217 protein-coding genes, 3 tRNA genes and 6 pseudogenes (2 of these 226 cut by a window edge) are annotated in these 222,809 nt (G+C 62.0%); 103 read left to right on the forward strand and 123 right to left on the reverse strand.

All coding sequences use genetic code 11. The annotated features are described in order from the left end of the window. Together QIW53_RS01095 and QIW53_RS01100 are read left to right on the forward strand one after the other, a co-directional pair. A protein-coding gene (locus tag QIW53_RS01095; protein WP_371047860.1) for a TonB-dependent siderophore receptor crosses the window boundary here: on the forward strand, positions 1-2,210 show its 3' portion. 286 nt of this gene lie to the left of the window's left edge; 2,210 of the gene's 2,496 nt are visible here — the last part of the coding sequence; its start codon lies off the left edge, out of view; its stop codon occupies positions 2,208-2,210. Positions 2,211-2,338: 128 nt separating this feature from the next. Further along, positions 2,339-3,019, forward strand: a complete 681-nt coding sequence (locus QIW53_RS01100) for a GNAT family N-acetyltransferase (protein ID WP_371047861.1) — start codon at positions 2,339-2,341, stop codon at positions 3,017-3,019. 168 nt (positions 3,020-3,187) lie between these two features. Here the strand turns inward: QIW53_RS01100 and QIW53_RS01105 are convergent, their stop codons facing one another. After that, positions 3,188-4,297 carry a DmpA family aminopeptidase gene (locus QIW53_RS01105; protein WP_371047862.1) on the reverse strand — a complete coding sequence of 370 codons (1,110 nt, stop codon included), beginning with the start codon at positions 4,295-4,297 and terminating at the stop codon, positions 3,188-3,190. A gap of 101 nt (positions 4,298-4,398) precedes the next feature. Beyond that, positions 4,399-5,502: a polyamine ABC transporter substrate-binding protein gene (locus QIW53_RS01110; protein ID WP_371047863.1), complete on the reverse strand. Its 1,104-nt coding sequence runs from the start codon at positions 5,500-5,502 to the stop codon at positions 4,399-4,401. A 110-nt stretch (positions 5,503-5,612) separates the two neighbouring features. On the opposite strand from QIW53_RS01110, the gene QIW53_RS01115 reads away from it, so the two are divergent. After that, a complete protein-coding gene (locus QIW53_RS01115; RefSeq protein WP_371047864.1) occupies positions 5,613-6,383 on the forward strand; it encodes a helix-turn-helix transcriptional regulator in 771 nt (256 codons plus the stop codon). Between the two features lie 126 nt (positions 6,384-6,509). On the opposite strand, the gene QIW53_RS01120 is transcribed toward QIW53_RS01115, so the two are convergent. Beyond that, positions 6,510-7,445: a class I SAM-dependent methyltransferase gene (locus QIW53_RS01120; RefSeq protein ID WP_371047865.1), complete on the reverse strand. Its 936-nt coding sequence runs from the start codon at positions 7,443-7,445 to the stop codon at positions 6,510-6,512. Between the two features lie 272 nt (positions 7,446-7,717). On the opposite strand from QIW53_RS01120, the gene QIW53_RS01125 reads away from it, so the two are divergent. The 5 genes from QIW53_RS01125 (at position 7,718) to QIW53_RS01145 (ending at position 10,887) form a co-directional block, all read left to right on the forward strand. Further along, positions 7,718-8,335 carry a cytochrome b/b6 domain-containing protein gene (locus tag QIW53_RS01125; protein WP_371047866.1) on the forward strand — a complete coding sequence of 206 codons (618 nt, stop codon included), beginning with the start codon at positions 7,718-7,720 and terminating at the stop codon, positions 8,333-8,335. Next, positions 8,332-9,111, forward strand: a complete 780-nt coding sequence (locus tag QIW53_RS01130; protein WP_371047867.1) for a molybdopterin-dependent oxidoreductase — start codon at positions 8,332-8,334, stop codon at positions 9,109-9,111. The genes QIW53_RS01125 and QIW53_RS01130 overlap by 4 nt, the downstream gene beginning before the upstream one ends. A gap of 54 nt (positions 9,112-9,165) precedes the next feature. Continuing rightward, positions 9,166-9,447, forward strand: coding sequence for a pentapeptide MXKDX repeat protein (locus QIW53_RS01135; RefSeq protein ID WP_371047868.1), 282 nt, complete (start codon positions 9,166-9,168; stop codon positions 9,445-9,447). A gap of 303 nt (positions 9,448-9,750) precedes the next feature. Next, positions 9,751-10,161: a response regulator gene (locus tag QIW53_RS01140; protein ID WP_371047869.1), complete on the forward strand. Its 411-nt coding sequence runs from the start codon at positions 9,751-9,753 to the stop codon at positions 10,159-10,161. Positions 10,162-10,230: 69 nt separating this feature from the next. Further along, positions 10,231-10,887, forward strand: a complete 657-nt coding sequence (locus QIW53_RS01145; RefSeq protein ID WP_371047870.1) for an HAD-IA family hydrolase — start codon at positions 10,231-10,233, stop codon at positions 10,885-10,887. A 64-nt stretch (positions 10,888-10,951) separates the two neighbouring features. On the opposite strand, the gene QIW53_RS01150 is transcribed toward QIW53_RS01145, so the two are convergent. Continuing rightward, positions 10,952-11,896: a GlxA family transcriptional regulator gene (locus tag QIW53_RS01150; RefSeq protein WP_371047871.1), complete on the reverse strand. Its 945-nt coding sequence runs from the start codon at positions 11,894-11,896 to the stop codon at positions 10,952-10,954. Between the two features lie 124 nt (positions 11,897-12,020). On the opposite strand from QIW53_RS01150, the gene QIW53_RS01155 reads away from it, so the two are divergent. Continuing rightward, the gene (locus QIW53_RS01155; RefSeq protein WP_371047872.1) at positions 12,021-12,812 is read left to right on the forward strand and encodes an SDR family NAD(P)-dependent oxidoreductase; all 792 of its coding nucleotides are present in this window, start codon (positions 12,021-12,023) and stop codon (positions 12,810-12,812) included. A gap of 203 nt (positions 12,813-13,015) precedes the next feature. Here the strand turns inward: QIW53_RS01155 and QIW53_RS01160 are convergent, their stop codons facing one another. Further along, complete coding sequence (locus QIW53_RS01160; protein WP_371047873.1) at positions 13,016-13,333, reverse strand: DUF2388 domain-containing protein; 318 nt, start codon at positions 13,331-13,333, stop codon at positions 13,016-13,018. Between the two features lie 207 nt (positions 13,334-13,540). Between QIW53_RS01160 and QIW53_RS01165 the strand changes: the two genes are divergently transcribed. Beyond that, a complete protein-coding gene (locus QIW53_RS01165; RefSeq protein WP_371047874.1) occupies positions 13,541-14,329 on the forward strand; it encodes an SDR family oxidoreductase in 789 nt (262 codons plus the stop codon). Positions 14,330-14,565: 236 nt separating this feature from the next. Further along, complete coding sequence (locus tag QIW53_RS01170) at positions 14,566-15,159, forward strand: DinB family protein (protein WP_371047875.1); 594 nt, start codon at positions 14,566-14,568, stop codon at positions 15,157-15,159. On the opposite strand, the gene QIW53_RS01175 is transcribed toward QIW53_RS01170, so the two are convergent. Further along, positions 15,080-16,000 (reverse strand): LysR substrate-binding domain-containing protein, encoded by a 921-nt coding sequence (locus QIW53_RS01175; RefSeq protein ID WP_371047876.1) that lies wholly within the window; start codon positions 15,998-16,000, stop codon positions 15,080-15,082. The genes QIW53_RS01170 and QIW53_RS01175 overlap by 80 nt on opposite strands. A 140-nt stretch (positions 16,001-16,140) precedes the next feature. Here QIW53_RS01175 and QIW53_RS01180 point away from each other — a divergent pair, with 140 nt between their 5' ends. Together QIW53_RS01180 and QIW53_RS01185 are read left to right on the forward strand one after the other, a co-directional pair. After that, a complete protein-coding gene (locus tag QIW53_RS01180; protein ID WP_371047877.1) occupies positions 16,141-16,938 on the forward strand; it encodes an SDR family NAD(P)-dependent oxidoreductase in 798 nt (265 codons plus the stop codon). A gap of 25 nt (positions 16,939-16,963) precedes the next feature. Continuing rightward, positions 16,964-17,374, forward strand: coding sequence for an SRPBCC family protein (locus QIW53_RS01185; protein WP_371047878.1), 411 nt, complete (start codon positions 16,964-16,966; stop codon positions 17,372-17,374). Positions 17,375-17,557: 183 nt separating this feature from the next. Here the strand turns inward: QIW53_RS01185 and QIW53_RS01190 are convergent, their stop codons facing one another. After that, positions 17,558-18,952 carry a sensor histidine kinase gene (locus tag QIW53_RS01190; RefSeq protein WP_371047879.1) on the reverse strand — a complete coding sequence of 465 codons (1,395 nt, stop codon included), beginning with the start codon at positions 18,950-18,952 and terminating at the stop codon, positions 17,558-17,560. Further along, entirely contained in the window at positions 18,930-19,613 is a 684-nt protein-coding gene (locus QIW53_RS01195; RefSeq protein ID WP_192308328.1) for a response regulator transcription factor, read from the reverse strand. The genes QIW53_RS01190 and QIW53_RS01195 overlap by 23 nt, the downstream gene beginning before the upstream one ends. Positions 19,614-19,960: 347 nt before the next feature. Between QIW53_RS01195 and QIW53_RS01200 the strand changes: the two genes are divergently transcribed. The 3 genes from QIW53_RS01200 (at position 19,961) to QIW53_RS01210 (ending at position 23,592) form a co-directional block, all read left to right on the forward strand. After that, the gene (locus tag QIW53_RS01200; protein WP_371047880.1) at positions 19,961-20,893 is read left to right on the forward strand and encodes a hypothetical protein; all 933 of its coding nucleotides are present in this window, start codon (positions 19,961-19,963) and stop codon (positions 20,891-20,893) included. A 492-nt stretch (positions 20,894-21,385) separates the two neighbouring features. Further along, positions 21,386-21,790 (forward strand): TraR/DksA family transcriptional regulator, encoded by a 405-nt coding sequence (locus QIW53_RS01205; RefSeq protein ID WP_192308330.1) that lies wholly within the window; start codon positions 21,386-21,388, stop codon positions 21,788-21,790. 578 nt (positions 21,791-22,368) lie between these two features. Next, on the forward strand, positions 22,369-23,592 hold the full coding sequence (locus QIW53_RS01210; RefSeq protein ID WP_442439639.1) for a methyl-accepting chemotaxis protein: 1,224 nt from the start codon (positions 22,369-22,371) through the stop codon (positions 23,590-23,592). A gap of 57 nt (positions 23,593-23,649) precedes the next feature. On the opposite strand, the gene QIW53_RS01215 is transcribed toward QIW53_RS01210, so the two are convergent. After that, on the reverse strand, positions 23,650-23,886 hold the full coding sequence (locus QIW53_RS01215) for a DUF2789 family protein (RefSeq protein ID WP_371047882.1): 237 nt from the start codon (positions 23,884-23,886) through the stop codon (positions 23,650-23,652). 110 nt (positions 23,887-23,996) lie between these two features. Further along, a complete protein-coding gene (locus tag QIW53_RS01220) occupies positions 23,997-24,233 on the reverse strand; it encodes a hypothetical protein (protein WP_371047883.1) in 237 nt (78 codons plus the stop codon). A gap of 430 nt (positions 24,234-24,663) precedes the next feature. Here QIW53_RS01220 and QIW53_RS01225 point away from each other — a divergent pair, with 430 nt between their 5' ends. From QIW53_RS01225 to QIW53_RS01240, 4 genes are all read left to right on the forward strand, one after another. Then, the gene (locus QIW53_RS01225) at positions 24,664-25,113 is read left to right on the forward strand and encodes a hypothetical protein (protein WP_371047884.1); all 450 of its coding nucleotides are present in this window, start codon (positions 24,664-24,666) and stop codon (positions 25,111-25,113) included. Further along, positions 25,113-25,316 (forward strand): hypothetical protein, encoded by a 204-nt coding sequence (locus QIW53_RS01230; protein WP_371047885.1) that lies wholly within the window; start codon positions 25,113-25,115, stop codon positions 25,314-25,316. Before QIW53_RS01225 ends, QIW53_RS01230 begins: the two co-directional genes overlap by 1 nt. 117 nt (positions 25,317-25,433) lie before the next feature. Beyond that, a complete protein-coding gene (locus QIW53_RS01235) occupies positions 25,434-26,447 on the forward strand; it encodes an ABC transporter substrate-binding protein (protein WP_371047886.1) in 1,014 nt (337 codons plus the stop codon). A gap of 196 nt (positions 26,448-26,643) precedes the next feature. Then, on the forward strand, positions 26,644-27,081 hold the full coding sequence (locus QIW53_RS01240) for a DUF3995 domain-containing protein (RefSeq protein WP_371047887.1): 438 nt from the start codon (positions 26,644-26,646) through the stop codon (positions 27,079-27,081). Positions 27,082-27,201: 120 nt separating this feature from the next. On the opposite strand, the gene QIW53_RS01245 is transcribed toward QIW53_RS01240, so the two are convergent. The 7 genes from QIW53_RS01245 to QIW53_RS01275 all read right to left on the reverse strand — a co-directional run bounded on the left by QIW53_RS01245 (position 27,202) and on the right by QIW53_RS01275 (position 34,548). After that, on the reverse strand, positions 27,202-27,564 hold the full coding sequence (locus QIW53_RS01245; RefSeq protein ID WP_371047888.1) for a Na+/H+ antiporter subunit G: 363 nt from the start codon (positions 27,562-27,564) through the stop codon (positions 27,202-27,204). Beyond that, the gene (locus QIW53_RS01250; protein ID WP_371047889.1) at positions 27,561-27,839 is read right to left on the reverse strand and encodes a K+/H+ antiporter subunit F; all 279 of its coding nucleotides are present in this window, start codon (positions 27,837-27,839) and stop codon (positions 27,561-27,563) included. The genes QIW53_RS01245 and QIW53_RS01250 overlap by 4 nt, the downstream gene beginning before the upstream one ends. Next, positions 27,836-28,324, reverse strand: a complete 489-nt coding sequence (locus QIW53_RS01255) for a Na+/H+ antiporter subunit E (RefSeq protein WP_371047890.1) — start codon at positions 28,322-28,324, stop codon at positions 27,836-27,838. Before QIW53_RS01255 ends, QIW53_RS01250 begins: the two co-directional genes overlap by 4 nt. Next, entirely contained in the window at positions 28,321-30,006 is a 1,686-nt protein-coding gene (locus tag QIW53_RS01260) for a monovalent cation/H+ antiporter subunit D (protein ID WP_371047891.1), read from the reverse strand. The genes QIW53_RS01255 and QIW53_RS01260 overlap by 4 nt, the downstream gene beginning before the upstream one ends. Then, a complete protein-coding gene (locus QIW53_RS01265) occupies positions 30,003-30,347 on the reverse strand; it encodes a Na+/H+ antiporter subunit C (protein ID WP_007986256.1) in 345 nt (114 codons plus the stop codon). Before QIW53_RS01265 ends, QIW53_RS01260 begins: the two co-directional genes overlap by 4 nt. Next, positions 30,347-33,265 (reverse strand): monovalent cation/H+ antiporter subunit A, encoded by a 2,919-nt coding sequence (locus QIW53_RS01270; RefSeq protein WP_371047892.1) that lies wholly within the window; start codon positions 33,263-33,265, stop codon positions 30,347-30,349. Before QIW53_RS01270 ends, QIW53_RS01265 begins: the two co-directional genes overlap by 1 nt. Before the next feature lie 245 nt (positions 33,266-33,510). Beyond that, complete coding sequence (locus tag QIW53_RS01275) at positions 33,511-34,548, reverse strand: DMT family transporter (protein WP_371047893.1); 1,038 nt, start codon at positions 34,546-34,548, stop codon at positions 33,511-33,513. Here QIW53_RS01275 and QIW53_RS01280 point away from each other — a divergent pair. From QIW53_RS01280 to QIW53_RS01330, 11 genes are all read left to right on the forward strand, one after another. Continuing rightward, entirely contained in the window at positions 34,543-35,106 is a 564-nt protein-coding gene (locus QIW53_RS01280) for a helix-turn-helix domain-containing protein (protein ID WP_371047894.1), read from the forward strand. The genes QIW53_RS01275 and QIW53_RS01280 overlap by 6 nt on opposite strands. Before the next feature lie 156 nt (positions 35,107-35,262). After that, positions 35,263-36,465, forward strand: coding sequence for an SfnB family sulfur acquisition oxidoreductase (locus QIW53_RS01285; RefSeq protein WP_371047895.1), 1,203 nt, complete (start codon positions 35,263-35,265; stop codon positions 36,463-36,465). 10 nt (positions 36,466-36,475) lie between these two features. Continuing rightward, a complete protein-coding gene (locus QIW53_RS01290; RefSeq protein ID WP_371047896.1) occupies positions 36,476-36,925 on the forward strand; it encodes an acyl-CoA dehydrogenase in 450 nt (149 codons plus the stop codon). Then, positions 36,925-38,328: an LLM class flavin-dependent oxidoreductase gene (locus tag QIW53_RS01295; protein WP_371047897.1), complete on the forward strand. Its 1,404-nt coding sequence runs from the start codon at positions 36,925-36,927 to the stop codon at positions 38,326-38,328. Before QIW53_RS01290 ends, QIW53_RS01295 begins: the two co-directional genes overlap by 1 nt. 180 nt (positions 38,329-38,508) lie before the next feature. After that, positions 38,509-39,408, forward strand: a complete 900-nt coding sequence (locus tag QIW53_RS01300; RefSeq protein WP_371047898.1) for an AMP-binding protein — start codon at positions 38,509-38,511, stop codon at positions 39,406-39,408. Further along, the gene (locus QIW53_RS01305) at positions 39,405-40,181 is read left to right on the forward strand and encodes an ABC transporter ATP-binding protein (protein WP_371047899.1); all 777 of its coding nucleotides are present in this window, start codon (positions 39,405-39,407) and stop codon (positions 40,179-40,181) included. The genes QIW53_RS01300 and QIW53_RS01305 overlap by 4 nt, the downstream gene beginning before the upstream one ends. Then, positions 40,181-41,062, forward strand: coding sequence for a branched-chain amino acid ABC transporter permease (locus QIW53_RS01310; RefSeq protein ID WP_371047900.1), 882 nt, complete (start codon positions 40,181-40,183; stop codon positions 41,060-41,062). The genes QIW53_RS01305 and QIW53_RS01310 overlap by 1 nt, the downstream gene beginning before the upstream one ends. 4 nt (positions 41,063-41,066) lie before the next feature. Beyond that, positions 41,067-42,116 (forward strand): branched-chain amino acid ABC transporter permease, encoded by a 1,050-nt coding sequence (locus QIW53_RS01315; protein WP_371047901.1) that lies wholly within the window; start codon positions 41,067-41,069, stop codon positions 42,114-42,116. Between the two features lie 36 nt (positions 42,117-42,152). After that, positions 42,153-43,493, forward strand: coding sequence for an ABC transporter substrate-binding protein (locus QIW53_RS01320; protein WP_201188864.1), 1,341 nt, complete (start codon positions 42,153-42,155; stop codon positions 43,491-43,493). Positions 43,494-43,496: 3 nt separating this feature from the next. Further along, complete coding sequence (locus QIW53_RS01325) at positions 43,497-44,264, forward strand: ABC transporter ATP-binding protein (RefSeq protein ID WP_371047902.1); 768 nt, start codon at positions 43,497-43,499, stop codon at positions 44,262-44,264. Between the two features lie 14 nt (positions 44,265-44,278). Then, positions 44,279-45,712 carry an FAD/NAD(P)-binding protein gene (locus QIW53_RS01330; protein ID WP_371047903.1) on the forward strand — a complete coding sequence of 478 codons (1,434 nt, stop codon included), beginning with the start codon at positions 44,279-44,281 and terminating at the stop codon, positions 45,710-45,712. 64 nt (positions 45,713-45,776) lie between these two features. On the opposite strand, the gene QIW53_RS01335 is transcribed toward QIW53_RS01330, so the two are convergent. The 3 genes from QIW53_RS01335 to ppnN form a co-directional block, all read right to left on the reverse strand. Beyond that, positions 45,777-46,001 carry a hypothetical protein gene (locus tag QIW53_RS01335; RefSeq protein WP_192308355.1) on the reverse strand — a complete coding sequence of 75 codons (225 nt, stop codon included), beginning with the start codon at positions 45,999-46,001 and terminating at the stop codon, positions 45,777-45,779. Positions 46,002-46,234: 233 nt separating this feature from the next. Continuing rightward, complete coding sequence (locus QIW53_RS01340; RefSeq protein WP_371047904.1) at positions 46,235-46,969, reverse strand: response regulator; 735 nt, start codon at positions 46,967-46,969, stop codon at positions 46,235-46,237. Positions 46,970-47,123: 154 nt separating this feature from the next. Beyond that, positions 47,124-48,497, reverse strand: coding sequence for a nucleotide 5'-monophosphate nucleosidase PpnN (ppnN, locus tag QIW53_RS01345; protein ID WP_371047905.1), 1,374 nt, complete (start codon positions 48,495-48,497; stop codon positions 47,124-47,126). A gap of 213 nt (positions 48,498-48,710) precedes the next feature. Here ppnN and QIW53_RS01350 point away from each other — a divergent pair, with 213 nt between their 5' ends. Both QIW53_RS01350 and QIW53_RS01355 read left to right on the forward strand, forming a co-directional pair. After that, the gene (locus tag QIW53_RS01350) at positions 48,711-49,238 is read left to right on the forward strand and encodes a DUF3087 domain-containing protein (protein ID WP_371047906.1); all 528 of its coding nucleotides are present in this window, start codon (positions 48,711-48,713) and stop codon (positions 49,236-49,238) included. A 56-nt stretch (positions 49,239-49,294) separates the two neighbouring features. Then, positions 49,295-50,902 (forward strand): sensor domain-containing diguanylate cyclase, encoded by a 1,608-nt coding sequence (locus QIW53_RS01355; RefSeq protein ID WP_371047907.1) that lies wholly within the window; start codon positions 49,295-49,297, stop codon positions 50,900-50,902. Here the strand turns inward: QIW53_RS01355 and QIW53_RS01360 are convergent. Together QIW53_RS01360 and QIW53_RS01365 are read right to left on the reverse strand one after the other, a co-directional pair. Then, positions 50,877-51,245: a DUF2784 domain-containing protein gene (locus QIW53_RS01360; protein ID WP_371047908.1), complete on the reverse strand. Its 369-nt coding sequence runs from the start codon at positions 51,243-51,245 to the stop codon at positions 50,877-50,879. The two genes, QIW53_RS01355 and QIW53_RS01360, sit on opposite strands and share 26 nt — an antisense overlap. 51 nt (positions 51,246-51,296) lie before the next feature. After that, a complete protein-coding gene (locus QIW53_RS01365; RefSeq protein ID WP_371047909.1) occupies positions 51,297-52,247 on the reverse strand; it encodes a GGDEF domain-containing protein in 951 nt (316 codons plus the stop codon). Positions 52,248-52,403: 156 nt separating this feature from the next. Here QIW53_RS01365 and QIW53_RS01370 point away from each other — a divergent pair, with 156 nt between their 5' ends. The 3 genes from QIW53_RS01370 to QIW53_RS01380 all read left to right on the forward strand — a co-directional run bounded on the left by QIW53_RS01370 (position 52,404) and on the right by QIW53_RS01380 (position 53,627). Continuing rightward, positions 52,404-53,102 (forward strand): AzlC family ABC transporter permease, encoded by a 699-nt coding sequence (locus QIW53_RS01370; RefSeq protein ID WP_371047910.1) that lies wholly within the window; start codon positions 52,404-52,406, stop codon positions 53,100-53,102. Then, entirely contained in the window at positions 53,102-53,413 is a 312-nt protein-coding gene (locus QIW53_RS01375; RefSeq protein WP_371048075.1) for an AzlD domain-containing protein, read from the forward strand. Before QIW53_RS01370 ends, QIW53_RS01375 begins: the two co-directional genes overlap by 1 nt. 64 nt (positions 53,414-53,477) lie before the next feature. Continuing rightward, the gene (locus QIW53_RS01380) at positions 53,478-53,627 is read left to right on the forward strand and encodes a hypothetical protein (RefSeq protein ID WP_371047911.1); all 150 of its coding nucleotides are present in this window, start codon (positions 53,478-53,480) and stop codon (positions 53,625-53,627) included. A 36-nt stretch (positions 53,628-53,663) separates the two neighbouring features. Here QIW53_RS01380 and QIW53_RS01385 read toward each other — a convergent pair whose 3' ends face one another. From QIW53_RS01385 to QIW53_RS01400, 4 genes are all read right to left on the reverse strand, one after another. Then, entirely contained in the window at positions 53,664-53,936 is a 273-nt protein-coding gene (locus tag QIW53_RS01385) for a hypothetical protein (RefSeq protein ID WP_371047912.1), read from the reverse strand. 300 nt (positions 53,937-54,236) lie between these two features. Continuing rightward, positions 54,237-54,950 (reverse strand): ABC transporter ATP-binding protein, encoded by a 714-nt coding sequence (locus QIW53_RS01390; RefSeq protein ID WP_371047913.1) that lies wholly within the window; start codon positions 54,948-54,950, stop codon positions 54,237-54,239. A 3-nt stretch (positions 54,951-54,953) separates the two neighbouring features. Beyond that, positions 54,954-55,796 (reverse strand): ABC transporter permease, encoded by an 843-nt coding sequence (locus QIW53_RS01395; protein WP_371047914.1) that lies wholly within the window; start codon positions 55,794-55,796, stop codon positions 54,954-54,956. Positions 55,797-55,860: 64 nt separating this feature from the next. After that, positions 55,861-56,847: an aliphatic sulfonate ABC transporter substrate-binding protein gene (locus QIW53_RS01400; protein ID WP_371047915.1), complete on the reverse strand. Its 987-nt coding sequence runs from the start codon at positions 56,845-56,847 to the stop codon at positions 55,861-55,863. 262 nt (positions 56,848-57,109) lie between these two features. On the opposite strand from QIW53_RS01400, the gene QIW53_RS01405 reads away from it, so the two are divergent. After that, a complete protein-coding gene (locus tag QIW53_RS01405; RefSeq protein ID WP_371047916.1) occupies positions 57,110-58,093 on the forward strand; it encodes an ABC transporter substrate-binding protein in 984 nt (327 codons plus the stop codon). A gap of 97 nt (positions 58,094-58,190) precedes the next feature. Then, positions 58,191-59,090, forward strand: coding sequence for a polysaccharide deacetylase family protein (locus QIW53_RS01410; protein WP_371047917.1), 900 nt, complete (start codon positions 58,191-58,193; stop codon positions 59,088-59,090). A gap of 44 nt (positions 59,091-59,134) precedes the next feature. On the opposite strand, the gene QIW53_RS01415 is transcribed toward QIW53_RS01410, so the two are convergent. Further along, complete coding sequence (locus QIW53_RS01415; RefSeq protein WP_371047918.1) at positions 59,135-59,497, reverse strand: NUDIX hydrolase; 363 nt, start codon at positions 59,495-59,497, stop codon at positions 59,135-59,137. Positions 59,498-59,709: 212 nt separating this feature from the next. Here QIW53_RS01415 and QIW53_RS01420 point away from each other — a divergent pair, with 212 nt between their 5' ends. Next, complete coding sequence (locus tag QIW53_RS01420; RefSeq protein ID WP_371047919.1) at positions 59,710-59,898, forward strand: DUF2188 domain-containing protein; 189 nt, start codon at positions 59,710-59,712, stop codon at positions 59,896-59,898. On the opposite strand, the gene QIW53_RS01425 is transcribed toward QIW53_RS01420, so the two are convergent. Beyond that, positions 59,876-60,130, reverse strand: a complete 255-nt coding sequence (locus QIW53_RS01425) for a hypothetical protein (protein ID WP_371047920.1) — start codon at positions 60,128-60,130, stop codon at positions 59,876-59,878. The two genes, QIW53_RS01420 and QIW53_RS01425, sit on opposite strands and share 23 nt — an antisense overlap. Positions 60,131-60,221: 91 nt before the next feature. Between QIW53_RS01425 and QIW53_RS01430 the strand changes: the two genes are divergently transcribed. Then, positions 60,222-60,557 (forward strand): hypothetical protein, encoded by a 336-nt coding sequence (locus QIW53_RS01430; RefSeq protein WP_371047921.1) that lies wholly within the window; start codon positions 60,222-60,224, stop codon positions 60,555-60,557. Between the two features lie 3 nt (positions 60,558-60,560). Here the strand turns inward: QIW53_RS01430 and QIW53_RS01435 are convergent, their stop codons facing one another. Further along, the gene (locus QIW53_RS01435; protein ID WP_371047922.1) at positions 60,561-61,127 is read right to left on the reverse strand and encodes an RrF2 family transcriptional regulator; all 567 of its coding nucleotides are present in this window, start codon (positions 61,125-61,127) and stop codon (positions 60,561-60,563) included. 253 nt (positions 61,128-61,380) lie between these two features. Between QIW53_RS01435 and QIW53_RS01440 the strand changes: the two genes are divergently transcribed. The 6 genes from QIW53_RS01440 to QIW53_RS01465 all read left to right on the forward strand — a co-directional run bounded on the left by QIW53_RS01440 (position 61,381) and on the right by QIW53_RS01465 (position 66,800). Beyond that, the gene (locus tag QIW53_RS01440) at positions 61,381-62,583 is read left to right on the forward strand and encodes an NAD(P)/FAD-dependent oxidoreductase (protein WP_371047923.1); all 1,203 of its coding nucleotides are present in this window, start codon (positions 61,381-61,383) and stop codon (positions 62,581-62,583) included. A gap of 204 nt (positions 62,584-62,787) precedes the next feature. Further along, positions 62,788-64,077, forward strand: a complete 1,290-nt coding sequence (locus QIW53_RS01445; RefSeq protein ID WP_371047924.1) for an NAD(P)/FAD-dependent oxidoreductase — start codon at positions 62,788-62,790, stop codon at positions 64,075-64,077. A 26-nt stretch (positions 64,078-64,103) separates the two neighbouring features. After that, on the forward strand, positions 64,104-64,658 hold the full coding sequence (locus QIW53_RS01450; RefSeq protein ID WP_371047925.1) for a helix-turn-helix domain-containing protein: 555 nt from the start codon (positions 64,104-64,106) through the stop codon (positions 64,656-64,658). A gap of 20 nt (positions 64,659-64,678) precedes the next feature. Continuing rightward, positions 64,679-66,025, forward strand: a complete 1,347-nt coding sequence (locus QIW53_RS01455) for a glutamine synthetase family protein (RefSeq protein ID WP_371047926.1) — start codon at positions 64,679-64,681, stop codon at positions 66,023-66,025. Positions 66,026-66,444: 419 nt separating this feature from the next. Next, positions 66,445-66,518 (forward strand) — tRNA-Cys (locus QIW53_RS01460). Between the two features lie 195 nt (positions 66,519-66,713). Beyond that, positions 66,714-66,800: transfer RNA gene (locus QIW53_RS01465), tRNA-Leu, on the forward strand. Between the two features lie 81 nt (positions 66,801-66,881). On the opposite strand, the gene QIW53_RS01470 is transcribed toward QIW53_RS01465, so the two are convergent. From QIW53_RS01470 to QIW53_RS01515, 10 genes are all read right to left on the reverse strand, one after another. Continuing rightward, positions 66,882-67,235 (reverse strand): helix-turn-helix domain-containing protein, encoded by a 354-nt coding sequence (locus QIW53_RS01470; protein WP_371047927.1) that lies wholly within the window; start codon positions 67,233-67,235, stop codon positions 66,882-66,884. Continuing rightward, positions 67,235-67,486 carry a type II toxin-antitoxin system HigB family toxin gene (locus tag QIW53_RS01475; protein WP_371047928.1) on the reverse strand — a complete coding sequence of 84 codons (252 nt, stop codon included), beginning with the start codon at positions 67,484-67,486 and terminating at the stop codon, positions 67,235-67,237. Before QIW53_RS01475 ends, QIW53_RS01470 begins: the two co-directional genes overlap by 1 nt. After that, positions 67,487-67,783, reverse strand: coding sequence for a hypothetical protein (locus QIW53_RS01480; RefSeq protein ID WP_371047929.1), 297 nt, complete (start codon positions 67,781-67,783; stop codon positions 67,487-67,489). A 297-nt stretch (positions 67,784-68,080) separates the two neighbouring features. Further along, the gene (locus QIW53_RS01485) at positions 68,081-68,311 is read right to left on the reverse strand and encodes a hypothetical protein (protein WP_192308472.1); all 231 of its coding nucleotides are present in this window, start codon (positions 68,309-68,311) and stop codon (positions 68,081-68,083) included. 99 nt (positions 68,312-68,410) lie between these two features. Next, on the reverse strand, positions 68,411-68,632 hold the full coding sequence (locus QIW53_RS01490; protein WP_371047930.1) for a hypothetical protein: 222 nt from the start codon (positions 68,630-68,632) through the stop codon (positions 68,411-68,413). 70 nt (positions 68,633-68,702) lie between these two features. Continuing rightward, positions 68,703-69,743 (reverse strand): DNA topoisomerase IB, encoded by a 1,041-nt coding sequence (locus QIW53_RS01495; protein WP_371047931.1) that lies wholly within the window; start codon positions 69,741-69,743, stop codon positions 68,703-68,705. A gap of 75 nt (positions 69,744-69,818) precedes the next feature. Beyond that, positions 69,819-70,898 (reverse strand): molybdenum ABC transporter ATP-binding protein, encoded by a 1,080-nt coding sequence (modC, locus tag QIW53_RS01500; protein ID WP_371047932.1) that lies wholly within the window; start codon positions 70,896-70,898, stop codon positions 69,819-69,821. A 3-nt stretch (positions 70,899-70,901) separates the two neighbouring features. Continuing rightward, positions 70,902-71,582 carry a molybdate ABC transporter permease subunit gene (gene modB / locus QIW53_RS01505; RefSeq protein WP_371047933.1) on the reverse strand — a complete coding sequence of 227 codons (681 nt, stop codon included), beginning with the start codon at positions 71,580-71,582 and terminating at the stop codon, positions 70,902-70,904. Beyond that, positions 71,583-72,335, reverse strand: coding sequence for a molybdate ABC transporter substrate-binding protein (modA, locus tag QIW53_RS01510; RefSeq protein WP_371047934.1), 753 nt, complete (start codon positions 72,333-72,335; stop codon positions 71,583-71,585). Positions 72,336-72,480: 145 nt separating this feature from the next. Next, positions 72,481-73,545, reverse strand: a complete 1,065-nt coding sequence (locus QIW53_RS01515; protein ID WP_371047935.1) for an NAD(P)H-dependent flavin oxidoreductase — start codon at positions 73,543-73,545, stop codon at positions 72,481-72,483. A 192-nt stretch (positions 73,546-73,737) separates the two neighbouring features. Here QIW53_RS01515 and acuI point away from each other — a divergent pair, with 192 nt between their 5' ends. Next, positions 73,738-74,721, forward strand: coding sequence for an acrylyl-CoA reductase (NADPH) (gene acuI, locus QIW53_RS01520; protein ID WP_371047936.1), 984 nt, complete (start codon positions 73,738-73,740; stop codon positions 74,719-74,721). 1 nt (position 74,722) lies between these two features. Here the strand turns inward: acuI and ada are convergent, their stop codons facing one another. From ada to QIW53_RS01540, 4 genes are all read right to left on the reverse strand, one after another. Then, entirely contained in the window at positions 74,723-75,769 is a 1,047-nt protein-coding gene (gene ada / locus QIW53_RS01525) for a bifunctional DNA-binding transcriptional regulator/O6-methylguanine-DNA methyltransferase Ada (protein WP_371047937.1), read from the reverse strand. Positions 75,770-75,855: 86 nt separating this feature from the next. Then, on the reverse strand, positions 75,856-76,521 hold the full coding sequence (gene alkB, locus QIW53_RS01530) for a DNA oxidative demethylase AlkB (RefSeq protein WP_192308480.1): 666 nt from the start codon (positions 76,519-76,521) through the stop codon (positions 75,856-75,858). 11 nt (positions 76,522-76,532) lie between these two features. After that, positions 76,533-76,703 carry a hypothetical protein gene (locus QIW53_RS01535; RefSeq protein ID WP_192308481.1) on the reverse strand — a complete coding sequence of 57 codons (171 nt, stop codon included), beginning with the start codon at positions 76,701-76,703 and terminating at the stop codon, positions 76,533-76,535. Positions 76,704-76,727: 24 nt separating this feature from the next. Further along, entirely contained in the window at positions 76,728-77,030 is a 303-nt protein-coding gene (locus QIW53_RS01540) for a DUF1883 domain-containing protein (RefSeq protein WP_371047938.1), read from the reverse strand. Between the two features lie 211 nt (positions 77,031-77,241). Here QIW53_RS01540 and QIW53_RS01545 point away from each other — a divergent pair, with 211 nt between their 5' ends. Together QIW53_RS01545 and QIW53_RS01550 are read left to right on the forward strand one after the other, a co-directional pair. After that, a complete protein-coding gene (locus QIW53_RS01545) occupies positions 77,242-77,601 on the forward strand; it encodes a hypothetical protein (protein ID WP_371047939.1) in 360 nt (119 codons plus the stop codon). 72 nt (positions 77,602-77,673) lie between these two features. Then, positions 77,674-77,904 (forward strand): hypothetical protein, encoded by a 231-nt coding sequence (locus QIW53_RS01550; RefSeq protein ID WP_371047940.1) that lies wholly within the window; start codon positions 77,674-77,676, stop codon positions 77,902-77,904. Positions 77,905-77,915: 11 nt separating this feature from the next. Here QIW53_RS01550 and QIW53_RS01555 read toward each other — a convergent pair whose 3' ends face one another. Beyond that, on the reverse strand, positions 77,916-78,197 hold the full coding sequence (locus QIW53_RS01555; RefSeq protein WP_371047941.1) for a hypothetical protein: 282 nt from the start codon (positions 78,195-78,197) through the stop codon (positions 77,916-77,918). Positions 78,198-78,412: 215 nt separating this feature from the next. Beyond that, positions 78,413-78,601 (reverse strand): hypothetical protein, encoded by a 189-nt coding sequence (locus tag QIW53_RS01560; protein WP_371047942.1) that lies wholly within the window; start codon positions 78,599-78,601, stop codon positions 78,413-78,415. 259 nt (positions 78,602-78,860) lie between these two features. On the opposite strand from QIW53_RS01560, the gene galU reads away from it, so the two are divergent. The 4 genes from galU to ahpF all read left to right on the forward strand — a co-directional run bounded on the left by galU (position 78,861) and on the right by ahpF (position 83,702). Continuing rightward, on the forward strand, positions 78,861-79,700 hold the full coding sequence (gene galU / locus QIW53_RS01565; protein ID WP_003182953.1) for a UTP--glucose-1-phosphate uridylyltransferase GalU: 840 nt from the start codon (positions 78,861-78,863) through the stop codon (positions 79,698-79,700). A 130-nt stretch (positions 79,701-79,830) separates the two neighbouring features. Beyond that, complete coding sequence (gene gorA, locus QIW53_RS01570) at positions 79,831-81,183, forward strand: glutathione-disulfide reductase (protein ID WP_371047943.1); 1,353 nt, start codon at positions 79,831-79,833, stop codon at positions 81,181-81,183. A gap of 263 nt (positions 81,184-81,446) precedes the next feature. Then, a complete protein-coding gene (gene ahpC, locus QIW53_RS01575; protein ID WP_007975937.1) occupies positions 81,447-82,010 on the forward strand; it encodes an alkyl hydroperoxide reductase subunit C in 564 nt (187 codons plus the stop codon). A gap of 126 nt (positions 82,011-82,136) precedes the next feature. Next, complete coding sequence (gene ahpF / locus QIW53_RS01580) at positions 82,137-83,702, forward strand: alkyl hydroperoxide reductase subunit F (RefSeq protein ID WP_371047944.1); 1,566 nt, start codon at positions 82,137-82,139, stop codon at positions 83,700-83,702. Positions 83,703-83,896: 194 nt separating this feature from the next. Here ahpF and gloA read toward each other — a convergent pair whose 3' ends face one another. Continuing rightward, a complete protein-coding gene (gene gloA / locus QIW53_RS01585; protein ID WP_371047945.1) occupies positions 83,897-84,418 on the reverse strand; it encodes a lactoylglutathione lyase in 522 nt (173 codons plus the stop codon). A gap of 144 nt (positions 84,419-84,562) precedes the next feature. Here gloA and QIW53_RS01590 point away from each other — a divergent pair, with 144 nt between their 5' ends. Further along, on the forward strand, positions 84,563-85,087 hold the full coding sequence (locus tag QIW53_RS01590) for a DUF4946 domain-containing protein (RefSeq protein ID WP_371048076.1): 525 nt from the start codon (positions 84,563-84,565) through the stop codon (positions 85,085-85,087). Positions 85,088-85,253: 166 nt separating this feature from the next. Here QIW53_RS01590 and QIW53_RS01595 read toward each other — a convergent pair whose 3' ends face one another. Both QIW53_RS01595 and QIW53_RS01600 read right to left on the reverse strand, forming a co-directional pair. Beyond that, positions 85,254-85,616 carry a histone-like nucleoid-structuring protein, MvaT/MvaU family gene (locus QIW53_RS01595; RefSeq protein ID WP_371047946.1) on the reverse strand — a complete coding sequence of 121 codons (363 nt, stop codon included), beginning with the start codon at positions 85,614-85,616 and terminating at the stop codon, positions 85,254-85,256. A 235-nt stretch (positions 85,617-85,851) separates the two neighbouring features. Beyond that, positions 85,852-87,378 carry an EAL domain-containing protein gene (locus tag QIW53_RS01600; RefSeq protein ID WP_371047947.1) on the reverse strand — a complete coding sequence of 509 codons (1,527 nt, stop codon included), beginning with the start codon at positions 87,376-87,378 and terminating at the stop codon, positions 85,852-85,854. Positions 87,379-87,808: 430 nt separating this feature from the next. Here QIW53_RS01600 and hppD point away from each other — a divergent pair, with 430 nt between their 5' ends. Continuing rightward, positions 87,809-88,885 carry a 4-hydroxyphenylpyruvate dioxygenase gene (gene hppD / locus QIW53_RS01605; protein ID WP_371047948.1) on the forward strand — a complete coding sequence of 359 codons (1,077 nt, stop codon included), beginning with the start codon at positions 87,809-87,811 and terminating at the stop codon, positions 88,883-88,885. A 138-nt stretch (positions 88,886-89,023) separates the two neighbouring features. On the opposite strand, the gene rarD is transcribed toward hppD, so the two are convergent. Both rarD and QIW53_RS01615 read right to left on the reverse strand, forming a co-directional pair. Then, positions 89,024-89,905 carry an EamA family transporter RarD gene (rarD, locus tag QIW53_RS01610; RefSeq protein ID WP_371047949.1) on the reverse strand — a complete coding sequence of 294 codons (882 nt, stop codon included), beginning with the start codon at positions 89,903-89,905 and terminating at the stop codon, positions 89,024-89,026. 194 nt (positions 89,906-90,099) lie between these two features. Then, a complete protein-coding gene (locus QIW53_RS01615; RefSeq protein WP_371047950.1) occupies positions 90,100-91,113 on the reverse strand; it encodes an aldo/keto reductase in 1,014 nt (337 codons plus the stop codon). Positions 91,114-91,252: 139 nt separating this feature from the next. On the opposite strand from QIW53_RS01615, the gene QIW53_RS01620 reads away from it, so the two are divergent. From QIW53_RS01620 to QIW53_RS01640, 5 genes and pseudogenes are all read left to right on the forward strand, one after another. After that, on the forward strand, positions 91,253-92,356 hold the full coding sequence (locus QIW53_RS01620) for a sugar diacid recognition domain-containing protein (protein ID WP_371047951.1): 1,104 nt from the start codon (positions 91,253-91,255) through the stop codon (positions 92,354-92,356). A 137-nt stretch (positions 92,357-92,493) separates the two neighbouring features. Further along, on the forward strand, positions 92,494-93,633 hold the full coding sequence (locus QIW53_RS01625; protein ID WP_371047952.1) for a glycerate kinase: 1,140 nt from the start codon (positions 92,494-92,496) through the stop codon (positions 93,631-93,633). Positions 93,634-94,013: 380 nt separating this feature from the next. Then, positions 94,014-94,784, forward strand: a pseudogene (locus QIW53_RS01630) (MCP four helix bundle domain-containing protein); the annotation flags it as partial. Between the two features lie 99 nt (positions 94,785-94,883). After that, a complete protein-coding gene (locus tag QIW53_RS01635) occupies positions 94,884-95,639 on the forward strand; it encodes a methyl-accepting chemotaxis protein (RefSeq protein ID WP_371048077.1) in 756 nt (251 codons plus the stop codon). A 107-nt stretch (positions 95,640-95,746) separates the two neighbouring features. Continuing rightward, entirely contained in the window at positions 95,747-96,934 is a 1,188-nt protein-coding gene (locus QIW53_RS01640) for a pyridoxal phosphate-dependent aminotransferase (protein ID WP_371047953.1), read from the forward strand. Positions 96,935-97,048: 114 nt separating this feature from the next. On the opposite strand, the gene QIW53_RS01645 is transcribed toward QIW53_RS01640, so the two are convergent. From QIW53_RS01645 to QIW53_RS01690, 10 genes are all read right to left on the reverse strand, one after another. Beyond that, complete coding sequence (locus QIW53_RS01645; protein ID WP_371047954.1) at positions 97,049-98,026, reverse strand: 2-hydroxyacid dehydrogenase; 978 nt, start codon at positions 98,024-98,026, stop codon at positions 97,049-97,051. Between the two features lie 18 nt (positions 98,027-98,044). Continuing rightward, positions 98,045-99,337 carry an MFS transporter gene (locus QIW53_RS01650; RefSeq protein WP_371047955.1) on the reverse strand — a complete coding sequence of 431 codons (1,293 nt, stop codon included), beginning with the start codon at positions 99,335-99,337 and terminating at the stop codon, positions 98,045-98,047. A 47-nt stretch (positions 99,338-99,384) separates the two neighbouring features. Continuing rightward, positions 99,385-100,449, reverse strand: a complete 1,065-nt coding sequence (locus QIW53_RS01655; protein WP_371047956.1) for a sugar kinase — start codon at positions 100,447-100,449, stop codon at positions 99,385-99,387. Beyond that, on the reverse strand, positions 100,442-101,224 hold the full coding sequence (locus tag QIW53_RS01660; RefSeq protein ID WP_371047957.1) for a sugar phosphate isomerase/epimerase family protein: 783 nt from the start codon (positions 101,222-101,224) through the stop codon (positions 100,442-100,444). Before QIW53_RS01660 ends, QIW53_RS01655 begins: the two co-directional genes overlap by 8 nt. A gap of 102 nt (positions 101,225-101,326) precedes the next feature. After that, positions 101,327-102,352 carry a LacI family DNA-binding transcriptional regulator gene (locus QIW53_RS01665; protein ID WP_371047958.1) on the reverse strand — a complete coding sequence of 342 codons (1,026 nt, stop codon included), beginning with the start codon at positions 102,350-102,352 and terminating at the stop codon, positions 101,327-101,329. A gap of 142 nt (positions 102,353-102,494) precedes the next feature. Beyond that, positions 102,495-103,103, reverse strand: a complete 609-nt coding sequence (locus tag QIW53_RS01670; RefSeq protein WP_371047959.1) for a LysE family translocator — start codon at positions 103,101-103,103, stop codon at positions 102,495-102,497. Between the two features lie 52 nt (positions 103,104-103,155). Next, positions 103,156-103,995: an AraC family transcriptional regulator gene (locus tag QIW53_RS01675; RefSeq protein ID WP_371047960.1), complete on the reverse strand. Its 840-nt coding sequence runs from the start codon at positions 103,993-103,995 to the stop codon at positions 103,156-103,158. Between the two features lie 76 nt (positions 103,996-104,071). Continuing rightward, on the reverse strand, positions 104,072-104,713 hold the full coding sequence (locus QIW53_RS01680) for a DUF1345 domain-containing protein (protein WP_371047961.1): 642 nt from the start codon (positions 104,711-104,713) through the stop codon (positions 104,072-104,074). A gap of 188 nt (positions 104,714-104,901) precedes the next feature. Beyond that, entirely contained in the window at positions 104,902-107,991 is a 3,090-nt protein-coding gene (locus tag QIW53_RS01685) for a multidrug efflux RND transporter permease subunit (RefSeq protein WP_371047962.1), read from the reverse strand. Between the two features lie 15 nt (positions 107,992-108,006). Next, entirely contained in the window at positions 108,007-109,164 is a 1,158-nt protein-coding gene (locus tag QIW53_RS01690) for an efflux RND transporter periplasmic adaptor subunit (protein ID WP_371047963.1), read from the reverse strand. A 272-nt stretch (positions 109,165-109,436) separates the two neighbouring features. Between QIW53_RS01690 and QIW53_RS01695 the strand changes: the two genes are divergently transcribed. The 3 genes from QIW53_RS01695 (at position 109,437) to QIW53_RS01705 (ending at position 111,830) form a co-directional block, all read left to right on the forward strand. Then, entirely contained in the window at positions 109,437-110,138 is a 702-nt protein-coding gene (locus QIW53_RS01695; protein ID WP_371047964.1) for a response regulator, read from the forward strand. Positions 110,139-110,142: 4 nt separating this feature from the next. Beyond that, a complete protein-coding gene (locus QIW53_RS01700) occupies positions 110,143-111,444 on the forward strand; it encodes an ATP-binding protein (RefSeq protein WP_371047965.1) in 1,302 nt (433 codons plus the stop codon). A gap of 110 nt (positions 111,445-111,554) precedes the next feature. Continuing rightward, positions 111,555-111,830 carry a hypothetical protein gene (locus QIW53_RS01705; protein ID WP_371047966.1) on the forward strand — a complete coding sequence of 92 codons (276 nt, stop codon included), beginning with the start codon at positions 111,555-111,557 and terminating at the stop codon, positions 111,828-111,830. Between the two features lie 36 nt (positions 111,831-111,866). Here QIW53_RS01705 and QIW53_RS01710 read toward each other — a convergent pair. From QIW53_RS01710 to QIW53_RS01735, 6 genes and pseudogenes are all read right to left on the reverse strand, one after another. Then, a pseudogene (locus tag QIW53_RS01710) lies at positions 111,867-112,280 on the reverse strand (transcriptional regulator); the annotation flags it as partial. A 117-nt stretch (positions 112,281-112,397) separates the two neighbouring features. Continuing rightward, the gene (locus QIW53_RS01715; protein WP_371047967.1) at positions 112,398-112,928 is read right to left on the reverse strand and encodes a tetratricopeptide repeat protein; all 531 of its coding nucleotides are present in this window, start codon (positions 112,926-112,928) and stop codon (positions 112,398-112,400) included. 235 nt (positions 112,929-113,163) lie between these two features. Then, entirely contained in the window at positions 113,164-114,117 is a 954-nt protein-coding gene (locus tag QIW53_RS01720) for a D-2-hydroxyacid dehydrogenase family protein (protein ID WP_371047968.1), read from the reverse strand. 13 nt (positions 114,118-114,130) lie between these two features. After that, positions 114,131-115,159, reverse strand: coding sequence for an alpha/beta fold hydrolase (locus QIW53_RS01725; RefSeq protein ID WP_371047969.1), 1,029 nt, complete (start codon positions 115,157-115,159; stop codon positions 114,131-114,133). An 85-nt stretch (positions 115,160-115,244) separates the two neighbouring features. Beyond that, positions 115,245-115,679, reverse strand: coding sequence for a YqaA family protein (locus QIW53_RS01730; protein ID WP_371047970.1), 435 nt, complete (start codon positions 115,677-115,679; stop codon positions 115,245-115,247). After that, on the reverse strand, positions 115,679-116,125 hold the full coding sequence (locus tag QIW53_RS01735; protein ID WP_371047971.1) for a DUF411 domain-containing protein: 447 nt from the start codon (positions 116,123-116,125) through the stop codon (positions 115,679-115,681). Before QIW53_RS01735 ends, QIW53_RS01730 begins: the two co-directional genes overlap by 1 nt. A gap of 337 nt (positions 116,126-116,462) precedes the next feature. Between QIW53_RS01735 and QIW53_RS01740 the strand changes: the two genes are divergently transcribed. Then, positions 116,463-116,993, forward strand: coding sequence for a hypothetical protein (locus QIW53_RS01740; RefSeq protein WP_371047972.1), 531 nt, complete (start codon positions 116,463-116,465; stop codon positions 116,991-116,993). 74 nt (positions 116,994-117,067) lie between these two features. Here QIW53_RS01740 and QIW53_RS01745 read toward each other — a convergent pair whose 3' ends face one another. Beyond that, positions 117,068-117,193, reverse strand: coding sequence for a hypothetical protein (locus QIW53_RS01745; protein ID WP_371047973.1), 126 nt, complete (start codon positions 117,191-117,193; stop codon positions 117,068-117,070). A gap of 165 nt (positions 117,194-117,358) precedes the next feature. Here QIW53_RS01745 and QIW53_RS01750 point away from each other — a divergent pair, with 165 nt between their 5' ends. Next, positions 117,359-117,547, forward strand: coding sequence for a hypothetical protein (locus QIW53_RS01750; protein WP_273917927.1), 189 nt, complete (start codon positions 117,359-117,361; stop codon positions 117,545-117,547). A gap of 18 nt (positions 117,548-117,565) precedes the next feature. On the opposite strand, the gene QIW53_RS01755 is transcribed toward QIW53_RS01750, so the two are convergent. After that, on the reverse strand, positions 117,566-117,937 hold the full coding sequence (locus QIW53_RS01755) for a fe2+ zn2+ uptake regulation protein (RefSeq protein WP_371047974.1): 372 nt from the start codon (positions 117,935-117,937) through the stop codon (positions 117,566-117,568). 340 nt (positions 117,938-118,277) lie between these two features. Here QIW53_RS01755 and pvdQ point away from each other — a divergent pair, with 340 nt between their 5' ends. Then, positions 118,278-120,623, forward strand: coding sequence for a bifunctional acylase PvdQ (pvdQ, locus tag QIW53_RS01760; RefSeq protein ID WP_371047975.1), 2,346 nt, complete (start codon positions 118,278-118,280; stop codon positions 120,621-120,623). 56 nt (positions 120,624-120,679) lie between these two features. Here the strand turns inward: pvdQ and QIW53_RS01765 are convergent, their stop codons facing one another. Together QIW53_RS01765 and QIW53_RS01770 are read right to left on the reverse strand one after the other, a co-directional pair. Beyond that, positions 120,680-121,690, reverse strand: coding sequence for a FecR family protein (locus tag QIW53_RS01765; RefSeq protein WP_371047976.1), 1,011 nt, complete (start codon positions 121,688-121,690; stop codon positions 120,680-120,682). Positions 121,691-121,898: 208 nt separating this feature from the next. Then, positions 121,899-126,680, reverse strand: a complete 4,782-nt coding sequence (locus QIW53_RS01770) for a hypothetical protein (protein ID WP_371047977.1) — start codon at positions 126,678-126,680, stop codon at positions 121,899-121,901. 218 nt (positions 126,681-126,898) lie between these two features. Here QIW53_RS01770 and QIW53_RS01775 point away from each other — a divergent pair, with 218 nt between their 5' ends. Then, the gene (locus QIW53_RS01775; protein ID WP_371047978.1) at positions 126,899-127,939 is read left to right on the forward strand and encodes an Ldh family oxidoreductase; all 1,041 of its coding nucleotides are present in this window, start codon (positions 126,899-126,901) and stop codon (positions 127,937-127,939) included. Positions 127,940-128,011: 72 nt separating this feature from the next. Here QIW53_RS01775 and QIW53_RS01780 read toward each other — a convergent pair whose 3' ends face one another. After that, entirely contained in the window at positions 128,012-128,329 is a 318-nt protein-coding gene (locus tag QIW53_RS01780; RefSeq protein WP_371047979.1) for a DUF883 family protein, read from the reverse strand. A 162-nt stretch (positions 128,330-128,491) separates the two neighbouring features. On the opposite strand from QIW53_RS01780, the gene QIW53_RS01785 reads away from it, so the two are divergent. After that, positions 128,492-128,746: a hypothetical protein gene (locus tag QIW53_RS01785; protein WP_371047980.1), complete on the forward strand. Its 255-nt coding sequence runs from the start codon at positions 128,492-128,494 to the stop codon at positions 128,744-128,746. Positions 128,747-128,755: 9 nt separating this feature from the next. Here QIW53_RS01785 and QIW53_RS01790 read toward each other — a convergent pair whose 3' ends face one another. Then, positions 128,756-129,664, reverse strand: a complete 909-nt coding sequence (locus tag QIW53_RS01790; protein WP_371047981.1) for a LysR family transcriptional regulator — start codon at positions 129,662-129,664, stop codon at positions 128,756-128,758. 84 nt (positions 129,665-129,748) lie between these two features. Here QIW53_RS01790 and QIW53_RS01795 point away from each other — a divergent pair, with 84 nt between their 5' ends. Then, positions 129,749-130,672: a carbon-nitrogen hydrolase family protein gene (locus QIW53_RS01795; protein ID WP_371047982.1), complete on the forward strand. Its 924-nt coding sequence runs from the start codon at positions 129,749-129,751 to the stop codon at positions 130,670-130,672. A 24-nt stretch (positions 130,673-130,696) separates the two neighbouring features. Here QIW53_RS01795 and QIW53_RS01800 read toward each other — a convergent pair whose 3' ends face one another. The 3 genes from QIW53_RS01800 to QIW53_RS01810 all read right to left on the reverse strand — a co-directional run bounded on the left by QIW53_RS01800 (position 130,697) and on the right by QIW53_RS01810 (position 133,691). Next, entirely contained in the window at positions 130,697-131,170 is a 474-nt protein-coding gene (locus QIW53_RS01800; protein WP_371047983.1) for an LEA type 2 family protein, read from the reverse strand. Positions 131,171-131,227: 57 nt separating this feature from the next. After that, complete coding sequence (locus QIW53_RS01805; protein WP_371047984.1) at positions 131,228-132,700, reverse strand: nucleobase:cation symporter-2 family protein; 1,473 nt, start codon at positions 132,698-132,700, stop codon at positions 131,228-131,230. Positions 132,701-132,797: 97 nt separating this feature from the next. After that, complete coding sequence (locus QIW53_RS01810; protein WP_371047985.1) at positions 132,798-133,691, reverse strand: LysR family transcriptional regulator; 894 nt, start codon at positions 133,689-133,691, stop codon at positions 132,798-132,800. Between the two features lie 101 nt (positions 133,692-133,792). On the opposite strand from QIW53_RS01810, the pseudogene QIW53_RS01815 reads away from it, so the two are divergent. Then, a pseudogene (locus QIW53_RS01815) lies at positions 133,793-134,176 on the forward strand (spermidine/putrescine ABC transporter substrate-binding protein PotF); the annotation flags it as partial. 2 nt (positions 134,177-134,178) lie between these two features. Further along, a pseudogene (locus tag QIW53_RS01820) lies at positions 134,179-134,718 on the forward strand (arginase family protein); the annotation flags it as partial. A gap of 214 nt (positions 134,719-134,932) precedes the next feature. Here the strand turns inward: QIW53_RS01820 and QIW53_RS01825 are convergent. Beyond that, positions 134,933-135,985: an aldo/keto reductase gene (locus QIW53_RS01825; RefSeq protein ID WP_371047986.1), complete on the reverse strand. Its 1,053-nt coding sequence runs from the start codon at positions 135,983-135,985 to the stop codon at positions 134,933-134,935. 144 nt (positions 135,986-136,129) lie between these two features. Here QIW53_RS01825 and zapE point away from each other — a divergent pair, with 144 nt between their 5' ends. Both zapE and QIW53_RS01835 read left to right on the forward strand, forming a co-directional pair. After that, positions 136,130-137,251, forward strand: coding sequence for a cell division protein ZapE (gene zapE / locus QIW53_RS01830; RefSeq protein WP_371047987.1), 1,122 nt, complete (start codon positions 136,130-136,132; stop codon positions 137,249-137,251). A gap of 17 nt (positions 137,252-137,268) precedes the next feature. Then, positions 137,269-137,850: a DinB family protein gene (locus tag QIW53_RS01835; RefSeq protein ID WP_371047988.1), complete on the forward strand. Its 582-nt coding sequence runs from the start codon at positions 137,269-137,271 to the stop codon at positions 137,848-137,850. 134 nt (positions 137,851-137,984) lie between these two features. Here QIW53_RS01835 and QIW53_RS01840 read toward each other — a convergent pair whose 3' ends face one another. From QIW53_RS01840 to QIW53_RS01850, 3 genes are all read right to left on the reverse strand, one after another. Then, positions 137,985-138,185 carry a hypothetical protein gene (locus tag QIW53_RS01840; protein WP_371047989.1) on the reverse strand — a complete coding sequence of 67 codons (201 nt, stop codon included), beginning with the start codon at positions 138,183-138,185 and terminating at the stop codon, positions 137,985-137,987. A 161-nt stretch (positions 138,186-138,346) separates the two neighbouring features. Next, on the reverse strand, positions 138,347-140,092 hold the full coding sequence (locus QIW53_RS01845) for a phosphoethanolamine transferase CptA (RefSeq protein ID WP_371047990.1): 1,746 nt from the start codon (positions 140,090-140,092) through the stop codon (positions 138,347-138,349). Positions 140,093-140,288: 196 nt separating this feature from the next. After that, complete coding sequence (locus QIW53_RS01850) at positions 140,289-140,468, reverse strand: DUF6026 family protein (protein WP_371047991.1); 180 nt, start codon at positions 140,466-140,468, stop codon at positions 140,289-140,291. Positions 140,469-140,739: 271 nt separating this feature from the next. Here QIW53_RS01850 and gnd point away from each other — a divergent pair, with 271 nt between their 5' ends. Genes gnd through QIW53_RS01865 form a run of 3 tightly spaced genes read left to right on the forward strand, consistent with a single transcriptional unit; the run spans position 140,740 to position 144,058 of the window. Then, the gene (gene gnd / locus QIW53_RS01855; protein ID WP_371047992.1) at positions 140,740-141,720 is read left to right on the forward strand and encodes a phosphogluconate dehydrogenase (NAD(+)-dependent, decarboxylating); all 981 of its coding nucleotides are present in this window, start codon (positions 140,740-140,742) and stop codon (positions 141,718-141,720) included. Beyond that, a complete protein-coding gene (zwf, locus tag QIW53_RS01860; protein ID WP_371047993.1) occupies positions 141,717-143,240 on the forward strand; it encodes a glucose-6-phosphate dehydrogenase in 1,524 nt (507 codons plus the stop codon). The genes gnd and zwf overlap by 4 nt, the downstream gene beginning before the upstream one ends. Continuing rightward, positions 143,237-144,058 (forward strand): HAD family hydrolase, encoded by an 822-nt coding sequence (locus QIW53_RS01865; protein WP_371047994.1) that lies wholly within the window; start codon positions 143,237-143,239, stop codon positions 144,056-144,058. Before zwf ends, QIW53_RS01865 begins: the two co-directional genes overlap by 4 nt. Positions 144,059-144,306: 248 nt before the next feature. Here QIW53_RS01865 and nhaB read toward each other — a convergent pair whose 3' ends face one another. The 3 genes from nhaB to QIW53_RS01880 all read right to left on the reverse strand — a co-directional run bounded on the left by nhaB (position 144,307) and on the right by QIW53_RS01880 (position 147,724). After that, positions 144,307-145,809, reverse strand: coding sequence for a sodium/proton antiporter NhaB (nhaB, locus tag QIW53_RS01870; RefSeq protein ID WP_371047995.1), 1,503 nt, complete (start codon positions 145,807-145,809; stop codon positions 144,307-144,309). 78 nt (positions 145,810-145,887) lie between these two features. After that, positions 145,888-147,177, reverse strand: coding sequence for a hypothetical protein (locus tag QIW53_RS01875; RefSeq protein WP_371047996.1), 1,290 nt, complete (start codon positions 147,175-147,177; stop codon positions 145,888-145,890). 280 nt (positions 147,178-147,457) lie between these two features. After that, positions 147,458-147,724 carry a hypothetical protein gene (locus tag QIW53_RS01880; RefSeq protein WP_371047997.1) on the reverse strand — a complete coding sequence of 89 codons (267 nt, stop codon included), beginning with the start codon at positions 147,722-147,724 and terminating at the stop codon, positions 147,458-147,460. A 342-nt stretch (positions 147,725-148,066) separates the two neighbouring features. Here QIW53_RS01880 and QIW53_RS01885 point away from each other — a divergent pair, with 342 nt between their 5' ends. Then, entirely contained in the window at positions 148,067-149,392 is a 1,326-nt protein-coding gene (locus tag QIW53_RS01885) for a sigma-54 dependent transcriptional regulator (RefSeq protein ID WP_371047998.1), read from the forward strand. Between the two features lie 54 nt (positions 149,393-149,446). Here the strand turns inward: QIW53_RS01885 and QIW53_RS01890 are convergent, their stop codons facing one another. The 9 genes from QIW53_RS01890 to QIW53_RS01930 form a co-directional block, all read right to left on the reverse strand. Next, positions 149,447-150,724, reverse strand: coding sequence for a hypothetical protein (locus QIW53_RS01890; RefSeq protein WP_371047999.1), 1,278 nt, complete (start codon positions 150,722-150,724; stop codon positions 149,447-149,449). Between the two features lie 61 nt (positions 150,725-150,785). Next, complete coding sequence (locus tag QIW53_RS01895; RefSeq protein WP_371048000.1) at positions 150,786-151,526, reverse strand: hypothetical protein; 741 nt, start codon at positions 151,524-151,526, stop codon at positions 150,786-150,788. 34 nt (positions 151,527-151,560) lie between these two features. Next, the gene (locus QIW53_RS01900) at positions 151,561-152,241 is read right to left on the reverse strand and encodes a C39 family peptidase (RefSeq protein WP_371048001.1); all 681 of its coding nucleotides are present in this window, start codon (positions 152,239-152,241) and stop codon (positions 151,561-151,563) included. A gap of 63 nt (positions 152,242-152,304) precedes the next feature. Continuing rightward, entirely contained in the window at positions 152,305-153,600 is a 1,296-nt protein-coding gene (locus QIW53_RS01905) for a heme utilization protein (protein ID WP_371048002.1), read from the reverse strand. 51 nt (positions 153,601-153,651) lie between these two features. Next, positions 153,652-154,224, reverse strand: coding sequence for an adhesin (locus tag QIW53_RS01910; RefSeq protein WP_371048003.1), 573 nt, complete (start codon positions 154,222-154,224; stop codon positions 153,652-153,654). Position 154,225: 1 nt separating this feature from the next. Next, positions 154,226-154,669, reverse strand: a complete 444-nt coding sequence (locus tag QIW53_RS01915) for a hypothetical protein (protein WP_371048004.1) — start codon at positions 154,667-154,669, stop codon at positions 154,226-154,228. Positions 154,670-154,998: 329 nt separating this feature from the next. Further along, positions 154,999-155,523 carry an AAA family ATPase gene (locus QIW53_RS01920; protein ID WP_371048005.1) on the reverse strand — a complete coding sequence of 175 codons (525 nt, stop codon included), beginning with the start codon at positions 155,521-155,523 and terminating at the stop codon, positions 154,999-155,001. Beyond that, entirely contained in the window at positions 155,520-156,083 is a 564-nt protein-coding gene (pnuC, locus tag QIW53_RS01925) for a nicotinamide riboside transporter PnuC (RefSeq protein WP_371048006.1), read from the reverse strand. The genes QIW53_RS01920 and pnuC overlap by 4 nt, the downstream gene beginning before the upstream one ends. Positions 156,084-156,292: 209 nt before the next feature. After that, on the reverse strand, positions 156,293-157,927 hold the full coding sequence (locus tag QIW53_RS01930) for a methyl-accepting chemotaxis protein (protein WP_371048007.1): 1,635 nt from the start codon (positions 157,925-157,927) through the stop codon (positions 156,293-156,295). Positions 157,928-158,222: 295 nt separating this feature from the next. Here QIW53_RS01930 and QIW53_RS01935 point away from each other — a divergent pair, with 295 nt between their 5' ends. From QIW53_RS01935 to QIW53_RS01945, 3 genes are all read left to right on the forward strand, one after another. Further along, positions 158,223-159,053: an undecaprenyl-diphosphate phosphatase gene (locus QIW53_RS01935; protein WP_371048008.1), complete on the forward strand. Its 831-nt coding sequence runs from the start codon at positions 158,223-158,225 to the stop codon at positions 159,051-159,053. Continuing rightward, the gene (locus tag QIW53_RS01940; RefSeq protein WP_371048009.1) at positions 159,050-159,472 is read left to right on the forward strand and encodes a DUF1294 domain-containing protein; all 423 of its coding nucleotides are present in this window, start codon (positions 159,050-159,052) and stop codon (positions 159,470-159,472) included. The genes QIW53_RS01935 and QIW53_RS01940 overlap by 4 nt, the downstream gene beginning before the upstream one ends. 98 nt (positions 159,473-159,570) lie before the next feature. Beyond that, entirely contained in the window at positions 159,571-160,455 is an 885-nt protein-coding gene (locus QIW53_RS01945) for a hypothetical protein (protein ID WP_371048010.1), read from the forward strand. Here QIW53_RS01945 and QIW53_RS01950 read toward each other — a convergent pair. Together QIW53_RS01950 and QIW53_RS01955 are read right to left on the reverse strand one after the other, a co-directional pair. Beyond that, positions 160,452-160,811, reverse strand: coding sequence for an MmcQ/YjbR family DNA-binding protein (locus QIW53_RS01950; RefSeq protein WP_371048011.1), 360 nt, complete (start codon positions 160,809-160,811; stop codon positions 160,452-160,454). The two genes, QIW53_RS01945 and QIW53_RS01950, sit on opposite strands and share 4 nt — an antisense overlap. Then, entirely contained in the window at positions 160,808-161,716 is a 909-nt protein-coding gene (locus QIW53_RS01955; RefSeq protein ID WP_371048012.1) for a LysR substrate-binding domain-containing protein, read from the reverse strand. The genes QIW53_RS01950 and QIW53_RS01955 overlap by 4 nt, the downstream gene beginning before the upstream one ends. A 128-nt stretch (positions 161,717-161,844) precedes the next feature. Between QIW53_RS01955 and QIW53_RS01960 the strand changes: the two genes are divergently transcribed. Together QIW53_RS01960 and QIW53_RS01965 are read left to right on the forward strand one after the other, a co-directional pair. Further along, positions 161,845-162,456: an FMN-dependent NADH-azoreductase gene (locus QIW53_RS01960; protein WP_371048013.1), complete on the forward strand. Its 612-nt coding sequence runs from the start codon at positions 161,845-161,847 to the stop codon at positions 162,454-162,456. Positions 162,457-162,695: 239 nt separating this feature from the next. Continuing rightward, entirely contained in the window at positions 162,696-163,733 is a 1,038-nt protein-coding gene (locus QIW53_RS01965; RefSeq protein ID WP_371048014.1) for an alpha/beta hydrolase family protein, read from the forward strand. Positions 163,734-163,819: 86 nt separating this feature from the next. Here QIW53_RS01965 and QIW53_RS01970 read toward each other — a convergent pair whose 3' ends face one another. Further along, positions 163,820-165,007, reverse strand: coding sequence for an MFS transporter (locus QIW53_RS01970; protein WP_371048015.1), 1,188 nt, complete (start codon positions 165,005-165,007; stop codon positions 163,820-163,822). Positions 165,008-165,210: 203 nt separating this feature from the next. Continuing rightward, complete coding sequence (locus tag QIW53_RS01975) at positions 165,211-166,797, reverse strand: ABC-F family ATPase (RefSeq protein WP_371048016.1); 1,587 nt, start codon at positions 166,795-166,797, stop codon at positions 165,211-165,213. 308 nt (positions 166,798-167,105) lie between these two features. Between QIW53_RS01975 and lpxO the strand changes: the two genes are divergently transcribed. Beyond that, complete coding sequence (gene lpxO / locus QIW53_RS01980) at positions 167,106-168,005, forward strand: lipid A hydroxylase LpxO (protein ID WP_371048017.1); 900 nt, start codon at positions 167,106-167,108, stop codon at positions 168,003-168,005. A gap of 136 nt (positions 168,006-168,141) precedes the next feature. Here the strand turns inward: lpxO and ku are convergent, their stop codons facing one another. After that, positions 168,142-169,005: a non-homologous end joining protein Ku gene (ku, locus tag QIW53_RS01985; protein ID WP_371048018.1), complete on the reverse strand. Its 864-nt coding sequence runs from the start codon at positions 169,003-169,005 to the stop codon at positions 168,142-168,144. Between the two features lie 198 nt (positions 169,006-169,203). On the opposite strand from ku, the gene QIW53_RS01990 reads away from it, so the two are divergent. Both QIW53_RS01990 and QIW53_RS01995 read left to right on the forward strand, forming a co-directional pair. Beyond that, entirely contained in the window at positions 169,204-169,554 is a 351-nt protein-coding gene (locus QIW53_RS01990; protein WP_371048019.1) for a hypothetical protein, read from the forward strand. A 35-nt stretch (positions 169,555-169,589) separates the two neighbouring features. Next, entirely contained in the window at positions 169,590-170,741 is a 1,152-nt protein-coding gene (locus QIW53_RS01995) for a PQQ-dependent sugar dehydrogenase (protein WP_371048020.1), read from the forward strand. A gap of 55 nt (positions 170,742-170,796) precedes the next feature. On the opposite strand, the gene QIW53_RS02000 is transcribed toward QIW53_RS01995, so the two are convergent. Continuing rightward, complete coding sequence (locus QIW53_RS02000; protein WP_371048021.1) at positions 170,797-171,900, reverse strand: GNAT family N-acetyltransferase/peptidase C39 family protein; 1,104 nt, start codon at positions 171,898-171,900, stop codon at positions 170,797-170,799. A gap of 92 nt (positions 171,901-171,992) precedes the next feature. On the opposite strand from QIW53_RS02000, the gene QIW53_RS02005 reads away from it, so the two are divergent. The 4 genes and pseudogenes from QIW53_RS02005 to QIW53_RS02020 all read left to right on the forward strand — a co-directional run bounded on the left by QIW53_RS02005 (position 171,993) and on the right by QIW53_RS02020 (position 176,342). After that, on the forward strand, positions 171,993-173,567 hold the full coding sequence (locus QIW53_RS02005; protein WP_371048022.1) for a RimK family protein: 1,575 nt from the start codon (positions 171,993-171,995) through the stop codon (positions 173,565-173,567). Between the two features lie 7 nt (positions 173,568-173,574). Beyond that, positions 173,575-174,498: a magnesium transporter CorA family protein gene (locus QIW53_RS02010; RefSeq protein WP_192308615.1), complete on the forward strand. Its 924-nt coding sequence runs from the start codon at positions 173,575-173,577 to the stop codon at positions 174,496-174,498. Between the two features lie 245 nt (positions 174,499-174,743). After that, a pseudogene (gene ilvA / locus QIW53_RS02015) lies at positions 174,744-175,739 on the forward strand (threonine ammonia-lyase, biosynthetic); the annotation flags it as partial. A 339-nt stretch (positions 175,740-176,078) separates the two neighbouring features. Further along, the gene (locus tag QIW53_RS02020) at positions 176,079-176,342 is read left to right on the forward strand and encodes a DUF1652 domain-containing protein (protein ID WP_371048023.1); all 264 of its coding nucleotides are present in this window, start codon (positions 176,079-176,081) and stop codon (positions 176,340-176,342) included. A 59-nt stretch (positions 176,343-176,401) separates the two neighbouring features. Here QIW53_RS02020 and QIW53_RS02025 read toward each other — a convergent pair whose 3' ends face one another. After that, positions 176,402-176,659, reverse strand: a complete 258-nt coding sequence (locus QIW53_RS02025) for a DUF2790 domain-containing protein (RefSeq protein ID WP_371048024.1) — start codon at positions 176,657-176,659, stop codon at positions 176,402-176,404. A 501-nt stretch (positions 176,660-177,160) separates the two neighbouring features. Between QIW53_RS02025 and QIW53_RS02030 the strand changes: the two genes are divergently transcribed. Beyond that, positions 177,161-177,457 carry a hypothetical protein gene (locus QIW53_RS02030; RefSeq protein ID WP_371048025.1) on the forward strand — a complete coding sequence of 99 codons (297 nt, stop codon included), beginning with the start codon at positions 177,161-177,163 and terminating at the stop codon, positions 177,455-177,457. Between the two features lie 123 nt (positions 177,458-177,580). Here QIW53_RS02030 and QIW53_RS02035 read toward each other — a convergent pair whose 3' ends face one another. The 11 genes from QIW53_RS02035 to QIW53_RS02085 all read right to left on the reverse strand — a co-directional run bounded on the left by QIW53_RS02035 (position 177,581) and on the right by QIW53_RS02085 (position 190,290). Next, positions 177,581-178,525 (reverse strand): carbohydrate kinase family protein, encoded by a 945-nt coding sequence (locus tag QIW53_RS02035; protein WP_371048026.1) that lies wholly within the window; start codon positions 178,523-178,525, stop codon positions 177,581-177,583. Positions 178,526-178,538: 13 nt separating this feature from the next. Beyond that, complete coding sequence (gene xylB / locus QIW53_RS02040) at positions 178,539-180,035, reverse strand: xylulokinase (RefSeq protein WP_371048027.1); 1,497 nt, start codon at positions 180,033-180,035, stop codon at positions 178,539-178,541. A 169-nt stretch (positions 180,036-180,204) separates the two neighbouring features. Next, complete coding sequence (locus QIW53_RS02045; protein WP_371048028.1) at positions 180,205-181,677, reverse strand: mannitol dehydrogenase family protein; 1,473 nt, start codon at positions 181,675-181,677, stop codon at positions 180,205-180,207. Between the two features lie 15 nt (positions 181,678-181,692). Then, positions 181,693-182,796 carry an ABC transporter ATP-binding protein gene (locus QIW53_RS02050; RefSeq protein ID WP_371048029.1) on the reverse strand — a complete coding sequence of 368 codons (1,104 nt, stop codon included), beginning with the start codon at positions 182,794-182,796 and terminating at the stop codon, positions 181,693-181,695. 184 nt (positions 182,797-182,980) lie between these two features. Further along, entirely contained in the window at positions 182,981-183,811 is an 831-nt protein-coding gene (locus QIW53_RS02055; RefSeq protein ID WP_371048030.1) for a carbohydrate ABC transporter permease, read from the reverse strand. 10 nt (positions 183,812-183,821) lie between these two features. Further along, the gene (locus QIW53_RS02060; RefSeq protein ID WP_371048031.1) at positions 183,822-184,748 is read right to left on the reverse strand and encodes a carbohydrate ABC transporter permease; all 927 of its coding nucleotides are present in this window, start codon (positions 184,746-184,748) and stop codon (positions 183,822-183,824) included. Positions 184,749-184,899: 151 nt separating this feature from the next. Continuing rightward, the gene (locus QIW53_RS02065; protein WP_371048032.1) at positions 184,900-186,210 is read right to left on the reverse strand and encodes an ABC transporter substrate-binding protein; all 1,311 of its coding nucleotides are present in this window, start codon (positions 186,208-186,210) and stop codon (positions 184,900-184,902) included. 250 nt (positions 186,211-186,460) lie between these two features. Next, complete coding sequence (locus tag QIW53_RS02070) at positions 186,461-187,366, reverse strand: AraC family transcriptional regulator (protein ID WP_371048033.1); 906 nt, start codon at positions 187,364-187,366, stop codon at positions 186,461-186,463. Positions 187,367-187,442: 76 nt separating this feature from the next. Continuing rightward, complete coding sequence (locus QIW53_RS02075; RefSeq protein WP_371048034.1) at positions 187,443-188,303, reverse strand: phospholipase; 861 nt, start codon at positions 188,301-188,303, stop codon at positions 187,443-187,445. A 238-nt stretch (positions 188,304-188,541) separates the two neighbouring features. Beyond that, entirely contained in the window at positions 188,542-189,834 is a 1,293-nt protein-coding gene (locus QIW53_RS02080; RefSeq protein WP_371048035.1) for a glycosyltransferase, read from the reverse strand. Positions 189,835-189,924: 90 nt separating this feature from the next. Then, on the reverse strand, positions 189,925-190,290 hold the full coding sequence (locus tag QIW53_RS02085) for a response regulator (protein ID WP_371048036.1): 366 nt from the start codon (positions 190,288-190,290) through the stop codon (positions 189,925-189,927). 259 nt (positions 190,291-190,549) lie between these two features. Here QIW53_RS02085 and QIW53_RS02090 point away from each other — a divergent pair, with 259 nt between their 5' ends. The 5 genes from QIW53_RS02090 (at position 190,550) to QIW53_RS02110 (ending at position 197,100) form a co-directional block, all read left to right on the forward strand. Beyond that, positions 190,550-194,047, forward strand: coding sequence for a response regulator (locus QIW53_RS02090; protein ID WP_371048037.1), 3,498 nt, complete (start codon positions 190,550-190,552; stop codon positions 194,045-194,047). After that, on the forward strand, positions 194,047-194,880 hold the full coding sequence (locus QIW53_RS02095; protein ID WP_371048038.1) for a CheR family methyltransferase: 834 nt from the start codon (positions 194,047-194,049) through the stop codon (positions 194,878-194,880). Before QIW53_RS02090 ends, QIW53_RS02095 begins: the two co-directional genes overlap by 1 nt. Continuing rightward, positions 194,877-195,470, forward strand: coding sequence for a chemotaxis protein CheB (locus QIW53_RS02100; RefSeq protein ID WP_371048039.1), 594 nt, complete (start codon positions 194,877-194,879; stop codon positions 195,468-195,470). The genes QIW53_RS02095 and QIW53_RS02100 overlap by 4 nt, the downstream gene beginning before the upstream one ends. Continuing rightward, a complete protein-coding gene (locus QIW53_RS02105; protein WP_371048040.1) occupies positions 195,464-196,645 on the forward strand; it encodes a hybrid sensor histidine kinase/response regulator in 1,182 nt (393 codons plus the stop codon). Before QIW53_RS02100 ends, QIW53_RS02105 begins: the two co-directional genes overlap by 7 nt. A 77-nt stretch (positions 196,646-196,722) precedes the next feature. Then, positions 196,723-197,100 (forward strand): response regulator, encoded by a 378-nt coding sequence (locus tag QIW53_RS02110; RefSeq protein WP_371048041.1) that lies wholly within the window; start codon positions 196,723-196,725, stop codon positions 197,098-197,100. 88 nt (positions 197,101-197,188) lie between these two features. On the opposite strand, the gene QIW53_RS02115 is transcribed toward QIW53_RS02110, so the two are convergent. The 14 genes and pseudogenes from QIW53_RS02115 to QIW53_RS02180 form a co-directional block, all read right to left on the reverse strand. Continuing rightward, positions 197,189-198,859 carry a response regulator gene (locus QIW53_RS02115; RefSeq protein ID WP_371048042.1) on the reverse strand — a complete coding sequence of 557 codons (1,671 nt, stop codon included), beginning with the start codon at positions 198,857-198,859 and terminating at the stop codon, positions 197,189-197,191. Continuing rightward, positions 198,856-200,358, reverse strand: a complete 1,503-nt coding sequence (locus QIW53_RS02120) for an ATPase domain-containing protein (RefSeq protein ID WP_371048043.1) — start codon at positions 200,356-200,358, stop codon at positions 198,856-198,858. The genes QIW53_RS02115 and QIW53_RS02120 overlap by 4 nt, the downstream gene beginning before the upstream one ends. Before the next feature lie 287 nt (positions 200,359-200,645). After that, a complete protein-coding gene (locus tag QIW53_RS02125; RefSeq protein WP_371048044.1) occupies positions 200,646-201,701 on the reverse strand; it encodes a tetratricopeptide repeat protein in 1,056 nt (351 codons plus the stop codon). A 90-nt stretch (positions 201,702-201,791) separates the two neighbouring features. Further along, positions 201,792-203,746 (reverse strand): annotated as a pseudogene (locus QIW53_RS02130) (acetoacetate--CoA ligase). An 88-nt stretch (positions 203,747-203,834) separates the two neighbouring features. Further along, complete coding sequence (locus tag QIW53_RS02135) at positions 203,835-204,608, reverse strand: 3-hydroxybutyrate dehydrogenase (protein ID WP_371048045.1); 774 nt, start codon at positions 204,606-204,608, stop codon at positions 203,835-203,837. Between the two features lie 7 nt (positions 204,609-204,615). Continuing rightward, positions 204,616-206,007 (reverse strand): GntP family permease, encoded by a 1,392-nt coding sequence (locus QIW53_RS02140; protein ID WP_371048046.1) that lies wholly within the window; start codon positions 206,005-206,007, stop codon positions 204,616-204,618. A 262-nt stretch (positions 206,008-206,269) separates the two neighbouring features. Next, a complete protein-coding gene (locus tag QIW53_RS02145; RefSeq protein ID WP_371048047.1) occupies positions 206,270-207,685 on the reverse strand; it encodes a sigma-54 interaction domain-containing protein in 1,416 nt (471 codons plus the stop codon). 133 nt (positions 207,686-207,818) lie between these two features. Then, a complete protein-coding gene (locus QIW53_RS02150; RefSeq protein WP_371048048.1) occupies positions 207,819-209,399 on the reverse strand; it encodes an ABC transporter ATP-binding protein in 1,581 nt (526 codons plus the stop codon). Between the two features lie 39 nt (positions 209,400-209,438). Then, entirely contained in the window at positions 209,439-210,461 is a 1,023-nt protein-coding gene (locus QIW53_RS02155; RefSeq protein WP_371048049.1) for an ABC transporter permease, read from the reverse strand. Beyond that, positions 210,461-211,522, reverse strand: a complete 1,062-nt coding sequence (locus QIW53_RS02160; RefSeq protein ID WP_371048050.1) for a microcin C ABC transporter permease YejB — start codon at positions 211,520-211,522, stop codon at positions 210,461-210,463. Before QIW53_RS02160 ends, QIW53_RS02155 begins: the two co-directional genes overlap by 1 nt. Next, positions 211,522-213,390 (reverse strand): extracellular solute-binding protein, encoded by a 1,869-nt coding sequence (locus tag QIW53_RS02165; protein ID WP_371048051.1) that lies wholly within the window; start codon positions 213,388-213,390, stop codon positions 211,522-211,524. Before QIW53_RS02165 ends, QIW53_RS02160 begins: the two co-directional genes overlap by 1 nt. A 132-nt stretch (positions 213,391-213,522) precedes the next feature. Continuing rightward, entirely contained in the window at positions 213,523-213,804 is a 282-nt protein-coding gene (locus QIW53_RS02170) for a peptidylprolyl isomerase (RefSeq protein WP_192308674.1), read from the reverse strand. An 84-nt stretch (positions 213,805-213,888) separates the two neighbouring features. Further along, on the reverse strand, positions 213,889-214,767 hold the full coding sequence (locus tag QIW53_RS02175; RefSeq protein ID WP_371048052.1) for an esterase/lipase family protein: 879 nt from the start codon (positions 214,765-214,767) through the stop codon (positions 213,889-213,891). Positions 214,768-214,992: 225 nt separating this feature from the next. Beyond that, positions 214,993-216,066 (reverse strand): 3-deoxy-7-phosphoheptulonate synthase, encoded by a 1,074-nt coding sequence (locus QIW53_RS02180; protein ID WP_371048053.1) that lies wholly within the window; start codon positions 216,064-216,066, stop codon positions 214,993-214,995. A gap of 617 nt (positions 216,067-216,683) precedes the next feature. On the opposite strand from QIW53_RS02180, the gene QIW53_RS02185 reads away from it, so the two are divergent. The 8 genes from QIW53_RS02185 to QIW53_RS02220 all read left to right on the forward strand — a co-directional run. Then, the gene (locus tag QIW53_RS02185) at positions 216,684-217,148 is read left to right on the forward strand and encodes a GNAT family N-acetyltransferase (RefSeq protein ID WP_371048054.1); all 465 of its coding nucleotides are present in this window, start codon (positions 216,684-216,686) and stop codon (positions 217,146-217,148) included. Between the two features lie 126 nt (positions 217,149-217,274). Then, the gene (gene gacA, locus QIW53_RS02190) at positions 217,275-217,916 is read left to right on the forward strand and encodes a response regulator transcription factor GacA (protein WP_008015884.1); all 642 of its coding nucleotides are present in this window, start codon (positions 217,275-217,277) and stop codon (positions 217,914-217,916) included. Positions 217,917-217,918: 2 nt separating this feature from the next. Continuing rightward, positions 217,919-219,742, forward strand: a complete 1,824-nt coding sequence (uvrC, locus tag QIW53_RS02195) for an excinuclease ABC subunit UvrC (RefSeq protein WP_371048055.1) — start codon at positions 217,919-217,921, stop codon at positions 219,740-219,742. A 33-nt stretch (positions 219,743-219,775) separates the two neighbouring features. Continuing rightward, positions 219,776-220,336 carry a CDP-diacylglycerol--glycerol-3-phosphate 3-phosphatidyltransferase gene (gene pgsA / locus QIW53_RS02200; RefSeq protein WP_192308683.1) on the forward strand — a complete coding sequence of 187 codons (561 nt, stop codon included), beginning with the start codon at positions 219,776-219,778 and terminating at the stop codon, positions 220,334-220,336. 62 nt (positions 220,337-220,398) lie between these two features. Further along, positions 220,399-220,474, forward strand: a tRNA-Gly gene (locus QIW53_RS02205). A gap of 240 nt (positions 220,475-220,714) precedes the next feature. Beyond that, positions 220,715-221,392, forward strand: a complete 678-nt coding sequence (locus QIW53_RS02210) for a vWA domain-containing protein (protein WP_177052822.1) — start codon at positions 220,715-220,717, stop codon at positions 221,390-221,392. Then, positions 221,310-222,140 carry a PP2C family serine/threonine-protein phosphatase gene (locus tag QIW53_RS02215; RefSeq protein WP_371048056.1) on the forward strand — a complete coding sequence of 277 codons (831 nt, stop codon included), beginning with the start codon at positions 221,310-221,312 and terminating at the stop codon, positions 222,138-222,140. Before QIW53_RS02210 ends, QIW53_RS02215 begins: the two co-directional genes overlap by 83 nt. Next, positions 222,137-222,809, forward strand: the 5' portion of a protein-coding gene (locus QIW53_RS02220) for a helix-hairpin-helix domain-containing protein (protein ID WP_371048057.1). Its footprint extends 1,484 nt past the window's final position; only the first 673 of its 2,157 coding nucleotides appear in the window; its start codon is at positions 222,137-222,139; the stop codon falls past the right edge of the window. Before QIW53_RS02215 ends, QIW53_RS02220 begins: the two co-directional genes overlap by 4 nt.

Consider the following 222,809-nt stretch of genomic DNA (forward strand, 5'->3'; position numbering starts at 1 on the left):
CTGGCTTGAACGCCATCGCGCTGTCGGCCACGCGTTATCGCATTGAGCCTGCCCCGGAGCCGGTGGAAGGTTCCCTGGAATTGCAGGCCACCAACATCAACGGTGCCTACGCCAGCGAAAGCCCGACGGGTCCGGTGAAAGGCTATGTGGCGACGCGCTCGCTGTCGGCGACCAAGACCGATGCCGCGCTGATCGAAACGCCGCAGTCGATCTCGGTGGTGACCAAGGACCAGATGCGCGCCCAGGGCGCCGAGAGCCTCAACCAGATCCTGCGCTACACTGCCGCCGTCGTCACCGAGAGCCGTGGCTCGACCGCCTCGCGTCTGGACCAGATGACCATCCGTGGTTTCTCCCCGGCGGTGTACCTGGACGGCCTGCGCATGCCCGGCAGCCGCGACGCCTCGCCGCAAAAGGACTCCTTCGACCTCGAACGCGTCGACGTGCTGCGCGGCCCGTCGTCGGTGTTGTACGGCCAGGCCAGCCCGAGCGGTGTGGTGAACATGGTCAGCAAGCGCCCGCTGGACACCCCTTTCCATGAAATCGGCGTCGAATACGGCACCTTCAACAAGAAGCGCACGACCTTCGACCTGAGTGGCCCGATTGACGATCAAGGGGTCTACTCCTATCGCGTGGCCGGTCTGTACGACGATGCCGACGGCCAACTCGAACACACCGAAACCCGGCGTCAGGCGATTTCCTCAGCCTTCACCTGGCGCCCCAGCGAAGACACGTCCCTGACCTTGCTCGGGCACTTCCAGAAGGACCCGAAAGCCGCGTCCTACGGTTCGATGCCGGCCTGGGGTTCGGTGCTGGACAGCCCCCTCGGGCGCGACATCGATGTCGATTATTACGACGGCGAAGAGGATTTCGAGAAAAGCGACCGGCAGTATTTCTCGGTCGGCTACCTGTTCGAACATCACCTGAACGACGTCTGGACCTTGCGCCAGAACGCCCGTTACCTGCGCAGCGAAGGGGTGTACCGCAGCCTCTACCACACCAACCTGCAGGCCAATTACCACACCACCCGGCGCTCGACCATTGCCACCGACGTGGACCTGGATTCCTACACCGTGGATAACCAGGCCCAGGCCAAATTCGAGACCGGACCGGTGCAGCACACCGTGCTGTTCGGCGGCGATTACCAGAACACCAGCACCGACACCAAGTCGGGCTTTGGCGCGGGCCCGGCCCACGATATTTTCGAACCGGTGTACGGCCTGCCGGTGACCACTCCGGCGTTCACCAGCGATGCCACTCAGCGCAACCAGCAGAAGGGGTTGTACTTCCAGGACCAACTCAAGTGGGATCAATGGGTCCTGCTGCTGGGCGGCCGTTATGACTGGGCAACCAACCGCAACAGCACGCTCAACCTGAACACTCAGGCCAAGAGCAAAAGCTCATTGGACAGCGAGGCCTTCACCGGTCGCGTAGGCCTGGTCTATCTGTTCGACAACGGTCTCGCGCCTTACGTCAGCTATGCCGAATCCTTCGAGCCGCAGTCCGGCACCGGCTACGGCGGTTCGGTGTTCAAACCCACCGAGGGCAAGCAGTACGAAGTGGGGATCAAGTACCAGCCACCGGGCAGCAACAGCTTCATCACCGCATCGATCTACGACCTGACGCAGACCAACGTACCGACCCTCGATCCGGACCCGACGCACCTGTGCGGCACCGGTCGTTGCCAGGAACAGAGCGGCGAAGTGCGCTCCCGTGGTTTTGAACTCGAAGGCAAGGCCAGCCTTAACGACAACCTCGATATCACGGCGGCCTATGCCTACCTGGACAACCGCATCACCAAGTCCAACAGCACCGTCAACTACGCGCCGATCGCCGACGTCGCCGTGGGCCCGGCGGTCTCGACCAAAGGCACCACCACCTACGGCATCCCGCGCCACACGGCGTCTGTCTGGGCGGATTACACCTTCCACGACGGCGTCGCCAAGGGCTTTGGTGTCGGCGGCGGGGCACGTTATGTCGGCTCGTCCTGGGGCGATGCGGCCAACACCCTGAAGGTGCCGGGCTACACGCTGGTAGATGCGTCGGTGCACTACGACATCCCGAACATCAACAGCCTGAAGGACAACCTGCGCCTGGCCGTGAATGCGACCAACCTGGCCAACAAAGAGTACGTGTCGACCTGCTATTCGTACTCGTGGTGCTGGTATGGCTCGCAGCGTACCGTGCAGGCGAGTGCGACCTATCAGTGGTGATGCACGGCTGACACCGCCATCGCCGGTTCGCCGGCGATGGTCTTTGCATCCGACATCGCCGGCGCCTGATCGACCGCGGCACGTTATGATAGGCACTCCAGACGTCCGCCCCAGAGTCAAAGCCCTCGATGTTCCAGATCACCCACTACAAAACCCCATGCCCCGAACCCGTCGCCAGTCAGATCCTGCAGCTGGTGGTCGACAACCTGACCGACATCAGCATGGTCGCCATCGCGCCGAGCAACCTGTTGTACAACGTCTACCAGTATGCAATCGGCTTTGAGGTGCACCTCTACCTGGAGGCGCTGAATGGGGAGAAGGGCATCGCCGTGGAATTGCTCGTGGCCACCGACGTGGACGATCCGCAAACGGTGACCGGTTTCCTGCTGTACTTGCCGAGCAAGGATGATCCGGATGCCTGCGCCGTGGCCTACATGGCGGTGCAGGCCAGCCATCGGCGCCAGGGCGTGGCGCGCCGGATGTTGCGGGAAATGGTTGGCCGCTATCCGCACGCCGAGCTGACTTGTGCGGTGGCCAAGGTGCCGTGGTTCGAGTCGATGGGCTTCCAGGTGCTGGGCGCGCGCGGCCCCCAGGTGTTGATGAACACCCGCGATCATCGTTCCGAGGGGTTGATCGGCTTGGTGGAAACGGCGCCGATCTACAGCTCGCTGGAGGTGCGACAGATCCACACCTACCTGCTGCAACGCCACGGCAAGCGCGCCATGCTCGACGCCGAGAAACAGCGCGATAGGCATCTGGATCAGTTGACGTACAAGGCCAATGAGTATGTGCGTAGCCGGTTGAATTGAAGAGAAACACATTCCCTGTAGGAGCGAGCATGCTCGCGATGGAGGCACAGACGCCGCTGGGTGTCAGGCAGCCAGCGTTATCGTTGACGTCCAACGCGAGCATGCTCGCTCCTACAGGAGTCATGTCGTGTCGACATAGGGTAGTTCACAGGAATCGGGGTTCGTCGGTCAGGCCCGCCACCCCGCCTCACGCAACGCCTCCAGCAGCGTTTCCGCATCCAGCCCCGGCACCGCATGGCCATTGCCTTCAGCACTGTCGGCCGCCAGCAGCGCATTGATGATCGCTTCTTCCACCGCCTCGGTGGCCGCCAGGAACAACTCGCTGATGTGGTCGTTGTTGACCATGCTCAGGTTGTCGCAGGTGGGTGACCGTTTGGTTTGATAAGCCGCCGGTGGCACCTGGTTGCCGGTGGCGAACGCAATGAAGATGTCGCCACTGTGATCTTCGTTACCGCCCCCGGTACGCGCCAGGCCAAGGCTCGCGCGTTGGGCCAGGCGTGTGCATTGATGCGGCAGCAGCGGCGCGTCGGTGGCCAGGCAGACGACGATCGAGCCCATGCCCGGATGGGGCAGCGCAGCCTTCAGAAACGGCGAATCGACCTGGGTCATGTAGCGTCCCACCGGGTAGCCGTCGACCCGCAGTTCGTTGCGCACGCCATGGTTGGCCTGCACGATCGCCCCGACCGTCCAGCCACCCTGGGGGCTGTTCAAACGGCGTGACGCCGTGCCGATGCCACCCTTGAATTCATGGCAGATCATGCCGCTGCCGCCACCCACCGAACCTTCCGTCACCGGCCCGCTTGAAGCGTTGCGCACCGCCTCGGCCACGTGCTCGGGCTTCACATGAAAGCCGTTGATGTCATTGAGCAGGCCGTCGAAGGTTTCCAGCACCACCGGCATGTTCCAGTAGAGCCGGCCGTCGTCGGGCTGCTGCTCGCGGTCGATGGCGATCAAGGCATCGCGCACCACGCCCAGGCTGTGGGTGTTGGTGAAGGCAAGCGGGCTGGTCAGCAGCCCGGCTTCGCGAATCCACTCCAGGCCGGTCGCGTCGCCATTGCCATTGAGCACGTGCACGCCGGCAAAACACGGGTGCTGGCTGCTGGACACGAGGCGCGGCTCGATCACGGTGACGCCGGTCAGGATGTCGCGACCCTTGGCGCTGCGGCCGCGCACTTCGCTGTGGCCAACCCGCACGCCGGGTACGTCGGTGATGGCGTTGAGAGGGCCGGGTTGCAGCTGGCCAAACCGGATGTTCAAGTCACGGGCACGTGGTTTCATGGTGTTTTCGTCTCGATTGCGTGGCAGAAAAAGTGTGGTTGAACGCTGATCCCAACCTGTGGGAGCGGGCTTGCTCCCACAGGAGTGGGTGGTGTCAGGCGTTATTGGCCGTTCTTGACCTTGCTCCAGATCCGCGTCCTCACCCGCTCGGTGGCCGGCGGCAAGGGCTGGAGGGTGAACAAGGTGGCCAGGGCCGCAGCGGACGGATACACCGCCGGGTTGTTGCGGGTCGCTTCGGCCACCAGGGGCGTGGCCTTGCGATTGCCATTGGGGTAGGACAGATGATCGCTGACCGGGGCGATGACTTCAGGGCGCATCAGGTAGTCGATGAAGGCCAGGCCTTGCTCGGGATGCGGTGCGTCCTTGAGCAGCACGAGGGTGTCGAACCACACCGGTGCGCCTTCCTTGGGCAGGCTGTAGGCGATCTTCACGCCGTTGTTGGCCTGCACGGCGTTGGTTTTGGCTTCGAGCATGGCCCCGGACCAGCCCACCGCCACACAGATGTTGCCGTTGGCCAGGTCGCTGATGAATTTCGATGAGTTGAAGTAGGCAATGTGCGGGCGCAACTTGAGCAGCAGCGCTTCGGCTTTCCTGTAATCCTCGGGGTTGGTGCTGTTGGGCGGCAGGCCCAGGTAGTGCAGGGCGACCGGCAGCATCTCGGATGGCGAGTCGAGCATCGCCACGCCGCACTCGCCGAGCTTGGCCAGGTTGGCTTCGTTGAACACCAGGTCCCACGAGTCTACGGGTGCCTTGTCGCCCAGCGCCGCGCGGACCTTGTCGATGTTGTAGCCGATGCCGTTGGTGCCCCACAGGTATGGCACGGCGTACTGGTTGCCCGGGTCGTTGTTGGCCAGTTTCGCCAGCAAGTCGGCGTCCATGTTCGGGTAGTCCGGCATCTGCCCGTGGGGCAGAGGGGCCAGGGCACCGGCCTTGATCAGCGTCGGCAGGCTGAAGTTGCTGGCCACCACCACGTCATAACCGCTGCGGCTGGTGAGCAGTTTGCCTTCCAGCACTTCTGCGCTGTCGAAGGTGTCGTAGACCGGCTCGATCCCGGTGTCGCGCTTGAAGTCGTGCAGGGTGGTGGGGCCGATGTAGTCGTACCAGTTGTAGACGTGAACGGTCGGTGCCGGAGCGGCCACCGCCGACAGCGAAACGCACAGGCAGGCGCTCAGCCCAAGATTGATCTGTTGACGGGGACGACTCATGATGCGGCACTCCTGGCCTGCTGCGGCCGGTGATGAACAGGTGCTGGCAGCGTATCGGCAGGCCGGGGACTGACCCATTCCCATCATGGGTTACTCGAAAGGGGTAGAACGTGGACGCGTTGCTCAAGGAGTTGCCGCTGCACCAGGGGCTGGCGCGGGTGTTCGGTGCGCTGGGCCGGGACACCTTCTGGCGTGCGCTGGTGGATACGCTGCGGCTGCTGGTGCCGCTGGACAACGCCCTGGTGGCGGTGATGCAGCCGGGAACGGTGCCGCGCCTGCTGATCGATTTCGATGCCCTGGCCCAGGGCGACGAGCATGAAGAACTGGCCGACTACCGCGCCGGCATGTACCTGCTCGATCCGTTTTACCTGGCGGCCTGCGCGGGCATCGCCGACGGCTTGCACAGCCTCGATTCCGTGGCGCCCGACCAGTTCCAGCAAAGCGAGTATTACCTGAGCTACTTTCGCCGCGTGGTGGGGGGCGACGAGTTGCAGTTTCTGGTCAATATCGAGGGCGCCGTGCTCGGCTTGTCCCTCGGGCGCTCGACGCGCTTCACCCTGCAAGAGCAGGGGCGGTTGCTGTGCGTACGCGACTGGGTGCTCGCCGCGATGCGCCAGCAGGCGCAATTGTTGCCGCCCCAGGGCCCGGCTCACGAAGCGGCCGGGGATTTCGCGGCGCTGCTCGAGCGCTTCGATGCCCGCCTGACCGCCCGGGAGATCGAAACCGCGCGGCTGATCCTGCAGGGTTTCTCAAGCAAAGCCATCGCTCAGCAACTGGGGATCTCGCCGGAAACGGTCAAGGTGCACCGGCGCAATGTCTATCACAAGCTCAAGGTGAACGGGCATGGGGAGTTGTTTGCGCGGGTGTTGCAGCCGCGGTGATTGGCTGAATGATCCGACGCCATCGCGAGCACGCCCGCTCCCACACTGAAACGTTTGTGAACTCAAGAGCCGAGTACACGCACCCCCTGTGGAAGCGGGCTTGCTCGCGATAGCCGTGACGCGGTCTCAGCCCCGAAACACCAACGCCTTCAACCCACACTCCACATCCGCATCCGGAAACTCCGGCGGGTTCTCCAGCCGCTGCTCGAAACGCAACCCCGGTGCTTCGCGCATCACGCCTTCGATCAGGAAGTCGGCGCCAAACGCCGGGTCGTTCATGCACGCCAGCACCGTGCCCTCGGCCGTCAGCAATTCCGGCAGGCGACGCAACACCCGCTGGTAATCCTTGGTCAGCAAAAAACTGCCTTTCTGGAAGGACGGCGGGTCGATGATCACCAGGTCGTACGGGCCCTTGCCGATCACCTTGCCCCAGGATTTGAACAGGTCGTGGCCGAGGAACGTGACCTTGCCCAGGTCATGCCCGTTGAGCCGGTGATTGTCCCGGCCACGGCTCAGCGCCGGGCTGGACATGTCGAGGTTGACCACGTGCTCGGCACCGCCCTCGATGGCGGCCACCGAGAACCCGCAGGTGTAGGCGAACAGGTTCAACACGCGTTTGCCCCGGGCGTTGGCGCGCACCCAGTCGCGGCCATAGCGCATGTCGAGGAACAACCCGGTGTTCTGTTTGCGGCCCAGGTCGATCTTGTAGCGCAGGCCGCCCTCGGTAATCGCCATGTCCTCGATCACCTCGCCCACCAGCCACTCGGTGGTGCTTTGCAGCAGGTAGCGGTGCTGCAGCGCGAGGGTGTGTGCTCCGGATTGCGACCACTGCGGGGATCGGCTGACGTCCATCAGCGCCGCGACCAGCGCCTCCAGTTGCGCCGCCTCCGGTTCCTTGAACAGCGACACCAGCACCACACCCTGCAACCAGTCGACGGTCAACTGCTCCAGCCCGGGCCAGCAGCGGCCACGGCCGTGGAACAGGCGGCGCGTCTCTGCAGGCGCGTTGGCCAGGGCGGTGACCAAGTGAGTGTGAAGGGTGGTGAGAGCTTGAGAGTTCATCAGTTCAGATCGAGGCAGCAAAGCGGCCCGCAAGTTTAACCACCAATCCCTGCAGGAGCGAGCATGTCGAGGCGTCGAACCGTCGCGATGGTCTTCAACGAAAACGCTGGGCACCTGACACCCTCAGGCGTATCCGAATTCTTCGCGAGCATGCTCGCTCCTTCAGGGGTGCGCGGGGTATTCATCACAATTAAGTTAACTTTCGGTGAGGATTTGGCGACAAGTGCGCCGCCATACTCGGCCCCAACGACTAACCACCACTGGAGCCGGACATGTCGCAGTCAACTGCTGCACCCAGGGCCAGCCACCCTCGCTGGCTGCGGCTGACCCATTGGCTCAATGCACTGGCCGTGCTGGTGATGGTCACCAGCGGCTGGCGCATCTACAACGCCTCGCCCCTCTACGACTTCAGTTTTCCCACCTCGATCACCCTCGGCGGTTGGCTCGGCGGCGCCTTGCAATGGCACTTCGCGGCGATGTGGTTCCTGGGCATCAACGGCCTGATCTACCTGATGTTCAACCTCTTCAGTGGTCGGCTCAAACGACGGTTTTTCCCGGTGTCGTCCAGAGGCGTGCTGCATGACCTGGGCGCCGCCCTGCGCGGAAAACTCGGGCATGCCGACCTCGGTCACTACAACCAGGTGCAGCGGCTGGCCTATCTGTTCGTGATGCTCGACATCGCGATGCTGGTGATCTCCGGGCTGGTGCTGTGGAAGTCCGTGCAGTTCCCGCTGCTCAGGGAATTGCTCGGCGGTTACGAGGCCGCGCGGCATGTGCACTTCATCGCGATGACGCTGTTGGTGGCCTTCGTGGCGGTACACCTGGTGATGGTCGCGCTGGTGCCGAAAACACTGCTGGCCATGATTGTCGGTCGCAAGGAGCCTGTATGAAAAAGCGCATCGAAGGGCTCGACGAAGCGTCGATCCTCAAGGAAGCCCGCCACATCATCGCCCCGCAGATCGAGGACCGTTCCCGTCGTTCCTTCCTGATGCGCGGCCTGACTCTGGGCGGCGTGGCGCTGCTGTCCGGTTGCAATATCACCGATAACGACAGCGTCGAAACTGCGCTGTCGTCCATGTCGCGGCTCAACGACCGGGTACAGGGCTGGCTGTTCAACCCCAATGCCCTGGCACCGACCTACCCGGCGTCGATGATCACCCGGCCGTTCCCCTTCAATGCCTTCTACGGCATCGACGAGGCGCCGACCGTCGAGGAAGAGAGCTTTCGCCTGGAGGTCACCGGACTGGTTGCCGACAAACGCAGCTGGCGCCTTGAAGAGCTGCGGGCCATGGCGCAGGAGGAACAGATCACCCGGCACATTTGTGTCGAAGGCTGGAGCGCCATCGGGCGCTGGGGCGGGGTGCGGTTCAGCGATTTCCTCAAGCGCATCGGCGCCGACACCGATGCCAAATACGTTGGCTTCAAATGCGCCGACGATTATTACACCAGCATCGACATGGCCACCGCACTGCACCCGCAGACCTTGCTGGCGCTGACCTATGACGGCGCAGTGCTGCCGCGCGAGTACGGCTTCCCGATGAAGCTGCGCATGCCCACCAAGCTTGGCTACAAGAACCCCAAACACATCCAGGCGATTTTCGTCAGCAACACCTACAGCGGCGGCTACTGGGAAGACCAGGGCTACAACTGGTTCGGTGGGAGCTGACGGCCTGACCCTTACACGTTTCACCCCCCCCCCAACGTTCCAAGGAGTTCGATCATGAAAAAACTGACCACCCTCGTTCTGTCCATGTGCCTGGCCGCCGGTGCCGCCAGCGTCTTCGCGGCCGATACCATGAGCAACGACAGCATGAGCAAGGACTCGATGTCCAAGGATGCCATGTCCAGGGACAGCATGAAAAAAGACTCGATGTCCAAGGACGCCATGAAAAAAGACGCGATGAAAAAGGACGGCATGTCCAAGGATTCCATGAGCAAGGACGGCATGAAAAAAGACAGCATGTCCAAGGACGCGATGAAGAAGGATGCGATGTCGCAATAACTCGCTACAACACAATCCCCTGTAGGAGCGAGCATGCTCCGGGCGGCGTTCCGACGATGGACGTCAACGATGACGCTGGTTGCCCGACACCCAGCGGTGCTTCTACGTTTTTCGCGAGCATGCTCGCTCCTACAAGGGATTTCGATCACGCCCAAGGAATAAATAACCAGGCAGTGCCCTGACGCTTGAATTTCCACCCTGTTTGCGATCAAAAATGAATTTCCGCAAATACCGCTGCTCATACCTGTAAGCAGCGGAGAGTAGCCCGCGAAAATCATCAGGCAATCAGGGAGTGGCAAAGTCATGTGTCCAGTATCCAAGGCGGGCGAGCACCTTCCGGACGGGTTGATCCTTGTGGTGGAAGACGATCCGCTGATCCTGGAGTTTCTCTGCGAGATTCTTCAGGAGGAGGGTTATGCCATCGAACCGCAGATCAGCGCCGATGACGCCGCCGGTTATCTGGACTGCCATGCGGACAAGGTCGCCTTGCTGCTGACGGACATCACCATGCCCGGCACGCTCAATGGTGCCGACCTGGCCAATCAGTTCGGCGACCGTTGGCCGCAGAAGCCGATCATGATCATGTCAGGCTACGAGACGCCGGAGACTTCCGGGGTCAGGCACGACGTGTCGTTCATCAAGAAACCCTGGGCGCTGGGGCAGTTGCTCGATTGTGTCGAGGGGGCCTTGAAATCCGTACCGTCGAGAAGGTGAGTTTCGCCCCCGGCCAGTGCTACATTGCCGGACCTTAGTCGCCCGTCTCCCGCCAGAGGTCGTTCATCCTTGCCAGTCTTCAACAAACCTTATCGCGCCTTCCTCTTTGACATGGACGGCACCGTCCTCAATTCCATCGCCGCCGCCGAACGCATCTGGACCGTCTGGGCCTTGCGCCACGGCGTGGACGTTGCGTCATTCCTGCCGACCATTCATGGCGCGCGGGCCATCGACACGATCAACCGCCAGGGCTTGCCAGGCATTGATGCCGAAGCTGAAGCGGCGTGGGTGACCCAGGCCGAAATCGATGATGTCGAGGGCATCGTGGAAGTGGCCAGCGCGGCGAACTTCCTCAAGTCGTTGCCCGCCCATCAGTGGGCTATCGTCACTTCAGCACCCCGGGCGCTGGCGTTGCGGCGAATGGCGGCGGCAGGGATTCCGGAACCCTCGGTGATGGTCACCGCCGAAGATGTCAGCGCCGGCAAACCGGACCCGGCGGGTTATCGCCTGGCAGCCCAACGCCTGGAGGTCGATGTCAGCGAGTGCCTGATTTTCGAAGACGCCACCGTGGGCATTCTCGCGGCAGAAGCGGCGCCGGCTGATTTGCTGATCATCACCTCGACCCATGAGCATCCGCTTGATACCGCGCATGCGACCATAAGCGATTACTCATCGGTCAGTGCTCAAGTCGATGCCACCGGCCAATTGCGCCTCAATGCCCTCTGACCCACCGCGATGGCGGCGTGTCAGGCGACATCGGAACCGACTCCCACACTGAATTGTCCGGCGTTCATCGAATATCGGTCCGAGCACTGCGCCGGATCACCTGCGGCGGTTGGCCGAAGGCCCTGAGAAACGCTTCACGCATGCGCCGCCGATCGCTGAAACCGGTTTCGCTGGCGATCTGGTCGAGGCTCAGGCGCCCGCGTTCGAGCATCTGCCGGGCGGCCTCCAGGCGCAGGTTTTCGATGGCCTTGGCCGGCGACTGGCCGGTTTCGGCGCGAAACGCCCGACTGAACTGACGTGGGCTCAGGCGCGCCACGTCCGCCAGCTGTTCCACCGACAACGCTTGCGCCAGGTGTTCACGGGCGTAACCGAGCACGGTCTGGATACGATCGGATTTCGGTTCCAGTTCCAGTAACGCCGAGTGCTGCGACTGGCCGCCTGCGCGGCGGTGGTACATCACCAGTTTCTGCGCCACGGAGCGGGCGAGTTCAGCGCCGTGGTCCTTTTCGACCATGGCCAGCGCCAGGTCGATGCCGGCCGTCATGCCGGCCGAGGTCCAGACCGCACCGTCCACCACATAAATGCGGTCTTCCTCGACCTTGATCGACGGAAACCGTGCCTGCAAATCCCGCGCATACGCCCAGTGCGTGGTCGCCCGCCGTCCATCGAGCAATCCGGCCTGGGCCAGGACGAACGCCCCGGAGCAGATGGAGGCCATGCGCCGAGAAGTTTGAGCGCTGGCGCGCAGGTAGTTCAAAACCCCTGCCGGCGCCTGCTGGAGAATGGCATCGCCGCCGACCACGATCACCGTATCGAACACCCGCTCATCGAAAGCTTCGGTGCCGACGGTCAATCCACCAGACGCACGCAGGGTGTGGCCTTGTTCGGACACGACGCTGACCTGGTAAAGCGTTTCGCCCGCGCTGAAGTTGGCGTACTCGAACACCGGCATGGCGGCCAGCGCCATGGACTGGAAGCCGTCAAACACCACAAACGCCACGGCAGTCATTTCGATGCCCTCATATCCACATGTCCGGAAAACGTACTTTAAACGTCATTTGCGACGGGTGTGAGTCAATTTATAACTGTACACACACGGCGAATACCTCGCCTGACCTTGAAGGAAACTCAACATGGCTCTCTCATCCAAAGGCACCGCCCTGATCACGGGCGCCTCTTCCGGTATCGGCGCGGTCTACGCCGATCGTCTTGCGCGCCAGGGTTATGACCTCATTCTGGTCGCCCGCAGTCGGTCCAGGCTCGACACCCTCGCTGCTCGCCTGAGCAATGACACCGGTCGCGCCGTGGAAGTGGTCGTCGCCGATCTCAAGTACCCGGCGGACCTGCTTCGGGTCGAGGACATCCTGCGCACCGACGCCAGCATCACCCTGCTGGTCAACAATGCCGGGGTCGGCGGTGTCATGCCGTTGCTCGCCAGCCCGGTGGACGACATGCAGGACATGATCACCCTCAACGTCACTGCGCTGATGCGCCTGGCCTACGCGGCGGTGCCGGGGTTCGTGGCCCGTGGCACGGGCGCGGTGATCAACATTTCGTCGATCGTGGCGATTGCGCCGGAAATTCTCAATGGCGTGTACGGTGGCAGCAAGGCGTTCGTGCTGAGCCTGAGCCAATCCATGCACCATGAGCTGGCCGACAAGGGCATTCGCATCCAGGCCGTTCTGCCCGGCGCCACGGCCACCGAGTTCTGGAGCGAGGCGGGCAATCCGGTGGAGAACCTGCCGCAGGAAATCGTCATGTCCGCCGAGGACATGGTCGATGCCGCGCTGGCAGGTTTTGCCAGCGGCGAAGTGGTGACCATTCCCGGTCTGCACGACGGCGCACAATGGGACCGCTACGAGGCCCAGCGCCAGGTCCTTTCCGGCCTGTTGGGGAGCTCCACGCCGGCCCCGCGTTATCGCTGAAACGATCCGGTTGAGCAGGAGGGGCATCGACCTATGGCATGCCGCAGGTCGAGTCAGATGTTGGAGTGATTGTGGCCTGCGGCGGGGTCAGCGCACAGCGGGTGGCCGGTTGGGCGCAATGATTCGCGCAGGCTTCGGAAAAAGCGGAGCAGGGCCGGAAACGTAATCCACTTGTCACAAGCCCTACCACGATTTTTCAGCACTTATTGCCCGGCAGCGGTTCCGTCCTGGATCAGAATCGCCCTGGCCAGGTCTTCGTCGCTGGCGTTGAGCCCTGGATTGTCCTGGCGGATCTGCTGCATGACCGACTCCAGATACACGCCGCGAATCGCACCGCCACTGGCGACGAAGCTGGAAGCGTCATCCCGGGCGGGGATCATGAGTTTATGGTCTTTGAACGTCGAATACAGCGAAGCAGAAACCCCGGCCGATGTGGCGACATCGCCCGCATCCACTTTCGCCAGAGCCGAGCCAACGGGCAAGCACAACACAAGAGAAGAGATAATGATCAGACGGCGCATGACAGTGTCCTCCGAAAGCGTGGAACGAACTGCATAAGGGGAAGTACCACATCATTTAGGATTCGCGACACAGGCCCAGAGTTCCTTTCAACCTTCATCGTCGATTGTCCAGGACAGCGTTCAGGTCCCTGGCACAGGCTGAGTCAGCGCTTGAGTAAACGAGCGCGGGTGGTAACGTAAGGCATTTCAACGGTCGGGAGCGTGGACATGGATCTGGGAATTTCGGGGCGCTGGGCGATCGTCTGTGCCGCCAGCCAGGGGTTGGGGCTGGCCTGTGCGCGAGCGCTGGCGAAGGAGGGCGTCAACCTGGTGATCAATGCCCGTGGCGACCAGGCCTTGCAGATCGCCGCCAAGGAGTTGCGCACCCTCGCGGGCGGCATCGAAGTGTGCACGGTGGCCGGCGACATCAGCGAGGCCACCGTCCGTGAGCAGGTGCTGGCGGCCTGTCCGCAGGTGGACATCCTGATCAACAACGCGGGCGGCCCACCGCCGGGCGACTTCCGCGACTGGCAGCGCGAAGATTGGTTGAAGGCACTGGATGCCAACATGCTCACGCCGATCGAGCTGATCAAGGCCTGTGTCGATGGCATGGCCGAGCGCGGTTTCGGTCGCGTGGTCAACATCACTTCCGGCGCGGTCAAGGCGCCGATCGATGTGCTGGGCCTGTCCAACGGCGCCCGCAGCGGTCTCACCGGTTTTATCGCCGGGCTGGCGCGCCAGTCACGGCTGGCGGGAAACAACGTGACGATCAACAACCTGTTGCCCGGTCCTTTCGAGACCGAGCGCCTGCGCAAGACCCTGAGCGCCGCCGCCGACGCCGGTGGCACCAGTGTCGAGCAGGTCAGCCAGCAGCGCCGCCGCAACGTCCCGGCGCAGCGCTTCGGCCAGCCCGACGAGTTCGGGGCTTACTGCGCCTTCATTTGCAGTCGCCACGCCGGCTTCCTCACCGGGCAGAACCTGTTGCTCGACGGCGGCAGCTATCCGGGCACGTTTTGAGCGTGAGCGCGATGGCGTTCTTGGCCTGGTAAATCTGTTCGGCATTGAATCACCGGGGTTCAACCGTGGCCTGGCGTTGGCGATGCAGACCGATGAGATGGGCGATCTTCAAACCTATGAGAATAATGCAGGGGGTTGAAAGTCAGTCTCGTACCGACCGATAATCACCCCCCCGCGCACCCCCACCCCACACCAACTACGCTTATCACTACGCCCATCCCAATGGGAGGCCTCCCATGCTCAACGTACGCACTGCCCGAATGCTCACCGACTACAAACGCTGGGCCAATGAGCGTCTGTTTGACAGTCTGGCCGCGTTACCGCCGGGCGAGGTCAGCAAGGAGCGGGTGTCGGTGTTCAAGAACATGATCGGCACCCTCAACCATATCTACGTGGTGGACTGCATCTGGAAGGCACACCTCGAAGGCCTTGGGCACGGCTTCAAGACCTCCCACGATCTGCTGCATCCCGAGCTGGCCGAGCTGCGCCGGGCACAGCAGGACGTTGATCGGTGGTACTGCCAGTGGAGCGACCGACAGACCGAGGCCTCGCTGGATAAACCCATCGAGTTCACGTTTGTCTCGGGCGACAGCGGCACGATGAGCGCCGGCGCGATGCTGATGCATGTGGTCAATCACGCCAGCTATCACCGGGGCTGGGTGATCCAGATGTATTTCGACATCCCGGCCATGCCGCCGATGACCGACCTGCCGATCTTCCTGCGGGAAACCGATTCGTCCTTCGCCTCGATCAACGCGCCTGAGGTGCAGCCGACATGTGTTGCGCAATACGCGAGCGCAACCAACGTTCTGCCGGATCGTTATCGTTGACCCCGTTCCAGACCATCGACAGCTCGGACAGCACGATGTCGAACGGCGGGTCGTCGGCCCGCAGCTGGGTGCTGCCTTCGATCAACGCCTCGGCGGCGTAATCCGGTACGGTGGCGAGCATCTCGGTGCCGGCCAGCAGGGCGCGCAACCCGGCGAATTGCGGTACCGCCAGCACCACCCGGCGCGAACGGCCGATGCGTGCCAGGTCATTGTCGATGGCACCGGTCAGGTCTCCGGAGAATGACACCAGCGCGTGCGGTCGCTCGCAATAATCATCCAGCGTGAGGGCGCCGGGGCGGTTGTCGCCGCGCAGGATCTTGACGCTCAGGTCGCGCAATTTCTTGCGCTTGGCATTGGCCGGCAGCTCCGTGGTGTAGCTGATTCCGACGGAAATTTCGCCGCTGGCGAGCATCGACGACATCAGCAGGAAGTTCACCCGCCGCACCACCACCACAACGTTTTGCGCTTCCTCGCGGATCTGCTTGAGCAGCGGCGGAAACAGACCGAATTCGGCATCGTCGGACAGGCCGATGCGAAACACGTCGCGGCTTGTGGACGGGTCGAAATCCTTGGCCCGGCTGACCGCGCCGGAAATGGTGTCCATCGCCGGCTGCAATTCCTTGAGAATCGCCAGGGCACGCTGGGTCGGTTCCAGCACGCGGCCGTTGCGCACCAGCAACGGGTCGTCGAACAGGTCGCGCAATCTGGCCAGCGCGGCACTCACCGCCGGCTGGCCGAGAAACAGCTTTTCCCCGGACCGGGTCAGGTTCCTCTCAAACATCAGGGTTTCGAAAATCACCAGCAGGTTCATGTCCACGCGGCGCAGGTCGTTTCGATTCATGGGGCAAAGGCTCTCAGGTTCTTCGGGTCTGTTCAGTAAAGACCAAACCCGTGGTTTGCGTGGGCGACGGGCGGCGCCTCGGCGGGGAGGATATCGCGACTACGCTGATCCTTCGCATTGTTTGACGCAGGAGTTCGAGCATGAAGATCGATCTGGCAGGAAAACTCGCCATCGTCAGCGGCAGCACCGCCGGCATTGGTCTGGGCATCAGCAAGGCACTGGCCGAGTCCGGGGCCACGGTGGTCGTCATCGGGCGCCAGGCGTCCAAGGTCGACGAGGCGTTGGCGAGCATTCGTCAGAGCGTGCCGCAGGCGCAGTTGCGTGGCCTGACCGCCGACCTTGGCACGGCGCAAGGCGCGCAACAGTTGTTCGCCGCCGAGCCGCGTGCGGATATCCTGGTCAACAACCTCGGCATCTACGAGGCCGTGGATTTTTTCGACACCCCGGACAGTGAATGGACGCGGTTCTACGAGGTCAACGTGATCTCCGGCGTGCGCCTGTCCCGGCATTATGTGCCGGACATGGTCAAGCAGGGCTGGGGACGGGTGATTTTCCTGTCTTCCGAGTCCGGCATCGCCATTCCGGCTGACATGCTCAACTATGGCGTGACAAAAAGCGCTAACCTCGCGGTGTCCCACGGTTTGGCCAAACGGCTGGCCGGTACGGGCGTGACGGTGAACTCGATCCTGCCGGGGCCGACCTTGACTGACGGCGTGGAGCATATGCTCGCCAGCGCCGTGGCCCAATCGGGGCGAAGCGTTCGCGAAGAAGCTGATGACTTCGTGCGCAAGGCCCGGCCGACATCGATCATCCAGCGGGTGGCGGATGTCGAGGAGGTCGCCAATCTGGTGGCCTACATCGCTTCCCCGCTGTCGTCGGCCACCACCGGTGCGGCACTGCGCGTCGACGGTGGTGTGGTCGACAGCCTGGCCATTTGAATTTGACTGACGGGAGAAACGCTACATGGCAACAGCATCAGCAACGATCGACATTCCGGCTTCGGCCGAGCAGGTCTGGCAATTGATCGGCGGTTTTCATGCGCTGCCGGACTGGCTGCCGTTCATTGCAAGCAGTGAATCAACTGAAGGCGGGCGAGTGCGCCATCTGCAAACGGTCGATGGCGCTGTGGTTGTCGAGCAACTGCAGACGTTTGATAACACCGCCAGGACCTACAGCTACTCGATCCTGCAGGCGCCGTTCCCGGCCCGGGATTATCTGGCAACCGTCAAGGTTGAAGCGCTGGGGCAGGGCGCCCGGGTGACGTGGTCTGGCCGGTTCGAGCCGGTGGGGGTGAGCGAGGAGGAGGTGGTGGCGTTGTTCACCGGGGTCTATGAGGGAGGGTTACAAGCGTTGCGAGCGCATTATCCGGCTTGATCCGCAGCCTGGTACCTGTGGGAGCACAAGGTTTGCGTCCACCGCGATACCGGTGGGAGTGGGCTTGCTCCGGGCGGTGATCCGACGATGGCGGTGTTTCAGGCGCCCGGGATGTTGGGTGTGCCGGCCTCATCGCCAGCAAGCCCGCTCCCACAATGTTTCTCGGCCGTTCGCCACGCAGCATCAAGACGCAGTAATCAACCGCTCGCGGCAATCAAGCACCAGTCGCGCACCGCCCATCTCGCCGTCGCCGACTTCCAGGGCGAAGCCGTGCAAGCTGACGATCGCCGCGACAATCGACAACCCTAAACCAAAGCCGCCTTGCGGACTGCCGCCTTCAGCGCGGTAGAAACGCTGGAACACCGCCTCGCGTTCAGTCAGCGGTATGCCGGGGCCGGAATCCTCTACTTCGATTTGTGTATGCCCGTCCCGATTGACCCCACGCAGAATCACCTGGCCGCCGGGCGGTGTGAACTTGATCGAGTTACTGAGCAGATTGGCCACGGCCTCGAACAACAACGCCCGGTCACCGTTCAGCAGCGCCAGGGTGTCGGGCAGTTCGAGGCTGAACGTCAGCTCGCCTTCTTCGGCCAGCGGCAGGTAAAAGTCGTGCAACTCCTGCAACAAAGGCACCGGGTCGAGTTGCACGAAGCCGGAGCGCCGCTGCCGGTCTTCCAGCTCGGAAATGCGCAGCAGCCCGCGAAAACGTGCCATCAGGGTGTCCGCTTCGGCCAGCACCGAGTCCAGTTGCACCGCTTGCGGCGAACCTTCGCCGGCCTGTTGCTGCATGCGATAGAGCTGCGCGCGCAAGCGGGTCAGCGGCGTGCGCAGGTCATGGGCAATGTTGTCGCACACACCCTTGACCTCGTTCATCAGGTGTTCGATGCGCTCGAGCATGACATTGACGATGGCGGCCAGCATGTCCAGTTCGTCACGCCGGTTGGACAGCGGCAGGCGTCGGGTCAGGTCGCCGGCGACGATGGCCTCGGCGCTGGCCTGAATCCCGCGAATACGCCGCAGCGGCCGGCGACGCAGCAAGTGCCAGCCGGCGATGCCGGGCACGATGGTCAGGGTCACCCCCCAGAACAGCGCGTGCAGGATGATCCGGGTCACGGCGAACAGCGAGCCGTTGTCGCGCACCAGAATCAGCCACCAGCCGTCGCGGGTCTGGGTGGCGACCGCGTCGCAGCTGTCCGTGGGCAGCGTCGGATCGTCGGAGTCGGCGCAATCGCTGAGCATGTGGATCTTGCCGTCCAGCGGCAGGCCTTCGGGAATGTGGTGCAGGGCGCCGCTGAGGTAGCGATGCTCGGCATCGAACAGGCCGTAGGCGTCGATGCCGCGAATGTCGAAGGTCATGCTGACGGCGAGGGCATCCACCAGTTGCTCGCCGGAAAAGCGCGAGAACAAATGCTGGCGTTGCATCAGCGAGTGTTTGGCCAGGTTGTCCAGGTACGCCGAGACCTCGAAATACATGACCCCCATGAGAATCCCGCTCCAGAGCACGAACAGTGAACTGTAGAGCGCGAGCAGGCGACTGCTGGAAGAGCGCCAGCCCTTAGACGGGTTCGGCAATGACATAACCCGAGCCTCGCACGGTCCGAATCAGTGGGACCTTGCCAGGCGGGTCGATTTTCTTGCGCAGGCGGCCGATGTGCACGTCGATCAGGTTGGTGCCGGGGTCGAAGTGATAGCCCCAGACTTCCTCGAAAATCATCATCCGCGACAGGATCTGCCCGGTGTTGCGCATGAGGAATTCCAGCAGTTTGTATTCGGTGGGCAACAGGGTCAGCAACTGCCCGTCCCGGCTGGCTTCATGGCTGATCAGGTTCAGCTCCAGGTCCGCCACGCGCAAGGTGGTGGCCTGGGCGGTCACGGTGTTCTGGCGCCGCAGCAGGACTTCGACCCGGGCGGCCATCTCGTCAGTGGCGAACGGCTTGGTCAGGTAGTCGTCGCCCCCGGCTCGCAAGCCGCGCACGCGCTCGTCGACATCGGAGAGGGCGCTGATCATCAGGATCGGTGTCGCCACGCCCATGGTCCGCAGGGTGGTGACAATCGCCAGGCCATCGAGCTCGGGCAACATGCGGTCGAGGGTGATCAGGTCGTAATTGCCGCTGACGGCGCGCTCCAGGCCTTCGCGGCCATTGTCGACCCAGTCCACCTCGAGGCCGTGGCTGCTCAGTTCGGCGACAATTTCCCGGGCGGTTACGGTGTCGTCTTCGATGGTCAAGATGCGAGTCATGGGACGGACCTGATAATCAATTCAAGGCAAGTGTGGGGGCATTTTGCCAAGAAATGTCGACGACTTTTTAAATTAACTTTCATGTGATTCGGCAGACAACCGGGAAGATTGATTTGATTTGGCACTCGCTGACTCCCGGCGGTCACGAGCGCTGCAAGCATAAATCGGCAATGCATAAAACCCGCCGCGAAAACCGGTTCAATGCAGAATGCAAGGTCCTAGGAAATGAAGTTTTTCTAACTAATTGAAAATAAAGGATTTATATAAAGTCGACGACTGGCACGGTGGCTGCAATTCCTCTGATGACGAGTTGTAACAACATCTTTCTTGCCTGGAGCGACATAATAATGAATAGATCCCCTGATGGTTTCCATCCTGCCGAAGAGGAAGCCAGTTCGCTGTCTGGCGTCTCCTGGGGTGCGATATTCGCCGGGGCCGCTGCTGCGGCGGCGTTGTCGCTGATCCTGGTGTTGCTGGGCGTCGGGCTGGGCTTCTCGGCCGTATCCCCTTGGGCCCATGAGGGCGTCAGCGCCAAGGGGCTGGGCATTTCCACCATTGTCTGGCTGACCGTGACACAAATCCTGGCCTCCGGGCTCGGTGGCTACATCGCCGGTCGCCTGCGGGTGAAATGGGCCAACATGCACGGCGACGAAGTCTATTTCCGTGATACCGCCCATGGCTTCCTGGCCTGGTGCGTGGCCACGCTGGTGACGGCGACGCTGGTGCTCGGCTCGGTCAGCGGTGTGGTCAGCAGCGGCGTGCAGGCCGGCGCCAGTGTGGTCGGCGGGGCGGCCAGTGTCGCGACACAAGCGGCCGGCACCGCCGCTGCCAACAGCGACTCTGACCAGTACGGCTATTTCGTCGACAGTCTGTTTCGCGATGATCGCCCGGCCGCCGTCAGTGATGACGCAGCCCGTGGCACCGTGACCCGTATCTTCGTGCGCTCGCTGAGCAACGACGGTCAGCTGTCTGCCGAAGACCGTACCTACCTGGCCCAACTGGTGGCCCAGCGCACCAACCTCACGCAGGCCGATGCCGAGCGCCGGGTCGATGAAGTCTATGCCCGCACCCAGAAAGCCGTGGCCGACGCCAAGCTGGCCGCGCAGCAAGCGGCGGATACTGCCGCCAAAGTGGCTGCGGTGACCTCGTTGTGGATGTTCATCGCCCTGCTGATCGGTGCCTTTTTCGCCAGCCTCGCGGCCACCTTCGGCGGTCGTCGTCGGGATGCGGTGGTCTACGTGGAAACCGACACCTACGTCACTACCACCCCTGTTCGTTAACCCGGGAGAATCCTCATGCGCTCATTACTGCTGTTCTTTCTTGGTGTACCGATCCCGATCATCATCCTGATCGCCCTGTTCGTGCACTGATTCCTCGAGGCTGATACCTGCGCCGCTTCTGCTCCGTCAGAAGCGGCGTTTTCGTTCAGGGCAGGGTGAATGTCCAGGGGGTAATCAAATTCCGGATCTGGCCGATAACCCTTGCTGCCAAGGCCGTTTGTCTTCTATATACCGCCACTGCGTTGAATTTCTTGCTATAAACGCACTCCGATAGCCGGCGCAAAGACTGATGCAGCGCACTTTCGAGGCTTTGTCGGACAAATTCGTGGTCTTTTCTGTTGCTGAGGCCTCAAGTCGGCCTTAGACTGCCGCCCCTCGTAAATTGAGTGCCGGGTGGCGCTTGGACTACATGGCGCCGTTCCGTTGGCCAGATCCGATCTGCCGGAACGCTCCCTAATTCGCCTTAATGCACGTTTTTTTATAGAGATATCAATGACAAAGGACAAGTTGCTGGCCATGCCGGCGGATGACTACATGAATGCCGAGCAGCATGCTTTTTTCGCTGAGCTGCTGCAGAACATGAAAGTCGAAACCCACGAGCGCATTGAGCAGAACCGTATCGCCATCGAGAGCCTGGATTCTCCGGCCGATCCGGCTGACGCGGCTTCCGTTGAAGAAGAGCGCACCTGGCTGGTCAACGCGATCGATCGCGACCAGCGCATGCTGCCTCAACTGGAACAGGCTCTGGAACGCATCAAAGAAGACAGCTTCGGCTGGTGCGACGACAGCGGCGAGGCCATTGGCCTGAAGCGTCTGCTGATCAGCCCGACCACCAAATACTGCATCGAAGCCCAAGAGCGTCACGAACAGATCGACAAGCACCAGCGTCAGGCCTGATTTCGTAGCGCCACGCATCGCGGGCCAGCCCGACTCCTGCAGGAGCAAGGCTGGCCCGCGATGTTTTTTTTCGTCTGCGAAAAGCCCAGAGTGTTTCTATTTGACCGGATGCAGCGATCGCGACTAAGGGACCATGGATAATGGCCTTGTAGTGGCGTTTAATGCAGACACAACAATTAGAAGTGTGGGTGACGAAGATGACGCGCGACGAATCCGTGGTCGGGGCAGGGCAGGTGCCCGCCTTGTTGCCGAAAAACCGCTGGCTGACGCCGACCCTGCAAAGCATCGCGTTGATGCTATTGCTGTGCGGCATGGCGCTGGGCGGATGGCCGCTTTACGTGGGCCTGCCGATGGCGGTGCTGGTGGTGTGGCTGCCTCGTCTGCGGTCCCGAGCCGTTCCTGCAGCCACGCCGGTCGACCAGACGAAGGCGATGGCTGAACTGACTCGCGATCTTTCCTACACCACCAGCCACAATGCGCTGTCAGCCGCCGGCGTGGCCTATTCGGTCAGGCAACTGGCGGACAAACTGCAATCACAACTCGGGTCCGCGGCGCAGATTGTCAGCAATGCCGAGGTGATGATCGCCACCGAGCAAGCCACTTCGACCCTCAGCCAAGCCGCCCTCAGCGCCGCCAGTGAAGCGCACCGCAGCAGCGCTGCCGGACGCACCGAGCTGATCGAGTCGATCAACCGCATGCATCAACTCAGTCAGCGCGCCAGCAGCAGCCGCGAGTTGATCGAGGCATTGAGTCTGCGCAGCGACGACATCCAGCGCGTCACGCTGGTGATCCAGTCCATCGCCAGCCAGACCAATCTGCTGGCCTTGAACGCCGCCATCGAAGCGGCACGCGCCGGTGAACACGGGCGCGGTTTTGCGGTGGTGGCCGATGAGGTTCGCGGCCTGGCAGCGCGCACGGCGACGGCCACCGGTGAGGTCGGCGAGATGGTGGCCGATATCCAGCAACGCACCGCCCAGGTCGTGGAGCAGATCCGCCAGTTGTCCAGCGACCTCGACACCGGTGTCCAGCAGGTCGAGCACACCGGGCAGCACCTGGAGAACATTGCGCGCCTGGCAGCCGGCGTCGAAAGCCAGGTCGGCGAGATCGCCAAGGGCGCCGAGACCAACCGCGAGCAACTCGACAGCCTGTTCCATGCCATCGAACAGATGCGCAGCGACCTGGCGGTCAGTGATCAACAGACCCAACGCCTGGCGCAAGCCGCCGTCCAGATGGAAGGGCAGGCCGAAAGCATCAGTGAGCGTCTGTCTGAAGTGGGTCTGGATGACTATCACCAGCGGGTTTACGACCTGGCCAGGGAAGGCGCGAGTCAGATCTCGGCGCGCTTTGAAGCCGACATCGACGCTGGCCGTGTCAGCCTCGAGGATTTGTTCGACCGCAACTATCAGACGATTCCCAACACCAGCCCGGCCAAGTACCAGACGCGTTTCGATCGCTACACCGACCAGGTGTTGCCGGCGATCCAGGAGCCATTATTACCGCGCCATGAAGGTCTGGTGTTTGCGATTGCCTGCACGCAGCAAGGGTATGTGCCGACGCATAACAAGGTGTTCAGTCAGCCGCTCACGGGCGATGTGCAGGTCGACACCCTGCAGAACCGGACCAAACGCAAGTTCGCCGATCGCACCGGGATTCGCTGTGGCAGCCATCAACAGGCCGTGCTGTTGCAGACCTACACCCGCGATACCGGGGAGCTGATGCACGATCTGTCGGTGCCGGTCATGGTCAAGGGCCGGCATTGGGGTGGGTTGCGGCTGGGGTACAAACCGGAGGGGCCGCAGTGATGCCTGGTTTTCTGCAGGCGCGAGCAGCGTCCTGCAGAAAAGGCGGGGAGGCACGCTCTATCGTCCGTCGTGCAGGCGCACATTCAACTCGTCGACCATAAGGGCTTCTTCACCATCGGCGCGTATCCATTCCTTGAGGAGCATCGCCTGAGAAGGCGTCCAGAAGGGGGCGTCGATCAGCTTGGTGTTGGCGTCCAGCGGATGCGCCTCGATGAACTCGTCGATGGCGTCACCCTCCGAAGGCAACCCCAGTTGATCGAACAGGGTTTTGAGGTCGTGAGCGGGCAGGTCCATGGTGATCTCCTTGCGCAAATGTCAGTGCGATGTCATTTCATCTGAGGCGCCCGCGCTCCCGGAGTTCGAAACCATTTGCGAATGCAGGAGTCAATGACCCACGGCAACGCTCAAGCGCGGGATTCGAGTGCCCGGGCCAGTGCGCAGGCTTCATTGTGATTGCGGCGGAAGCCTCTTACGTGACCTGTGGAGATTTCCTTGATATGGAAGAACGCATTCCCTGCCAGTACCACCTGAAAACGCAGCAAGTCCGGCGCTTCGGCGGGAAACGGCGGAGGCGTAAACAGGCTCGAATGCAGGTTTGACGTCGGGCTGGGAGGGGCTGAGAAGTGTGTCAGGGTGCACATATGAAGTCCTTTTCATGGTTTTGCCGACGTATGTACGGCGTTTTGGCTGGTCGCGGTGAGCTTCGCTGCTCTAGAATCACCGTCAGGATTGGCGCTTGACGGTTATCTAAAGCAATTTTTTGCGATGGATATGTCGGAAAAATGCTTTTTTTGCAGCGTTTTTTCCCTAAGGTTGGTAGTCCTGTTTTTCTGGCGATCAGAAGGGCGATTTCCTTCATCTTTTGACGCATACCCGGCAAGACGACGCGAGTCTCATTCCATTAGTCTTCTTACGTCTTGCGAGGGATGAGCCCTGTGCTCGTTCCGGATAGACCCCGGCCACTTGGGTCCAACTTTGGCATTGCCGCTTGTTTCTGCTGTGCGCGGCCTGGCTGTGCGCAGCATCATTTTCAGATGTGGGGATGTTTCCTTGGCAGTAAGTAATCTCGATATGCATGCTTTGTTCGTGCTGGGTGATCTGCGCGCAAAGTTGGTTAAACAGTTCCAGTCACGTTTTGTCTATGTCACCGAGCAGAACGCAGAAGGCATCTACATTGCCGAGCTCGATACCGAGTCCGCGCTGGTGGTGGATGACAAGCCGGGCCTCAAGCTCAAGGTTGGCGATCATTTCAGTGCTTCGGTGCTGCCCAGCCGTGAAGGCGGCAAACTGGAGATCCGGTTCCGCGACATCAAGCTGACCGTCTACGGCATTGGCGATTACGCCTACGTCACCACGGCCGATGGGCAGGGGATCGTGTTCAGGGAAGGGCACAGCGTGGTGACGGTGTTTGCCGCGCACCAACAGTTGCAGGAAGGCCTGACCAAGACGCTCAAGGCCGTGACGGCCAAGGCCGCGAAGTGGCGCAAGGGCGAACTGGTGACTTTCAAGGCCAGCGAGTGATGACCCAGGGTCGCGCCGCGTTTCACCAAGAGCACCTGGCCAATGCTCAGGTCGAGGCACGTCGTCTGTTCGAGCACAAGAGCGTCATGCAGGGCGCCTGGCTGGGTTGGGTCGCGTCGCAGATCTATGCACTGCGTCCGGCGGAGTACGCCAGCATGGTCAGGAGAGAGTTGGCGCGCTTGCAGGAAAATTCCGAAAATTAACCCACGCCCCTCGAAAGCAGGAACCTCTACTACAGTCAGTTGACTGAGTATTTTGAGGCTTGCGGTCTTCTGCCAGGCCATCCTGCTATTGCTGTGAACAGCACGAGGTGCAAAAGCATGAACGGATTTCGACGGTTGCTGGCCACTGTCCTGGTGGCTTTGGGTCTGGGTTCGCCCCTTCCGGTCCTCGCCGCACAGGCGCCGATCCACTTTGCCGACCTGAACTGGGAAAGCGGCAGCCTGATCACCGATATCCTGCGGGTGATCGTCGAGAAGGGCTACGGGCTGCCGACGGATACCTTGCCCGGCACCACCATCACCCTGGAAACCGCATTGGCCAATAACGACATTCAGGTCATTGGCGAGGAATGGGCGGGTCGCAGCCCGGTGTGGGTCAAGGCCGAGGCCGAAGGCAAGGTGGTCAGCCTTGGTGATACGGTCAAGGGCGCTACCGAAGGCTGGTGGGTCCCGGAGTACGTGATCAAGGGGGATCCGGCGAAGGGCATCAAGCCCATGGCGCCGGATCTGCGCAGCGTCAGCGACCTGCCGAAATACAAGGGCGTATTCAGCGACCCGGAATCCCCGGGCAAGGGACGCTTCCTCAACAGTCCGATCGGCTGGACCTCCGAGGTGGTGAACAAGCAGAAACTCAAGGCCTATGGCCTGGAAGACAGCTTCACCAATTTCCGCAGTGGCTCGGGGGCGGCGCTGGACGCCGAGATCAGTTCATCGATCCGTCGCGGCAAACCGGTCCTGTTCTATTACTGGTCGCCAACGCCGTTGCTCGGACGCTTCAAACTGATCCAGCTGGAAGAGCCGCCGTTCGACGCCGAGGCCTGGAAAACCCTGACTGACGCCGATAACCCTGACCCCAGGCCGACCCGCTCACTGGCCTCGAAGCTGTCCATCGGTGTGTCTACGCCCTTCCAGAAGCAGTACCCGCAGATTGCCGAGTTCTTCAGCAAGGTCGATTTCCCCATCGATCCGCTGAACAAGGCGCTGGCTGAGATGAGCGAAAAACACACCCCGCCACGGCAGGCGGCGGAGGCGTTCATGAAGGCGCATCCCGACGTGTGGCAGGCGTGGGTGCCCAAGGATGTGGCGGACAAGGTGACGGCCGGGTTGAAGTGATGCGTTGAAGCGCAGGCAGCCATCGCGGGCGGGCTCGCCCCCACATCGGTATGAGACCCGTTGTGGGGGCGAGCCCGCCCGCGATGCTTTTACTGTGCTCCTGTCAGGTCAAGCCCTTGCTCCGCCGACCGGTCGTGCACGCCAGGAAATGCCGACTAGGATGATTCTGTCCAAATCCCTTCAAGGATCTTCAACCATGACCTTTGCGTTGGCTCAATGGCTGGTGACGATATTGGCAGTGATCAGTTTGGTACACGTTTATTGGGGCCTGGGCGGCGAGTGGGCGATGCTGGCTGCCATCCCGCAGGTGCCGGTGGAGGGCAGTGTGCGGTTGCGGCCGGCTTTCAAGCCGCGAGGCTGGATTACCCTGATGGTGGCCGCAGCCTTGCTGGTGATCGCCTTGCTGGTGTGTCTGCGGGTCGGCTGGTGGGTCCCGGCGGTCCCGCATCAATCGTTGCAGTGGGTGATCAGCGCCATTGCCATCCTGATGTTTGCCCGGGCGATTGGCGATTCGGAACTGGTGGGGTTTTTCAAGCAGATCAAGGATTCGAGATTTGCCCGGCTCGACACCTGGGTGTATTCGCCGTTGTGCGTGGGGTTGGGGTCGGGATTGTTGGCGGTCGCCTGGGTCTGAGGTCACGTGGCTGTCGATATCGCGAGCGGGTCGAATCGTTGCGGCGACGCTCCCGCAGCCTCATTTCAAACTGAAAGCCCCATGCAGGAGCGGGCTTGCTCGCGATGCAAATCCGCGGATTCAGCCCCCAGTCTCAGTCCGCCGACTGCTCACCTCGGCCGGCACATCATCCCCGGCCATGCGCTTGCGGAACAACGCGGCGCGCGCCAGCAGCAAAGTGGTCACCGGCACGGTGATCGCCAGCAGGATCGGAATCAGCCAGGCATGCAGCACCGGCCCGGACTTGAGCGCGGAAAAGTAGATGATCGAAGCCAGCGCCACGCACCAGGCACCCAGTGTCGAGGCCAGGGCCGGTGGATGCATGCGCTGGAAGTAATCCTTCATCCGCGCCAGCCCGACCGCACCGATCAAGGCGAAGACACTGCTGAGCACCAGCAGGATCGCCACCGGGATTTCCACCCACAGGGACAGTTCAGGGGTCATTCGATTACCTCGCCACGCAAAAGGAATTTCGCCAGGGCACAGGAGCCGACGAAGCCGAACAGGGCAATCAGCAGCGCCGCTTCGAAGTAGGTATCACTGGCATAACGAATGCCCAGGGTGAGCATCATCAGCATGGCGAGGATATACAGGTAATCCAGCGCCAGAACCCGGTCCTGGGCCGAGGGGCCCTTGAACAGCCGGGTCAGCGTGAGCACCATCGCCAGGGAAAAAATGAACAGGCTCAGCAGAATCGCATTCGACAGCAGGGCACTCATTCGAAGATCTCCATCAAGGGCTGCTCGTAGGTCGTCTTGAAATGCTCGATGAACTGCGCTTCGTCATCCAGATCGAAGACGTGCAGCAGCAGGATGCTGCGATCCAGCGCCAGCTCCGACCAGACGGTGCCGGGGACCACGGTGCAGATCATCGCCAACGCCGCCAGGCCATTGGCGTCGCGCAGGTCCAGTGGCACCTTGACGAACTGCGAACGCGGCGCCCGTCGGCCGGCATTCAGCACGCCCCAGGCCACCGCGAGGTTGGAGGCCAGCACGTCACGGCCGACGATCAGGAACAACCGCACGATGGCCCCGGGACGCCGGATACGGATCGGCAGAGGCCGCAACTTGCGCATCATCAAGGGTGCGCAAAAGCCCAGGGCCGCCCCCAGCAACAGGTTGCCCGGGCTCACAGACAGATTCAGCACCAGCCACAACAACCACAATGCCAGCGACAGCCACGGCGCGGGAAACAGACGCTTCATGGCTGCACCTCCGCAACGGCTGCCTTGGCTTCCGGGCTCGGGACCGCGCGGGTGCCGAGCACCGCCATCACGTATTGCTGCGGGTTGTTCAGGGCCTGGGCGGCGGCCTGGGTGTAACGAATCAGCGGTTCGGCCTTGAACGTCAGGGCAATGCTCAACCCCAGCAACACGATGATCGGGATGCATTCGAACCGGCGCAGCAGGGGCGAGGGCCGTTCTTCAGGCGTCCAGAAGCGCTGCACGCCCAGGCGCGAAAAGGCGATCAGTGACGCCAGCCCGGAAAGAATCAGCAATGCCAGCAACCCCCACGCGGCGTTCGACACCGGGGCATCGGTGCCCTGGCCCAGACCCAGCGGGTTGAGCAGGGCGCTGAGCAGGCCCAGTTTGCCGATGAACCCGGACAGCGGCGGCATGCCGATGATCAGCAGGGCGCACGCGATGAAACTCAGGCCGAGGAACGCCATGGTCCAGGGAATCACCTGGCCGACCACGGCTTTCTGTTCGTCGTCGAGGTTGATGCCTTTGGGCGGTTGCAGGGATTCCAGCGGCCGCGCAATCAGGTCGCCGTCGTCCTCCAGCGGCATTTCATTGGCCGAACGCGAGCGCTCGATCAACTCCGCCAGCAGGAACAACGCGGCCAGCGCCAGGGTCGAGCTGACCAGGTAGAACAGCGCGGCGGCAATCAGATTGGGCTGCGCAAAACCGATGGCCGACAGCAGAATGCCCGCGGACACCAGGATGCTCAGGCTGGCCATGCGCTCCAGGCGTTGCGCGGCGATGATCGCCACGGCGGCGCAGGCGATGCTCGCCAGGCCGCCGTAGATCAGCCAGTCGCCGCCAAAGTACGCCGACGCGCCGGCCTGGCCGGAAAACAGCAAGGTCCACAGGCGCAGCAGGGTATAGACGCCGACCTTGGTCATGATCGCGAACATGGCGGCCACCGGAGCGCTGGCGGCGGAATAGGCCGGCACCAGCCAGAAATTCAGCGGCCACATGCCGGCCTTGGCCAGGAACGCCACGGCCAGGATCGCTGCACCGGCGTGCAGCAGGCCGCGATCGGCTTCTTCCACCAGTGGAATTTTCAGCGCCAGGTCGGCCATGTTCAGGGTGCCGGTGACGCCGTAGATCAGCGCCGCGCCAATCAGGAACAGCGACGAGGCCAGCAGGTTGATCGAGATGTAATGCAGCCCCGAGGACACCCGCGCACGGCCCGACCCGTGGAGCAACAGACCATACGAGGCGGCCAGCAGCACTTCGAAAAACACGAACAGGTTGAACAGGTCCGCCGTCAGGAACGCGCCGTAAAGGCCCATCAACTGGATCTGGAACAGCGCATGGAAACTCGAGCCGGCACGGTCCCAGCGGGCCAAGGCGAACACCAGGGCGCTGACGCCGATGATCCCGGTCAGCACCAGCATCAGCGCCGACAGGCGATCGACCACCAATACGATGCCGAACGGCGCTTGCCAGTTGCCCGGCAGGTACACACCGATGGAACCGGGCACGCCCGTGGTTTGCGTCCATTGCAGCAGCAACAGGGCAATGCCCAGGCCGAGCAGGCTGGAGAACAGATTGATTTTGGCCTTCAGCGGCCGGTGTTTCTCCCCCAGCATCAGCATGATCGCGGCGGTCAGCAGCGGCAGCAGGATCGGTGCGGCGATCAGGTGCGTCATCACATTCATTCTTTAGGCTCCCGGCCATCCACATGGTCGGTCCCGGTCAGCCCACGCGATGCCAGCAGCACCACGAGAAACAGCGCGGTCATGGCGAAGCTGATGACGATGGCGGTCAGCACCAGTGCCTGGGGCAGCGGGTCGGTGTAGTGCAACAGGTCCTGAGGCACGCCGTCCTTGATGATCGGTTCCTTGCCGATGAACAGGCTGCCCATGCTGAAGATGAACAGGTTGACCCCGTACGACAGCAGGCACAGGCCCATGACCACCTGGAACGTCCGTGGTCGCAGGATCAGCCAGACACCGGACGCGGCCAGGACGCCGATGGCGATTGCGATGACTTCTTCCATCAGACGGCTCCTTTCGTGGCGACGGACTTTGGCAGGGCTGCGGTTTTGTGCGCGCGGACCGATTGGTGGGCGAGGGCGGTGAGGATCAGCAGGGTCGCTCCGACCACCACCGAATACACGCCGATGTCGAAGAACAACGCGCTGGCCAGGTGCAGGTCGCCCAGCAGCGGTAGTTCGAAATGCCAGGTGTGGGTGGTCAGGAACGGATAACCGACCGCCAGCGCGCCCAGGCCGGTGACCGTGGCGAACAGCAGGCCCGTGCCCATCCAGCGCAGCGGCCGCAGGCTCATTTGCGCCTCGACCCACTGCGTGCCAGCGACCATGTATTGCAGGATGAACGCCACCGACATCACCAGCCCGGCGACAAAACCGCCGCCCGGCTGGTTGTGGCCGCGCATGAACAGGTAGATCGACACCACGAATGCAATCGGCAGCAGCAGGCGCACCAGCACCGCCGGCACCATCATGAAACCGAGCGCGGTGTCGCTGGCCTGGCGCGGGTTGACCAGGTCGGTGGCGACGTCGGGCGCCAGCAGGCGTTGCTGGGCGGGCAGTTGCAGGCTTTCCTTGGGAGGGCGGAAGCGGCGCAGCAGGGCGAATACGGTCAGCGCGACGGCCACCAGCACGGTGATTTCGCCCAGGGTGTCGAAGCCCCGGAAGTCCACCAGCATCACGTTGACCACATTGCTGCCGCCGCCCTCGGGCAAGGCGCGGCTCAAGTAGAACGAGGAAATGTCGTTGGGCGTCTGGCGCGTCAGCATGGCGTAGGACAGCAGCGCCATACCCCCACCCACGGCAACCGACAGCAGCAAGTCGCGCAGGCGACGGATGCGCGCCTTGCGCAGGCTGCTCGGCAGCGGCGAAACCTCTTCGATCCGCCGTGGCAGCCAGCGCAGGCCCAGGAGGATCAGCACCGTGGTCACCACTTCGACCACCAGTTGCGTCAGTGCCAGGTCCGGCGCCGAGAACCAGACGAAAGTGATGCAGGTCATCAGGCCGCACACGCTGACCATGGTCAGGGCTGCGAGGCGGTGATACTTGGCCTGCCACGCCGCACCGAGGGCGCAGGCGATCGCCAGCAACCACAGGGTCACGAACACGATCGAACCCGGAATCTTCGGTCGGTCGCCCCAGCTCAGCTGGCTGTGCAGCATCGGGATCAGCCCGGCCAGCACGGCGGCGAGCACCATCAGGAACAACTGGCTTTGCAGGCGCTTGGTGCTGATGCGCCGTTCGAGGCGACGGGCCAGGCGCATCATGATCACCAGGCTGCGCTCGAACAGGCGCTTGCCATTGAACAGGCCAATGATCGGCGGGTACTTGAAGCGTCCGCGCTTGAGCTGATTGCGCAGCAGCAGGTACAGCACGATGCCGCCGGACATGGCGATCAGACTCATGATCATCGGCGCATTCCAGCCGTGCCAGATCGCCAGGCTGTACTCGGGCAGGGTGCCGCCGACGACGGGCACGGCGGCGGCCGCCAGCAACGGGCCGACCACTTGCGCGGGGAAAATGCCCACGATCAGACAGGCGAACACCAGCAACTCCACCGGCGCACGCATCCAGCGCGGCGGCTCGTGGGGCACATGCGGCAGGTCGGTGGCGGTCGGACCGAAGAACACATCAACGGTGAAGCGCAGTGCATAGGCGACGCTGAAGGTGCCGGCAATGGTCGCGACGATTGGCAGGGTGATCTCGACCCAGGCGGTCGCGTTGATGAACACCGTTTCGGCGAAGAACATTTCTTTCGACAGGAAGCCGTTGAGCAACGGCACGCCCGCCATCGAAGCGCTGGCGACCATGGCCAGGGTTGCCGTGAACGGAATCAGCTTGATCAGGCCGCTGAGCTTGCGGATGTCGCGGGTGCCGCTTTCGTGGTCGATGATGCCGGCGGCCATGAACAGCGAGGCCTTGAACGTGGCGTGGTTGAATATGTGGAACACCGCGGCCACGGCCGCCAGCGGGCTGTTCAGGCCGAGCAGCAGGGTGATCAGGCCCAGGTGGCTGATGGTCGAGTAGGCGAGCAGGCCCTTGAGGTCGTTCTGGAACATGGCGCAGTACGCGCCGAGCAACAGGGTGCAGGCGCCGGCGCCGCTGACGATGTAGAACCATTCTTCACTGCCGGACAACGATGGCCACAGCCGCGCCAGGAGAAATACCCCGGCCTTGACCATGGTCGCCGAGTGCAGATAGGCCGAGACGGGCGTCGGTGCCGCCATCGCGTGGGGCAGCCAGAAATGGAAGGGGAATTGCGCGCTCTTGCTCAGGGCGCCAATCAGGATCAGGGGTAGCAGGATGGGGTAGAGGGCATGTGCGCGAATCAGATCGCCGGCGGCCAGGACCTTGTCCAGGTCATAGCTGCCCACCACATGGCCGAGCAGCATGACCCCCGCCAGCAGGCACAATCCGCCCGCACCGGTGACCATCAACGCCATGTAGGCGCCGCGTCGGGCATCGTGACGGTGATGCCAGTAGCCGATCAACAGGAACGAGAAAAGGCTGGTCAGTTCCCAGAAGAACACCATCTGGATCAGGTTGCCGGAAATCACCAGGCCGAGCATGGCGCCCATGAAGGCCAGGAAAAACGCGAAGAAACGCGGCACCGGATCGTCGGGCGACATGTAATAGCGGGCGTACAGCGACACCAGTGTGCCGATGCCCAGCACCAGTACCGAGAACAGCCAGGCGAACCCGTCCATGCGCAGGACGAAGTTCAAGCCGAGGCTGGGCAACCACAGGAACTCTTCGCGAATGACGCCGCCATCGGCGATTTGCGGGTACAGGAGCGCGACCTGGATGGTGCCGATGAGGGCAACCAGGCCCGCCAGCAGCGATTCGCTGTTGCGCGCGTTGTGCGGCAGGACGGCTGCCAGACAACTGCCGACAAAGGGCAGAAGCAGTAGAACTATCAGGGACATAGGCTTCTAATCTGCGGAGATTTGTGAAGCATCATACGTGCCAGTTCCCGGATCACCAAACGGCAAGCTGTGGCAGAATCCTACAAGGTAGTCGGAAAATGCCGGTCTTTCATTGTTTCGCAAGGCGCGTCAGGGCGGCGGGCCCCCTCGCGAGCAAGCCCGCTCCCACATTTGACCGCATTCTCTTTGACGGAAGCTGTTCAAGTGTGGGAGCGGGCTTGCTCGCGAAAGCGGACGACCCGTCGCTATAAGTCTTGAGGATTGCCTTCTCCCTCGCTTTCTCGCTCATCGCAAGTGTCAGTCTTACCCTTGGTCTTCAACTCACTGACGATCACCGCCGCGACAATCAACCCGGCGCCCACCAGGGCAATGGCCGGCAAGCGTTCCCCGGCGATGCGCCCGACGATCCCGGCCCACACCGGCTCACCGGCATAAATCAAGGTGGCCCGAGTCGGCGAAACACTCTTCTGCGCCCAGTTCATCGCCACCTGGATCGCCGCACTCGCGGCGCCCAGGCCCAGGGCGCTGCACAACAGGAACCAGGAGAAGTCGGGAAGGGCCTCATTCGTCGGCACCACCATCAGGAACGCCAGTACCGAGGTGGTCGCCAGTTGCACCACGGTCACCCGGCGCACATCGACCTGGCCGGCGTAGTTGCTGATCAGGATGATCTCGGCGGCAATCGCGATGGCGCTGATCAGGGTGGCGATTTCACCCGGGCTGAAATGGAACGACGCACCGGCCGGCCCCGACAGCAGCATCAGCCCGGTAAACGCCAGCATGATGCCGATGCTTGGCATCAACCCCGGACGGCGGCCCAGCGCCAGCCATTGCAGCAGGGGCACGAAAGGCACATACAGGGCGGTAATGAACGCTGACTGGCTGCTGGGGATGGTCTGCAAACCCACGGTCTGCAAGCCGTAGCCGAGCATGATCGCCACGCCGATGAAAGCGCCCGCCCTGAGTTCGAACAGGGTCAGCTCGCGCAGGTGTCGCCAGGAAAACAGCGCGACGATCAGCGCCGCCGCCGCAAAACGCAGGCCGACGAAGAACATCGGACCGCTCACCGTCATGGCGTGCTGCACCAGCAGGAAGGTGCCGCCCCAGACCATGGTGATCAGCACCAGCACGCATTCGGCCTTGCTGAACCGTGGAATACGAGGAGAAGCCGGGGAGGTGTTCAACGACGTCATGATCTTGCACGCTACCTGAGGGCGACGCACAATGCGCCAAATGTTGGGCAGTATACTGCTCAGCCCCCTCAAGTGAGCAATATAGTGCACAAAGATTCCATGCAGCGTGCTTCGGTCCTCCAGCACGTCAGTCTGAACGTCCGGCGTCTGCGCCATGCCGCCGACATGAGCCAGACCGCGCTGGCGGAAAAGTCCGGGGTCAGCCGCCGCATGCTGGTGGCCATCGAAGCCGGTGAGAAAAACGTCAGCCTGACCACCCTCGACCGTGTGGCCGAAGCGCTGGAGGTGGCATTCAGCGACCTGATCCAAGCCCCGGATGCCCGCGACCCCAGCCGCATCAATGAAGTGGCTTGGGCCGGGAAAATTCCCGGCAGCAAGGCGGTATTGCTCTCCAAGGCCTCGGCGACCCGTGAGGTGGAGCAGTGGGAGTGGTGCCTGCAACCGGGGGAAATCTACCCCTCGCAACCGGACGCCGATGGCTGGAGCGAGCAGATCTACGTCTTCGAAGGCTGTCTCACTTTAATGCTCGGCGATACGCCGCAGCGGATCGCCGCCGGCGAGTTCTACATGTTTGCCAGCAACCAGCCGCACGCTTATCGCAACGAGGGCGAGGTGGCCGCGCGGTTCATCAGAAACGTGGTGATCTAAGTGTTGGCTGACCAACATTGAACGGACACTTTGCTGGTTTGCTGTGCCGGGTGCTTCTCTTGTTTTTGCTGTAAATCATTGAAATAGAACGAATATAAATTCAGGCATGACTCCTGCAATCGTTCTGGTGCATTCACCGGAACCTGGAGTCGGCCCATGACAGCCTCTGCCCAACCCCCTCGCACCGCCCATGTGATTCGCTCGGATGCCGAGGCGATTGCCGTCGCGCACAAGCTTGCCGCGCACTTTGCCGTCGACGCCAGCGAGCGTGATCGCGAACGGCGTCTGCCGGTCGCCGAACTCGACGAGTTTTCCGCCAGCGGCCTCTGGGGCATTACTGTGCCCAAGGCCTACGGGGGCGCCGGCGTGTCCTATGTGACGGTCGCCGAAGTGATCAAGATCATCTCCGCCGCCGACTCCTCCCTGGGCCAGATCCCGCAGAACCACCTCGGCGTGCTCGATATCCTGCTGCAAACCGCCAGCGAAGAGCAGAAGCGCTACTATTTCGCCAAGGTGCTGCAGGGTTATCGATTCGGCAATGCCTTCTCGGAGTCGAAAAGCAAAAACGCCGGGGCCTTCGAGACCCGCATTCGTTTCGACGGTGACACCGCGCAGATCGACGGCGAGAAGTTCTACTGCACCGGCGCGTTGTTCGCACACATCGTGCCGGCGGTGGCGGTCAACGAACAGAACCAGGCGTTCATCGCTTTCATCGAGCGTGACAACCCGGGGCTGAGCGTGATCGACAGCTGGGACGGTTTCGGCCAACGCACCACCGCCAGCGGCGGGGTCACCCTGAACGCGGTGAAGGTGCCGCTCAGCGCGGTGATCCCGGCCCACAAGGCCTTCGATGAACCGACTGCCGACGGTCCGATCTCGCAAATCATCCAGGCCGCAGTCGACACCGGCATCGCCGTCGGCGCGCTGGAAGACACCAAGCGCTATGCCCGTGAGTCCCGCCCCTGGATCGACAGCGGGCATGACCATGGCTGGCAGGACCCGTTCAGCATCGCCGCGATTGGCGATCTGGAATGGCGTGTCCACGGCACCGAAGCGATCCTGCGCAAGGCCGGCCAGGCCATCGATGCCGCGCTGCTCGACGCCAATGAAGACACGGTGGCCCACGCATCGGTGGTGGTCGCCCAGGCCAAGGTCCTGTCTGCGGAAGTCGCCTTGCTCGCCAGCAGCAAACTGTTCGAACTGGCCGGCACCCGCTCGGTGCTGGGCAAGTACAACCTCGACCGTCACTGGCGCAATGCCCGGACTCACACCCTGCACGACCCGGCGCGCTGGAAGTACCACCTGATCGGCAACCACCTGCTCAACGGCGTGAAGCCCGCGCGCCACGCCTGGAACTGAGGAAATTACCATGAATGCCTTGACCCGACCTGTCGCTGTCGTGCAATCGCTGGCCGGCAGTCAGCATGACCTGCACCACGCCCGCAACCTGCTGGAAACGACCCTGGCGTTTGTCCGTCAACAGCCCAACATCACGAAAGATCCCTATGTGATCAGCCGTTTTGGTGACGTGCAGATCCGCATTGAAGTGGCCGCTGCGCTGCTCGAACGTGCCGAGGGTTTGCTCGACCGCCATGAGGAGGCCACCGAAATCAGCGTGGCCGTTGCCGAGTCCGACCTGGCCAGCGCCGAAGCCCTGGCCACGGCGAGCAACGCCGAATTCGAACTGACCGGACGCCGCACGGCCTTGTCCGGTTCACTGCACGATCCGCTGCGCTGGAAGCTGCACCTGATCGGCAACTTCCGTCTCAACGGCATTCATCCCCCCAGTGTCCACCCGTCTGCAAAGGAAGCCGTTTAATGGCCCGCGAAATTCGTCTCAACGCTTTCGACATGAACTGCGTCGGTCATCAGTCACCCGGTTTGTGGGCGCACCCACGGGATCGCTCGTGGCAGTACAAGGACCTGGAGTACTGGACCGACCTGGCGAAAATCCTCGAGCGCGGCAAGTTCGACGGTCTGTTCATCGCCGACGTGCTGGGCATTTATGACGTCTACAACGGCAACGGTGACGCGGCGATCCGCCAGGCGGCCCAGGTGCCGGTCAACGATCCGCTGCAACTGATTCCGCCGATGGCGTTGGTCACCGAGCACCTGGGTTTTGGCCTGACCGCCTCGCTGTCGTTCGAGCACCCGTATCCGTTTGCCCGCCGTCTCTCGACCCTCGATCACCTGACCAAGGGCCGTGCCGGCTGGAACATCGTCACGTCGTACCTGGAAAGTGGCGCGAAGAACCTCGGCCAGAAAGCCCAGACCGAGCACGATGCGCGTTACGACTATGCCGAGGAGTACCTGGAGGTTTGCTACAAACTCTGGGAGGGCAGTTGGGAGGAGGGCGCGATCCTGCGCGATCGCGAGCGCCGGATTTTCAGTGACCCGAGCAAGATCCATGAAATCCGCCATGTCGGCGAACACTTCCAGGTGCCGGGCATTCACCTTTGTGAACCCTCGCCGCAGCGCACGCCGGTGCTGTACCAGGCCGGTGCCTCCAGTCGCGGCAAGCAGTTCGCGGCCGAGCACGCCGAGTGTGTGTTTGTCGCGGCGCCGTCGAAAGTGCTGCTGAAGAAGACCGTGGCCGACATCCGCCGCCGCGCCGCCGAAGCCGGGCGCGATCCGTCGAAGATCCTGATTTTCAACTTGCAGACGGTGATCCTGGGCGAAACCGATGCCAAGGCCAAGGCCAAGTTCGAGGAATACAAAAGCTGGGTCAGCTACGAAGGCGCCATGGCCCTGATTTCCGGCTGGACCGGCATCGACTTCAGCCAGTTCAAGCCCGATGAACCGCTCAAGCACGTGCACACCAACGCCATTCAATCGGCGGTGGACGCGTTCTCCACGGCAGACCCGAACAAGGTCTGGACGCCCCACGAACTGGCTGACTGGGTGGGGATCGGTGGGTTCGGCCCGCTGTTCGTCGGCAGCCCGGAAACCGTTGCCGACCTGCTGCAGGAATGGGTCGAGGAGACCGATGTGGACGGCTTCAACCTGGCCTATGCCCTGACCCACGAAACCTTCATCGACGCCGTGGAACTGCTGGTGCCGGAGTTGCAAAAGCGCGGGGTGTACAAGAGCGAATACGCACCGGGCACCTTGCGCGAGAAGTTGTTCGGCGAGGGCCCACGGTTGGTGCAGGGGCATCCCGGGGCGGGGTATCGGGATTTGGCCGGGTTGCGCCAGCAGGAGAAGAAGGCGGTGCCAGCCTGACCACCGAGAAACATGTAGGAGCGAGCTTGCTCGCGATGAGGCCGGCACATTCAACATCGTTGTCGCCTGTCAGACCGCCATCCTCGGCAAGCCGGCTCCCACAGGGAATGGCGCCATCACATAGAAATACCAGCCCAGCGGACCACCGCACGCTTTTTGCCCATGAACAGGAGGTCATCCATGAGCGTGCACGAACTCAAGCGACCGCCGATTGCCGATACCGCGCAATGGCGGGTCAGTGTGCCCAAGGCGCTGGAGCAGTTGCGGCATTGGGCGCAGGTCAGCCCGTTGCAGCCGGCGTTACGTCACAAGCGCCATGGTCAGTGGTATGCCTGGCGCTGGATCGATGTGTTGCGCGACGTCGAGCGCCTGGCCGATGGCTTGCGCCAGCAGGGGTTCAGCGAGCAATCGCGACTGGGCGTCAGCGGCGCCTTCGAACCCAACCTGTTGCTGCTGGCCCTGGCCGCGTACCAGGCGGGCGGTGAGGTGCTGGCGGTGGCCGACGATCTCGACGCCCAGGCCCTGCATCCCATCCTTTGGCACAGCCAGCCGACCCACGCTTTCGTCCCGCGCCGGCAGACCCGGCAGTTGTGGCTCAATCATGGCCAGTCGCTGCTCGACTTCGCCCGCTTGCTCGGCCCGGGCGAACCGCCGCAGCGCCTGCGGCTGGGCCGCCCGGACGCGCAATGGTGGAGCGAGGAGGGCACGCAATGGCAGGGTGGCCTCACCGTGCTGCTCGAGCAATGGTTGAGCAGCGGGCAATCCCTGGCTTTTCCGGAAAGCCCCGGCAGTGCCAGTCGCGACCGTCGCGAAGTGGCCCCCTCGGGGCTGCTGCTGTCAGCCGGGCGCCTGCAACGGTTGGCGCAGGAGATCGACAGCCGCCTCGCCGCGCCCGGGACCTGGCGTCGGCGTCTGTGCGACTGGGCCATCGCCCATCCGGAAAAAGGCTTGCAACGCCTGATCAAGCAGCGCGTCCGGCGCCTGCTCGGTTTCCAGAATCTGCACGACATCTGGCAAGCCCCACGCACGCCGCCGGTCAATGTCGAGCGGCTCAACGAATTCAAACGGGACATCGCATGAGCTCGACCGATTTCATTCTGCAAGTCAGCGACATCTCCCTGTCCTTCAAAGGCGTCAAGGCCATCAACCAGCTGTCCTTCGACGTGCGTCGTGGCGAGATCTGCGCGCTGATCGGGCCGAACGGCGCGGGCAAGAGCTCGCTGCTCAATGTGTTGAACGGCGTGTATCGCTTCGACGCCGGCTCGATCGTCTTCGAGCAACAGGCCTACCGGCGCATCGACCCGTTGGGCGCCGCCCGCCGGGGCATTGGCCGGACGTTCCAGAACAACGCGCTGTTCAAGAAGATGAGCGTGATCGACAACCTGCTGACCGGCCTGTCGCGGCATCTGCGCAGCGGCTTCCTCGAACAGGCCCTGAACCTGCCGCGCGCCCGTCGCGAAGCTGCGGATTTCCGCCAGCAGGCCCAGGGCATTCTCGAATTCCTCGAGCTGCAAGCCTACCGCGATGTGCCGGTGGGCAATCTGTCCTACGGCCTGCAAAAACGCGTGGAGCTGGGCCGCGCCCTGATCGCCGGTCCGCGCCTGTTGCTGCTGGATGAGCCGATGGCCGGGATGAACGCCGAAGAGAAGCAGGACATGGCCCGCTTCATCGCCGACATCAACCGCGAGCTCGGCACCACAGTGGTGTTGATCGAGCACGACATGAGCGTGGTGATGGGCCTGTCCGACCACGTGGTGGTGCTGGATTACGGGCGCAAGGTCGGCGACGGTACGCCCGCTGAAGTGCAGGCCAACCCTGAGGTAATCGCTGCGTATCTGGGAGTGGTGCACTGATGACGTTCTTCTTCGAAACCCTGCTCGGCGGCTTGCTCGCCGGGACCATGTACTCGCTGGTCGCCATCGGCTTCGTGCTGATCTACAAGGCCAGCGGCGTGTTCAATTTTGCCCAGGGCGCGATGTTGCTGTTCGCCGCGCTGACCTTCGTCAGCCTGCACGATCAGGGCGTGCCCTTCATTCTGGCGCTGCTGCTGACGGTGCTGGTGATGATCGTCGGCGCCTTGTTGATCGAACGGCTGGTGCTGCGGCCGCTGGTTAATCGGTCGCAGATCACCCTGTTCATGGCCACGCTCGGTCTGTCGTTCATCATCGAAGGGCTGGCCCAGGGCCTGATGGGCTCGCAAGTGCGGGCGCTGGATCTGGGCATCGACGACGTGCCGGTGTTTATCGGCGCGATGATGGTCAGCCAGTTCGACCTGATCGCCGCCGCAGCCGCCATCGTTCTGGTGACGGTGCTGGCACTGCTGTTCAACAAGACCCGCATTGGCGTGTCGTTGCGGGCGGTGGCGGACGACACCACGGCGGCGTTGTCGATCGGCATCAACCTCAACCGCATCTGGCAGATCGTCTGGGCGGTGGCCGGGATCGTCGGCCTGGTCGCGGGCCTGCTCTGGGGCGCGCGCCAAGGCGTGCAGTTTTCCCTGTCGCTGGTGGTGCTCAAGGCCCTGCCGGTGTTGATCATCGGCGGCTTCACCTCGATTGGCGGGGCGATTGTTGGCGGGCTGATCGTCGGCGCGGCGGAGAACCTCGCCGAGGTGTACGTCGGCCCGTTGATCGGTGGCGGCATCACCCCGTGGTTCGCCTACGTCCTGGCCCTGGTCTTCCTGTATATCCGTCCCGCCGGCCTGTTCGGCGAGCGCGCCATCGAGCGAGTCTGAAACCATGTCGATCTCCCTTACCCGTGAAACCGCGCCGGCCTTGCTGGTGCAGCGCCGCGCTCCGTTCGCACTGATCGCGCTGTTGCTGATGGCCTACGTAGTCGTGCCACTGACCGGCAACGATTATTGGCTGAACGCCATCCTGATCCCGTTTCTGGTGCTGTCCCTGGCGGGGCTCGGCCTCAATCTGCTCACCGGCTACACCGGCCAGACCTCGGTCGGCGCGGCGGGGTTCATGGCGGTCGGCGCGTTCGCCACCTATGGCTTTCTGTTGCGCTTGCCGGAGCTCGGGCTGCCGCTGGCGTTGCTCGGCGGCGGGCTGATCAGCGCCGTGGTGGGCTACGTCTTCGGTCTGCCGAGCTCGCGGATCAAAGGCTTTTACCTGATGGTCACCACGCTGGCGGCGCAGTTTTTCCTGGAGTGGCTGTTCGTCAAGTTTCCCTGGTTCTACAACTACGGTTCGTCCGGGACCATTTCCGCGCCGAAACTGGCGCTGTTCGGCCATGACCTGAGCACGCCGCTGGGCCGGTATCTGCTGACCCTGAGCACCGTGCTGTTGTTGACCTGGGTGGCGCTGAACCTGGTGAAAAGCCAGGTCGGTCGCAACTGGATGGCGATCCGCGACATGGACACCGCCGCTGCCGTGATCGGCATTCCGGTGGTGCGCTACAAGCACCTGGCGTTCGCGGTCAGCTCGTTCTACCTGGGCATCGCCGGGGCACTGTGGGCCGTCGCCTACCTGGGCACGGCCAGTGCCAGCAGTTTCGACATCAATCGTTCGTTCCAGATCCTGTTCATCATCATTATCGGTGGCATGGGCAGCATCGCCGGCAACTTCGTCGGCGCCGCGTTCATCAGCCTGCTGCCGATCCTGCTCAGCCACGCCGGCCAGGCCTTTTTCGGCGGTGCGGTGGATGCCGGGCAATTGCAGAACCTGCAAAAAATCATCTTCGGCGCGCTGATCATCCTGTTCCTGATCAAGGAGCCGGAAGGCCTGATCCGCCTGCTGGGCAATCTTCGCGAACGGCTGGGCCACTGGCCGCTGCGCTTCTGAATCCATTCCACTCCCTCCCACTATTAGAGAGACACCATGCGTGCAACCTTGAAACGTTCCTTGCTCGGCGCAGCCCTGACGCTGGCGGTTTTCAGCAGTGCGGTGCCGGTGGTCCAGGCCTCGCCGGACCAGCAGTTCTTCCCCCTGGCCACCTACCGCGTGGGCGCCTATGCCTCCAGCGGCGTGCAGGTCTGGGCGGGGATGATCGATTACCTGAACTACATCAACGAGGTGGAGGGCGGCATCAACGGCGTGAAGCTGGTCTGGCAGGAATGCGAGACCGAGTGGACGGCGGAGAAGGGCATCGAGTGCTATGAGCGCTTCAAGAAAGGCCTGGATGGCGCGCCGGTGGCGGTCTACCAACCCAACGGCGCCCCGGCGGCCTATGCCCTGAGCGAGCGCGCCGAAGTCGACAAGATCCCGTTGATCACCCTCGGCTATGGCCGCACCGAGGCCACGGACGGTACGGTGTTCCCCTACAACTTCCCGGTGATGCTGACCTTCTACAGCGAGGCGTCGAGCCTGATCAACTACATCGCCCAGCGCGAGGGTGGTTTCGATAAACTCAAGGGCAAGAAGATCGCCACGGTCTACCACGACTCGGCCTACGGTCGTGAAACCCTCGGCCCGCTGAAGCTGCTGGCGGAAAAATACGGTTTCGAGAACATCCAGATTCCGGTGGCCGATCCGGGCAACGAACAATCGGCGCAATGGCGGCAGATTCGCCAGGTCAACCCGGACTGGGTGTTCCTGCGCACCTGGGGCGTGTCGACGCCGGTGGCGGTCAAGACCGCAGCGCGTTTCGGCTTCCCGGTGGACCATATCGTCGGCGACATCTGGGCCAGTTCCAGCGAAGACGTGTTGCCGGCCGGTGCCGCCGCCAAGGGCTATCTGGCGCTCACGCCATACCCGGCCGGGACCGATTTCGAGATCCACAAACGCCTCAAGCAGTCCATCCTCGACAAGGGCAAGAGCGACCTCAAGGACCTGAAGAACTTCGGCAGCGTCTACTACAACTCCGGGCTGGTGAACGCGGCGGTGGCGGTGGAAGCGATCCGTACCGCCCAGGGCAAATTCGGCAAGCGACCGCTCAATGGCGAAGAAGGGCGCTGGGGCCTTGAGCACTTGAACATCGACGACGCCCGCCTCAAGGACATGGGTTACTTCGGCCTGATGCAGAACCTCAAGTTGTCGTGCAAGGACCACGAAGGTGGCGGCTCGGCGAGGGTTCAGCAGTGGGATGGCGCCAACTGGACGCTGATCAGCGACTGGATCGCCGCCGATCGTGCCCTGCTGCGGCCGTTGATCGATGAAAAATCCGCCGCGTTCGCCAAGGAAAAAGGCCTGACGCCACGCACCTGCAACGGAGACGAATAACCCATGGGCCAGACTGCCAGCGACCTTGCGGCCGACGAGCTGCTGCACGTCGACGATATCGAAGTGATCTACGACGGCGCGATCCTGGCCGTGGCCGGCGTGTCGCTGACGGTGCCCAAGGGCGGCATCGTCGCCCTGCTGGGGGCCAACGGCGCGGGAAAAAGCACCACGCTCAAGGCCATTTCCGGCCTGGTACGGGCCGAGCGGGCGCAGGTCAGTCGCGGGACCATCCGCTTTCTCGGCCAGGACACGGCGGCTGTCGACCCCAGTGCGCGGGTGCGCCAGGGCATGGTGCACGTGCTCGAAGGCCGGCACGTGTTCCCCCAACTGACGGTCGAGGACAACCTGCGCAGCGGCGGTTTCGTGCGTGGCTTGAGCCGTCAGGACCTGGCCCGCGACCTGGAGCGCATCTACGCCTGGTTCCCGCGCCTGAAGACCAAGCGCAAGACCCAGGCCGGTCTGACCTCCGGCGGCGAGCAGCAGATGGTCGCCATCGGTCGGGCGCTGATGACGCGTCCTACTTTGGTACTGCTCGATGAACCTTCCATGGGTTTGGCGCCTATCATCGTCCAGGAGATCTTCGAGATCGTCGCCCAGCTCAATCGCGAGGCGCAGGTGAGCTTCCTGATTGCCGAGCAAAACATTAACGTGGCACTCAAGTACGCGTCGCAGGCCTGTGTGCTCGACACCGGCCGGGTGGTGCTGTCCGGCAGCAGCGAGGCGTTGCTGGCGCGGGGCGACCTGCATGACTTTTACCTGGGTAAACACTGATCATAGAGAGCGCCATGACTGAAATCCCACGCGGACAGGCGACAGACGTCATCCGCCACGCAGACATCCTGATCATCGGCGGCGGCCTCAGCGGCGCGATGCTCGCGGCGCAGTTGCTGCGACTGCCCGGCAAGCGCTCGCTGTTGGTGATCGAGCCCCGACCCGAACTCGGTCGTGGCGAGGCCTACAGCGCGGTCGAACTGGGCCACACCCTGAACGGCAACGCGGCCCGCATGAGCGTCGACCCGGACAATGCCGACGACCTGACCCAATGGCTGACCGACTACATTGCCGCCGGCGGCTGGCCGGAGTCCGACGAACAGCATGTACCGGTCAGCGAACTGTTTCCGCCCCGCGGCATCTTCGGCCTGTACGTGCAGCAGCGCCTGGCCGAGGCGCAGACGGTGGGGGCCTTGCAGGGCTCGACCGTCGAGCATGTGCGGGCCGAAGTGGTGGACCTGGAGTCTTTTGATGACGCGGTGCGCCTGCACCTGAGTGATGGCCAGCGTTTGCAGGGCGCGTATGCGGTTCTGGCGACGGGCATGTTCCCCGCTGCGCGCACACCGCAGACCGAGTCCAGCGGCTTGAACGCCGCGGCGCTCGATCCCTGGGACGTGGCGGCAATGCGTCAGCTGGACCCGCAAGCCACGGTGCTGATCATCGGCTCCGGGCTGACCATGGTCGATGCCGTGGTGTCGCTGGAGCAAGCCGGTCATCGCGGGCCGATCGAGGTGTTTTCCCGGCACGGCCTGTTGCCGCACGTGCGCCGGCAACCGCCGGCCTGGGTGGATTTTCTTGCCCAGGACCACAGCCTTCGCACACCGCGCCAACTGCTGCGCGAACTGCGCCGGCAGTGTCGGCAGGCGCTCGCCCAGGGCATCGACTGGCAGGCGCCGCTCGACACCGTGCGGGTGCACATTGGCCGTTTATGGCACCAGGCGACGGACGTGCAGCGTCGGCAGTTCGTGCGGCACGTGCGGCCGTGGTGGGAAAGCCATCACCATCGCTCGCCGCCGTTGAGTGCCGAGCTGGTGACGCGCCTGCACGGTGAAGGGCGGCTGCGCATTCAGGCCGCGTCGTTCAAGGGACTGGAGCCGGCTTCGGGGTCGGACGTCGGCATTCGCATTCGTCGCCGTGGCGAGGCTGAAACGGTGGTCGTGCGCGGCGCGGCGTTGATCAATTCCAGCGGTATCGAATACGACTGGCGGCGGGTGGCGCGGGCGCTGCCCCGGCAGTTGCTGGCACGCGGGCTGATAACACCCGGGCCGCTGGCGTTGGGGATTGCGGCGGCGGTGGACGGCGCGGTACACGATGCCAATGGCCAGGTCGCCCGTCGGCTGTTCGCCATGGGCCCGCCATTGCGGGGGATGTGGTGGGAAAGTACGGCGGTAACGGATGTGGCGCTTCAGGCCAAGGCGCTGGCGGCGCGTCTGGCCGGCCGGCCTTGAACGGAAAACCCCGCAGAGATCGACTCGCTGCGGGGTTTTCTTTCAAGCGGCACACGCCGGTGACTCAGTAGCGCTGATACTTCGAACCGAACTCGGGACGGTTTTCAGCCACGTACAGCTTGCTTGCCTGGCTGTCTTTTGAATCGACTTTCACGGTGTTCACGTTCAACGTGGCCGGTTGGCTGACTTCAGCTGCCGCGACGACTTGCGAAGTGGCGTGGGGCGCCGCGATGGCGGAAGTTGCACCAAGAACCGAAAGGGCGAAACCAAGACCGATAATGCTTTTCATGATGTTGCTCCAGAAGGGTGGGGAGAAGATGGGTCCACTCTAGTGCTGGAGCTTTTCGATGTGAAAACACCCTGAGGCATAGTCGTTATCGAAGACAATGATTCGGCACCTGGCCGGTGACTGACCTGTAGGAGCGAGCTTGCTCGCGAAGAACGTCAACGATAACGCCGGCTAATGGATGCTCGCCGTGTCTGGGCGTTCCTCGAGCAAACTCGCTCCTGCCGTTTCACGGGTCAGGCGCCCAGCATCTCCACCGGGTAGGAAAACACATAGCCTTCATTGCGCACGGTCTTGATGTAGGTCGATTCCCGGGAATCGTCCATCAGGCGCTGGCGCAGGCGGCTGACCAGCAGGTCGATGGAGCGATCGAACAGGTCGGCGTCGCGACCCTGGGTCAGGTTCAGCAACTGGTCGCGGCTGAGCACCCGTTGCGGGTGATCGAGAAACACCCGCAACAAGCGATATTCGGCGCCGCTTAGGGCGACCATGGTGTCGTCTTCGTCCAGCAGGTGCCGGGCGGTGGTGTCCAGGCGCCAGCGACCGAAGCCGAGCATCCGCCCGCTTTCGGTGATCAACAGGTTGGGCGGCAGCATCCGGGTACGGCGCAACACGGCGTTGATTCGCGCCAGCAGTTCGCGGGCGGCGAAAGGCTTGGTCAGGTAATCGTCGGCGCCCATTTCCAGGCCGAGAATCCGGTCGGTTTCGTCGTTGCGCGCGGTGAGCATCAGAATCGGCGTGGCTTTGTGTTTGCCCGAGCGCAATTCGCGGCACAGCAGCAGGCCGTCGTCACCGGGCATCATGATGTCGAGCACGATCAGGTCGACCTGATTGGCTTCCAGAAAACTGCGCATCTGCCGCCCGTCCGCCACCACCGTGGTGCGCAGGCCGTTCTTCTTCAGGTAATTGCCAACCAGCTCGCGAATCTCGCGATCATCGTCGACGATCAGGATGTGGTTTACGTGGTCCATGTACGCTCTCTCGTTATTTGCGCGCTCTCCTCTGTAGGAGCGAGCATGCTCGCGATGGTCGTCAACGATAACGCTGGGTGCCTGACACCCCGCGGCGTTCTCAAGTCCATCGCGAGCATGCTCGCTCCTGCAGGGGGCCGCGTTCATCCATGTATCAGGACACCACCCGATAACATGGCACATACGCCGCGCCGCCCGGCAGTTTCATCCGGTGCTGGGCGACGAAGGCCTTGAGCAGTTGATCCAGCGGCTGCATCACTTCGGCGTCGCCGCGGATCTGGTAAGGCCCATGTTCCTCGATCAGGCGAATGCCGTTGTCCTTGACGTTGCCGGCGACGATGCCGGAGAACGCGCGGCGCAGGTTGGCGGCCAGCTCGTGGGCTGGCTGGTTGCGGCTGAGCTTGAGGTTGGCCATGTTCTCGTGGGTCGGATCGAACGGGCGCTGGAAGCCTTCGTCGATCTTCAGCAGCCAGTTGAAATGGAACGCGTCGTTGCGTTCGCGACGGAACTGTTTCACCGCCTTGAGCCCGGCCGTCATCTGCCGCGCGACCTGCGCCGGGTCGTCGATGATGATTTCGTAATGTTGTTTTGCCGCATCGCCCAGGGTGGCGCCGACGAAGGCGTCCAGTTGTTCCAGGTACGGCGCGGCGTGTTTCGGCCCGGTAAGGATCACCGGGAACGGCAGGCCCTGGTTGTCCGGGTGCATCAGGATGCCGAGCAGGTACAGGAATTCTTCGGCCGTGCCCGCGCCGCCGGGGAAGATGATGATGCCGTGGCCCACGCGCACGAAGGCTTCCAGGCGTTTTTCGATGTCCGGCAGGATCACCAGTTCGTTGACGATCGGGTTCGGCGCCTCGGCGGCAATGATCCCCGGCTCGGTCAGGCCGAGGTAGCGCCCGCCGTGGATACGTTGCTTGGCATGGGCGATGGTCGCACCTTTCATCGGGCCTTTCATCACGCCGGGACCGCAACCGGTGCAGATGTCGAGGCTGCGCAGGCCCAGTTCATGCCCGACTTTCTTGGTGTACTTGTACTCTTCGGTGTTGATCGAGTGGCCGCCCCAGCACACCACGATTTTCGGTTCGACGCCCGGACGCAGGGTGCGGGCGTTGCGCAGCAGGTGGAAAACGTAGTCGCTGATGCCCTGGGAAGAGCTGAGGTCGATGCGCTGGGCATCCAGTTCATTCTCGGTGTAGACGATGTCACGCAGGGCGCTGAAGAGCATTTCCCGGGTGCTGGCAATCATTTCGCCATCGACGAAGGCATCGGCGGGAGCGTTCAACAGCTCCAGGCGCACACCACGGTCCTGCTGGTGAATGCGGATTTCGAAGTCCTTGTAGGCTTCGAGGATGGTCTTGGCGTTGTCGACATGGGCGCCGGTATTGAGGATGGCCAGGGCGCACTGGCGGAAGAGGGCATAGGTGCTGCCGGAACCGGCTTCGCTCAGTTGATGGACTTCACGTTGAGAGAGGGTTTCGAGGCTGCCTTTCGGGCTGACCGAGGCATTGATTACTTGTCGTTGGGCCATTCAAGAATCCTTAAAACGATGCCACCCGTCAGAGACGCCTGACATCCGAATAAATATGTTTCCACACAAGAAGATGGCACGAACCGCGAGGTATCGCCACGTTACCCTTTGACGATGAAAAAATGAAAAGGAGCCCCAGCATAGCTAAATCCTTCCCAGAGGCGATAATGCCCCGCAGACTTTTTGTCCATGCCCCTGAGGAAATCCGTCGCGATGTTTGAAATCCAGCCGCAAAACCCGGAAAGTTATCGCCGCCAGACCCGCCGCAGCACGATCATCATCGCTGTGCTTTTCCTCGTCCTGGCGATGGTGCTGTCGACGGCGGCGGTGACGATGTTCGGCGAGCCGGGGGGCGACAACTTTCGGTTCAACGTCGGCGGCGTGTTCGTCGCGGTGCTGTTGATGGCGGCGCTCATGCGCGGCACATTCTGGAAGCAGGCGTGGATGGCACCGGCGGTCTACGGCTGGCAACTCAAGCGCAGCCTGATGAGCATCACCAACGTCATGCACCACGTTACGGCGGCGGTGGCCAAGGACGATCCGAGCGCCATGAAGCTGCTGCGCTTCTACCATCTGGGACTCAGCCAGATGCACCAGCTTGACGGCAATTCCAGTGATCACAGCCAACTGATACGCGAGATGGACCAGCACAAGGCACGGATGGAAGCGCTGGGCCTGGACCCGCAGCAGACGCAATTGGACCCGGCATGGCTTGAAGCGGTAAAACAGCCCGGCGCGTAAACGTTTGGCCGCATGATCGCGACCGATCGCCACATATCGACATGAAAAGGAGCGTCATGGCCCTCCCGTCCACCGAAGAAGGCGTCGACCACGCTGGCAGTGGCACGCTGGCGACCGCCCGGTCCGCCGTGGCCAGGCTCAAGGTGCGTTCAGTGGTCATTCTGCTGGTCGTCATGTGCCTGTCCATGAGCGCCATCGTGATCTGGGAGGCCTGGAACTCGCGCCAGTACCATCTGCGCGACAAGGAAGTGGCGATGTCCAACCTTGCGCAGACCCTCGCCTCACAGGCTCAGGCGACGATCAAGCAAGCCGACACCTTGCTGTTCACCCTGGTTGAACGCCTCGAATACGAGCCCCTTGACCCCGTGCGCCAGGCTCATCTGGAACGTCTGCTCAGGGCCCAGCGCAGTGAGTTGCCTCAGTTGCACGGCCTGTTCGTCTATGACGAAGCGGGACGCTGGGTGGCCAACTCCAATGGCGCCGTCGTGCCGGATGCCAACAACGCCGACCGGGAATATTTCATCTACCATCGCGATCACCCCGACCGTGGGCCGCACATCGGCCCCTCGATCCAGAGCCGTTCCAGTGGCGAATGGATCATGACCGTGTCACGGCGGATCAATCACCCCGACGGCAGCTTTGCCGGCGTGGCCCTGGCCACCATCTACCTTGATCATTTCCTCTCGCTGTACAACAGCATCGACATGGGCGGCAACGGCGTGATCAATCTGATCGCCGACGACGCCAGCATCGTGGTGCGCCGGCCCTTCAAGGCCTCGGAGGTCGGTACCAGCATTGCCAAGGGGCCGCTGTTCCAGCAGTTGCTGCCGACGGGCGACGCCGGGACGGCCATGGTCAAATCGATGGTCGATGGCGTGGAGCGGGTCGTGGGGTTTCGCCGGGTCGACGGCTATCCGCTGATCGCTTTTGCCGCGGTCAACAAGGATGAAGTTCTCGCCGGCTGGCGCGAGGTGTCGCTGCTCAGCGCCGCGATCGTTGCCCTGTTGCTGGGGTTCATCGGCGTGTTGGGGTATCGCCTGATCGGCCTGATGAAACGCCAGAATCGCGTGCAGAATGATCTGCTCGACGCCCGGGACCAACTGCTGGAGGTCAATCGCGGCCTGAAGCTGCTGGCCATGGAAGACGCGCTGACGGGGTTGTCCAACCGGCGCCAGTTCGACCTGTTCATTCATGCGCAATTGGACCGTGCACGGCGAACCCAGTCGGGCCTGGCGGTTCTGATGATCGATGTCGATCATTTCAAACCCTTCAACGACCAGTACGGCCATGTCGCCGGAGACGAATGCCTGCGCTGCATCAGCACCATCATCACGCAGCACATCCAGTCTCCCGAAAGCCTGGTGGCCCGTTACGGCGGCGAAGAATTCGCGGTGGTGTTGCCCGAAACCGATTATGTCGGGGCATTCCTGCTGGCCGAGACCATTCGCCAGGCGGTGTTGCAGGCCGGTATTCCCACCAGCAACGGCGCCGATGGCGTGGTGACGGTCAGCCTCGGGGTCGCGGCGTTCGACCCGGCGTCCCAGGCCCAGCCGGACGAGCTGATCCATGCGGCGGACAAGGCGCTGCACGTGGCCAAGGCCAGTGGCCGGAACATGACGGTCATCGCCAATCAGCTGTTCAGCGATCGGACTTCCAGCGCCTGAATAGCTGGGCGTACACCAGCAGGTTGATTGCCAGCACCAGGCTGCCCAGGCCCAACTGAATCGCCGGGGTCAAGCCGGCGGGGTAGATCACCGGCCACAGGTAATGCTCGATGAACCCACCGGCATAACCGGTCTGCCCGGCCGCCTGGCGCATCAGGTTCTCCCACGGGGTCAGCGGGCAGGTCAGGTGGAACATCTCCACCGCCACGTCCCACGCGGCTGCCGGCAGGTGCAGCAGGATCAGGCGCTGCCATTTGAGGGCCAGCAGCCCGCCGAACAGCACGAACAGGATGAACAGCAGGTGAAACAGCACCAGGCCGTCGGCGGCGATTCGATAGAACATGGTGGCTTCCCGACCCGTATTGCCAAAGGCTGCAGCGTACCGTGTCGCCTGCTAACCGGTGGTTCTGGAAACATCGAACTCGGCGAATTCGGCGCGCATCCGCCCCTGGTGCTTGGCCTTGTAAAGCAATTTATCTACCTGCTCGACGAACGCCAAGGCGTTTTCCTGTAGCGGCGCGGTCGTGGTGCCGACGCCCAGGCTCAGGCTCAGCAGCGGCGAAACGGCGGAAAACCCGTGGACGATCTGCTGCTGGCGAATCAGGTGCAGGCATTTGTGCGCCACCAACCTGGCGGAATCGGCGTCGGTTTCCGGGAGTAACCAGATGAACTCCTCGCCGCCGATCCGTGCGATGAAATCCCGTGGTCGATTGGCGGCCAGCGACAGCGTCTTGGCGACCTGACGCAGGCATTCATCGCCCTTGATGTGCCCGTAGTGGTCGTTGTACTGCTTGAAGTAGTCGATATCCAGAATGATCAGCGACAACGGCAGGCCGGTGCGCTGGGCGTTGGCCCACTCGCGTTCGAGCACGGTGTCGAACATGCGCCGGTTGGCGATGCCGGTCAGGCCGTCCTGGAAGGAATACTCCTCGAGCTGCTTCTGCAGGCGAATCAGGTGCTCTTCGGTTTTCTTGCGCTCGCTGATGTCGAACATGAAGCCGACCAGCGCCTCCACTTCGCCATCCTTGCGCACGACGTGCACCACATCGCGAATCCACACGTAGTCACCGTCGCGGGTCAGCGCCCGGTAATCGGCTTCATGGTCCACACCGGCGCGCGACTGCGAGACGCAGAATTCCACCACGTAGTTGCGATCGTCCGGGTGCATGCGCTCCACCCAGTCATCCACCGACAGCCAACTGTCCTGTTTCCAGCCCAGCAGGCTTTCGATCTGCGGTCCGATGTAGCTGAACGTCATGGTCTTCCAGTCAATACGCCATGGGATGGCCTTGGTCGACTCAAGAAGGGTCTTGTAGACATCGCTGTCGGTTTCGAATGCGCTCATGACGGGCCGTATCTCCATGGGATGGGCGGCGTCATGTTGCCACTGTGCAGGGGCATCAAGCCAGCAGCGGATGAGCGGTGCAGATGCGCAAGATTGTTCAAGCCATCGGCGCCGACAACTGGCACAGTCACAGGTCTTTCCCGGTTGCAGAGCGTTATGTCCCATTCACACCTGCCGCGCAGCGCCTTTCTTCGTGGCGCTGTGGCGATCATGCCATTGTCCCTGGCCACCGCGCCCTGGGGGCTGCTGGCTGGCTCCATGGCCATCGAAGCCAACCTGACGCCGCTGCAAGGCCAGGGCCTGTCGAGCATCGTGTTCGCCGGCGCGGCGCAATTGGTCGCCATTGGCATGCTCAAGGGCGGGGCCGGGACCTTTTCCATCCTGCTGACCACGTTGCTGCTGACCTCGCAGCATCTGCTCTACGGCATGAGCCTGCGCTCGGTCATTTCACCGCTCCCGGGGCGCTGGCGTGCGGGGCTGGGCTTTTTGCTCACCGACGAGTTGTTTGCACTGACCAGTCAGCATGACAAGCAGCAATTTGACCGCTGGTACGCGCTGGGTGTGGGGCTGACGTTCTATGTCGCCTGGAACCTCTTTACCTTGGCCGGGATTGTGCTGGGCAGCAGCATCCCGGGGCTGGAACATCTGGGGCTGGACTTTTCCATCGCCGCCACCTTCATCGCGCTGATCACCCCGGTGGTGCGCAATGTGCCGACGGTAGTCTGCGTCGCGGTGTCGCTGTTCTGCTCGGTGTTGTTCAGCTACTGGCAGTGGGGCTCGGCCCTGGTGCTGTCGGGGTTGGCGGGGATGACGGCGGGTTTTGTCTGCAACAAATTCCAGGGTGGACGCACATGATGGTCTGGGCTGTGATTGTCGGCATGGGGATTGTGGTGTTCCTCAACCGCTACGTGTTTCTCGAACCACGCCTGCCATTGCGCCTGAGCAGCAATGCCCGCCAATTTCTCGGCTTCGCGGTGCCGGGCATGCTCACGGCGATTTGCGGTCCGATCGTGTTCATGCCGGACAAACAGCTGAACCTGCAATGGGACAACCCCTACCTGATCAGCTCGGTGGTGGCCGTGGGGCTGGTGCTGTACACCCGCAACACCTTGCTCAGCATGTTGTTGAGCATGGGGTTTTTCTTCCTGTTGCGCTGGTGGCTGTGAGCCGGCGTGGCGGATCTGTTCTACGCTTGATAATGATTGCCGATCATCAGGTACGGAGGTGCCCATGGCCGAAGAACACAAGCGTGCGGAGCTGGATGAGGATGAGCCGAGCGAAGAGGAACTCGAGCGTCAGCGGCGCCAGCGCCAGGACTGGAAGCATGATGACAGTCGAGAACTGTCGGAGCGTGATGAGGAGCGGCCGTTGAAACCGTGAGGGATTTCGTCCCCGTCCTACAGACCGTACCACCGGCTACACATCCTCCGGATGCAACTCTTCCGGGTGCACCGCCCGGTAACCCAATGCCCGGTCGATCCAGGCGTTCAACTCGTTGACCATGACCGGATGTCGGCCGGGATAACGTCCAAGCGTCGAACGCAGGGTGGTGTCTATCTCGGGCACCGAGCGCAAGTTACGAGTAGTTACATACTGTTCGATAAAACAATCCAGCCGATAACGTTCTGTCGAAGTGCGATAAACGCATTCCAGGCCAACGACCTGATTCATTGAAAAATCGTCGCGCATTCGGTTCTCTGCAAGGGCTTGATGTAAGAGGATTTCCTGGCTCGTAGACTCTGCGGTCAACTGGGCGAATGCCTGTGGAAATGGCTGCGCATGCTAGCCGTAGTGAGGGGCAATGTATGTACGACGTTTGGATTGTCTGACAGGCGGTTCAACTTTCTATCGGTTGTTTGAATCAAGTGTTAATTGAATGAAACACTCGTCGAACAGTCGAGCAAGTTGAACCGCAAGTGGCTTTGTTGGATATGATCGATTCAGTGGCGAAACAGGCAGGTTCATCGCTGATTACACTCCTGTCCGGCACTAGATCACATGCGCCCTTTGCAATTCGGTCAACGACAGCGCCTTGAGTTGCGCCAGCAACGGATCACGCCGATCCCGAGGATGAGCCAGTGACACCTCCACTTCCTGGCGAATGCTGCTGGGGCGATTGTCCATCACCAGGACCCGGTCGCTGAGGTACAGCGCTTCGTCGACGTCGTGGGTGACCAGCAGCAGGGCGATGGCGTGGCGTTCGGCCAGTTGCAGCAGCAGGTCCTGCAGTTTCATCCGGGTGAAGGCGTCCACGGCGCTGAAGGGTTCGTCGAGCAGCAGCACGTCGGGCCGCGAGTAAAGGCCGCGGGCAATCGCGACCCGCTGCGCCATGCCACCGGACAGCGCCTTGGGCAGGGCATCGGCGAAGCCACCCAGCCCGACTTCCTCGATCAGTTGGGCGACCCAGGCCTTGTCATAGTGGCCGTCGGCACTGAAGCCGATGTTTTGTTCCACCGTCAGCCAGGGCATCAGGCGCGGTTCCTGGAACACGAACGCGACTTCGCCGGCGGTGCTGCGCAGCTCGCCCAGAAAATCCTTTTCCAATCCGGCGACGATCCTCAGCAAGGTGCTTTTGCCGCAACCGCTGGGGCCCAGCAGGCTGACGGTTTCCCGGGGTTGCAGTTGCAGGTGGATGTTTTGCAGCACGGTGGTGGCGGCGAACGTCTTGCGCTCCACGCGAATGTCCAGCAGGTGATCGCTCATGACTCAGTCCTCTGTGCGGTGGCCGTTGAAGGTGTCGCGCCAGGTCAGCAAACGCTTCTCCAGCCCGGCGAGCACGCCGTCGCTGAGTTTGCCCAGCAGCGCCAGCACGATGATGGCTGCGAGCACGATGTCCGGGCGGGAGGTTTCGCGACCGTCACTGAGCAGGTAGCCCAGGCCCTTGGTCGCAGCGATCAGTTCGGCCGCCACCAGAAACATCCACGCCAGGCTCATGCCACTGCGCAGTCCGGTGAACAGGCCGGGCAGGGCGGCGGGCAGCAGAATCCGCCGGACCAGGCGCAGGTGGCTGAAGCCGTACATTTGCCCGACCTCCACCAGTTTGCGATCGATGTTGCGGATCGCCGCGACGCCGTTGAGGTACACCGGGAAGAAGGCGCCGATGGCGATCAGGACGATCTTCGAGGTTTCGTCGATGCCCAGCCACAGCAGCAACAAAGGCACCCAGGCCAGGCTCGGAATCGAGCGCAGGCCGGCGAAGGTCGGCTCCAGCCAGGCCTCGGCCTCACGGCTCAAACCAACCCAGGCGGCAAACACCAGCGCCAGGCTGGCGCCGATGGCAAAGCCCAGCAGTACGCGCAGCAGGCTGGCACTGATGTGTTTCCACAAGGGGCCTTCAGCGAGGTCGCCGAGGGTCAGGGCAATTTCGCTGGGCGCCGGCATCTGGTAGGACGGCAGCCAGCCAATACGTACGACGAATTCCAGCAATAGAAGAATCAGCACGGGCAGGGCCAGGCCCTTGAGGCGCAGCCGCCAGGCATTGCTCAAGGCCAGTGGGGCGCGACGGGCGGCTGGCAGTTCGAGGGGCAGGGTTTTGCTTTTGCTGGTCATGGGGTTCTCCAATGACGACGAATCCGCGACGGGCGCGGATTCGGTCTTGCCCGCAGGCGGTGATTTACTGACGAGCCACGGTTTCTTTGGAGCCGGTGTCGATCAGCTGGTCGATGACCTGATCGACGTTGACCCCTCGGCGCACCAGTTCTTCGGACACCAGGATCGGCGCGGCGGCCTTCGAGGCGATGACGTCCTGGGCCGTCAATTGCGGGCTGCTCAGATCGGTGCGCGAGAGTTGCAGCTTGGCCACGTCCAGGGGCAGGCCGGATTCGCTGGCGAGCAGTTTCGCCAGTTCGTCAGGATTTTTTACCGCCCATTCCCGTGCCTGTTCGTATGCCTTGAGCACGGTCTGGATGGCCTGCGGGTGCTCCTTTGCATAACGCTCGGTAACGCTGACCACGCCATAGCTGTTGAACTGGGTGTTGCGATACAGCAAGCGCGAACCGGCCTGTACTTCGCTGGCGGCCATGTGCGGATCAAGGCCGGCCCAGGCGTCGACGTCACCTTTCTCCAGCGCGGTGCGCCCGTCCGGGTGTTGCAGGTGCACCAGTTCCACGTCGTCCTTGCTCTGGCCAGCCTGTTGCAGGCTGCGCAGGGTAAACAGGTACGGGTCGGTGCCTTTGGTGGCGGCGATCTTCTTGCCTTTCAGGTCGGCTACGGTCTTGTAGGGCGAATCCTTGCGCACCACCAGGGCGGTCCATTCGGCACGGCTGTAGACGTAGACCGACTTGATCGGGCTGCCATTGGCGCGGCTGAGCACGGCGGCGAGGCTCGCGGAGGAGGCAAAGTCGACGCCGCCACTGTTGAGGTATTCCAGTGAGCGGTTGCTGCCCTGGCTCAGGACCCAGGTGACCTTGGTCTGGGGCAGGGCCTTTTCCAGGAAACCCTGGTGCTTGAGCACCAGGCTGACCGGCGAGTAATAGGCGTAGTCCAGATGCACTTCGGCAGGCGGCGCTTCAGCGGACTGCGCTACGGATTGCAGGCTGAAGACCAGGGCGCATGCCGTCAGCAACGAGCTGACGACGGGAAAACGGAAGGTGGATGTCATGAAAGCGGCTCCGGCAAGGCGTTGATTTTCTTATTTCTGAAAAATAGTTTTTTATGAAGAGTTCCTACCTAAAAGGAATATTGCAGGCTCTGTGCCATATCGTCAGTTCCGCCGGTTTCCAGGCCTTGGCGCTGACGTGAAGAGGTCGCAGGTGTTGCCGGGCAAACACTCTGTCCAGCCACTGTTGCTAGGCCAACAGTGAGCGCTGGGCGTCATGAGCTTATTCTGAAATAGAATTTAAAAAGCCATCTGTAAGAGCGTTATGGTCTATGCCATTCACCCTCAAGGAACGCCCCCGAGGAACCTTTCCCGCTTTGTCCGCGGTCTGTTGACCAGCGCGCTGTTGGCCGCGCCCACGGCGTACGCCGCCGATCCCGTCGTCCTGCACGTCGGGGATCAGAACTACTACAACGTCCGTGCTTCGGTGGAGGCGTCCGGGGTGCTGGAAGGGGCGCCCTATACCGTCGACTGGAAGCACTTCCAGGCGGCCGCGCCGTTGGCCGAAGCGTTGAATACCGGGGCGCTGGATCTGGGTTTTCTCGGCGATTCGGGGTTTCTGTTTCTGGCCGCCAAGCAGGCGCCGGTCAAGCTGATCGGCGTTTCCCGGCAGAACCCGGACACCATCGCCTTGCTGGTGCCCAAGGATTCACCGGTCAAGACCATCGCCGACCTCAAAGGCAAGAAAGTCGCGTACTGGCCCGGCGCCTGGAGCCAGCAACTGACCCTGCGTGCGTTGCAACAGGCCAACCTGCCGGAGGACTACGTCGACTTCATCAAGCTAATGCCGATCGACGCCGCTGCCGCATTGCCCCAGGGCAGCATCGATGCCTTCCCGGTGTGGGAACCCTACATTTCCCAGCAGATCCTGTTTTCCGGGGCGCGACCGATCCTTACCGCCAAGAACCTCATGCCCGGGCTCAGCGCGATTGCCGCGTCGACCCCATCCATCGACAGCAAGCGCGAGGCCATCGCCGATTTCCTGGTGCGCCTGAAAAAGGCCCGGGCCTGGGTCGATGACCACACCGACGAATACGCCGACCTGTGGGCGAAAAAAGCCAATCTGGATCAAAACGTGTCGCGCCACTGGTTGCGCCAGGCACACATGACCATCGGCCCGGTGGACGCCCAGGCAGCCAGGGACCTGCAGAGCACGGCGGACTTCCTGTTCGACGTCAAGGCACTGCCGTCAGCCCTGGCGACGGCGCCGATCATCGACGGTTCGTTCCAGCAGGCATTGGCCCAGTAACAAAGGCTGGCTACATCGGAACCAAACCCCGTGTACCCTGATCCAACCCGCGCTCCGCACACCCGTGCGGCGTCAACGGTCTGGCCCAGGGCACACCATGAAACAGCTGTTCAGAATTTTCTGCGCATTCACCATCGCCGTCGGGCTGGTGGGATGTATCGCCGCGCCCATCGAAATGACCCCGCAGACCGAACAGCGCCTGCGCGGGCAAGCACCTGTGCGCTTTCTCCTGACGTTCGATGACGGGCCCAGTGCCTCGAGTTTCTGGAACCCGACGATGACGGTCCTCGACAGCCTGGCCGACAACCCGGTGCAACCGAACCTCAAGGCCGTGTTTTTCGTGCAGACCGGCGCGCCACGGGCCGGCAACAGCCACATCGGCCGCGAGGTCATGCGCCGCGAACACGCCGAGGGTCAGATCCTGGGTTTCCACACGGCCACGCACTGGCACACCAATCACCGGTCCCTGAGTCCGCAGGAGCTGGACCAGTCCCTGAGCAAAGGCAGCGCCGACATCGCCGCGATCACCGGTACGCCGCCGACCCTGGTGCGCCCGCCGTTCTGGAACTACGACAAACGCGTGTTCGCCGCCTATCGGCAGCATGGTCTGCACGTATTGCTGACCGACCTGAGCGCCAATGACGGCAAAGTCTGGGGATTCAACGCCAGCTTGCGGCGACGAGCGCATTTCCTGCGGTCGATGTCCGAAGTGCGCGAGCGCATTGCGGCGGGAGAACTGCCGACCGTCGACGGCGTGATCCCGGTGGTGGTGACCTTCCACGACCTCAATCGCTACACCGCCCGACATGCCCGGGAATACCTGCAAATCCTCCTCGACAGCGCACAGGCGACCGGCGTGAAGGTCGCGCAGAAGCCGTTCTACGACGACCAGGCGGAGTTGCAACGGGCGGCCATGGCGCGCACCGTTCGCGACGGCTCACAAGCGGTGAAGCTGCCGGGGATCTGGAACTGGATCTGGGACGGCGACAGTCATTGAGGTGATGGCTGCTACTGCCGGTCGGCGGCGGAGACCTGGGTTGATCAAAGACGCCTTTGAAACGCCCTGACGATCCTGACCGTGGCGTCACTGGCGTCGAGATTCTGCAGGGCATTCAGCGGGTACCACTGGCAGTCGAAGATTTCATTCAGCGGGCGCGCATCGTCCAGGTTCAGCACCGACGCCTCGTAGACGTGGTGTCGGGTGTTGCCGGCCTCCAGTTGCATCAGGTACAGCAGGTCGTCGGCGTCCAGCCCGGTTTCTTCGTGCAACTCGCGCACGGCCGCGCCGGCGGCCGTTTCGCCGCGCTCGACTTTTCCCCCAGGCAGCGTCCAGCGACACCTGGGTTTGCGTACCAGGAGGATGTGCCGGTTCTGCTCGCAGATGACGGTTGCGCGGACTTTCATGTGATACCTGCTAGCTCATTGCCACAATACTGTCATAAAACTGCAATATTCAGTCCGAGGCAAGTTTTTCGGGGGTTCAGAGGGTTGGAGGTCGAGCCGAGACCTGAAGTGCGATCGGATGTTGATATTGTCTCGCGACGCCCGGTCCGCACTGGTGCGAAAAGTGGGTGTAAGGTGGGTGTGACGAAACCGCACCGAATGAGAGGTGGCTCATGAGCGTTCCAATGATGAACAAGATGCACATGAACGGGTATGACGTGGTCAGCGTGAACAACGGTCCATGGCGGGTCTGCACCCAGGGCGATCGCCTGGCAGCCTTTGGCAGTCGGGAAGAGGCGTTGGCTTTCGCGGCCGCCTTGCCCGGCTACAAGGCTCGCGCTAAGGCGCCTGCGACCCGCTGATTTTATTGCGGCTGATGGTCTTGGCCTTCACTTCCTCGGCGTAACCTGCGAGCCGTTGTTCATCGCCTTGAAACAGGTCGCATAACCGGTGGACCGCCTGCGCATCGACATCGTTGCCTGACTGGCGCAGGTGTTCCGCCAGGCGCAACAACTCCACCGCCGACCATCTCAGGTCGGAGGCGATGCCCTGCAAATCCCGTCGTAGTTCGTTTTCAGATTCGTTGAGCCACATGACCGTCTCCTGAACATTTCCAGCTACGAAATTTTAGTCCCGAATTGCAGGGCGACGAGCTACATTTTCCTTTTTCAGATAAGGAAGCATGATGCGGACTTTGATGGCGGGAATCGTAGCGGGGTTGTTGACAGGGTGCTCCTTGCCCGCCTCGGTGGTACCGGGCGAGCCAAACCTCAGCAAATACAGTGAAAAGGCGCCAAAAGAGTACGCCGCCTGCGTGTTGCCGGCCTGGCAGAAGGAAGTGCCCAAAACGACGCAGATCGGAATCTCCAACGGCTATCGGATCAAGGCGCCCGGCATGATCATGGCCGATGAGATTCTCGAGATCGTCAAGTCGAAGGACGGCAGCCGGGTATCGCTGTATCAGGGGCCGCCGTGGGCCAAGTCGGGCGCGTTGCGCGAAGCTGTTCGCGATTGCCTGTGAGGTTCAGCCGGTGACGTCGGTCGCCGGGATCAACTGATCGTCCCTGGCCGGGCTGGCACTGCTTTTGCGGTCCCGCCGGTCGTTGAGCCACTCGTCGACCTTGCCATTGAATTCGGCGGGCGCCTTGCGTCCCACTCGCCGGGCCAGATCAAGAATCGTCTGTTGGGCCAGTGCCTCCTCCATGCGTTTTTGCGCGGTCAGCATGACGGCATGGATGGAGCAGTGGCCAGCCGTGGCCCAATCGGGCGTGCAGCCTTCGAACAGGGCACAACGCCCACGAATTTCGCGGCATTCAAAAATGTTCTTCTGTCCGTCGATGGCATTGACGATGTCGAGCACGCTGATCTCGTCGGAAGGCCGCGCCAGCTTGAACCCGCCGCGCACGCCCTCGGTCGCCACCACCAGCTTTGCCTTGGCCAGCTTTGTGAAGATTTTTGCCAGATAGTCTTGCGGCACGCCTTGCAGCTCCGCCAGATCGCGCACGCTCGCCTCACGGGTGTCGCCGCAATTGCCCACCAGATAAATCAGGCAGTGAATGCCGTACTCAACGCCCGCGCTGTAAAGAGACATGTCAATCTCCGACTAATGTTGTCGTAAATGTTAGCAGCCGTAAGCTTGGCAGGCAATGAGCGATGTTGCCCATAGCGGACTGGTGCGCGTGGAAGGCCATCTGTATCCGGGCATCGATGCAGGTGATAGTGATCATCGTTAAAAACCGATTGCTTTAGAAAACTAGGATCAATACAGTCGTAGTTGTTCGGTCGGCGCTGACAGTGCTCGACCTTCTGACAATCATTTGATCGGCCCTCTCGGAGCGTTAAAGATGAAGCAGCACATCCTGGTAATCGGTGCAGGTTTTGGTGGCATGTGGACGGCGTTGAGCGCCACTCGCCTGTTCGATATCCATGACCGCAACGATGTGGCAGTCACTGTCCTGGCCCCGCAGGCCGAGCTGCGCGTACGTCCGCGTTTCTATGAGCCTGATGCCCACCAGTTGGCGGCGCCGATTGGCGACCTGCTCGATGCCGTTGGCGTGACGTTCATCAAGGGCGCTGCCGAAACCATCGACGTCGCGCAAAAACGAGTGGGCTACATCGATGCTTCCGGTGCCAAACAGGTGTGCAGCTACGACAAACTCGTTCTGGCCACCGGTAGCCGTCTTGCTATCCCGCCCACCAGCGGTGTGGTCGAGCACGCGTTCGACGTCGACCAGATCGAGCAGGCCGTGCGCCTGGAGAACCATCTGAAATCCCTGGCCAGCCTGCCGCAAAGCAAAGCGCGCGACACAGTCGTGGTCGCCGGTGGCGGTTTTACCGGGATTGAAACGGCGACCGAAATGACCGCACGTCTGCGGGCGATCCTCGGTGAGCAGGCCGACATCGACGTGATCATCGTTGATCGCGGTGAGAAGATTGGCGGCTCGATGGGGGCGGAAATTGCCAAATCGATCGAAGAAGCCAGTATCGAAACCGGCGTGAAATGGCACCTGAAGGCGTCAGTGGAATCCGTGGATGCCAACGGCGTCAATCTGAGCGACGGCCAGCGTATCGAGACCCGGACAGTGGTCTGGACCACCGGCGTGCGCGCCAGCTCGCTGACAGAGCAGATTCCGGCAGAGCGCGATCACCTCGGTCGCCTGCACGTGGACAGCCATTTGAAAGTCATTGGCCAGGACGACATCTTCGCCACCGGCGACGTGGCCTACGCCGCCTCCGACGACATTGGCAACCACGCGCTGATGACGTGCCAGCACGCGATCATGCTGGGTCGCTACGCCGGCAATAACGTTGCCGCACAGATCCTGGGGGTGGATGCGCTGCCGTACAGCCAGCCCAAGTACGTCACTTGCCTGGACCTCGGGGCCTGGGGCGCGGTGTACACCGAGGGTTGGGATCGCCAGGTGAAACTGGTCAAGCAGGAGGCCAAAAATCTGAAGACCCAGATCAACACCGTGTGGATCTACCCGCCGGCGGCCAACCGTGAAGCCGCCTGGGCCGCCGCCGATCCGCTGATCCCGATCGCCTGATCCCACCCCATCTGTAGGAGCGAGCATGCTCCGGGCGGCGTTCCGACGATGGTCGTTAACGATAACTCGGCGCATCTGATGCCACGCGGAGTTCTTGCGACCATCGCGAGCATGCTCGCTCCTACAGGGGGGGGCTTGCTTGCGTGAAATAACATCTGTATTTTTTCATGAAATTTAAACAAATAAATTTCATGAGCCCTCCGCATGTTTCTGCAATCCACCCAGCATGTCGCCAGCTACTACGCCCACGCCTGCGCTGATCACCTGGTCGAACGTGCCGCTCTTGAAGGCGAACACGACACCGAGGTGTTGATCATCGGTGCCGGTTTCAGCGGGCTGCACACGGCGCTGCGACTGGTTCAGGCCGGCAAGCGCGTGACGCTGCTGGAGGCCAGTCGCGTGGCATGGGCGGCGTCGGGGCGTAATGGCGGTCAGGCGATTCTCGGCTGGTCGTGCGACATGCCGCCGCTCGAGTCGGCGCTGGGCTACGAGCGGGCACGGCGGCTATGGGACGGCATGCGCTGGGCCGCCCAGGAATTGCGCGCTTTGCCTTCACGGCATGAATTCGATTGTGATTACCGCCCCGGTCATCTCTGGACGTCAGTGCTGCCGCGCCGCGTGGGGCTGCTGACGGAATGGCAGCACGAGGCCGCCCACAAGTGGGGGCATGAGGGTTTGCAGTTCATTGCCCGCGAGCAGTTGCCCGACTGGGTCGCCAGCGAGCGTTACCAGGCCGGCCTGTTCGATCCCGAAGGTGGGCACCTCAATCCCCTCAAGCTGGCGCTCGGCCTGGCAGCAGCCATCGAGGGTGCGGGAGGGTGCATTCATGAGCAGAGCAAGGCGCTGAGCTATCGCGAAGAAGGTGGCGGGTATGTGGTCACTACTGAGCACGGCCGTATTCGCGCCGATGTGCTGGTCCTGGCCTGCAACGCCTACCTGGATCGGCTCGACCCGCAACTGTCGAGCTGCGTGTTGCCGGTCGGCACCTATCAGGTGGCGACTGCGCCACTCCCGCCAGCACAGGCCGCCGCGCTGCTGCCGAGCAATGTCTGCGTCACCGACAACCAGTTCGTCCTCGATTATTTCCGCCGCACGCCTGACCACCGTTTGCTGTTTGGCGGTGGCTGCACCTACCTGGGTGGCATGCCGAGAGACATCGCGGCAGCAACGCGTCCTTTCCTGGAGCGGGTGTTTCCTCAGCTCAAGGACGTGGCGCTGGAGTTCGCCTGGGGCGGGCATATCGATCTCACGCTCAAGCGCACGCCGGATATCGGTCGACGCGGCGATCTCTACTGGCTTCAGGGTTACTCGGGGCACGGCGTGCTGCCGACGTTGGCCGGCGCCCGTGCTGTTGCCGACGCGATACTCGGCCAGCCGGATGAGCTCGCGTTGTATCAGGGCCTGGTCAACGGCCGTTTCCCGGGCGGCAAGTACATGGCGGCGCCGCTGGAAGCCATCGGCAAGGCCTGGTATCGGTTGCGCGACAGCCTTTGAACCGCACATTTTCTGGAAGCATTTCGATGGACAGGCAAGAAGAAATCTCGGCGCTGGCAATCCTGATCCAGGACCTGCGCAAACACAAAAAGTACACGCTCAAGGAACTGGCGGACAAGATCGGCCGCTCGGTGGGCTTTCTCTCCCAGGTCGAGCGTGGGCTCTCGCGGCCGACGGTGGCGGACTTGACCGCCATCAGCGAAACCCTCGGTGTGCCGACCACTTATTTCTACAGCCTGCCCAAGCCCATGGCCCTGCCGTGGGTCACCCGCCCGGACGAGCGCCGCACGCTGTATTACGCCGACGGCATCACCGACATCCTGGTGTCGCCGAAAATGCGCGCGTCGTTCTCGATGCTCGAAAGCCAGCTCGAGCCAGGCGCCAGCAGCGGCGACCGGCACATGAAAGACAGCTCGGAGCAGGGCGGATACGTGCTCGAAGGGCAACTGACAGTGTGGCTGGATGACGATCAGCCAGTCACCCTCAAGGCCGGGGACAGTTTCCAGCTCGCCAGCCATGCCCATTGCCGCTACGGCAATCTCTCCGATCAACTCACCCGGGTGCTCTGGGTCTACACCTGACAACAACAAGGAACGCAATGATGGATGCTGTCTGTTCTGAACTGGTTGCCGAAGTGCGCACGTTTCGCCAGCGCCACCCGGACGTGCGCTACGTCGACCTGATTTCCCTGGACATTCCCGGGCACTTCTACGGCAAGCGCTATCCGATCGAGATGCTCGAAAAAGTCGCCGCCGGCAGCGCGCTCAAGCTGCCGCAGAACTGCGTTTTGCTCGGCGCCCAGGGCGGTTTGTTCAAGATTGGGGACTATTGCTTCAACGACGGTGACCCCGATGCCCCACGTCGTCTGGTGCCGGGCACGCTGAAAATCGTCGATTGGGAAAAGCAGCCCCTGGGCCAAATGCTGATCACCTCCAGCGGTACCGAAAAACCCATCGTTTTCGAGCCACGGGAAGTGTTGGCGCAAGTCCTGGAGCGCCTGGAGCGCAAAGGGATCTTTCCGGTGGTGGCCTTCGAGCTGGAATTCTATTTGTTCGATCGCCAGTTACGTGACGGCTTGCCGCAGTTTGCACGGGATTCGCTGACCGACGATGCGGATGATCAGCCAAACATGCACATCGAGCGACTGACGCGCTTCTCGCCGGTTCTGGATGAAATGGTCGAGACCGCGCGCGCGCAAGGCATCGACACCACGGTGATCACCGCCGAGCTGGGCCCTGGCCAGTTCGAGATCAACTTCGGCCACCTCGACGACGGGCTGCGGGCTGCTGATTGGGCAGCCCTGTTTTGCCGCAGCACCCGCGGCGTGGCGATGAAACACCACTACCGGGCCAGCTTCATGGCCAAGCCGTACCTGCAGCACCCCGGCAGCGGCATGCATGTGCACGTCAGCCTGTACGACAAGGCAGGCAACAACCTGCTGGCGGCGAACGGCCAACAGCCGCTGCGCCATGCCGTGGCCGGTTGTCTGAAACTGTTGCCCCATTGCATGCCGATCTTCGCGCCCAACCACAACGCCATGCGTCGCTTGAGCGGCACCACCAATGTCGCCACCCGCGCCAGTTGGGGCTTCGAAGACCGGGATGCGTGCGTGCGGGTGCCTGAGTCGGACCCGGATAATTTGCGCATCGAGCATCGCCTCGCGGGTGCCGATGCCAACCCGTACCTGGTCCTGGCAGCGATCCTGGCGGGGTTGGAGTTCGGGCTCGAGGCCAAGCAGGAACCCATCGCGCCCCTCAACCAGGACCGCAGCAGCGGCGTCGACTTCCCGTTGGAGATGTTGGAGGCCGTGCGCGCCATGCAAGACCACGAGGCGGTGCGGGAGGGATTGGGCGCAGAATTCGTGAAGGTCTACTGTGAAAACAAGCGCCAGGACCATTTGGCGTTCCTGCAGGACATCAGTGCCCGTGAGTACCGCTGGTTCCTGTAAACAGACCATCCGTCGCGGCACAGCCTTAAAAAATGTGAGGATATATAAGGGGTTAACGGTTTTTTTAACCATGTGGTGAGCTAAAACATATTGTTACATGGTGAAAATAACCGTAACATTCGGCCCGCGTTCACCACCACGGTTTATGCATTTTTAGATCCCGGGCTTCCATCAGCTGCCCGGGATTTTTTTTGCCCGCTGTTGGCAGGAGAGGGCGCAAACCTCCTCCAGCGTTCCGGGCCGTGACAGATTTTTTTTTGAAATCAAGGGGTTGTCAGCCCCGGCAAATCAGTCCATAATTCACGCCATCGAAAGCACTGACCGCTTAAAAAGCTCAATGTTTTCAAGGAGTTAGATCTAGAATCTACTCCAGGTTTGTACGCCTTTGATGTTGCTTCACATAACATCGAATGCATTGGGGCCGAGTAGCAAAATGGTTATGCAGCGGATTGCAAATCCGCCTACGCCGGTTCGATTCCGACCTCGGCCTCCACTTTAAAATAGCTCCGTAGATCGATGATTTACGGAGCTTTTTTATTTGCATTGCCTGCAAGATTTAGTCTTGAAAAGGGCATTGGCAAACTTGCTTCACCCGGACGGGATGTATATATTTCGTCCTCTGCTGCACCTGCGTCAGAACTGACAGCGCAAGCGTCTGCCAGCCCTCCGACCGCATTACCGCGCTACCGCCCGAATGGCGAAACTGGTAGACGCATGGGACTTAAAATCCCCCGCTCGTAAGGGCGTGCCGGTTCGATTCCGGCTTCGGGCACCATCTTGAAAACAAGGGTTTGCGGGCGAAAGCACGCAAACCCTTGTTTGTTTCCGGTCCGTCATTCGGAAGCCGCTTCGCGTCTTACTTGCTGAGCAGGCTTTCATATGGAATGCGAAGGCCGTTGTGCAGTCGTTTGATCATGGTCAGGCTAAGCGAACGTTTGTGGTTCAACACTTCGGACACGCGCCCGCTGGGGCCAATAAACGGTTCCAGATCCCGGGCATTCAATCCTTGCTGTTCCATTGTGAATTTGATGGCCTCTACAGGGTCGCTTGGCCCGATCGGGTAGTGCGCAACTTCATACTTTTCGATAAGCATCGAGAGCACCTCAAGTTCGTCACTCTCCGCAGATCCCGCAGCCGCTCCCCAAATCTCCTCAAGGCGCGCAAAGGCTTTATCGAGCTCTTCGTCGCTACGAATCGGTTTAAGGTTCATCACACTGTCTCCACGTTGATTTGATCGTACTGCGCGTGTGTGCCAACGAACTTGACCCTGGCAATCTGGAGGCGGTAGTCGATGGCCGCCACCAGTCGGTACTTGTTGCCGGCAATATTGAACAGGACTCTGCCGCCCTTGACGACGCTTGCTGTACGGAGATCGGCTTTGAGTCCTTGTGGATTATCCCAAGTCACCTTAAGCATCATATTGTGCCATTGCGTGAGTGGTCGCTCAGCATCGTTTTTCACCTAAACGAAAGGCTGGCCCGAAAAGCCGCGAGGCAAGCGCTGAAGTCCGGCCATGGTGCTGAGACGTTCGACCCAGGCCGTGCGCCAGTCATTGGTGACATGAGTGGCATTGGCATTGCGCGAAGCATTTCGCGCGGCGCGTCTTGCTGCGTTGCGCTGGTCTTTACGGGCATTTTTGAATGCGTCGGTGTTCCGGCAGCTTCGGCATTTCACCCGATTCAATTCAGTGCTCGAAGTGAGCTTGCTGCCCTTGTGACCGCAGGCCAGGTGCCCGCCCGTTTTGAAATGAGTAACCATCGCAGGACTCCTTCGTGACGTGTCCCTGTTCGACCATTCCCGGTCTGTGAGGTTCGGGCAAGGAGAAATGGGCAGCGGGCAAAAGACGGGCAAAAAGAGACCCGCATGCGGGCGGGTCGGGGTATTGCAAAGGAGTGAGTTCACTGTAGAGGGTGAAATGTGAAAGCGACGTGAAATGCACAGGCAAAAAAATACCGACGTCAGCCGGGTTGGGGATAAGCGATAAACGGCAGGCAAGGTTGCGCACGGTGAAAAGCGCTCACCGTTCACATACCCCGCATCGGCCCGTGCCGGATGTCATTTGAACCGGGGCAGCGGCCGGTCGACAGGTTTGAGCGAGGACAGGGTATTGCGGATCAGCGGGGTGTCCTTCTCGATGTCGTTCAGGCGATCGCGGATTCTGAGCGCGGTGGGGTGGCCACCTTGATGATCGACCCAATCGGCGATTTCCTTGCAGGCTGCCGCCAGACGCACCTGACGCGAGTCGAGCAGGGTGAGCAGGGTGGTGATGGACTCTTTTTCGGACATGGAAAACCTCCGTTCAAGAAACCTTTCAATCAAAAAGCCCGCAGGAGGCGAGCTTTTGCCGTTGCTGGTCCTTCAGCTCCTTCAGTATAGACCCGGTCTTCAACCTTGCCGGGCGGTGACGCGTGAGCGGGCATTGAGCTGCTGGCAGACACGCTGGGCATCGCTCTCATCGTCATAGCCATCACCGATGAAACCGTGGGTGCGGGTATCGGCGACTCGATACCAGACGGCGGCGTGAGGGGGAAGGTGTTCGCTTTCCCCGGCTCGGCGGCCATGGATGATGATCTTGTTGCAGCGTTTGACAACGAAAATGTCTTCCATGGCTTCACCGACGCTTATTTCTGTCACATCTACTATAGAAGCGTTGGGTGATCGTGCAAAAAATGCACGGTCACTTCGTCGGTTGAGCGGCTTCGATCATCTGTTCCAGATACATCGCCAGCCCCACTTCCTCGGCCCGCAGGCCCTTGCGCGTTCTTGGGCGGGGCAGCGTCGCCAGTGCTCCGAGCAGGAAGCCCTCAAGCACGGCCGGGTGGATGTAGCATTTGCGACAGACTGCCGGAGTGTTGCCCAGTTGCCGGGCGACGCTCTTCACCATGTCCACGACGTGGCGCTTGGCGTCCGACTCCGGCTCCCATTGCAACTCGCGCAGCACCGCCAGCGCCAGTGCGCTGCCGGCCCAGGTGCGGTAGTCCTTGGCGGTAAAGTCGGCACCGGTGAGATCCCGCAAATAGGCATTTACATCGGACGAACTCACGGTGTGCCGCTCGCCGTTTTCATCCAGGTACTGAAACAGGTTTTGTCCGGGGATTTCCTGGCAGCGCTTGATGATCCGCGCCAGGCGTCGGTCCTTCACGGTGATCTGGTGTTCGATGCCGCTCTTGCCGCGAAACTGGAAACGGATCGCGGTGCCATTGACCTCCACGTGACGGTTGCGCAGGGTGGTCAGCCCGTAGGAGCGGTTGTCCCGAGCGTATTGCGTATTGCCGACGCGAATCAGCGTCGCATCGAGCAGGGAAATGACCGTGGCCATGACTTTGTCGCGACTGAAACCCGGTGCATCCAGCAACACTTCCAGCTGCCGGCGCAACTTGGGCAAGGCGAGCCCGAAGTCGCGCAGGCGTGCGTATTTGTCGGCATCGCGCACTTCGCGCCAGCGCGGGTGATATCGGTATTGCTTGCGTCCTCGTGCATCGCGCCCGGTGGCTTGCAGGTGCCCGCGCGGGTCGGCACAGATCCAGACATCGGTGTAGGCCGGGGGAACGGCGAGGGCGTTGATGCGCTTCACTTCGTCGGGATCGGTAATGCGTTGGCCGGCGGCGTCGAAATAGCAGAACTTGCCGCGCAGTTTCCTGCGTGTCAGGCCGGGTTGGGTGTCATCGACATAATGCAGGTCGGGCGGCAGTGCATCGAGCGTTACGGCGTCGGGCATGGCGGTTGTCCTTGGCTACGAATCAGGGGCCGTTACAGCCATTGACCACGCGCCGTTGCCGTCGTGCCAGCGGATTTACGCCAGTACCGCCACGGCCTTGATTTGCGCCCAGAGCTGCTGGCCGGGATGCACCTGCAATTGATCCCGGGAGTAACGGGTGATCCGTGCCAGCAGCGGTGTGCCGGCCGCGTCCAGGCGGATCAGCACGTGGGCCGCGTTGTCCGCGCCCATCTCGCTGACTACGGTCACCGGCAGGCGATTGAGGATGCTGCTTTGCTCGGCGCCGTGCAGGCTCAGGCTGACGTCCCGCGCCTGCACCTTGCAGCGAAGTGCCTGGCCGACAGCCATGGGCGTATGGGTGACGCGAATGCTCAAGGCGGTGGCCGGCAATTGCAGGGTCAGCAACTGATAATCGGCGTCATACGCACTGACGTGGCCTTCGATCACCACGCCGGCGTCGTCTCCCAGGGCCAGCGGCAAGTCGAGGCGTGCCAGGGTGGCGCCAATGGGACCGCTGGCCAAAGCTTTGCCATCGCTGAGCAGCACGATGTGGTCGGCCAGCCGCGCCACTTCGTCCTGGGAGTGGCTGACGTACAGCACCGGGATGTCGAGTTCATCGTGCAAGCGTTGCAGGTACGGCAGGATCTCACCCTTGCGTTTGGCATCCAGCGCCGCCAGCGGTTCGTCCATCAGCAGCAATTGCGGGCTGGTCAGCAGGGCGCGGGCGATGCCGACGCGCTGGCGTTCGCCACCGGACAGGTGCTGGGGATGCCGGTCGAGCAGGTGGCCGATGCCCAGCAACCGGGTGGCATGCGCCATGTCGACCCGGCGCTGCTGTTTTGCAATGCGCTTGAGACCGAACTCCAGGTTGGCCAGCACCGACAGGTGCGGGAACAGGCTGGCTTCCTGGAACACGTAGCCGAGTGCACGCTTGTAGGGTGGGACGAACACCTTGCGCTCGCTGTCCTGCCAGACTTCATCGTTGACCTGGATGAAACCCTGTTCGGCCCGTTCCAGGCCGGCGATGCAGCGCAGGCAGGTGGTCTTGCCCGAGCCGGAATGGCCGAACAACGCCGTGACGCCTCGGCCCGGCAGTTGCAAATCCACATCCAGGGCGAACCCCGAGTAACTCAATTTCAAACGCGTATGAATCATCGATCAGCTCCAGCCTGCTTTGGTTTTGCGGCTGGAGTAGAGCGCCAGCAACACGGCGAACGAGAACACCAGCATGGCCCCGGCCAGCCAGTGGGCCTGGGCATATTCCATGGCTTCGACGTGATCGTAGATTTGCACCGAGACCACTCGGGTCTTGTCCGGGATGTTGCCGCCGATCATCAGCACCACCCCGAACTCGCCAACGGTGTGGGCGAAGCCGAGAATGGCCGCGGTGATGAAACCGGGCCGGGCCAGGGGCAGGATGACGCTGAAGAACACGTCCCAGGGGTTGGCGCGCAAGGTCGCGGCGACTTCCAACGGGCGGCTGCCGATGGCGGAAAAGGCATTTTGCAGCGGCTGGACCACGAACGGCATCGAGTACAGCACCGAGCCAATCACCAGGCCGGCAAAACTGAAACTCAGGGTGCCCAGCCCCAGCGATTGAGTGAACTGGCCAACGAAGCCGTTGGGGCCGAGCGCCAGCAGCAGGTAAAAACCAATCACCGTGGGTGGCAGCACCAGGGGCAGGGCGACGATCGCCCCGACCGGGCCGCGTAGCCAGGAGCGGGTGCGCGACAGCCATAACGCAATCGGAGTACCGATGATCAGCAGGATGACCGTGGTCAGGGATGCCAGCTTCAGGGTCAACCAGATGGCGGAAAAATCGGCACTCGTCAGGGTCATTTAGATTTCATAGCCGTAGGACTTGATGACGGCAGCGGCTTTAGGACTCTTGAGGTAGTCAACCAGCGCCTTGGCGGCCGGATTGTCCTTGCCCTTGTTGAGAATCACCGCGTCCTGCTTGATCGGATCGTGCAGGCTGGATGGGACGATCCAGGCCGAACCGCTGGTGACTTTGCCGTCTTTATAGATTTGAGACAAGGCGACGAAGCCCAGTTCGGCGTTGCCGGTTGAAACGAACTGGAACGCCTGGGTGATGTTCTGGCCCTCGACGAGCTTGTCCTTGACCTTGTCGGTCAGTCCCTCTTTGGCCAGAACCTGGGTGGCGGCGAGGCCGTAAGGCGCGGTTTTCGGGTTGGCGATCGACAGGTGCTGGTACTGGTTGTCGGCCAGCACCTTGCCTTGGGCATCGACGTAGCCTTCCTTCGCCGACCACAACGCCAAGGTGCCGACGGCATAGGTGAAGCGTGAGCCCTTGACCGTGTCGCCTTCGGTTTCGAGTTTTGCCGGGGTGGTGTCATCGGCCGACAGGAACACTTCGAACGGTGCGCCGTTCTTGATCTGGGTGTAGAACTGGCCGGTCGCGCCAAACGAGGTGACCAGTTTATGCCCGGTGTCTTTCTCGAAGTCGGCGGCGAGGGCCTGGATCGGTGCGGTGAAGTTGGCGGCGACGGCCACCTGGACTTCGTCGGCATGGGCGCCGGCGATAGCGAATACGGCGAGCAGCGGGGCGAAACGTAAGGCACGAATGGTCATGAACGGCTCCGTGGAAGGCAGTAAAACAGGGGGGGGGTAACTCGCTATGTAAAAAACTATATAGCGAAATGCCTGCAAACGGAATCCATCGGGTGCGTCCAATTGAACCCTGTAGCCGCCAGCAGTGGCGGCTACAGGGCTTGCATCAAGTGCGTGTCAGCTTCGCCAGACCTTGCTCGGCGAGGTGCCGGGTCAATTCGGCAGTGGACATTTCGACCGATAACGGGAACGCCTGCCCGGCCCAGAGATTGGCGAACTGCGCCTCGCCCTTGGCCCGCAGCGGCAGCAACGCGCCGCCGGCGAGCGGAAAGGCCGGCGCCTTGTCGCTCATGGGGCCGATTTCGCGCATCACCCGATTGAAAATGCCCCGTGCCGGACGACCGGTGAACAGGTTGGTGAGCGCGGTGTCGCTTTCTTTCGCCGTGCGCAAGGCCTGGTGGTGGGAGGCGCTGACCTTGGCCTCCGGCGTGAACAGGTACGCCGTGCCCACCTGTACCGCCGAAGCGCCCAGCACGAACGCCGCTGCGACACCTCGTGCATCGGCAATGCCGCCAGCGGCAATCACGGGCACTTTCACGGCGTCGACGATTTGCGGCAGCAGGGCAAACAGGCCGACCTGGCCACTGATGTCGTCGGTGAGGAACATGCCGCGATGGCCCCCAGCCTCATTACCCATGGCGATGATCGCATCGCAGCCATGCTGTTCCAGCCAGATGGCCTCTTCGACCGTGGTGGCCGACGACAACACCTTGGCCCCGGTTGCCTTGACGCGATCCAGCAGGGATTGCTCGGGCAGACCGAAGTGGAAACTCACCACCTCCGGCCGTAGCTCTTCAACGATCTTGCAGGTCGCATCGTCGAAGGGCGCGCGATTGGACACGGGCGTGGGGGCATCGAAGTCCACGCCCAATTCACGGTAGTAGGGCTCCAGCAGAGTTTTCCACGCTTGTGCGCGTGGCTCATCGGCGGCAGGCGGCTGGTGACAGAAGAAGTTGACGTTGATCGGTCGCCGGGTCTGCTGGCGGATGGTCTTGAGGTCTTCGCGCAATTGTTCGGTGCTCAGCATCGCGGCGGGCAGCGAGCCCAGGCCGCCAGCCTCGCTCGCGGCGACCACCATGGCGATGCCCGTGGCGCCAGCCATGGGGGCCTGGATGATCGGCAGTTCGATCCCCAGCAGATCGATTATTCGGGTGTCTGGCCAGTGGCTCATTGCAGGGTTCTCCGACGTCAAAACAGGGCAGGGACGGTAGTGCGGGATTTTTTAACAGAAATTATGGGCGTAATACCAATCGAGTTTTTGTATGGGCCGCTCCCACCCGGTCATTTGCCAAAAGTCGGGTATGGCAAACAATGAAGCTGTGCTATTCCATTACAGCCCATTCATAACCAGCCGGAGACAGCCATGTTCCAGGGGATTCTGATCGACAAGGACGACAGCGGTTACCGCGCCACGCTGCAACAGATCAATGACGATCAACTGCCCGAGGGCGATGTGACGGTGCGTGTGGCCTACAGCACGTTGAACTTCAAGGACGGCCTGGCCATCACCGGCAGCAGTCCGGTGGTGCGCAAGTTTCCGATGGTGCCCGGCATCGATCTGGCGGGGACCGTCGAAGTCAGCGGGCATCCGGACTACAAGGTCGGTGATCAGGTCGTACTCAACGGCTGGGGCGTCGGCGAAGGGCATTGGGGTGGCCTGGCGCAAAAGGCGCGCCTCAATGGCGACTGGCTGATCCCGTTGCCCCGGGAGTTTACCCCCGCCCAGGCCATGGCCATCGGCACGGCCGGTTACACGGCGATGCTGAGCATTCTGGCGCTGGAACATAACGGCGTGACGCCGGAACAGGGCGAAGTCCTGGTGACCGGTGCCAACGGGGGAGTCGGCAGTTTCGCCATCGCTTTGCTCAACAAGCTCGGTTACCGGGTGGTGGCGTCCACGGGGCGTACTTCGGAACACGACTACCTCAAGCGCCTGGGTGCCAGCGACATCATCGACCGTGCGACCCTGTCCGAGCCCGGCAAACCCTTGGTCAAGGAGCGCTGGGCGGCGGTCATCGACTCGGTGGGCAGCCACACCCTGGCCAACGCCTGCGCCAGCACCAGGGCCAATGGCACGGTCGCCGCCTGTGGTCTGGCCCAGGGCATGGATTTTCCGGCGTCGGTCGCCCCGTTCATCCTGCGTGGCGTGGCGCTCGCCGGGATCAACAGCGTGACCCAGCCCAAGGCCAAGCGGATTGTGGCGTGGAACCGACTGGCCAAGGACCTGGATTTTGCGCTGCTGCCACTGATCAGTCACGAAATCGGCCTGAGCGAAGCGATCGAGGCAGCACCGCGCCTGCTCGCCGGCCAGTTGCGTGGCCGGGTGGTGGTGGATGTGAACCGCTGATTCAGCGCGTCTCCCGCTCCAGCAACTGACGTTTGCGCTCTACGCCCCAGCGATAACCTGACAGGTCGCCGTCGCTGCGCACCACGCGATGGCAGGGAATGGCCACCGCCAGACTGTTCGCGCCGCAGGCCTGGGCCACGGCGCGCACGGCTTTGGGGGCACCGATGCGCCGGGCGATGTCGGCGTAACTGGCGGTACTGCCGGCGGGGATGTCGCGCAGTGCCTGCCAGACACGTTCCTGGAATGCCGTGCCGCGCACGTCCAGCGGCAAATCCAGGCCGATGGCCGGGGCTTCGATGAAACCGACGACCCTGGCGATCAACTGCTCGAACGCGTGGTCGGCGCCGATCAGGTTGGCCCGTCGAAACTTGTCCTGCAGATCACACACCAATTGATGCGGGTCGTCGCCCAGCAGGATGGCGCAAACGCCGCGTGCGCTCTGCGCCACCAGAATGGCCCCGAGCGAACACTGGCCGACGGCAAAGCGAATGTCGTTGTTCAGGCCCTCGGCGCGATAATCACCGGGTTTCATGCCCAGTAGTTGATCTGCCGCCGCGTAGAAACGGCCGTTGGAGTTGAAGCCCGCGTCATACAGGGCATCGGTCACCGAACCGCCCTCGGCCAGGCGCTGGCGCACCTTGCGCGAGCGGTGAGCCGTGGCGTAGCCCCTGGGCGTCAGGCCGGTGACCGTTTTGAACACGCGATGAAAGTGAAAGCTGCTCAGGCCTGCGGCATCGGCCAGCTCGCCCAGCGTCGGCAGGTGCTCGGCGGTTTCGATCTGGCGGCACGCTGCGGCGACGGTCGCGGCGTGTTGCGTGGCGACCTCGGAGTGATCCTTCGCCGCCCGTTTGCTCGGGCGATAACCCGCTGCCTGGGCTTGCTCGGCCGAGTCGAAGAATTCGACGTTCTGCGGCTTGGGCAAGCGTGCGAGGCTGCTGGGTCGACAATAGATGCCGGTGGTTTTCACCGCATACACAAACTGCCCGTCAGCCTGGGGGTCGCGGGCGACGACGGCGGCCCAGCGGGGATCGTTCTCGGTGGTGGTCATGGCGTTCTGTCCGTTGATCCGTTTGAATCAGATTAACCAGACGGCGAGGTCGCCGCACTCCGGGGCTTGCGGTCAAATTCCGGGGTTCAGTGTGAGGTGCGGAACGTGAAGTTGATCCGTTGCTCGCCCAGGCGTGGATGCTGACCTGCCTTGATTGGCAAGATGCCGTGATAACGCAGGCGATCGACCCCGCCCCAGACAACGATATCGCCGTGAAACAGCGGCACCCGCTGGCTTTTGTCGTTGCGCTCGAAACCACCGAACAGGAACATCGCCGGCAGCCCCAGGGACACGGAAACAATGGGCGCTGCGTAGGACGCTTCGTTCTTGTCCTGATGCAATGACATCTTTGCGCCGGGAATGTAGCGGTTGATCAGGCATGAATCGGGCACGAAGTCGGCAAAACCCGCGTCCAGCGCCGCCGCCTGGGCGAGGGCGAAAAACACCTCCGGCATCGGCGGCCAGGGCGCCTGGGTGTGAGGATCCAGGCGTGAATAGCGATAACCGTTGCGGTCGGTGGTCCAGCCCCAGGTGCCGCAACTGCTCAGGGCCGCCGACATGGTGAAGCCACCGGGCGTGACCATTTGTCGAAACGGCGCCGCCGCCAGCACCGTCTCCAGCGCCGGCAGCAATCGCTCCAGCCAGGGCAGGGCGAAGCCCCGCAGGACGAAGGACTGTTGGCCAATCTGCTCGCGCCGCGGGACCTGTTCGGGCTCCGCGTCGGCAAACAGATCGAAGTTCATCGGGCTCATGAATCCACGTGTTACAGCGCCTTGCTGACGCTGATCTCGCTGATGACATCTTCACCGGCGCCATGCAGGGCGTCCAGCGCTGCCCTGGCTTCGGCTTCGGTGCCGTGTTCAAGCTGGGCAAATTCGAAGCGACGCTCACCGTTGAGCTTGTACTTGATGACGTATTTGGTGGTTTGGGCCATGGTCGTGCCTGCGTGTCGGGCTGTTCAGCTCAGTTTCGAGCTGGAACGGCGGATGATCTTGATCGAGTGGGTCAGGGTCGGCTTGCGGGTGACGCTGATTGCCCGACGGCTGACGGTGTCGATGGTGATGTTCCAGAAGCCGGTGCTCGGAGCGGTGATGCGCGCCGGGAAGGTGTCGAACGCGCCGCCATGGTAGGTGTGGCGGCCGCCATTCTTGAAGCTGCGGAAATTGGCGTCGTTCATCAAACGGATGTTGCACATTTGCGAGCATTGGATGACGACGATATCGTCTTCATTGAGGTGCTCGCGCTGGTGGATAAATTTCATGAGGCGCCTCCAGAAGGGCTTTTTCTACAAAATCAAAACGATAGCATGGGCGATTGGCGCAGTTTATCAGCCCGGACGGGTTATTATCCGGTCGCCGGTGTGTGCTTTGGCAATTAAAACCGGTTATTCGAAATTCAATGAACGATAAAAGCGATGAGCCTCGGAGAAAACCAGTGTTTGTGCTGTCGGAGGATCTTTGCGGAGGTTTTTTATGAAGTGGGGTGTGTGGTTCCTGCCGTTTGCGTTGGCGATGAGTGGTTGTGCGAGTGTTGAGGAAATCAACGAGTCGCTGCCCACCATGAACGTGATGTCCGGCAAGAAACCCAATGAATACGCGCAGTGCCTGACCGAAAAACTGGCCAGCAGCCGTGGTGCCTTGCAAGTCGAGCCGCAGGGCAAGGACGGTGTGCGGGTGATCGTGCCGCAGAAGTTTTCCTCGGGGCCGGCCGCCGTATTCGATATCGAAGAACGCTCCAATGGCAGCGGGATCAAGCTGCATGAACGCATCTCCAACGTTCCCTTGCGCCCCATGGATGTGCGTAACGCCGCCACCGCGTGCATTTCCGGCTGATAGAATACCGCCCGTCAGCACCGATGCCGCCAAAGCAACGCTTTGGCGGCATTGTCATTTCTGGAGTCGAGCATGAAGCGAGAGCAAGTAAGGGAGCGGCATGCAGAGGGTCATATCTCTGCCACTCACGTGATTCAGAACCCGGCGGACACGGCGGAATGGATCGTGTTTTTCAAGAAGAGCGCCGGGCGCAGTTATTTCCTGGTGGATGACCACGACGAAGTCGAATCCTTCGCCCGCCTTGACGAACTGATCGAAACCATCCGAGGCCTGGGTATCAAGTTCGCCGAGATCCACATGTAGGCTCGGTCGCCTTACTTGCAGACCACCACGACGCTGCGGTTCTTGTAGTTGCCGACGTCGACTCCCAGGGTCTTGTCGCTTTCGGCGGGCGATGGGGTGCCGTTGGTGCCGACGATTCGATAACCGGTGCCGGCGCAGGAGGCATCGGCCTTTTCATAGCAGGCGGCCCAGGAATTGGCTTCCCCGGAGCAATCGATGGCCAGGCCTTGTTCGCCATTGTTCAGGTAAGTGGTTTCGGTGGTGGCACAGCCACACAAGGCCAGCAGCGCAATCAACGGCAAGAGTTTTTTCATGGTGAGGTCGTCATCGGGATGATAGGGCTAAGCCTGTGACAGCGCTGAAGTCAAAAGGTTATAGCCAAATGCCACTTCTTTCTCGCCCTATGCAATTCCCTGTAGGAGCGAGCATGCTCGCGATGGAGGCCGAAGCACCGCGGGGTGTCAGGATTCCAGCGTCATCGTTAACGACCATCGCGAGCATGCTCGCTCCTACAGGGGCCCGCGCCGAATTACTCGCTATCCTTGCCACGCCGCTTCGCCGGCGGATGTTCCAGCTCCAGCACCGACGCCACCTCGATGGCCAGCGCTTCGGTGGGGAAGGGGCCGGCGATGCGCTCGCCGTTGGCGCTGTCTACCCACCACTGGCCGTCTTTGGCCTTGTTGATCAAAAATCCGTTGACGCTTTTTGCTGCCGACATCTATCTGCCTCGTTGGTGGGTTCAATGACGCCATGATAGCGTCAAATGGACGCTATCGGTGCGCCAGGGCCGGGCAGATAGATCGGCGCGGGCGGGAATTTCTGCTATGCCTAATGGCACTCCGGCAATCCTGCGGAACTATCCGCTGGAATATTTCTCGTATGTTGGCATCGGTTAGCCAGTGCGGGGCATTGTAAGGTGCACGCCGCCTGATTAGACTGCGCCGAAACTCGTACACACAGCCTTTTCAAGGACTTTTATGATCAAGAAATGCTTGTTCCCAGCAGCCGGTTACGGTACTCGCTTCCTGCCAGCGACTAAGGCCATGCCCAAGGAAATGCTGCCGGTGGTAAACAAGCCACTGATCCAGTACGGCGTTGAAGAGGCCCTGGATGCCGGCCTGACTGAAATCTCGATCGTCACCGGTCGTGGCAAGCGCGCCCTGGAAGACCACTTCGACATCAGCTACGAGCTGGAAAACCAGATCAAGGGCACCGACAAGGAAAAGTACCTGGTCGGCATCCGCAAATTGCTTGACGAGTGCTCGTTCTCCTACACCCGCCAGACCGAAATGAAAGGCCTGGGCCACGCCATCCTGACCGGCCGCCCGCTGATCGGTGACGAACCCTTCGCTGTGGTGCTGGCGGACGACCTGTGCGTCAACCTCGAAGGCGACGGCGTACTGACCCAGATGGTCAAGCTGTACAAGCAATTCCGCTGCTCGATCGTGGCGATCCAGGAAGTCGATCCGCAAGAGACCAACAAGTACGGCGTGATTGCCGGCGAGATGATCCGCGACGACATCTACCGCGTTCACAGCATGGTCGAGAAGCCAAAACCGGAAGATGCGCCATCGAACCTGGCCATCATCGGTCGCTACATCCTGACCCCGGACATCTTCGACCTGATCGAACAGACCGAGCCAGGCAAGGGCGGTGAAATCCAGATCACCGACGCCCTGATGAAACAGGCCCAGAACGGCTGCGTCATGGCCTACAAGTTCAAGGGCAAGCGTTTTGACTGTGGCGGCGCCGAAGGCTACATCGACGCGACCAACTTCTGCTTCGAGAACTTCTACAAGACCGGCAAGGCTTACTGATAGCGCCTGAGCTGCTTGTACTGAAAAGCCACCTTCGGGTGGCTTTTCTGTTTTCTGCCCCCAAATAAGCTGCAGCGCTTGCCCAATGAACGGCGGCGGGTATGCTGATGGCCTGCCGAGGAGACTGAAAATGGCCTTTGATTTTGACCTTTATGTGATTGGCGCCGGTTCCGGCGGTGTACGGGCTGCGCGGTTTGCGGCGGGTTTTGGCGCCAAGGTGGCTGTGGCTGAAAGCCGCTACCTGGGTGGGACCTGCGTCAACGTCGGCTGCGTACCGAAAAAGCTGCTGGTCTACGGCGCGCACTTCGCTGAAGACTTCGAGCAGGCCTCGGGTTTTGGCTGGACGTTGGGCGAGGCCGGATTCGATTGGGCGACGCTGATCGCCAACAAGGATCGCGAGATCAATCGCCTGAATGGCATCTACCGCAATCTGCTGGTCAACAGCGGCGTGACCTTGCACGAAGGCCACGCCAGCATCGTCGACCCGCACACGGTCGAGATCAACGGCGAGCGCTTCAGTGCGAAGAACATCCTGATTGCCACGGGCGGCTGGCCGCAGATCCCCGAGATTCCGGGGCACGAGCATGCGATCAGTTCCAACCAGGCGTTTTTCCTCAAGGAACTGCCCAAGCGCGTACTGGTGGTGGGCGGCGGCTACATTGCCGTGGAATTCGCCGGGATTTTCCATGGCCTGGGCGCCGAGACGACGCTGCTGTATCGCGGCGACCTGTTCCTGCGCGGTTTCGACGGCTCGGTGCGCAAACACTTGCAGGAGGAACTGACCAAGCGCGGCATGGACCTGCAGTTCAACGCCGACATCGAGCGCATTGAAAAAAACGCTGACGGCAGCCTCAAGGCGACCCTCAAGGACGGTCGCGTGCTGGAAACCGACTGCGTGTTCTACGCCACCGGCCGACGTCCGATGCTGGACAACCTCGGGTTGGAAAACACCGGGGTCAAGCTCAACGAAAAGGGCTTCGTCGAAGTGGACGAGCAATACCAGACCTGCGAACCGTCGATCCTGGCCCTGGGCGATGTCATCGGCCGGGTCCAGCTGACCCCGGTGGCACTGGCCGAAGGCATGGCCGTCGCGCGTCGCCTGTTCAAGCCCGAGCAGTATCGCCCGGTGGATTACAAGATGATCCCGACGGCGGTGTTCAGCCTGCCCAACATCGGCACCGTCGGTTTGACCGAAGAAGAAGCCCGCGACGCAGGGCACGAGGTGGTGATTTACGAAAGCCGCTTCCGCCCGATGAAGCTGACCCTGACGGACTGCCAGGAGCGCACGCTGATGAAGCTCGTGGTGGACGGCAAGACCGACAAGGTATTGGGCTGCCACATGGTCGGGCCGGATGCCGGCGAAATCGTTCAGGGCCTGGCGATTGCCCTGAAGGCCGGTGCGACCAAGCGCGACTTCGACGACACCATCGGCGTACACCCGACGGCTGCTGAAGAGTTCGTGACCATGCGTACGCCGGTCTGAAGCACCACCTCGATCTAAAACCTGTGGGAGCGGGCTTGCTCGCGAATGCGGTGTGTCAGATACAGAAAATTGACTGACACACCGCATTCGCGAGCAAGCCCGCTCCCACAGAAGCGGATGCCCTCAGATTCCTTTCTTCTATTAATAACGTCCGCTAATAGCCAAAACCGATCAGCAGCATCAGGTTTGCCAATGAGCCAACCGTCCACCGACCCGGTAAAGTTCTCTCCATCAACTTCACAACCCCTGACGGAGAGTCAACGATGCCTATCATCAACAGCCAAGTTAAACCTTTCAAAGCTGACGCATTCAAGAACGGCGACTTCGTAAAAGTCTCGGACGCTGACCTCAAAGGCAAGTGGTCTGTGGTGTTCTTCTACCCAGCCGACTTCACCTTCGTCTGCCCGACCGAACTGGAAGACCTGGCTGACAACTACGACGCGTTCCAGAAGCTGGGCGTCGAAATCTACAGCGTTTCCACTGACACCCACTTTGCCCACGCTGCCTGGCACAACACTTCGCCAGCCATCGGCAAAATCCAGTACACCATGATCGGCGACCCGACCCACGCCATCTCCCGCAACTTCGACGTGCTGATCGAAGAAGCTGGCCTGGCTGACCGTGGCACCTTCGTGATCAACCCTGAAGGCCAGATCAAGATCGTTGAACTGAACGATGGCGGCGTTGGCCGTGACGCTTCCGAGCTGCTGCGCAAAATCAAGGCTGCTCAGTACGTCGCTGCTCACCCAGGTCAGGTCTGCCCAGCCAAGTGGAAAGAAGGCGAGGCCACTCTGGCTCCGTCCCTGGACCTGGTCGGCAAGATCTAAGTCCGTGACACGCTTCACAGGGCGGTACTCCGCACCTCTTCAGTAAGCTGCACCGCCCAGTAAAGACGCCCGGGCGAGATTCGCTCGGGCGTTTTTTTATGCACGCAATCAAAGGAAATCGCCCGTATGTTGGACGCCAATCTTAAAGCCCAGTTGAAATCGTACCTGGAACGGGTCACCCAACCGATCGAGATCGTTGCTTCTCTCGACGACGGTGCGAAATCCCAGGAAATGCTCGAACTGCTGAAAGACGTTGCCAGTCTTTCCACTCAAATTACCTTGCTCGACAACGGTGACGATGCACGCAAGCCATCGTTCTCGATCAATCGCCCCGGTCAGGACATCAGCCTGCGTTTCGCCGGCATCCCGATGGGCCACGAATTCACCTCGTTGGTGCTGGCCCTGCTGCAAGTCGGTGGCCACCCTTCGAAAGCCAGTGCCGAAGTGATCGAACAGATCCGCTCGCTCAAGGGTGAGTTCAACTTCGAGACTTACTTCTCGCTGTCCTGCCAGAACTGCCCGGACGTGGTCCAGGCGTTGAACCTGATGGCGGTACTGAACCCGAACATCCGCCACGTCGCCATCGACGGCGCGTTGTTCCAGGCCGAAGTCGATGATCGCAAGATCATGGCCGTGCCCAGCATCTACCTCAACGGCGAAGTGTTCGGCCAGGGCCGCATGGGCCTGGAAGAGATCCTCGCCAAGATCGACACCAGCGGTGCCGAGCGCCAGGCCGAGAAAATCAGCGCCAAGGACGCCTTTGACGTGCTGGTGGTCGGCGGTGGCCCGGCCGGTGCGTCGGCGGCGATCTACGCGGCCCGTAAGGGCATCCGTACCGGTGTCGCGGCCGAGCGTTTTGGCGGTCAGGTGCTCGACACCATGGCCATCGAGAACTTCATCTCCGTACAGGAGACCGAAGGACCGAAGCTGGCCAGCGCCCTGGAAGAACACGTCAAGCAGTACGACGTGGATATCATGAACCTGCAACGGGCCACTGCGCTGATTCCGGCGAAGAACCCCGGCGAGCTGCACGAAGTCCGCTTCGAAAGCGGCGCCAGCCTGAAAACCAAGGCGCTGATCCTGGCCACCGGCGCCCGCTGGCGTGAAATGGGTGTGCCGGGCGAGCAGGAATACAAGGCCAAGGGTGTGTGTTTCTGCCCGCACTGCGACGGCCCGCTGTTCAAGGGCAAACGCGTGGCGGTCATCGGCGGCGGCAACTCCGGCGTCGAAGCGGCCATCGATCTGGCGGGTATCGTCAGCCACGTCACGCTGCTGGAGTTCGACAGCAAGCTGCGCGCCGATGCCGTGCTGCAACGCAAGCTGTTCAGCCTGCCGAACGTCGATGTCATCACCAGCGCGCTGACCAGCGAAGTGAAGGGTGACGGCGAGAAGGTCAACGGTCTGGTGTACAAGGACCGTGACTCAGGCGAGTTCAAGACGATCAACCTCGAAGGCATCTTCGTGCAGATCGGCTTGTTGCCCAACACTGACTGGCTCAAAGGCACCGTCGAGTTGTCGCCACGTGGCGAAATCATCGTCGATGCCCGTGGCGAGACGTCGCTGCCGGGTGTGTTCGCCGCCGGTGACGTGACCACCGTGCCGTACAAGCAGATCGTGATCGCCGTGGGCGAGGGCGCCAAGGCTTCCCTCAGTGCCTTCGACCACCTGATCCGCACCTCGGCCCCGGCGTAACGCCAGCGCCTGAAACACAAAACCCCATGAGCGATCATGGGGTTTTTTTATGCTTCGCACATTCCAAAATGTGGGAGCGGGCTTGCTCGCGATTGCGGTGTGTCAGTTACCTTGAATATGTACTGAACCACCGCAATCGCGAGCAAGCCCGCTCCCACAAAAGAAGGTCCCACAGGTGTTTTTTGGACGGGGTTTTAGAGCGGCGCTGGCTGAATGATTTCAACCCAGTACGCATCCGGGTCCTTGATGAAGGCCAGGCTTTTCATGCGGCCGTCGCTCAGGCGTTTCTGGAAATCACAGCCCAGGGCTTCGAAGCGTTCGCACGCGGCGACGATGTCCGGCACCGAGATGCAGATATGGCCGAAACCGCGCGGGTCGGTGTTGCCGTTGTGGTAGGCAAAGTCCGGGTCGTTTTCGGTGCCGTGGTTGTGGGTCAGTTCCAGGATGCCGGGAATCGATTTCATCCATTCGGTACGGGCGGCCGCATCGGCCGGGATCTGGGCCTTGTCGACCAGCGCGAGGAAGTACAGGCTGAATTCGGCTTCCGGGAAATCGCGTTTCTCCACCAGCGAGAAACCCAGGATACGCGTGTAGAAGTCCAGGGACTTGGTGATGTCCTTGACCCGCAGCATGGTGTGGTTGAAGACGAACTGGCTGGTCGCGGTATCCGGTTGGGCAGTCACGCCGGGGAAGGTGTTCAATTCGTGCAGGCTCATGGGCCCTCCGTAAACAAGTGGGGCTATTGAATGGTGCCAATGATACGCAAGGGTGCAGGCATCACCAAACCCAAAGCGTCGTCTATTGCCTGCGCGACGGCCTGGGCTCACACTTTGCGGTTCAATCCGCGAGTGTTCATTGCAATGATCCGATCCTGTAAATCGCTGTTCGTTCTGGTTGGGCTGCTATCCGCTGTCACGTTGGCACAGGCCGATGCGCCCGGCGTCACCTGGCCGCAGGGTTGGGAAATCGAAGCGGTCCCCCAGGACGATGCCAGGCCCCAGGTGTCACGCCAGCGCGCAGTGAAACACGATCAGGACGGAGGGCCGGTCATGGTGATGGAATTGACCGCTACACCGCTGGAGAGTGGACACCAGGTCAATTTGCAGGGCGTGCTGCTGGAGATGCGCAAATCGGTGCAAAAGGACTTCTTCCAGGGCGGCTACCAGAGCGTGTGCAATAAAATCCACCCGGCGACCTTGAGCCGGCTGACGGCGCTGGAAACCACCTGCACGATTACCCAGAATGGGCGACATGTGCTCTCGCAAACATTGGTCGCGGCGGTGGATGGCAATAAGGCGTATGTTTTTTCCTACGCGGGGCAAGCCGAAGCTTATAAGGCCAGCGAGGAGGAAATAGCACTCGCTCGTAACAGTCTGAAACTTTAGTTGGCGCCGTTGTGATATCGCGCTTTCGGCGATGTTAGATACCCAAAGGAATTAAGCCCAAAGTTAGCAGGCAAGTAGCCTGTTGCCGGGATTGAAATCGTTGCATTTGTTGAGTATCCAAAAAAAAGCCCTGCTTGAAGCAGGGCTTTGTTTTTACCGGGTGCGCTTAGCGGCGTACCCAGGAATCAACGGTAGAGGCACCGTATTGTTCCTTCCAGGCTTTCAGGCCACGGTGGTTGCCGCCCTTGGTTTCAATCAGTTCACCGGTGTGAGGGTTCTGATAGACCTTGACCACGCGAGCGCGGCGGGTTTTCGGTGCGGCAGCCTGTTGCGAGCCGGAACGCGGGCTCGGATCGAGAATGGCAATGATGTCACGCAAGCCCTTGCCATAGGTTTTCATCAGCGCCTGGAGCTTTTCCTCGAATTCGATTTCTTTCTTGAGCCCGGCATCATTCTTCAGGGACTCCAGCTGTTTGAGCTGCTCTTGAAGGGCCTTTTCAGCTGCACGAAATTCAGCGAGTCTGGACAATATCTTTACTCCAATAGTGTGTTCGGCTGATACCAACCGCCAACAAAGCTATAAGCCAAGAGCCTTGAAGCGACTCGGTGATAAGTGGCTCGCCTGCCAATCTACCGCAGGCACGAAAAATTGTAGTAGTTAATGGCCGAAGAGTAAATCCTGACTTTTTCTTCATGTAACAAGATGGGCTGTCTAGATTCTAGACGGGGCGCGGTTTGGTTGTTCCGTCGCATAAGGCTGCTAGTTAATGATGCGTTAATGCGTTAATGAAGTCCGCCCCGGGCATCGGCCGGCCAAACAGATAACCTTGCAGGTAGTTGACCCCGTGGGCGCTCAAGTAATCACTCTGCTCGGGCGTCTCCACACCTTCGGCGACGATGCCCAGATCGAGCTTGGCCGAGAGTTCGATGATGCTGTCCAGAATGTGACGGGACAGGGCATCGACGCCGATCATGCCAACGAATGTCTGATCGATTTTCAGGAAATCCACCTTGAACTGGCGCAGATAGACCAGGCTTGAATGACCGGTGCCAAAGTCGTCGAGGGCGATCATCACGCCCAGTTCGTGAAGCCGCTCGAACAGGTGCAGGGTCACGGGCGTGGGCTCGACAAGCTGGCGTTCGGTCAACTCCAGCACCAGGTGCACGGAGCCTGGCGCAAAAGCGTCGAGAAACGCCCGACAGTCCTCGACCAGCTCCAGGTTCTGGCAGTGGCTGGCCGTGATGTTGATGCCGATGTGGAACGGTTCCTTGAATGAGGGCGAAAGGGGAGCCAAGAGTTGCGCGGTCTGCTGCATCAATGAGCGCGTCATCGGTACGATCAGGCCGGAGTGCTCGGCAAACGGGATGAACAGGTCGGGTCGTACCAGGCCCTCTTTCGGATGATTCCAGCGCATCAGCACCTCGGCGCCGGACCATTGCTTGCTCGCGCCATGCACCACCGGCTGGAAATAGGGCACGAACTCCGCCGCCTCAAGTGCCCGTTGCAGCTCATGGCTGGGTGAGGACGAGCGCTTTTGCAGGACATGCCCGATCAGACCGGACACGGCGCCAAAAAAGATCAGCAGACTGAACAGGGACGGGTACTCGCTGCGCATGTAGCGCCAGGTCTGGCCCTTGGGGAAGCCGGCCGCGACACTGAAGTCGTATCGGCTGGAACTCAGTTGGTGTTCGGCGACGGGCAATGCGGGCAGGGGGCCCTGGTGAACCTGGCCGTCGGCGGACAGCCAATCCGGACCGACACGCAGCAACAGCAGGGTCTGGCGGCCAATCAAGCGCAATACGTTGCTCAGGTGATAACCATCCAGCGTCGTCAGTGCGCCCCGTTGTCCTTCGCTGAGGCGGTAAACGAGCAGCGCGGTGTCTGGCGTTACCGGGTTGCCGTTCATCAGCCACAACGTGCCTTGGGTGTAGTCGCCGGCGTTGACCTTTTCCTGGTAGTCGCCAAACAACGAACTGCAATAGAGGTTGTCTTCCCACACCAGGTTGGTCGAGCGCACGAACGGACGGCGGGTCACCTGTTCGCGCAGGGCCAGTTTGGCCTCTTCGCAGGGTTGGCCGGCCAGCGGCAACAATTCGTGAGCGGCCTGGGCGGTGTTGTCGAGCATCAGCTCGAACTGGCGCAGGGCCTCTTCGGCGGTCAGCCGTGTGCTGTGCTCAAGGGCTCGTTGCGCTTGCAGGTAAAGAATCGCAGTGCCCAATGCGATGGGCAGCAAAGCGCTCAATACGGTCACCGCCAGGCGGGTACGGCGGGGTTTGACGGTCAAGGGCATGCGCGCAACCTGTCAGGATGAAAGTGGGCTCTCAAAGACTGGCAGGGCTGAAACACGCCTTCCATGAAGAGTTTGCTCAGGCGCCATGATAGTTGGCGTGCATGGCTGTGTCGCCCGTCGCGTGGCTACGACGAACGGCGTGCAGGTACAAAGGCCTTGCATGCGCCGCGAAAAAGGGGATTTGATACAGGAGGCGGACAAACCTGTTTACGCTGTGTAGAATCGGTTTACGCATACAATAATAATCTTCTGGCAGCAGAAGTCTTGCCTGCCAGAGCCTTGGGTCGACCATGAACAGCTTCGGGTTTCAACTGATCTACGGTGACTTCCTCGCCCGCAGCGTGCGGGGCATCTCCTGCGCGCCACCCGCCGACCTCAGCATTTGAGCAGCTAACGTTTGTTAATTGACCAGCATGATGAGGCGCCAACCATGGCAGATTTATACGAAAACCCAATGGGCCTGATGGGCTTCGAGTTCATCGAATTCGCATCGCCAACGCCCAACACACTGGAGCCGATCTTCGAGATCATGGGCTTCACCAAGGTCGCGACCCATCGTTCCAAGGACGTGCACCTGTACCGCCAGGGTGCGATCAACCTGATCCTCAACAACGAACCCCACAGCGTCGCTTCGTACTTTGCTGCCGAGCACGGTCCTTCGGTGTGCGGCATGGCGTTTCGCGTCAAGGATTCGCAGAAAGCCTACAAGCGTGCACTGGAACTCGGCGCGCAGCCGATCCATATCGAAACCGGCCCGATGGAGCTGCACCTGCCGGCCATCAAGGGCATCGGCGGCGCGCCGCTGTACCTGATCGACCGTTTCGGCGAAGGCAGTTCGATCTATGACATCGACTTCGTGTTTCTCGAAGGGGTCGATCGCAACCCGGTCGGCGCCGGCCTGAAAATCATCGACCACCTGACCCATAACGTGTATCGCGGGCGCATGGCGTACTGGGCGAACTTCTACGAGAAACTGTTCAACTTCCGCGAGATCCGCTATTTCGACATCAAGGGCGAGTACACCGGCCTGACCTCCAAGGCGATGACCGCCCCGGACGGCATGATCCGCATTCCGTTGAATGAAGAATCGTCCAAGGGCGCCGGGCAGATCGAAGAGTTCCTGATGCAGTTCAATGGCGAAGGCATCCAGCACGTGGCGTTCCTCACCGACGACCTGATCAGCACCTGGGATCGCCTGAAGAACATCGGCATGCGCTTCATGACCGCGCCGCCGGACACCTATTACGAAATGCTCGAAGGCCGCTTGCCGAACCACGGCGAACCGGTGGACGCGTTGCAATCGCGGGGCATCCTGCTCGACGGTTCTTCCGAAGCGGGCGACAAGCGCCTGCTGTTGCAGATTTTCTCGGAAACCCTCATGGGGCCGGTGTTCTTCGAATTCATCCAGCGCAAGGGCGACGATGGTTTCGGCGAAGGCAACTTCAAGGCGTTGTTCGAGTCGATCGAGCGGGATCAGGTGCGGCGTGGGGTGTTGAACGCGGAGTAACTGATACCACTGTAAAATTGTGGGAGCGGGCTTGCTCGCGAAGGCGGTGTGTCAGTCGAAGTCAATAGCGTCTGACACACCGCCTTCGTCGGAATGCCGCCCAGAGCAAGCCCGCTCCCACATTGTTTTTGTGTGTGGTCAAGGCCGACGCTGGCGCATCAAATGCTTGAACCCCTCGAACACCAGCACCAGCACCGCCATCCAGATCGGAATGTAGGTCAGCCATTCACCGGGCTTGATGCTTTCGCCCAGCAACAGCGCGACGCCCAGCAGCAACACCGGTTCCACATAGCTCAACAAGCCGAACAGGCTGAACGGCAGCAAACGACTGGCGATGATGTAGACCACCAGCGCCGAGGCACTGATCAGCCCGAGCAGCGGAATCAGCCACACCAGGGCAGGGTGCTGGTCGAACACGCCGAAGCCTTGAGCACCGCCGTGCACGAACCAGTAGGCCACCGGCAGCATCAGGGACATGTCCACCCAGAGCCCGCCGAGGTTGTCGGACTTCAGCCATTTGCGCAGCACGAAGTACAGCGGGTAACCCACGACCACCACCAGCGTCGCCCAGGAAAAGCCCCCGACCTGGTACAGCTCGTTGACCACGCCCAGGCTGGCGAAGAACACCGCGACTTTTTGCAGGTACGACAGGCGTTCGCCATAGGCCAGGCGCCCGGTCACCACCATGGCCAGCGGCAACAGGAAATAACCCAGGGACACATCGAGGCTGTAGCCGTTGAGCGGCGCCCACATGAACAGCCACAACTGCGCGCCCAGCAGGGCCGACGACAGGATCAGGGCGACGATCAGCCGGGGCTGCGCCGCCACGCGCCGGATAATCTCGACCGCGCGCTTCCATTCACCGGACAGCAGGATGAACAGCGTCATGCACGGGGCCGTCAGCAACATGCGCCAACCGAAAATCTCCACGCCATTCAACGGCGTGAGCAAAGAGGTGTAGTAATACATGACGGCAAACAGCACCGAGGCTGAAACCGATAGAGCGATACCTTTAGACAATCTGTCCTCGCGAAATTGAACGTTTGAACGGGTGGCGGAGGATACGTGGTTTTTTGTTGTGAATATTGGCCGAGTGATCAAAATTCACAACAGTTCAGAGCCTAGCCTAAATCGTGGGCGTAGCCAGCTCGCGGCCCGGCACGGTTTCCCTTGCTGGCATCAAACCGGTGGGAGCGAGCCGGCTCGCGATCATTTCAAGCCGAACGCGGCGTGCGCCCCGACACGAAATGCCCCACGTCATTGAACCCCGGCGTCGAGGCGTGCCCCGGCGTCACCAGCGAATCGATGAAGGCTTCATCCTCGGCGCTGATCTTCACGGCCTGTGCCTTGGTGTAGGCGTCCCATTGTTCCTCGGTGCGCGGTCCGACGATGGCCGAATTGACGGCGTTGTTGTTCAGCACCCAGGCAATCGCGAACTCGACGATGCCCACGCCCCGCTCCTGGGTGTATTGCTGGATCTGCTGGGCGATACGCAGGGATTCCGCGCGCCACTCGACTTCCATGATGCGTTTGTCGGCGCGGCCGGCACGGCTGTTGGCATCGGGCTTGGCATCCGGGGCGTACTTGCCGCTGAGCACGCCACGGGCGAGCGGGCTGAAGGGCACCACGCCCAGGCCGTAGCTCTGCGCGGCGGTGATCTGCTCGGGTTCGGCCTGGCGGTTGACGATGTTGTACAGCGGCTGGCTGATGACAGGTCGGTCGACCCCCAGTTGATCGGCCAGGCGAATCACCTCGGCGATCCGCCAGCCACGGTAGTTCGACAACCCCCAGTAACGCACCTTGCCCTGGCGAATCAGGTCGCCCATCGCCGACACGGTCACCTGCAGCGGTGTGTTGTGGTCCTCGCGGTGCAGATAATAGATGTCGAGGTAATCGGTGCCCAGGCGCGTCAGGCTGGCGTCGATGCCGTTGAACAGGTGCTTGCGGCTCAAGCCCGTGCGATTCGGCACGCCATCCACCGGACCGAAACCGACCTTGGTCGCGAGGACCCATTCGTGGCGGTTGCCGGCAATCGCCTCACCAACGATTTCCTCGGAGCGACCACCGCTGTAAACGTCCGCCGTGTCGATGAAGTTGATGCCCTGGTCCCAGGCCTTGTCGATGATCCGCAGGGAATCTTCGGTGCTGGTCTGTTCGCCGAACATCATGGTGCCCAGGGTCAGGGTGGACACTTGCAAGCCGGAATGACCCAAGGTGCGGTAGCTCATGATGAAGTCCTTTTGCCGGTGGGGGAGCTTCAATCAAATAGCAGAAATTTCGCGCGTGGCAAACCGTTTGGGTTGGGTTAACGTGAATCGCCCAGGCGGGCGAAGGCTGCCCAACCCTCATGTATGCAAGGATCCCTCAATGTTCGAACTCGATCACGACCTGGCCCAGGACATCGTCGACCGGGCCATGGCCATCCTGCCCTACAACGTCAATGTCATGGACAGCCAGGGCTTGATCCTCGGCAGCGGCGAGCCGGAGCGGGTCAACACCCGGCACGAAGGCGCGCAGTTGGTGCTGGCCAACGAGCGCGTGGTGGAGATCGATGTGCAAACGGCCATGCACCTCAAGGGTGTGCAGCCGGGGATCAACCTGCCGTTGTGGCTCGATCAGCGCTTGATTGGCGTGTTGGGCATCACCGGCGAACCCGAGCTGCTGCGCACCTACGCCGAACTGGTGCGCATGACCGCAGAGATGCTGGTGGCCCAGCGTAATCAACAGACCGAGCAGCAATGGCGGCGTCAGCGCTGCGACGATCTGCTGGCCCTGCTGCTGAGCGAAGCGGGGGATTCGCCACGGCTGATCGACGAAGCGCAGCAGATGGGCCTCAAGCCGCAGTTGGCGCGCGTGCCCTACCTGTTCGAACTGGACGGGGGCACGGGGCAAACGGTCGAGACGCTGGGTGCATGGCTGACGTCCCGTTACCCGGACAGTTGGTGCGTGAGTCCGGCGAAGTCATCGCTGCTGTGGTGCCGGGCAGCAAGCCCGTCCATCGACCATGAGCGGCTGCTGGAAAAACTCGACGAGCTCGGCGGCCGCATTTTGCGCGTGGCCGTGGGCGGGCAGGCCGAGGGCCTGGCCGGTTTGCGCCGGGGTCAGCAACGGGTGGCCGACTTGTTGGCTTACGGCCGTGAGGTGCTGCCCGATGTGCGATTGCTGAGCCTGGAGCGCTATCGCCTGCCGGTGATGCTCTGGCGTTATCGTGACGACGATGCGCTGGACGAACTGCTCAAGCCCCTGCGCGATCTCATCGCCAGGGACGGCAACGGCCAGTTGCTGGCGACTCTGCGCAGTTGGTGCGACCACGACGGCCAGAGCCAGGCCTGCGCCGATGCGCTGGGCATTCACCGCAACAGTCTGCGGTACCGGATGGAGCGCATTGCCGAGATCAGCGGGGTCGACCCGTTGCGACTGGACGGGATGCTGGCGCTGTACCTGGGGGTGCAGTTGTTGCCGCAGAGCTGAGGTGTTTGCAGCCTGCGTCACAGGCGAATGCCCCATTGTGGAAATGAACAATAAACGCCATCGCCCCTTGTGCAGCGGCCCGGCGTTATTGTTCAAGGCGGCTGGCAGCATGAAAGCCTTGGAACAGGAGAATCCCCATGAAGATTGTCATCGCCCCCGATTCGTTCAAGGACAGCCTCAGTGCCCAGGGCGTAGCCGACGCCATCGCCCTCGGCTGGTCGGCTGTCTGGCCCGATGCACAGTTGGTCAAATGCCCGATGGCGGACGGGGGCGAAGGTACGGTCGAATCGATTCTCGCCGCCTGTGAAGGCCAGTTGCGCCGCACCAGCGTGCGCGGGCCGTTGGGCACCTCGGTCGATGCGGCGTGGGGCTGGTTGCCCCAGAGCCTCACCGCGATCATCGAGATGGCCGAAGCCAGTGGTTTGCAGCTGGTGGCGCGGGGTCAGCGTGACGCCTGCGTCAGCAGCACCTACGGCACGGGTGAGCTGATCCGCGCTGCGTTGGACGCCGGGGCGCAACGGGTGATCCTGGCGATTGGCGGCAGCGCCACCAACGATGGCGGCGCGGGGGCGATGCAGGCGCTGGGCGTGAAGTTGCTGGACGCTCAGGGGCAAACCCTGTCACCGGGCGGACTGGCGCTGGCGCAACTGGCGCGCATCGACCTGAGCGAGCTGGATCCACGCCTGGCCGACGTGCGCTTCGACATCGCGGCCGACGTCAACAATCCGCTCTGCGGCCCCCACGGCGCTTCGGCGATTTTCGGCCCGCAAAAAGGCGCGTCGCCGCAGCAGGTTGAACAGCTTGACCAGGCGCTCGGGCATTTCGCCGATCAGTGCGCGCAGGTCCTCAAGCATGATGTACGCGACGAACCGGGCAGCGGTGCGGCCGGTGGTCTGGGCTTCGCCGCCAAGGCGTTTCTCGGTGCGCAGTTCAAGGCCGGGGTCGAAGTGGTCGCGGAACTGGTGGGGCTGTCCGAGGCAGTGAAGGGCGCTGACCTGGTGATCACCGGCGAAGGCCGTTTCGACGCACAGACCCTGCGCGGCAAAACCCCGTTCGGCGTGGCGCGCATCGCCCGGCAGCACGGCGTGCCGGTGATCGTGATCGCCGGCACCCTGGGCGAGGGTTACCAGGACCTGTACGAGCACGGCATCGATGCCGCGTTTGCCCTGACCAGCGGGCCTATGACCCTGGAGCAAGCCTGCGCTGAAGCCCCGCGATTGCTGGCAGAGCGGGCGAGCGATATTGCCCGGGTCTGGCGGATTGCCGTGCGCGCCTGAATGAATGCCTCGCGGGGCACATTCAACATTCCCAGTGCCTGACACACCGCCATCGCGGGCAAGCCCGCTCCCACAGTGATTAGGGGTGTTCACAAGATTTGCAGACACATACAGAACCTGTGGGAGCGGGCTTGCCCGCGAAGGGTCCGGCACAGCCAACATCCCCGGCTCCTGACACACCACTCCGAGCTAGACACCTCGAGTGTTTCACCCATGAAACACTCCTAAGCCCATGAAAAATATTTCATAAATCCCCGCAAAAAACCTCAAGCCCCGCCGATACAAAGGTCAGGCGCGCAGACACTTGCGCGGCAAACCCAATCGCCCCATTCCGCTCGCGGCAAGGATGCTCGAAGCCTACATCACCCGAGTATCGTCCTATGTCTCTGCGTAATCTGAATATCGCACCGCGAGCCTTTCTGGGGTTCGCTTTCATTGCCTTGCTGGTGATCGTGCTGGGTGTGTTTGCGGTCAACCGCATGACGGTCATCCGCCAGGCGTCGATCGACATGGGCAATACCCAACTGCCCAGCGTCGGCTACCTGGGCACCATCACCGAGAACGTCTTGCGCATGCGCATCCTGTCGTTCCGCATCCTGGTCAATCGTGAGCCGGCCAGCCTGCAGGAAGCCGATGCCCGGATCGTTGTGCTCAGCGACAAGGTGCGCAAGGCCCAGGCCGACTATGCCGCGTTGCCGGCGGGCCCGGACGAAGCCGCGTTGTACAAGGTGTTCAGCACGACCCTGGACAACTACATGCAGGCCCAGCGCGAAATGGTCGACCTGTCGCGGCAGAACAAGGTCGATGAGTTGCGCAGCCTGATCAACACCCGGATCAAGGACGGCACCGACCTGATGGGTGAGCAGCTCGGCAAGCTGGTGGCGTTCAATGCCGAAGCCGCCAAGGCGGCCGGGGTCTCCGCCGCCGACAACTACAGCGGTGCCATCAACGGCATCATTGCGGTGGCGGTCCTGGCGGCCCTCATGACCGTGCTGCTGGCGTGGCTGCTGACCCGCAGTATCGTCACGCCATTGGCCCGCGCGGTGAAGGCAGCCGAAACCATTGCCAGCGGCGACCTGAGCAAACCCGTCGAAGTCGATGGCAAGGATGAACCGGCTCGTCTGCTGAGTGCCTTGTCGACCATGCAGGGCAACCTGCGCCAGACCATCGAGCAGATCGCCGGCTCCGCCACGCAACTGGGCGCCGCCGCCGAAGAACTGAGCGCGGTGACCGAAGAAGCGTCGCGTGGCATGCAACAGCAGAACGACGAAATCGAACAGGCGGCCACTGCCGTCAACGAGATGACCGCCGCCGTGGAAGAAGTGGCGCGCAACGCCGTCTCGACGTCCGAAGCCTCGAACCAGTCGACCCAGGCCGCCCGCGAAGGCCGCGACCGGGTGGTGGAAACCGTCGATGCGATCCAGACCATGACCCACGACGTGCAGAACACCTCGGTGATGATCGAAGGCCTGGCGGCGCAGGGGCGGGACATCGGCAAGGTGCTGGACGTGATTCGCGCCATTGCCGAACAGACCAATCTGCTGGCACTTAACGCCGCGATCGAAGCGGCGCGTGCCGGTGAAGCCGGACGCGGATTTGCCGTGGTGGCGGATGAGGTTCGCGCGTTGGCCCATCGCACGGCGCAATCGACCCAGGAAATCGAGAAGATGGTCGCCGGTATCCAGAACGGCACGGGCGAGGCGGTGTCGTCGATGCAGCAGAGCAATCAGCGAACCCAAAGCACCCTGGAAATGGCCCGAGCGGCGGGCATTGCGCTGGAGCAGATCACCCAGTCGATCCACCAGATCAACGAACGCAACCTGGTGATCGCCAGCGCCTCGGAAGAGCAGGCCCAGGTGTCCCGCGAGGTGGATCGCAACCTGGTGAACATCCGCGACCTGGCCACCCAGTCTGCGGCCGGTGCCAACCAGACCAGCGCGGCGACCCATGAACTGTCGCGCCTGGCGGTGGATCTGAACGCGATGGTGGCGCGGTTCGTCATCTGAGCCCCACACCACGGTTGAACAGGCAAGGGAATTGACTCGCCCGGCTGGCGTGTTTGCAGAATTGAGATAGGGTTGAGGCTAGGAGCGACCGCGCGTAAGGAGGTGCCATGCGTTACTCGGCCTTGACCCAACGAATTGCCGGTGACGGCGCGGCAGCCTGGCGCATCCATGATCGAGCGCTGGCCTTGCGCGAGCAGGGTGTCGATGTCCTGTTGCTGTCGATTGGCGATCCTGACTTCGACACCCCTCGCCCCATCGTCCAGGCAGCCATCGACAGCCTGGAGGCGGGCGACACCCACTACCCGCCGGTCCGTGGCACCCAGGGCCTGCGCGACAGCATTGCCCGTCGTCATCGACAGCGCAGTGGCCAGGCGGTGAGCGCCGAGCAAGTCATCGTCATGCCCGGCGCCCAGTGCGCGGTGTACTCCGTGGCGCAATGCCTGCTCGACCCCGGCGATGAAGTGATTGTCGCCGAACCGATGTACGTCACCTATGAAGGCGTGTTCGGTGCCATTGGCGCGAAGGTGTTGCCGGTGGCGGTCCGTCCGGAGAACGGTTTTCGCGTCGATCCGGCCGACGTCGCGGCGCTTATCACGCCGAAAACCCGTGCCCTGTTGCTCAACAGCCCGAACAATCCTTCCGGCGCCTGCCTGCCGTTGCTGGTCTGGCAGGAGCTGGCGTCGCTCTGTGTGCGCCATGAGCTGTGGCTGATCAGTGACGAGGTCTACAGCGACTTGGTGTACGAGGGCCAGCATGTCAGCCCGGCCAGCCTGCCCGGCATGGCCGAGCGGACCGCGACGATCAACAGCCTGTCCAAGTCCCATGCCATGAGCGGCTGGCGGGTAGGGTGGGTGGTCGGGCCGAAGCGCCTGGTCGATCATCTGGAGCATCTGTCGTTGTGCATGCTGTTCGGCATTCCCGAATTCATCCAGAACGCGGCACAGCGGGCGCTGGACGAGGACGTGCCGGAAGTGGCGCAGATGCGTGAAGCGTATCGCCAGCGCCGCGACCTGGTGTGCGCCAGCCTGAACCAATGCCCGGGGTTGCGGGCGATTCGGCCCGATGGCGGGATGTTCGTGATGGTCGATGTGCGCCCGACCGGCTGGTCGGCGCAGCACTTTGCCGAACGGCTGCTCGAAGGTTATGGGGTGTCGGTGCTGGCCGGTGAAGCCTTCGGGCCGAGTGCGGCGGGGCATATCCGCCTCGGGCTGGTGGTCGATCTGCCGCAACTGGCGGATGCCTGTCGGCGGATTGCGCTGTGTACGATGGACAGGCTGGAGGCGCGGCGGGCCTGAGCATCTTCGGTGTCTATCCGTCAGTCATCGCGAGCAGGCTCGCTCCCACAAGTGCAGCGCCGTCCCTGTGGGAGCGAGCCTGCTCGCGATGGCTGAAGGGCAGGCACGAAAGCCTCAGGCTCTGAACGCCCCGACATTCACCAGATTCTTCGGCCGCTCTCCCGCCAGCGCCGCCAGCAGGTTGTCCACGGCACACGTGGCCATCGCCTCCCGCGTCTCATGGGTCGCCGAGCCGATATGCGGGGTTGCCACCACATTGTCCAGCCGCAGCAACGGCGAGTCCGGGTCCAGCGGCTCGCGCTCGAACACATCCAGCCCAGCTGCGCGAATCTGTCCTGAACGCAACGCCTCGATCATCGCCGCTTCATCCACGACCTTGCCCCGGGAAATGTTGATGAAGATGGTTTCCCGGCGCATCAAGGCAAACTGCTCCGCGCCGATCAGGCCTTCGGTTTCCCGGGTCAGGGGTAAGGTCAGGCAGACGAAATCCGCTTGCTGCAACAGCTCGGCCAAGCTGCGGTAGTGAGCGTTGAAGCGCTGCTCCACCGCCGGTTTTGGCGAGTGACTGTGGTAGATCACCGGCATGCCAAAGCCGAAATGCCCGCGCTGGGCCACCGCCTCGCCAATGCGCCCCATGCCGATGATGCCCAGGGTCTTGCCGTGCACATCGGTGCCGAACTGCGCGGGGCCGACGTTGCTTTTCCATTGGCCGTTACGCACCACGTTCGCCAGTTCCACCACGCGCCGGGCGGTGGCCAGGATCAACGCAAAACCGGTGTCGGCGGTGGTTTCGGTGAGCACGTCCGGGGTGTTGCTGAGCAGGATGCGCCGCTCGGTCAGGTAGTCGATGTCGTAGTTGTCGACGCCCACCGAGACGCTGGCGATGGCTTGCAGGTGGGGCGCCAGGTCGAGCAGCCCGGCATCCAGTTTCAGGCTGGCGCCGAGCAACCCGTGGGCGCGGGGCAGGGCTGCGCGCAGTTGCGCCAGGCCATCGGCATCGAGCTTGTCGATCAGGGTCACCTCGGCCTGCGCCTGCAGGCGGGCCATCAAATACGGCGAGAGTTTCTTGTACAGCACAACCTGCTTTTTCATCGTCAGCCTCTGTTCAATTCAAGGGTGGGCGGGGCGGTTCAGGGCGACCGAGGGACGCTCGCGATCACTGGCGCCGGGTTTGAGGGCAATCGTCAGCAGCACCGAGACCATCAGCGCACCGCTCATCAACAGGTACGAGGCCCCCGGCGAACCGGTGGCGCTGTTCAGGTAGCCCACCAGATACGAACCGCCGAACGAACCCAGCGCACCCATGCTGTTGATCAGCGCCATGGCGCCGCCGGCGACGTTGGCCGGGAGAATCTCCGGAATGATGGCGAAGAACGGCCCGTAAGGTGCGTACATGCAGGCGCCGGCGATCACCAGCAGGGTGTAGGACCACCAGAAGTGTTCGGCGCCCAGGGCGTAAGAGCCGTAGAACGCGATCGAGGCAATCAGCAGCGGCGGCCAGACAAAGCGTTTGCGCTTCTGCAGTTTGTCCGACCCCCAGGACACCAGCAGCATGCCGATCACCGCCGCCAGGTAAGGCAGCGCCGACAGCCAGCCGGCCTCGACCATGTCCATCTGCGCCCCGGCCTTGAGGATCGACGGCAGCCACAGCACGAAACCGTAGACGCCGATACTCCAGCAAAAAAATTGCAGCGCCAGGAGGATCACTTTCGGCGAGCGGAAGGCTTCAGCGTAGTTCTTCACCGCCTTGATGCCGACCTGCTCGGCGGCCAGCGCGCTTTCCAGGTCGTGCTTTTCGGCGTCGCTCAGCCACTTGGCCTGGGACGGACGGTCATCGGCCAGGCGCCACCAGATAAACGCCCAGAGCACCGCCGGCAGACCTTCAATGATGAACATCCAGCGCCAGCTGTAATGCTGCACCAGGTAGCCCGACACCACCGACATCCAGAGCATGGTCACCGGGTTGCCGAGGATCAGGAAGGTATTGGCCCGCGAGCGTTCGGCGCGGGTGAACCAGTGACACAGGTAGATCAGCATCGCCGGCATCACCGCCGCCTCGACCACGCCGAGCATGAAGCGGATGACGATCAGCCAGTAGGCATTGGAGACGATCCCGGTCAGGGTCGCCAGGCTGCCCCAGAGGATCAGGCTGACGAAGATCAGCTTCTTCACGCTGTGCTTTTGCGCATAGATCGCGCCGGGCACCTGGAAGAAAAAGTAGCCGAGGAAGAACAGCGCGCCGAGCATCGACGACAGGCCAGGGGTGATCATCAGGTCGGCGGCCATGCCGGAGGCGGCGGCGAAACCGTAGTTGGCGCGGTCCAGGTACGCCAGGCTGTAGGTGATGAACACGATGGGCATGATGTACCACCAGCGGCGGGTGGCGAGGGTTGCGGTTTTCATCGGTGAGGCTCCTGAGCTTGTTGTTTTTGTCGCAGCAGGTAACGCGTTTAAATCTTCATCGATTCAGCTGGCCTCTTCGCGAGCAAGCCCGCTCCCACATTTGAATCGGCGTCTGATCCACAATGGCTGGGCGACTCCGATCTAATGTGGGAGCGAGCCTGCTCGCGATAGGCGGCCTCGAATTCGACCGACATTTCAGTCCGGGTCGGCAACCCCTCCATGTCCCCCCGGCTCTGCACCGCCCGGCTGCCAATCCAGTTGGCGCGCTTCACGGCGTCGGCGAAGCTGTGGTGTTCCAGGAGGGCACTGATCAGGCCCACGGCAAAACCGTCACCGGCGCCCACGGTGTCGACCACGGTGTGCACCGGCACCCCGGCAACGAACCCTTGATCCTGCTGGGTGCGGTAATACGCGCCGTGCGGCCCGAGTTTGATCGCCACGGCTTCAACGCCCTGATCAAGGTAGAACGCGGCAATGTCGGCCGGGTCGTCGTAGCCGGTCAGCAGGCGACCTTCGCTGAGCCCCGGCAGCACCCAGTGGGCGAGGACGGCGAGGCGGTTGATTTCAGCGATCATCTGCCGCTCGCCGGCCCACAGGCTCGGGCGCAGGTTCGGGTCGAACGACACACTGCGCCCGGCCTCGCGCATGCGGGTCATCAATTCGAATGACAACTGCCGTGCGCTGTCCGACAGCGCCGGTGGAATGCCGGTGGCGTGCAGGTGCCGGGCGCTGAGCAAATCAGGCGCAATCGAGGCCGGCGCCAGATGGCTGGCCGCCGAGCCACGACGAAAATACTCGACCTGCGGGTCATCACCGTCATCGGTGCGCGACTTGAACTGGAAGCCGGTCGGATGCGCGGCGTCGACCGCGACATGGCGGCAATCCAGGCCTTCCTTCTGCAGCGTGTCGACGACGAACCGACCGAGGGAATCGGCGCCCACCCGGCTCAGCCACGCCACCCTGAAACCCAGGCGCGACAAGCCGATCGCAACGTTGCTGTCGGCCCCGGCGATGCGCTTGTGGAAGTGGTCGACCTGGGCCAGGTCGCCATTGTGGTCGGCCACGAACATCGCCATGGTTTCGCCGAACGAGAGGATATCGAACTCAGGCATGAGCGTTCTCCAGCCGGGTGTGACCGAGGCGGGCCAGGTCACTGACGTGGGCGCGGGTGAGCAGCAGCAAGTCGTCGCCCTGCAACGGATATTCCGCCGCCCGCATCACGCCTTGGGCCATGTGCCGCAGCAGTTGTTCCCACAGGTGCAGGTCGCTGACCGCCGGCGGGATGGCCACCAGCTTGCCGTCGGCCCGCCGCGAAACGGCCTTGAAGTGCACGTAACCGACATGGCGCCCGAGCAGGCGCGCGGCGCTGCTGGCCGACTGGTCCTGCCAGTGCCAGTTGCCGATGTCGAAGGTCATGCTGATCGGCAGCCCGTGCTGTTCCACCGCAGCGAAAAAACGCTGGAAGGGTTCGATGCGTCCGCCGTGCAGGGTCTGGTCGTTTTCCACCAGCAACTGCACCGGGGTTTCCTTCAAGACCTGGGCGAGGGCTTGCAGGTCGTTGTTGTCGGTGAAATAGCCCAGCGAGACTTTCAGCCATTGGCTGCCGAAGGCCTGGGCGCGTTTCAGGGCGGTGATCAATTCGGGATTGGGTTTCGACTGGCCGGCCAGCCACAGTTCCATGGGAGAGGAGTAGATGCTTTGCAGACCCTGGGCCCGGGTGGCACTGGCCAGTTGCGCGGGGTCTTCAGTGGTCAGCAGCTCTTCGCGCCATTCGATGCGAGTGGCGCCGGCGGCGGCCAGTAGTTCGATGAAACTGCCTTGGCCACGCTGGCGCACGAGGTCGGCGCCGTAACTGGAAAGGCTGATGGCAACGGGTGGTTTGTTCATTGTTTTTCTACCTCTGAAACCGGTTTCATTTTTGTGCAAAAAAAAGGATGAGGGTGATCCTGCGAGCCTCTTCGCGAGCAGGCTCGCGAAGAGGCCCTGCGTTCACTGAGGATTCCCAAGGGTCGAGCCCCTGACCATCAACCGCGCTGAAAAATCCAGGGTTCGCACCGGCCCGACATCGCCACGCAACCGCTTGAGCAGACACTCGAACGCACTCGCGCCGATTTCCGCCGTCGGTTGCGCCAGCGCGGTAATCCCGCTGCCCACCAACGGATACCAATCCAGATCATCCAGGGCAATCAGGCCGACTTCTTCGAACAGGTTGCAATTCAAGTCACGCAAGGCCTGAGTACTCGCCAGCGCGGCCACGCCGTTGGCACAGAACAACGCTTTGGGCCCGGCGCCGGTGGTGGACAGAAAGTGCTTGAGGTTGAATGCAAGGTCGCTTCCCGTTTCGCTCAGCGCGCCACGCAGGGCCGGGCGCTGGGCGATCCCCGACTTGAAACTGCTGACCCGCTCGATCCGCGAGCTGGTGCCGTCGAAGGGTTCGGTGACCAGCAGCACATCCCGGTAGCCGCGCTCCTCGAGATGGCTGAGCGCAAGTTCCACTGCGGCCGGGTTGTCCAGCCCGACGAGGTCGCTGTCCAGGTGTTCGACCTTGCGGTCCACCAGCACCATCGGCATTTCGCGGTGCAGTTCGTGCAATTCGTCGCGATGATGGCCGAGGGTGTTCACGATCAGCCCCTCGATGTTGTACGAGCGCAGCAGCGCCAGGTGCTGGCGTTCCTGTTCGTCATCGCGGTCGGTGTTGCACACCACCAGGCTGTAGCCGTGCTGACGGCAGGCGGTTTCCACCCCGTGCATCACGGCAATTGAATAAGGGTTGCGGATGTCGGCCACCAGCATGCCGATCAGGCGGGTGCGCCCGCGTTTCAGGCCACGGGCCATCTGGTTCGGGCGATAGCCGAGTTCGGCGATCGAGCGTTCGATGCGCAGCGCGATGGCCTCGGAGAGCAGGGCGCGGTCGTCGCCGATGAAGCGCGAGACGCTGGCCTTGGATACCTTGGCGTGCTCGGCGACATCGAGCATGGTCACGCGGCTGCGCTGGGCGGCGGAAAAATCGTTCACGGGCTCAAACCTTGTTATTGGATTTATAGGGTTGCAGCGTATCGTGAGGTGTCGCTGAAACCGGTTTCAGAAGACACCAGAAGCGCAGGGATCGTCAAGCCCTGTCAGGTAGATTGTCCGACAAGGGCCGACGGGCGGGCGCTTACACCAGCACGCTCAACCACGTCGAACCGAGCAGCAGCAGGGCCATGCAGCGGTTGAAACGCTGCACGGCGCGGGGTGAGCGCAACCAGCGCACGGCGCCGGCGCCGAGCAGCGCCCAGGCCCCGAGGCACGGCAAGGCAATCAGGAAGAACGCCAGCGACAGGTACAGCACGTGACTCAGGCGCTGTTCGCCGCCAACGGCAAACACACTGACCACCGCCAGCGCCATCATCCAGGTTTTCGGGTTGATCAGTTGCAGGCCCGCCGCGCCGACCAGGCCCAGTCGGCCATTGGGATCCTGGGCATCCAGCGCCTGGGCGGGTGCGCTGTAAATCTGCCACGACAGGTAACTCAGCCAGGCGACGCCCATCCATTGCATCGCGACTTGCACCCCGGGCCAGGCGGCCAGCGAGGAACCGGCGCCGGTGCCGACCAGCAACACGATGGTCGCGGCGCTGGAGCAGGCGCCGAGAATGATCGGCACGGCAGCGGCCAGGCCGTAGCGGGCACTGTTGCTCAACACCAGAATGTTGGTCGGGCCCGGTGTGATCGACGCCACGAACGCAAACAACAGAAAGGGCAGGAAGGTCGGGAACGTAGCGAACATCGCGGGCAACTCCGGTAAAGATCTGTGAGGTCGATCTTCACCAGCCCAGGGTTCAACTGTCTGGAAGATTTGAGCAGCGCTTGCGGTACAGCGCGGGCGTCAGGCCGTAGGCGCGCATAAACCAGCGGCCCAGGTGGCTCTGGTCGGCGAAGCCCAGGGCCATGGCCACCGCTGCCGGTTGCTCGCCACGGGCCAGCATTCGCCGGGCGCTCGCCAGGCGCAATTGCACCAGATAGGCATGGGGCGCGATGCCGAAGGCGGCCTTGAACGCGCGGGTCAGGCGAAAGCGATCAACCCCGGTTGCCAGTGCAAGCTGGTCGAGGCCGATGTCTTCGTGGGCATGGGCGTGCAGGTATTCCCGGGCCTTCTGCGCCACCAGCGGCAGGCGCGGGTCTTCGCCATAGCGGGCGCGCCAGTGCAGGTGGGTGGTGAGGCGTTCGAGCAGGCCGTCGAGGGCGGTCTGGCGCACGATCTTCAGCTCGCCGTGATGCAGGGTTGCAAAGGCCAGTGAGGTGGCCCGGGCCAGGGCGTCGTCGGTGGTCAGGGTGTGGGCGAAACCCAGTTCGCCATGGGCGGGCGCGTTGTCGAACATCGCGCTGATTTCCCGGGTCAGCCACTGCGGGTCGAGGTACAGCATGCGGTAGGTGAAACCCTCGACTGTCGGCGCCTCGCCGTCGTGGATGTCACCCGGTTCGAGCAAAAACACCTTGCCCGGCGTGCTCTGGTGTCTGGCCCGGCGACAGTTGAACTGCTGGACCCCTTGCTCGGTCACGCCCACCAGATAACTGTCATGCCAGTGCGGATCGTAGGCGTGCCCCTCGAAATGCGCGCGCAGGGTCTCGATGCCGGTGTCGGCATCCTGGGCCAGGTCGATCCAGTTTCGACTCGTCATGCTGCACCTGTGAGACGGATTGCCGGGTTATTTAACGCCAGTGGCGCCGGCAATGGCTAGAACGTTTGTGCAGGTTTCAGTTGAACAGGCCGGCGGCGATGTTGATCGAAAACCCCAGTATCGCCGTATTGAACAAAAAGCCGATCAACGATTGCGCCAGCACGATCTTGCGCAACTCCCGCGTCGCCACGCCGACGTCGGAGGTCTGCACCGCCACGCCGATGGTGAACGAGAAGTACAGGAAGTCCCAGTAATTGGGGGTGGTCAGGCCTTCGGCGAAACGCAGGGCCGGGTCCTTGCCGTTCCAGGTGTAGAACAGGCGGGCGTAATGCACGCTGAAAATCACCCCGATCAGCAGCCAGGAACCGATGACCGTCAGGGCGGTGAACCCGTAATGCAGCAGCCTGGCAGTAGTGGCCAGTTCCTTGCTGCCGGCCAGCTCGAAGGCGATGGTCGCCAGGCTGGCTATCGCGGCGATGCACACCACCAGCAACACCAGCCCGGCGTTCTCGTCCTCGACCTCGGCGATGCGCTTCACGTCCGGTGCCTTGGCGCGGGCGGCGAGCCAGATCATCAGCAACAGATAGGTCCAGACCCCGGCGTTCCAGCCGATGAGGATTTTGCTGATGATCGATTCGGACGGCGCCAGGATGCCCACCGCGACGCCAAAGGTGGCAGCGGCGGACAGGCGCGGGTGGGTGCGGGCGAGGAAGGGCATGGCGGCTCGGCAGTGGTGGACGTGGGAACAACATAGCCCAATGGCGAGGGTCGTGACCACACCGCCCCTGTACCTGTAGGAGCGAGCATGCTCGCGATGGTGGCCCAGACACCGCGGGGTATCAGGATTCACGCGTCATCGTTAACGACCATCGCGAGCATGCTCGCTCCTACAGGTACAGGGGTAATTCAGCGTTTTCTGCGCACCAATTTCATCACCACCACAAAAAACACCGGCACGAACACCACCGCCAGGGTCGCGGTGATCATCCCGCCGATCACCCCGGTGCCGATCGCCTGCTGGCTCGCCGAGCTGGCGCCGGTGGCGATGGCCAGCGGGACCACGCCGAGGATGAAGGCCAGGGAGGTCATGACGATGGGACGCAGGCGCAGGCGCGCGGCCTGCAAGGTGGCGTCGATCAGGTCGTGGCCGTCGTCGTACAGGCTCTTGGCGAACTCGATGATCAGGATCGCGTTCTTCGCCGACAGGCCGATGATGGTGATCAGCCCGACCTTGAAGAACACGTCGTTGGGCATGCCGCGCAGGGTCACCGCCAACACGGCGCCGAGCACGCCGAGGGGCACCACCAGCAGCACCGAGGTCGGAATCGACCAGCTCTCGTACAGGGCCGCCAGGCACAGGAACACGATCAGCAGCGACAACCCCAGGAGGATCGGCGCCTGGCTACCCGACAGCCGTTCCTGCAACGACAATCCGGTCCATTCCTGGCCCAGGCCCTTGGGCCCCTGCGCCACCAGCCGTTCGATTTCGGCCATGGCTTCACCGGTGCTGTGCCCCGGTTTTGGCTCGCCGGAAATACTGATCGCCGGGTAGCCGTTGTAGCGGGTCAATTGCGCCGGGCCCTGGGTCCATCTGGCCTGGACGAATGCGGACAGCGGCACCATGTCGCCGCTGCTGTTGCGCACATGCATCTTCAGCAGATCGGCGACCTGGCTGCGTTGATCGCCTTCCGCCTGCACCACCACCCGTTGCAACCGTCCCTGGTTGGGGAAGTCGTTGATGTAGGCCGACCCGACCGCCGTGGACAGCACACCGCCGATGTCGGCAAAGGAAACCCCCAGCGCATTGGCCTGCTTGCGGTCGACGATCAGTTGCACCTGCGGCGCTTCCGCCAGGGCGCTCTCGCGTACGTTCATCAGGATCGGGCTTTTTTCGGCGGCGGCCAGCAACTCGGTACGCGCCTGCATCAACGTGGCATGGCCGAGGCCGCCCCGGTCCTGCAAGCGGAACTCGAAGCCGCTGGAGGTGCCCAGGCCATCCACCGGCGGCGGCAGGACCGCGAACGCCACGGCGTCCTTGATCTGGCTCAGCGCGGCGTTGGCGCGGTCGGCAATCGAGGCGGCGGAATCGTCGCTGCCGCGATCCGACCAGTCCTTGAGCGTGGTGAAGGCCAGGGCGGCGTTCTGCCCGCTGCCGGAGAAGCTGAAGCCGAGGATCACCGTGCTGTCACCCACCCCGGGTTCGCCGGCGTTGTGCGCTTCGATCTGTTCGACCACCTGCACCGTGCGGTTCTGGCTGGCACCGGGCGGCAGTTGAATGTCGGTGATGGTGTAGCCCTGGTCTTCCACCGGCAGAAACGAGGAGGGCAGGCGGCTGAAACACAGGCCCAGACCCACCAGCAGCACGCCATAGATCAACAGGTAGCGGCCGCTGCGTTTCAGCGCATAGGCCACCCAGCCCTGATAACGCTCGGTCAGTTGCTCGAAGCGCCGGTTGAACCAGCCGAAGAAACCACGCTTTTCGTGGTGCTCGCCCTTGGCGATCGGCTTGAGCAGCGTGGCGCAGAGTGCCGGGGTCAGTGTCAGGGCGAGGAAGGCCGAGAACAGGATCGAGGTGGCCATCGACAAGGAGAACTGCCGGTAGATGACCCCGACCGAGCCCTGCATGAAGGCCATCGGAATGAACACCGCCACCAGCACCAGGGTGATGCCGATGATCGCGCCGGTGATCTGCTGCATCGCCTTGCGTGTCGCCTCTTTCGGCGACAGGCCTTCGCTGACCATGATCCGCTCGACGTTCTCGACGACCACGATGGCGTCGTCCACCAGAATGCCGATGGCCAGCACCATGCCGAACATGGTCAACACGTTGATCGAATACCCCAGCGCCAGCATGGTGGCAAAGGTGCCCATCAGCGCCACCGGCACCACCAGGGTCGGGATCAGCGTGTAGCGGATGTTCTGCAGGAACAGGAACATCACCGCGAACACCAGCACCATGGCTTCCAGCAGGGTGTAGACCACCTTGGTGATCGAGACCTTGACGAAAGGCGAGGTGTCGTACGGGATCTTGTATTCGACGTTGGCCGGGAAGTAGCGCGACAGCTCATCCATCTTCGCCCGCACCAGGGTGGCGGTGTTCAAGGCGTTGGCCGAGGGCGACAATTGCACGGCGACCGCGGTGGACGGCTTGCCGTTCAGGCGCGTGCCGAACTGATACTCCTGGCTGCCGATCTCGACCCGCGCCACATCGCCGATGCGCACCGTGGAGCCGTCCGGGTTGGCCTTGAGCACGATGTCGGCGAATTCTTCCGGGGTCGACAACTGGCCCTTGACCAGAATGGTCGCGGTGATTTCCTGGGTGGTGCGCGTCGGCAGATCGCCGATGCTGCCCGCCGAGACCTGGGCGTTCTGCGCGACGATGGCGGCGTTGACGTCCGCCGGGGTCAGGTTGAAGGCGAGCAGTTTCTGCGGGTCGATCCAGATCCGCATCGCCCGCTCGGCGCCGTACAACTGGGCCTTGCCGACACCGTCCAGGCGCTTGATCTCGTTCATCACGTTACGCGCCAGGTAGTCGCTGAGCGCCACGTCGTCGAGCTTGCCGTCGGTGGAGGTCAGGGTGATCAGCAGCAGGAACCCGGCAGAGACTTTCTCCACCTGCAAACCCTGCTGGTTCACCGCTTGCGGCAGGCGCGATTCGACGACCTTGAGGCGGTTCTGCACATCGACCTGGGCCATTTCCGGGTTCGTGCCCGGCTGGAAGGTGGCCTTGATCGTGGCGCTGCCCAGGCTGCTCTGGGATTCGAAATACAGCAGGTGATCAGCGCCGTTGAGCTCTTCCTCGATCAGGCTGACCACACTCTCGTCCACCGTCTGTGCCGAGGCGCCGGGGTACACGGCATAGATTTCGATCTGCGGCGGCGCGACGTCCGGGTACTGCGCCACCGGCAGTTGTGGAATGGCCAGGGCGCCGGCCAGCAGGATGAACAGGGCCACCACCCAGGCGAACACCGGGCGGTCGATAAAGAACTGCGGCATGGAAAAGCGTCCTGCTTACTGGCCGATGGCCTGGGCGAGTGGAAGAGGGGTGTTGTCGATCTGGACTTTCTCGCCCGGCGTTGCGTGTTGCAGACCTTCGACGACGATGCGGTCACCCGGCTTGAGGCCGGCGGTGACGACCCAGCGATCGTTTTGCACCGCACCCAGCTCGACCGGTTGCTGACCGACCCGTTGCTCGGCGTCGAGCAGCAGCACCTGGGCGACCCCGGCGCTGTCGCGCTGGATGGCCCGCTGCGGCACGCTGATGCCTTGCTGGTTGACCGCTTGCTCCAGGCGGACCCGGACAAAACTGCCGGGCAGCAGGTCGAGGTCCGGGTTGGGGAACTCGCTGCGCAGGATGATCTGGCCGGTGCCGGGATCGACACTGATGTCGGCGAACAACAGCTTGCCCGGCAGCGGGTAGAGGCTGCCGTCATCCTGAATCAGCGTGGCCTTGGCCTCGCCCTGGCCGATTTCCTGCAACTGCCCGGAGCGGAAGGCGCGGCGCAGGTCATTGAGTTCGCGGGTCGACTGGGTGAGGTCGGCATGGATCGGGTTCAGTTGCTGGATCAACGCCAGCGGCGTGGTTTCGTTCTGCCCCACCAGCGCGCCTTCGGTCACCAGCGCACGGCCGATGCGCCCGGAAATCGGCGCGGTGACGGTGGCATAGCCAAGGTTCAGACGGGCGCGGTCCACGGCGGCTTTTTTGGCGGCGACTTCGGCTGCGGTCTGCCGCGAGGCGGCGCGGGCGTTGTCGTAATCCTGGGCGCTGATGGCGTTGCCTTCGGTCAGTTGGGCGTAGCGCTGCTCTTGCAGTCGCGCCTGGAACGCGTTGGCCTCGGCCTTGCGCAGGTCCGCTTCGGCGCTGTCCAGGTCAGCCTTGAACGGGGCCGGGTCGATGCGAAACAGCACGTCGCCTTTCTTCACGTCGCTGCCTTCGCGGAACACCCGTTGCAGGACCACACCGGCGACCCGGGCGCGGACTTCGGCGATGCGCGGCGCGGCAATCCGCCCGCTCAACTCGCTGGTGATCGACAGCGGGCGGGCTTCGAGGGTCTCGATGCGCACGGTGGCCAAAGGCGCCGGTTCCTCGGCGGTCGAGGCCTTGTCGCAGGCGCTCAGCGTTAATGCCAGCGCCAGCAGGCTGAGCTTGGCGAGCAAGTGGTTGGACATGCGAATACCCCAATGATGAACACCCGCATCCTACGGGTCGCCCGCGAGGTTAGCGGTTAAGCTTTGTTGGTGCTGTGTGAAATTGTGTAAGGGTTTTACTCATGGACGGGTGAGGGCGTATATCCTTTACCGCCTGAATTTATCGCGTCCTCGAAGCCGTCATCGCGAGCAGGCTCGCTCCCACAAGTCATCGTGTTCGCAAATCCCATGTGGGAGCGAGCCTGCTCGCGATGGCGGTCTCACCGGCGCCACAGCACTCTCTGGAAACACCCATGCCCAACATCCTCCTGGTCGAAGACGACAGCGCATTGTCCGAACTGATTGCCAGCTACCTGGAACGCAACGGCTACTGCGTCACTGTCATCAGCCGTGGCGATCACGTACGCGAGCGCGCGCGGGTCAGTCCGCCGGACCTGGTGATCCTCGACCTGATGTTGCCGGGGCTCGATGGCTTGCAGGTCTGTCGCCTGCTGCGCGCCGACTCCGCGACGCTGCCGATCCTGATGCTCACCGCCCGTGACGACAGTCACGATCAGGTGCTGGGCCTGGAAATGGGCGCCGACGATTACGTCACCAAACCCTGCGAGCCCCGGGTCTTGCTGGCCCGTGTGCGTACCCTGTTGCGCCGCAGCAGCTTCAGCGAGCCGCAGACCGCCAACGACCGCATCCTGATGGGCAACCTGTGCATCGACCTGTCGGAGCGCACGGTGACCTGGCGCCAGCAGGCGGTCGAGTTGTCCAGCGGCGAATACAACCTGCTGGTGGTGCTGGCCCGGCATGCCGGCGAAGTGCTGAGCCGCGACCAGATCCTGCAACGCCTGCGCGGCATCGAATTCAACGGCACCGACCGCTCGGTGGACGTGGCGATCTCCAAGCTGCGGCGCAAGTTCGACGACCACGCCGGCGAAGCCCGCAAGATCAAGACGGTGTGGGGCAAGGGCTACCTGTTCAGCCGCTCCGAATGGGAATGCTGACGCGATGTTCAGAATCCTCTTTCGCCTGTACCTGGTGACCATCGTTTCCTACAGCGCGGCGATTTATCTGGTGCCGGACGTGGTGGTCAAGCTGTTCCAGGAACGTTTCGTCACCTACAACCTCGATTACTCGCGCGGCTTGCAAACGCTCATGGTCAAGCAGTTCAAGGCCGTGCCCGAAACCGAGTGGCCGGCCCTGGCGGCCGAGATGGACAAGCAGTTCGATCCGCTGCACATTGTCCTCAGCCGCAATGACGACGACGGCCTGACCCTGGCCGAACAAAAGCGTCTGCAGCGCGGCGAAAACGTGGTGCGCGTCGGCGACTGGGGCTGGCGCACGCTGGCCGTGGCGCCACTGAACGAGCACACCGTGGTGCAAATGGTGGTGCCGCCGGACCCGATGGACGTCAGCTTGCTCTACTGGAGCATCAACGTGCTGATCGGCGCGACCATGCTCGCCTGCCTGCTGGTGTGGCTGCGTCCGCACTGGCATGACCTGGAACGCCTCAAGGCAACGGCGGAACGTTTCGGCAAGGGCCACCTGGGTGAACGCACGCAAATTGCCCCCAGTTCCAACATCGGCAGCCTGGCCCACGTCTTCGACACCATGGCCGGCGACATCGAGAACCTGCTCAACCAGCAGCGCGACTTGCTCAACGCGGTGTCCCATGAATTGCGCACGCCCCTGACCCGTCTGGATTTCGGCCTGGCCCTGGCGTTGTCCGACGATCTGCCCAGCGCCAGCCGCGAGCGCTTGCAGGGGCTGATTGCCCATATTCGCGAGCTGGATGAACTGGTGCTGGAGTTGCTGTCCTACAGCCGCCTGCAAAACCCGGCGCGGCTGCCGGAGCGGGTCGAGGTGGCGCTGGATGAGTTCATCGACAGCATTCTGGGCAGCATCGACGAAGAACTGGAGTCGCCGCAGATCGTCATCGACGTGATGCTGCACGGCCAGCTCGAACGGTTCATCCTTGACCCGCGCCTGACCGCCCGGGCGGTTCAGAATCTGCTGCGCAATGCCATGCGCTATTGCGAAAAACGTATCCAGGTCAGTGTCCAGGTGTGCCCCAAAGGCTGTGAGATCTGGGTCGACGACGACGGCATCGGCATTCCGGATGACGAACGCGAGCGCATCTTCGAGCCGTTCTATCGCCTGGACCGCAGCCGCGACCGGGCAACGGGCGGCTTCGGCCTGGGCCTGGCGATCAGTCGTCGTGCGCTGGAGGCGCAGGGTGGCACGCTCACGGTCGAACCTTCGCCGTTGGGTGGTGCGCGGTTTCGGTTGTGGTTGCCGACGGCGGCCTGATTTTTTTTTTGCAGACCTGTCAAACCTGACAGTAGTCACGCTGACCATTTCGGCGTTTCATGAACCTTCGCCGTCAAGCCTTAAGGGCCATGCACGGCAGGAGGGCAGAAATGGCAGCACAGATCGTGAAACGACACGCCGAGGGCACCATCCGTGCGATCCGGCATGTGAGGGTGGATGACATGCCGACCAAATTCGCCATGGTCATGCCCAATGACGGGTATCCCACGATGGCGGTTCGCATCGGGTTGAACATCACGGCCGAAGGCGACGACTATTTCCTGGTCGGCGACCGCGTCCGCTACACGGTGCTGATGGACGGGGCGGGTGCCTTTCCCAAAGCCCAGGACCTGCAGAAATTCACCAACGATCGCCAGCGCAGCTGATCAACGCCCGGGCCATTTCGCCAGCGCCGCCGGCCCTCAGGCATTGAGTCGGCTTTTCAACCGTTTCGCCATCTCCTCCAGTTCGGCCGCCGGGTTATGCCCGATCAGCATCCAGGCATGCTCCATGTCCGCCCAATACACCACATTCATGCCGTAGCGCCGCTCGTGCGCCAGGTCTCGGCTGCCGTTATGGGACAGGGTCACGCACAGCGCCATGGCGCCATGGGCCGGGTCCAGGTAGGTAATCTGGGCGATGGGCACGCCGTCGTACTCGCGGATCTGCGCGCGCTTGAGCTGCACCCGAGGCAGGGCCAGTTGCGCGGGCACCAGGTTCACACCCAGTCGCGCATCGATGGTGCGCAGCTGGGCGCTGTGGGTCGCTTCATCGACGGGCAGGTGTTCGAGGGTTTGCGGCACGTACAACGCCATGTATTCGGCCACCAGACCGCGTCCTCGGTGATATGCCGCTGGCGGGACAGCAGCAGGCCGTAACGCCATAAACGCGCCAGATGCTGGCCCAACTCTGCCCGTATTGCCTGGTCGGTGGCGATGGCAACCTCCGTTGGTTCAACTGTTCGATGAGCCCTGAATCGCTGTGGCCAGGTCGCGGTATTCCTCACAGTTGCTGCCGCAGATCGACTGGATGAGCCGCAACTGCTCTTGTGCCAGGTCCAGCCGGCCCTGGGTCACGTAGGCTTCGCCGAGGTACTCGCGGACCTGCGCGTACTGCGGGTCGAGCTTCACCGATTGCAGGTAATAATCGATACCCTCGTCGGTGCGCCCCAGTTTGCGCGTGGCGTAACCGCGATAGTTGAGTGCCTTGGCGGTGTTTGGGTTGTCCAGCGTGTCGAGTAATGCCAGCGCTTCTTCATATCGCCTGTCCTTGGCCAGGCGCCAGGCGTACTCGGTGCGGTCGGCGTCCGGCACCAGACGGCTGGTTTGCAGTACGCAGCGCTGCGATTTGCTGTCCCAGACCTGGCCTTTGGGGCAATTGGGTTTGGCGGGCTCTTCGTCCTCACCGTTGGCCAGGGCGAGGGTGCTGCACAGGGCTACGGCGAGCAGCAGTTGAGTGGTGAAAACGGCTAAACGGATGTTCATGGCAGGCGTCTCCGTTGCGGGTCGTAACCGGTTGACCCATCGAATTCCGGGTAATTCCCGGCGTAGCCTCAGAGTTCTAAGCGGTGAACACCGCAAGTGAAGATTTTATTCAGTGGAGCATGCAAACTCTGTAGGAGCGAGCACGCTCGCGATGGTCGTTAACGATGACGCGGGCTGTCTGGATGCCAGCGGTGCCTGGGCGTTTTTCGCGAGCATGCTCGCTCCTACAGGGGGCTCAGTTGATCAACCGGATCGGTGTGCCCGTCGACCACGCCTGGATGTTTTCGATCATCTGCGAAAAGAACTGGTGATAGTTCTGCTGGCTGACGTACCCGACATGGGGGGTGGCCAACACATTGTCGAGCGTGCGAAAGGGGTGATGTTCGGGCAGAGGTTCCTGCTCGAACACATCCAATGCCGCGCCGGCCAGGCGCTGTTTCTGCAAGGCCTTGATCAACGCCGCTTCATCGACGATCGGCCCCCGGGCGGTGTTGACCAGCAGCGCGGTCGGTTTCATCCAGCTCAACGCCTGGGCATCCACCAGCCCTCGGCTGCGGTCGCCGAGCACCAGGTGCACCGACAACACATCCGCCTGCTCGAACAACTGCTGTTTGCCGACGTAGGTCACGCCGGCCTCGGCCGCGCGGTCGGCGGTGAGGTTTTCGCTCCAGGCGATCACCCGCATGCCGAACACCTGGCCGAACTGGGCAACCCGCTTGCCGATGCTGCCCAGGCCGAGGATCGCCAGGGTCTTGCCGTGCAGATCGCCGCCCAGGCCTTGCTGCCATTGCCCGGCACGCAGGGCGTTGGCTTCCGCCACCAGGTTGCGCGTCGCGGCCATGATCAGCGCCCAGGTCAGTTCCGGTGCGGCATGCTTGTAGCTGTCCGTGCCGCTGACCTGGATGTCGAGGGCGGCTGCGGCTTTCAGGTCGAGGGCGGCATTGCGCATGCCACCGGTGACCAGCAGCTTGAGTCCGGGCAAGCGCCGCAGCAAGGCTTCGTCGAAGCGGGTGCGTTCGCGCATCACGCAGATCACTTCAAACCCGGCAAGACGCTGCGCCAGGGTGTCGGTATCGGCGGGGTAATCATGGATGAACGTCACCTGGCCAATCGGCTCCAGCACCGACCAGTCCACCACGCCACGCGCCACATCCTGCCAATCATCGAGCACCGCAATCTGCACAGCCATCAGCCTTACCTCATCAATTAACAGGGTGGGTCTTGTCCAGCCAGTCAAGCAGGGCCTGGTGGAATTTTGCCGGCTCCTCCATCTGTGGCGCGTGGCCCATGCCGGGGAACTCGATCAGCGTGGACTGCGGAATCAACTTCGCCACCTGCTTGCCGAGGACGTCATAGTGGCCGATTTTCGCCTTGACCTCGGGCGGCGCGATGTCCTTGCCGATCGCGGTGGTATCGGAGGTGCCGATCACCAGCAGCGTCGGCATCTTCAAGTCCTTGAACTCGTAGTACACCGGTTGGGTGAAGATCATGTCGTAGATCAGCGCCGAATTCCAGGCGACCTGCGTCTTGCCCGGACCTTTGCTCAGGCCGGCGAGCATGTCCACCCAACGGTCGAATTCAGGCTTCCAGCGGCCGTCGTAGTAGGTGTTGCGTTCATACTCGCGAATGCCCTGGGCCGTTACCTTCAGCTCGCGTTGGTACCACTGGTCCACGCTGCGATACGGTACGCCCAGGGCCTTCCAGTCCTCGAGGCCAATCGGGTTGACCATGGCCAACTGGTCGACCTGGTCGGGGTATTGCAAGGCATAACGGGTGGCGAGCATGCCGCCGGTTGAATGCCCGAGCAAGGTCGCCTTCTGGATGCCCAGGGCCTTGAGCAGTTGCTGGGTATTGGCGGCCAGTTGCTGGAAGCTGTACTGATAGTGGTCGGGTTTGCTGGAGGTGCAGAATCCGATCTGGTCCGGGGCGATGACCCGGTAACCGGCGTCGCTCAAGGCCTTGATCGAGGTGTCCCAGGTCGCACCGCAGAAGTTCTTGCCGTGCATGAGCACGACGCTGCGACCATTGGCCTTGCCGTTGGCGGCGACGTCCATGTAGCCCATTTGCAGGGATTGACCCTGAGACTCGAAGGCAAAATGCTTGACCGTGTAGGGGTACTGGAAACCTTGCAACTCGGGCCCATAGGCCGGGCCTTCGGCGGCGAGGGCGGGCAGCGTGGCAGTCAGCAGCAGGCCGGGCAGCCAGCGGGAGAAAGATGGGGAGAGCGACATGGGTAAACTCCGGAAGAAATCAGTCGATGCTGGATCGGCCCGATTAGGGCGACATTAAACACAGGCAACCGTGACGGAGGATCGTTCAACCGATCCAGCCCAGTGTCGCCAGGGCCAGCACGCCATAGCGCGCCCCTTTGGCGAGGGTCACGATCAACAGAAAGCGGCCGATGGGCTCGCGCATCACCCCGGCCACCAGGGTCAGGGGATCACCGATGACGGGCACCCAACTGAACAACAGCGACCAGTGCCCATAACGCTGATAATGCGTGCGGGCCTTTTCCAGGCTCGCCGGGCTGACGGGGAACCAGCGGCGCTCGCGAAAGCGCTCGATGCCGCGCCCCAGCCACCAGTTCAGCAGCGAGCCCAGGACATTGCCCAGGGTGGCGACTGCCAGCAACGCCCAGAGCCCATAGCGCTCGCTCAGCAACAACCCTACCAGCACCGCCTCGGACTGCAACGGCAACAGGGTCGCCGCCCCGAAAGCCGCGAAGAACAGCCCGAGGTACGCGCCGGCCATCAACGGGCGGGGTAGTCCGCCACCACGACATCCGTGCCGTCCTTTTTCAGGCCGATCACCTGGTAGGCGTCGCTCATGCCGTCCATTTCCATGCCCGGGGAACCCATCGGCATGCCGGGAGCGGCGACGCCCAGCAGGTCGTTGCGCTTGCTCAGGGCCAGCACCTGATCGGCCGGCACATGCCCTTCGACGAACTTGCCGTTGATCAAACCGGTGTGACATGAGGCCAGGCGCGGGGGCACGCCGTGCTGTTGCTTGAAGGCGCTCATGTCGCTCTCGACATGGTCCTCGACCTTGAAGCCGTTGGCTTCCAGGTGGCTGATCCACTTTTTGCAGCAGCCACAATTGGCGTCGCGATGGACTTCGATGGGGATCAGGTCGGCGGCCTGGGCCAGGGAGGAAATGAACAGTGCGCTCAGGGCGAGCAGGCGCAGGTGGGTTCGCATGGATGCTCTCGTCAGGAGGTTCGGGAGGACATTTTGACTTTTTCGGTCGAAGACGACGGGAGAAATTGTATCGAAGTGATGCTGCGAGGTGAGGTGTCGGGTTTCATACAAATGATACGGCTGAACCGTAAAAATGACCCATACCTGGGTATATACCAATCATACGAAAGCGTTGTAGGCCAATGAATACGGGTACTTCGGGTTTGTATCGGAGATGTACGAAAATTGTAAAAACGTGAAATACTTGTTGGAGAAGCGTCTACAAGGCTCGGATACTCCGCGCACCCAACTTGTTTAAACAAGGAGTTTTTATGATCGCCCCACAAGGAATCTGGTCATGACTATCGGCTATACCGGTGCCTGGACATCCAAGGCAGGCCTGCTTGTTCAAGACACCGGCACGACCGGCAAACCCGTGTCTCAGAGTGTCAAGGTCAAGCAGATGCTGGCGTTGGTCGGCAACGACCCCAACGTCCTCGACCGGACGAAGATGGACAAGTTGCAGATTCACAAGCAGCTCAAGGGGTTCGATCCGGAGAACGTCTCCGGCGCCTCACTGGGCAACTTGTCCTCGTTCCTGCGCGATCGCGGTTTGATCAGCGATGTGACGGCCGTGACCTTGAGCAATGCCGGCGACAAGTTTGACCGGTTTGGCGTGCCGAAGGACCCGGAAGCCAAGTTCAATGCGCTCGAGTACTTCGCCACGCAGCTGGACACCATTCAGAACAACAACCTGAAGGGTAACAAGTACGCCAACTACTTGATCCCCGAGTACAAGAAGGCGATCTACGTCCTGCAGAACCTGGCCGCCTACGGCAAGGGCAACGGTTCGACCCCCACCGACAAGAACCTCTCCGCCAAGGCCTGACGGTTCCTCAGGCTCTGCAGGCGCGAGCAGCTCGCGCCTCCATAGCCTCGCAACAAAGCCCCCCAGATCAATCCCTAACGATGCCAGCGCTGGTCGTCATAATGATGGCCGCCGTGCCAGCCGCCGTGGGGGAAAATGATGCAGCCGCTCAGGGACAGGATGGCGAGCAGGGGAATCAGCAGTGTGATTCGACGCAACATGTGTGAATCCTCATGGTTGACGCCGTGAAGCTAAAACGCGTCATCGGCTGTAACATGAGGCCCCGCTTGCTGCTCGCCATCCCCGGAAAAAGGTAGGGATTTGGCATGCATGCGGATACACAGCGGATACATTTTCAGCTGCATGTTCTGGTTTGAGGAAAGGCAATGACCCAGTCGCAACGTTTGAAATACTCGATTCTGATCTCCCTGGTGGTCCTGGCGATCATGTTTGGCTTGTCGTATTTGCAGAATACCGGGGTCATCAGCGAGAAGCTGTTCCAGTACATCGCCATTGGCGTGGCGGTGGTCGTGGTGGTGATCAATGGCGTGATGCGTCGCAAGGTCAAGCCCTGAGCGACGCCCCGCAGCGCATTACTCGCCGTGCAGAATGGCGGCAGCCTGCGGATGCAGGCTGTAGCTCTTGTCCGCATGGAGGACGATCACCCCTTCGCTGCACAGCCTTTTCAACACTTCACGCACGCTGAGAAAGGACAGGGGAATATCCAGGTCCAGCAGTTGGCTGTGCACGCCGCGAACACCCAGGCTGCGGTCGTTTTCAGCGGCGTTGAGCAAGGCGTCGATGACTTTCAGGCGGATCAGGCTGGTGCGCAGGCCAAAGTGCTTGAGCAATACGCGAATGCGCTCATTGCCGTTTCGCTCGGTGCGCGAATCGAACAGGCGCGGCGCCATGGAAGTGCCAATCAGTGCAGCGCTACCGTCCGTTGGCAGTTGCGAGTTGTACATGCAAAAACTCCTTTGTCAGAGCCTGAACCGGATTGATTTATTGGGTGCTCTTACCAATAAGACGTATGAGTCAGGCAAATCATGAAGCGCGGCATGTAGAAATTTCGTTGTTGCCACGTCGAAAGCCCGTGAAGTCTCCGCAGAATCGACCTGCGGTGCCCTAAATTTTTCCTCCTGATTTCGTTGTTTCCCTGTAGGAGCGAGCACGCTCGCGATGGAAGTTCAGACGCCCCGGGCATCCAGACATTCAGCGTTATCGTTAACGTCCATCGCGAGCATGCTCGCTCCTACAGTTACAACAAAACCAGATTTCTGGCATGTATCTGAATCAGGAGCGAGCGTGATCATTACCAGGCAATTCACCCGATTGAGCCTTGCCGTCGTGTTGGCGGGCTTGAGCCTTGCCGCCCCTGCGCGCAGCCAGCCGGAACAGGCGACGGCCGATATCCGCCGCACCAGCTTCGGTGTACCGCATATTCGCGCCGACAACGAGCGGGGGCTGGGCTACGGCATCGGCTACGCCTACGCGCAGGACAACCTGTGCCTGCTGGCCAATGAAGTGGTCACGGTGAACGGAGAGCGTTCGCGGTACTTCGGCCCGGAACAGTTCACGGTCGAGGAGCGTGAAAACCAGGTCAGCGATGTGTTTTTCAACTGGTTGAATACGCCGCAGGCCGTCGAGGCCTTCTGGCAGGCGCAATCCACCGAGGTGCGCGACCTGATGCAAGGCTATGTGGCGGGCTACAACCGCGGGCTGACCGAGCGTCGCGCGCAGGGGTTGCCGCAGCAATGCCAGGGCGAATGGGTGCGGGAGATCAGCGTCCAGGACCTGGTCAAACTGACCCGTCGGCTGTTGGTCGAAGGCGGCGTGGGGCAGTTCGCCGAGGCGTTGGCCGGCGCCACGCCCCCCAAGGCGGCCGCGAGCAATGCCGGCGCCTCCGCAGCGTTTCAGGTGGCCGAGCAGCGCATTCAGCGTTTTGCCCTCGATCGCGGCAGCAACGCGGTCGCCGTGGGCAGCGAGCGCTCCTTCAACGGGCGCGGCATGTTGTTGGCCAATCCGCATTTCCCGTGGGTCGGCGGCATGCGTTTCTATCAGATGCACCTGACCATTCCCGGCAAACTGGACGTGATGGGCGCCGCGTTGCCCGGCCTGCCGATGATCAACATCGGCTTCAATCAGCACCTGGCCTGGACCCACACCGTGGATTCGTCCAAGCACTTCACCCTGTATCGCCTGCAACTCGATCCGAAGGATGCGACCCGTTATCTGCTCGACGGCCAATCCCTGCCGATGCAGCAGCAGACCGTCACGGTGAAGGTCAAACAGCCTGACGGGCAGACCCAGGCGGTTTCGCGCGTGGTCTACAGCTCGCAGTTCGGGCCGATCGTGCAGTGGCCGGGGAAACTGGATTGGGATCACCAATACGCCTACAGCCTGCGCGATGCCAACCTGGAAAACGACCGGGTGTTGCAGCAGTGGTACGCGATGAACCGGGCGAGCAGCCTCAAGGCATTGCAGGCGTCGGTCCACAGCATCCAGGGCATTCCGTGGGTGAATACGCTGGCGGCGGATGACCAGGGGCAGACGCTGTACATGAACCTGTCGGTGGTGCCGAACGTCAATGCGGCCAAGTTGGCGCAATGCAGCGATCCACGCGCCGGGTTGCAGCTCATCGTGCTCGACGGCTCCAACAGCGCCTGCGCCTGGGACATCGACCCGAAGGCCGCGCAGAAAGGTATCTACGCGGCCGACCAGTTGCCGCAACTGCTGCGCAAGGATTTCGTGCAGCACTCCAACGACTCGGCGTGGATGGCCAACCCGGCTCAGCCGCTCACCGGTTTCTCGCCGCTGATCAGCCAGGACGGCCAGCCGCTGGGCCTGCGTTCACGCTTTGCGCTGGATCGCCTGGCCACGCTGAACACCGCCGGCAAGATGGCGGCGGCGGACCTGCTGCACATGGTGATGGACGATCAGGTGTATCAGGCCGGGCAGGTCATGCCGGACCTGCTGCAATTCTGCGACAAGGGGCTGGGCGCCGATGCCCCGGCACTGGGCGGGTTGTGCACCAGCCTCAAACGCTGGGATCGCCACGCCAACCTAGACAGCGGCCTGGGCTTCGTGCATTTCCAGAACCTCATGGCTGCCCTGCAGGAAACACCGGATGTCTGGCGAGTGGCATTCGATCCGCAGGACCCGCAACGTACCCCACGCGGCCTGGCGATCGATCGCCCGGAGGTGGCGAAGGCCTTGCGCGAGGCGATGCTGGCCTCCGCCGAGCAGGTCAAAACCTCGGGATTGGCGGCTGACAGTCGCTGGGGCGATATCCAGGTGGTCAGCAGTGGCGGCCAGCAGACGCCGATCCATGGCGGGCCGGGCACGTTGGGCGTGTACAACGCGATTCAGAGCGTGCCGCGAAGCGACGGCAAGCGCGAGGTGGTCAGTGGCACCAGTTATCTTCAGATCGTCACCTTCGACGACAAAGGCCCCCAGGCCAAGGGACTGCTGGCGTTCTCGCTGTCCAGCGACCCGGCGTCGAAACATGCCAGCGACCAGACTCAGGCCTTTTCCAGGAAGCAACTGAGCGTGTTGCCCTTTACCGAACAGCAGATCACGTCGGACCCGCACTATCAGGTCCAGACGATCCGCGAGCAGGATGATCCGGCCGCGAAGGTAGCCCGGCAGTAAGGCGACTTGTGATGGTGTGATACAGGAGGGCCGCACCCCATAAGGGTGGCGGCCTTTCAGCTTCTAGGGGTTTGCTGCGGAATGGAATTGAGGACCGGGTTGCCGTCCTTGTTGCGGGTCAGGTACACCGGCAACACCTTGGGCAGCATGCCCACCAGGTTGTCGAGTTCCTTGATGTTGTAGATGCCGCCGAGGCGGATCGCGCCGGTGCTGTTGTCGGCCAGGACCAACGGCTTGTTCAGGTAGCGATTGATCAGCGGCAGGGCGTCGGACAACGCCAGGTCATCGAGCACCAGCTTGCCTTGGCGCCAGGCCAGTGACGTGTCATTGGCGTAGGTCTGGCTGATTTGCGGGATGAAATCACCGTGTTTGTAGCGCGCCTGCATCGACGGCTCCAGGCGCAAACCGTCGCCCGGCAGGTCATCGTTGCTGCTGACCAGGACCGAGCCCTCGATCAGGTTCACCCGCACCTGGTCTTCATACATCCAGACATTGAACTGGGTTCCGGTGACGCGGATCTTGCCTTCGGCTGCCCTGACGATAAACGGATGGTTGGCGTCGTGGCTGACACGGAAGAATGCTTCGCCTTTCTTCAGCGTGACCCGGCGCTGATCCTTGTAATTGCTGTAGGTCAGCTCGGTGCCCAGGTTGAGTTCGACCTGGCTGCCATCGCCCAGCGTCACCTGACGCGTTGAATTGCTCGCCTCGAAATGCTCGTAGGCATTGGGCAGCCAGCCCAGGTTCCAGCCGGTGTAGGCCGCCAGGGGCAAGGCCAGCGCGCAGACGGCGGCGGCCATGGCGAGCGGACGCCAGGACGAGGCGGGCTGACGTTGCGTAACGGGAAGCACAGGCGCAATGGTTTCCGTGCGCGGCAAGTCTTCGGCGACCACCCAGATCTCCAGCATGGCCTCGTACTCGAACGCATGCAGCGGGTGGGCGTCACGCCACTGCTCGAACGCCTGGCGCTCTTGCTCGGTACAGTCGCAGGCGTGCAGACGCATGCACCAATGCGCAGCGGCATCGGTAATGGCGTCGTATTCGGCTTCTGAGAGAGGGCTGTCGGTCATTGACTCTTCCTGATTTCCTACATTCTACCCTTGAGAGGAAGTCGGCGAGAACAGCCGTCATGGCATTTACCCATCAAACAGCTGTTTATTTTCGCTGCAGGCGATGAAAACCGGGCTTTCCAGGCATTATCCATAAACACAGTGAAAAAAAAGTCATGCGCAGGCCATCAGGTCTGCGCATTTTTGTTGAGGGTGTTGAAGACGAGCCTCAGGTGGGGTCGAGCTGGCGTCCCATGGCACAGATCAAAAACGCGAGCGAGTCGGCATTGCGCAAAATGACATCGATTCGGGAGGAGGGATCGACCCGGTTCAAGAACGCGCTGCGCGCCTCATTCATTGTTTTACTCTTGGTGAGGGTCAGGATTGCCTTGCCTACATGCTCCAGCCCCGGGATCGAATCCAGGCTGATCCATTTGCTCAGCGTGCTGTTCCACTGCGCAAACAGCTCTTCGCGAGGGGAGGCCAGCGACAGGGCGGCGCGCTGAAAATCCTCCTGAGTCTGTTTCATCGCGGCGCCATAGCCAGTGATGGGGGCAATCAGGTCGCTGAACGGGCGCCTGGCCTCCAGCGTCGCGATGTCCAGCGCCTTCGAGTAGATATGGGCAAATTCATGGATCAGGGTGGCAGCCTGGCTATGCCCGTCAACGTTGAAAGACTCGGTCAGACACGACTTGTACCAGTCGAGACCCTGATCGAAAAAACGCTCGGTGAAATGCACCAACCGCCGGTCGTCATCGTCCAGAACGAAGGCAATCAGGTCGCTGCCCAGGTGTCGGGTCGAGCCGACCACAAAACGCTCGGAGTTCAACAGGTCTTCGCCGGGGTCCACCAGGGCGTCGCAGATCGGCACGATGGCTCGTTTGATCCTGTCGAGCAGGTCGACATCGACGCGGGAAACATCGAAGAAACCTTTGAGGAAGGTATCCAGCCGTGTGCCCGGGAGCAATTTGCGCAGTTGCGCCAGGTTGTGCAGGCTGTTGAACGCGTAAAACCGCGCCATGTCGATGGCCTGCATGATCATCCGGGCTTTTTTCGGGTGCAGGGTGCGGATCTCGTCCATGCCCCGGGCTTCAACGTTTAAAACCCTGCGGGTCTGCTGGTCGTTCGCGTAGCGGTTGAGCAAGGTCGACAAGGCTTTGCCGTAGTGCACGGTGTGCGCGTCCAGGTCAATCGCCAACTGCCGGCTCGGGGTGTGCGTCAGGAAAGGTCCGTTCGCCTCGTCGTTGAGGAGGCGCCAGGCGACACCTGGTTTGGCTACGCGATAGACCTTGCCGGCAATGGCGGCGTAGCGGTTTTTCGTCGTGGATTGGACATAGGTGCCATCGCTGAGGTCTTTTTTCAGGTCTTTCAGCGCCACGGTCGACACTTCGAAGGGCTGCAGCGCGGTGCGTGCCGGTGCGGTGGGGCGCAGGTCCGACCAGGGTCGATCGGCCGGGGGCGTTTCCACCGGTGGGCTGGACGTCGGCGCAGGGTTGAGCAGTGGCGCATCCAGCGACAGTTTCCCCAGCGATACCATTTGCGCGCCACCGCCGATGAATGACTTGAGGGCGCGCCGCCAGTGACGATTCTGCAGGGCCTCGGCCGAATCCTTGAAGTCTTTGTAGGCACCCCATAGAAACCGCAGGTAGGCCAGCTTGCCGGGCAGAATGCCGGCGATCAGTTTGATGCCGGCGCTGAACAGGTGCTTGGCAGCCTCCCAGTCCGACTGGCCGGAAGCCCGGGACTGACTGCCGAGCAGATGGGTCAGCAGGCGGGTGTTGTCGCCGAACCAGTGGGTCAGCAGATGACCGTCGATGGGCGTGCTGCCCAGGGTCATCTCGCTCACTTCATCGACGCTGGACGCCAACAGGTTGCGGAACGATGACTGGTCGGTGTCCGGCAGGCGGCGAAGCACCAGGTCCTGGAGGGCGCCCGGGGTGTTGATCGCCGCGACCACGGCAGCTTCATTGGCGAATTCGCTGAACAGCGGGCCGCTGTGGTAGGGCGCATACAGGATGTGCGGCCCGGTTTTCCCAGCGCTGGTGCTGATCAGGTACAGGCCCAGGGCCCGTACGGCTTTGGCCCCGGTGGTCTTGATCAGCTCCAGCGGCCGCACTATCGCGTGGGCACCCGCCACGGCGGCGCGGGCGGTGGCGTCCGGCATGTCCAGCACCTGGGTGATCAGGTCGAAAGCGCTGGAAGACAGGTGTTGCTGCAGTTTCAGGCTGTGGGCGTGATGCAGCAGTTGCCAGGGCAGTTGCTGAACGAAACGTAACTGGCGTGGGGCGGCCTTGGCGCCGGAGAGCGCGTCGGTGATGGTTTTTGCATAGTCACCGGGGATGCTCAGCGACAGCAGCAATTGGCGGACGGTGGCCGGATTGAGGCTTTCCGGCAGAGCTCGCGTGGTGTTGGAGGTGACCCGGAAACCGGTGCCCTGGGCGATATTGATGTGGTTCAGGGCGAATTCGGTCAGGGGCTGCGCCGCTCCGGCCAGCGCCAGGTTGGGTGTGATCGCGATCTCGTCAGGCGTCAGCGGGTGCCCGGGGAACCGCTTCGCCAGCAAGCCCTTGAGGGTTTGGCGAACATGATCTTCCAATGTCGGCAGACCGTGCAGGTAATCCTTGTCATCGGCCACGCTGTGGCGGTACTGCTCCAGCAATTCGATGTGCAGTTGCTGCTCGTCGACCGGTGCCTGACCCAGCCAGGCGGGCAGAGATTGCTGGTGGCTGATGGCGTCGGCGATCCACTTCGCCCGGTGCAGGTTGGTGTCGACGAGTGTCTGGGTCAGAGCGTAGAACGCCTTGTTTTGCCGGGCGGCGCTCAGCTTCAACGAGCGCAGTTGCGCGCAGCGCGCGAGGAACAGGTCAATGGCCGATTGCATCAGGTGGTGCAAGACGTTACCCGAGATCAGTTGAAACGAGTGCAGCGAGTAGCGGCGATGGAACAGGCGCTGGTCCGGGGCGAGGTTTTCCAGCAGGACCAGGCGCTGGTCGGGGTCCAGCAGGCGCAGGTTCAGTTGCTGGCGGGCGATGGCAAAGGATTCGAAGACTTCCAGACCTGCCGCCGGTGTCCACAGAATGGCGCGTCCGGAGTGCTGCGCATCGAGGCCGCCCCGCTCGGTCAGCATGACGCATTGGGCCACTGGCAGCAGCCTGTGCTCGCCGGAACATTCAAGGACCGGGGAAAAGGCATCCGGGTAGAAGCCGCGAATGGCGGGACGGCTTTTTCGATCTGGCCGGTCCGGGTTGAAGACCGTATCCACGAGGAACCAGTCAGGGTTGCGCAGGTGGGCGCTGAGCTCGCGAAGAGCGGCTTCACCGCGCAGGCCGACGGACAGCACATGGGCCAAGCGTGGCTTCATCTTTTCCAGGTACGCCCGTTGCGGCGCCGGCGCTGCCACCGGTTGTGCGGCAAATTCGCTGCGCACCGGCAGCTCGACATCCCGATAGGTCTTGGCATGAACCGTCGCCGTATCCGCCAGCACCCTGGAAGGTTGCTCGCCCGACAGTACCGGGCGGGTGCTCCAGCGGCCCTTGGCGTCCAGCGACAGCAAGTGGTCGCTGACCATGGAGCGGATATCCAGCGCCTTGTCGAAAAAGGCCTGGATATCGACGCTGCCGTCGCTGTGGCGGAACACCTGAAAGGCGTACTCGAGGTTTTGCCGCTGCTTGTCAAGGATCGCCTCGAAGAGGCGGGTGAACACCGCGCCGGTCAGGACCGCGCCCGACACTTGCGCCTGTTCGAAACCGATGAAACGCGCGCGCTCTTCCAGGCTCAGGAGTTCATACAGCTCATCGTCGTGGCCGGCCGTCGTCGACTTTTCCTGCAAGGTGTTTTTCAGGTCCTGATAATTCTTGAGCACCTGCAAGCCTTGCGCAGGGGTGTAGAGAAATGCGTTGGCGCTGTCCGGGCTGATCATCAGCGAACCGGCCAGTTCGACGTAGTTGGCCGGGTATTCCCAGAGGCGCACCGTTTCGAGGGTGAGTGCCGAGACCGAGCCAGTGCTGTCGTCGATCAGGGGGTGCAGGGCACGGGCCTGTTCGGCGGAGATGGCCTGGGTTTCGCGCTTGAGCAGCAACTGCGCCCGGGCCTTTTCCCGCAAGGCCCGGCTGAAAAAGGCGCGGCGGGTGGCGCCGTCCAGGCTCACGTCATTCCAGAAGCGCTGCAGGTGTGCCGCCAGATGACCGGTCAGGTTGTCGGCGGCGCGGGTGATCAGGGATTCCCACTGCTGCTGGTCGGTGGTCTGGGCCTTTCTCAGCGGATGGTTGAACTCCGGGCGCTGCCCGATCGGCCAGCGCCGGTGGCGGTAGTACGAGAGGAGCGCCTCGCTCAGAGACCGGGAGCCGATCCAGCGCCGGGTGGGGACATGGCGCGGGGTGGCTTCGGCGTAGAAATCGACCCGGGTGCGACGCTGATCCAGGTCAGGGAACGTCGATTTCAACGCTTCGTCCAGCAGCGTATCGAGCATCTTGTCCAGGCTCGGCAGCTGTAACAGTTCGTCGAGCATTGCCTGGTCGTTGCCGTGCTGGTTGCGGGTGATGAGCGCCTGCTGGTCGCTGAAAACGTCCCCGTCGATGGTCTCGACGCCGACCTTGAGGTCATTGGACGCCGCCAGCGTCTTGCGCGCCGACAAGCTCATGAACGCCAGCAGGTCATCGTCTTCACCGGCGCCGTCGAGCTGGCGCTTGAGGTGTTCGGTCAGCAGGGTGCGGCTGGCGAACTTGCGGATACCGCCGTGGGGGGTGTAGAGGATTTCGCCCTTGTCGTCCGGCGTCGAACTCAACACGAAGCAGCCCGCAAGCGGTTGCGACAGCGAACCGGTGCTGACCCGGATACGCTCGGCGAGCATCGGCTGCGTCTGCTGGCTGCGCAGGGTGTGGCTGGCCAGCTTCACGTGGCTGAGCCACTGGAAATCCTTGAGTGTCAGCCCGTGGATTTTGCCCAGGTCAGTCCAGGCGCCGGGTGATTGCAAGGCCTGGGGGAACAACAAAGGGGTGTCAGGTGCAGGCATGGTCGAGTCTCGTGCAGGGCGCCGCTGGATGCGCCGTTGGGGTGAGCCTCGAGACTAAAAGCTGCCGCCGCCGTGCAGGCGGTAGATAGTTAATGCACCCTCGATGGATCGCGTGGTGTTCCGGTAGCGGGCAGAGGTTGACAGGCTGCCGGTCTGGCGTGGTAAATCAGCGGTCTCACACGCTGTTGCCCCCTCCAATAATCAGTCTGGAGCTTCAGATGTCTGCGCCACACGATCAAGTGTCTACTGCTGTCTCGCAAAACCTGGCCCTCGACGAGCTGACGGGGTTGCTTGAGAAGATCTTTCTGCGCCATGGCACCTCGCCAGAGGTCGCCCGGGTGCTGGCGCACAACTGTGCCGGGGCCGAGCGGGACGGAGCGCACAGCCATGGTGTCTTCCGCATCCCGGGTTACGTGTCGACCCTCAAGAGCGGCTGGGTCAACGGCCAGTCCGTACCGGTGGTCGAGGACGTGGCGTCCGGTTTCGTGCGTGTCGATGCCGGCAACGGTTTCGCCCAGCCAGCCCTGGCGGCCGCGCGCGACCTGCTGGTGGAAAAGGCCCGCAGCGCCGGCATCGCGGTGCTGGCGATTCGTAATTCCCACCACTTCGCGGCGTTGTGGCCGGACGTCGAACCGTTCGCCTATGAAGGGCTGGTGGCGTTGAGCGTCGTCAACAGCATGACCTGCGTGGTGCCGCACGGCGCCGACCGTCCACTGTTCGGCACCAACCCGATTGCCTTTGCCGCGCCACGGGCCGACGGCGACCCGATCGTCTTCGACCTGGCGACCAGCGCCATCGCCCATGGCGATGTGCAGATCGCCGCGCGCAAGGGCGAACGCCTGCCGGCAGGCATGGGGGTGGACGGCCTCGGCCAGCCGACCCAGGACCCGAAGGCGATCCTCGAGGGCGGCGCGTTGCTGCCGTTTGGCGGGCACAAAGGCTCGGCGCTGTCGATGATGGTGGAGTTGCTGGCGGCGGCGTTGACCGGCGGCCATTTTTCTTTCGAGTTCGACTGGTCTAACCACCCTGGCGCCAGGACGCCATGGACCGGACAACTGTTGATCGTGATCGACCCGAGCAAGGCGGCAGGGCAGAGCTTCGCCGAGCGCAGCCAGGAACTGGTGCGGCAGATGCATGGCGTGGGGCTCAAGCGATTGCCGGGGGATCGTCGGCATCACCAGCGGGCGAAATCCGTGGCACAGGGGATTGCGCTGGATGAAGCGACGTTAGCGAATCTGCGTGAATTGGCGGGCGACTGACAGGCTGCAAATCCGCTCACAGGGGGCACTCCCCGTGGAACCGAGCGGGCTCGTTCCACGGGGAGGTTCGTCTTACTTGCGGCCCAGCAACAGGCCCACGACCAGACCAAACCCGGCGGAAATCGCCACGGTCTGCCACGGATGGCCGCCAATGTAGGTCTCGGTGGCTTCGACCGCCGGCAGGGTACGGTCGCGAACGCTGGTCACCGAATCGCGTGCCTGCTGCAGTTTCTGGGCAATCTGCCCACGCAATGTGTCGGCTTCCTCGCCGACCAGCGAAGCGCTGCTCTTGAGCAGTTTCTCCGATTCTTCGATCAACGCCTGAAGCTCGCTGAAAGCCTGATCCTTGATTTGATCTTCGGCGGCTTGTGCGATGGTTTTTCGGGCCATTGGTTTACTCCTTGAGGATGAATGGGCAGTGAGCAATGGAGTCTGTGTTGACGGTAAAAGTTGCAGTGATTTTGCCGGCAGGCCCGATCCTGGAAAAATCCAGCGCGGGGGATTTCTTCCTACAGTGTAAGATGACGGCTATTTACGCAGCAGGAAATTCCCATGAGCTTCAATCTGGCCAACAAACCCCTAGCCGAACGTGCGGCGCTGGAAGACGAGAAGTCGCGCCTGTTCGAACTCTGGCAGAACAACCTCGGCAAAGCCAAGGGCGAAGCGGCACGCTTGTTCGGCGAGCGCTCCAAGCGCAAAGGCAAATGGGCTGAATGGGTCCGCGCCGAGCTCGACGGCATGTCGCCTCCGGAATACGCCAACATGGTGCGCAGCGAAGTCAATCGCTTGATGGCGGCCAGCAAGTAAGGTCGGCCCTCAGGCGAAACAGGCAATGATCGCCTCACGAACTTTCAACACCACAGGATCCAGCTGTGCGCTGGTGCGCCAGCCCAGTTCGACCGGATAGCGCGGCAGCGCCAAGGGGCAGGGCAGCAAGGCCAGGCCGCTCAACGCGGCGATGCTGCGCGCGGCATGGGTCGGGATGGTCGCGACGGCCTGACTGCCCTTGAGCAGATGCGGCAGCGCCGCGAAATGCGTGGTCGACGCGCACACGCGCCGGCTCAAGCCCAGCGCCGCCAGCCCCTCATCGGTGATCCCGATAAAACCGCCCGAGGACACCAGAATGTGCTCGCGCGCGACGAACTCTTCCAGACTCAAGCGCTGTTGTCCTTCGGCCAGGCTGATCGGATCGACCAGGCACTGGTAATCGCCTTCGCCCAATACCTGCCGGCTGAGCAGGCGTTCGGCAAATCCGCCGGCGGTGATCGCCAGGTCGATGCTGCGCTCCATCAGCGCCTGGGCGACGATCTGGCTGTGGGTCTGGCGAAAGATCAGGCGCAGCTTCGGCGCGCAGCGGGCAATTTCTTCGATCAGGCGCCGGCCATAGGCGATCTCGAAATCATCCGACAACCCGACCGTCACCGAACGGCCGTCGTATTGATGTGCCGCAGGATCGACCATCGCCAGGCTCTGCCGGCATTTATTCAGGGCTTCGCTGACTACCGGTTTCAACTGGTTGGCCTTGAGGGTGGGCGCCAGTCCGCGACCGGTGCGCACGAACAGTTGATCGCCATACACCTCGCGTAACCGGCGCAAGGCCGCGCTGACGGCCGATTGCGTCACGCCCAGGCGCAGCGCCGCACGGCTGGCGCTGGACTCCTCGTGCAAGGCTTCGAACACTTTGAGCAGGTTGAGATCCAGGGTCGCGATATTCATAGGCTTCATATCATTCAGCAGCGAGACGGGCTTTATTCATGATCCCGTGGGGCCTGAGAATGAGCAACACCTTAAATGAATGGAGCGGTCGCAATGCCCAAGTCAATCGTTGCTGCGTTGCAAATCGGCGCTTTGCCTGGCGGCAAGGCCGATACCCTGGAACAGATTCTCTCGTACGAAGGCGCCATCGTGGAATCGGGTGCGGCGCTGGTGGTCATGCCCGAAGCGTTGCTTGGCGGTTACCCGAAAGGCGAGGGGTTCGGCACCCAACTGGGTTATCGACTGCCCGAAGGTCGTGAAGCCTTCGCCCGCTATTTTGCCAACGCCATCGACGTGCCCGGCGCGGAAACCGAAGCGCTGGCCGGGCTCGCCGCGCGAACCGGGGCCAACCTGGTGATCGGGGTGATCGAGCGCGCCGGCAGCACCCTGTATTGCACGGCGCTGTATTTCGATCCGCAGGCGGGGCTGGTGGCCAAGCATCGCAAATTGATGCCCACCGGTACGGAACGCTTGATCTGGGGCAAGGGCGATGGTTCGACCCTGCCGGTGATCGACAGCCAGGTCGGGCGCCTCGGCGCGGTGGTGTGCTGGGAAAACATGATGCCGCTGCTGCGCACCGCGATGTACGCCAAGGGCATCGAAGTGTGGTGCGCGCCGACGGTCGACGAGCGTGACATGTGGCAGGTCAGCATGCGCCATATCGCCCACGAAGGCCGGTGTTTTGTGGTCAGTGCCTGCCAGGTCCAGGATTCCCCGCAAGCGCTGGGCGTGGAGGTTGCCAACTGGCCGGCGGACCGCCCGTTGATCGCCGGCGGCAGTGTGATCGTCGGGCCGATGGGCGACATCCTGGCCGGGCCGCTGCGCGGTGGCGCTGGATTGATCAGTGCTGAAATCGACACCGACGAGCTGGTTCGCGCGCGGTATGACTACGACGTGGTGGGCCACTACGCGCGGCCGGACGTGTTTGAGTTGACGGTGGATGAGCGCCCCAAGCCGGGGGTCATCTTCAACAAATGACACATGCCCTCTGTGGGAGGGCGCTTACCAGGTGCCTGTCGCGGCACCCGGCAAGCTGAGTTTGCCGCTGTCGGTAAAACGCTTGGTGCCAAACAACCCGCCCGCCAGTTTCCCGCGCAACACGTAGGGCAGGTTGTTCAGGGTTTGGGTCTGGGTCAGGCCCAGGGTCTGGCGCAGCACCGAGAAGGCCGAGACGCTCACCGGCACACTCAGCACCGTCTCGGAAAAACGCGCAATCGATCCCGACTGGTCGCTGACACCGGAGGCCAGGGGCTGGCCATTGACGGACAGGTCCAGGGCCACGCCGTTGTAGTCGATGGCCGTTTCATTGGGGTTCTGCACGCGGATCTTCACGGCGAAACGCACTTCCATGTCCTGGCTGGCCAGCGGCTCGAAACCCACCACGTTGATGTTCAGCGGGTCGCGGTCGGGCAGCAGCGCGCAGCCGCTGAGGGTCAGCAGCAGGAGGGACAGGATGACGGCGGGGATGCGGCGCATGGGCAAGCTCTCTCAAGGAAAAAGGCCGAACCCCCGGGGGCTCGGCCTTGAGCTTGCCTAGCGGTTCAACTGTGCGACAACCTCGGGCGACGCGGGTTCACCCTTGGCCGGAACATCCGGGTTTTCCATGACCTGCAGAATCGAGGCTTCCGGGTCGAAATCGTCTTCTTCCAGCTCGATGAATTCCTCGGGCAGGAAGATATTCAGCACGATAGCGCACAACGCGCCGACGGTGATCGGCGATTCGAAGATGTTGTGCAGCGCCTTGGGCAACTCGCGCAGCACCTCCGGCACCGCCGCTACGCCCAGCCCCATGCCGATGGAAATGGCCACGATCAGCATGTTGCGCCGGTGCAGGCCGGCTTCGGCCAGGATCTTCACGCCGGCTACCGCCACGGTGCCGAACATCACCAGCTCAGCACCGCCGAGCACTGGTTTGGGCATCAGTTGCAGCACCGCGCCTATCATCGGGAACAGCCCCAGCACCACCAGCAGGCCGGCGATGAACAGCGCGACGTAGCGACTGGCGACGCCGGTCAGCTGGATCACGCCGTTGTTCTGGGCGAAGGTGACCATCGGCATGCTGTTGAACACCGCCGCCATGGCCGAATTGAGCCCGTCAGCCAGCAGGCCGGACTTGATCCGGCGGATGTACACCGGGCCTTTCACCGGCTGCCGGGAGATCATCGAGTTGGCGGTCAGGTCACCGGCGGCCTCCAGCGGCGACACCAGGAAAATCACCGCCACCGGCACGAACGCCACCCAGTCGAAATTGAACCCGTACTTGAACGGCACCGGCACGCTCATCAGCGGCACTTCGGGCAGGCTGGCAAAGTCCACTTGCCCCATCAGCCAGGCGACGAAGTAGCCCAGCGTGAGGGCGATGACGATGGCGCCAAGGCGCAGGAACGGCACATCCACCCGGTTCAACACCACGATGGTGCCCAGCACCAGAGCCGCCAGCCCCAGATGACTGGCCGCGCCCAGGTCGCTGGCGCCGAAACCGCCGGCGATATCGGTCATGGCCACCTTGATCAGCGACAACCCCATCAGGGTGATGATCGTCCCGGTCACCACCGGCGTGATCAGCATCCGCAGCTTGCCGATGAACTGGCTCAACACCACTTCGATGAACGCGGCGAAAAAACACACGCCGAAGATCGTCGAGAGGATTTCATCGGTGCCGCCACCCCGGGCCTTGACCATGAAGCCAGCGCTGAGGATCACGCTGATGAAGGAAAAACTGGTGCCTTGCAGGCACAGCAATCCCGAGCCGATCGGGCCGATGCGTCGCGCCTGGACGAAGGTGCCGAGCCCGGACACGAACAGCGCCATGCTGATCAGGTAGGGGATTTCGCTTTGCAGTCCCAGGGCGCTGCCCATGATCAGGGTCGGGGTGATGATCCCGACGAAACTGGCCAGCACGTGTTGCAGGGCGGCGAACACCGTGGCGGTCAGGTGTGGGCGGTCGTCGAGGCCGTAGAGCAGGTCGCTGTGGCGCGATGTTGAGGCTTTTTCAGAGGCGGTCATGGTGATAGGCGTGCCGAAAAGGGGGCAGGGTCGGAAAAGGGAGGCGCAGGATGCCAGAAAACTCGAGTTACACAAAACCCGCCTGAACGCGGCGTTCTCAGGCGAAGGCCGCCAGCAGATCCGCCTCGAACGCCTTTTGCGCCTCCCCAGGCACCTGGGCACGATGGCGCGCAAGGTGGAACGCCACGTCGAAGCTCAGGTCATTGCGCCGCACCGCTTTGAGCAAACCCTGTTCTTCCCAACGGCGTGCAAAGTGGCTGGGCAGGTACCCGACATGCCTGCCCGACAGAATGAACGCGAGGGTCCCTTCGACCTGTTCCGAACGTGCCGAGCACCGTGCGCCCTTGAACGGCTCGTCGCTGCGCAGGAAGCGATAGGGATGATCCACCCGGTCGCACGCCTGCAAGGCCTGATCGTCCGGGGCGTCGTCTGCAAACAGCGGATGGCCTGCGGCGCAATACAGGTGCTGGGTTTCGATGAACAGTTCGCGGTAGTCGAAAGCGCTTTGCACCTGTGAGAAATAGCCGATTGCCAGGTCCAGCCGTTGCTGCAACAGCAGACGCTCCATTTCACCGGGCATGGCACTGATCAGTTCGATGCGCACCGACTCGTCGCGCTCGCGAAAGCGCCGGATGGCCTCGGCCACCCGTTGCAGCACCGCCTGATCCAGCGCCTCGGACAACCCCAGGCGCACTTCGCCGAGCAAGCGCCCGGCGACACCGTTGGACTGATGACGGAACGCCTCTATGGACTGGAACAGGTCACGGGTGGCGAGCAGCAATTGTTCGCCCTTGGGGGTGATGTGGAACCCCCCCTTGCCCCGGCTGCACAGTCGGTAGCCGAGCCGGGTTTCCAGCCGCGCCATTTGTTGGCTGATGCTCGACTGGCTCAGGCCCAGTTCGCCCTGGGCCGCGCTGAAACCGCCGCACTCCACCACGCTGACGAACAGGCGCAGCAGTTGCAGATCCACATCGTGAAGCTGGCCGAGCATCAAACATTACTCCGCAATAATGTCAGGATAACTGACTTGGTATTTTTCCAATGTATCGGACGCGGCATCCTGCAACCACTTCCTCTGGTCAGGTATTCGTCATGGCTCCTTCCTTCAAGCGGTGCGTGCCCGCGCTGTTCCTCGCCGCGGCCGTGTCGGCCCAGTCAGCGGACAAGGTGGTCAATCTCTACAGTTGGGCCGATTACGTGGCCCCCGAAACCTTGCAGCGCTTCGAGGCCGAGACCGGGATTCACGTGCGCTACGACACCTTCGATTCTTCGGAGGTGCTGGAAACCAAGTTGCTCACCGGTGGCAGCGGTTATGACGTCGTGGTGCCCTCGTCCAGTGTACTGGCGCGTGGCCTGGCGGCCGGAGCGCTGAAGCCGATTGCCCACGAAGGCCTCAAGGGTTACGCCAACCTTGACCCGGATCTGCTGGAAAAACTCGCGGCGGTCGATCCCGGCAACCGCTATGGCGTGCCTTATCGCTGCTCAAGGCCCACGCCCGCCAGCATGGTGCCTTGTCGTTGATCCACTTCGACGCCCACAGTGACACCTGGCCAGACGAGGAGGGCAAGCGTGTCGACCACGGCACGATGTTCTGGCATGCGGCCCGCGAAGGTCTGGTCGATCCGTCGCGTTCGGTGCAGATCGGGTTGCGCACCACCAATGACGACCACCAGGGTTTTCAGGTGCTGGACGCGCGGCAGGTGCATCGCCGTGGCGTGGACGCGATTGTGGAAGCCATTCGTGCGCGGGTGGGCGATCGCCCGGTGTACCTGACGTTCGACATCGACTGCCTCGACCCGGCCTTTGCCCCCGGCACCGGAACACCGGTGTGCGGGGGGCTGAGCACGGTGCAGGCCCTGGAAATCCTTGGCGGCCTGCGCGGGATCAACCTGGTGGGCATGGACCTGGTGGAAGTGGCCCCGGCCTACGACAGCGCGGACATAACTTCGCTGGCGGCAGCCACCCTGGGGATGGAGATGCTGTGCCTGTATGCCGCCAGGCACAAGGTGGACAGGTAGGTGCGGGCCTGATCTGCAGGCGATGACGCGGAAGTACCCCGCGCCGGCCTTGCGTTCTTCGCTCGCTCCTGCAAGGTAAACGCGATCCACTGTAGGAGCGAGCATGCTCGCGAAGAACTCGAGGGCAGCGCTGGGTGTCAGGCTACCAGCGTTATCGTTGACGACCTTCGTAGAAACGCCGCCCGGAGCATGCTCGCTCCTACAGGGGGGGGCGTCAGGCGACGGGGATGATGGGCAGGTGGAGGGTCTCACCGCCGCTGAACCTTGAATATGAACCGCTGATGGATTCATGGGGCACACCCATCGCCACCGCACTGATGCCATCCAGTTGCGCCACGTGCTCCGCAGTCAGCCGCAGGTCCAGCGCCCCGAGCGTTGCATCGAACTGCTCACGGGTACGCGACCCCAGTATCGGAATCAGTGCGGTGGTCGAGCGCCGGGCCTTTTCCAGCAGCCAGGCAATGGCCACGTGGGTCGGGCTGGCGTTCGCTTCCTCGGCGACCGCCAGCAAGGTGTCGAGCAGGGCGGTTTCCCGGGCGCTTTTTTCAGCGTGAACCAGCACGCCGAGTTTGCTTGCGCGGGTGTCGTCGCCGTTTTGGCGATATTTGCCCGTGAGGAAACCGCCGCCCAGTGGTGACCACAGCGTGGCGGCCAGCCCCAGGGCTTCGGCCATCGGCAGCATTTCCCGCTCGGCCGTGCGTTCCACCAGGCTGTACTCGACCTGAACGGCGGCAATCGGCGCGAAATGGCGCAGCTCGGCCAATACGTCGGCGCGGGCGATGCGCCACGCCGGGAAGTTCGACAGCCCGGCGTAATGAATCTTGCCGGCGCGCACCAGGTCGTCAAAACCCCGGAGGATTTCTTCCATCGGCGTCACGCCGTCGCTCATGTGCGCCCAGAACAGATCGATGTGGTCGGTTTTGAGCCGTGTCAGGCTCTCTTCCACGGCGCGCACCATGTTCTTGCGGCTGTTGCCGGTGTGGGAAATGCCCGCTGCCGGTGTGGTCCCCAGGGTGTACTTGGTGGCAACGACCAGGCGGTCCCGTTCAGTGGCAATGAGTTCGCCGAGCATGGCCTCCGACTGGCCAGCCTGATAGCCGTTCGCCGTGTCGATGAAGTTGCCGCCGGCTTCCAGGTAACCGTCAAAGATGCGCTTGGCTTCATCACGCTCGGCGCCGTGGCCCCAGCCGGTACCGAAGTTGCCAGCGCCCAGCGCCAGTTCCGATACACGCAGGCCGCTTTTGCGGCCGAAGACTTTGTAATGCATGAGCAGCTCCAGAACAGCACGAAGGGGTTGTTTAAATTTTCAGTGACATCTATTAAATATGTTGTCACTAATCTATTTGGTCAAGGCAATTTTTCTTCGGCGATGGATAGGGCGCCCGACGAACGGCGTGCAATACTGGCGCGCATGAATGCCGACTCCCCATTAAGCGCCTGGCAGCACGCCGTCGAACAAAAAGGTTTCGTCCAGGACGAGGCCCAGGAGCGGGCTGTCTGGGCACTGCAAAAATGCTACGAAGCACTGCATGACGACGGTCATCCGCCGGTCGTGGGCGTTTACCTGTGGGGCCCGGTCGGGCGGGGCAAAACCTGGTTGATGGACCAGTTTCATCAAAGCCTGCGGGTGCCCGCCCGGCGCCAGCACTTTCACCATTTCATGGGTTGGGTGCACCAGCGTTCCTTTCAGCTCACCGGTACGGCGGACCCGCTCAAGGCCCTCGCCCGGGAGTTGAGCGAAGCGGTGCGGGTGCTGTGTTTCGATGAACTGTTCGTCAATGACATTGGCGACGCGATCATCCTCGGGCGCCTGTTCCAGCAAATGTTCGACCAGGGCGTGGTGGTGGTCTGCACCTCCAATCAGCCGCCAGACCTGCTGTACGCCGATGGCTTCAACCGGGACCGTTTCACCCCGGCCATCGAGGCGATCAAGCGACACATGCAGGTAATCGCCGTCGATGGCGGCGACGACCATCGCTTGCACCCCGGCGCCGGTTTGCAGCGCTATTGGGTGGCCGAATCCGGCAAACCCAGTGCGCTCGCCGAGGTGTTCAACAGCCTGACCGCCGGCCAGTCGATCTCGGGCGAGCCGATAGCGGTCGGTTACCGTACGCTTGAGGTCGTGCAGGCCAGTGACACCGTCCTCTGGACCCGTTACGCCGATCTGTGCGAGCAGCCGCTGGCGGCCATGGACTTCATGGCCTTGTGCGACACCTTCAGGGCTATCCTGTTGAGTGATGTGCCCAACCTCAGCGCGCAAAAACGCGAAGGGCGCATCGCCCGCGGCACGGAAGACGGTGCCGAGCGTGTGGCGGCGGGGGATCGTGAGTTGCCGCAACTGTCGGTGCATGACGACGGCGTGCGGCGGTTCATCGCCCTGGTGGACGAATGCTACGACCGCAAGGTGCCGCTGTACCTCGAAGCCCATGTGCCCATGGCATCGCTCTACACCGAAGGCTATCTGGAGTTTGCCTTTCGCCGTACCCTCAGCCGACTTCAGGAAATGCAGCTGCAACGTTTCGCCGACGCTTGAATTCAGGGAGCGCGAAGATGAACCAGCCCTTGTCCCATCATTTGCTGACCATGGCGTATCAGAACGCCTGGGCCAATCATCGACTGGCCACGGCCTGGCGCCAGTTGAGCCCGGACGACCTGGCGGCGCCACGGGTGAGTTTCTTTCCCAGCCTGCGGGCGACGCTCAACCATATCCTGACCGTTGACTGGTTTTATGTGGATGCGCTGGAGCGTGAGTTGCGCGCGGATGAGCCGCATCCTGATTGCCAGGTGTTCTTCACGGACGACGAACCCTGTACCGACGCCGCAGGTCTTGCACACGAACAGGCCCAGGTGGACCGCCGGTTGATCGCCTATTGCGAGCAACTGCGCGACGCCGACCTGGGCAGGATCGTGACCATCGCCCGGGAAACCTCGCAACATGACAGCCGCCTGCGCCTGCTGTCGCACCTGTTCGAACACCAGATCCATCACCGAGGCCAGGTGCACGCGATGCTCAGTGGAACGTCGATTGCACCACCACAGCTGGACGAGTTTTTCTGCGCCGGCGAGTCAGGCCTGCGCGCGGCGGATTTTGCCGAACTGGGCTGGACGGAAGCGCTGATCTGGGGGCATTGATGGTAGCGCTGGGAGCCTGGTACTCCGCGTCATCGTTGACGACCATCGCGAGCATGCTGTCCCGTGCGGCGTTCCGACGATGGACGTCAACGATAACGCGGGAAGTCAGGCACCTCGCGGCAAGCATCAACCCATCAGGGCTTATATCGCTCCGTCACCTGCGCCGTTTGATCGTCCGGCACCTTGAGTTCGGCCGTTTGCTGACTTTGATTCATCTGCTGGGCCGCCCTCAGGCTTTCGTAGTAATAGCGCATGCGTTCAGCGCCGCCTTCGGCCGATGCGCCGACCGAAACGAAGGTCATCAGGCCGGCCATGATCACGGGTGTGCTTTTCATGGTGCGTCTCCTATAACGGATAACGGGTGCCTTCGATCCATGAAGCCATGTCGAAAGCCAATTCTCCGCCCGACTCGGTTAAACGGGAATTAACGGCAACAACGTTCGGATGATCGGCAACAGACGCAGAAAAAAGGGGCCGGAATCGGCCCCTGAAGGGATTACTTGAGCACCACTTCCGCGGGGTTCGGCTTCACCTTGGGCTTGATCAGGCTGAAGTCGATCAACGCCTTTTGCTCGCGTGCATAGGGGTCGCCGATCATCAAGGGGCGCGCCTTGAAGTGAGCACTGACCAGGCTCTTGCTGCGGTCCAGTTCATCGAAACTCAACCCCGCCAGATCGGCCCAGGTATGGATCAGGTGCGAACTGCTGTAGGGGCGACCGAGGTCGGCGGCGAAATCCCAGTCGTGGGTTTCACGCCATTTCGGTGAGGCCCAGGCGATGAACGGAATGGTGTACATCGGCGCCGTCGGCTTGGCTTCGTTGCGTCCCAGGGTGTTGTGACCCGCCGAGTCGAAGACATCCTCGCCATGGTCGGAAAGGTACAGCAGGAAACCGTTCGGGTCGGCCTTGGCGTAGTCCTTGATCAGGCTCGAAACCACGAAGTCGTTGTACAGCACCGCGTTGTCGTAGCTGTTGTAGGTTGGCAACTGATCGTCACGCACGCCGGGAGGGACGCCGTTACGGTCCTGGAACTTGTCGAAGCTCGACGGGTAGCGGTACTGGTAGCTCATGTGCGTACCCAGCAGGTGCACAACGATCAGCTTGCGCGGTGCCGCATCGGCCAGCGCCTTGTTGAACGGCTCGATCACATCGCCATCGTACTGGGCGGCGTTCTGGTTGCGGTTGTTGTTCAGGTACACCTGCTCGTCGGCCTGTTCGGAGAAGGTCGTGAGCATGGTGTTGCGCTTGGTCATGGTCTGCTGGTTGGTGATCCAGAAGGTCTTGTAGCCGGCCTGTTTCATCATGCGCACCAGCGACGGAGTCGACAGGTACAGGTCGGGGTTTTCTTCGTCGGCGAAGGTCAGCACCTGCTGCAACGCCTCGATCGTGTAAGGGCGCGGGGTGATGACATTATCGAAGACCGCCAGTTGATCCTTGAGCTTGTCCAGTTCCGGTGTGGTCTGGCGCGGGTAGCCGTAGAGGCTCATGCGCTGGCGATTGGTGGACTCACCGATCACCAGCACCAGGGTGGCCGGCTGGTTGGCCATTGAGTCCTTCAAGTTGCGCAACGGGGGCACCTGGCTGGCGCTGGTGAGCATGTCCTGCATGCCGACCAGGGTCTCGAGGTAGCGGTGATAGGCCACGGCCATCTGCCACGGCACGGCGGGTTCGATGCGGGTTTCGAATTTCTCGAAGCCATCGGCCAGGCTGCCCGTGCGCAGGGTCTGCTTGATCAGGGGATAACCGACCACGGCGACCACGATGGCGGTCGCCGCCACCAGTGCGCGACCGCGTGGCAGGTACACCGGGCGCAACCGGGTCCACAGAAAGTACGCGAATAGCGTATGGGCGAGGAACGCCGGGACCATCCACCACGCGAAGTACTGCGTCATGTACTCGCCGGCTTCAGCGACGTTCGACTCGAACATGATGAAGATGACGCTTTGGGAAAATTCCTGCTGATAGATGAAAAAATATCCCAGGCTGGCCATGGAGCAAGCCCACAGCACGACGCCGATCACGGCTGCCATGATCCGGGTGTGTTTCGGGAACATCAGCATCGGCGCCAGCCACACGGCGCTCATCACGAAGGCCTGGCGAAATCCGGTGAAACCCGAGGTGCCGGTCAACTGGATCAGCAGTTGGGTGATGCCGGAGAAATACCAGAAGAACAGGAACAGCCAGAGAAACCCGGCCCAATCGAACCCTTTCTCGGTCGAAATGCTGCGTTGAAACAAAGGCATTGCGCGCTCCATCCAGAATCACATTCCATCGTCTGGACTGGAAAGTCACCGACGAACGGGCGCCGCTCGGATACCTGGCGGCCTTGAAGGGCCGGAGTATCGACAAGCAGATGTGAAAGTTTCGTGAGCGTTGTGTGGATGAGATGTAACGGCGTTTTCGGAAACAGCTCAGGGGCTGTTTCCGATGCAGGGGGGATCAGGCGTGAGGAGCGCGCAGGGTCACCGGCCTGGGGGCCTGGAGTCCTTGCGTCAGCAGGCGCAGTTGTTCAACTTCCTGCTTCAACTGGTCGCGCTCGTCTTTCAACTGGCGCAATTCATCGCGGCGGATCGTGACATAAAGGGTTTGTGCTGGCCGTGCTGCTTGGACTGTGCCCATTGCTCACCTCGCAAATGGCGGTATCAACTGTAAATCTGCCCCGACATCGGGTGCAGTTCTACTATCGGCGCCAATTTTGATTTCTTTTGCCCTGGAAGGGAACTTTTTTATTTTTCACGGTCGCTGTGCCTTTGGAACGATTCCCGACGTTATCCATCGGGATCGGGCACAATGCCCGGAAACTTCATGCCGACGCTCTGGACTAACCCCCATTAGTCGCGTTGGGCTATAACCATTGACACACTTTATTTGTAGTAGGGAGCATCAGCACATGCAACTCGGGATTATTGGACTGGGCCGCATGGGCGGCAATATTGCGCGGCGCCTGATGCTCAACGGGCACACCACCGTGGTTTACGATCGCAATACCGCCTTTGTCGATACCCTGGTCGCCGAAGGCGCCAAGGGCGTCGCCGACCTGCCGGCCCTGGTGGCGGGCCTGGCCAAGCCGCGAGCGGTCTGGGTCATGCTGCCGGCCGGCGCGCCGACCGAGGACACCATCGACACCCTGAGCACCTTGCTCGAACCTGGCGACACCATCATCGACGGCGGCAACACCTTCTATAAGGACGACATCCGCCGTGCCAAAACGTTGTCGGAAAAAGGCCTGCACTACATCGACGTCGGCACCTCGGGCGGCGTCTGGGGCCTGGAGCGCGGTTACTGCATGATGATCGGCGGTGATGCCGAGACCGTTCTGCGCCTGGATCCGCTGTTCGCCAGCCTGGCGCCCGGAATGGGCGATATTCCACGCACCCGGGACCGCAAGTCCGACGACGACCGTGCCGAGCGTGGCTACATCCACGCCGGCCCTGCGGGCGCCGGGCATTTCGTCAAGATGATTCACAACGGTATCGAGTACGGCATGATGCAGGCCTTCGCCGAGGGCTTCGACATCCTCAAGACCAAATCCAGCACTCTGTTGCCGGAAGATCAGCGCTTCGACCTGAACGTCGGCGACATCGCCGAAGTCTGGCGCCGTGGCAGCGTGGTGTCGTCCTGGTTGCTCGACCTGACCGCCGACGCGCTGGCGGCCGATCCGCAACTGGACAATTTCTCCGGCTCCGTGGCCGACAGCGGTGAAGGTCAATGGACCATCGAGGCCGCCATGGAGCAGGCGGTGCCGGTGCCGGTGCTGTCGAACTCGCTGTTCGCCCGCTACCGCTCGCGCGGGCAGGGCACCTTTGGCGACAAGATCCTCTCGGCCCAGCGTTTCGGCTTCGGCGGCCATGTGGAGACCGCGAAAAAATGACCCGACTGATCCGCAACAAATCCAAGGCAGAACCTGCACCACCGACCACGCTGTTCCTGTTCGGTGCCCATGGCGATCTGGTCAAGCGACTGCTGATGCCGGCGCTGTACAACCTGAGTCGTGATGGCCTGCTGGGGGATGGGTTGCGGATCGTGGGTGTTGACCACAACGCCATCACCGATGAGGCCTTTGCGCAAAAGCTCGAGGATTTCATACGCGCCGAAGTGGCGAGCAAGGTCGGCAAGGGTGACGAAGCTCTTGATCCGCAACTGTGGGCCAAACTGGCCAAGGGCATCAGCTACGTCCAGGGCGATTTCCTGGACGACAGCACCTATCAGGCGCTGGCAGAGAAAATCGCCGCCAGCGGCACCGGCAACGCGGTGTTCTACCTGGCCACTGCGCCGCGTTTCTTCAGTGAAGTGGTGCGGCGTCTCGGCGCCGCCGGTTTGCTGCAGGAAACCCCGGATGCCTTCAGGCGGGTGGTGATCGAAAAACCCTTCGGTTCCGATCTGCGCACCGCCGAGGCGTTGAACGCCTGCCTGCTCAAGGTGATGACGGAAAACCAGATCTACCGGATCGATCATTACCTGGGCAAGGAGACCGTGCAGAACATCCTCATCAGCCGGTTCTCCAACAGCCTGTTCGAGGCGTTCTGGAACAATCATTACATCGACCACGTGCAGATCACCGCCGCCGAAACCGTCGGCGTGGAAACCCGTGGCAGTTTTTACGAGCACACCGGCGCCCTGCGGGACATGGTGCCCAATCACCTGTTCCAGTTGCTGGCGATGGTGGCGATGGAGCCGCCGGCGGCCTTTGGTGCCGATGCGGTGCGTGGCGAGAAAGCCAAGGTGGTGGGGGCCATTCGTCCCTGGACCACCGAAGAGGCGCGGGCCAACTCGGTGCGCGGCCAGTACGCGGCGGGCGAAGTCGACGGCAAGGCATTGCCGGGTTATCGCCAGGAAAACAACGTCGCACCCGACAGCACCACCGAAACCTACGTGGCGCTCAAGGTGTTGATCGACAACTGGCGCTGGGTCGGCGTGCCGTTCTACCTGCGCACCGGCAAGCGCATGAGCGTGCGCGATACCGAGATTGTCATCTGCTTCAAGCCGGCGCCCTATGCTCAGTTCCGCGACACCGAGGTCGATGAGCTGCAGCCGACCTATCTGCGCATCCAGATCCAGCCGAACGAAGGTATGTGGTTCGACCTGCTCGCCAAACGGCCTGGGCCGGCGTTGAAAATGGCCAATATCGAACTGGGTTTTGCCTACAAGGATTTCTTTGAAATGCAGCCGTCCACCGGCTACGAAACCCTGATCTACGATTGCCTGACGGGCGATCAGACGCTGTTCCAGCGCGCCGACAACATCGAAAACGGCTGGCGCGCGGTGCAGCCATTCCTCGATGCCTGGCAACAGGACGCGAGTGTGCAGAGCTACGCCGCTGGCGAAGACGGGCCGAGCGCCGCCGAAGAGCTGCTGACCCGCGATGGCCGCGTCTGGCATGGCCTCGGATGAGTGACGCCACGCGACAACCCATCCGTTTTTTGCTCAGTGACATGGACGGCACGTTGTTGCTGCCCGACCACAGCCTCAGCCAGCGGACCATCAACGCGGTGCGGTCGTTGCGCGAGGCGGGCGTGTTGTTCAGCCTGGCCACCGGGCGGCCGCCCAAGGCCATGTTGCAGCAGATCGAAGCCCTGGGCGTCGACCTGCCGACCGCAGCGTTCAATGGCGGCACGATCGTCCATCCCGACGGCAGCCTGCTGATTGCGCATTACCTGCCGGCCACGGCGGCGCTGACCACCCTGACGCAGTTTGCCGATCTGCCGGACATCGAGGTCTGGGTGTTCAGTGGGGGCGACTGGCTGGTGAAGGACCCCAAGGGGCCAATGGTGCCTCGGGAACAACACGGTCTGGGGTATCCGCCAGTGGTCGTGGACAGTTTCGAGCCGTACCTGGCGCACATCGACAAGATCGTTGCGGCGAGCAACAACACGCAGTTGCTGATCGAACTGGAGGCGCAATTGCTGCCCAAGGTCGAGGGCCAGGCGCAGGTGTCGCGTTCGCAGCCGGTCTACCTGGACGTGACCGCGATGCAAGCCAACAAGGGCGAGGCATTGGCCACGCTGGCGGCGTTCCTCGGCGTGCCGCTGGCGCAGACGGCGGCCATGGGTGACGGCGGCAACGACCCGGCAATGTTTCATCGTGCCGGGCTGTCGATCGCCATGGGGCAGGCGGAAGACGCGGTGAAGCGTCAGGCCGACGTCGTCACCGCCGCCAACACCGAAGACGGCGCAGCGCAGGCCATCGAGCGGTATATCCTGCCTCGTTAGCCCCCTTTAGGAGCGAGCCTGCTCGCGATAGCGGTGAGTCAGACACCAAGGATGTCGAGCCTGCAGGCCTCTTCGCGAGCAAGCCCGCTCCCACAGAGGGTGATGGCGAACCCAGATCTTGAATATCGCCAAAAAACCTGTGGGAGCGGGCTTGCCCGCGATAGCGGTGAGTCAGTCACCATGGATGTCGAGCCTGCAGGCCTCTTCGCGAGCAAGCCCGCTCCCACCGATCGCTTTTCAACAGCGGGTTACAACCAGTAACTCACCGCATACCACCCCAGCACGCCCATCACCACGGTGTAAGGCAACGCCATCCACACCATGCGCCCATAGGATAGACGAATCAGCGGTGCAATCGCCGACGTCAGGAGGAACAGGAACGCCGCCTGGCCATTCGGTGTCGCCACGCTCGGCAGGTTGGTGCCGGTGTTGATGGCAATCGCCAGGGTGTCGAAATGCTCACGGCTGATGTGCCCGGACAGGAAGGCCTGTTTGACTTCGGTGATGTAGATGGTGGCCACGAATACGTTGTCGCTGATGGCTGACAGCAAGCCATTGGCGATGAACAGCATGCCCGGCTGTTGCTCGGTTGGCAGCGCCAGCACCCACTGGATCAGTGGCTTGAACAGCTGTTGATCGTGAATCACCGCCACCACGGCAAAGAACACCACCAGCAGCGCGGTGAACGGCATGGCGTCCTTGAAGGCGTTGCCGAGGCGATGCTCGTCGGTGATGCCCGTGAAGGCGGTGATCAGCACGATCACCATCAGGCCGATCAGGCCGACCTCGGCAAGGTGCAAGGCCAGGCCGGCAATCAGGATCAGCGCCGCCAGGCCCTGCACGATCAGCGCCGCGCGTTGGCGCGAGGTGCGCTCGGCATTGTCTTCGGCGGCGTAATTGGCCAGTACGGCGCGCACATTGTCCGGCAACAGTGTGCCGTAACCAAACCAGCGCAATTTTTCCAGAAGCACGCAGGTCACCAGGCCAGCCACCAGCACCGGCAGCGAGACCGGGGCAATCTTCAGAAAGAATTCGGCAAAATGCCAACCCATCTCGTGACCGATCAGCAGGTTCTGCGGCTCGCCGACCAAGGTGCAGACGCCGCCCAGTGCGGTGCCGACGGCGCCGTGCATCAGCAGGCTGCGCAGGAAGGCGCGAAATTGTTCCAGATCGTCATGGTGCAGCCTGGGCAGGTGCTGATCGTCGCTGAATTCGCTGTCCTGGCGTGGGTCGTTGCCTGAAGCGACCCGGTGATACACCGAATAGAACCCCACGGCCGCGCTGATGATCACGGCGGTCACCGTCAGCGCATCGAGAAATGCCGACAAGAACGCCGACAGGAAACAGAACATCAGGGCCAGCATCGCCTTGGAACGAACGCCGAGCAGCAGACGGGAAAACAGAAACAGCAGCAGGTCTTTCATGAAGTAAATGCCCGCTACCATGAACATCAGGAGCAGGATCACCGGGAAGTTGTGCAGCAGTTCGTCGTAGAGCGCCTGGGGTGTGGTCATCTTCAGCAGCAGGGCTTCGACCAGCAGCAAACCGCCGGGCATCAGCGGGTAACACTTGAGCGCCATGGCCAGGGTGAAGATGAATTCCAGCACCAGCAGCCAACCGGCAGCCACCGGGCCCACGGTCCAGCACACCAAGGCATTGAGCACCAGAAAGCCGATGAGGGTGATCTTGTACCAGCGAGGTGATTGCCCGAGAAAATTATGCGCGAACGCCTGGGCCATTGAACCGGACATTGGCGACTCCTTATCGTTAGAAGCGCGCAAGTTGCCGTAAGCCGAAGGTAAGATCAAGCGTAGGAAGAATCGGAGTGATTACCCGAGATACCGCGCGACCATCGCCCGGTAATTGCCATCCAGGGAAAAGCCGCCCACGACAATGTTGCCATCGGCCTGCACGGCGAGCGATGTCGCGGTATCGGGGCTGCGGCTCAGGCGGGTGCGGACCCAGCCCACGCCATTGCCAAAATGCTTGTCGAGTTGCCCGTCGGGCAAGTGTCGAGCCAGGATGAAATCCGCTTCGACACCCCCGATCGTGGCTCCGGCGGTGAGCACGCTGCCGTCCGCCAGGGCGTGAGCGGCGGTCCACTGGCAGCCACTGCGGCCAATCTCCAGTAATCGCGGCTGACCGCCGTTGTCGTGAATGTCCGGGCGGCCGTTGCTGTGGAGCGTCAGAGCCATGCAATGCATCGGGTCGCGGCTGCTGCCGAAGCAGCGCAGGTCACCGTAGTTCTGCTGGACGATCTGGCTGACCTGGGCCCTACGCCCCTGGGCCATGAAACTCATGAAGCCGTCTACGGCAAAGCGGTCGTCGAGCGAACCGTCGCTGTGATAGCGCGCGAGCAGGCCTTCTTCAGGGAAGTTGATCGAGCCGCCCACCAGTATCCGCCCATCGCGCTGCAGCAGCAGGCTGCCGAGCCAGGTGTTCATCAGCAAGTGCCGGACCAGCACGAAACCGCGACCGTTGAAGCTCTCATCCGGCGCGCCGTCGGCGGTGAGTCGGATCAGCAGACCAACGTGATCGGCCTGTTCGAAATGATGGTTGGCCAGCAGCAGGATCTTGCCGTCGGCCTGCACCTGGACATCACAGACTTCGGCTCCGGGCACCCCTGGCGGCAACCAGACATCCCGTGCGCCACGGGACAGATGGCCGGGCAGACGGACCACACAGCGGCCATTGTCGGCAAAGGACTGCACCGGTTTGCCGTGCTGATCGAACAGTGCCAGGGCCGGGAGTGTGTGGTGGGCGTCTTCATAGTGCAGACCCGCCAGCAAAATGCAGCCATCGGCCAGCACCCGCACGGCGCCGGCCATCGCTTCGAAGCCCGGTTCGAATTGACTGATGACGCTGCCCTGTTGGCCGAACGCCAGGTCCGCCGAGCCGTCGGCCAGCAGGCGGGCCAAGCCAAAGCGGCTGCCGCCCGGCATGCCGACCTTCGCCGCGATCAGCAGGCGTCCGGCCGAATCGAGCGCGACGCCGTTGGTCATGCTGCTGATGCTGCCGGCGAAATAGACCTGGGTGACGCCTGCGCCGGCAAACGTTGTATCGAGCTCGCCGGCCTCGGTCTGCGCCGGGGGTAAATCAACAGCGGTCTGGACTGACATGCACGCATCTCCTTGCGAGTCGTCGTGATCCAGGACTGGGTGTGGCGACTGGGGAGACATTCAACGCCTGAATGGCCGGATGCACAACTGGCAGAATTAACAGGCGGAGGGTCACTGTGTGCCAGAACGATGTCTTTTCGAACCAATGCCAAGCGAGGTAAACAAAACGCGCGTTTAAAAGTTCGAATCAACGGCGATCGGAGTTGCGCTGGCGCATAACGCCGGGCAACTAACGATCGGGAGGAGGGCGCGGATTACTTTGAAGTAATCCGCGAAACACTTAGTGCGGCATGGACCACGATTGCAGTGCGTAACCTTCCTGGCTCAGCTCTTTGCGAGCCTCTTCCAGAACATGTTCAAGTTGCGCAGGGTCGGTGTAGGCGCTGCAAGGAATCTGCGTGCGGCCGATGCGATTATTGGTGCGGTCGATGACGGTCAGGCTGAGCTCGCCGTTACCGTCTTGTGGGGCCCAGGCCACGCATTGAAATGGCTTGAACGCGCGGTCGGCAATCAAAAGAGCTTCGTTGATACGGAGCGGGGCTGTCATGGGGTCTTCTCTCTGTATGCCCAATCAAGTGATGTGCCGTCGGTTGGGCTTACCGTTCGGCTGGTTACTTGTACTGATGCCCGTTACCGGGGGGTGGGTCACATATAATTAAACGAAATTTAAAACTTTTTTTCCGGGTTGGGTGTTCAGGCGGTTTCTTGAAAGCTGGATGAAAGCTTCAACTCGTCGGTTAACTCGTGGAGTGTCCTTTTATAAGTGTTGAATCCAAGACCTTTAGACCAACGGTCCGAGCCCGCGTCAAATTCTTGCTAACGTTACAGTCGGGCTTGCCAAATGGCTGTTTTTTATAAAAATCCTATGATTTGGCGCCAAGGAATAGTCATGATTGAAGCGCCCGCATCAAGACGTCTATTAGTGGTGGATCCTTGTGACGACTGCCACCGTTTGCTGCCTGGTTTGCGCTCCATCGGCTGGGACGTTGACAGCTGCAGCCTCGAAAATGCCGGCGACCGACCCTGTGACGTCGGCCTGCTCCGTTTGCAGCCGTTTCATCTGGAGCGCCCTGAAGCGGTCAAGGAACTGATCAGCCGCAGCGGTGCCGAGTGGATCGCCGTGCTCAATCAGGAAGTCCTGCGGCTGCAGAATGTCGGGGATTTCGTCTGCGAGTGGTTTTTCGACTTCCACACCTTGCCGTTCGATGTGTCCCGCGTTCAGGTGACGCTGGGCCGGGCGTTCGGCATGGCGCGCCTGCGCGGGCAGGGCACGGTGCACATCGAGCAGCCCGAACATGAGCTGCTCGGTGACAGCAAATCGATTCGTGAGCTGCGCAAACTGCTGAGCAAACTGGCGCCTACCGAGTCGCCCGTACTTATTCGCGGGGAAAGCGGCACCGGCAAGGAACTGGTCGCCCGCACCCTTCACCGGCAATCCCAGCGTCACAGCAAGCCCTTCATCGCCATCAATTGCGGTGCGATTCCGGAACAACTGATCCAGTCCGAACTGTTCGGCCACGAGAAGGGGGCATTTACCGGCGCCCATCAGCGCAAGATCGGACGGATCGAAGCGGCCAATGGTGGCACGTTGTTTCTCGACGAGGTCGGTGACCTGCCCCTGGAGCTGCAAGCCAACCTGTTGCGTTTTCTTCAGGAGAAGCATATCGAACGGGTGGGCGGCAGCCAGCCGATTCCGGTGGATGTGCGGGTGCTGGCCGCCACCCACGTCGACCTGGAGGCGGCGATCGCCAAGCAGCGTTTTCGCGAAGACCTGTATTACCGCCTGAACGTGTTGCAGGTCGTGACCGCGCCGCTGCGTGAACGCAATGGCGACCTGGCGATGCTGGCCAACCACTTTTCGCATTTCTACAGCCACGAAACCGGCCGCCGCCCGCGCAGCTTCAGCGAAGACGCCTTGATCGCCATGGGTAACCATGACTGGCCCGGCAATGTCCGCGAACTGGCCAACCGGGTGCGACGCGGGCTGGTGCTGGCGGAAGGCCGGCAGATCGAGGCGCGGGACCTGGGGCTGATCAGCCATCAGGCGGTGGCGACACCGATGAGCACGCTGGAGGACTACAAGCTGCGAGCAGAGCGCCAGGCGCTGTGTGACGTGCTCAACCGTCACAGCGATAACCTGAGCATTGCCGCCAAGGTGCTGGGGATTTCCCGGCCGACGTTCTACCGGCTGTTGCACAAACACCAGATCCGCTGATCCAGCGGCCACAAAAGAACCGCCAGGACGGCGGTTTTTTTTGTGGGTGGCGTTTCAGAAGTAATACGGGAATTTCAAACTGAAGGAGAAGTCTGGCGCGTCCTCGGTCAGGCCGATGGCCAGTTGCGGGACGATCGTCAGGTTGTCGGTGGCGGCCAGGGTCATGCCGATGTTGAAGTTGGCCGAGTTGTAGTCGCTGTTGGTGATCGATTGCCAATCGCCGCCGTCGGGTCTGATCTTGCTCTTCTTGGCGAACTGGTCGGTGAACGAGAACGACATGCTCATCTTCTCGTTCAATGCGAAGGCGATGCCGGCGCCGATTTGCCAGGAGTCCCCCAGTTTCACGTCGCCCTTGACCTTGGAGCCGACCTGAGGGCTGATGTCGCTGAAAGAATCCTGCACGTTGTAAGTGTAGGCCAGGGTGCCGAACAGCACGGCGGGGTCGAACGTCTTGACCAGCGAGATGCCCGGGGTGATCGACCAGACACCGTTGCCGGTGGGCAGGTCCTCGGGCACCGCCAGGTTGTCGTTGTTCGGGTCTTCGACCAGCTTGATGCCGTAGGGGTCCTTGCCGGTGGGTGCCTTGACCCGCAAGGTCACGACGGCGTCCGGCAGGTCGGCCGTCTCGTCCAGAAACTTGTAGGCCACGCCTACGTTGACATCGCCAATGGTCGGGTCGCGGGTGACGGTGGCGTCTGACGTGACCGGGCCAGCGCCACCGGCGCCCCCTGAGGAATACGTCGATTCGCGGTAGACCACAGGCACGTTGATATCGAACTGCCAACGCTGGGCCAGGTTGTAGCGAGCGGTCAGGTCCAGGGTCCAGTTGTCCGCCTTGATCCGGTCGAGGTTGATGTTGCCGAGGAAAATCGAATCCAGTGCCAGGAAGCCGTTGAGGGTCAATGCCCGGGTATCGTAATGGGTGTAAGTCAGGCCGGTCTCGACACTGAACTTGCCGCCACCGAAGAATCCGCTGGCTTCGTCATACAGGTTGGACACGCTTTGCGCCGGTTCCGAATCATCCTTGAGCGACTCGCCGTAGGAGCTGCCTGTGGTGCCCGGCGCGCCAGCGGCCACCGTTTGCCCGGATCTGGGGGTGGCAGGGGATTTGACCAGGCGTTTGGGAGCAGGCGTCGCCGGAGTTTCTTCGACCTGGCGTACGCGCTGCTCGAGGACCATCAAGGCGTTCTGTTGTGCTTCGTAACGTTGCTTGAGCTCCATGAGTTCTTGTTTTAGTGCTTCGACCTGGGGGTCCGGTGCTGCGTATAGAAATGTGGCCGGGGCCAGGCTACTCAGACAAACGACAACTTTGAGCGTTGAAGATCGGTGCATGGGTTTAGCCGTCCCTTCTGACTACATCGTTCTGACTATCGCTGATGAAACTCAGCGTAGATCAAAAACCGAGAGTGCGAAGACCTTTGAGCTGGTCCAGATTTCCGTTCAGCGCTGCGCCCGTGGCCACGTTGTCGCGCATCACCACATTGAGCGAAGTGATGTTGCGGACCTGGTTGCCACCCCCCAGCAGCGTGGTGTTCTGCATCAGCCCGCCCTGGGCCAGACGCTGCATGGTGCTGCCCTGGTTGTGGTTGGCCACGATGTTGAGTTGCACGCCACTGCCGGTCGAGGAAACGCTCAGCGAACCCGCTTCATTGGCGCCCGACAAGGTGGAACCTGCGGCAAGCACTTCGCCCTGCGGTATCGCCGCAGGCGCCTCGTTACCCCGGCTGACGTTGATGCCGACGTCGTTGTAGGCGCTGTTGTTGTCGCCGGCGGCACGCACCACCTGGGTGACGCCATTGGTGCTGTTGAGGCCGCCACCGCCGGTTACGCTGCCGGTGCCTTGCGCGGTCGATGTGCCGTTGCCGTTTTCATTGATCATCGACACATAGAACTGCGGCTTGATGGTGTTTTGCTGGACGATCAGCGAAGACTTGGCGCCGATGACCGAACCGTTGGCGTTCTGCCAGGTGCTGGTCATGACGATGCCGAAACTGACGATCCGTCCCGGCATCACGAAGCGACCGCGCAGGTTGGCCAGTTCCTGATCCTTGAGTTCGATGGGTTTGAAAATTTCTGCGTGGATCGGCAGGCTGGCGGCCATGCAGACCACCGCTAGCCAGGCTGGAGTTTTCATTTGAATGCTCCCGGAGCCTCGTGCTCCCTTTTTATTAGAAGAAGTCACTTCGGATAAAGCCGAAATCCAACAACTCTGCGTCTTGCACCGGGTGGAAGCTGTCGATGTTCCGTTTGGCGGTCAGGGGCAGGGGCGGGTCGAGCAACGCGTTGGCCTTGTCGTAGCCCTGGCCGATCACGGCGAAGATGATGCCGTTCCAGCCTTTGACGAAGTCGTCCACCTTGTAGCGTTTGTGACCGAGCACCGGATCGCCGATGTACACCCAGCCTCTCTGGACTTTTTGCAAGACCACAAAATGCTTGTAGCCACGGATGTCCATGAGTACCACGACGGGGATCTTGATGTCGTTCAGGGTTTCCGGAGCGACCCGGTAACCACGGGCGCGCATGCCAAGGCTTTCCACGTAGCGCTTCATGTCGAGCATCGAGAAGCCCTGCACACGTACCAGATCCTGGTCGGCGTGGGCCAGCATGCCCTCGATGATCTGATCTTCGTTCACGTCCAGCCAATAGGCCTGACGCAGGATGGTTGCCAGCGCCGCGGCGCCGCAACTGAAGTCGGTCTTCTGTTGCACCAGATCCGAGAATTTCCGTTCACGCACGCTCTGGATCGGCTTGTAGATCACTGCGCCACCGGGTAACACGGAAAGCGGCATCTGGGCCGCCTCGATTACGCTGGTCACGCACAGCAAAAAAGCCAAGGCAATCATGCGCATGGTCGGAGCCTTCCGGTTGCGTGGAAGAGAAGGCCCCCATCAGGGGGCCTCCGCAGACAGCGATTAGAACGATTGGTTGGAGATGGCCAACGAGTTGCTTTGTTGGTTGCCTACACCCGCCGCCACGTTGACACCGAGGTTGCCGCTGCCGCCGTTGACCGAACCACTCAGGGTTGCGGTGTTGGTCACAGGGTTAGCCCAGCCGATTGGAGTCAGCACCTGATAGGACACGGTGTTGCTCAGCTCGAACGCGCTGCTTTCGCTGTAGCTCTTCGTGATGTCTTTCGACGAGGCGGACGATTTCTCGCCAGCTTTGGCGTACGAAGACTCGAACGACTTGGTGAACGAGGAGTCGTGCGCGTTGGTGTACGACGAATCGGTGGCGCTTTCGCTGGAGGTTTCTACGGACGCATCAAGCGAGGCTTCCAGCGATCCACCGACACCGGCGCTGCGAGTGCGGTCGCCATTGCCATTGTTCCAGGTGACATAGCCACCCGCAGCCGCTGCAGCGGTCAGGTCAGCCGTAATGGAAGCCGCACTGCTGGCGCTCGCATCGGTGCTGGCGGAACCACTGGAATCGTGGCTTTTTGATCCACTGGCATCAAAGGCGTTGGAGCCGCTGGCAGCCCAGTTGCTCGAAGCGCTCTTGTCAACGCTCAGGTTCGAATCGTGGCTGCGGGACGCCGTGCCGCTGAGGGTAGTGGTCAACGTCACCGTATCGAGGCTGTAGGTGCGATCGGCGTTGTTGTTCACAACCAGGCCTGGTCCGCTTTGGTTGGCGGATGCGGTGGCGGATGCGTTACCCAATGGCGAATTGGAGTTGGCAATCGCCATGGTGTTTTTCTGTTGGTTGAGGTCGCCACCGGCAATGTTGATGCCCATGTTGCCGCTGCCACCGTTACCCGATCCGCTCATCACGGCAGAGTTGGTGGTGGAGTAATTGTGGACGATGTTGTTGTCGCTGTGTTGCGAGACCCTGGCAGTGGCGGTGGCCGTACCGAAGACGAAACTGTTATCCAGGCTCGAATCGGAGGAGGCGTTGGCGATGGCCGCTGCGTTGTCTTGTTGGTTGCCGTTACCGGCAGCCACGTTGACACCCACGTTACCGCTGGCACCGGAAGCGGAACTGCTCATTTCCGCCGAGTTTTGAGTGCCCTGGTTGAGGATGCGGTTGCCGGTGCTGGATTGTCTGTCGTTGGCAGTGGCGTCTGCCGAAACATTGATCCTGGTTGGAGGCGGTGGGTTGTTGTTGCCGTTGTGGCCGTGGCCACGGCGATCGTCCTGCCCAGCTTGTACAGCAACAGCCATGAGCGCAGCAATTGCGAAAACCAGAGGCTTGAGTGCCATCGAAGGTTTCATGGTGATTCTCCGTACTTATTTAGGTTAAGTGTTGTTTTTACCTGTTTAGGGTCAATCCGCGACCCGTACGCTGAAGGTGTTGGCCATTCGGTTTCCCACCCCTGCGCTCTGGTTCAACTGAATGACTCCACGGCTCCCGGTGAAAGCCTGGTCGCTGGTAGAGACCTGGCGAGAGCCTGGGATGGAGTCAGTTGGACCGGAGTTGTTGAGCAGCGCCACGTTTTGTTGCATGAGGACGCTGTCGTCGAGACTTTGCGGCTGGGCACTGATGCTGATGCGCAGTGCGTTGGCTTGCTGGGTTCCGGTGCCCGCGCTCTGGTTGACGCCCAGAGCGCCGCTGCCGTTGCTGAAGGAATTGCCCTGGATGCTGGCACTGGCGTCCATGGCGGGGTTGACGGGCGTGTTCAGGCGTTGGCGGATCTGTGTGGTCGCGCTGGCGTCATGGCCGATGGCAATGGCTCGGGCATTCGCCTGCTGCTGTTGATCGCCAGCGGCCTGGTTGACCCCGAAGTTGCCTTCGTACCTTGCACCCGAGTTGTCGATGCTGGCGTTATTGACCACTGGTGATTGCGCAAAAGAGGATGCACTGACAGACAGGGCGATGATCAGCAGTGTGCGTTTCATCTTATTGGCCCCCGGTAATGATTTTCAGCGCACCCATGCCTTGCTGGACGCTGGAATTGACCATGTTGGCGATCCCGTTGCCGCCGCCCGCCGAGCGTCCGGCGGGCTGATTGGCCAACTGGTTCTGCGTGCTGATATTGCCGCCCATGTTGGTGCCGCCCAGGTTGACCAGGCGAGTGATGCCTGCACCGCTGGCGACGTTGGCGAAATCGCCGTCACTCAACTCGTTGGTCTGCTGAAGAACATACTGGGAGGGGTTGGCGTTGACCGTCGTCGGGTTCGGGTCGGGAATCACGGGTGCCCGAGTGGCCATCCTGGGTTGAACGTCGCGTGTGATCGTGATCAGGCCGTTGTCGGCCTGGGCGGGCAGACTGAGGGTGAGGGTTGAACCCAGTGCGCACCCCACCAGCAGCAGGCTGAAGATGCCTCTATCAAGCTTCACCACGGCGCAATTCCTTCTGTGGTTGGATCGCTGGCCCTAACGAGCGTTGGCAAGGAGAGAGCAGAAGCTGTGCCGTGTTTGCTTTTTCTTTTGAAAACAGGGGGTTGGATTTATTAATTCGAGAGAGGGAGGAATCTGTGTAACGTCATTGAGACAAAGGCGGGGGGTAAGCGGGTCAATACGGGCGGTATTGCTCGCCGAAATCGATGCAGCCAGGCTGTATCAATGGCGCAACAAATGTTCGGGGGAATGCCTGGACCGCTCTGATTCGCGGGTTTGCGTGGTGTCATGTGTTACAGGGATGGACGCTTTTGCAGGATCGGGCGTCCGACTCAGGCCTTGAGCAAGCGTTTCACCGCCGCGAAGGCTGCCTCCTTGCGCTCTGTCCAATCGCCTTGCAGCACCTGATAGGGCTGCCGGTGCAGGTCCAGCCATTGGCGGCCAGCCTGGAAAAATGCCTGGCGTTCGGCCAGTTGCGGTTGGCAGCGCTGCCCGTCGTCATGCCAGCCAACGGATTCAGGGCTCAACAGCAGGTGCAGGTCGTAATGCCGTGCCCGCAAGGCTTGCTCGATCCAGTGGGGGCAGTCGCCAAACAGCGTGCGGCTCCACAGGATGTTGCTCAACAGGTGCGTGTCGAGAATCAGCAGTGGCGGTCGTTTGCCCCGCGCCTCGTCCTCCCAGGTAAGCTGGCCATGTGCTATTGATGCAATGTCATCGTAGCAGGTTTCCCGAGCGTGTCTCTCGATAAAGTGCCGAACGTACTCTTCGACCACTATGCCGCCAAAATTGGCGTGAATCTCCCCCGCGAGCCAGCTTTTTCCGCTCGATTCCGGCCCTGTCAGCACCAAAACCTTCATGAGCGCAGCAGCGGATCGCTGCGCCAGGTTCGCCAGCCTTGAATGGCCAGCAAGGTGAAAACGCCATACAGGGCTGCCGTCAGGTACATCCCCTTATAGATGAACAGACCGACGAAAATGCAATCCAGCACGATCCACAGCGGCCAGCACTGCAAGCGCTTTTGCGCCATCCAGAATTGCGCCACCAGGCTGAAGGCGGTGAGGGCGGCGTCCAGCCAGGGTTGGGCCGCGTCGGTCCAGTGGGCCATGGCCGCACCGAGCAGCAGGCTGCCGATCGTGCCGAGGGTCAGGCCGCACACCAGCGCCGATGCGCCCAGCCGACTGACATCGCGCCCCTGATGCGCGTGGCCGGCGCGGGTCCACTGCCACCAGCCATAAAGCTGCAGGGCGGCGTAGATCACCTGCAACAGCATGTCCGAGTACAGCTTCACCTCGAAAAAGATCCAGCTATAAAGAAGCACCATGACCAGGCCGATCGGCCAGCACCAAGGGTTCTGCCTGACCGTCAACCAGACGGCGATCACGCCGAGGGTGGCGGCAAACAGTTCAAGCCCGGACATACAGGAACCCTGGAGGCAGCAGAGAGGGAGGCGGATTGTACCGACAGCCGCAGGCGGGAGCGAGCCTGCTCGCAGAACCTGTAGGAGCGGGCTTGGTCTGGGCGGCCATCCGACGATGGCGGAGTGTCAGGCGCTGGTGATGCTGGCTGTGCCGGCCTCATCGCTGGCAAGCCAGCTCCTACAGTTGATGGCCCCGTTGCTGGCGCTGGTTACACCCGGAATTGCTTGAGCAGGCCGTTCAACTGCTCGCTCAGGTCCTTGAGCCGAACGCTGGCCACGCTCGACTGTTCTGCCGCCAGTGCGGTGCTGTGTGACAGACCGGCGGCCTGGGTGACGTTCTGGTTGATGTCCTCGACCACGTGGGCCTGTTGCAGGGTCGCGCTGGCGATGGAGGTGTTCAGCCCGTTGAGATTGCGCAACGCCTGACCGATGGCATTCAGGCTTGCACCGGCCAGGCCGGCTTGCTCGATGGTCAACTGGGAGGCACGGCTGCTGTCGCCAATCACCTTGACCGCCGCTTCGGAATGGCTTTGCAGGCGCTCGATCATTGACTGAATCTCCGCAGTGGACTTCTGCGTGCGCTGCGCCAGCAGGCGGACCTCGTCGGCCACCACGGCAAATCCGCGACCTTGCTCGCCGGCCCGGGCAGCCTCGATGGCGGCGTTGAGCGCCAGCAGGTTGGTTTGCTCGGCGATGGAGCGAATCACTTCCAGGACGCTGCCGATCTGGGTGCTTTCGGTGGCCAGGGTGCGGATGACCTCCACGGCCTGGTCAATGGTGGACGACAACTTGTCGATCTGTTCGAGGCTGCTGTCGATGTTGACCTGGCCCTGTTGCGCCTGGGATTCGGCATCGCGCATTTCGCTCGCGGCCTGCTCGGCGTTCTTCGCCACGTCCTGTACGCCGTAGGTCACTTCATTGATGGCGGTGGCCACCAGTTCCATCTGCTGGGACTGCTGCTGGCTGCGTTGCTGGGCCTGGGCGGCATCGTTACCCAGTTCGCTGGACGACTGGCCCAGGGCACCGGCGGACACTTGCAACTGACTGATCACCCCGCGCAGTTTGGCGGTAAAGGCGTTGAAGTGATGAGCCAGTTGCGTGACTTCATCCTGGCCGTGGGTATCGAGGCTGCGGGTCAGGTCGCTTTCGCCGCTGGCAATGTTGGCCATGGCATTCACGGTCTCCTGAAGAGGCCGCACGATGCTGCGGGCGATCAGGATTACCAGCAACGCCATGATGGCGGCAATCCCCAATCCGACGCCCGAAGCTTTCCACACCTGGGCGGTGAATTCGGCCTGGGTGTCATCGATGTACACGCCCGAGCCGATCACCCAGCCCCAGGGCTCGAACAGCTTGACGTAGGAGGTTTTTTCCACGGGATCGCTGGCGCCGGGCTTCGGCCAGCGGTAATCGATCGCGCCAGCGCCCTTGGCCTTGGCCAGCGCCACCATTTCATTGAACACGGCAAACCCGTCGGGATCGCGGATGGCCGAGAGGTTCTGGCCATCGAGCTTCTGGTTGACCGGGTGCATGATCATCACGGGCGTGAGGTCGTTGATCCAGAAGTACTCGTTCTGGTCATAACGCAGGCCGCGCACGGCATTCAAGGCTTGCTTCTGGGCCGCTTCGCGGGTGAGGGTGCCGGCGGTTTCCAGGCCGTGGTAGTAGCTCAGAATCCCGCTGGCGGTCTGCACCACGTGCTGGGTCTTCTGCGCCTTGGCGTAATAAAGGTCATCGTGAATCTGCTTGAGCATCAACACGCCGAGCGTCAGGAGCATCACGACGGCTACGACCAAGATGAGCCACAAGCGGCGGCTGATCGACATACTGCGCAAGCTGTTCATAGCACTGTCACTCCGGTGTTTTTCTTCTTGTAATAAATGATCGCCAGAATCCCATCACACTTTGTCGATCGGGCATATCCGACCCAAGTCCAATAACGTGGCAGCGTTATCGAGGCTTGTCTGATAGGATTTCGGCCCCGCGCGGAAAAACCTGAATTCAAGTTGATTTTTCACGGATTTTTTACGGCTCCGTCGGGATTCTGTGCGCGCGGGCTGCTAGCCGCGCTGATTACAGTCAACGTTTGGCAATAAATACTATCGAGGCATGCCGTCGCGCATCGCTTTTGGGGGATTGATGGATCTTTGGACCGCCTTGCAGGCATTGATACTTGGGGTTGTGGAAGGGCTGACGGAGTTCTTGCCGATTTCCAGCACCGGGCACCAGATCATCGTGGCCGACTTGCTCAACTTCGGTGGCGAACGGGCCATCGCGTTCAACATCATCATCCAGTTGGGCGCGATCCTGGCGGTGGTGTGGGAGTTTCGCCGCAAGATCCTGGAAGTGGTCACCGGTTTGCGCACGCAACCCAGCGCCCAGCGTTTTACCGTCAACCTGTTGGTCGCCTTCATGCCGGCGGTGGTGCTGGGGGTGATTTTCTCCGATCTGATCCACCACTACCTGTTCAACCCGATCACGGTGGCGGCTGCGCTGGTGGTGGGTGGCCTCATCATGCTCTGGGCGGAAAAGCGTGAGCACAAGGTGCACGCCAACACCGTGGACGAGATGCGTTGGCAAGACGCCCTGAAAGTCGGGTTTGCCCAGTGCCTGGCGATGATTCCCGGTACTTCGCGCTCCGGCGCCACCATCATCGGCGGCCTGCTGTTCGGCCTGTCGCGCAAGACCGCTACCGAGTTCTCGTTTTTCCTGGCCATGCCGACCATGGTTGCGGCGGCGGTGTATTCGGGGTTCAAGTACCGTCACCTGTTCGAACCGGCTGACCTGCCGGTGTTCGCCATCGGCTTCGTCACCGCGTTCATCTTCGCGATGATTGCCGTCAGGGGTTTGCTCAAGTTCATCGCCAGCCACAGTTATGCGGTGTTCGCCTGGTATCGCATTGCGTTCGGCCTGTTGATCCTGGCCACCTGGCAGTTCGGCTGGGTTGACTGGACTTCCGCCCAGGGATGAAAAACCCGCGCGCGCCTCGCCAGCCCGGTCGTCCCGCAGGCGGGCCGGTGCAACACCTGCGGCTGAAACTGCTGGTGTTTGCACTGGTGTGCGCGCTGCCGCTGTACGGCTCGTTGTCCTTCGGGTTGAAGGGGATTTCGTGGGTGCCGCTGACGGCCTACGGCCTCATCAGCGTCGTTGCGTTTTTCCTCTACTGGAGCGACAAGCGCAAGGCCCGCCGCGACGGCTGGCGCACCCCGGAAAATGTCCTGCACGCGGTGGAACTCGCCGGTGGCTGGCCCGGGGCCTTGCTGGCTCAGCAGCTGTTCAGGCACAAGACGCGCAAAGTGTCGTTTCAGGTGTTGTTCTGGACCATCGTTGTGTTGCACCAGGTGTTCTGGATTGATCAGTTGTTTTTGCAAACCCAGTGGTTCCACTGAAAGATTATCAAAGCCGGAAAATCGGCTTACAACTGCGCTTTAGCGTCTGACAGGTGTGCGTGCTAGTTTCCGGCAACTCAATAGTCTGGAGACTGGCAATGAAATTAGAAACGATCACCACCGAAAGTGCCATGAACAAGTTGGCGGCATTCATGGCTTATTCGCCTGCAAAGAAAGTCGCGTATATAAAAAATCGCTCCCTGATAGTGAGGGGCGAAAATCTGGATGAGTTCTCCGATGACGCCATACTGGACTCTTTCGCGCCGTCCGAGAGCCGTATGCGGCTCTATGTTGAACGGTTCCAGAAGGTCAAGTGCGATGTCACACCGGAATTGACCCTCGACAGCGCCTTGCTCGCGAAAACCAATGAATTCATCAATATCGCCGTACCGGCAGGCGTCGATTTCATCCTGCGGGCACTGCAGCCTGGGGATGCTGCGGTGACCCCTGACGGCGACGCATTAAACAAAGTCATCGATGCGCTATTTACAGATCGGCAATATTTGCGGGAGCAGCTTGAACTCCTTCGCTCGGCGATTCAAAAGCCGGAACTGGTCTGCGAAATCATCCGCACGGATGCCAAGACTTATAATGCGGTGTATTTTCCGGTAATCGATCAATTCGTGAAAGGTTTCGAGGCGCCATTTGCTCTCGCGTTTCCGATGTTCATGGGGGTTGAGTCATGTCTGTTGATTCATTCCGCCGGCCTGAGAGTTAACCAGATTTACACGCCCAGGGTGACAGGTTTTACCAATGAGTTTTTCATGTATCTGGTGCTGCACGAACTTACGCACTTGCTGCGTCATACTACTGACAGCGCTTATGTGTTTGCCGGCACGAAAGGCGTAAGTGAGTTTAACGTCTATTCAACAGCCAGTCTGTCAAGCAGCGATTCTCATAATGCTGACGACTACACGGTCTTGATCCTCAATGCCCTGTTACTGCTGCACACAGAAGGCCGCCTGGACCTCAGGCAATTTTAGAGCAACAACCCCACCTGCGTACGCTTGGGCAATTTGCTCACCACCAATTGGTGGGAACGCTGCAACAGTGCTTGCAGCTCTTGGGCGCCGAGCGGGTAGGGCATTTGCATGATCACCCACTGCGCTCGCGCCAGATAGGGCGCGGGATGAATGCCAGGGCGATCGCAATGCCCGAGGAACAGGTCCTTGTCGACCTTGAAGGCCAGGGATTCGCCCCGCAGATTCTGCAGGGCGAACATCTTGTTTCCGGCGATCGAAAACACCCGCACGCCGCCCCATTTGTAGTCTTCCCGCGCGCCGGGCAGGGCCAGGCAGAATTGCGCGACGTCTTCTTCACTCATTCGTCCAGCCTTCATATCAATCGGTCTCCGCAGGCATTGAACGATTCGATCAAATGGTCGAGCCAGGCGCGCACGGCGGGCATCACCCCGCGTCGATGCGGGTACACCGCCTGCAACCAGCCACCGGGCAGCGACCAGTCGGGCAGCAACTGCACCAGCGCGCCGCTTTGCAGTTCCTCTTCGCAGTACATCACCGGCAGCATGGTGAAGCCCTGGCCGGCCAGGGTGCAGGCCTTGCGCACGATGAAGTCGTCGATACCCAGCCGCGCCTCGAGGGACATCTCGTGGCTTTTGCCCTGTTGGTCGAGCAGGCGGATGTGCACCATGCGATCGGCCTCCAGGGCACCGAGCGCCGGCAAGCCCTTCAGGTCGTCGGGATGACTGATTGTCCGGCCCTGAAGGAAGTCCGGGCTGGCCACCAGCAGCATCTGCGCCTGGCGCAGGCGTCGGGTCACCAGCAACGGATCTTCGTCGCCGGGTTCGCGAACCCGCAGGGCGACATCGACGCCTTCGGTCACCAGGTCGACCCGGCGGTTGACCAGCATCACCTCCAACTGAACCTGCGGGTATTTGTCGAGAAACCGGCTGATCACCAACGGCAGTATTTCATGGGCCAGGCCCACGGGGCTCGACACCCGCAAGCGCCCGCGAGGTTCGCTGGACATGCTGGCCACGGCCTCGTCAGCCATTTCGGCTTCCAGCAGCATGGCCTGGCAGTGACGCAGGTAACGCTCGCCCACGGCGGTCAACTTCAGTTGCCGGGTGGTGCGCTGCAACAGGCGCGCGCCGAGGCGTTCTTCCAGTTCGGCAATTCGTCGCGACAACCGTGACTTGGGAATGCCCAGCACGCGGCCGGCAGCCGCAAAACCGCCGGCTTCGACCACCTTGGCAAAATAGAAGAGATCGTTGAGGTCCTGCATGTGATCGCTCGATTGTTCTATCAGTGAGACAAACTATCGCATTGTTGCCGTCTAATCATCTATTGGTTTCGATTGTAGGATTCTCTCCATCAGATCGCCCCGTAGCGGTCCTCACTTGGAGCTTCCACATGAAACTGCTGCACATCGATTCGAGCATTCTTGGCGACAACTCGGCTTCCCGCTTGCTGAGCGGCGAAGTTGTCAAAGCCTGGCAAACCGCCGAGCCGACTGCCGTGGTGACCTACCGCGACCTGGCCAGCGATGCCATCAGCCACTTCTCGGCCACCACCCTGGTCGCTGCCGGCACCACCGCCGAGTTGCGCGATGCCGCCCAACAGCACGAGGCCGAGCTGAGCGCCTCGACCCTGGCTGAGTTCCTCGCCGCCGATGCTGTGGTCATTGCCGCACCGATGTACAACTTCACCATCCCGACCCAGCTCAAGGCCTGGATCGACCGCATCGCCGTCGCCGGCCAGACCTTTCGCTACACCGAGGCCGGCCCTGAAGGCCTGTGCGGCAACAAAAAGGTGGTGATTGTGTCGACCTCTGGTGGTCTGCACGCCGGTCAGGCCACCGGTGTGGCCCACGAAGAATACTTGAAGGTGATGTTCGGTTTCCTCGGCATTACCGACATCGAATTCGTTCGTGCTCACGGCCTGGCCTACGGTGAGGAAGTGCGCAACAAAGCCATGAGCGACGCTCACGCGCAGATCAGCGAGCAATTGTTTGCCGCTGCGTAAGGCCTGCGTAAAGATCTGAATCTGCTCGGGCAACACCTCAAAAAACTCTGTATTCTGATTGCGCAAGTATCAGATACGGAGTTTTTTGTTTCTGAATACTTCGTGTTGTGGCCCAGGTTATGCAGTCCAGGGTTTAACGTCCCGTTCTGCAGGTGGCCGCCATCGCGGTACAAGCCCGCCGCCTTAAGGCGGTGCAGGAGAACGGGCTTTCCGGACTGGTAACAGAGGTGGGGCATCCGATGGTGCGTCTTTGTGCAACTTTACTGATTTGCCTGCTCAGCAGCCTGAATTCAGTGCACGCCGCGCCTGCGCCGCACCCTCACTGGAGCGTCGGCTTCCATGAGCTGAGCTTTCTCGACCCGCTGGACCTGCAACCGATGCGGGCCATCGCCTTCTATCCTTCCAGCGACCGCGAGCACGTCAGCAAACTCGAGGGTTATACCGTGGAGGCGGGGGAGGACACCCGCGTCGCCATGGGACGGTTTCCGATGCTGATGCTGTCCCACGGCAACACCGGCACGCCGCTGGCCCTGCATGACCTGGCCACCTCGCTGGCACGCAAAGGGTTCGTGGTGGTGGCGGTGATTCATCCCGGCGACAACTCCAGGGACCACAGCCGCCTGGGCACCCTGAGCAACCTGTACGGTCGACCGATCCAGATTTCCGAAGCCATTACCGCCACCTTGGGCGACCGCATGCTCGCGCCGTTCGTCAACGCCGATCAGGTCGGTGTGATCGGCTATTCGGCGGGCGGGGAGACGGCGTTGATCCTGTCCGGGGCGACGCCGGACCTGGATCGCCTGCGCCGCTACTGCCAGGAGCGCCCGGATGACCACGACGCGTGCAATACCCGGGGTGAGGTGATTGTCGATCGCGATGACCTGCAACCGGTCGCGGACCCCCGGGTGCGTGCGTTGTTGCTGATGGCGCCGCTGAGCCTGAAGTTCGGCCGCCATACCCTGGCCGATGTGCATGTGCCGGTGCTGCTGTACAGCGGTGACGGCGACAAGCTGGTGGCGTTCGACAAAAATGCGGCGGCGCTGGCGCGCAAACTGCCCACTGCGCCGGACTTCAAATTGCTGGCCGGGGCCGGGCATTTCGTGTTCATGGCCCCGTGCAACGACGAGCAGATCGTCACCATGCCGGGCTTGTGCACCGATGCCGAAGGCGTGGATCGCGTAGACATCCACCGCAACATGATCTCGGAGGCCGGGCGGTTCTTCTCCCGGACCCTGGGCAAGCCGACCCGCGCCGGGATGCAGACGGCCGATCAGTAATCAGACACCCTGTGGGAGCGGGCTTGCTCGCGAAGGCGTCCTGTCAGCCAACCTCGGCATCAACAGGCCGACGGAGTGCCGCGTTGCTAGGCCATCGCGCGACGCTTGAGCAACAGGGTCAGGGCCAGCCCGGTCACCGACAACATCGCCGCACTGAAGAAAATCCACGAATACCCCATGTTCAACGCCACCGCCCCCATCAACGGCCCGGCGATCGCCAGCGCCAGGTCGAAGAACACCGCATAGGCACCCAGCCCCGCCCCCCGGCTTGAATTGGGCACCTGCTTGATCGCCTCCACGCCCAGCGCCGGGTAGACCAGCGACAGTCCGAAGCCGGCCAGGGCTGCGCCCAGCAATGCGTAGCCCGTGGACGGTGCCAGCCACAGCAGTACCAGACCCAGGGTTTCGACGGTCATGCAGGCGATGGCCGAGGTGAAGCCGCCGAAGCGGCTGATGCTCGACACGAACAGCAGGCGCGCCAGGATGAAGCAGATGCCGAACACCGTCAGGCAGTAGGCGGCGCCGGTCCAGCCACGGTTGACGTAATACAGCGTAATGAAGGTGGTCAGGGTGCCGTAGCCGATCGACGCCAGGCTCAGGCTGGCACCGAACGGCGCAATGCGCCCGAACACCGCCCAGAAGGGCAGGCGCTCGCCGCGAACCACTGGCACCGAGGGTTTGTTGCGGATCAGCAGCAATCCCAGTGCGGCCAGCAGGGTCAAGGCGCTGCCGAGGCTGGCAAAGCCATATTCAGCCACCATCACCACACCCAGCGGTGCACCGATGGCAATGGCCCCGTAGGACGCGATGCCGTTCCACGAAATCGAGCGCGCGGTGTGCTCGACGCCCACCTGGCCCATGCACCAACTGATGGTGCCGACCCCGATCAGCCCCTGGGCGACGCCCAGCAGCAAGCGACCGGCAATCAGAATCAACAGGCTGGTCAGCGGAAAATCTTGCAGCAGCGTGGACAACAAGGTCAGCACGCCGCTCAGCACAATGCCCCACAAGCCATAGATGATGGCGCGCTTGGTGCCGACCGTGTCCGACATGCGCCCGGCCATCGGACGGCTGAGCAGCGTCGCCAGGTACTGCGAACCGATGGTCAGGCCCGCCACCACCGCGCTGAAACCCAGTTGTTCATGGACATAGCCCGGCAACACCGCAATCGGCAGGCCGATGCAGAGGAAGGCGATAAAGGTATAAAAAACGATGGAGACGATCTGCAGGGTGATCGCCAGGGAGCTTTGCGGTGGCAGTTGCTGCGCAGACATGAGGGCTCGTTCGCGGGCGGCGGTGGGAGACCTGCATCATGGCGCGAGCGGGAAATAAATGAAAGCAGGCTAACGATTAAAATACCGCCTGTGAGCCGACGACCATCCCTGTAGGAGCGAGCATGCTCGCGATGGTCGTCCGGACGACGCGGGGCATCAGGTACCCCGCGTCATCGTTGACGACCATTACAGGGGAATGTGTTTTAGAACACTACACCCTGGCTGCGCAGGTAGTCGTCATAGGTGCCGCTGAAATCGGTCACGCCGTTCGGGCTCAACTCGATGATGCGGGTGGCCAGGGACGATACGAACTCACGGTCGTGGCTGACGAAGATCAGCGTGCCCGGGTAGTTTTCCAGCGCCAGGTTCAGCGCCTCGATGGATTCCATGTCCAGGTGGTTGGTCGGTTCGTCCATCACCAGTACGTTGGGCTTTTGCAGAATCAGCTTGCCGAACAGCATGCGACCTTGCTCACCACCGGAGATCACCTTGACCGACTTGAGGATCTCGTCGTTGGAGAACAGCATCCGGCCCAGGGTGCCACGAATCACTTGCTCGCCCTGGGTCCACTGGCCCATCCAGTCGAACAGGCTGACGTCGTCTTCGAAGTCGTGAGCGTGGTCCTGGGCGTAGTAGCCCAGCTCCGCGCTCTCGGTCCACTTCACGGTGCCGGCGTCCGGGCTCAGCTCACCCATCAGGGTGCGCAGCAGGGTGGTCTTGCCGATACCGTTCGGGCCGATGATCGCCACGCGCTCGCCGGCTTCGACGGTGAAGCTGAAGTTCTTGAACAGGGTCTTGCCGTCGAAGCCCTTGGACATCTGCTCGATGGTCACGGCCTGGCGGTGCAGCTTCTTGGTCTGTTCGAACCGGATGAACGGGCTGACGCGGCTCGACGGCTTGACCTCGGCCAACTGGATCTTGTCGATCTGCTTGGCGCGGGAGGTGGCCTGCTTGGCTTTCGAGGCGTTGGCCGAGAAGCGGCTGACGAAGGTCTGCAGCTCGGCGATCTGGGCTTTTTTCTTGGCGTTGTCCGACAGCAATTGCTCGCGGGACTGGGTCGCGGCGGTCATGTACTCGTCGTAGTTGCCCGGGAACAGGCGCAGTTCGCCGTAGTCCAGGTCGGCCATGTGGGTGCAGACGCTGTTGAGGAAGTGACGGTCGTGGGAAATGATGATCATGGTGCTGTTACGCGCCGTGAGAATGGTTTCCAGCCAGCGAATGGTGTTGATGTCCAGGTGGTTGGTCGGTTCGTCGAGCAACAGCACTTCCGGATCGGAGAACAGTGCCTGGGCCAGCAACACCCGCAGTTTCCAGCCCGGCGCGACTTCGGTCATCGGACCGAAATGCTGTTCCAGGGGAATGCCCAGGCCCAGCAGCAGTTCACCGGCACGGGATTCGGCGGTGTAACCGTCCATTTCGGCGAACTCGGTTTCCAGCTCGGCCACGGCCATGCCGTCCGCTTCGCTCATTTCCGGCAGCGAGTAGATGCGATCGCGCTCGGCCTTGACCTTCCACAGCTCCTCGTGACCCATGATCACGGTGTCGATCACGCTGTACTCTTCGTAGGCGAACTGGTCCTGACGCAATTTACCCAGGCGCACGTTCGGCTCGAGCATGACCTGGCCGCCGGACGGCTCGAGGTCGCCACCGAGGATCTTCATGAAGGTCGACTTGCCGCAGCCGTTGGCGCCGATCAGACCGTAGCGGTTGCCGTTGTTGAACTTGACCGAAACGTTTTCGAAAAGCGGCTTGGCGCCGAACTGCATGGTGATGTTAGCTGTAGAAATCAAAGGTTTTTCCTGCGAAGCATTCAGAGTAGCCAGGGTGGCGGCAGTACCGCGCTTGGCCCGAGTCGAAGTGCGCTGAGGCGGGGATCATTCCCGTCATCAACCAACGGGGCGCAAAGTTTGGCGGCGATTGTACTGGTCTGGCTCCTTAAACGATAGGGCGTTGAGGCCCTGGAATGCGTTGGCGGTATCAGCGGGCAGATTTTCACATCTGTAATTCACTATTAGTTACAAATAGTGGCTAAAATGCCGCTTTCGACTGGCCGACAAGCGCGGACGCAGTTTGTTCACTTTTGACGTGTGACGATTCCGTGAAACTCATCATTGCCGCTATCTATGTAGTCTCGATCGCCTACGTCCACCTGCGTGGCCGTGTGCGGCACAAGCTGGGCCGCCAGTTGAGCGACCACTCGTCGTTCCTGGCGCCGATCAACTGCTTCCTTTATCTGTTCTCGAAAAAGCCCAACAAACCGTTTCTCGACCCGGCCGAGTTTCCGGACCTGAGCCCCTTGCAGGCTCACTGGGAAGAGATCCGTGCCGAGGGGCAGAACCTGCTGCGAGCCGGCGAAATCAAGCGCTCGAACCAGTATGACGATGTCGGTTTCAATTCCTTCTTCAAGACCGGCTGGAAGCGTTTCTACCTCAAGTGGTACGGCGACAGCCATCCGTCGGCGATGAAACTCTGCCCGCGCACCACCGAGTTGGTGCAGGGCATCGGCTCGATCAAGGCCGCGATGTTCGCCGAGTTGCCGCCCGGCTCCAAACTGGTCCGCCATCGTGACCCGTACGCCGGCTCCTACCGCTATCACTTGGGCCTGGAAACACCGAACGACGCCGGTTGCTACATCAACGTCGATGGCGAGAGCTATCACTGGCGCGATGGCGAAGCGGTGATGTTCGACGAAACCTTCATTCATTACGCGGAAAACACCACCGACCAGAACCGCATCATCCTGTTCTGCGACATCGAGCGGCCGATGAAGTACCGCTGGGCGGCAGCGTTCAACGGCTGGTTCAGCCGCAACGTGATGTCGGCGGCAGGTGCACCCAACGATGTCGGGGATCGCACCGGCGGTCTCAATCGTCTGTTCGCCCGGATCTACAAGATCCGCCTGCGCGGCAAGGCGCTGAAGAAGCGTAACCGCAAGCTGTATTACCTGGAGAAGTGGGCGATTTTTGCGGGGTTGCTGGCGGTGTTTGTGTTGATCTAAGCATCAGAGTCAGGCGATACCGGTAGGGGCGAGCATGCTCGCGATGGTGGTCAACGATGACGCGGGGCGTCAGGATACACGCAGTGTCCGGGCGCCCTTCGCGAGCATGCTCGCTCCTACAGGAAAGCATGAACGGTCAACCGCTTGAGCGTTTGCTGGTTTTCTTGGCAGCGGGTTTGGCCGGCGCTTTCGCTTTCGGTTTGGCCGCCGCCTTGCCGCCGAGACTGCGTTTAAGCAGCTCGGTCAAGTCGATCACATCCGCCGACTTGCGCTCTTCCTCGCCGGTGGCCGTTTCCACGTCCTCGATCTGGCCCTCGTTGGCTTTTTTCTCCACCAGCGCCATGATCTTTTCCTGGAAGCTGTCGCGGTACTCCGACGGGTTCCAGTCACCGCTCATGTCCTGAACCAGGCGCTTGGCCATGTCCAGTTCACCCTTGGCCAGCGTTGGCTTGGTGACCTCAGCGCCCAGTTCGAGGGTATCGAGACTGCGCACTTCCGCAGGCCAGCGCAGCATCACCAGCACCAGCGCATCCTCCACCGTCATCAGCGCCGCCAGGTGCTGCTTGGTGTGCAGCACCACGTGGGCGAGGGCAACCTTGTTGGTTTTGCTCAGGGTTTCCCGCAGCAGCGCATAGACCTTGCCGCCGCGTTTGTCCGGCGCCAGGTAGTAGGGCGTGTCGATGTTCTGCAGCGGGATCTGATCACTGTCGACGAAGGAAAAGATGTCGATGGTCTGCGTGGACAGCGGGTGCGCCGATTTGATCTCTTCTTCGCTGAGCACCACGTAGCGGCCCTTTTCGTGTTGCACACCCTTGACGATGTGCTCCTTGGTCACTTCCTTGCCGGTCACCTTGTTCACACGCTTGTAGCCCACCGGCTCCATGCTGCGGCTGTCGAGCCAGTCGAAGTCGACGCCCTGGGAAGACGTCGCCGAAACCAGTGCCACAGGGATATGCACCAGCCCGAAACTGATTGCGCCTTTCCAGATTGCCCGTGCCATGTTCGCCGCCTCCCGAGTGATGATCAGGTGACCCGAGCCCCACCGCAAAAGTTTCAGTGACGTGAAGGCCTTTGCGGCCGTGGGCTCAACTTCGTGTTACATCTTGGCCCGCAGGTTTGGGTTAACAAATGCGAACCCTGGGCGTAGCGTGCAATCGAAGGCTGTACACCGGGAGAAGCCGCCTTGGAGAGCCCGCCCATGAACCGATTGACGCTTGGCCTTGTCGCGATGGCATTGAGTGGCGTGCTGGGCCAGGTTGCCCTGGCTGAAGTCCGCCCGCCCGCCAGCGCCTTGTTGTTGGCCCAAAGCCCGACAGGCGCCGCCAGCAACCCTTACAACAGCCCGATCCGCCGGGCCAACCCCAACAGCATGCAGGGCACGCAGCCCAGTGCGCCGGTCATTCGCGGGCCCAATACCGTGCCGGTGCCCAGGCCTCCGACGCTGGACAATGGCGGCATTGGCAACCGCTATCCTCAGGATCGGACGGCGCCCGCCAGCCCACCGAAGTTCATTCCCAACCCACCGCCTCGCGATGCGAAAACCCGTTGAGCGGTCCGCCTTCCCAACGACATAAGGAATCGTGCATGTTGCGTAAAACCCTGCTGGCCACCTTCTGCGCCAGCGTCCTGACGGGCGCCTCCGTGCCCGCGTTCGCCGCGCCCGCTCAGGAACTGAAAAGCGAGCAGGGCACCCTCGAGGTCACGCCGATTGCCAAAGGCCTGGATCATCCCTGGGCATTGGCATTCCTGCCGGATCAGAAGGGCATGCTGGTCACCGAGAAACGCGGCAACCTGCGTGTGGTCAGCGCCGACGGCAAACTGTCGGCGCCCATCAGCGGAGTGCCGCAGGTCTGGTCCAAGAGCCAGGGCGGCTTGCTCGACGTGGTGCTGTCGCCTGACTTCCAGCAGGATCGCACCGTCTACCTGTCCTACGCCGAGGGCGGTGGTGAAGGCGGCACGGCCGGCACGGCGGTCGGTCGCGGACAACTGTCGGAAGACTTGACTGCCCTGCGCAATTTCAAGGTGATCTTCCGCCAGGAACCGAAACTGTCCACCGGCAATCACTTCGGCTCGCGGCTGGTGTTCGACCGCGACGGCTACCTGTTCATCTCCCTGGGTGAAAACAACGACCGGCCGACCGCCCAGGACCTGGACAAACTGCAAGGCAAGATCGTGCGGATCTACCCCGACGGCAAGGTGCCGGACGACAACCCCTTCGTCGGCCAGGCCGGCGTGCGCCCGGAAATCTGGTCCTACGGCCAGCGCAACCCGCAAGGCATGGCGCTCAACCCCTGGACCGGCGTGCTCTGGGAAAACGAGCACGGCCCCCAGGGCGGTGACGAACTCAACATCATCGAGCGCGGCAAGAACTACGGCTGGCCGCTGGCGACCCATGGCATCAACTATTCCGGGCAACCGATCCCCGAGGCCAAGGGCAAGAAAGCCGAGGGCACCCTGGCGCCGCACCACGTCTGGGAAAAATCCCCTGGCTTGAGCGGCATGGCGTTCTACGACGCCGACCGCTTCAAGCCTTGGCAGCACAACGTATTCATCGGCGCACTGGCGACCCAGGAACTGATTCGCCTGCAGTTCGACGGCGACCGCGTGGTTCACGAAGAGCGCCTGATGGGTGAGTTGAACCAGCGCATTCGCGACGTGCGGCAGGGCCCGGATGGGTATCTGTATGTGCTGACCGATGACAGTGACGGCGTGTTGTACAAGGTCGGTCTGAAGTAATCGCCCCGACCCGAGCCCTGTCGCCGCGGGCAGGCCTGTGGCGACAGGGTTGCGGTCAATCGTTCTCAGGGCGGTAGAGCACCACCGCCGCCCGCAATTTGCCGCGTCCGAAGCTGCACATTTTCTGGAACTCGGCCTGGCTGACCGGCAAATGCTGGCAATCCATCGGCTGACGATGCTGGCTATGATCCACATCGGGGTCGTGCAGGTAGACGAATTCTTCGTCGTAATCGGTAACGACCACCCAGTGGGGCGATTTCGAGCGGGTCAGCCGATAGCTGCTGATCAGCACCAGCGGCTGGCCGCCATCAGCGAGCAGGCGTGGCAGGTCCAGCGGGACGCCGATCAACTGTTCGACAGGTGTCACGTTCAACTGGGCCATGAACTCATCGTGTACCAGGCGCATGACGTCTTTTTTATGCGCGTCGCGCACACCTTCGAGAAACAACGGCCCGGCCATGCTGACTTGCAGCTGCACCCGGAAGCCACGCCGCGCGGCTGCAAGCGCCAGGCCCTGCGGGCTGCACCCGCCATGGCCCGAGGTCATGAACACGGTGGTTGCCTCGCGCCAGATCTGCAGCTCTTCTCGTCGCTCCAGCACGCGGGCAGCCTGCAATGCGCCCATGGCCATCAACAGGCATGCCGGGCCACAGGTGAAATCGGTGGTCTGCCCGTACCAGGGCACATTGATGTTGCGCGAATCGCGGTGCTCAAGGATGCGCTTCTCCAGGCGCAGCGCGTCGGCGTGGTCCTGGTAGTAGTCGTGGATCAGGGCGAAGCGTCGATACCCGTTGCGTTCATACAGGGCAATCGCCGCCGGGTTGTCGATGCGCACTTCCAGTCGCAGGTACGCGCAGTCATGGGCCAGGGCGCAGGCTTCGATGCGTGCGAGCAACTGTTTGCCCAACCCGCTGCCGCGGGCCTCTTCGGCGATGGCCAGCGAGTACAGGCGGGCCAGCGATGTGCCGCGATGAAACAGCACCACGGCGTAACCCAGCAATTGCCCGTTCCGGTCAGCCACCCAGAGCTGCCCATGGGCGCGGTTGATCATCCATTGAAAGCTGCGACTGGTGAGCCGGTCCGTGGTGAAGCATTGCTGTTCAAGGGCCAGCAGTTCAGGTAAATCCTCAACTACCGCCAGGCGAAAGACAGTATTCATATGACCGCCGTAAAAGTTGCGTAACGAAACGGGACTTTCGAAAAAGTTCGTGCTTAATAGAAAAGGTCTTGTTCTCCAACGGATCAATCTCTATGTCAGCGGTACAGGGTCATTGGCGCGAAGTATCCGAGCAAAGTTTGCCGGCGGCAACTTATTTAAATCCGGGTGGCAGAACTTCCAGTCAGTTGATAATCATCGTCGAACGCAAGGAAGATTGGGCGTCCTATTTTCCCAGCGAAGACATCGTCAGCGCCCAGGAATACCTTGAGCAAACACGCGGTAACGAGCAGGGCAAGCGGGTTCAGGTCATCAACCTGTGCCGCAGCTACAAGTACCTGGGACACGGCTATTACTGCTCGCTGCTGGCCGAGGCGCGAGGGCACAAGGTCATTCCGTCGGTGCGTACCATCAGTGAATTGACCCGCAAGTCGTTGTACGGCCTCGCCCTGGACGACCTGGACAAAACCCTGGAAAAGGCCCTCAGTCATCATCTTTACAGTGATACAGAAGGCTTTACCCTGACGCTTTACTTTGGCCAGACCCATATAGGGCCGCTGCAGGATCTGGCGCGGCAGTTATTTGAAGTATTCGCCTGTCCGATATTGCTGGTTGAGTTTCGTCGAACTAACGGTTGGCACATCGAGGGCATAAAGTCAGGCGCGCTGCATAAGTTGAGGGAAGATCAGGAAGATCAGTTCGCCCACTCGCTCGACAGTTTCAGTCGCAAGATCTGGCGCCTGCCGCGTTCACGACGGGTGGCCCGTTACGACCTGGCGATCCTGCACGACCCGCAGGAAGCACTGCCGCCTTCCAACCCCGCAGCGTTGGACAATTTTGTTCGTGTCGGCAAGACACTGGGCATTGATGTCGAGCTGATCGAGCGCAAGGACTATGCGCGCATCGCCGAATACGACGGTCTGCTGATCCGTGAGACGACCAGTGTCGACAACCACACCTACCGATTTGCCAAGAAAGCCGAGAGCGAAGGGCTGGTGGTGATGGATGATCCGACCTCGATCCTGCGCTGTACCAACAAGGTCTACCTCACCGACCTGCTCAAGAGCCATCAGTTGGGCATGCCGGCCACCGAAATCCTCTACAAGGAACGACCACAGGACTTTGAACGTGTGGGCGAGCGCCTGGGTTTCCCATTGGTGTTGAAGATCCCCGATGGCTGTTTCTCCCGGGGGGTGATCAAGGTGGAAAGCCAGCAGGCCTTGCTTGAGGCGACCGCCGAATTGTTCGAACACTCGGTGCTGTTGCTGGCTCAGGAGTTTTTCTACACCGAATACGACTGGCGGATCGGCGTGCTCAATCGCAAACCGATCTTTGCCTGTCAGTACTTCATGTCCAAGGGCCATTGGCAAATCTACAACCACAAGGCCAAGGGCCAGGACATCAACGGCGAATGCCGCACCCTGGCGGTCCACGAAGCGCCGCGGGCCGTGGTGGAGCTGGCGGTGAAGACCGCGAATCTCATCGGCGACGGCCTCTATGGCGTGGACCTCAAACAGTCCGGCGACAAGGTGGTGGTGATCGAAGTCAACGACAACCCGAACATGGACGCCGGCATCGAGGACGCCTATTTGCAGGACGACTTGTACTCGCTGGTGCTTGAGGAGTTCGTGCGTCGGCTGGAACTCAAACGTCGCGGCCAGGCCTGGTGAGTGGCCGATGATCAAGAGCTTTCAACTGAACAACGGGGTGTTGCAGGCGGTCGAGCGGCTGGACGCTGAAGTCATGCTGTTCAGCAACCCCGATGCCGCCGAGCGTGACCTGCTGCACAGCCATTTCAAGCTCGATGAACACGCGTTGGCCTCGGCCCTGGACCCGGACGAGGTGTCGCGTATCGAGTTTCATCCCGACAATCTGTTCCTGATCTGGAAGCGCCCGGAAAACTATTCCGGTGCCGATAGCCTGGCCTTTGAAGTGTCGTCCTGCGGCCTGCTGTTCTGCGCCCAGCGTCTGTTGGTGATCGCCACCGACGATTCGCCGCTGCACGGTCTCGGCACCCGGCAACGTCTGAATACGCCACTGGATGTGCTGCTGGACCTGCTGTTCAACAACATCCATCACTACCTGGGCCACCTCAAGGTGATCAAACTGGTCGCGCGGGAGTTGCAGCAGAAGTTCAACCGCTCGATGCAGAACCAGCACCTGATCCAGATGTTCAATCTCAGCGAGAGCCTGATCTATTACATCAATGCGATCCACAGCAACGGCGCGGTCCTGACCCGTTTGCGCAACCACGCGGAAAAACAGCGCTTCAGCGCCGAGGCCATCAGCCTGATCGACGACCTGATCATCGAAAACAACCAGTGTTACAAACAGGCGGAAATCTATTCCACGGTGTTCTCCGGGTTGATCGAGGCCCGTGGCAACCTGATGAACAACAGCATGAACAACCTGCTGCGCAAGCTGACACTGATCAACGTGGTGTTCCTGCCGCTGAACCTGATCGCGAGCATCGGCGGCATGTCCGAATTCAGCATGATGACCGCCGGCACGCCGTGGTGGGTGTCGTACCCGTTGTTCCTCAGCGCGATGATGGCAGGCGCCGGAGTGATGGTGCTGGGGCTGCGGAGGCTGGCGAAGTGATCTGCATGCCAATCTCCTGTGGGAGCGGGCTTGCTCGCGAAGGCGATCTGCAATTGATCATTGACTTGCCCGGCGCGCCCGGCTAATTTCCAGTCATGACTTTCACCGTACTGCGCTGCCAGCCAAGCATTATTACCGCCATTCCTCATTTGGCGGGCTAGCTCACGACTGCAGCACCCAACCCGCCCTAGAGGCGGGTTTTCACTTTCTGTCTCCGGGCTTTTGATCAGCGTCAGGAGACGATCATGAACCACTCGCCCGCCCAGCAGACCTTGCTTGAGCATTACGTCAAAAAGATCCTCGCCGCGCCGGTGTACGAGCTGGCGGTGCGCACGCCGTTGCAGGCGGCGCCGGCGTTGTCCGATGCGTTAGGCAACCGGATTCTGCTCAAGCGTGAGGATTTGCAGCCAACCTTCTCCTTCAAGATCCGTGGCGCCTACAACAAGTTGGTGCAGCTCAGTGATGAGCAGAAGGCGAGCGGGGTGATCACGGCGTCCGCCGGCAATCACGCTCAAGGGGTGGCACTGGCGGCGCGAGAGCTGGGGATTGGTGCAACCATCGTCATGCCTTCGACGACCCCGGAACTCAAGGTGCTCGGGGTGCGCAGTCGCGGCGCCGAGGCGGTGTTGCACGGCGAGAGTTTTCCCTTCGCCCTGGCCCATGCGCTGGAACTGGCCGAGCGCAGCGGCCGCACCTTTGTTTCCCCGTTCGACGACCCGGACGTGATTGCCGGGCAAGGCACCGTGGCCATGGAGATCCTGCGCCAGCACCAGGGCGAGCTGGATGCGATTTTTGTTCCGGTGGGCGGTGGCGGCTTGATCGCCGGCATCGCCGCGTACGTCAAATACCTGCGACCGGAGGTGCGCATCATCGGCGTCGAGTCCGAGCATTCCGCGTGCCTGCAAGCGGCGATGAATTCAGGCGAGAGGGCCGTCCTGCCCAGCGTCGGCACGTTCGCCGATGGCGTGGCGGTCGCGGAGATCGGCGCTTATGGTTTTGAGGTGTGCCGCTTCTGCGTCGATGAAGTCCTGACCGTCAGCAACGACGAACTGTGCGCCGCGATCAAGAATATCTACGACGATACCCGCTCGATCACCGAGCCTTCCGGGGCATTGGCGGTGGCGGGGATCAAGAAGTATGTTGCGCAGACCGGCGTCAAAGGGCAAACCCTGATCGCCATCGATTCAGGGGCCAACATCAATTTCGACAGCTTGCGGCATGTGGCTGAGCGGGCGGCGTTGCAGGCCGTATAATCGACACAAATCCCCTGTAGGAGCGAGCATGCTCGCGATGGTCGTGAGCGATAACGTTGGCTACCTGTAAGCCAACTGTGTCTGCGCCACCATCGCGAGCATGCTCGCTCCTACAGGGGAGGGGCGTTGCAATTTGCAGGCGTAAAAACCGGCGTTATTGCAAATTGCATGGGCGCAATAACAAATGGGTTGGCTAACTCATTGATTTACCGATGAGCTGCACGGCGAAACTCCAGGCACGTTTTATGCTGTAGATGTCTTTACAGAACTGGCCACCGAGCCGGTCATAGCTTGTCGTCTCGTTTTCGCACGCTCAGGAGAGCTGTCATGTTTTTATCTGCCTTGGAACTTCGTAACATCATCGAAAGCAGTTTTCTGCCAAAACGCTGCCAATGCACGCTATCCCCGGATCTGTCGATGACAGTCAGGGTCTTCTCCGATGCCCAGACGGATCAGGTCGACCTGCTGGCCACCGGTATCAACGCCCGCTCGCTGACCAGTTGCCGGGAAATCAACAACCTCATTGCCGGGCTGCGCTCGGACATGCAGGCCCAGACCCACTTGCAGCACGCTCAACAGAAAGCCGTTTGATCAGCACCTGTCTCCCTCGGGTCTGGCCATGCCGCCAGACCCCGACGCCGTAGCGCCATTCAATCGTGATCCGTGCACGCCTGTGACAGCTTGCGATAGCTGATTTCTGCGGGTTTGCCCGCGCCATCGATGTATTTCATGTCCGCTGTCACGACCTTGCATTCCAGGGTGGCCGGTTCGCTAAGCGACACCACTTTGGCCACGTGCAACGGCATGCCGTATTCATAAGGTACCGCTTGCGTGTCGTTGGCCTGGGCGAGCCCGGTAAACGCTGTGCAGGCGAGGGCGGTGGTGGCGAGCAAGGTGCGCATGTTCATGGGTGTTCTCCGGTGCAGTGGCGAGTCAACCCGACGAGGGCGTCGGGCCATCCGCACTGGGCATCAGAAGAACCTGAGGGCGTGCGGTCCAATACAGTGTTGGACCGCAGCCTTAAGCGATGGTTAAGCCGGCTGAATGCCGCCTGTCGTGTAGGGTGTTTTTGTCAGGTAATTCGCTGAAACCAAATTCTTCGCCAGCCTCGGCTTCGTCCTACGAACCGGGTTGCCTTTGTCTGCTATCGCCGGAAAGGGCGCGGCGATTAAGGTTTGGGCTCGCCGCAAAATCAGCGAACAGGTTTGGTCACCTGATTAATCAAGCAATGTGGCATCATCGCGCCGCAGACGCGGTTCTACGTCTGTGTCGTTATGGCGGCTGTGTGCCGGACGCCTTCGGGCGAGCCGAGTTGCTTGAGATCGGTTGACCAAACCTGTACACAGTCCGCCTCCCACCCTTTGGTCAAGGTGTTGGAGATTAATCAGCGACATCTCAGGTAAATAAATATGCCTACACTAAACGCTTTCCCTCATCGTTATCGTCCCGTCCAAACCAGCGTCACCGATTCATCACCCTTGGTCATTGACACCCAGGCCGACCCTCAAGACATCCTCGAAGCCGCCCTGCAACGCATCCGCGCCTCCAGCGAGTTGTTGGAAACCCTGCACATCCATTCCTTCAGGGACGGTGGCGTCGAAGACATCCCGCACCTGACCCATGCGCTCTACCTGCTCACCCAGGATGGCTGCGACCTGCTCAAGGTGGCGCAACAGCGGCTGCTGAGCTGGCAGGCGCCGATCTGATATTGCTGTGGTGTTAGTTGGATCGCTATCGCGAGCAAGCCCGCTCCCACAGTTGACCGAGTTGTATCAGGACGAACACGGTCAACTGTGGGAGCGGGCTTGCTCGCGATGGGGCCCTATGGCTCAGCTCAGATCCAGCTGCCGCCGATACGGCAGATCCGGCCCGGTCTTGCTGCACGTCAGCGCCGCAGCCTGCACGGCAAACTTCAACATGGCGTCGATGTGCTCGCGCTCAAGCGACTGCACACCCTCCACCGAATCCATTCCGTGCTCGGTCAACCAGGTAATCAACGCCGCCTGGAAGGTATCGCCCGCGCCCACGGTGTCGGCAATCTTCACCGCAGCGGCCGGCACCGACCAGCTGCCATGCTGACGGCTGAACACCGTCGCGCCTTCACCGCCCCGGGTCAGGAACACCAACTGACACCGATGCTGCAACCAGCCATTGATCACCTGTGCCGGGTCCTGCTCGGGGTAGAGGAGGTGCAGGTCCTCGTCGCTGACTTTGATCAGGTCGGCCAGTTGCACCAGTTCCGCCACCCGTGAACGCCACAGGTCGATGTCGGGTTCGGGGTTGAGCCGCACGTTCGGGTCGAGGCTGATCAGGCGCTTGCCGGTTTCGCGCTGAACCAGCGCCAGCAGGGTGTCGGCAATCGGCTGCACCACCAGCGAGTACGAGCCAATGTGCAAACCGCGCACCTCCGGGCCGAGGGCCGGCAGGTGTTCGATGCGCAACTGCCGGTCCGCACAGCCTTCGCCCCGGAAGCTGTATTGCGGCGAACCGTTGGCGCCGAGTGCGACCATGGCCAGGGTCGTGGGCGCGGCGAAATCGATCAGGTAGTCGGCGCGCACGCCTTCCTCGTGCAGCACCTGCTGCAAGCGCCGGCCCAGGTAGTCGGTGGACAACCCGGCGAGCAGCGCCGAGTCCACCCCCAGGCGGCGCAGGCCCACTGCGACGTTGAACGGCGAGCCCCCGGCAATCGCCTTGAAATTCACTTTTGAAGCCAGGCCGCTGGCATCTTCTTCACTGAAGAAATCGAACAGCGCTTCGCCACACACCAGATACATAGTTGTTCGCTCTTTAAAGGGTTGCGACATGCTGTTGATAGCGTTCATAGGCCTGCTGGAACGCCGCCACGTTGGCGGCCACCGGCAGGGTTTCGCTGGCCGGATCGAGGCTGACGCAACGCTCGCACAAATCCTCCAGGCTGTCTTCACCGCCGTTGGCCCGCGCCGTGCACCACGCCGCCTGGATCGCCGCGCCGAGGGCAGCGGCTTCGCTGTGGCGGGTGCAGACCACCGGGGTGTTCATGATGTCGGCGACGATCTGGCGCCACACCGGGCTTTTGGAGCCACCGCCGATCAAGCGGATGCTGCGGCTTTGCAGGCCATTGTTGCGCAGCAGGTCCAGGCCGTAACGCAAACCGAAGGTGGTGCCCTCGACCACGGCGCGGCACAGGTTGGCCTTCGTCAGGTTGGTCATGGTCAGGCCCGTCAGGCTGCCGGTGGCGTGGGGCAGAGCGGGGACGCGTTCGCCGTTGAAAAACGGCAGCAGGCTGACGCCCTCGGCGCCGATGGGCGCTTGTGCGACCAGTGCGTTGAACTGGGCGATGTCGAGGTCGAGCAGCTCGCGAACGGCGCCGGTGGCGTTGGTCAGGTTCATGGTGCAGATCAGCGGCAGCCAGCCGCCGCTGGAGGAGCAGAAGGTCGCGACCGAGGCATCGGGGCTGACGCGGGGCTGATCGGCGTAGGCGTAGACGGTGCCGGAGGAACCCAGGCTCATGGTGATGGCGCCGGGCTGGATGTTGCCGGTGCCGATGGCGCCCATCATGTTGTCGCCGCCCCCGCTGGACACTCGCGCCCACGGGTTGAGGCCCAGCTCTTGAGCGATGGCCGGCAGCAGGGTGCCCACCGGCTCATGGGCCTCGATCAGTTGCGGCAGCGCCGCCTCCAGGTGGCCGCTGGGGTCGATGTCGCGCAGCAGCTGCAGATCCCACTGGCGGGTGCGCACGTTGAAATAACCGGTGCCCGACGCGTCGCCGTATTCGCTGCAGCTGCGGCCGGTGAGCCAGTGGTTGAGGTAGTCATGGGGCAACAGGATATGCGCGATTCGGGAAAATACCTCGGGGTGGTGTTCCTTGGTCCACAGCAGTTTGGACAGTGTGTAGCCCGGCGCGATGACCACGCCCAGGCGCTCCAGCGAGCCTGTTTCACCGCCCAGATAGGCCAGCAGGCGCTGGTTTTGCGGGGTGGATTCGGTGTCGCACCAGAGTTTGGCCGGGCGCAGCACGTGGCCCTGATCATCGAGCAGCACCAGGCCATGCTGCTGGCCGGATACACCGATGCCGAGGATCGCCTGGCCGTCGACGTTGGCGTCGAGCAGCGCACGGCGCGTGGCCAGTTTGAAGGCTTCGAGCCATTGTGTGGTGTCCTGCTCGCGCCGGCCATTGGCGGCGGTGATCAGGGTGTGGGCGGCGGCGCCTTCACCCAGGACCTGACCGCTGGCCGCGTCGAGGATGATGGCCTTGGTGCCCTGGGTGCCGCAGTCGATGCCTAGGTAGAGGGGTTGGGTGGGCATGTTAGGGTCCTCGGTGGTTCAGGTTCAAACTGTTTGGTGAATGTGCTGCCGTATTCGCTGGCAAGCCAGCTCCCACAAGGATCAACGCCGTTCACAAGTTTGTGGTTCGTTGCCAAACACTGTGGGAGCTGGCTTGTCAGCGAAGACGGCGGCACATTCACCGCCGCCACTAAGCCAACACCCGCTCCAACGTCCGAGAAACCCCCACCTCCCGCAAACTGTTGCAGCACCACTCGAACGCCGCCACGAACTCGGCCGAGCGTGGAATCGCCGTGCCGAAAATCTCTTCGACGGCCAGCAACCGCTGTGTAATCAACGCATCATCCGCCACCAGTGCCTGGCAGAACGCCGCCCGTGGGTCGGGAATCGCATAGGTCTGGCCCTGTTCATCCACCCCCTTGAGGTACAGCGCCCAGGCCGCCACCACCAGCGCCGCGCTTCTGGTGTCCTGGCCGTCGGCGATCAGACGGTTGATCGTCGGCACGGTGAACTTGGGAAACTTCGACGAACCGTCCGAGCACACGCGCTCCAACTGGTCGGCAATCGCCTGGTTGGAGAAGCGCTCGACCAGAGTGTTCTTGTAATCGCCCAGGTCGATGCCTGGCACGGGGGACAGTTGCGGTGTCACGTCCAGGTCCATGTAGGCGCGCATGTAGCGCACGAACAGCGGGTCGTTCATGGTTTCGTGGACGAAGCGATACCCCTTGAGGAACCCCAGGTACGTCAGCGCCAGGTGACTGCCGTTGAGCAGCTTGATCTTCATTTCCTCGTAGGGCGTGACGTCGTCGGTGAATTGCACGCCGACCTGTTCCCAGGCCGGGCGGCCGTTGACGAATTTGTCCTCGAGCACCCATTGCACGAATGGTTCGCAGACCACCGGCCAGGCATCGTCGACGCCGTGTTTGTCGGCTAGTTGCAGGCGATGGGCGGTGCTGGTCATGGGTGTGATGCGGTCGACCATGGCATTGGGGAAACTGACGTGGCGGGCGATCCAGTCCGCCAGGTCGGCGTCCTGCAGGGCGGCGTAGGCCAGCAGCGCCTTGCGGGTCACGGCGCCGTTGTGCGGCAGGTTATCGCAGGACATCAGGGTGAACGCCGGTGTGCCGGCGGCGCGGCGTTTGGCCAGGGCGGCGCAGAGGAAACCGAACACGGTGGTCGGGGCGTCGGGGTGGGCCAGGTCATGCTGGATCTGTGGCAGGTGCGCCATGAACTCGCCGTTGCTGTCGTCGATGCAATAACCACCTTCGGTGATGGTCAGCGAAACGATGCGGATCTCGGGGCTCGCCAGTTTGTCGATCAACGCCTGCGGGCCGTCCTCGGCCAGGAGCATGTCACGAATCGAGCCGATCACCCGGACTTCGGTGTCATCGGTGTCACCCAGTTCGAACAGGGTGAACAGGTAATCCTGCTCGCGCAGGTCGTCGCGGGCGCGGCGGTCTTCGGCGCGCAGGCCGACGCCGCAGATTGCCCAGTCCAGCCCGAAGCCGGTGTTCATCAAGGCGTCGGTGTAATACGCCTGGTGAGCGCGGTGAAATCCGCCGACGCCGATGTGAGCGATGCCCTGACGGGTGTCGCTGAGGGCGTAGGCCGGCAGAGCCACGTCGGGGGCAAGGTGATCGAGGTTGTGTGTGTTGAGTTTCATCGCAGGTTCTCTAGATCAGGCGGCAACGCGCAGCGGGCGGGCCAGGGCGACGCCGTCGGCATCGAACAAATGGCAGTGGTCGGCGTCCAGGTGCAGGCTCAGGGTTTCGCCGTAACGGCTGGCCAGGTCGCCGCGCACGCGCAGGGTCAAGGGTTCGCCGGACGCGGTCAGGACGTGGCAGAAGGTGTCGCTGCCCAGGCGTTCGCTGACGTCGGCGGTGACGGTCAGGGTGCAGTCCCCCGGTTTAGCCAGCTCCAGGTGTTCCGGGCGAATGCCCAGGGTCACCGCGCCGCCGACACTCAGGCTGGTACCGCTCAACGGCAGGCTGATGCGGGTGCCGGCGTCCAGTTGCACTTCGCAGCTCTGACTGTCTACGCGGGTAACCTGGCCCTTGAGGAAACCCATTTTCGGCGTGCCGAGAAAGCCCGCCACGAACAGGTTGGCCGGGTGGTGGTAGAGGTCCAGGGGCGAGCCGACCTGCTCGATCCGGCCACCGTTGAGCACCACCACCTTGTCGGCCATGGTCATGGCTTCGACCTGATCGTGGGTCACGTAGATCATGGTCGCCTGCAGCTCCTTGTGCAGGCGCAGCAGTTCCAGGCGCATCTGCACGCGCAGCGCCGCGTCGAGGTTGGACAGCGGTTCGTCGAACAGGAAGATTTTCGGGTTGCGCACAATCGCCCGGCCAATCGCGACTCGCTGACGCTGGCCCCCCGACAGTTGCTTGGGCTTGCGTTCGAGCATCGGCCCCAGTTCGAGGATGCGCGCCGCTTCGTCGACTTTCTTCTGCACTTCAGCCTTGGGCACGCCCGCCAGGTCGAGGGCGAACGACATGTTCTTGCGCACGCTCATGTGCGGGTACAGGGCGTAGGTCTGGAACACCATGGCCAGGTCGCGCTTGGCCGGGCTGACTTCGGTAATGTCGCGGCCATCGAGCTCGATGGTGCCGTCGCTGACTTCCTCGAGCCCGGCGATCAACCGAAGCAGGGTGGACTTGCCACAGCCCGACGGGCCGACGAACACCACGAATTCGCGGTCGTTCACTTCCAGGTCGATGCCCTTGATGATGGAAAAGCCTTCGAAGCCTTTTTGCAGATTGTTGATTTTCAGGTTGGCCATGGGGTGGGCCTCCGCTTGTTTTTATTCAATTGAACCGGGCTGCCGGAAACGACGCTGTACCCTGTGGGAGCGGGCTGGCCCGCGAAAGCGTCGTGTCAGTCAAATTGATGTTGGATGTGCCGACGTATTCGCGGGCAAGCCCGCTCCCACAGGGTTTTGTGACCGATTAGAGATTGGGCGATATTCACTTGACAGCACCAAACGACAGCCCCCGCACCAGCTGCTTCTGGCTGATCCAGCCAAAAATCAGGATCGGTGCACAGGCCAGGGTCGAGACCGCTGACAACTTGGCCCAGAACAAGCCTTCGGGGCTGGAGTACGAGGCGATCAGGGCGGTCAGTGGTGCGGCTTTCGAGGAGGTCAGGTTCAGCGACCAGAACGCCTCGTTCCAGCACAGGATCAGCGACAGCAGCACGGTGGAAGCCAGGCCACCCTTGGCAATCGGCAACAGCACCCGGAGCATTTCCTGGGCCAGGGTGGCGCCGTCCAGGCGGGCGGCTTCGAGGATGTCCTTGGGAATGTCCTTGAAGTAGGTGTAAACCATCCAGACCACGATCGGCAGGTTGATCAGCGTGTAGATCACGATCAGGGCGATGCGCGTGTCCAGCAGGCCGAAACTCTTGGCCAGCAGGTAGATCGGCATCAGCACGCCCACCGGCGGCAGCATCTTGGTCGAGAGCATCCACAGCAGCGTGCCCTTGGTGCGCTGGGTTTCGTAGAACGCCATGGAGTAGGCCGCCGGCACTGCAATCAGCAGGCACAGGGCGGTGGCGCTGAACGAAATCACCACCGAGTTCCAGGCGAAGCTGAAGTAATCACTGCGCTCGTTGATGTGCAGGTAGTTCTCCAGCGTCGGCGTGAAGATGAACTGCGGCGGCGTGGCGAAGGCGTCGATCTCGGTCTTGAAGCTGGTCAGCACCATCCAGAAAATCGGGAAGAAGATCAGGATCGCGATGGCCCAGGCCAGGGTGCCCAGCAGCAGGCTTTGCAGGCGACGGGATTGTTGAAGGGTCATGGCGCAGGCCTCAGGCTTTGTCTGTCAGGTTTTTGCCGATCATGCGCACCAGCACGATGGCCGCGATGTTGGCGATCACCACCGCGATCAAACCGCCCGCCGACGCCATGCCGACATCGAACTGCACCAGCGCCTGGTTGTAGATCAGGTAGGCGAGGTTGGTCGAGGCGTAGCCGGGGCCGCCGTTGGTGGTGGTGAAGATCTCGGCGAACACCGACAGCAGGAAGATGGTTTCGATCATTACCACCACGGCAATCGGGCGCGCCAGGTGCGGCAGGGTCAGGTGCCAGAAGATCGCGATGGGCCCGGCACCGTCCAGGCGCGCGGCTTCCTTTTGTTCCTGGTCAAGGGACTGCATGGCGGTCATCAGGATCAGGATCGCAAAGGGCAGCCATTGCCACGAGACAATGATGATGATCGACAGCAGCGGGTAGTGCGCCAGCCAGTCCACCGGTTGCGCGCCGAACAGCTTCCAGACGTAGGCGAGAATCCCCGACACCGGATGGAAGATCAGGTTTTTCCAGATCAGCGCCCCGACGGTGGGCATGATGAAAAACGGCGAAATGAGCATGACCCGCACGATGCCCCGCCCGAAAAAGTCGCTGGCCTCCAGCAACGCGCTGATCAGCACCCCCAGCACCACGCTGATCAGCAGCACGCTGCCGACCAGCAACAGGGTGTTGGTGGCACCGGGCATGAAGCCCGAGTCGGTGAGGAAGTAGCTGAAGTTCTCCAGCCCCACGAATTCGTTTTCGCCGGGGTAGAGCAGGTTGTAGCGGATCATCGAGAAATAGACGGTCATGCCCAGCGGCACGATCATCCACAACAGCAGCAACGCCACCGAAGGGCTGACCAGAAACCAGCCGGGGTTGGCCACCCGGGTTTTGCGTGCGGGTGGGGCGAGGTCCATTTGGGCTTTGGCGGTGGAAGTATTCATGAATTAAATCCGAGTCGTGCAGACCTACGAAGATCCCCTGTGGGAGCGGGCTTGCTCGCGAAAGCGGTGTGTCAGGTTCATCAATGTCCAATGACACACCGTCTTCGCGAGCAAGCCCGCTCCCACCCAAGGCAAGAGCGGGACGTGCGGGTTACTTCGGATAACCCGCCCGCTTCATCTCGCGTTCGGTGGTTTGCTGGGCGGCGGCCAGGGCCTGGTCGACCGTGGTCTGGCCGATCAGTGCGGCGGAGAACAGCTTGCCGACCTGGGTGCCCACCGCCTGGAACTCGGGGATGGTCACCAACTGAATACCGATGTAAGGCACAGGGCGCGCGCCCGGGTGGCTCGGGTCGGCCGCTTTCAGCGATTCCAGCGTGACCTTGGCGAACGGCGCGGCGTTCATGTACTCATCGCTGTAGGTCGAGGCGCGCGTGCCGGGCGGTACGTTGGCGATGCCATCGGTTTTGGCGACGAGGGCCCCGTACTCCTTGGAAGTGGCCCAGGCGCTGAAGGTTTTTGCCGCGTCCTTGGCCTTGGAGCTGGTGGGGATCGCCAGCGCCCAGGAATATAGCCAGGCCGAGCCTTTGTCGGTGGTTTCATGAGGCGCGTAGGTAAAGCCGACGTGGTCGCTGACCTTGCTCTGGGTCTTGTCGGTGACGAACGAGCCGGCGACGCTGGCGTCGACCCAGATCGCGCACTTGCCGCTGTTGAACAGCGCGAGGTTTTCGTTGAAGCCGTTGCTGGAGGCGCCGGGCGGGCCGGATTGCTTCATGGTGTCGACATAGAAGTTCAGCGCGTTTTTCCACTCGGGGCCGCTGAATTCCGGCTGCCACTTTTCATCGAACCAGCGGGCGCCGTAGGCGTTGGCCACGGTAGTGATCAGCGCCATGTTCTCGCCCCAGCCGGCCTTGCCGCGCAGGCAGATGCCGTATTGCTCCTTGCTCTTGTCGGTGAGTTTGCCGGCGAACTCGGCGATCTGGGTCCAGGTCGGGCGCTCGGGCATGGTCAGGCCGGCGTTCTTGAACAGGTCGGTGCGGTAATAGGTGATGGAGCTTTCGGCGTAGAACGGCAGGGCGTACAGCGTACCCTTGACCGACAAGCCTTCACGCACCGACGGGAACACGTCGTCGAGTTCGTAAGTGGCGGGCAAATCCTTCATCGGCTCCAGCCAACCCTTGGCGCCCCAGAGTGCGGCTTCGTACATGCCGATGGTCAGCACGTCGAACTGCCCGCCCTGGGTGGCGATGTCGGTGGTCAGGCGCTGGCGCAGGACGTTTTCTTCCAGCACCACCCAATTGAGCTTGATCTCCGGGTGCTCGGCCTCGAAGGTTTTCGAGAGCTTCTGCATGCGGATCATGTCGCTGTTGTTGACGGTGGCGATGGTCAGGGTCTGGGCGCCAAGGCTGACGCTGCTGAGGGTCATGCAGGTGAGGGCGAGCAGAGCTTTTACAGAAGATTGCATCGTGCACTCCTTTTCTGCGCCCGGCGGGTCACAGAAGGACAGTTATTGTTTTTGTGTCTTGCGGTGCTGCAAGAAGCTGGGCTGATTACAGCGTTCAATTGATGATGAAACAAATCATTCATCGCACTTCGATTGATACTTTTTTGCACTGGGGGTTTATTGGGGTAGACGCAGGGGAGGGGTTTGCGGCGTGACAACGTTATCGGATCTGTACAGGTTTTGTGGGCAGAGAGGCGGAGATTGCGATGAATCAGCCCAGATTCTGCTCGGTCAGCCGTTGCACCGCCAAGCGCCGATAGTGCGACGGCGTCATGCCCTTGAGCTGCTGGAAGCGCCGGTTGAAGTTGGAAATGTTGTTGAAGCCGGACTCGAAGCACACGTCGGTCACCGGTTTGTCGCCGTCGGCCAGCAACTCGCAGGACTTGCTGATGCGCAGCCGGTTGACGAATTCGATGAAACAGCGGCCCGTGGCCTGTTTGAACACGCGGCTGAAGTAGGTCGGCTTCATGCCCAGGTGCTCGGCGACTTCCTCCAGCGGCAGCTCGCGGGCGTAGTGGGCGAAGATGTAATCCACGGCACGGTTGGTGCGGTCGACGTTGTGTTCGTCCGCCAGTTGCGCGGTGGTCGCGCCGGACAGCAACTGGTAATCGTCGGTGCTGGCCAGCAGCTCCAGCAGAATGAAAAAATGCCCAAGCCGGGTCACGCCCTGGGTGTCGGCGATGCGCTGCATCAAGGTCATGGCCTGGCTGATCGTGTGCTTGCAGCGAAACTCGATACCGTACTGGGCGCGTTCCAGCAGCGGCGCCAGGGTCTTGAGCTCGGCGAACACCTGATGGCCGCTCTCGAACAGCTCGTCGGTGAAGTTGACCAGCATGTCGCGCTTGGGCACCACTTCGTCCTCGCCGACCTGGCTGATCCAGTTATGGGGCAGGTTGGGGCCGGTGAGGAACAGGGTTTGTGGATGGAAGTTGCCGATGTAGTCGCCAATGAACACCTTGCCGGAGCTGGCGACGATCAGGTGCAACTCGTATTCCTTGTGGAAGTGCCAGCGCACCAGCGGGCAGGGGAAACCGTGCTGGCGATAAATGATGGACAAGCCGTTGTGGTCATCCATCAGTTCGTAGGAGGGGTCGGTGACGCGGGCGGTTCGGGTCATGGCGGGCGCTTTTTTTGTTATCGCCCGCCGATCATGCCTGTTACCCGACGCCTTGCGCCAGTGCAGGCGCGCAACCTCAGCGCACTTCGTGCAGGCTATCGGCCTCGAGGGCCTTCTCCGCCGTGGCGCTCCAGCAATAGCGCACGATCTGCGATTCGTCGAAGAAGTCGGTGTTGATGATGCTGCAACGCAGGATCCATTCCCCTGAGGAGTTGAACCAGTCGTTGATCTGCGTCTTGATGTGTTGCGGCCCGCCGAGGAAGGTGTAGCTGGTCGCCGACAGCGACCACAGGAACCGCTCGTAATAGGCGTCTTGCAGGGTGTTCGTGATATGGCGATGCAACTGTTCGGTGTCGGTGAACGGCTTGCCTGACCACTTGTGCGGGATGCGCGGCCAGAAGTATTCGCCGTCCAGGCCAAACAGCGGTGGCGCGGCCATGACGATGCGGCGTAGCGCGCTGGCCTCCTTGAGTTCGCCCACGGTTTTGACCGCGTCGTAACAGGAAATGGCGCGGTGCCCGAGCCGGCGCAGCAGGACCTCGCCCAGTTGCACCGAGTCGAAGGGTTTGTTGTCGCCCAACTGGTGGAAGTCCAGCACGATGAATTCGTCGCTGTTGCGCTCCAGGAAGTTCAAGACGGCTTCGATCAGATCGTCGAGCACCCGATGGGACTGATGACCATTGTGATGGAAATAGAAGATCGGCTGGTCCCTGGCCTGCTTGAACCCCAGGCGCAGATCCAGCGCCCGTGCGCCGTTGTCCAGTTGCCAGGCGAAGGAGTCGTTCTGGCAGGTCGCCCAGTTGCCGAAGACCACTTCATGGTTGGGGGCTTTCTTGTCCATGCCGGCGTTGTGCGCGCCGGGCCAGATGATGTCGGTCAGCCGCAGCTTGTCGATGTCGGGGACGTGACTCATCCAGGTTTGTTTGTTGAGTGGCATATACATTCCTTTGTTCGAAGATTCCCGGCCTTGGGAAAATGAGTAAGCACGGCACCGCCCCCCCTGTAGGAGCGAGCATGCTCGCGAAAAAACCTGAGGATGCCGCTGGGTGTCAGATGCCCAGCGTCATCGTTGACGACCATCGCGAGCATGCTCGCTCCTACAGGGGTAGGGCGTGCACAGGTATAAGCACTGCAACAGCCAAAGCCAAGCATCCGCTTGCTACAGGAAGTATCCGTTACACCGGGCGGTTCTTGGCCTCGATCCATTGGGCCATGTAGCGGGTGCTTTTGTGCTGGTGGTGACGCAGCATGCTGCCGGTGAAGTTGTCCCGGCGAAGTTGTTCCAGGTGTTGCCGGGCATGCAGCAGCCGCTCGATCAGGGCCGGGCCGTGGATCGACTGTCGATACCGAGCGGACAACAGTGCCAGCCCGAGTTGCTGAGCGTTCTGCCACCGGGTTTCATCCCGGTACAGCTGCACCGCCTGGTCGGCGAACGCCTGGGCCGAGCGAGTCACCGCGCCGGGCCAGGCCGCCTCGCCATGCATGCCTTCCGCGCCGATGGGGGTAGTGACGTTCGGCGTGCCGCAGATCATCGCGTCGACAATCTTGCCCTTGATGCCCGCGCCGAAGCGCAATGGCGCCAGCAGCACCCGCGCCGCCGTCATCACTTGCAGCGCATCCTCGGCCCAGTTCATGACATGAAACCCCTGGGCGGCGTTGTGCAGGGCGGTCGCCTTGGGTGGCGTGTAAGCCCCGTAGATGTGCAACTGCGCGGTCGGCAACTGTTGGCGGATCAACGGCCAGACGGTGGTTTTCATCCAGAGCACTGCATCCCAGTTGGGCGCGTGGCGAAAGTTGCCAATGCTGAGGAAGTGCGCACGGGCTTCGAAGGGCGCCGGTGGCGTGCTCGGTGGTTCAACCATCAGCGGGCACCAGTGCAGCAGGCTACGTGGCACCTTGAACTGCTCGACCAGCAGCTCGATTTCCACTTCGGAAATCATCAGGTTCAGGTCACAGCGGTAGAGTGCCGCGATTTCGCGCTGGGCCAGGTCGGTCTCGGCCATGAGCTCGAATTCTTCGCGCAGGGCCGGGGCGAACAGGTCGCTGAAGTCATTGTCATCGTCACTGGCCTTCAGGCGATCCTTGAGCCGTTGATGCCGGGCATGCCGCAGGCTTTGCAGGTCCTGGGTGCCGAGCACGCGCAAGGCGTCGGGGCAGTGCTGTTCGACACGCCAGCCGAATTGCTCTTCCATCATGAATTGTTCGAACAGCACGATATCCGGGGCCAGTTCGCTGACAAAGGCATCGAAGCTGCTGTTGTTCAACTCGATCGGCACTTCGCGGATACCCAGGGCAGTCAGGTCTTCCTGATGTTCGCCGGGGCCCGCCGGGCTGCTGAAGGTCACGTCCCAGCCTTGTTCGAGGAAGGTTCCGAGCAGTTGCATCACATAGCCGCCGGCCGCCGACGACTTGGGTTCGGGCCAGACGTAACCGATGACCAGAACGCGGGTGGCGCGGGGCTGATTCATGCACAGAGTTCCTTGAAGCTGGGGCAGGGCGGAGAAAAGGGCGCAATTAAACCATAACCGCGAGCAATTCCCGGCCCTGCTCGAAGCGGTTCAAGGGTTGACGAGGATGCCGGTGACCTTGTCGCGCAACTGGTCGATGGAGAACGGCTTGCCGATGACATGCATGTCGGCGGGCACGTCAATGCTCTCGGCATAGCCGCTGGCGAACAGCACCGGCAGTGCGGGGCGTATCGCGCGTGCCTGGGTGGCCAGTTCACGACCGTCCATCACCGGCAGTCCGACGTCGGTCATCATCAGGTCGATGACCTGGTTCTTGTTGTTGAGAAACGCCAGCGCCTGTTCCCCGCCATCGGCCTCCAGCACCTTGAATTCCAGCTCATCCAGCACATCGACGATCAGCATGCGCACGATGTCGTCGTCTTCGACGACCAGGATGGTGGATTTTTCGGTGGACATAATCGGGGCTCTCAAAGTTGAATTCGCGGTGTCCGGTCGATCACAAACGCCGGGCTATAGCATGAGTAAGTTGCGCGACCCGACAAGTTCCCGTGTGCACGGGAAAAGAATTGTGGCTGGCACGCTATGAAGGATAACCGCTCCCCGTCGCTGTAACAGTCGAAATGTAGGATTTTGCGCTCAAATACGTCAGAAAAATGGATCCACATCGCTCATTTCGGGCAAACTCACCGGTTTCGAACAGACGACAGGCCTTCCCATGACCACAGCGTCTTCGGTTGATGAACAACGCTTCCGTAAACTGCTGAGCCGCAACGTCAGCCTGCCCTTGGGGGTTGGCGCGCTCAGCGCCGTATTCTTCGTCGCGCTGATCAGCTATTTGCTGTCGGTGATCCAATGGGTCGAACACACCGACCGGGTCATCAACAACGCCAATGAGGCGCTGAAGCTGACGGTCGACCAGGAAACCGGCATGCGCGGCTACCTGCTCAGTGGCGACGAGAAATTTCTCGAACCCTACGAAACGGCCAGGCCCAAGCTCGTGGTGGTGGTTGATACCTTGCTGGAGCTGACGGCGGACAACCCGGTGCAGACCGATCGCCTGCACCAGATCCAGGCCTTGCAGAAGGAATGGAGGGATTACGCCCAGCAGATGATCGATTTGCAGCGTTCATCGGGCGATTACCGCAGCGCGGTGCAGGCGGGCCGTGGCAAGCGGCTGACCGATGAAGTGCGCAAGCAGTTCGAAGAAGTGGTCGCTACCGAGCAACAATTGCGCGCCGCGCGCAATGCGGATGTGCGCAGCACCACGATCTGGAGCATCGTCCTCTATTTACTGTTCATCAGCGCAATCAGCGCCTTGCTGGCCTACATCGGCCGCCGGGATCTGATCGGCCTGTCGCAGAACTACGCCGCCAACCTCGCCGCGCAACACGCCAGCGCCCAGCGCCTGGAACAACAGGCGTGGTTGCGCAATGGCCAGACCGAGCTGGCCGAGCAGGTGCTGGGGCAACTGTCCCTCACGGAACTGGGCCGCAACATCCTGCAGTTTTGTGCGCAATACCTGGGCAGCGCTGTCGGTGCCCTCTATGTCCGCGAGGAGCACGGCGGGCTCAAGCGTGTGGCGTCCTACGGGTTATCCCGCGAACAGGAAGAGCGCGATCAGCAGCTCTACAGCGACGAGGGGATTGTCGGTCAGGTGGCTCAACAGGCCCGGCTGATCCGCCTGGATTCGGTGCCGGGCGACTATTTCAAAGTCAGCTCCGGCCTCGGCCAAGGCCTGCCGCGCAGCGTACTGGTGGTGCCGACCAGCGACGACAAACGGGTCAATGGTGTCATCGAACTGGGCTTCCTGCGCCCATTGGCCGAGCGTGACACCGAATTGCTCGACCTGATCGCCGGCAACATCGGCACCTCCATCGAAGCGGCGCGTTATCGCCAGCGCTTGCAGGAAGTCCTGGCCGAGACCCAGCAGCTCAATGAAGAGTTGCAGGTGCAGCAGGAAGAACTCAAGACCGCCAACGAAGAGCTGGAAGAACAGTCGCGGATTCTCAAGGAGTCCCAGGCGCACCTGGAAACCCAACAGGTCGAGCTGGAACAGACCAACGAACAGCTCGCCGAACAGGCACAGACCCTGGCCGACCAGCGCGACGCCATGGACCTGAAGAACACCGAACTCAACCAGGCACAGGCGCAACTGGAAGAACGCGCCGAAGAGTTGCAGCGCTCGAGCAAGTACAAGTCCGAATTCCTCGCCAACATGTCCCACGAGCTGCGCACGCCGCTGAACAGTTCGTTGATCCTGGCCAAGTTGCTGGCGGAAAACCCTCAGGACAACCTCAGCGCCGAACAGGTCAAGTTCGCCGAGTCGATCTATTCGGCCGGCAACGATTTGCTCAACCTGATCAACGACATTCTCGATATTTCCAAGGTCGAGGCCGGCAAGCTGGAAGTGCGTCCGGAGAACACCAGCGTGACGCGCCTGCTGGAGGGGCTGCACGGCATGTTCCAGCCGTTGGCAGCGGACAAGCAGTTGGACTTCCAGATCGATGTGCAGCCCGGTTCGCCGACGCTGATCTTCACCGACCGCCAGCGTCTGGAGCAGGTGATCAAGAACCTGCTGTCGAACGCGGTGAAATTCACCGAGCACGGTTCGGTCAGCCTGACCGTGGCCAACCAGCCGAACGACGCGATTGCGTTTGTCGTCCGGGACTCCGGGATCGGCATTGCCGCCGATCAGCAGGAGAGTATTTTCGAAGCGTTCCGTCAGGCCGATGGCACCACCAACCGCCGCTATGGCGGCACAGGCCTGGGCCTGTCGATTTCCCGTGACCTGGCGGCCTTGCTCGGTGGCACCATCAGTGTCACCAGCGAGCCGGGGCAGGGCAGTGTGTTTACCCTGGTGTTGCCGCAGCAGTACGTCGAATCGGGGGATACGCCGCGCGAGCCGTTGCTGCCGGTGGCGGTGCCGGCCGTCAGTGTGCAACGGGCCCCTGTGGTCGCCGTGGCGCCACTGATCGCGGAAGTCGATATCCCGCGTTTCGAAGACGATCGCGACAAGGCGCCGTTCGACAGCCGCTGTATCCTGGTGGTGGAGGATGAGCCGAACTTTGCGCACATCCTCTTCGACCTGGCGCACGAGCTGGGTTATCACTGCCTGGTGGCCCATGGCGCCGATGAAGGTTATGACCTGGCCAGCGAGTATGTGCCCGACGCCATCCTGCTCGACATGCGCCTGCCGGATCACTCCGGCCTGACCGTCCTGCATCGTCTGAAGGAGAACCCGCAAACCCGGCACATTCCTGTGCACGTGATTTCCGTCGAGGACCGGGTCGAGGCGGCGATGCACATGGGCGCCATCGGTTATGCCGTCAAACCGACCACCCGCGAAGAGCTCAAGGACGTGTTTGGCCGCCTCGAAGCGAAGCTGACGCAGAAGGTCAAGCGCGTGCTGCTGGTGGAAGACGACGACTTGCAGCGCGACAGCATCGCCCGCCTGATCGGCGACGACGACATCGAAATCACCGCGGTCGGCCTGGCCCAGGATGCCCTGGAGTTGTTGCGCACGACCGTCTACGACTGCATGGTCATCGACCTGAAGCTGCCGGACATGCTGGGCAATGACTTGCTCAAGCGCATGTCCACCGAGGAAATCTGCTCGTTCCCGCCCGTCATCGTCTACACCGGTCGCAACCTGACCCGCGACGAAGAAGCCGAGCTGCGCAAGTATTCGCGCTCGATCATCATCAAGGGCGCACGTTCGCCGGAACGTTTGCTCGACGAGGTCACACTCTTTCTGCACAAAGTCGAATCCAAGTTGTCCCATGAACGGCAGACGATGCTCAAGACCGCGCGCAGCCGCGACAAGGTCTTCGAGGGTCGCAAGGTGCTGCTGGTGGACGACGATGTGCGCAATATCTTCGCCCTGACCAGCGCGCTGGAGCACAAGGGCGCCGTCGTGGTCATTGGCCGCAACGGTCGCGAGGCAATCGAGAAACTCAATGAAGTAGAGGACATCGATCTGGTGTTGATGGACGTGATGATGCCGGAGATGGACGGTTACGAGGCGACTCGCCTGATCCGCCAGGACCCGCGCTGGCGCAAGCTGCCGATCATCGCGGTGACGGCCAAGGCCATGAAGGACGATCAGGAGCGCTGCCTGCTGGCGGGCGCCAACGATTACCTGGCCAAGCCGATTGACCTGGATCGCCTGTTCTCGCTGATTCGCGTGTGGTTACCGAAAATGGAACGCATCTAGTGGAGCGGATTTACTCAGTGGAGCCCAGCGGCGAAATCGAGCTGCGGCTGTTGATCGAGGCGATCTACCTCAAATACAGCTACGACTTTCGCGACTACTCGGGCGCGTCGATCAAACGCCGCGTCCTGCATGCGTTGAGTCAGTTCGAGTGCGCCACCATTTCGGCGCTGCAAGAGAAAGTGCTGCACGACCCGACGGCCTTCATGCAACTGCTGCAATTGCTGACGATTCCGGTCAGCGAAATGTTCCGCGACCCTTCGCACTTCCTGGCCATTCGCCAGGAAGTGGTGCCGCTGCTCAGGACCTACCCTTCGATCAAGATCTGGATCGCCGGTTGCAGCACCGGCGAAGAGGTCTATTCGATGGCGATTCTGCTGCGCGAGGAAGGCCTGCTCGATCGCACCATCATCTACGCCACCGACATCAACCCGCGCTCGCTGGACAAGGCCAAGCAGGGGATTTTCTCCATGGAGAATGTCCGCGCCTACACGGCCAACTACCAGCAGGCCGGTGGTCAGCGCTCATTCGCCGACTACTATACTGCCGCCTACGGCTACGCAATTTTCGACAAGAGCCTGTGTGAAAACGTGACCTTCGCCGACCACAGCCTGGCGACTGACAGCGTATTCTCTGAGACTCAATTAATTTCTTGCCGTAACGTGTTGATTTATTTCAATAAAAAGCTACAGGATCGGGCCTTCGGACTGTTCCATGAGTCCCTGTGCCACCGTGGGTTCCTGGTGTTGGGCAGCAAGGAAACCCCGGATTTTTCCAGCTTCGGCAACCAGTTCGAACCGTTGGTCAAACAAGAACGGATCTACCGTAAATCATGAGCAGTGCAGCGGATTTGCCACGGGTGCAGGCGATCGTGATCGGCGCCTCGGCTGGCGGCGTGGAAGCCTTGCTGGGCATTCTCGGCCCGTTGCGCGAGGGTTTTGTGTTGCCGATCATCGTGGTGCTGCACTTGCCCGATGAACGACGCAGCCAGTTGGCCGAGGTGTTTTCCCGGCGGGTGTCGATGCGCGTCGAGGAGGCCGGCGACAAGACGCCGGTCGAAGCCGGCACGCTGTATTTCGCCACGCCGGGTTATCACCTGTCGGTGGAGCAGGACCGCAGTTTTTCCCTGAGCCAGGAAGACCGGGTGCATTATTCACGGCCGGCCATCGACTTTCTGTTCGAGTCAGCGGCCGATGCCTATGGCCCGTCTCTGGCAGCGGTGCTCCTCACCGGTGCCAACCGCGATGGTGCCCGGGGGCTGGCGCAGGTCAAACAGCGCGGTGGCCTGACCATCGTGCAGGACCCTGGCGAAGCCCAGGTCGCAACCATGCCCCTGGCGGCGCTGGAAACCCATCAGCCTGACCATGTTCTCCCTATCCACGGCATTGGCCGTCTGCTCGCAGAGCTGGAACGAATCGCATGTTAAGTGACATCCAAGCCAAACTGCTGATCGTCGACGATCTGCCGGAAAACCTGTTGGCCCTCGAGGCGCTGATCAAGCGCGAAGACCGTCAGGTCTACAAGGCCTTGTCCGCCGACGAGGCGCTGTCGTTATTGCTGCAACACGATTTCGCCATGGCCATTCTCGACGTGCAGATGCCTGGCATGAACGGTTTCGAGCTGGCCGAATTGATGCGCGGCACCGAGAAAACCAAGCACATCCCGATCGTATTCGTCAGTGCCGCCGGCCGTGAACTGAACTACGCGTTCAAGGGCTACGAAAGTGGCGCCGTGGATTTCCTGCACAAGCCGCTGGATATCCATGCGGTCAAGAGCAAAGTGAGTGTCTTCGTCGAACTGTACCGTCAGCGCAAGGCGATGAACCTGCAGGTCGAAGCGCTGGAGCGGAGTCGTCGGGAACAGGAGGCGCTGCTCAATCAACTGCAAAGCACGCAACTGGAGTTGCAGCAGGCGGTGCGCATGCGTGACGACTTCATGTCGATTGTCGCCCACGAGGTGCGTACACCGCTCAATGGCCTGATCCTCGAAACCCAGTTGCGCAAGATGCACCTGGCTCGGGATAACGCCGGGGCGTTCACCCTGGACAAGATGCAGGCGATGGTCGATCGCGACGAACGGCAGATCAAGAGCCTGATCCGCTTGATCGAAGACATGCTCGATGTGTCGCGGATTCGCACCGGCAAACTGTCGATTCGACCGACACGCTTTGATCTTGCGGTGCTGGTTCGCAACTTGTTACAGAATTTCGCGCCACAGATCGATGCCGCCGAATGCACGGTTTCTCTGGACGCCGAGCAGCCTGTGCTGGGTAACTGGGACGAATTCCGCATTGAACAGGTGATTTCCAACCTGCTGACCAACGCCTTGCGTTACGGTGCCAAAAGCCCGATCCATGTGAAGGTGTACAGTGAGCAGAACCAGGCGCGGGTGGAAGTGCGCGATGCCGGCATCGGTATCGACGAAGAGAACCAGAAGCGTATCTTCCAGCAGTTCGAGCGGGTGACGGCCAAGCACGCCGTCGCCGGGCTGGGCCTGGGGTTGTTTATTTCAGAACAGATTGTGACCGCCCATGGCGGCACCATAACCGTCGACAGCCGGATTGGCGAAGGCGCCCTGTTTCGCGTTTGTCTGCCGCTGTAGGAAAACAGCCGAATGAACGCAACCTCTGATCGACCCCACGGTCGTATCAGCAGCTATTGACCGAACAAAGGCTTCCCATGAGTGAAGATGCACAAGACGTCGTACTGATCGTCGAAGATGACCCCTCGATCCTGATGGTGCTGGCGGCCTATCTATCGGGCGAGGGCTACCGCGTGCTGCAGGCCGAAAACGGCGAGCAGGCCTTCGAGATCCTGGCGAGCAAGCCGCACCTGGACATGATGATCACCGATTTCCGCCTGCCGGGCGGGATCTCCGGCGTACAGATCGCCGAGCCTGCCGTGAAGCTGCGACCGGAGCTCAAGGTGATCTTCATCAGCGGTTATCCGCAGGAAATCCGCGAGACCGACAGCCCGATCACCCGCAGGGCGCCGATTCTGGCCAAGCCGTTTGATCTGGATGTGTTGCAGGAATTGATGCAGGACATGCTGGAGTAAGCCGGCTGAGGATCGTCAGCCGCTTCTCCATTCATCCTGGCATGACGCGTTGAACCCGAGGGCGCCGCCTGGTCCGTGCGCCCTTCACTCAAACCCGAATCATCTCCCGCACCTTCGCCGTCAGCAGATCGAAGGTAAACGGCTTGGTGATCATCTGCATGCCGGGGTCGAGGAAACCGCCGCGTACGGCGGCGTGTTCGGCGTAACCGGTGATGAACAGCACCTTGAGGTCGGGCCGGTATTGCCGGCCGATTTCCGCCAGTTGTCGGCCATTCATGCCGGGCAGGCCGACGTCGCTGATCATCAGGTCGATGCGTTGCTCGGAGTCCAGGATCGGCAGCGCACCATCGGCGTCGGCGGCTTCGACGAAGGCGTAACCCAGATCACTCAATACGGTGCCCACCAGCACCCGTACCGCCGGATCATCCTCGACAATCAACACGGTTTCGCCATCCTGGGCGAACAAGGCGTTGTGCGCATCAGGTGGACTGTCCTGATGCAGGGCGTCACGCGATCGCGGCAGGAACAGGCTGACCGTGGTGCCTTCGTCCACGACGCTGTCAATGGCGACATGCCCGCGCGATTGCTTGCTGAAACCGTAGATCATCGACAGGCCCAGGCCTGTGCCCTGGCCGATGGGCTTGGTGGTGAAAAACGGGTCGAAAGCACGGCTGATCGTGTTTTGGGGCATCCCGCATCCGGTGTCAGTGACGCTGAGCAGCACGTAGTCGCCAGGTTCGAGGTTGGTGTGGGCATCGGTGAAGTGACGGTCCAGGTGCCGGTTATCGGTCTTGACCACCAGCTTGCCGCCGTCCGGCATGGCGTCCCGGGCATTGATAACGAGGTTGAGCAGGGCGCTTTCCAGTTGATTGCGGTCAGCTTCGGCGACCCAGAGCGTCGGGTTGAGCTGCATCTCCAACTGAATGCTTTCATCGATACTGCGTTGCAGCAGTTCGCCCATGGACTGCACCAGTGCGTTCATTTCCAGGGGTTTGGAGTCCAGCGACTGGCGTCGGGAGAAGGCCAGCAATCGGTGGGTCAGGCCCGCCGCGCGGTTGGCCGAGGTCACGCCCAGGTCGATCAGGCCATCCAGATCCTCGGTGCGCCCGCGTGCCAGGCGTCGGCGCAGCAGCTCCAGGCTGCCGATGATCCCGGTCAGCATGTTGTTGAAGTCGTGGGCAATGCCGCCGGTGAGTTGGCCGACCGCTTCCATTTTCTGCGACTGGCGCAGCGCTTCTTCGTTGTGGCGAAGTTCGGTGGTGCGCTCCTCGACCTGCTGTTCCAGGGTTTCGAGGGTGGTTTGCAGGCGCAGCTCGCTCTGGCTCAGATCGATCAGCCGGTCCCTGGCCTCGTACTGTCGTCGACGTCCGCGCAAGGCGGTGGTCACCAGGCTGATCAGGGTGACAGGATGAAAGGGACGTTCGAGGAACGTGACGTTGCCCAATTGCGGGCCCATGCGCGATGCAGGGTTCTGTTCGGGACCACCGTGGTGGGTCATCAACACAATGGGCAGGTCGGACCATGCCGGTTGCTGTTCGATCAGGCCGAACAGCGGTTCGATGTCGCTGCCCAGCAACGCTTCGGACGCGATCAACAGCAGGCCGGCGCCATTTTCCAGTTCAGCGCAAAGGCCCGCCAGATCGCGGGCGATGACCCCGTCGTACCCGGCCTCTTTGAGCATCATCAGGGCAATCTGGCTGTCGCGTCCCAGCGGCGCGAGAATGATCGCGCGCTCGGAGGTCGCGCCAAGGATAGTCAAGACGATTCACTCTGGAGCAGGGGCTGGCCCTCACCAACGTAGGTGGGCACGCCGCGCAATACACCCTGGAAGGCCTCCAATGGCTCGCCAATGGTCATGCCATGGGAGCTGATGCGGTATTCGCGGATGGTCGACTCATGGCTGCCCGTGCGTTTCTTGATGATCGAGATGGCCCGGCGCACCTTGCCCAGTGCTTCGAAGTAACGCAGCAGGATCACGGTGTCGGCCAGGTAGGTGATGTCCACCGGCGCTTGCATGTCACCGACCAGTCCGTGCTGGGCGACGGTCATGAACGTCGCGGCACCCTGGCGATTGAGGTACAGCAGCAATTCGTGCATGTGCAGCACCAGGGCGTTCTCTTCGGGCATGGCCGCCTGGTAGCCGTTGATGCTGTCGATGACGACCGTCTTGATGCCCCGTTCGTCCACGGCACGGCGCACCCGGTGGGAGAATTCGCCGGGGGACAGCTCCGCTGCGTCCACCTGCTCGATCAGCAGGTTGCCAGTGGCCTGCAGGGCTTGAAGATCAATGCCGATGTTGTTCATGCGCTCGAACAGCAAGCCAAGCTCTTCGTCGAAAATGAACAGCGCAGCCTTTTCTCCACGGGCCACGGCGGCGGCGGCGAAAACCATCGAGATCAGCGATTTGCCGGTACCGGCCGGGCCAAGGATCAGCGTGCTGGAACCCGTTTCTATACCGCCGCCCAGCAACGCGTCCATTTCCTTGATGCCGCTGGTGAGTTGCGTGCGCAGGTATTTGCCGCGATGTTCGGCGGCGACCAGGCGCGGGAACACGTGCACGCCGTCACCCATGATGGTGAAGTCGTGAAAACCGCCGCGGTACTTTTGCCCGCGATATTTCACCACCCGCAGCCGGCGCCGTTCCGCGCCGTAGTCGGGGGTCAGTTCTTCCAGGCGAATCACCCCGTGGGCAACGCTGTGCACGGTTTTGTCGAGGGACTCGGTGGTCAGGTCATCCAGCAGCACCACCGTGGCGTCATAGCGCACGAAGTAGTGCTTGATCGCGAGAATCTGCCGGCGGTAGCGCAACGAGCTTTGGGCCAGCAAACGGATTTCGGACAGGCTGTCGAGTACCACGCGGGTCGGCTTGACCCGCTCGACCACTTCGAAGATCTGCCGGGTGGCTTCACCGAGCTCCAGGTCCGAGGAGTACAACAGGCTTTGTTGGTGCTCGGCATTGAGCAGGCTTTCCGGCGGCGTCAGTTCGAAGATATGGATGTTGTCATCCAGATCCCAGCCATGGGACAACGCTCCCTGGCGCAATTCGCGCTCGGTTTCGGACAGGGTGATGTACAACGAGCGCTCGCCGGCTCGGGCGCCGGCCAGGAGAAAATGCAAAGCGACGGTGGTTTTGCCGGTACCGGGTTCACCCTCCAGCAAAAACACATGACCGCGTGACAGGCCACCGGCCAGGATGTCATCCAGGCCTTCGATGCCTGTAGCGGCTTTTGCACTGGTCAACTCGTTAGATGTATTCAAAAAACGCCCTCTGATGACTAGGGGAAGCGAGGCAGCAGGCGTGATGCGCCTGAAAGACTGTCTGATTGTCTTGACCATTGGCCGTGACAGGGGTTCCAAGGTTTAGCGGGAGATTTGCGGGTCAATCGCAGCCGCTGCGAGGGTGATGGCTTTCGCGGGCGCCACTTTACCTGTAGGAGCGAGCATGCTCGCGAAAAACGCCGGGCCACCGCGGGCATTCAGGCCGCCCGCGTCATCGTTGACGACCATCGTCGGAACGCCGCCCGGAGCGTGCTCGCTCCGACAAGTTACAGGCCTTGCTGCAGGGCCGGGTCGTCGGGGTTGAGCTGTTCCAGTTGCGCCTGCAGGATCTGCACGTTCTGCAGTTGGCCGCTTTCCTTCCAGTAATTGATCAACAACACCCGCGCCTTGCGATCGGCCGGGTGGCGCTGGACGATCTCTTGCAGTTGTTTCTGCGCGGCTTCCAGTTCCTGCTCGCCATGCAGGGTCGTTGCCAGGTCGTAGCGGTAATCCTTGTTGTCCGGGTCCAGTTCCACCGCCTTGGACAGGCCGAGCAGGGCGTACTCGCTCTGGCCATGGTGCAACAGCCACAGGCCCAGGGCATGTTGCAGGTACGCGGAATCGGGCTGGGCTTTCAGCTGTTTGGCCAGCAACAGGCGCGCCGCTTCGCTCTGGCCTTGCTTGTCGAGCACTTCGATCTGCATCACCAGCGCCGGCAGGTTGTCCGGCGCCAATTGCAAGGTCTTGTCCAGCGCCTGTTGCGCCGCCTGGTATTCACCGTTGTGCAGGTGCAACCGGGCGAGCTGGTATTGGTTGTCGGCGCTCTCGGGGGCTTGCAGGAGCACTTGTTCCCAGGCATCGATGGCTTGTTCCAGCGGCCCGAAATACAAACCCAGCTCATCCGGCGACAACCCGAGCAAGGCGTTCACCGCCGCCAGCCGGACACTCTGTTCGCTGTCATCGAGCATGGGGCCCAGCAGCAGGCTGCGCTGGCCGTTGGGCACCAGGGCGCTGATGCTTTTGATGGCGGCGATCCGCACTTCCGGTGCCGGGTGTTGCAGGTCGGCGTCCGCCAGTTTCAAGGCCACGGAGCTGGGGTAGTTCGGCAGTTCGGCGTGCAGCCACACCCGGCGCTTGGGCGAGAGGTCGGGACGGCCCAGTTGCTGATAAAGCACCCGCGCCGCCCCCGGCTGACCAGCGCGCGCCTGGGTCAGCGCTTCGCTGTAGCCGCGCCTGATCGCTTCCGGCACCACAGGCGCGGTGCTGCGCAGGAACCACCAGGCCAGGCCGAGGGCAAGCAGGGCGCAGAGCGCGATGATCAGGAGGCGGCGGGACTGGGGCATGCAAGGTTCCGGGAGCTGGCAGGCTGTTACAAGGCTGCCAGCTTCGGTCAGGCCGGGCCGTGAGTCAAACCTGGCGGTGCTGAAAGGGCTTCATTCAAGCAGTTCCCTGCGGTCGCGAAATTGCGCCAGTGCCTCGGGGTTGGCCAGGCGTCGGTATTTTTCACCGGCTGCCCATGCACCACATTGCGCACCGCCAGCTCGACCACCTTGCCGCTGATGGTGCGAGGGATGTCGCTGACCGCGACAATCTTCGCCGGCACGTGCCGGGGCGTGGTGTTGGCCCGGATCACCTGGCGGATCTGCTGTTGCAGGGCTTCGTCGAGTTCAACGCCGTCCTGCAAGCGCACGAACAGCACCACCCGCACGTCGTCCTGCCACTGCTGGCCGATGGCGACGCTGTCGAGCACCTGCGGGACTTTCTCCACCTGCCGGTAAATCTCCGCCGTGCCGATGCGCACACCGCCGGGGTTGAGCACAGCGTCCGAACGACCATGAATCATCATCGCGCCATGGGCCAGTTGCTCGGCGTAATCGCCCTGGGCCCAGACGCCCGGAAACAGGCTGAAGTAGGAAGCCCGCAGCTTTTCGCCGTTCGGATCGTCCCACAGGCCAACGGGCATGGCCGGGAAATGCCGGGCGCAGACCAGCTCGCCTTTTTCGCCAATCACCGCACGACCGGCATCGTTCCAGACCTCGACCGCCATGCCCAGGCTCTTGCCCTGGATCTCGCCACGCCGTACCGGCAGCCACGGGTTGCCGTTGACGAAGCACGAGATGATGTCGGTGCCGCCGGACATCGACGCCAGGCACAGGTCGGTCTTGAGGTCGCGGTAGACGTAGTCGTAGCTTTGTGGCGACAGCGCGGAGCCGGTGCACAGCAGGGTTTTCAGGCTGCCCAGATCATGGCTGTGCCGGGGTTTGACGCCGGCGCTTTCCAGGGTTGCAAGGAATTTGGGGCTGGTACCGAACACGTTGATGCGCTCGTCGTCGATCAGGTCCAGCAAACGCTCGGGGCCGGGGTGGAACGGTGAGCCGTCGTAGAGCACCACTGCGCTGCCCACGGCCAGGGCTGACACCAGCCAGTTCCACATCATCCAGCCACAGGTGGTGTAGTAGAACAGGCGGTCGCCGGGGCCGAGGTCGCAATGCAGGCCGTGTTCCTTGACGTGTTGCAGCAGCACGCCGCCGGTGCTGTGGACGATGCACTTGGGTACACCGGTGGTGCCGCTGGAATAGAGGATGTACAGCGGATGGGCGAAGGGCACGGCGACGAAATCCGGCTCGCCGCCTGGTGCGTAGAAATCGTCCCAGAGCGCAACGTCGGCGGGGGTGTGGAAGTCGTCGATGCGCGCCTGGGGGCAAGCGTACGGCACGACAATCAGCTGTTGCAGGGTCGGCAGGCGTTCGAGGATTTCGTTGACCTTGGCGCGCTGGTCGTTGTCCTTGCCGGCGTAGCGGTAGCCGGCGCAGGTGATCAACACTTTGGGTTCGATCTGGCCGAAACGGTCGATCACGCCCTGGGTGCCGAAGTCCGGCGAAGAGCAGGACCAGATCGCCCCGAGGCTGGTGGTGGCGAGCATGGCGACGAGGGTCTGCCAGGTGTTGGGCATGCACGCGGCCACGCGGTCGCCGAGGCCGACGCCGGCGGCTTTGAGGCTGTTCTGCAAGCCGGCCACATGTTCCGCCAGCTCGGCCCAGGTGAGCTGTTCGCGCTGACCGTTTTCAGCGATGGCAACGATGGCCACCGCATCGTCGCGACGGCGCAGCAGGTGTTCGGCGAAATTCAGGGTAGCACCGGGAAACCACTGGGCGCTGGGCATCTGCTGGCCTTCGATCAGCACGGCATCCGGCTGGGTGTGGAAGCGGATGTCGAAGAAGTCCGCGACGGCCTGCCAGAAGTCTTCGCGCTGGTCGATGGACCATTGGTGCAGGCTGGCGTAATCGGTGACGTCGAGGTGGTGACGTTCATTGATCAAGCGCCGGAAGGCTTCCATGCGGGATCCGGAGATGCGTGTGGCGTCGGGTTGCCAGAGAATGTCGGACATGGGTTGCCTCTTGTTATTTGTTTGCAGGTGCTGGGTGCCCTGTGGGATCGGGCTTGCCCGCTCCCACAGAGGGATAACAGTCAGCTGCTTATTGCGCCAACCATCCCCCATCGATATTCCACGCCGCGCCGCGCACCTGGCTGCCGCCCTCGCTGCACAGGAACAGCACCAGGTCGCCCAGTTGCGACGGGGTGACGAACTCCAGGGATGGCTGTTTTTCTGCCAGCAGATCATGCTGCGCCTGTTGCGGCTCAACGCCGGTGGCGATGCGGTCGTCGATCTGCTTTTGCACCAGGGGCGTCAGCACCCAGCCGGGGCAGATCGCGTTGCAGGTGACGTTGGTTGTGGCGGTTTCCAGACCGACCACCTTGGTCAAGCCGATGACCCCGTGCTTGGCGGCAACGTATGCGGCCTTGCCCACCGACCCGACCTGGCCGTGCACCGAGGCGATGTTGATGACTCGGCCCCAGTTTTTCTTGCGCATGCCCGGCAAGCTCAGGCGGGTGCTGTGAAACACCGACGACAGGTTGATGGCGATGATCGAGTCCCAGCGCTCGACGGGGAAGTCTTCCACCGACGCCACGTGCTGGATGCCGGCGTTGTTGACCAGGATATCGACACCGCCGAACTCGCGCTCGGCGTAGGCGATCATGTCGGCGATCTGCGCCGGGTCACTGACATCGGCGGCATGATGGCCGACCTTGCCGCCGAATTGCTCGACCTCGGCTATCACTTTGGAGGCATCGCCGAAACCGTTGAGAATCAGGTTGGCGCCAGCCTTGGCCAGGCTCAGGGCGATGCCCAGGCCGATGCCGCTGGTGGAGCCGGTAACCAGGGCGGTCTTGCCGGAAAGAGTGGTCATGAATACCTCACACAATGCCAGTGGCGTAGAAAACACCGATCACCACAAATACAGCCAGGGTCTTGATCAGCGTAATACAGAAAATGTCTTTGTAGGCTTCGCGGTGGGTCAGGCCGGTCACGGCCAGCAAGGTGATCACCGCGCCGTTGTGCGGCAGGGTGTCCATGCCGCCACTGGCCATCGCGGCCACCCGGTGCAGCACTTCCAGCGGAATGTTGGCGGCATTGGCTGCGGCGATGAAGTCATTGGCCATGGCGGCCAGCGCGATGCTCATGCCACCTGACGCCGAGCCGGTGATGCCGGCCAGCAGGGTTACGGTGATGGCTTCATTGACCAGCGGATTGGGAATGCTCTTGAGCCAGTCGGCCAGTACCAGGAAGCCCGGCAGCGAGGCGATCACCGCACCGAAGCCGTATTCCGAGGCGGTGTTCATCGCCGCCAGCAGGGCACCGCCGACCGCGCTCTTGCTGCCTTCGGCCAGCTTGCTGCGAATGGCCTGGAAGCCGAACACCAGCACCATGAGGATGCCGACCAGCAACGCCGCCTGTACCGCCCAGATCGCCGTGAGCTTGGCGATTTCGGTGGTCACCGGGGCGGCCATGCCCGGCAGCGCCAGGCTGTGGGTCTTGCCATACCACTGGGGAATCCACTGGGTGAACAGCAGGTTCATGATGCCCACGGCCAGCAGGGGCGAGAGGGCGATCCAGGGGTTGGGCAGCTTGATGTCGGCGGCGGTTTCCGGCTCGTTGCGCAGCTCGGTGCCATACCCTTCGCCTGCGCGCTGGGCCTTGTTGCGTTGACGCTGGAGGAAGAGCATGCCGGCGCAGAACACGAAGATCGTCCCGATCAGCCCCAGCCACGGCGCCGCCCAGGCGGTGGTGTTGAAGAAGGTGCTGGGGATGATGTTCTGGATCTGCGGGGTGCCGGGCAGGGCGTCCATGGTGAACGAGAACGCACCGAGGGCGATGGTCGCCGGGATCAGGCGCTTGGGGATGTTGCTCTGGCGGAACATTTCGGCGGCGAACGGGTAAACCGCGAACACCACCACGAACAACGAGACACCGCCGTAGGTCAGCAGGGCGCAGACCAGCACGATCACCAGCATCGCCTGGCGGGTGCCGAGCAGTCGAATGGCGGCGGCCACGATGGAACGCGAGAAGCCGGACAGTTCGATCAGCTTGCCGAACACCGCGCCCAGCAGGAACACCGGAAAGTACAGCTTGATGAAGCCGACCATTTTCTCCATGAACACCCCGGTGAAGGCAGGGGCGACGGCGGAAGGGTCGGTGAGCAGCACGGCGCCGAGGGCGGCGATGGGGGCAAAAAGGATAACGCTGTAGCCGCGGTAGGCAGCGAGCATCAGCAGCGCAAGGGCTGCCAAGGCAATGATCACACTCATGGTGTGTCTCCTGGGATTGTTATTTTTGTGGGGTGAAGCTGTGGGGAGAGGCTATAGCGAGTTTCGTGCCATTGCGGCAACATATTGAAATATAAGGATATTTTGTCTGGATAGGTGGCGTTTTCGGAAATTTGTCTCTGATTTGAGACGTTTCGGTCAGGCCGGACTATCGCGAGCCGGCTCGCCCCCACATGGATTTCGTTTTGCTGTGGGAGCGAGCCGGTTCGCGATGGCTTATCTACAAATGGAGACTGATGTCTCCTTATTGAGACTCTGCCATTCCCAACGCCACCATCTTCTTGTACAGCGTCGACCGCCCCAGCCCCAGCCGTGCCGCCGCTTCGGTCACCTTGCCGCCGCATTGCGCGAGGGCAGACTCGATCAGTTGCCGGTCGAAACGCTCCCGCGCCTGGCTGAACGTTTCGTGGGTAACCGCCTCCAGGGCCAGGGGCGCCGCGCGCTGCACGGGAGCAAACGTCCCGATCGCTGCGCGGATGTCCTGGGCATTGAGCTGCAAGTCATCACTGAGCAACGCCGCACGCTCCAGTACGTTGCGCAATTCGCGGATATTGCCCGGCCAGGCGTGCCGGGCCAGCAGGGCCAGCGCTTCAGGGTTCATTTCGTGCTGGCTGCGCAGTTCTTCGAGAATGGCCTCGCTCAGGGCCGGCAGGTCATCGAGGCGATCACGCAGCGGCGGCACCTGGATCGGCAGCACGTTGAGCCGGTAATACAGGTCGGCGCGAAACTCGCCGCGCTTGATCGCCGCTTCAAGGTCGGTCGATGTCGCGGCGATCACCCGCACGTCGCTCTGGATCACTTCATTGGAACCGACCGGTTCGAATTCCTTTTCCTGCAATACCCGCAACAGTTTGCTTTGCAGTGGCAGCGGCATGTCGCCGATTTCATCGAGGAACAGCGTGCCGCCCTGAGCGATCTGCAACTTGCCGGCACGCGCCTTGCGATCCGCGCCGGTAAAGGCACCGGGTGCGGTGCCGAAGAACTCCGCCTCCAGCAGCGCTTCGGGAATCGCCGCGCTGTTGATGCTGACGAAGGCCTTGTGCGCTCGAGGCGACGCCGCGTGGATGGCCTGCGCCAGCAGCTCCTTGCCGGTGCCGGTCTCTCCCAGCAGCAACACCGGGGAGTCGGCGCTGGCGCTGCGTCGGGCGCGGCGTTTGACTTCCAGGCTGGCGGCGCTGGTGCCGATGAAGTGGGCGAAGTTGTACTTGGTCTGCCGCGCCCGCAGCAAGGAGCGCGTGGACGCCAGTTCTTCCTGCATGCTCATGTAGCGCTTGAGCATCGGCGAGAGGCTGCGCAGCTCGTCGAACAGGGCGAAGCCGATGGCGCCGATCACCACGCCGGCATCGTCGTGGATCGGCAGGCGCATGACCACCAGCGGTTCCTTGGGGGTGTCCTGCATGTCCAGCAGGATCGGCCGGCCCGTGCGCACCACTTCGCGCAGCAGGCTGCCGGGGATGACGCTCTCGCAGGCCTTGCCGATGGCCCCTTCGGCCGACTCCAGGCCGAAGCGCCGAGCGTAGCGCTCGTTCATCCAGACGATGTTGGCGTCGCGGTCCACGATCACTGTACCTTCACTCGACTGCTCGATGATCTCGAACAGCGAGCGGATCGCCAACAGGCGCACGCGCTGGTAATCCTTGAGGCTTTCGGTGGTGTTCATGGGGGGCTGATCCTGTTGATATGCCTGTTTTGCATTTCTGCAGGAGCGAGCATGCTCGCGAAGAACGCCCAGCCACCGCGGGCATTCAGGCATCCAGCGTCATCGTTGACGACCATCGCGGGCAAGTCCGCTCCTACAGGTGGGGGCGCTGATGCGCCGCCGCCAGCAATTCCTTGGTGTACGGGTGCTGCGGCGAGTCGAACACGTCGTGGCTGGCGCCGCTTTCGACCACTTTGCCGTCCTTGATCACGATCATGTCATGGGCGAGGGCGCGGACCACCGCCAGGTCGTGGCTGATGAACAGGTAGGTCAGGCCGTGTTTCTCCTGAAGCTGTCGCAGCAGGGCCACCACCTGTTTTTGCACGGTGCGGTCCAGGGCCGAGGTCGGCTCGTCGAGCAGGATCAGCGCCGGTTTCAGCACCAGGGCGCGGGCAATGGCGATGCGCTGGCGCTGACCACCGGAGAACTCGTGGGGGTAGCGGTGCCGGCTCTCGGGGTCGAGGCCCACCTCGCGCAAGGCCTGGATGACCTGGGCGTCGCATTCGCCGGCGCTGGAGTCGCTGTGAACCTCGAGGCCTTCGCTGATGATCTGCGCCACCGACATCCGTGGGCTGAGGCTGCCGAACGGGTCCTGAAACACCACCTGCATGGTCTTGCGCCAGGGTCGCAGTTGTTTCTGCGTCAGGCCATCCAGCGCTGTGCCCTGGAAGCGGATGCTGCCCTCGGAGTCGAGCAGTCGCAGGATCGCCTGGCCCAGGGTCGACTTGCCGGACCCGGATTCACCGACGATGCCCAGAGTCTTGCCTCGCTGAACGTCCAGGCTGATGCCGTCCACGGCGTGCAGCCAGGTCTTGCGTCGGAACAGTCCGCCGCCGAGGGGAAACCGGACGTGCAGGTTGTCCACTTCCAGGACCTTCTCGCGTTCGTCCCGGGCCAGGGCCTCACCTTCCGGCTCGGCGTTGAGCAGCACGCAGCTGTAAGGGTGTTGCGGTTCGGTGAACAGGGTTTCGCAAGGCGCCTGCTCGACGATTTCCCCGGCCTTCATCACGCACACGCGCTGGGCGATGCTGCGCACGAGGTTGAGGTCATGGCTGATCAGCAGCAGCGACATGCCGAGACGCTGTTGCAGGGATTTGAGCAGGATCAGGATCTTGCGCTGCACCGTGACGTCGAGCGCCGTGGTCGGCTCGTCGGCGATCAGCAGTTCCGGTTCGCAGGCCAGGGCCATGGCGATCATGATCCGCTGGCGCTGGCCACCGGATAACTGATGGGGATAGGCCTTGAGCCGCTCCTTGGGTTTCTGGATGCCCACCAGGTGCAGCAGCTCGAGAATCCGTGCCTGGGCCGCCTTGCCGGTGATGCCCTTGTGCAGCAGCAGGGTTTCACCGATCTGCTTTTCGATGCTGTGCAGCGGGTTGAGCGAGGTCATCGGCTCCTGGAAGATCATCGCGATGCGGTTGCCGCGCAGCTCGCGCAACACCTTCGAGGAAGCGCCGAGCAGTTCCTTGCCGCGATAGCGAATGCTGCCGGTGGAGTGGGTGCCGGTCTCGGGCAGCAATTGCAGGATCGAGTGTGCGGTCACCGATTTGCCGGAGCCCGATTCCCCGACCAGCGCCAGGCACTCGCCGGGGTGGATGTCCAGGCACAGGTTGCGCACCACGGTCTGGCCGCTGAAGGCCACGCAGAGGTCGCGGATTTCGATGAGGTTGCTCATGTCAAATGCTCGCTTGAAGGTCGCGAATCAAGCCTGTGATCAGGATCGTGGGTCGAATGCATCACGCAATGCCTCGCCAATGAACACCAGTAAGGACAGGATCAGCGCCAGGGTGAAAAACGCCGTCAGGCCCAGCCATGGCGCTTGCAGATTCTGTTTGCCCTGGCCGATCAGTTCGCCCAGCGAAGCACTGCCGGCCGGCATGCCGAAACCGAGGAAGTCCAGGGCGGTGAGCGTCGAGATCGCCCCGGTCAGGATGAACGGCAAGTAGCTCAAGGTCGCGTTCATCGCGTTGGGCAGGATGTGCCGCACGATCACCTTGCGGTCGGTCAGGCCCAGTGCCCGGGCGGCCTTGACGTATTCCAGGTTGCGTCCGCGCAGGAACTCGGCGCGCACCACGTCGACCAGTGCCAGCCAGGAAAACAGCGCCATGATCCCCAGCAGCCACCAGAAGTTCGGTTCGACGAACCCCGACAGGATGATCAGCAGGTACAACACCGGCAACCCCGACCAGACCTCCAGCAAACGCTGGCCGATCAAGTCGACCCAGCCGCCGTAGTAGCCCTGCAGGGCGCCGGCGGCGATGCCGATCAACGCGCTGACAAACGTCAGCATCAACGCAAACAGGATCGACACCCGCGCACCGAAGATCACCCGGGCCATGACATCGCGCGCCTGGTCGTCGGTGCCCAGCCAGTTGACGCTCGACGGTGGGCTCGGCGCGGGTTTGTTCAGGTCGTAGTTGGGGGTGTCATCGCTGAACGGGATCGGCGGGAAGAGCAACCAGCCACCGTCCTGCTTGATCAGCTTCTGTACATAGTCACTGCGGTAATCGGCCTGGAAGGGCAGCTGACCGCCGAATTCCTGTTCGGTGTAGCGCTTGAACACCGGAAAGTACAGCGAACCCTGGTAGCTGACGACCAGGGGCTTGTCATTGGCGATCAGTTCGCCGCCGAGGGTCAGCAGGAACAGGCCGACGAACAGCCACAGCGACCACCAGCCACGGCGGTTTTTCTTGAAACGGTCGAAGCGCCGACGCGCCAGCGGTGAAAGCTTGAACATCAGGCGTTCCTCGCGGCGAAGTCGATGCGCGGGTCGACCAGGGTGTAGCACAGGTCCCCCACCAGTTTTATCAGCAGGCCGAACAGGGTGAAGATGAACAGCGAGCCGAACACCACCGGGTAATCCCGGGACACGGCCGCCTCGTAGCTCATGCGGCCCAGGCCATCGAGGGAGAAGATCACCTCGATCAACAGCGAGCCGGCGAAAAACACACTGATGAACGCCTGGGGAATGCCCGACACCACCAGCAGCATGGCGTTGCGGAACACATGGCCGTACAGCACCCGGCGCTCGCTCATGCCCTTGGCGCGGGCGGTGACCACGTACTGGCGGGTGATTTCATTGAGGAACGAGTTCTTGGTGAGGATGGTCAGGGTGGCGAACCCGCCGATGACCAGGGCGGTCACCGGCAGTACCAGGTGCCAGAAGTAGTCGGCGATCTTGCCCAGGGTGGACAGCGACTCGAAGTTGTCCGAGACCAGGCCGCGCACCGGGAACCAGTTCAGCGAGGTGCCGCCGGCAAACACGACGATCAGGAACATCGCGAACAGGAACGCCGGCATCGCGTAGCCGATGATGATCGCGGTGCTGCTCCAGATGTCGAAGTGGCTGCCATGGTGCACGGCCTTGCGGATGCCCAGGGGGATCGACACCAGGTAGGTGATTAGCGTGGCCCAGAGGCCGAGGGAAATGGTCACCGGCATTTTTTGCAGGATCAGGTCAGTGACCGTGGCGCCGCGAAAAAAGCTTTTGCCGAAGTCCAGTTGCGCATAGCTTTTGAGCATCAGCCACAGACGTTCCGGCGCGGGTTTGTCGAAGCCGTACTGTTTTTCGATCTCCTTGATCAGTTGCGGGTCGAGGCCGCGACTGGCCCGAGAGCTGCCGCTGGCGATGTCGCTGGAACCGCCACCGACACTGGCGCCCCCGATGCCTTGCAGGTGCGCAATGGCCTGTTCCACCGGACCGCCCGGCGCGGCCTGGACGATGACGAAATTGACCAGAAGAATGATCACCAGCGTCGGGATGATCAGCAGCAGACGCCGCAGAATGTAAGCCCACATCAATGCGGCCCTCCCGGTTGGCCGCGCTTGATCAGTTCGGCGGTCATCTGCTGGTTGGTCAGGGGCGTGGTGCTGACTTCCCACCAGCTCTCGATGGCTTCGTCATTCGCCGCTTGCACGCTGGGGATACCGAAACGGTTCCACCAGACGGTCGAGCTGCCGGGCGGGTAATAGTTGGGAATCCAGTAGTAGTTCCATTGCAGCACCCGGTCCAGCGCATGGGCATAACGCAGCATGTCGGCCTGGGTGTTGGCGCGCACGAGGCCGGCGACCAGGGTATCCACCGCCGGGTTCTTCAGCACCATGTAGTTGTTGGAGCCTGGGTCGTTGGCGGAGGCCGAGCCAAAGTAGTTGTTCAGCTCGTTGCCCGGCGAGGTGGTGACCGGGTAGCCGGTGACGATCATGTCGTAATCGCGGGACATCAGGCGGTTGACGTACTGGGACGAGTCGATCCGGCGGATGTTGAGTTCGATGCCGATCTGTTTCAGCGTGCGCTTGTAGGGGAGCAGCAGGCGATCCATGCCGTTCTGGCTGACCAGGAAGGTGAAGCTCAGCGGCTGGCCGTCGGCGTTCACCAGACGATCGCCATCGGGTTTCCAGCCGGCCTGCTCCAGCAAATCCAGGGCTTGCAGTTGCTTGTCGCGGATCACGCCGCTGCCGTCGGTTTTCGGCGCTTCGAAGACCTGGGTGAACACTTCGTCGGGAATCTGTCCGCGCAGGGGCTCAAGAATCGCCAACTCGGCGGCGTCGGGCAGCGCGCGTGCCGCCAGTTCGGTGTTGGAGAAGAAACTCTGCTGGCGGATGTAGACGTTGCGCATCATCTGCCGGTTGCTCCACTCGAAATCCCAGAGCATCACCAGCGCCTGGCGCACCCTGCGGTCCTGGAACAGCGGGTTTTGCAGGTTGAACACGAAACCTTGGGCCGACTGCGGTGCGTTTTGCGCCAGATGCGCCTTTTGCAGGCGACCGTCGCTCAGCGCCGGGCTGTCGTAACCGATGGAGTAGCCGGTGGCGGAAAACTCGCGGTTGTAGTCATAGGCACCGCCGCGCAGCACCTGACGGGCGACGTCTGTGTCGCCGAAGTACTCGATGCTGAACCGGTCGAAGTTGTAGAGGCCACGGCTGACGGGCAGGTCCTTGCCCCACCAGTCGGCGTTGCGTTCGAAGGTGATGCTGCGCCCGGAGTCGATCTTGCTGACCTTGTACGGGCCACTGCCCAGCGGCGGCTCGTAACCACCGCCGCCGGCGAAGTCGCGGGTTTTCCACCAGTGCTCGGGGAATACCGGCAATGTCGCGATATCCAGGGGCAGGGTGCGGTTTTCGTTGCTTTTGAAGTCGAAGCGCACCTTCAGCGGTGACTCCACTTCCACGCCTTTGACGTCGGCGAACTGGGTGCGATAACGCAGGCTGCCCTGGGTCATCAGCAAATCGAAGCTGTAGCGCACGTCTTCGGCGGTGATCGGCTTGCCATCGGCAAAGCGCGCCTTGGGGTTGAGGTAGAAACGCAGGGACAAACCGTCGTCCGAGCGTTCCATCTTCTGCGCCACCAGGCCGTAGACGGTGTAGGGCTCGTCCAGCGAGCGCTGGGCCAGCGGCGAGTAGATCAAGCCATCGATCTGCGTCACGCCGATGCCCTTGTCTATATAAGGCAGCACGTGGTCGAAGTGGCCGATTTCGACCGCCGAACGGCGCATCGTCCCGCCCTTGGGGGCCCGCGCATTGGTGTACTCGAAATGGCTGAAGCCAGCGGGATATTTCGCGGGTTCGCCGTAGACGGTCAGTGCGTGTTGCGGTGCGGCGTTCGCACCGGCGGCACTCAACAGCAGTGTCGCGGCAGTGAACAGCCAGGTAGGGAAAGCCAGTCGCATTGTCAGCCTTAGAGCCGGGTGATCGATATTCGCAAGTTGTACGCTAGCGGCGCTTCCCTCGCCAGTCGTATCGCGCATCCCAAACACAACGGCCCACCAGAGGCGGGCCGCGATGCATGAAGCGGGATTTGATCAGTCCTGACGGCTGGTCACTTCCAGCAGGTGGTAGCCGAACTGGGTCTTGACCGGGCCTTGCACCACGTTCAGTGGTGCGCTGAAGACCACGGTGTCGAATTCCTTGACCATCTGGCCCGGACCGAACGAGCCCAGGTCGCCGCCTTGGCGGCTGGACGGGCAAGTAGAGTTGGCCTTGGCCACTTCGGCGAAATCAGCGCCGCCTTCGATCTGGCTCTTGAGTTCGTTGCACTTGTCTTCGCTGGCAACCAGGATGTGACGGGCAGTGGCTTTTGCCATGGGTAAATACTCCTTCAACGTTCAGTAAAGTGTCGAGCCTACCGGATTCAGTGGCCCATTTCTTCTCAAAGTTCCTGGCCTGGCTCAAAGGCCGGCCTTTCGCAGACGTTCGGCATGGCGCACATAGAGCTCGATGGGGTCGACACCCTTACGCACCGGCCCCGTGTTCTGATGGATGACGGCCAGGTGATCCAGCGGATAGTCGGAGCGGATGACGGTCCCCAGGTGGGAGCTGAAACGGCCGACCACCCCGTCGTTCTGATCGGCCTCGGTGGTGAAATAGCGGGAGAAGGCTCGGCAAAAACCGTGCAGCGGATCCTGTTTGTCGAACCCTTCGTCGCCGACGCGACTCAGGATGCCGCTCCAGGAGTAGTAACGAACCCCATTGACCAGCTCACGGCCCTTGCCACCCCAGCTTTTGGGCAGGCCCTGGGGGTACTTCTCATTGAAAGCGCCGACGCTTTGAGTGGTCAGCCCATTCAACGCGGCAATCGCGTGAGGCGGCAGCGCCGGGTCGCCACTCAACAACGACAGGAAGTCGGCGAACAGGTTGGCGACCGTCTCCGCCGCACGCTCCGGCAGTCGACCGGGCGTGAGCGCCTTGCGCAGGTAGTCGGCCAGTTCCGAGCCATGGTTGGGGCCGCTGACCGAGGTCACCGATGCGACACACCCGGGTGCGACGGCGGCGGCGTAGCGTGCGGTCAGGGCGCCCTGGCTGTGGCCGATCAGGTTGACCTTTTGTGCACCGGTGCCCTCGAGTACCCGCTCGACCTGCGCCAGGAGCTGCTCACCCCGTGCTTCGTGGGTGCAGGTTGCCGTCAGGTACGGGATGAACACCCTGGCGCCCGCACTGCGCAAGGCTTGCTTGATGTCTTGGAAGAGTCCGAAGGGGTCGATCCGGTCGAAACCGAACAGGCCGTGAACCAGCAGGATGGGATGGAGAGTGCTTGCATTCCGTTGCATGTTCATACCTTTTCGCAGGAGTTCGTGGGTGTGCGTGGGGCCCACTCTAAAGCACTCGCCCGGCGGCGCGATGTATGAAAAAGCCGCTGTAAACGGGTGAAAACGGAATAGGTAAGACGCGAATCTTCGAATCGGCGGGAGGCCTCTTTCGGAATGTCAGGAGGCCTTTTAAGCGGAGGTAGCGCAGTCGTCTGTAATGCCCTACCTCCCGGGAGTCGTTAGCTGTCAGCTGCGAGTCGCACGCAACCTTTGTGCCGCCGACCGTAACAGATCTTCCGTCCCCTCCCAACCCAGGCAACCATCGGTCACCGATACGCCGTACTTGAGGGAAGGTGTCAACGGCTGGCACCCCTCGAACAAATGACTTTCGATCATCATCCCGATCAAGGACCGGTCGCCCTGGAGGCGCTGTTCAAGTACGTCGTTGAACACCGAGGGTTGACGCAATGGGTCTTTGCCGCTGTTGGCGTGGCTGCAATCGACCATGATCCGCGCCGGGATTTTCAGCTTGTTCAAGTCGCTGTTCACCTGGGCCACGCTGGCGCGATCGTAGTTCGGACCGCGATGGCCGCCGCGCAGGACCAGGTGGGTGTCAGGGTTGCCCGGGGTCTGGATGATCGCCGGGTGGCCCTGGCTGTCGACGCCGAAGTGCCGGTGGGGATGAGCGGCCGAGCGCATGGCGTCACTGGCCACGCCGACGCCGCCATCGGTGCCGTTCTTGAAGCCGACCGGCAGGTTCAGGCCGCTGGCCATTTCCCGGTGGATCTGCGATTCGGTGGTGCGGGCGCCGATGGCAACCCAGCTGAGCAGGTCGTCGAAGTAGCCGGCGGCCATGGGTTGCAGCAACTCCGTGGCCACCGGCAGGCCGAGGCGGAGCATTTCGCGCATGAGCTCGCGGGACAGGGTCAGGCCACCGGCCATGTCATCGCTGCCATCCAGGTGCGGGTCGTAGGCCAGGCCTTTCCAGCCGACGGTGGTGCGCGGTTTTTCCACGTAGGCGCGCATGACCAGCAGCATGCCGTCGCTGACATCGGCGGCGAGTCGGGCGAGGCGGCCGGCGTATTCGAGGGCAGAGTGGGGGTCGTGAATCGAGCAGGGGCCGACGACCACCAGCAATCGGGCGTCTTCACCGTTGAGAATGGCACGCACGGCGTCGCGATGGGCGGCGACTTGGCGGGTGAGATCGTTGCTCAGGGGCAACTGCTGTTTGAGTTGCAGGGAGCTGGGCAGACGCAGGGTCAACGCTTCGTTGGCTGGGCTCAGGCTGGACAGCGGCAAGGCAGAGACGGACGAGTTCATATTCAGGCTTCCTGGGCGAGCGGCGGGTTCTTCCCGCGCACTCGGCCCTACAGGGGTGTTCGACAATTGGCCGGATTGGCTGCGTGTGTGTGCTTGCCACCAGTGGGTGACCGATCGGAGGCGGCAGGCTGTCCCGAGCGGAGGCTGCTAAATCGCCAGGCGGTGGAGGTGTCGTAACGGTAATAGGTGGCGTAGTTCATGGGGTAAATCCTCAAATTGTCAGGTTGCTGCGTAAAAGTGTCAGGGCTGAAAAAACAAAACCCCCGGTCGGGAGGCCGACCGGGGGTTGAGAATTCTCTGGTGGCGACCCGTTCAAAGTGGGCGCCGTGTGGGTATCAGGCGCGCCAGTGGCTAAACCAATACCCAAAATAAAAGCTGACCGAAGCACAAACACCGTTCGCCCGCGCAGCCGCAACCGAGCGCGAGGCGCGGGTGGCAAGAAGCGATGAGCGGACGTTGAACATGTTGTGTCTCCGATGAATGCCCCGAGCTTACTAGAGGGCGGTACGCGGATTCAATCAGAAATTGCTATCAAGGGCCGCTGATGTTGTCTATCGCCCGAGCGCGTCGACGTTTGTGACACACTGGGGGTTCATCAAGCCATTCAAAGACTCACCATGACTTCATCGCCCGCAGACGACGGATTTGACTGGCGCCCTGCAACAGCGGCCGACCTGGCTTTCGCCCGCGATCTGACCTGTCAGAACATGCTCCATTACTACATTCGGCACGAACTGCTGTGGCAGGACGAGGCCTTTGATGTGGCCTGGGCGGGCCGGGACAACCGCTTGATCGTACGCGACGATGTCCGGCTGGGCTTTGTCAGCCTGAGTCGTGACGGCAGAGCGCTGTACATCCGTGAGTTGCAGATCATCGAGACCTGTCGCGGGCAGGGGGCCGGAACCTGGGCGATCGATCAGGTATTGGCCCTGGCGCGCCAGGAGCGACGCCCGGCCTTGCGCTTGACGGTGTTCGAGAACAATCCGGCGAAAAGGCTCTACGAGCGAAAGGGCCTGAGGGTGGTTGGCACGGACGAGTGTTTTCTGAGAATGCAGTGCGACATTGCGTGCCAAAATCGCTGAAACACATACAAGACAAGCCTTTCAAGATGTATTGAAACTTTTTATCTGGCGCTTGCCGCTAGGTCTGCCAGTCGCTTTTTGCTAAGGTGTCGGCAACTCAATAAGACCATATCGCGGGGTGTCTGCTTGATTAGGGTGCTAGTGGTCGATGACCATGATCTCGTTCGTACAGGCATTACACGAATGCTGGCTGACATCGATGGCCTGCAAGTGGTTGGCCAGGCCGAGTCCGGGGAAGAGTCCCTGCTCAAGGCGCGTGAGTTGAAACCCGATGTGGTCCTGATGGATGTCAAGATGCCCGGTATCGGCGGTCTTGAAGCCACCCGAAAGTTGTTGCGCAGTCACCCGGACATCAAGGTCGTCGCGGTCACCGTGTGCGAGGAGGACCCATTTCCCACCCGTTTGTTGCAGGCCGGTGCCGCTGGCTACCTGACCAAGGGCGCGGGGCTGCCGGAAATGGTCCAGGCCATTCGCCTGGTGTTCGCCGGGCAACGCTACATCAGCCCGCAGATCGCCCAACAGTTGGCGATCAAATCCTTCCAGCCGACCAACGATTCGCCGTTCGATGCCTTGTCCGAGCGGGAAATCCAGATCGCGTTGATGATCGTCGGCTGCCAGAAAGTGCAGATCATCTCCGACAAGCTGTGCCTGTCGCCCAAAACCGTCAACACCTACCGTTACCGAATTTTCGAAAAGCTTTCGATCAGCAGCGATGTCGAGTTGACGCTGTTGGCGGTTCGTCACGGCATGGTTGATGCCAGCCTCTGAACATGACTGAAATTTTCGATCCAAGCGCGTTCCTGTCAACGGTCAGTGGGCGCCCCGGCGTCTACCGCATGTTCGACAGCGAGGCGCGTCTGCTCTACGTCGGCAAGGCCAAGAACCTCAAGAATCGCCTGTCGAGTTACTTCCGCAAGTCCGGCCTCGCACCGAAGACCGCCGCCCTGGTGGCCCGCATCGCCCAGGTCGAAACGACCATCACGTCCAACGAAACCGAAGCCCTGTTGCTCGAGCAGACGCTGATCAAGGAATGGCGCCCGCCCTACAACATCCTGCTGCGTGACGATAAATCCTACCCCTACGTGTTTCTTTCCGATGGCCAGTTTCCGCGCCTGAGCATTCACCGGGGGGCGAAGAAGGCCAAGGGCCGATACTTCGGGCCCTATCCCAGCGCCGGGGCGATCCGCGAGAGCCTGAGCCTTTTGCAGAAGACCTTTTTCGTTCGCCAGTGTGAAGACAGTTACTACAAGAACCGCACGCGGCCGTGTCTGCAGTACCAGATCAAGCGCTGCAAGGCGCCCTGTGTCGGGCTGGTGGAGCCCCAGGTGTACGCCGAAGATGTGCGGCACTCGGTGATGTTCCTGGAAGGGCGCAGCAATGCGCTGACCGATGAGCTATCGGCGGGCATGGAAGAGGCGGCGATCAATCTGGAGTTCGAGCGCGCCGCCGAGTTGCGCGACCAGATTTCCCTGCTGCGCCGGGTCCAGGACCAGCAGAGCATGGAGGGCGGGTCGGGGGATGTCGACGTGATCGCGGCTTTCGTCAATCCGGGTGGCGCCTGTGTGCACTTGATCAGCGTGCGCGGTGGCCGGGTGCTGGGCAGCAAGAATTTCTTCCCGCAGGTGGGTATCGAGGAGGACGTGTCCGAGGTCATGGCGGCGTTTCTCGGCCAGTACTTCGTCAGCAGTCCCGAACGCGATTTGCCCAGCGAGCTGATCGTCAACGTGGTGCATGAGGATTTCCCGGCGCTGATCGAGGCCATTCACGAACTGCGGGGCCGGGAACTGAGCATCAGTCACCGGGTGCGTGGCACGCGGGCCCGCTGGCAGCAATTGGCGGTGACCAATGCGGAGCAGGCGCTGGGTGCGCGCCTGGCCAACCGGCAACACGTGGCCGCGCGTTTCGACGCCCTGGCCGATGTGCTGAAACTGGATGAACCGCCGCAGCGCCTGGAGTGCTACGACATCAGTCACTCCAGCGGCGAGGCGACCGTGGCGTCCTGCGTGGTATTCGGCCCTGAGGGGCCGATCAAGGCCGATTACCGCCGCTACAACATCGAAGGCGTGACCGCCGGCGATGACTACGCCGCCATGCACCAGGCGCTGACCCGGCGCTTCAGCAAGCTGAAGGACGGGGAGGGCAAGCTGCCGGACATTCTGCTGGTGGACGGTGGCAAGGGCCAATTGTCCATGGCGCGCGATGTGCTCAACGAACTGGCAGTGCCCGACCTGATCCTGTTGGGCGTGGCCAAGGGCGCGACGCGCAAGGCCGGTTTCGAAACCCTGTACCTCAACGATGCCGCCCACGAATTCACCCTGCGCGGTGATTCTCCGGCGCTGCACCTGATCCAGCAGATCCGCGACGAAGCCCACCGGTTCGCCATCACCGGGCACCGCGCCCGCCGTGGCAAAACGCGCCGCACGTCTACACTGGAAGGCGTCGCCGGGGTCGGGCCGACACGCCGGCGCGATCTGTTGAAACATTTTGGTGGATTGCAGGAGCTGTCTCGTGCCAGCATCGAAGAGATCGCCAAAGCACCGGGGATCAGTAAAAAGCTCGCAGAGTTGATTTATGCAAATCTGCACAGCGAGTAGAATGCCCCACTTACCTCGTAGCCAGTTGTGCCGATGAATATCCCTAATCTGATTACCGTTCTACGCGTTCTGCTTATCCCGATCTTCATTTTGCTGTTCTATCTGCCTTACCAATGGAGCTACGCGGCCTCTGCTTCGGTCTTCGCGTTCGCCGCCGCCACCGACTGGCTGGACGGCTACCTGGCCCGCCGCCTGGAGCAAAGCACTCCGTTCGGAGCGTTTCTCGATCCGGTGGCAGACAAGCTGATGGTCGCCGTGGCCCTGGTCCTGCTGGTGCAGGAGCACGCCAACCTGTGGCTGACGCTGCCGGCTGCGGTCATCATCGGCCGTGAGATCGTGGTCTCGGCACTGCGCGAGTGGATGGCCGAGATTGGCGCACGTGCCCATGTCGCCGTGTCCAACCTGGGCAAATGGAAAACCGCCGCGCAGATGCTGGCGCTGGTGATCCTGCTGGCCAACCCGTCGCATTTCACCTTCTGGGTCCTGCTCGGCTATGCCTTGCTGATGATCTCCGCCGGCCTGACCCTGTGGTCCATGGTTCAATACCTGCGAGCCGCGTGGCCGCATCTGAAGATCGATGTGGAAAAGAAATAAACTTTTTTGAATCAAAGGGTTGACGGGCCATCTGGATTCTATAAAATGCGCCTCACCAAGACGCGGGAATAGCTCAGTTGGTAGAGCACGACCTTGCCAAGGTCGGGGTCGCGAGTTCGAGTCTCGTTTCCCGCTCCAAGATTCAGAAAAAGCCACTCAATGAGTGGCTTTTTTTGTGCCTGAAATTTATGTTTAGTACTGGAAGCATAGGCTTCAGCACCTTCTATCATTCCGCTAAGCGCAACAGACCGTTCTTGTTTACTCGATTTTGAGAAGAGGGTTGGGAGCCAGCACTGAGGAAATTTGTGCGTTCATGATCCGTACTGGTATCGTGCCATTATGTAGCATCGCCATGGAAAAAGGATAGAAGGGAGCAAGATGAACGATTTCGAGCAACAACCCTTTGCGGACGCAGAGTTCGCTGAGAATCCGGAGCAACGGTGTCCCTGCATTCTTTTGTTGGACACTTCTGGTTCTATGAGCGGTGCACCGATTCAACAGTTAAATGATGCTCTGCAATTCTTCAAAGAGGATCTACACGCTGACGCGATGGCAGCAAAGCGCGTGGAGTTGGCAGTGGTGACCTTTGGTCCTGTCAACGTGCGCACCGAGTTCACGACAGTCGATGGCTTTTTCCCTGAGGTACTAGAGGCCAGTGGCGTCACGCCAATGGGTGAAGCCGTCGTGCGAGTGCTGGATCTGTTGCGCGAACGTAAGGACCGCTACCGAGCCAATGGCGTTAAGTACTACCGTCCGTGGGTATTTCTAATTACCGACGGTGCTCCGACTGACGATTGGCAGGAAGCACGTCGACGGGTCCATGAAGGTGAGGAACGTAAGGAGTTCATGTTTTACTCCGTGGGCGTTGCTGGCGCAGACATGTCGACTCTTTCCCAGATTGGCACCCGTCAGCCACTGAAGTTAAAGGGCCTCGCATTTCGGGAGTTATTCGCTTGGCTGTCCAGCTCGCTAAGTGCCGTATCGCAGTCCAATCCTGGCGACGCTGTTCCTCTGGTCAATCCGACCGCTCCAGAGGGGTGGGCCGTTGCGGGATAGTCCACGCTGGCGTTGGGCGGCTGCATCGTGCGTCGGTACTTCTCATATGCGAATGGGCACGCGAAAGCAGGATGCCTACACCGTTATGCGGATCAGCCCGCATACATTTTGCGCGGTTGTTTCCGACGGCGCGGGTAGCGCTAGTTATGGTGGACAAGGCGCTTCCTTGCTCTGCCGTAGTCTGATGGCCGACTTCCGCACATGGTTTGAACATCACGACGACTTGCCAGACGGCGAAGTGATTCTGTGCTGGATTGACCAAGTGCGAGATCGACTCTCCGAGGCCGCGGCGCGGCGCGGGGTGACACGGCGGCAGTTCGCCGCGACGTTGGTCATGCTGGTGGTATTCAAGAATTGTGTCTTGGCCTTGCAGATTGGCGACAGTGCGTTGGTGGCTCGTAAAGATGGGGTTTGGGAAGCGCTGTGCTGGCCGGAGAACGGAGAGTTCGCATCGACGACCTATTTCGTCACGGACGACCCAGAGGTTCGTCTGCATACGTTCCATCTAGATCTCGAATATGACGCCTTTGCTTTGTTTTCCGATGGATTAGAGTCAGTCGCTTTGGAGCACGCAACGCAACGGCCTTTTGCTCGGTTCTTTGATCCGATGATTAAACCGGTCGATCAGGTTGAAGGAGAGGGGCGCCTCGTCGAATTGTCGGGCGCGCTCGCGCGCTACCTGGACAGTCCAGCGTTCTGCGAGCGCACGGATGACGACAAAACTCTCATCCTTATCTCATGCCAATGAACACCTCGCCGGTTAGGATCGCCGGTAAGAATGAACAACTCGATAAGCGGCTTGGCAAGGGCGGTGAGGGAGACGTTTACGCCCTAGTGGGACGTGCAGATCGAGCAGTCAAGATCTACAAAACGGAGCTTAGGCGATCCCGCGAGAGTAAGGTCCGAGCGATGGTCGAGGGCCGATTGGCAGACGCGACCACTCTAGTCGCCTTCCCGTCTGAAGTGGTCACTGACTCATCGGGAAACTTTGTTGGCTTTTCTATGCGGCTGGTTGCGGGATATCGACCACTCCATGAGCTATACAGCCCCAAGTCGCGCAAAATTCATTTTCCAAAAGCGGACTACCGGTTTCTGGTTCGTGTGGCCCAGAACGTCGCCCGTGCTGTCGCGACGGTGCATCAAGCGGGATGTATTATCGGTGACCTCAATCATTCTGGGGTTCTGGTAGCGCAAGACGCAACTGTTGCACTGATTGATGCCGACAGTTTTCAGTTCAGTTTGAACGGGCAGTCCTACCCTTGTGTGGTCGGCACCGAGGACTTCACGCCTCCAGAGCTCCATGGTGTCAGCCTTAGTAACGTCAAGCGCACTCAAGCGCATGACAACTTTGGTCTTGCAGTCGCCACCTTCCAATTGTTGATCATGGGCAAGCATCCCTATGCCGGCCGTTTTAGTG

The sequence above is a fragment of the Pseudomonas fluorescens genome (assembly GCF_041354075.1).
Lineage (GTDB): Bacteria > Pseudomonadota > Gammaproteobacteria > Pseudomonadales > Pseudomonadaceae > Aquipseudomonas > Aquipseudomonas fluorescens_CE.

What these genes read in the sequence shown, in the direction of transcription:
- QIW53_RS01480 (WP_371047929.1), bottom strand. Translation starts at nt 67,783, where the DNA reads ATGGTTACTCATTTCAAAACGGGCGGGCACCTGGCCTGCGGTCACAAG.
- QIW53_RS01600 (WP_371047947.1), bottom strand. Translation starts at nt 87,378, where the DNA reads ATGCCCTTGACCGTCAAACCCCGCCGTACCCGCCTGGCGGTGACCGTA.
- QIW53_RS01620 (WP_371047951.1), top strand. Translation starts at nt 91,253, where the DNA reads ATGTTCGAACTCGATCACGACCTGGCCCAGGACATCGTCGACCGGGCC.
- QIW53_RS01430 (WP_371047921.1), top strand. Translation starts at nt 60,222, where the DNA reads ATGCGGACTTTGATGGCGGGAATCGTAGCGGGGTTGTTGACAGGGTGC.
- QIW53_RS01440 (WP_371047923.1), top strand. Translation starts at nt 61,381, where the DNA reads ATGAAGCAGCACATCCTGGTAATCGGTGCAGGTTTTGGTGGCATGTGG.
- QIW53_RS01790 (WP_371047981.1), bottom strand. Translation starts at nt 129,664, where the DNA reads ATGAAGCCTATGAATATCGCGACCCTGGATCTCAACCTGCTCAAAGTG.
- QIW53_RS01450 (WP_371047925.1), top strand. Translation starts at nt 64,104, where the DNA reads ATGGACAGGCAAGAAGAAATCTCGGCGCTGGCAATCCTGATCCAGGAC.
- QIW53_RS01175 (WP_371047876.1), bottom strand. Translation starts at nt 16,000, where the DNA reads ATGAATCGAAACGACCTGCGCCGCGTGGACATGAACCTGCTGGTGATT.
- QIW53_RS01945 (WP_371048010.1), top strand. Translation starts at nt 159,571, where the DNA reads ATGAAATTAGAAACGATCACCACCGAAAGTGCCATGAACAAGTTGGCG.
- QIW53_RS01725 (WP_371047969.1), bottom strand. Translation starts at nt 115,159, where the DNA reads ATGTCGCTCTCCCCATCTTTCTCCCGCTGGCTGCCCGGCCTGCTGCTG.
- QIW53_RS02110 (WP_371048041.1), top strand. Translation starts at nt 196,723, where the DNA reads ATGAGTGAAGATGCACAAGACGTCGTACTGATCGTCGAAGATGACCCC.
- xylB (WP_371048027.1), bottom strand. Translation starts at nt 180,035, where the DNA reads ATGCCCACCCAACCCCTCTACCTAGGCATCGACTGCGGCACCCAGGGC.
- QIW53_RS01255 (WP_371047890.1), bottom strand. Translation starts at nt 28,324, where the DNA reads ATGAAGCGTCTGTTTCCCGCGCCGTGGCTGTCGCTGGCATTGTGGTTG.
- uvrC (WP_371048055.1), top strand. Translation starts at nt 217,919, where the DNA reads ATGACTGAAATTTTCGATCCAAGCGCGTTCCTGTCAACGGTCAGTGGG.
- QIW53_RS02005 (WP_371048022.1), top strand. Translation starts at nt 171,993, where the DNA reads ATGTCAGCGGTACAGGGTCATTGGCGCGAAGTATCCGAGCAAAGTTTG.
- QIW53_RS01800 (WP_371047983.1), bottom strand. Translation starts at nt 131,170, where the DNA reads ATGCGCCGCATCCCCGCCGTCATCCTGTCCCTCCTGCTGCTGACCCTC.
- ada (WP_371047937.1), bottom strand. Translation starts at nt 75,769, where the DNA reads ATGACCACCACCGAGAACGATCCCCGCTGGGCCGCCGTCGTCGCCCGC.
- QIW53_RS01370 (WP_371047910.1), top strand. Translation starts at nt 52,404, where the DNA reads ATGTCCCATTCACACCTGCCGCGCAGCGCCTTTCTTCGTGGCGCTGTG.
- QIW53_RS01335 (WP_192308355.1), bottom strand. Translation starts at nt 46,001, where the DNA reads ATGAAAAGCATTATCGGTCTTGGTTTCGCCCTTTCGGTTCTTGGTGCA.
- QIW53_RS02140 (WP_371048046.1), bottom strand. Translation starts at nt 206,007, where the DNA reads ATGAGTGTGATCATTGCCTTGGCAGCCCTTGCGCTGCTGATGCTCGCT.
- QIW53_RS01940 (WP_371048009.1), top strand. Translation starts at nt 159,050, where the DNA reads ATGAAAAACCCGCGCGCGCCTCGCCAGCCCGGTCGTCCCGCAGGCGGG.
- QIW53_RS01735 (WP_371047971.1), bottom strand. Translation starts at nt 116,125, where the DNA reads ATGCGAACCCACCTGCGCCTGCTCGCCCTGAGCGCACTGTTCATTTCC.
- QIW53_RS02125 (WP_371048044.1), bottom strand. Translation starts at nt 201,701, where the DNA reads ATGCCCCAGTCCCGCCGCCTCCTGATCATCGCGCTCTGCGCCCTGCTT.
- nhaB (WP_371047995.1), bottom strand. Translation starts at nt 145,809, where the DNA reads ATGTCCGGTTCAATGGCCCAGGCGTTCGCGCATAATTTTCTCGGGCAA.
- QIW53_RS02000 (WP_371048021.1), bottom strand. Translation starts at nt 171,900, where the DNA reads ATGAATACTGTCTTTCGCCTGGCGGTAGTTGAGGATTTACCTGAACTG.
- QIW53_RS01320 (WP_201188864.1), top strand. Translation starts at nt 42,153, where the DNA reads ATGCGTGCAACCTTGAAACGTTCCTTGCTCGGCGCAGCCCTGACGCTG.
- QIW53_RS02180 (WP_371048053.1), bottom strand. Translation starts at nt 216,066, where the DNA reads ATGAACTCGTCCGTCTCTGCCTTGCCGCTGTCCAGCCTGAGCCCAGCC.
- QIW53_RS01190 (WP_371047879.1), bottom strand. Translation starts at nt 18,952, where the DNA reads ATGTCATTGCCGAACCCGTCTAAGGGCTGGCGCTCTTCCAGCAGTCGC.
- QIW53_RS01330 (WP_371047903.1), top strand. Translation starts at nt 44,279, where the DNA reads ATGACTGAAATCCCACGCGGACAGGCGACAGACGTCATCCGCCACGCA.
- QIW53_RS01110 (WP_371047863.1), bottom strand. Translation starts at nt 5,502, where the DNA reads ATGAGTCGTCCCCGTCAACAGATCAATCTTGGGCTGAGCGCCTGCCTG.
- QIW53_RS02025 (WP_371048024.1), bottom strand. Translation starts at nt 176,659, where the DNA reads ATGAACATGCGCACCTTGCTCGCCACCACCGCCCTCGCCTGCACAGCG.
- QIW53_RS01900 (WP_371048001.1), bottom strand. Translation starts at nt 152,241, where the DNA reads ATGCGCATGATTGCCTTGGCTTTTTTGCTGTGCGTGACCAGCGTAATC.
- QIW53_RS01140 (WP_371047869.1), top strand. Translation starts at nt 9,751, where the DNA reads ATGTGTCCAGTATCCAAGGCGGGCGAGCACCTTCCGGACGGGTTGATC.
- QIW53_RS01675 (WP_371047960.1), bottom strand. Translation starts at nt 103,995, where the DNA reads ATGACGAGTCGAAACTGGATCGACCTGGCCCAGGATGCCGACACCGGC.
- QIW53_RS01100 (WP_371047861.1), top strand. Translation starts at nt 2,339, where the DNA reads ATGTTCCAGATCACCCACTACAAAACCCCATGCCCCGAACCCGTCGCC.
- QIW53_RS01220 (WP_371047883.1), bottom strand. Translation starts at nt 24,233, where the DNA reads ATGTGCACCCTGACACACTTCTCAGCCCCTCCCAGCCCGACGTCAAAC.
- QIW53_RS01950 (WP_371048011.1), bottom strand. Translation starts at nt 160,811, where the DNA reads ATGAAGGCTGGACGAATGAGTGAAGAAGACGTCGCGCAATTCTGCCTG.
- QIW53_RS01270 (WP_371047892.1), bottom strand. Translation starts at nt 33,265, where the DNA reads ATGTCCCTGATAGTTCTACTGCTTCTGCCCTTTGTCGGCAGTTGTCTG.
- ppnN (WP_371047905.1), bottom strand. Translation starts at nt 48,497, where the DNA reads ATGGCCCAACGACAAGTAATCAATGCCTCGGTCAGCCCGAAAGGCAGC.
- QIW53_RS01185 (WP_371047878.1), top strand. Translation starts at nt 16,964, where the DNA reads ATGGCAACAGCATCAGCAACGATCGACATTCCGGCTTCGGCCGAGCAG.
- QIW53_RS01545 (WP_371047939.1), top strand. Translation starts at nt 77,242, where the DNA reads ATGAAGTGGGGTGTGTGGTTCCTGCCGTTTGCGTTGGCGATGAGTGGT.
- QIW53_RS01615 (WP_371047950.1), bottom strand. Translation starts at nt 91,113, where the DNA reads ATGAGCTACCGCACCTTGGGTCATTCCGGCTTGCAAGTGTCCACCCTG.
- QIW53_RS02050 (WP_371048029.1), bottom strand. Translation starts at nt 182,796, where the DNA reads ATGGCCAACCTGAAAATCAACAATCTGCAAAAAGGCTTCGAAGGCTTT.
- QIW53_RS01655 (WP_371047956.1), bottom strand. Translation starts at nt 100,449, where the DNA reads ATGCCTGAGTTCGATATCCTCTCGTTCGGCGAAACCATGGCGATGTTC.
- gorA (WP_371047943.1), top strand. Translation starts at nt 79,831, where the DNA reads ATGGCCTTTGATTTTGACCTTTATGTGATTGGCGCCGGTTCCGGCGGT.
- acuI (WP_371047936.1), top strand. Translation starts at nt 73,738, where the DNA reads ATGTTCCAGGGGATTCTGATCGACAAGGACGACAGCGGTTACCGCGCC.
- QIW53_RS01260 (WP_371047891.1), bottom strand. Translation starts at nt 30,006, where the DNA reads ATGAATGTGATGACGCACCTGATCGCCGCACCGATCCTGCTGCCGCTG.
- QIW53_RS01290 (WP_371047896.1), top strand. Translation starts at nt 36,476, where the DNA reads ATGAATGCCTTGACCCGACCTGTCGCTGTCGTGCAATCGCTGGCCGGC.
- QIW53_RS01250 (WP_371047889.1), bottom strand. Translation starts at nt 27,839, where the DNA reads ATGAGTGCCCTGCTGTCGAATGCGATTCTGCTGAGCCTGTTCATTTTT.
- QIW53_RS01420 (WP_371047919.1), top strand. Translation starts at nt 59,710, where the DNA reads ATGAGCGTTCCAATGATGAACAAGATGCACATGAACGGGTATGACGTG.
- QIW53_RS01625 (WP_371047952.1), top strand. Translation starts at nt 92,494, where the DNA reads ATGAAGATTGTCATCGCCCCCGATTCGTTCAAGGACAGCCTCAGTGCC.
- QIW53_RS01645 (WP_371047954.1), bottom strand. Translation starts at nt 98,026, where the DNA reads ATGAAAAAGCAGGTTGTGCTGTACAAGAAACTCTCGCCGTATTTGATG.
- QIW53_RS01955 (WP_371048012.1), bottom strand. Translation starts at nt 161,716, where the DNA reads ATGCAGGACCTCAACGATCTCTTCTATTTTGCCAAGGTGGTCGAAGCC.
- QIW53_RS01295 (WP_371047897.1), top strand. Translation starts at nt 36,925, where the DNA reads ATGGCCCGCGAAATTCGTCTCAACGCTTTCGACATGAACTGCGTCGGT.
- QIW53_RS02105 (WP_371048040.1), top strand. Translation starts at nt 195,464, where the DNA reads ATGTTAAGTGACATCCAAGCCAAACTGCTGATCGTCGACGATCTGCCG.
- QIW53_RS01560 (WP_371047942.1), bottom strand. Translation starts at nt 78,601, where the DNA reads ATGTCGGCAGCAAAAAGCGTCAACGGATTTTTGATCAACAAGGCCAAA.
- QIW53_RS01845 (WP_371047990.1), bottom strand. Translation starts at nt 140,092, where the DNA reads ATGCCTTTGTTTCAACGCAGCATTTCGACCGAGAAAGGGTTCGATTGG.
- QIW53_RS02155 (WP_371048049.1), bottom strand. Translation starts at nt 210,461, where the DNA reads ATGTTCAAGCTTTCACCGCTGGCGCGTCGGCGCTTCGACCGTTTCAAG.
- QIW53_RS01805 (WP_371047984.1), bottom strand. Translation starts at nt 132,700, where the DNA reads ATGACCGCCTCTGAAAAAGCCTCAACATCGCGCCACAGCGACCTGCTC.
- QIW53_RS01680 (WP_371047961.1), bottom strand. Translation starts at nt 104,713, where the DNA reads ATGCCCTTCCTCGCCCGCACCCACCCGCGCCTGTCCGCCGCTGCCACC.
- QIW53_RS01690 (WP_371047963.1), bottom strand. Translation starts at nt 109,164, where the DNA reads ATGTCCAACCACTTGCTCGCCAAGCTCAGCCTGCTGGCGCTGGCATTA.
- QIW53_RS01910 (WP_371048003.1), bottom strand. Translation starts at nt 154,224, where the DNA reads ATGAAACGCACACTGCTGATCATCGCCCTGTCTGTCAGTGCATCCTCT.
- QIW53_RS01970 (WP_371048015.1), bottom strand. Translation starts at nt 165,007, where the DNA reads ATGTCTGCGCAGCAACTGCCACCGCAAAGCTCCCTGGCGATCACCCTG.
- QIW53_RS02035 (WP_371048026.1), bottom strand. Translation starts at nt 178,525, where the DNA reads ATGTATCTGGTGTGTGGCGAAGCGCTGTTCGATTTCTTCAGTGAAGAA.
- QIW53_RS02065 (WP_371048032.1), bottom strand. Translation starts at nt 186,210, where the DNA reads ATGCAATCTTCTGTAAAAGCTCTGCTCGCCCTCACCTGCATGACCCTC.
- pgsA (WP_192308683.1), top strand. Translation starts at nt 219,776, where the DNA reads ATGAATATCCCTAATCTGATTACCGTTCTACGCGTTCTGCTTATCCCG.
- QIW53_RS01305 (WP_371047899.1), top strand. Translation starts at nt 39,405, where the DNA reads ATGAGCTCGACCGATTTCATTCTGCAAGTCAGCGACATCTCCCTGTCC.
- QIW53_RS01700 (WP_371047965.1), top strand. Translation starts at nt 110,143, where the DNA reads ATGTTCAGAATCCTCTTTCGCCTGTACCTGGTGACCATCGTTTCCTAC.
- QIW53_RS01425 (WP_371047920.1), bottom strand. Translation starts at nt 60,130, where the DNA reads ATGTGGCTCAACGAATCTGAAAACGAACTACGACGGGATTTGCAGGGC.
- QIW53_RS01705 (WP_371047966.1), top strand. Translation starts at nt 111,555, where the DNA reads ATGGCAGCACAGATCGTGAAACGACACGCCGAGGGCACCATCCGTGCG.
- QIW53_RS01720 (WP_371047968.1), bottom strand. Translation starts at nt 114,117, where the DNA reads ATGGCTGTGCAGATTGCGGTGCTCGATGATTGGCAGGATGTGGCGCGT.
- QIW53_RS01765 (WP_371047976.1), bottom strand. Translation starts at nt 121,690, where the DNA reads ATGACCGACAGCCCTCTCTCAGAAGCCGAATACGACGCCATTACCGAT.
- QIW53_RS02030 (WP_371048025.1), top strand. Translation starts at nt 177,161, where the DNA reads ATGCCTACACTAAACGCTTTCCCTCATCGTTATCGTCCCGTCCAAACC.
- QIW53_RS01410 (WP_371047917.1), top strand. Translation starts at nt 58,191, where the DNA reads ATGAAACAGCTGTTCAGAATTTTCTGCGCATTCACCATCGCCGTCGGG.
- modA (WP_371047934.1), bottom strand. Translation starts at nt 72,335, where the DNA reads ATGACCATTCGTGCCTTACGTTTCGCCCCGCTGCTCGCCGTATTCGCT.
- QIW53_RS01265 (WP_007986256.1), bottom strand. Translation starts at nt 30,347, where the DNA reads ATGGAAGAAGTCATCGCAATCGCCATCGGCGTCCTGGCCGCGTCCGGT.
- QIW53_RS01825 (WP_371047986.1), bottom strand. Translation starts at nt 135,985, where the DNA reads ATGCATTACAAAGTCTTCGGCCGCAAAAGCGGCCTGCGTGTATCGGAA.
- QIW53_RS01455 (WP_371047926.1), top strand. Translation starts at nt 64,679, where the DNA reads ATGGATGCTGTCTGTTCTGAACTGGTTGCCGAAGTGCGCACGTTTCGC.
- QIW53_RS01160 (WP_371047873.1), bottom strand. Translation starts at nt 13,333, where the DNA reads ATGCGCCGTCTGATCATTATCTCTTCTCTTGTGTTGTGCTTGCCCGTT.
- QIW53_RS01840 (WP_371047989.1), bottom strand. Translation starts at nt 138,185, where the DNA reads ATGAAAAGCACACCCGTGATCATGGCCGGCCTGATGACCTTCGTTTCG.
- QIW53_RS01905 (WP_371048002.1), bottom strand. Translation starts at nt 153,600, where the DNA reads ATGAAACCTTCGATGGCACTCAAGCCTCTGGTTTTCGCAATTGCTGCG.
- hppD (WP_371047948.1), top strand. Translation starts at nt 87,809, where the DNA reads ATGGCAGATTTATACGAAAACCCAATGGGCCTGATGGGCTTCGAGTTC.
- QIW53_RS02170 (WP_192308674.1), bottom strand. Translation starts at nt 213,804, where the DNA reads ATGGCAAAAGCCACTGCCCGTCACATCCTGGTTGCCAGCGAAGACAAG.
- QIW53_RS01340 (WP_371047904.1), bottom strand. Translation starts at nt 46,969, where the DNA reads ATGGACCACGTAAACCACATCCTGATCGTCGACGATGATCGCGAGATT.
- QIW53_RS02185 (WP_371048054.1), top strand. Translation starts at nt 216,684, where the DNA reads ATGACTTCATCGCCCGCAGACGACGGATTTGACTGGCGCCCTGCAACA.
- QIW53_RS02090 (WP_371048037.1), top strand. Translation starts at nt 190,550, where the DNA reads ATGACCACAGCGTCTTCGGTTGATGAACAACGCTTCCGTAAACTGCTG.
- QIW53_RS01470 (WP_371047927.1), bottom strand. Translation starts at nt 67,235, where the DNA reads ATGAACCTTAAACCGATTCGTAGCGACGAAGAGCTCGATAAAGCCTTT.
- QIW53_RS02075 (WP_371048034.1), bottom strand. Translation starts at nt 188,303, where the DNA reads ATGCCACTCAACAAACAAACCTGGATGAGTCACGTCCCCGACATCGAC.
- QIW53_RS02080 (WP_371048035.1), bottom strand. Translation starts at nt 189,834, where the DNA reads ATGAATCAGCCCCGCGCCACCCGCGTTCTGGTCATCGGTTACGTCTGG.
- QIW53_RS01895 (WP_371048000.1), bottom strand. Translation starts at nt 151,526, where the DNA reads ATGAAAACTCCAGCCTGGCTAGCGGTGGTCTGCATGGCCGCCAGCCTG.
- QIW53_RS01795 (WP_371047982.1), top strand. Translation starts at nt 129,749, where the DNA reads ATGCCCAAGTCAATCGTTGCTGCGTTGCAAATCGGCGCTTTGCCTGGC.
- QIW53_RS02045 (WP_371048028.1), bottom strand. Translation starts at nt 181,677, where the DNA reads ATGAAACTCAACACACACAACCTCGATCACCTTGCCCCCGACGTGGCT.
- QIW53_RS01875 (WP_371047996.1), bottom strand. Translation starts at nt 147,177, where the DNA reads ATGTCAGTCCAGACCGCTGTTGATTTACCCCCGGCGCAGACCGAGGCC.
- QIW53_RS01740 (WP_371047972.1), top strand. Translation starts at nt 116,463, where the DNA reads ATGACTATCGGCTATACCGGTGCCTGGACATCCAAGGCAGGCCTGCTT.
- QIW53_RS01195 (WP_192308328.1), bottom strand. Translation starts at nt 19,613, where the DNA reads ATGACTCGCATCTTGACCATCGAAGACGACACCGTAACCGCCCGGGAA.
- gnd (WP_371047992.1), top strand. Translation starts at nt 140,740, where the DNA reads ATGCAACTCGGGATTATTGGACTGGGCCGCATGGGCGGCAATATTGCG.
- QIW53_RS02165 (WP_371048051.1), bottom strand. Translation starts at nt 213,390, where the DNA reads ATGCGACTGGCTTTCCCTACCTGGCTGTTCACTGCCGCGACACTGCTG.
- QIW53_RS01990 (WP_371048019.1), top strand. Translation starts at nt 169,204, where the DNA reads ATGAACCGATTGACGCTTGGCCTTGTCGCGATGGCATTGAGTGGCGTG.
- galU (WP_003182953.1), top strand. Translation starts at nt 78,861, where the DNA reads ATGATCAAGAAATGCTTGTTCCCAGCAGCCGGTTACGGTACTCGCTTC.
- QIW53_RS02020 (WP_371048023.1), top strand. Translation starts at nt 176,079, where the DNA reads ATGTTTTTATCTGCCTTGGAACTTCGTAACATCATCGAAAGCAGTTTT.
- QIW53_RS01435 (WP_371047922.1), bottom strand. Translation starts at nt 61,127, where the DNA reads ATGTCTCTTTACAGCGCGGGCGTTGAGTACGGCATTCACTGCCTGATT.
- QIW53_RS01555 (WP_371047941.1), bottom strand. Translation starts at nt 78,197, where the DNA reads ATGAAAAAACTCTTGCCGTTGATTGCGCTGCTGGCCTTGTGTGGCTGT.
- QIW53_RS01515 (WP_371047935.1), bottom strand. Translation starts at nt 73,545, where the DNA reads ATGAGCCACTGGCCAGACACCCGAATAATCGATCTGCTGGGGATCGAA.
- QIW53_RS02010 (WP_192308615.1), top strand. Translation starts at nt 173,575, where the DNA reads ATGATCAAGAGCTTTCAACTGAACAACGGGGTGTTGCAGGCGGTCGAG.
- QIW53_RS01230 (WP_371047885.1), top strand. Translation starts at nt 25,113, where the DNA reads ATGACCCAGGGTCGCGCCGCGTTTCACCAAGAGCACCTGGCCAATGCT.
- QIW53_RS01770 (WP_371047977.1), bottom strand. Translation starts at nt 126,680, where the DNA reads ATGCCTGCACCTGACACCCCTTTGTTGTTCCCCCAGGCCTTGCAATCA.
- alkB (WP_192308480.1), bottom strand. Translation starts at nt 76,521, where the DNA reads ATGAGCCCGATGAACTTCGATCTGTTTGCCGACGCGGAGCCCGAACAG.
- QIW53_RS02055 (WP_371048030.1), bottom strand. Translation starts at nt 183,811, where the DNA reads ATGACCCTTCAACAATCCCGTCGCCTGCAAAGCCTGCTGCTGGGCACC.
- QIW53_RS01550 (WP_371047940.1), top strand. Translation starts at nt 77,674, where the DNA reads ATGAAGCGAGAGCAAGTAAGGGAGCGGCATGCAGAGGGTCATATCTCT.
- QIW53_RS01485 (WP_192308472.1), bottom strand. Translation starts at nt 68,311, where the DNA reads ATGTCCGAAAAAGAGTCCATCACCACCCTGCTCACCCTGCTCGACTCG.
- ahpF (WP_371047944.1), top strand. Translation starts at nt 82,137, where the DNA reads ATGTTGGACGCCAATCTTAAAGCCCAGTTGAAATCGTACCTGGAACGG.
- QIW53_RS01225 (WP_371047884.1), top strand. Translation starts at nt 24,664, where the DNA reads ATGCATGCTTTGTTCGTGCTGGGTGATCTGCGCGCAAAGTTGGTTAAA.
- QIW53_RS01355 (WP_371047907.1), top strand. Translation starts at nt 49,295, where the DNA reads ATGGCCCTCCCGTCCACCGAAGAAGGCGTCGACCACGCTGGCAGTGGC.
- QIW53_RS01400 (WP_371047915.1), bottom strand. Translation starts at nt 56,847, where the DNA reads ATGACATCCACCTTCCGTTTTCCCGTCGTCAGCTCGTTGCTGACGGCA.
- QIW53_RS01135 (WP_371047868.1), top strand. Translation starts at nt 9,166, where the DNA reads ATGAAAAAACTGACCACCCTCGTTCTGTCCATGTGCCTGGCCGCCGGT.
- QIW53_RS02210 (WP_177052822.1), top strand. Translation starts at nt 220,715, where the DNA reads ATGAACGATTTCGAGCAACAACCCTTTGCGGACGCAGAGTTCGCTGAG.
- QIW53_RS01695 (WP_371047964.1), top strand. Translation starts at nt 109,437, where the DNA reads ATGCCCAACATCCTCCTGGTCGAAGACGACAGCGCATTGTCCGAACTG.
- QIW53_RS01405 (WP_371047916.1), top strand. Translation starts at nt 57,110, where the DNA reads ATGGTCTATGCCATTCACCCTCAAGGAACGCCCCCGAGGAACCTTTCC.
- QIW53_RS02100 (WP_371048039.1), top strand. Translation starts at nt 194,877, where the DNA reads ATGAGCAGTGCAGCGGATTTGCCACGGGTGCAGGCGATCGTGATCGGC.
- QIW53_RS01650 (WP_371047955.1), bottom strand. Translation starts at nt 99,337, where the DNA reads ATGAAAACCGCAACCCTCGCCACCCGCCGCTGGTGGTACATCATGCCC.
- QIW53_RS02150 (WP_371048048.1), bottom strand. Translation starts at nt 209,399, where the DNA reads ATGAGCAACCTCATCGAAATCCGCGACCTCTGCGTGGCCTTCAGCGGC.
- QIW53_RS01350 (WP_371047906.1), top strand. Translation starts at nt 48,711, where the DNA reads ATGTTTGAAATCCAGCCGCAAAACCCGGAAAGTTATCGCCGCCAGACC.
- QIW53_RS01215 (WP_371047882.1), bottom strand. Translation starts at nt 23,886, where the DNA reads ATGGACCTGCCCGCTCACGACCTCAAAACCCTGTTCGATCAACTGGGG.
- QIW53_RS01730 (WP_371047970.1), bottom strand. Translation starts at nt 115,679, where the DNA reads ATGGCCGGCGCGTACCTCGGGCTGTTCTTCGCGGCTTTCGGGGCGGCG.
- QIW53_RS02135 (WP_371048045.1), bottom strand. Translation starts at nt 204,608, where the DNA reads ATGACCACTCTTTCCGGCAAGACCGCCCTGGTTACCGGCTCCACCAGC.
- QIW53_RS01380 (WP_371047911.1), top strand. Translation starts at nt 53,478, where the DNA reads ATGGCCGAAGAACACAAGCGTGCGGAGCTGGATGAGGATGAGCCGAGC.
- QIW53_RS01750 (WP_273917927.1), top strand. Translation starts at nt 117,359, where the DNA reads ATGACCCAGTCGCAACGTTTGAAATACTCGATTCTGATCTCCCTGGTG.
- QIW53_RS01930 (WP_371048007.1), bottom strand. Translation starts at nt 157,927, where the DNA reads ATGAACAGCTTGCGCAGTATGTCGATCAGCCGCCGCTTGTGGCTCATC.
- QIW53_RS01640 (WP_371047953.1), top strand. Translation starts at nt 95,747, where the DNA reads ATGCGTTACTCGGCCTTGACCCAACGAATTGCCGGTGACGGCGCGGCA.
- QIW53_RS02160 (WP_371048050.1), bottom strand. Translation starts at nt 211,522, where the DNA reads ATGTGGGCTTACATTCTGCGGCGTCTGCTGCTGATCATCCCGACGCTG.
- QIW53_RS01495 (WP_371047931.1), bottom strand. Translation starts at nt 69,743, where the DNA reads ATGCCCGACGCCGTAACGCTCGATGCACTGCCGCCCGACCTGCATTAT.
- QIW53_RS01995 (WP_371048020.1), top strand. Translation starts at nt 169,590, where the DNA reads ATGTTGCGTAAAACCCTGCTGGCCACCTTCTGCGCCAGCGTCCTGACG.
- QIW53_RS01935 (WP_371048008.1), top strand. Translation starts at nt 158,223, where the DNA reads ATGGATCTTTGGACCGCCTTGCAGGCATTGATACTTGGGGTTGTGGAA.
- QIW53_RS01155 (WP_371047872.1), top strand. Translation starts at nt 12,021, where the DNA reads ATGGCTCTCTCATCCAAAGGCACCGCCCTGATCACGGGCGCCTCTTCC.
- QIW53_RS01300 (WP_371047898.1), top strand. Translation starts at nt 38,509, where the DNA reads ATGAGCGTGCACGAACTCAAGCGACCGCCGATTGCCGATACCGCGCAA.
- QIW53_RS01670 (WP_371047959.1), bottom strand. Translation starts at nt 103,103, where the DNA reads ATGTTCGCTACGTTCCCGACCTTCCTGCCCTTTCTGTTGTTTGCGTTC.
- QIW53_RS01240 (WP_371047887.1), top strand. Translation starts at nt 26,644, where the DNA reads ATGACCTTTGCGTTGGCTCAATGGCTGGTGACGATATTGGCAGTGATC.
- QIW53_RS01810 (WP_371047985.1), bottom strand. Translation starts at nt 133,691, where the DNA reads ATGCTCGGCCAGCTTCACGATGTGGATCTGCAACTGCTGCGCCTGTTC.
- QIW53_RS01365 (WP_371047909.1), bottom strand. Translation starts at nt 52,247, where the DNA reads ATGAGCGCATTCGAAACCGACAGCGATGTCTACAAGACCCTTCTTGAG.
- ku (WP_371048018.1), bottom strand. Translation starts at nt 169,005, where the DNA reads ATGGCACGGGCAATCTGGAAAGGCGCAATCAGTTTCGGGCTGGTGCAT.
- QIW53_RS01965 (WP_371048014.1), top strand. Translation starts at nt 162,696, where the DNA reads ATGGTGCGTCTTTGTGCAACTTTACTGATTTGCCTGCTCAGCAGCCTG.
- QIW53_RS01105 (WP_371047862.1), bottom strand. Translation starts at nt 4,297, where the DNA reads ATGAAACCACGTGCCCGTGACTTGAACATCCGGTTTGGCCAGCTGCAA.
- QIW53_RS01715 (WP_371047967.1), bottom strand. Translation starts at nt 112,928, where the DNA reads ATGAACATCCGTTTAGCCGTTTTCACCACTCAACTGCTGCTCGCCGTA.
- QIW53_RS02175 (WP_371048052.1), bottom strand. Translation starts at nt 214,767, where the DNA reads ATGCAACGGAATGCAAGCACTCTCCATCCCATCCTGCTGGTTCACGGC.
- QIW53_RS02145 (WP_371048047.1), bottom strand. Translation starts at nt 207,685, where the DNA reads ATGAACACCACCGAAAGCCTCAAGGATTACCAGCGCGTGCGCCTGTTG.
- QIW53_RS01120 (WP_371047865.1), bottom strand. Translation starts at nt 7,445, where the DNA reads ATGAACTCTCAAGCTCTCACCACCCTTCACACTCACTTGGTCACCGCC.
- QIW53_RS01885 (WP_371047998.1), top strand. Translation starts at nt 148,067, where the DNA reads ATGATTGAAGCGCCCGCATCAAGACGTCTATTAGTGGTGGATCCTTGT.
- QIW53_RS01685 (WP_371047962.1), bottom strand. Translation starts at nt 107,991, where the DNA reads ATGCCGCAGTTCTTTATCGACCGCCCGGTGTTCGCCTGGGTGGTGGCC.
- QIW53_RS01890 (WP_371047999.1), bottom strand. Translation starts at nt 150,724, where the DNA reads ATGCACCGATCTTCAACGCTCAAAGTTGTCGTTTGTCTGAGTAGCCTG.
- QIW53_RS01415 (WP_371047918.1), bottom strand. Translation starts at nt 59,497, where the DNA reads ATGAAAGTCCGCGCAACCGTCATCTGCGAGCAGAACCGGCACATCCTC.
- QIW53_RS01315 (WP_371047901.1), top strand. Translation starts at nt 41,067, where the DNA reads ATGTCGATCTCCCTTACCCGTGAAACCGCGCCGGCCTTGCTGGTGCAG.
- QIW53_RS01200 (WP_371047880.1), top strand. Translation starts at nt 19,961, where the DNA reads ATGAATAGATCCCCTGATGGTTTCCATCCTGCCGAAGAGGAAGCCAGT.
- modB (WP_371047933.1), bottom strand. Translation starts at nt 71,582, where the DNA reads ATGACCCTGACGAGTGCCGATTTTTCCGCCATCTGGTTGACCCTGAAG.
- QIW53_RS01360 (WP_371047908.1), bottom strand. Translation starts at nt 51,245, where the DNA reads ATGTTCTATCGAATCGCCGCCGACGGCCTGGTGCTGTTTCACCTGCTG.
- QIW53_RS01245 (WP_371047888.1), bottom strand. Translation starts at nt 27,564, where the DNA reads ATGACCCCTGAACTGTCCCTGTGGGTGGAAATCCCGGTGGCGATCCTG.
- QIW53_RS01445 (WP_371047924.1), top strand. Translation starts at nt 62,788, where the DNA reads ATGTTTCTGCAATCCACCCAGCATGTCGCCAGCTACTACGCCCACGCC.
- QIW53_RS01785 (WP_371047980.1), top strand. Translation starts at nt 128,492, where the DNA reads ATGAGCTTCAATCTGGCCAACAAACCCCTAGCCGAACGTGCGGCGCTG.
- QIW53_RS01165 (WP_371047874.1), top strand. Translation starts at nt 13,541, where the DNA reads ATGGATCTGGGAATTTCGGGGCGCTGGGCGATCGTCTGTGCCGCCAGC.
- ahpC (WP_007975937.1), top strand. Translation starts at nt 81,447, where the DNA reads ATGCCTATCATCAACAGCCAAGTTAAACCTTTCAAAGCTGACGCATTC.
- QIW53_RS01850 (WP_371047991.1), bottom strand. Translation starts at nt 140,468, where the DNA reads ATGGGCACAGTCCAAGCAGCACGGCCAGCACAAACCCTTTATGTCACG.
- QIW53_RS02060 (WP_371048031.1), bottom strand. Translation starts at nt 184,748, where the DNA reads ATGAATACTTCCACCGCCAAAGCCCAAATGGACCTCGCCCCACCCGCA.
- QIW53_RS01170 (WP_371047875.1), top strand. Translation starts at nt 14,566, where the DNA reads ATGCTCAACGTACGCACTGCCCGAATGCTCACCGACTACAAACGCTGG.
- zwf (WP_371047993.1), top strand. Translation starts at nt 141,717, where the DNA reads ATGACCCGACTGATCCGCAACAAATCCAAGGCAGAACCTGCACCACCG.
- QIW53_RS01880 (WP_371047997.1), bottom strand. Translation starts at nt 147,724, where the DNA reads ATGACAGCCCCGCTCCGTATCAACGAAGCTCTTTTGATTGCCGACCGC.
- QIW53_RS01180 (WP_371047877.1), top strand. Translation starts at nt 16,141, where the DNA reads ATGAAGATCGATCTGGCAGGAAAACTCGCCATCGTCAGCGGCAGCACC.
- QIW53_RS01285 (WP_371047895.1), top strand. Translation starts at nt 35,263, where the DNA reads ATGACAGCCTCTGCCCAACCCCCTCGCACCGCCCATGTGATTCGCTCG.
- QIW53_RS01385 (WP_371047912.1), bottom strand. Translation starts at nt 53,936, where the DNA reads ATGCGCGACGATTTTTCAATGAATCAGGTCGTTGGCCTGGAATGCGTT.
- QIW53_RS01205 (WP_192308330.1), top strand. Translation starts at nt 21,386, where the DNA reads ATGACAAAGGACAAGTTGCTGGCCATGCCGGCGGATGACTACATGAAT.
- QIW53_RS01960 (WP_371048013.1), top strand. Translation starts at nt 161,845, where the DNA reads ATGAAACTGCTGCACATCGATTCGAGCATTCTTGGCGACAACTCGGCT.
- zapE (WP_371047987.1), top strand. Translation starts at nt 136,130, where the DNA reads ATGAATGCCGACTCCCCATTAAGCGCCTGGCAGCACGCCGTCGAACAA.
- QIW53_RS01635 (WP_371048077.1), top strand. Translation starts at nt 94,884, where the DNA reads ATGCAACAGCAGAACGACGAAATCGAACAGGCGGCCACTGCCGTCAAC.
- QIW53_RS01490 (WP_371047930.1), bottom strand. Translation starts at nt 68,632, where the DNA reads ATGGAAGACATTTTCGTTGTCAAACGCTGCAACAAGATCATCATCCAT.
- QIW53_RS01535 (WP_192308481.1), bottom strand. Translation starts at nt 76,703, where the DNA reads ATGGCCCAAACCACCAAATACGTCATCAAGTACAAGCTCAACGGTGAG.
- QIW53_RS01150 (WP_371047871.1), bottom strand. Translation starts at nt 11,896, where the DNA reads ATGACTGCCGTGGCGTTTGTGGTGTTTGACGGCTTCCAGTCCATGGCG.
- QIW53_RS01390 (WP_371047913.1), bottom strand. Translation starts at nt 54,950, where the DNA reads ATGAGCGATCACCTGCTGGACATTCGCGTGGAGCGCAAGACGTTCGCC.
- QIW53_RS01125 (WP_371047866.1), top strand. Translation starts at nt 7,718, where the DNA reads ATGTCGCAGTCAACTGCTGCACCCAGGGCCAGCCACCCTCGCTGGCTG.
- QIW53_RS01235 (WP_371047886.1), top strand. Translation starts at nt 25,434, where the DNA reads ATGAACGGATTTCGACGGTTGCTGGCCACTGTCCTGGTGGCTTTGGGT.
- QIW53_RS01375 (WP_371048075.1), top strand. Translation starts at nt 53,102, where the DNA reads ATGGTCTGGGCTGTGATTGTCGGCATGGGGATTGTGGTGTTCCTCAAC.
- QIW53_RS01395 (WP_371047914.1), bottom strand. Translation starts at nt 55,796, where the DNA reads ATGACCAGCAAAAGCAAAACCCTGCCCCTCGAACTGCCAGCCGCCCGT.
- QIW53_RS01310 (WP_371047900.1), top strand. Translation starts at nt 40,181, where the DNA reads ATGACGTTCTTCTTCGAAACCCTGCTCGGCGGCTTGCTCGCCGGGACC.
- QIW53_RS01745 (WP_371047973.1), bottom strand. Translation starts at nt 117,193, where the DNA reads ATGTTGCGTCGAATCACACTGCTGATTCCCCTGCTCGCCATCCTGTCC.
- QIW53_RS01835 (WP_371047988.1), top strand. Translation starts at nt 137,269, where the DNA reads ATGAACCAGCCCTTGTCCCATCATTTGCTGACCATGGCGTATCAGAAC.
- QIW53_RS01325 (WP_371047902.1), top strand. Translation starts at nt 43,497, where the DNA reads ATGGGCCAGACTGCCAGCGACCTTGCGGCCGACGAGCTGCTGCACGTC.
- modC (WP_371047932.1), bottom strand. Translation starts at nt 70,898, where the DNA reads ATGATTCATACGCGTTTGAAATTGAGTTACTCGGGGTTCGCCCTGGAT.
- gloA (WP_371047945.1), bottom strand. Translation starts at nt 84,418, where the DNA reads ATGAGCCTGCACGAATTGAACACCTTCCCCGGCGTGACTGCCCAACCG.
- QIW53_RS01130 (WP_371047867.1), top strand. Translation starts at nt 8,332, where the DNA reads ATGAAAAAGCGCATCGAAGGGCTCGACGAAGCGTCGATCCTCAAGGAA.
- pnuC (WP_371048006.1), bottom strand. Translation starts at nt 156,083, where the DNA reads ATGTCCGGGCTTGAACTGTTTGCCGCCACCCTCGGCGTGATCGCCGTC.
- QIW53_RS01660 (WP_371047957.1), bottom strand. Translation starts at nt 101,224, where the DNA reads ATGAACAAACCACCCGTTGCCATCAGCCTTTCCAGTTACGGCGCCGAC.
- QIW53_RS01775 (WP_371047978.1), top strand. Translation starts at nt 126,899, where the DNA reads ATGTCTGCGCCACACGATCAAGTGTCTACTGCTGTCTCGCAAAACCTG.
- QIW53_RS01920 (WP_371048005.1), bottom strand. Translation starts at nt 155,523, where the DNA reads ATGAAGGTTTTGGTGCTGACAGGGCCGGAATCGAGCGGAAAAAGCTGG.
- QIW53_RS01755 (WP_371047974.1), bottom strand. Translation starts at nt 117,937, where the DNA reads ATGTACAACTCGCAACTGCCAACGGACGGTAGCGCTGCACTGATTGGC.
- QIW53_RS01590 (WP_371048076.1), top strand. Translation starts at nt 84,563, where the DNA reads ATGATCCGATCCTGTAAATCGCTGTTCGTTCTGGTTGGGCTGCTATCC.
- QIW53_RS01865 (WP_371047994.1), top strand. Translation starts at nt 143,237, where the DNA reads ATGAGTGACGCCACGCGACAACCCATCCGTTTTTTGCTCAGTGACATG.
- QIW53_RS02085 (WP_371048036.1), bottom strand. Translation starts at nt 190,290, where the DNA reads ATGTCCACCGAAAAATCCACCATCCTGGTCGTCGAAGACGACGACATC.
- QIW53_RS02070 (WP_371048033.1), bottom strand. Translation starts at nt 187,366, where the DNA reads ATGACCCGAACCGCCCGCGTCACCGACCCCTCCTACGAACTGATGGAT.
- QIW53_RS01540 (WP_371047938.1), bottom strand. Translation starts at nt 77,030, where the DNA reads ATGAAATTTATCCACCAGCGCGAGCACCTCAATGAAGACGATATCGTC.
- QIW53_RS01210 (WP_442439639.1), top strand. Translation starts at nt 22,369, where the DNA reads ATGATCGCCACCGAGCAAGCCACTTCGACCCTCAGCCAAGCCGCCCTC.
- QIW53_RS01780 (WP_371047979.1), bottom strand. Translation starts at nt 128,329, where the DNA reads ATGGCCCGAAAAACCATCGCACAAGCCGCCGAAGATCAAATCAAGGAT.